This window comes from Aestuariibaculum scopimerae, assembly GCF_059428085.1.
Window position 1 is genome coordinate 203,015 of record NZ_CM182089.1, and the last position, 230,686, is coordinate 433,700.

General features: G+C 36.3%; 215 protein-coding genes, 1 tRNA gene, 1 other RNA gene and 1 riboswitch (2 of these 218 cut by a window edge). Of the genes, 108 read left to right on the top strand and 109 right to left on the bottom strand.

The features are described from left to right. A protein-coding gene (locus AC5SR4_RS00930; protein ID WP_495357669.1) for a DUF6691 family protein crosses the window boundary here: on the top strand, nucleotides 1-232 show its 3' portion. It extends 182 nt beyond the left edge of the window; the window shows 232 of its 414 coding nt (coding positions 183-414); its start codon lies beyond the left edge, outside the window; the stop codon is at nucleotides 230-232. A 10-nt stretch (nucleotides 233-242) separates the two neighbouring features. Here AC5SR4_RS00930 and AC5SR4_RS00935 read toward each other — a convergent pair whose 3' ends face one another. The 7 genes from AC5SR4_RS00935 to AC5SR4_RS00965 all read right to left on the bottom strand — a co-directional run bounded on the left by AC5SR4_RS00935 (nucleotide 243) and on the right by AC5SR4_RS00965 (nucleotide 5,464). Further along, nucleotides 243-518 carry an ATP-dependent Clp protease adaptor ClpS gene (locus AC5SR4_RS00935; RefSeq protein ID WP_495357670.1) on the bottom strand — a complete coding sequence of 92 codons (276 nt, stop codon included), beginning with the start codon at nucleotides 516-518 and terminating at the stop codon, nucleotides 243-245. A 15-nt stretch (nucleotides 519-533) separates the two neighbouring features. Continuing rightward, complete coding sequence (prmA, locus tag AC5SR4_RS00940; protein ID WP_495357671.1) at nucleotides 534-1,370, bottom strand: 50S ribosomal protein L11 methyltransferase; 837 nt, start codon at nucleotides 1,368-1,370, stop codon at nucleotides 534-536. Nucleotides 1,371-1,385: 15 nt separating this feature from the next. Next, the gene (gene tpiA / locus AC5SR4_RS00945) at nucleotides 1,386-2,135 is read right to left on the bottom strand and encodes a triose-phosphate isomerase (RefSeq protein WP_495359133.1); all 750 of its coding nucleotides are present in this window, start codon (nucleotides 2,133-2,135) and stop codon (nucleotides 1,386-1,388) included. A gap of 39 nt (nucleotides 2,136-2,174) precedes the next feature. Beyond that, nucleotides 2,175-2,663 carry a TlpA family protein disulfide reductase gene (locus AC5SR4_RS00950; RefSeq protein WP_495357672.1) on the bottom strand — a complete coding sequence of 163 codons (489 nt, stop codon included), beginning with the start codon at nucleotides 2,661-2,663 and terminating at the stop codon, nucleotides 2,175-2,177. A 65-nt stretch (nucleotides 2,664-2,728) separates the two neighbouring features. Then, nucleotides 2,729-3,805 (bottom strand): ABC transporter permease, encoded by a 1,077-nt coding sequence (locus AC5SR4_RS00955; protein ID WP_495359134.1) that lies wholly within the window; start codon nucleotides 3,803-3,805, stop codon nucleotides 2,729-2,731. A 15-nt stretch (nucleotides 3,806-3,820) separates the two neighbouring features. Further along, nucleotides 3,821-4,918, bottom strand: coding sequence for a BT_3928 family protein (locus tag AC5SR4_RS00960; RefSeq protein WP_495357673.1), 1,098 nt, complete (start codon nucleotides 4,916-4,918; stop codon nucleotides 3,821-3,823). 9 nt (nucleotides 4,919-4,927) lie between these two features. Next, nucleotides 4,928-5,464: a DUF1599 domain-containing protein gene (locus AC5SR4_RS00965; RefSeq protein ID WP_495357674.1), complete on the bottom strand. Its 537-nt coding sequence runs from the start codon at nucleotides 5,462-5,464 to the stop codon at nucleotides 4,928-4,930. A gap of 106 nt (nucleotides 5,465-5,570) precedes the next feature. On the opposite strand from AC5SR4_RS00965, the gene folP reads away from it, so the two are divergent. The 3 genes from folP (at nucleotide 5,571) to cdaA (ending at nucleotide 7,997) form a co-directional block, all read left to right on the top strand. Continuing rightward, on the top strand, nucleotides 5,571-6,419 hold the full coding sequence (folP, locus tag AC5SR4_RS00970) for a dihydropteroate synthase (protein WP_495357675.1): 849 nt from the start codon (nucleotides 5,571-5,573) through the stop codon (nucleotides 6,417-6,419). Nucleotides 6,420-6,486: 67 nt separating this feature from the next. Continuing rightward, nucleotides 6,487-7,176 carry a hypothetical protein gene (locus tag AC5SR4_RS00975; RefSeq protein WP_495357676.1) on the top strand — a complete coding sequence of 230 codons (690 nt, stop codon included), beginning with the start codon at nucleotides 6,487-6,489 and terminating at the stop codon, nucleotides 7,174-7,176. Nucleotides 7,177-7,211: 35 nt separating this feature from the next. Beyond that, entirely contained in the window at nucleotides 7,212-7,997 is a 786-nt protein-coding gene (gene cdaA / locus AC5SR4_RS00980) for a diadenylate cyclase CdaA (protein WP_495357677.1), read from the top strand. On the opposite strand, the gene AC5SR4_RS00985 is transcribed toward cdaA, so the two are convergent. Beyond that, nucleotides 7,994-9,763, bottom strand: coding sequence for an ABC transporter ATP-binding protein (locus tag AC5SR4_RS00985; protein ID WP_495357678.1), 1,770 nt, complete (start codon nucleotides 9,761-9,763; stop codon nucleotides 7,994-7,996). The genes cdaA and AC5SR4_RS00985 overlap by 4 nt on opposite strands. Then, complete coding sequence (gene truA, locus AC5SR4_RS00990; RefSeq protein WP_495357679.1) at nucleotides 9,764-10,507, bottom strand: tRNA pseudouridine(38-40) synthase TruA; 744 nt, start codon at nucleotides 10,505-10,507, stop codon at nucleotides 9,764-9,766. Between the two features lie 102 nt (nucleotides 10,508-10,609). Here truA and AC5SR4_RS00995 point away from each other — a divergent pair, with 102 nt between their 5' ends. After that, nucleotides 10,610-11,104: a metallophosphoesterase family protein gene (locus tag AC5SR4_RS00995; protein WP_495357680.1), complete on the top strand. Its 495-nt coding sequence runs from the start codon at nucleotides 10,610-10,612 to the stop codon at nucleotides 11,102-11,104. Between the two features lie 132 nt (nucleotides 11,105-11,236). On the opposite strand, the gene AC5SR4_RS01000 is transcribed toward AC5SR4_RS00995, so the two are convergent. After that, nucleotides 11,237-11,647 (bottom strand): DUF4293 domain-containing protein, encoded by a 411-nt coding sequence (locus tag AC5SR4_RS01000; RefSeq protein ID WP_495357681.1) that lies wholly within the window; start codon nucleotides 11,645-11,647, stop codon nucleotides 11,237-11,239. Between the two features lie 197 nt (nucleotides 11,648-11,844). On the opposite strand from AC5SR4_RS01000, the gene rho reads away from it, so the two are divergent. Further along, nucleotides 11,845-13,440, top strand: coding sequence for a transcription termination factor Rho (gene rho / locus AC5SR4_RS01005; protein ID WP_495357682.1), 1,596 nt, complete (start codon nucleotides 11,845-11,847; stop codon nucleotides 13,438-13,440). A 156-nt stretch (nucleotides 13,441-13,596) separates the two neighbouring features. Here rho and rpsT read toward each other — a convergent pair whose 3' ends face one another. From rpsT to proS, 3 genes are all read right to left on the bottom strand, one after another. Next, nucleotides 13,597-13,848, bottom strand: a complete 252-nt coding sequence (gene rpsT / locus AC5SR4_RS01010) for a 30S ribosomal protein S20 (protein WP_495357683.1) — start codon at nucleotides 13,846-13,848, stop codon at nucleotides 13,597-13,599. 28 nt (nucleotides 13,849-13,876) lie between these two features. Further along, nucleotides 13,877-13,948 (bottom strand) — tRNA-Glu (locus AC5SR4_RS01015). Between the two features lie 96 nt (nucleotides 13,949-14,044). Continuing rightward, the gene (proS, locus tag AC5SR4_RS01020; protein ID WP_495357684.1) at nucleotides 14,045-15,523 is read right to left on the bottom strand and encodes a proline--tRNA ligase; all 1,479 of its coding nucleotides are present in this window, start codon (nucleotides 15,521-15,523) and stop codon (nucleotides 14,045-14,047) included. A 263-nt stretch (nucleotides 15,524-15,786) separates the two neighbouring features. Between proS and AC5SR4_RS01025 the strand changes: the two genes are divergently transcribed. The 6 genes from AC5SR4_RS01025 (at nucleotide 15,787) to yidD (ending at nucleotide 21,648) form a co-directional block, all read left to right on the top strand. Then, the gene (locus tag AC5SR4_RS01025; protein WP_495357685.1) at nucleotides 15,787-16,911 is read left to right on the top strand and encodes a hypothetical protein; all 1,125 of its coding nucleotides are present in this window, start codon (nucleotides 15,787-15,789) and stop codon (nucleotides 16,909-16,911) included. A gap of 51 nt (nucleotides 16,912-16,962) precedes the next feature. After that, complete coding sequence (locus AC5SR4_RS01030; protein ID WP_495357686.1) at nucleotides 16,963-18,489, top strand: OmpP1/FadL family transporter; 1,527 nt, start codon at nucleotides 16,963-16,965, stop codon at nucleotides 18,487-18,489. Between the two features lie 314 nt (nucleotides 18,490-18,803). Then, nucleotides 18,804-19,481 (top strand): GTP cyclohydrolase I FolE, encoded by a 678-nt coding sequence (folE, locus tag AC5SR4_RS01035; protein ID WP_495357687.1) that lies wholly within the window; start codon nucleotides 18,804-18,806, stop codon nucleotides 19,479-19,481. Nucleotides 19,482-19,537: 56 nt separating this feature from the next. Next, nucleotides 19,538-19,900 carry a four helix bundle protein gene (locus AC5SR4_RS01040; protein ID WP_495357688.1) on the top strand — a complete coding sequence of 121 codons (363 nt, stop codon included), beginning with the start codon at nucleotides 19,538-19,540 and terminating at the stop codon, nucleotides 19,898-19,900. Nucleotides 19,901-19,941: 41 nt separating this feature from the next. Next, nucleotides 19,942-21,423, top strand: coding sequence for a cysteine--tRNA ligase (gene cysS / locus AC5SR4_RS01045; RefSeq protein WP_495357689.1), 1,482 nt, complete (start codon nucleotides 19,942-19,944; stop codon nucleotides 21,421-21,423). Nucleotides 21,424-21,426: 3 nt separating this feature from the next. Continuing rightward, complete coding sequence (gene yidD, locus AC5SR4_RS01050) at nucleotides 21,427-21,648, top strand: membrane protein insertion efficiency factor YidD (protein WP_495357690.1); 222 nt, start codon at nucleotides 21,427-21,429, stop codon at nucleotides 21,646-21,648. A gap of 171 nt (nucleotides 21,649-21,819) precedes the next feature. Here yidD and AC5SR4_RS01055 read toward each other — a convergent pair whose 3' ends face one another. Beyond that, nucleotides 21,820-23,286, bottom strand: a complete 1,467-nt coding sequence (locus AC5SR4_RS01055; protein ID WP_495357691.1) for an aminoacyl-histidine dipeptidase — start codon at nucleotides 23,284-23,286, stop codon at nucleotides 21,820-21,822. 111 nt (nucleotides 23,287-23,397) lie between these two features. On the opposite strand from AC5SR4_RS01055, the gene AC5SR4_RS01060 reads away from it, so the two are divergent. The 4 genes from AC5SR4_RS01060 to AC5SR4_RS01075 all read left to right on the top strand — a co-directional run bounded on the left by AC5SR4_RS01060 (nucleotide 23,398) and on the right by AC5SR4_RS01075 (nucleotide 27,029). Then, complete coding sequence (locus AC5SR4_RS01060) at nucleotides 23,398-24,465, top strand: DUF3810 domain-containing protein (protein WP_495357692.1); 1,068 nt, start codon at nucleotides 23,398-23,400, stop codon at nucleotides 24,463-24,465. A 106-nt stretch (nucleotides 24,466-24,571) separates the two neighbouring features. After that, on the top strand, nucleotides 24,572-25,375 hold the full coding sequence (locus AC5SR4_RS01065) for a TrmH family RNA methyltransferase (RefSeq protein ID WP_495357693.1): 804 nt from the start codon (nucleotides 24,572-24,574) through the stop codon (nucleotides 25,373-25,375). Between the two features lie 23 nt (nucleotides 25,376-25,398). Next, on the top strand, nucleotides 25,399-25,743 hold the full coding sequence (locus AC5SR4_RS01070; protein WP_495357694.1) for a four helix bundle protein: 345 nt from the start codon (nucleotides 25,399-25,401) through the stop codon (nucleotides 25,741-25,743). Between the two features lie 47 nt (nucleotides 25,744-25,790). Continuing rightward, on the top strand, nucleotides 25,791-27,029 hold the full coding sequence (locus AC5SR4_RS01075; RefSeq protein WP_495357695.1) for a M48 family metallopeptidase: 1,239 nt from the start codon (nucleotides 25,791-25,793) through the stop codon (nucleotides 27,027-27,029). Nucleotides 27,030-27,203: 174 nt separating this feature from the next. On the opposite strand, the gene AC5SR4_RS01080 is transcribed toward AC5SR4_RS01075, so the two are convergent. The 5 genes from AC5SR4_RS01080 to AC5SR4_RS01100 form a co-directional block, all read right to left on the bottom strand. Beyond that, a complete protein-coding gene (locus AC5SR4_RS01080) occupies nucleotides 27,204-27,902 on the bottom strand; it encodes a DNA-binding domain-containing protein (protein ID WP_495357696.1) in 699 nt (232 codons plus the stop codon). Nucleotides 27,903-28,253: 351 nt separating this feature from the next. Further along, the gene (locus AC5SR4_RS01085) at nucleotides 28,254-28,514 is read right to left on the bottom strand and encodes a hypothetical protein (protein WP_495357697.1); all 261 of its coding nucleotides are present in this window, start codon (nucleotides 28,512-28,514) and stop codon (nucleotides 28,254-28,256) included. A gap of 158 nt (nucleotides 28,515-28,672) precedes the next feature. Next, on the bottom strand, nucleotides 28,673-29,245 hold the full coding sequence (locus AC5SR4_RS01090) for a hypothetical protein (protein ID WP_495357698.1): 573 nt from the start codon (nucleotides 29,243-29,245) through the stop codon (nucleotides 28,673-28,675). A 333-nt stretch (nucleotides 29,246-29,578) separates the two neighbouring features. Further along, nucleotides 29,579-30,136 carry an RteC domain-containing protein gene (locus AC5SR4_RS01095; protein WP_495357699.1) on the bottom strand — a complete coding sequence of 186 codons (558 nt, stop codon included), beginning with the start codon at nucleotides 30,134-30,136 and terminating at the stop codon, nucleotides 29,579-29,581. 160 nt (nucleotides 30,137-30,296) lie between these two features. After that, nucleotides 30,297-30,515, bottom strand: a complete 219-nt coding sequence (locus tag AC5SR4_RS01100; RefSeq protein WP_495359135.1) for a DUF4143 domain-containing protein — start codon at nucleotides 30,513-30,515, stop codon at nucleotides 30,297-30,299. Nucleotides 30,516-31,080: 565 nt separating this feature from the next. Between AC5SR4_RS01100 and AC5SR4_RS01105 the strand changes: the two genes are divergently transcribed. Beyond that, nucleotides 31,081-32,385, top strand: coding sequence for an ATP-binding protein (locus tag AC5SR4_RS01105; protein WP_495357700.1), 1,305 nt, complete (start codon nucleotides 31,081-31,083; stop codon nucleotides 32,383-32,385). Between the two features lie 72 nt (nucleotides 32,386-32,457). Continuing rightward, nucleotides 32,458-32,679, top strand: a complete 222-nt coding sequence (locus AC5SR4_RS01110; protein WP_495359136.1) for a transposase domain-containing protein — start codon at nucleotides 32,458-32,460, stop codon at nucleotides 32,677-32,679. Between the two features lie 42 nt (nucleotides 32,680-32,721). Here the strand turns inward: AC5SR4_RS01110 and AC5SR4_RS01115 are convergent, their stop codons facing one another. The 9 genes from AC5SR4_RS01115 to hutH form a co-directional block, all read right to left on the bottom strand. Further along, complete coding sequence (locus AC5SR4_RS01115; protein WP_495359137.1) at nucleotides 32,722-32,880, bottom strand: DUF4143 domain-containing protein; 159 nt, start codon at nucleotides 32,878-32,880, stop codon at nucleotides 32,722-32,724. 172 nt (nucleotides 32,881-33,052) lie between these two features. Next, the gene (locus AC5SR4_RS01120) at nucleotides 33,053-34,612 is read right to left on the bottom strand and encodes a TlpA family protein disulfide reductase (protein WP_495357701.1); all 1,560 of its coding nucleotides are present in this window, start codon (nucleotides 34,610-34,612) and stop codon (nucleotides 33,053-33,055) included. 16 nt (nucleotides 34,613-34,628) lie between these two features. Next, a complete protein-coding gene (locus AC5SR4_RS01125) occupies nucleotides 34,629-36,023 on the bottom strand; it encodes a RagB/SusD family nutrient uptake outer membrane protein (protein ID WP_495357702.1) in 1,395 nt (464 codons plus the stop codon). Between the two features lie 18 nt (nucleotides 36,024-36,041). After that, nucleotides 36,042-39,254 carry a SusC/RagA family TonB-linked outer membrane protein gene (locus tag AC5SR4_RS01130; protein WP_495357703.1) on the bottom strand — a complete coding sequence of 1,071 codons (3,213 nt, stop codon included), beginning with the start codon at nucleotides 39,252-39,254 and terminating at the stop codon, nucleotides 36,042-36,044. Nucleotides 39,255-39,785: 531 nt separating this feature from the next. After that, the gene (locus tag AC5SR4_RS01135; RefSeq protein WP_495357704.1) at nucleotides 39,786-41,036 is read right to left on the bottom strand and encodes a FecR family protein; all 1,251 of its coding nucleotides are present in this window, start codon (nucleotides 41,034-41,036) and stop codon (nucleotides 39,786-39,788) included. A 251-nt stretch (nucleotides 41,037-41,287) separates the two neighbouring features. Beyond that, entirely contained in the window at nucleotides 41,288-41,821 is a 534-nt protein-coding gene (locus AC5SR4_RS01140) for a sigma-70 family RNA polymerase sigma factor (RefSeq protein WP_495357705.1), read from the bottom strand. Nucleotides 41,822-42,276: 455 nt separating this feature from the next. After that, the gene (hutI, locus tag AC5SR4_RS01145; protein ID WP_495357706.1) at nucleotides 42,277-43,512 is read right to left on the bottom strand and encodes an imidazolonepropionase; all 1,236 of its coding nucleotides are present in this window, start codon (nucleotides 43,510-43,512) and stop codon (nucleotides 42,277-42,279) included. Further along, nucleotides 43,512-45,509 (bottom strand): urocanate hydratase, encoded by a 1,998-nt coding sequence (gene hutU, locus AC5SR4_RS01150; RefSeq protein WP_495357707.1) that lies wholly within the window; start codon nucleotides 45,507-45,509, stop codon nucleotides 43,512-43,514. The genes hutI and hutU overlap by 1 nt, the downstream gene beginning before the upstream one ends. A 170-nt stretch (nucleotides 45,510-45,679) precedes the next feature. Next, complete coding sequence (hutH, locus tag AC5SR4_RS01155; protein WP_495357708.1) at nucleotides 45,680-47,170, bottom strand: histidine ammonia-lyase; 1,491 nt, start codon at nucleotides 47,168-47,170, stop codon at nucleotides 45,680-45,682. 83 nt (nucleotides 47,171-47,253) lie between these two features. On the opposite strand from hutH, the gene AC5SR4_RS01160 reads away from it, so the two are divergent. The 3 genes from AC5SR4_RS01160 to AC5SR4_RS01170 all read left to right on the top strand — a co-directional run bounded on the left by AC5SR4_RS01160 (nucleotide 47,254) and on the right by AC5SR4_RS01170 (nucleotide 50,964). Further along, a complete protein-coding gene (locus AC5SR4_RS01160) occupies nucleotides 47,254-48,150 on the top strand; it encodes a LysR family transcriptional regulator (RefSeq protein ID WP_495357709.1) in 897 nt (298 codons plus the stop codon). Between the two features lie 157 nt (nucleotides 48,151-48,307). Then, nucleotides 48,308-50,086, top strand: a complete 1,779-nt coding sequence (locus tag AC5SR4_RS01165) for a DEAD/DEAH box helicase (RefSeq protein ID WP_495357710.1) — start codon at nucleotides 48,308-48,310, stop codon at nucleotides 50,084-50,086. A gap of 101 nt (nucleotides 50,087-50,187) precedes the next feature. Continuing rightward, nucleotides 50,188-50,964 (top strand): carboxypeptidase-like regulatory domain-containing protein, encoded by a 777-nt coding sequence (locus tag AC5SR4_RS01170; RefSeq protein ID WP_495357711.1) that lies wholly within the window; start codon nucleotides 50,188-50,190, stop codon nucleotides 50,962-50,964. A 15-nt stretch (nucleotides 50,965-50,979) separates the two neighbouring features. On the opposite strand, the gene AC5SR4_RS01175 is transcribed toward AC5SR4_RS01170, so the two are convergent. Together AC5SR4_RS01175 and AC5SR4_RS01180 are read right to left on the bottom strand one after the other, a co-directional pair. Beyond that, a complete protein-coding gene (locus AC5SR4_RS01175; RefSeq protein ID WP_495357712.1) occupies nucleotides 50,980-51,507 on the bottom strand; it encodes an SRPBCC family protein in 528 nt (175 codons plus the stop codon). Nucleotides 51,508-51,552: 45 nt separating this feature from the next. Beyond that, entirely contained in the window at nucleotides 51,553-52,206 is a 654-nt protein-coding gene (locus AC5SR4_RS01180; RefSeq protein WP_495357713.1) for a TrmH family RNA methyltransferase, read from the bottom strand. Nucleotides 52,207-52,265: 59 nt separating this feature from the next. Here AC5SR4_RS01180 and AC5SR4_RS01185 point away from each other — a divergent pair, with 59 nt between their 5' ends. Together AC5SR4_RS01185 and AC5SR4_RS01190 are read left to right on the top strand one after the other, a co-directional pair. Beyond that, on the top strand, nucleotides 52,266-52,955 hold the full coding sequence (locus AC5SR4_RS01185; RefSeq protein ID WP_495357714.1) for an SIR2 family NAD-dependent protein deacylase: 690 nt from the start codon (nucleotides 52,266-52,268) through the stop codon (nucleotides 52,953-52,955). A gap of 68 nt (nucleotides 52,956-53,023) precedes the next feature. Continuing rightward, on the top strand, nucleotides 53,024-53,578 hold the full coding sequence (locus tag AC5SR4_RS01190; protein WP_495357715.1) for a hypothetical protein: 555 nt from the start codon (nucleotides 53,024-53,026) through the stop codon (nucleotides 53,576-53,578). Between the two features lie 14 nt (nucleotides 53,579-53,592). Here the strand turns inward: AC5SR4_RS01190 and AC5SR4_RS01195 are convergent, their stop codons facing one another. Continuing rightward, nucleotides 53,593-54,837: a glycosyltransferase gene (locus AC5SR4_RS01195; protein ID WP_495357716.1), complete on the bottom strand. Its 1,245-nt coding sequence runs from the start codon at nucleotides 54,835-54,837 to the stop codon at nucleotides 53,593-53,595. A gap of 16 nt (nucleotides 54,838-54,853) precedes the next feature. After that, nucleotides 54,854-55,327, bottom strand: coding sequence for a heme-binding domain-containing protein (locus AC5SR4_RS01200; protein ID WP_495357717.1), 474 nt, complete (start codon nucleotides 55,325-55,327; stop codon nucleotides 54,854-54,856). Between the two features lie 134 nt (nucleotides 55,328-55,461). Here AC5SR4_RS01200 and AC5SR4_RS01205 point away from each other — a divergent pair, with 134 nt between their 5' ends. The 3 genes from AC5SR4_RS01205 to AC5SR4_RS01215 all read left to right on the top strand — a co-directional run bounded on the left by AC5SR4_RS01205 (nucleotide 55,462) and on the right by AC5SR4_RS01215 (nucleotide 57,695). Continuing rightward, nucleotides 55,462-56,040: an adenylosuccinate lyase gene (locus AC5SR4_RS01205; protein WP_495357718.1), complete on the top strand. Its 579-nt coding sequence runs from the start codon at nucleotides 55,462-55,464 to the stop codon at nucleotides 56,038-56,040. Nucleotides 56,041-56,142: 102 nt separating this feature from the next. Continuing rightward, a complete protein-coding gene (gene purB / locus AC5SR4_RS01210; protein ID WP_495357719.1) occupies nucleotides 56,143-57,486 on the top strand; it encodes an adenylosuccinate lyase in 1,344 nt (447 codons plus the stop codon). Between the two features lie 5 nt (nucleotides 57,487-57,491). Further along, nucleotides 57,492-57,695, top strand: a complete 204-nt coding sequence (locus AC5SR4_RS01215) for a hypothetical protein (RefSeq protein WP_495357720.1) — start codon at nucleotides 57,492-57,494, stop codon at nucleotides 57,693-57,695. Between the two features lie 67 nt (nucleotides 57,696-57,762). On the opposite strand, the gene AC5SR4_RS01220 is transcribed toward AC5SR4_RS01215, so the two are convergent. Genes AC5SR4_RS01220 through AC5SR4_RS01235 form a run of 4 tightly spaced genes read right to left on the bottom strand, consistent with a single transcriptional unit; the run spans nucleotide 57,763 to nucleotide 59,897 of the window. After that, nucleotides 57,763-58,305, bottom strand: a complete 543-nt coding sequence (locus tag AC5SR4_RS01220; protein ID WP_495357721.1) for a GFO_1091 family lipoprotein — start codon at nucleotides 58,303-58,305, stop codon at nucleotides 57,763-57,765. Nucleotides 58,306-58,318: 13 nt separating this feature from the next. After that, nucleotides 58,319-58,876, bottom strand: a complete 558-nt coding sequence (locus AC5SR4_RS01225; RefSeq protein WP_495357722.1) for a GFO_1090 family protein — start codon at nucleotides 58,874-58,876, stop codon at nucleotides 58,319-58,321. A gap of 42 nt (nucleotides 58,877-58,918) precedes the next feature. Beyond that, complete coding sequence (locus AC5SR4_RS01230) at nucleotides 58,919-59,401, bottom strand: PG0215 family putative anti-sigma factor (protein WP_495357723.1); 483 nt, start codon at nucleotides 59,399-59,401, stop codon at nucleotides 58,919-58,921. Continuing rightward, complete coding sequence (locus AC5SR4_RS01235) at nucleotides 59,388-59,897, bottom strand: GFO_1088 family ECF-type sigma factor (RefSeq protein ID WP_495357724.1); 510 nt, start codon at nucleotides 59,895-59,897, stop codon at nucleotides 59,388-59,390. The genes AC5SR4_RS01230 and AC5SR4_RS01235 overlap by 14 nt, the downstream gene beginning before the upstream one ends. Before the next feature lie 145 nt (nucleotides 59,898-60,042). Between AC5SR4_RS01235 and AC5SR4_RS01240 the strand changes: the two genes are divergently transcribed. Together AC5SR4_RS01240 and AC5SR4_RS01245 are read left to right on the top strand one after the other, a co-directional pair. Beyond that, nucleotides 60,043-61,533: a GFO_1087 family putative carboxy terminal peptidase gene (locus AC5SR4_RS01240; protein ID WP_495357725.1), complete on the top strand. Its 1,491-nt coding sequence runs from the start codon at nucleotides 60,043-60,045 to the stop codon at nucleotides 61,531-61,533. Then, nucleotides 61,520-62,233: a Dph6-related ATP pyrophosphatase gene (locus AC5SR4_RS01245; protein WP_495357726.1), complete on the top strand. Its 714-nt coding sequence runs from the start codon at nucleotides 61,520-61,522 to the stop codon at nucleotides 62,231-62,233. Before AC5SR4_RS01240 ends, AC5SR4_RS01245 begins: the two co-directional genes overlap by 14 nt. A 433-nt stretch (nucleotides 62,234-62,666) precedes the next feature. Here AC5SR4_RS01245 and AC5SR4_RS01250 read toward each other — a convergent pair whose 3' ends face one another. Continuing rightward, nucleotides 62,667-64,538, bottom strand: a complete 1,872-nt coding sequence (locus AC5SR4_RS01250) for a TonB-dependent receptor plug domain-containing protein (RefSeq protein WP_495357727.1) — start codon at nucleotides 64,536-64,538, stop codon at nucleotides 62,667-62,669. Between the two features lie 67 nt (nucleotides 64,539-64,605). Continuing rightward, nucleotides 64,606-64,803: riboswitch (cobalamin riboswitch) on the bottom strand. 105 nt (nucleotides 64,804-64,908) lie between these two features. Between AC5SR4_RS01250 and AC5SR4_RS01255 the strand changes: the two genes are divergently transcribed. The 5 genes from AC5SR4_RS01255 to AC5SR4_RS01275 all read left to right on the top strand — a co-directional run bounded on the left by AC5SR4_RS01255 (nucleotide 64,909) and on the right by AC5SR4_RS01275 (nucleotide 69,828). Next, nucleotides 64,909-66,015, top strand: coding sequence for an ABC transporter substrate-binding protein (locus AC5SR4_RS01255; RefSeq protein WP_495357728.1), 1,107 nt, complete (start codon nucleotides 64,909-64,911; stop codon nucleotides 66,013-66,015). Then, nucleotides 66,016-67,047 (top strand): FecCD family ABC transporter permease, encoded by a 1,032-nt coding sequence (locus AC5SR4_RS01260; protein ID WP_495357729.1) that lies wholly within the window; start codon nucleotides 66,016-66,018, stop codon nucleotides 67,045-67,047. Nucleotides 67,048-67,074: 27 nt separating this feature from the next. After that, nucleotides 67,075-67,869, top strand: coding sequence for an ABC transporter ATP-binding protein (locus AC5SR4_RS01265; RefSeq protein ID WP_495359138.1), 795 nt, complete (start codon nucleotides 67,075-67,077; stop codon nucleotides 67,867-67,869). 97 nt (nucleotides 67,870-67,966) lie between these two features. Beyond that, nucleotides 67,967-69,280 carry a DNA recombination protein RmuC gene (locus tag AC5SR4_RS01270; protein ID WP_495357730.1) on the top strand — a complete coding sequence of 438 codons (1,314 nt, stop codon included), beginning with the start codon at nucleotides 67,967-67,969 and terminating at the stop codon, nucleotides 69,278-69,280. A gap of 11 nt (nucleotides 69,281-69,291) precedes the next feature. Further along, on the top strand, nucleotides 69,292-69,828 hold the full coding sequence (locus tag AC5SR4_RS01275; protein ID WP_495357731.1) for an acyl-CoA thioesterase: 537 nt from the start codon (nucleotides 69,292-69,294) through the stop codon (nucleotides 69,826-69,828). Here AC5SR4_RS01275 and AC5SR4_RS01280 read toward each other — a convergent pair. Genes AC5SR4_RS01280 through AC5SR4_RS01290 form a run of 3 tightly spaced genes read right to left on the bottom strand, consistent with a single transcriptional unit; the run spans nucleotide 69,825 to nucleotide 73,799 of the window. After that, nucleotides 69,825-72,332: a TonB-dependent receptor gene (locus tag AC5SR4_RS01280; protein ID WP_495357732.1), complete on the bottom strand. Its 2,508-nt coding sequence runs from the start codon at nucleotides 72,330-72,332 to the stop codon at nucleotides 69,825-69,827. The two genes, AC5SR4_RS01275 and AC5SR4_RS01280, sit on opposite strands and share 4 nt — an antisense overlap. Continuing rightward, a complete protein-coding gene (locus tag AC5SR4_RS01285; protein ID WP_495357733.1) occupies nucleotides 72,316-73,224 on the bottom strand; it encodes a FecR family protein in 909 nt (302 codons plus the stop codon). Before AC5SR4_RS01285 ends, AC5SR4_RS01280 begins: the two co-directional genes overlap by 17 nt. A 50-nt stretch (nucleotides 73,225-73,274) precedes the next feature. Then, nucleotides 73,275-73,799 carry an RNA polymerase sigma factor gene (locus AC5SR4_RS01290; RefSeq protein WP_495359139.1) on the bottom strand — a complete coding sequence of 175 codons (525 nt, stop codon included), beginning with the start codon at nucleotides 73,797-73,799 and terminating at the stop codon, nucleotides 73,275-73,277. Nucleotides 73,800-73,906: 107 nt separating this feature from the next. Between AC5SR4_RS01290 and AC5SR4_RS01295 the strand changes: the two genes are divergently transcribed. From AC5SR4_RS01295 to AC5SR4_RS01350, 12 genes are all read left to right on the top strand, one after another. Beyond that, nucleotides 73,907-74,971, top strand: coding sequence for a hypothetical protein (locus AC5SR4_RS01295; protein WP_495357734.1), 1,065 nt, complete (start codon nucleotides 73,907-73,909; stop codon nucleotides 74,969-74,971). A gap of 134 nt (nucleotides 74,972-75,105) precedes the next feature. After that, the gene (locus AC5SR4_RS01300) at nucleotides 75,106-75,486 is read left to right on the top strand and encodes an OB-fold protein (RefSeq protein ID WP_495357735.1); all 381 of its coding nucleotides are present in this window, start codon (nucleotides 75,106-75,108) and stop codon (nucleotides 75,484-75,486) included. Nucleotides 75,487-75,522: 36 nt separating this feature from the next. Continuing rightward, nucleotides 75,523-76,368, top strand: a complete 846-nt coding sequence (locus AC5SR4_RS01305; protein ID WP_495357736.1) for a DUF5777 family beta-barrel protein — start codon at nucleotides 75,523-75,525, stop codon at nucleotides 76,366-76,368. Nucleotides 76,369-76,378: 10 nt separating this feature from the next. Next, entirely contained in the window at nucleotides 76,379-76,741 is a 363-nt protein-coding gene (locus tag AC5SR4_RS01310) for a hypothetical protein (protein ID WP_495357737.1), read from the top strand. Nucleotides 76,742-76,763: 22 nt separating this feature from the next. Continuing rightward, the gene (locus AC5SR4_RS01315) at nucleotides 76,764-77,138 is read left to right on the top strand and encodes a hypothetical protein (RefSeq protein WP_495357738.1); all 375 of its coding nucleotides are present in this window, start codon (nucleotides 76,764-76,766) and stop codon (nucleotides 77,136-77,138) included. Between the two features lie 53 nt (nucleotides 77,139-77,191). Beyond that, complete coding sequence (locus tag AC5SR4_RS01320) at nucleotides 77,192-77,734, top strand: YceI family protein (RefSeq protein WP_495357739.1); 543 nt, start codon at nucleotides 77,192-77,194, stop codon at nucleotides 77,732-77,734. Then, nucleotides 77,731-78,678: a hypothetical protein gene (locus AC5SR4_RS01325; protein WP_495357740.1), complete on the top strand. Its 948-nt coding sequence runs from the start codon at nucleotides 77,731-77,733 to the stop codon at nucleotides 78,676-78,678. The genes AC5SR4_RS01320 and AC5SR4_RS01325 overlap by 4 nt, the downstream gene beginning before the upstream one ends. Next, entirely contained in the window at nucleotides 78,671-80,134 is a 1,464-nt protein-coding gene (locus tag AC5SR4_RS01330; protein ID WP_495357741.1) for a B12-binding domain-containing radical SAM protein, read from the top strand. Before AC5SR4_RS01325 ends, AC5SR4_RS01330 begins: the two co-directional genes overlap by 8 nt. After that, nucleotides 80,127-80,906 (top strand): class I SAM-dependent methyltransferase, encoded by a 780-nt coding sequence (locus AC5SR4_RS01335; RefSeq protein WP_495357742.1) that lies wholly within the window; start codon nucleotides 80,127-80,129, stop codon nucleotides 80,904-80,906. The genes AC5SR4_RS01330 and AC5SR4_RS01335 overlap by 8 nt, the downstream gene beginning before the upstream one ends. Continuing rightward, nucleotides 80,903-82,282 carry a B12-binding domain-containing radical SAM protein gene (locus AC5SR4_RS01340; RefSeq protein WP_495357743.1) on the top strand — a complete coding sequence of 460 codons (1,380 nt, stop codon included), beginning with the start codon at nucleotides 80,903-80,905 and terminating at the stop codon, nucleotides 82,280-82,282. Before AC5SR4_RS01335 ends, AC5SR4_RS01340 begins: the two co-directional genes overlap by 4 nt. A gap of 3 nt (nucleotides 82,283-82,285) precedes the next feature. Next, complete coding sequence (locus tag AC5SR4_RS01345; protein WP_495357744.1) at nucleotides 82,286-83,977, top strand: ATP-binding cassette domain-containing protein; 1,692 nt, start codon at nucleotides 82,286-82,288, stop codon at nucleotides 83,975-83,977. Between the two features lies 1 nt (nucleotide 83,978). After that, entirely contained in the window at nucleotides 83,979-85,034 is a 1,056-nt protein-coding gene (locus tag AC5SR4_RS01350; RefSeq protein WP_495357745.1) for a glycosyltransferase, read from the top strand. Here AC5SR4_RS01350 and AC5SR4_RS01355 read toward each other — a convergent pair. Next, on the bottom strand, nucleotides 85,031-86,068 hold the full coding sequence (locus AC5SR4_RS01355; RefSeq protein ID WP_495357746.1) for a glycosyltransferase family 2 protein: 1,038 nt from the start codon (nucleotides 86,066-86,068) through the stop codon (nucleotides 85,031-85,033). The genes AC5SR4_RS01350 and AC5SR4_RS01355 overlap by 4 nt on opposite strands. Further along, complete coding sequence (locus tag AC5SR4_RS01360; protein ID WP_495357747.1) at nucleotides 86,055-86,807, bottom strand: phosphorylase family protein; 753 nt, start codon at nucleotides 86,805-86,807, stop codon at nucleotides 86,055-86,057. Before AC5SR4_RS01360 ends, AC5SR4_RS01355 begins: the two co-directional genes overlap by 14 nt. Before the next feature lie 56 nt (nucleotides 86,808-86,863). Here AC5SR4_RS01360 and AC5SR4_RS01365 point away from each other — a divergent pair, with 56 nt between their 5' ends. Further along, a complete protein-coding gene (locus AC5SR4_RS01365; RefSeq protein ID WP_495357748.1) occupies nucleotides 86,864-87,517 on the top strand; it encodes a sulfotransferase family protein in 654 nt (217 codons plus the stop codon). 363 nt (nucleotides 87,518-87,880) lie between these two features. Here the strand turns inward: AC5SR4_RS01365 and carB are convergent, their stop codons facing one another. Both carB and rpmH read right to left on the bottom strand, forming a co-directional pair. Further along, entirely contained in the window at nucleotides 87,881-90,733 is a 2,853-nt protein-coding gene (gene carB / locus AC5SR4_RS01370) for a carbamoyl-phosphate synthase large subunit (protein WP_495357749.1), read from the bottom strand. A 112-nt stretch (nucleotides 90,734-90,845) separates the two neighbouring features. Next, nucleotides 90,846-91,007 carry a 50S ribosomal protein L34 gene (gene rpmH / locus AC5SR4_RS01375; protein WP_208152809.1) on the bottom strand — a complete coding sequence of 54 codons (162 nt, stop codon included), beginning with the start codon at nucleotides 91,005-91,007 and terminating at the stop codon, nucleotides 90,846-90,848. A 259-nt stretch (nucleotides 91,008-91,266) separates the two neighbouring features. On the opposite strand from rpmH, the gene AC5SR4_RS01380 reads away from it, so the two are divergent. Continuing rightward, the gene (locus AC5SR4_RS01380; protein WP_495357750.1) at nucleotides 91,267-91,845 is read left to right on the top strand and encodes a tetratricopeptide repeat protein; all 579 of its coding nucleotides are present in this window, start codon (nucleotides 91,267-91,269) and stop codon (nucleotides 91,843-91,845) included. 6 nt (nucleotides 91,846-91,851) lie between these two features. Here AC5SR4_RS01380 and cls read toward each other — a convergent pair whose 3' ends face one another. From cls to AC5SR4_RS01395, 3 genes are read right to left on the bottom strand one after another with little or no spacing between them, the layout of a single operon-like run. After that, entirely contained in the window at nucleotides 91,852-93,306 is a 1,455-nt protein-coding gene (gene cls, locus AC5SR4_RS01385) for a cardiolipin synthase (RefSeq protein WP_495357751.1), read from the bottom strand. Then, entirely contained in the window at nucleotides 93,306-94,235 is a 930-nt protein-coding gene (locus AC5SR4_RS01390) for a lytic transglycosylase domain-containing protein (RefSeq protein ID WP_495357752.1), read from the bottom strand. The genes cls and AC5SR4_RS01390 overlap by 1 nt, the downstream gene beginning before the upstream one ends. A 35-nt stretch (nucleotides 94,236-94,270) precedes the next feature. Then, nucleotides 94,271-94,936 (bottom strand): alpha/beta hydrolase, encoded by a 666-nt coding sequence (locus AC5SR4_RS01395; RefSeq protein WP_495357753.1) that lies wholly within the window; start codon nucleotides 94,934-94,936, stop codon nucleotides 94,271-94,273. A 168-nt stretch (nucleotides 94,937-95,104) separates the two neighbouring features. Between AC5SR4_RS01395 and AC5SR4_RS01400 the strand changes: the two genes are divergently transcribed. After that, nucleotides 95,105-95,401, top strand: a complete 297-nt coding sequence (locus AC5SR4_RS01400; protein ID WP_495357754.1) for an N-acetyltransferase — start codon at nucleotides 95,105-95,107, stop codon at nucleotides 95,399-95,401. Between the two features lie 94 nt (nucleotides 95,402-95,495). Here the strand turns inward: AC5SR4_RS01400 and AC5SR4_RS01405 are convergent, their stop codons facing one another. Both AC5SR4_RS01405 and mtaB read right to left on the bottom strand, forming a co-directional pair. Then, the gene (locus AC5SR4_RS01405) at nucleotides 95,496-95,999 is read right to left on the bottom strand and encodes a hypothetical protein (protein WP_495357755.1); all 504 of its coding nucleotides are present in this window, start codon (nucleotides 95,997-95,999) and stop codon (nucleotides 95,496-95,498) included. A gap of 281 nt (nucleotides 96,000-96,280) precedes the next feature. Beyond that, nucleotides 96,281-97,615, bottom strand: coding sequence for a tRNA (N(6)-L-threonylcarbamoyladenosine(37)-C(2))-methylthiotransferase MtaB (mtaB, locus tag AC5SR4_RS01410; protein WP_495357756.1), 1,335 nt, complete (start codon nucleotides 97,613-97,615; stop codon nucleotides 96,281-96,283). Nucleotides 97,616-97,772: 157 nt separating this feature from the next. Here mtaB and AC5SR4_RS01415 point away from each other — a divergent pair, with 157 nt between their 5' ends. Continuing rightward, nucleotides 97,773-99,335 (top strand): ABC transporter substrate-binding protein, encoded by a 1,563-nt coding sequence (locus AC5SR4_RS01415; protein WP_495357757.1) that lies wholly within the window; start codon nucleotides 97,773-97,775, stop codon nucleotides 99,333-99,335. Here AC5SR4_RS01415 and AC5SR4_RS01420 read toward each other — a convergent pair. From AC5SR4_RS01420 to AC5SR4_RS01430, 3 genes are all read right to left on the bottom strand, one after another. Continuing rightward, nucleotides 99,332-99,547 (bottom strand): hypothetical protein, encoded by a 216-nt coding sequence (locus AC5SR4_RS01420; RefSeq protein ID WP_495357758.1) that lies wholly within the window; start codon nucleotides 99,545-99,547, stop codon nucleotides 99,332-99,334. The two genes, AC5SR4_RS01415 and AC5SR4_RS01420, sit on opposite strands and share 4 nt — an antisense overlap. Nucleotides 99,548-99,681: 134 nt before the next feature. After that, nucleotides 99,682-100,857, bottom strand: a complete 1,176-nt coding sequence (locus tag AC5SR4_RS01425; protein WP_495357759.1) for a GlmU family protein — start codon at nucleotides 100,855-100,857, stop codon at nucleotides 99,682-99,684. Nucleotides 100,858-101,002: 145 nt separating this feature from the next. Beyond that, nucleotides 101,003-101,254, bottom strand: a complete 252-nt coding sequence (locus AC5SR4_RS01430; RefSeq protein WP_495357760.1) for a type B 50S ribosomal protein L31 — start codon at nucleotides 101,252-101,254, stop codon at nucleotides 101,003-101,005. A gap of 157 nt (nucleotides 101,255-101,411) precedes the next feature. Here AC5SR4_RS01430 and AC5SR4_RS01435 point away from each other — a divergent pair, with 157 nt between their 5' ends. The 7 genes from AC5SR4_RS01435 to AC5SR4_RS01465 all read left to right on the top strand — a co-directional run bounded on the left by AC5SR4_RS01435 (nucleotide 101,412) and on the right by AC5SR4_RS01465 (nucleotide 108,560). Next, the gene (locus AC5SR4_RS01435) at nucleotides 101,412-101,927 is read left to right on the top strand and encodes a DUF4199 domain-containing protein (protein WP_495357761.1); all 516 of its coding nucleotides are present in this window, start codon (nucleotides 101,412-101,414) and stop codon (nucleotides 101,925-101,927) included. Nucleotides 101,928-101,969: 42 nt separating this feature from the next. Then, the gene (locus AC5SR4_RS01440; protein ID WP_495357762.1) at nucleotides 101,970-102,920 is read left to right on the top strand and encodes a glycosyltransferase family 2 protein; all 951 of its coding nucleotides are present in this window, start codon (nucleotides 101,970-101,972) and stop codon (nucleotides 102,918-102,920) included. A gap of 89 nt (nucleotides 102,921-103,009) precedes the next feature. Then, nucleotides 103,010-104,740: a phospho-sugar mutase gene (locus AC5SR4_RS01445; protein ID WP_495357763.1), complete on the top strand. Its 1,731-nt coding sequence runs from the start codon at nucleotides 103,010-103,012 to the stop codon at nucleotides 104,738-104,740. Next, nucleotides 104,740-106,569, top strand: a complete 1,830-nt coding sequence (locus tag AC5SR4_RS01450; RefSeq protein WP_495357764.1) for an ABC transporter ATP-binding protein — start codon at nucleotides 104,740-104,742, stop codon at nucleotides 106,567-106,569. The genes AC5SR4_RS01445 and AC5SR4_RS01450 overlap by 1 nt, the downstream gene beginning before the upstream one ends. Nucleotides 106,570-106,864: 295 nt before the next feature. Beyond that, on the top strand, nucleotides 106,865-107,407 hold the full coding sequence (locus tag AC5SR4_RS01455) for an RNA polymerase sigma factor (RefSeq protein WP_495357765.1): 543 nt from the start codon (nucleotides 106,865-106,867) through the stop codon (nucleotides 107,405-107,407). 92 nt (nucleotides 107,408-107,499) lie between these two features. Continuing rightward, a complete protein-coding gene (locus tag AC5SR4_RS01460) occupies nucleotides 107,500-108,003 on the top strand; it encodes a hypothetical protein (protein ID WP_495357766.1) in 504 nt (167 codons plus the stop codon). Between the two features lie 104 nt (nucleotides 108,004-108,107). Continuing rightward, nucleotides 108,108-108,560: a sensor of ECF-type sigma factor gene (locus AC5SR4_RS01465; protein ID WP_495357767.1), complete on the top strand. Its 453-nt coding sequence runs from the start codon at nucleotides 108,108-108,110 to the stop codon at nucleotides 108,558-108,560. Nucleotides 108,561-108,587: 27 nt separating this feature from the next. On the opposite strand, the gene AC5SR4_RS01470 is transcribed toward AC5SR4_RS01465, so the two are convergent. Further along, entirely contained in the window at nucleotides 108,588-109,634 is a 1,047-nt protein-coding gene (locus AC5SR4_RS01470; protein ID WP_495359140.1) for a WD40/YVTN/BNR-like repeat-containing protein, read from the bottom strand. A 108-nt stretch (nucleotides 109,635-109,742) separates the two neighbouring features. Here AC5SR4_RS01470 and AC5SR4_RS01475 point away from each other — a divergent pair, with 108 nt between their 5' ends. The 11 genes from AC5SR4_RS01475 to AC5SR4_RS01525 all read left to right on the top strand — a co-directional run bounded on the left by AC5SR4_RS01475 (nucleotide 109,743) and on the right by AC5SR4_RS01525 (nucleotide 125,421). Next, nucleotides 109,743-110,957: an RsmB/NOP family class I SAM-dependent RNA methyltransferase gene (locus AC5SR4_RS01475; protein WP_495357768.1), complete on the top strand. Its 1,215-nt coding sequence runs from the start codon at nucleotides 109,743-109,745 to the stop codon at nucleotides 110,955-110,957. 20 nt (nucleotides 110,958-110,977) lie between these two features. Next, on the top strand, nucleotides 110,978-111,841 hold the full coding sequence (locus AC5SR4_RS01480) for a fructosamine kinase family protein (protein WP_495357769.1): 864 nt from the start codon (nucleotides 110,978-110,980) through the stop codon (nucleotides 111,839-111,841). A 116-nt stretch (nucleotides 111,842-111,957) separates the two neighbouring features. After that, on the top strand, nucleotides 111,958-115,659 hold the full coding sequence (purL, locus tag AC5SR4_RS01485) for a phosphoribosylformylglycinamidine synthase (RefSeq protein ID WP_495357770.1): 3,702 nt from the start codon (nucleotides 111,958-111,960) through the stop codon (nucleotides 115,657-115,659). A gap of 130 nt (nucleotides 115,660-115,789) precedes the next feature. Further along, the gene (locus AC5SR4_RS01490; protein ID WP_495357771.1) at nucleotides 115,790-115,918 is read left to right on the top strand and encodes a hypothetical protein; all 129 of its coding nucleotides are present in this window, start codon (nucleotides 115,790-115,792) and stop codon (nucleotides 115,916-115,918) included. Nucleotides 115,919-116,023: 105 nt separating this feature from the next. Beyond that, entirely contained in the window at nucleotides 116,024-117,787 is a 1,764-nt protein-coding gene (locus AC5SR4_RS01495) for an AMP-dependent synthetase/ligase (protein WP_495357772.1), read from the top strand. Between the two features lie 583 nt (nucleotides 117,788-118,370). Continuing rightward, entirely contained in the window at nucleotides 118,371-118,766 is a 396-nt protein-coding gene (locus tag AC5SR4_RS01500) for a hypothetical protein (protein WP_495357773.1), read from the top strand. A gap of 223 nt (nucleotides 118,767-118,989) precedes the next feature. Beyond that, a complete protein-coding gene (locus AC5SR4_RS01505; RefSeq protein ID WP_495357774.1) occupies nucleotides 118,990-119,436 on the top strand; it encodes a MarR family winged helix-turn-helix transcriptional regulator in 447 nt (148 codons plus the stop codon). A 6-nt stretch (nucleotides 119,437-119,442) separates the two neighbouring features. Next, nucleotides 119,443-121,836 (top strand): 3-hydroxyacyl-CoA dehydrogenase NAD-binding domain-containing protein, encoded by a 2,394-nt coding sequence (locus tag AC5SR4_RS01510; RefSeq protein WP_495357775.1) that lies wholly within the window; start codon nucleotides 119,443-119,445, stop codon nucleotides 121,834-121,836. Nucleotides 121,837-121,925: 89 nt separating this feature from the next. Continuing rightward, nucleotides 121,926-122,273 carry a four helix bundle protein gene (locus tag AC5SR4_RS01515; RefSeq protein WP_495357776.1) on the top strand — a complete coding sequence of 116 codons (348 nt, stop codon included), beginning with the start codon at nucleotides 121,926-121,928 and terminating at the stop codon, nucleotides 122,271-122,273. A gap of 94 nt (nucleotides 122,274-122,367) precedes the next feature. Next, nucleotides 122,368-123,558, top strand: coding sequence for an acetyl-CoA C-acyltransferase (locus tag AC5SR4_RS01520; protein ID WP_495357777.1), 1,191 nt, complete (start codon nucleotides 122,368-122,370; stop codon nucleotides 123,556-123,558). Between the two features lie 57 nt (nucleotides 123,559-123,615). Continuing rightward, complete coding sequence (locus AC5SR4_RS01525; protein ID WP_495357778.1) at nucleotides 123,616-125,421, top strand: acyl-CoA dehydrogenase FadE; 1,806 nt, start codon at nucleotides 123,616-123,618, stop codon at nucleotides 125,419-125,421. 92 nt (nucleotides 125,422-125,513) lie between these two features. Here the strand turns inward: AC5SR4_RS01525 and AC5SR4_RS01530 are convergent, their stop codons facing one another. Then, the gene (locus tag AC5SR4_RS01530) at nucleotides 125,514-126,491 is read right to left on the bottom strand and encodes a hypothetical protein (protein ID WP_495357779.1); all 978 of its coding nucleotides are present in this window, start codon (nucleotides 126,489-126,491) and stop codon (nucleotides 125,514-125,516) included. Between the two features lie 215 nt (nucleotides 126,492-126,706). Between AC5SR4_RS01530 and AC5SR4_RS01535 the strand changes: the two genes are divergently transcribed. After that, nucleotides 126,707-128,359, top strand: coding sequence for a M1 family metallopeptidase (locus AC5SR4_RS01535; protein ID WP_495359141.1), 1,653 nt, complete (start codon nucleotides 126,707-126,709; stop codon nucleotides 128,357-128,359). An 8-nt stretch (nucleotides 128,360-128,367) separates the two neighbouring features. Continuing rightward, the gene (locus tag AC5SR4_RS01540; RefSeq protein WP_495357780.1) at nucleotides 128,368-128,940 is read left to right on the top strand and encodes a YdeI/OmpD-associated family protein; all 573 of its coding nucleotides are present in this window, start codon (nucleotides 128,368-128,370) and stop codon (nucleotides 128,938-128,940) included. Nucleotides 128,941-128,951: 11 nt separating this feature from the next. Here AC5SR4_RS01540 and AC5SR4_RS01545 read toward each other — a convergent pair whose 3' ends face one another. From AC5SR4_RS01545 to AC5SR4_RS01580, 8 genes are all read right to left on the bottom strand, one after another. After that, the gene (locus AC5SR4_RS01545) at nucleotides 128,952-130,235 is read right to left on the bottom strand and encodes a glycosyltransferase (RefSeq protein WP_495357781.1); all 1,284 of its coding nucleotides are present in this window, start codon (nucleotides 130,233-130,235) and stop codon (nucleotides 128,952-128,954) included. A 22-nt stretch (nucleotides 130,236-130,257) separates the two neighbouring features. Beyond that, entirely contained in the window at nucleotides 130,258-132,336 is a 2,079-nt protein-coding gene (locus AC5SR4_RS01550; protein ID WP_495357782.1) for an HAD-IIB family hydrolase, read from the bottom strand. A 334-nt stretch (nucleotides 132,337-132,670) separates the two neighbouring features. Then, nucleotides 132,671-134,137, bottom strand: a complete 1,467-nt coding sequence (locus AC5SR4_RS01555) for a MoxR family ATPase (RefSeq protein ID WP_495357783.1) — start codon at nucleotides 134,135-134,137, stop codon at nucleotides 132,671-132,673. A 50-nt stretch (nucleotides 134,138-134,187) separates the two neighbouring features. Further along, nucleotides 134,188-135,315, bottom strand: a complete 1,128-nt coding sequence (locus AC5SR4_RS01560) for a vWA domain-containing protein (protein ID WP_495357784.1) — start codon at nucleotides 135,313-135,315, stop codon at nucleotides 134,188-134,190. Nucleotides 135,316-135,404: 89 nt separating this feature from the next. Then, a complete protein-coding gene (locus tag AC5SR4_RS01565; RefSeq protein ID WP_495357785.1) occupies nucleotides 135,405-136,082 on the bottom strand; it encodes a Crp/Fnr family transcriptional regulator in 678 nt (225 codons plus the stop codon). Between the two features lie 45 nt (nucleotides 136,083-136,127). Beyond that, complete coding sequence (locus AC5SR4_RS01570; protein ID WP_495357786.1) at nucleotides 136,128-136,973, bottom strand: universal stress protein; 846 nt, start codon at nucleotides 136,971-136,973, stop codon at nucleotides 136,128-136,130. A 143-nt stretch (nucleotides 136,974-137,116) separates the two neighbouring features. Further along, entirely contained in the window at nucleotides 137,117-138,163 is a 1,047-nt protein-coding gene (locus tag AC5SR4_RS01575; RefSeq protein ID WP_495359142.1) for a response regulator, read from the bottom strand. Continuing rightward, nucleotides 138,135-139,403, bottom strand: a complete 1,269-nt coding sequence (locus tag AC5SR4_RS01580) for a PAS domain-containing sensor histidine kinase (protein ID WP_495357787.1) — start codon at nucleotides 139,401-139,403, stop codon at nucleotides 138,135-138,137. The genes AC5SR4_RS01575 and AC5SR4_RS01580 overlap by 29 nt, the downstream gene beginning before the upstream one ends. A 209-nt stretch (nucleotides 139,404-139,612) precedes the next feature. Here AC5SR4_RS01580 and AC5SR4_RS01585 point away from each other — a divergent pair, with 209 nt between their 5' ends. From AC5SR4_RS01585 to AC5SR4_RS01620, 8 genes are all read left to right on the top strand, one after another. After that, nucleotides 139,613-141,988 carry a heavy metal translocating P-type ATPase gene (locus tag AC5SR4_RS01585; protein ID WP_495357788.1) on the top strand — a complete coding sequence of 792 codons (2,376 nt, stop codon included), beginning with the start codon at nucleotides 139,613-139,615 and terminating at the stop codon, nucleotides 141,986-141,988. 89 nt (nucleotides 141,989-142,077) lie between these two features. Beyond that, complete coding sequence (ccoS, locus tag AC5SR4_RS01590; RefSeq protein WP_495357789.1) at nucleotides 142,078-142,272, top strand: cbb3-type cytochrome oxidase assembly protein CcoS; 195 nt, start codon at nucleotides 142,078-142,080, stop codon at nucleotides 142,270-142,272. A gap of 3 nt (nucleotides 142,273-142,275) precedes the next feature. Next, nucleotides 142,276-144,459: a cytochrome-c oxidase, cbb3-type subunit I gene (gene ccoN, locus AC5SR4_RS01595; protein ID WP_495357790.1), complete on the top strand. Its 2,184-nt coding sequence runs from the start codon at nucleotides 142,276-142,278 to the stop codon at nucleotides 144,457-144,459. Between the two features lie 18 nt (nucleotides 144,460-144,477). Next, entirely contained in the window at nucleotides 144,478-144,663 is a 186-nt protein-coding gene (locus tag AC5SR4_RS01600) for a CcoQ/FixQ family Cbb3-type cytochrome c oxidase assembly chaperone (RefSeq protein ID WP_495357791.1), read from the top strand. After that, the gene (locus AC5SR4_RS01605; protein WP_495357792.1) at nucleotides 144,660-145,583 is read left to right on the top strand and encodes a cbb3-type cytochrome c oxidase N-terminal domain-containing protein; all 924 of its coding nucleotides are present in this window, start codon (nucleotides 144,660-144,662) and stop codon (nucleotides 145,581-145,583) included. Before AC5SR4_RS01600 ends, AC5SR4_RS01605 begins: the two co-directional genes overlap by 4 nt. A gap of 70 nt (nucleotides 145,584-145,653) precedes the next feature. Then, entirely contained in the window at nucleotides 145,654-147,078 is a 1,425-nt protein-coding gene (gene ccoG / locus AC5SR4_RS01610) for a cytochrome c oxidase accessory protein CcoG (protein ID WP_495357793.1), read from the top strand. An 18-nt stretch (nucleotides 147,079-147,096) separates the two neighbouring features. Next, the gene (locus AC5SR4_RS01615; protein ID WP_495357794.1) at nucleotides 147,097-147,543 is read left to right on the top strand and encodes a FixH family protein; all 447 of its coding nucleotides are present in this window, start codon (nucleotides 147,097-147,099) and stop codon (nucleotides 147,541-147,543) included. Between the two features lie 3 nt (nucleotides 147,544-147,546). After that, the gene (locus tag AC5SR4_RS01620; RefSeq protein ID WP_495357795.1) at nucleotides 147,547-148,248 is read left to right on the top strand and encodes a sulfite exporter TauE/SafE family protein; all 702 of its coding nucleotides are present in this window, start codon (nucleotides 147,547-147,549) and stop codon (nucleotides 148,246-148,248) included. Nucleotides 148,249-148,395: 147 nt separating this feature from the next. Here the strand turns inward: AC5SR4_RS01620 and AC5SR4_RS01625 are convergent, their stop codons facing one another. Together AC5SR4_RS01625 and hemN are read right to left on the bottom strand one after the other, a co-directional pair. Continuing rightward, nucleotides 148,396-149,229 carry a universal stress protein gene (locus tag AC5SR4_RS01625; RefSeq protein ID WP_495357796.1) on the bottom strand — a complete coding sequence of 278 codons (834 nt, stop codon included), beginning with the start codon at nucleotides 149,227-149,229 and terminating at the stop codon, nucleotides 148,396-148,398. A 46-nt stretch (nucleotides 149,230-149,275) separates the two neighbouring features. Beyond that, on the bottom strand, nucleotides 149,276-150,640 hold the full coding sequence (gene hemN / locus AC5SR4_RS01630) for an oxygen-independent coproporphyrinogen III oxidase (protein WP_495357797.1): 1,365 nt from the start codon (nucleotides 150,638-150,640) through the stop codon (nucleotides 149,276-149,278). Nucleotides 150,641-150,764: 124 nt separating this feature from the next. Between hemN and AC5SR4_RS01635 the strand changes: the two genes are divergently transcribed. From AC5SR4_RS01635 to AC5SR4_RS01650, 4 genes are all read left to right on the top strand, one after another. Continuing rightward, a complete protein-coding gene (locus tag AC5SR4_RS01635) occupies nucleotides 150,765-151,343 on the top strand; it encodes a superoxide dismutase family protein (protein ID WP_495357798.1) in 579 nt (192 codons plus the stop codon). Nucleotides 151,344-151,443: 100 nt separating this feature from the next. Then, on the top strand, nucleotides 151,444-151,974 hold the full coding sequence (locus AC5SR4_RS01640) for an RNA polymerase sigma factor (RefSeq protein WP_495357799.1): 531 nt from the start codon (nucleotides 151,444-151,446) through the stop codon (nucleotides 151,972-151,974). Nucleotide 151,975: 1 nt separating this feature from the next. Next, nucleotides 151,976-152,782, top strand: a complete 807-nt coding sequence (locus tag AC5SR4_RS01645) for an anti-sigma factor (RefSeq protein ID WP_495357800.1) — start codon at nucleotides 151,976-151,978, stop codon at nucleotides 152,780-152,782. A 27-nt stretch (nucleotides 152,783-152,809) separates the two neighbouring features. Continuing rightward, a complete protein-coding gene (locus AC5SR4_RS01650) occupies nucleotides 152,810-154,909 on the top strand; it encodes a beta-galactosidase (RefSeq protein WP_495357801.1) in 2,100 nt (699 codons plus the stop codon). 117 nt (nucleotides 154,910-155,026) lie between these two features. Here the strand turns inward: AC5SR4_RS01650 and AC5SR4_RS01655 are convergent, their stop codons facing one another. Beyond that, on the bottom strand, nucleotides 155,027-156,262 hold the full coding sequence (locus AC5SR4_RS01655) for an ABC transporter permease (RefSeq protein ID WP_495357802.1): 1,236 nt from the start codon (nucleotides 156,260-156,262) through the stop codon (nucleotides 155,027-155,029). A gap of 8 nt (nucleotides 156,263-156,270) precedes the next feature. Here AC5SR4_RS01655 and AC5SR4_RS01660 point away from each other — a divergent pair, with 8 nt between their 5' ends. Continuing rightward, nucleotides 156,271-157,542: an exo-beta-N-acetylmuramidase NamZ family protein gene (locus AC5SR4_RS01660; protein ID WP_495357803.1), complete on the top strand. Its 1,272-nt coding sequence runs from the start codon at nucleotides 156,271-156,273 to the stop codon at nucleotides 157,540-157,542. Here AC5SR4_RS01660 and AC5SR4_RS01665 read toward each other — a convergent pair. Next, nucleotides 157,539-158,030, bottom strand: a complete 492-nt coding sequence (locus tag AC5SR4_RS01665; RefSeq protein ID WP_495357804.1) for a YkgJ family cysteine cluster protein — start codon at nucleotides 158,028-158,030, stop codon at nucleotides 157,539-157,541. The genes AC5SR4_RS01660 and AC5SR4_RS01665 overlap by 4 nt on opposite strands. A 21-nt stretch (nucleotides 158,031-158,051) precedes the next feature. On the opposite strand from AC5SR4_RS01665, the gene AC5SR4_RS01670 reads away from it, so the two are divergent. After that, nucleotides 158,052-158,747, top strand: a complete 696-nt coding sequence (locus tag AC5SR4_RS01670; protein ID WP_495357805.1) for a class I SAM-dependent methyltransferase — start codon at nucleotides 158,052-158,054, stop codon at nucleotides 158,745-158,747. A 28-nt stretch (nucleotides 158,748-158,775) separates the two neighbouring features. Here the strand turns inward: AC5SR4_RS01670 and AC5SR4_RS01675 are convergent, their stop codons facing one another. Both AC5SR4_RS01675 and AC5SR4_RS01680 read right to left on the bottom strand, forming a co-directional pair. After that, a complete protein-coding gene (locus tag AC5SR4_RS01675; RefSeq protein ID WP_495357806.1) occupies nucleotides 158,776-160,506 on the bottom strand; it encodes a TonB-dependent receptor in 1,731 nt (576 codons plus the stop codon). Nucleotides 160,507-160,543: 37 nt separating this feature from the next. After that, on the bottom strand, nucleotides 160,544-163,567 hold the full coding sequence (locus tag AC5SR4_RS01680; RefSeq protein ID WP_495357807.1) for a tetratricopeptide repeat protein: 3,024 nt from the start codon (nucleotides 163,565-163,567) through the stop codon (nucleotides 160,544-160,546). Between the two features lie 298 nt (nucleotides 163,568-163,865). Here AC5SR4_RS01680 and AC5SR4_RS01685 point away from each other — a divergent pair, with 298 nt between their 5' ends. From AC5SR4_RS01685 to AC5SR4_RS01705, 5 genes are read left to right on the top strand one after another with little or no spacing between them, the layout of a single operon-like run. Then, complete coding sequence (locus AC5SR4_RS01685) at nucleotides 163,866-164,549, top strand: cell division ATP-binding protein FtsE (RefSeq protein WP_495357808.1); 684 nt, start codon at nucleotides 163,866-163,868, stop codon at nucleotides 164,547-164,549. A 6-nt stretch (nucleotides 164,550-164,555) separates the two neighbouring features. After that, nucleotides 164,556-165,293 (top strand): class I SAM-dependent methyltransferase, encoded by a 738-nt coding sequence (locus tag AC5SR4_RS01690; RefSeq protein WP_495357809.1) that lies wholly within the window; start codon nucleotides 164,556-164,558, stop codon nucleotides 165,291-165,293. Beyond that, nucleotides 165,293-166,186 (top strand): glycosyltransferase family 2 protein, encoded by an 894-nt coding sequence (locus AC5SR4_RS01695; RefSeq protein ID WP_495357810.1) that lies wholly within the window; start codon nucleotides 165,293-165,295, stop codon nucleotides 166,184-166,186. Before AC5SR4_RS01690 ends, AC5SR4_RS01695 begins: the two co-directional genes overlap by 1 nt. Continuing rightward, nucleotides 166,183-167,127 (top strand): glycosyltransferase family 2 protein, encoded by a 945-nt coding sequence (locus AC5SR4_RS01700; RefSeq protein ID WP_495357811.1) that lies wholly within the window; start codon nucleotides 166,183-166,185, stop codon nucleotides 167,125-167,127. The genes AC5SR4_RS01695 and AC5SR4_RS01700 overlap by 4 nt, the downstream gene beginning before the upstream one ends. 2 nt (nucleotides 167,128-167,129) lie before the next feature. Then, on the top strand, nucleotides 167,130-168,083 hold the full coding sequence (locus AC5SR4_RS01705) for a glycosyltransferase family 2 protein (RefSeq protein ID WP_495357812.1): 954 nt from the start codon (nucleotides 167,130-167,132) through the stop codon (nucleotides 168,081-168,083). Here AC5SR4_RS01705 and AC5SR4_RS01710 read toward each other — a convergent pair. The 11 genes from AC5SR4_RS01710 to typA all read right to left on the bottom strand — a co-directional run bounded on the left by AC5SR4_RS01710 (nucleotide 168,039) and on the right by typA (nucleotide 178,483). Further along, nucleotides 168,039-168,446 carry a sugar 3,4-ketoisomerase gene (locus AC5SR4_RS01710; protein WP_495359143.1) on the bottom strand — a complete coding sequence of 136 codons (408 nt, stop codon included), beginning with the start codon at nucleotides 168,444-168,446 and terminating at the stop codon, nucleotides 168,039-168,041. The two genes, AC5SR4_RS01705 and AC5SR4_RS01710, sit on opposite strands and share 45 nt — an antisense overlap. Nucleotides 168,447-168,468: 22 nt before the next feature. Further along, nucleotides 168,469-169,749: an O-antigen translocase gene (locus AC5SR4_RS01715; RefSeq protein WP_495357813.1), complete on the bottom strand. Its 1,281-nt coding sequence runs from the start codon at nucleotides 169,747-169,749 to the stop codon at nucleotides 168,469-168,471. Then, the gene (locus AC5SR4_RS01720; protein ID WP_495357814.1) at nucleotides 169,746-170,849 is read right to left on the bottom strand and encodes a DegT/DnrJ/EryC1/StrS family aminotransferase; all 1,104 of its coding nucleotides are present in this window, start codon (nucleotides 170,847-170,849) and stop codon (nucleotides 169,746-169,748) included. The genes AC5SR4_RS01715 and AC5SR4_RS01720 overlap by 4 nt, the downstream gene beginning before the upstream one ends. After that, complete coding sequence (locus tag AC5SR4_RS01725; RefSeq protein ID WP_495357815.1) at nucleotides 170,846-171,826, bottom strand: GNAT family N-acetyltransferase; 981 nt, start codon at nucleotides 171,824-171,826, stop codon at nucleotides 170,846-170,848. Before AC5SR4_RS01725 ends, AC5SR4_RS01720 begins: the two co-directional genes overlap by 4 nt. Beyond that, on the bottom strand, nucleotides 171,823-172,050 hold the full coding sequence (locus AC5SR4_RS01730; RefSeq protein WP_495357816.1) for a hypothetical protein: 228 nt from the start codon (nucleotides 172,048-172,050) through the stop codon (nucleotides 171,823-171,825). Before AC5SR4_RS01730 ends, AC5SR4_RS01725 begins: the two co-directional genes overlap by 4 nt. Continuing rightward, nucleotides 172,038-173,315, bottom strand: coding sequence for a sulfatase-like hydrolase/transferase (locus AC5SR4_RS01735; RefSeq protein ID WP_495357817.1), 1,278 nt, complete (start codon nucleotides 173,313-173,315; stop codon nucleotides 172,038-172,040). The genes AC5SR4_RS01730 and AC5SR4_RS01735 overlap by 13 nt, the downstream gene beginning before the upstream one ends. Then, nucleotides 173,308-174,705, bottom strand: coding sequence for a class I SAM-dependent methyltransferase (locus AC5SR4_RS01740; protein WP_495357818.1), 1,398 nt, complete (start codon nucleotides 174,703-174,705; stop codon nucleotides 173,308-173,310). The genes AC5SR4_RS01735 and AC5SR4_RS01740 overlap by 8 nt, the downstream gene beginning before the upstream one ends. Beyond that, nucleotides 174,683-174,886, bottom strand: coding sequence for a hypothetical protein (locus AC5SR4_RS01745; protein ID WP_495357819.1), 204 nt, complete (start codon nucleotides 174,884-174,886; stop codon nucleotides 174,683-174,685). Before AC5SR4_RS01745 ends, AC5SR4_RS01740 begins: the two co-directional genes overlap by 23 nt. A 92-nt stretch (nucleotides 174,887-174,978) precedes the next feature. Continuing rightward, nucleotides 174,979-176,274, bottom strand: a complete 1,296-nt coding sequence (locus AC5SR4_RS01750; protein WP_495357820.1) for an O-antigen translocase — start codon at nucleotides 176,272-176,274, stop codon at nucleotides 174,979-174,981. Nucleotides 176,275-176,454: 180 nt separating this feature from the next. After that, the gene (locus tag AC5SR4_RS01755; protein ID WP_495357821.1) at nucleotides 176,455-176,682 is read right to left on the bottom strand and encodes a uroporphyrinogen decarboxylase; all 228 of its coding nucleotides are present in this window, start codon (nucleotides 176,680-176,682) and stop codon (nucleotides 176,455-176,457) included. Nucleotide 176,683: 1 nt separating this feature from the next. Continuing rightward, nucleotides 176,684-178,483: a translational GTPase TypA gene (gene typA / locus AC5SR4_RS01760; RefSeq protein WP_495357822.1), complete on the bottom strand. Its 1,800-nt coding sequence runs from the start codon at nucleotides 178,481-178,483 to the stop codon at nucleotides 176,684-176,686. Between the two features lie 197 nt (nucleotides 178,484-178,680). Here typA and AC5SR4_RS01765 point away from each other — a divergent pair, with 197 nt between their 5' ends. Genes AC5SR4_RS01765 through AC5SR4_RS01775 form a run of 3 tightly spaced genes read left to right on the top strand, consistent with a single transcriptional unit; the run spans nucleotide 178,681 to nucleotide 180,774 of the window. After that, nucleotides 178,681-179,040, top strand: a complete 360-nt coding sequence (locus AC5SR4_RS01765; protein ID WP_495357823.1) for a hypothetical protein — start codon at nucleotides 178,681-178,683, stop codon at nucleotides 179,038-179,040. A gap of 43 nt (nucleotides 179,041-179,083) precedes the next feature. Continuing rightward, the gene (kdsA, locus tag AC5SR4_RS01770; protein WP_495359144.1) at nucleotides 179,084-179,902 is read left to right on the top strand and encodes a 3-deoxy-8-phosphooctulonate synthase; all 819 of its coding nucleotides are present in this window, start codon (nucleotides 179,084-179,086) and stop codon (nucleotides 179,900-179,902) included. Between the two features lie 11 nt (nucleotides 179,903-179,913). Continuing rightward, the gene (locus tag AC5SR4_RS01775) at nucleotides 179,914-180,774 is read left to right on the top strand and encodes a hypothetical protein (RefSeq protein ID WP_495357824.1); all 861 of its coding nucleotides are present in this window, start codon (nucleotides 179,914-179,916) and stop codon (nucleotides 180,772-180,774) included. A 5-nt stretch (nucleotides 180,775-180,779) separates the two neighbouring features. Here the strand turns inward: AC5SR4_RS01775 and AC5SR4_RS01780 are convergent, their stop codons facing one another. Further along, entirely contained in the window at nucleotides 180,780-181,766 is a 987-nt protein-coding gene (locus AC5SR4_RS01780; RefSeq protein WP_495357825.1) for a helix-turn-helix domain-containing protein, read from the bottom strand. 78 nt (nucleotides 181,767-181,844) lie between these two features. Between AC5SR4_RS01780 and AC5SR4_RS01785 the strand changes: the two genes are divergently transcribed. The 5 genes from AC5SR4_RS01785 to AC5SR4_RS01805 all read left to right on the top strand — a co-directional run bounded on the left by AC5SR4_RS01785 (nucleotide 181,845) and on the right by AC5SR4_RS01805 (nucleotide 187,297). Then, on the top strand, nucleotides 181,845-184,190 hold the full coding sequence (locus AC5SR4_RS01785) for a TonB-dependent siderophore receptor (protein ID WP_495357826.1): 2,346 nt from the start codon (nucleotides 181,845-181,847) through the stop codon (nucleotides 184,188-184,190). A 109-nt stretch (nucleotides 184,191-184,299) separates the two neighbouring features. Next, nucleotides 184,300-185,016, top strand: a complete 717-nt coding sequence (locus AC5SR4_RS01790) for a DUF4198 domain-containing protein (protein ID WP_495357827.1) — start codon at nucleotides 184,300-184,302, stop codon at nucleotides 185,014-185,016. Nucleotides 185,017-185,036: 20 nt separating this feature from the next. After that, nucleotides 185,037-185,381, top strand: coding sequence for a hypothetical protein (locus tag AC5SR4_RS01795; protein WP_495357828.1), 345 nt, complete (start codon nucleotides 185,037-185,039; stop codon nucleotides 185,379-185,381). A gap of 1 nt (nucleotide 185,382) precedes the next feature. Next, the gene (locus tag AC5SR4_RS01800) at nucleotides 185,383-185,664 is read left to right on the top strand and encodes a hypothetical protein (protein ID WP_495357829.1); all 282 of its coding nucleotides are present in this window, start codon (nucleotides 185,383-185,385) and stop codon (nucleotides 185,662-185,664) included. A 79-nt stretch (nucleotides 185,665-185,743) separates the two neighbouring features. Next, nucleotides 185,744-187,297 (top strand): PepSY-associated TM helix domain-containing protein, encoded by a 1,554-nt coding sequence (locus tag AC5SR4_RS01805; RefSeq protein ID WP_495357830.1) that lies wholly within the window; start codon nucleotides 185,744-185,746, stop codon nucleotides 187,295-187,297. On the opposite strand, the gene AC5SR4_RS01810 is transcribed toward AC5SR4_RS01805, so the two are convergent. The 3 genes from AC5SR4_RS01810 to AC5SR4_RS01820 all read right to left on the bottom strand — a co-directional run bounded on the left by AC5SR4_RS01810 (nucleotide 187,294) and on the right by AC5SR4_RS01820 (nucleotide 189,818). Next, nucleotides 187,294-187,671, bottom strand: coding sequence for a DUF1801 domain-containing protein (locus AC5SR4_RS01810; RefSeq protein ID WP_495357831.1), 378 nt, complete (start codon nucleotides 187,669-187,671; stop codon nucleotides 187,294-187,296). The genes AC5SR4_RS01805 and AC5SR4_RS01810 overlap by 4 nt on opposite strands. Nucleotides 187,672-187,755: 84 nt before the next feature. Next, nucleotides 187,756-188,514, bottom strand: a complete 759-nt coding sequence (locus AC5SR4_RS01815; RefSeq protein ID WP_495357832.1) for a slipin family protein — start codon at nucleotides 188,512-188,514, stop codon at nucleotides 187,756-187,758. A gap of 101 nt (nucleotides 188,515-188,615) precedes the next feature. After that, entirely contained in the window at nucleotides 188,616-189,818 is a 1,203-nt protein-coding gene (locus tag AC5SR4_RS01820) for an NAD(P)-dependent oxidoreductase (RefSeq protein ID WP_495357833.1), read from the bottom strand. Between the two features lie 147 nt (nucleotides 189,819-189,965). Between AC5SR4_RS01820 and AC5SR4_RS01825 the strand changes: the two genes are divergently transcribed. The 3 genes from AC5SR4_RS01825 (at nucleotide 189,966) to ssrA (ending at nucleotide 193,679) form a co-directional block, all read left to right on the top strand. Continuing rightward, nucleotides 189,966-190,460 carry a nuclear transport factor 2 family protein gene (locus AC5SR4_RS01825; protein ID WP_495357834.1) on the top strand — a complete coding sequence of 165 codons (495 nt, stop codon included), beginning with the start codon at nucleotides 189,966-189,968 and terminating at the stop codon, nucleotides 190,458-190,460. A 103-nt stretch (nucleotides 190,461-190,563) separates the two neighbouring features. Next, on the top strand, nucleotides 190,564-193,065 hold the full coding sequence (locus tag AC5SR4_RS01830; protein ID WP_495357835.1) for a glycoside hydrolase family 95 protein: 2,502 nt from the start codon (nucleotides 190,564-190,566) through the stop codon (nucleotides 193,063-193,065). A gap of 220 nt (nucleotides 193,066-193,285) precedes the next feature. Then, nucleotides 193,286-193,679: a transfer-messenger RNA gene (gene ssrA / locus AC5SR4_RS01835) on the top strand. A 112-nt stretch (nucleotides 193,680-193,791) separates the two neighbouring features. On the opposite strand, the gene AC5SR4_RS01840 is transcribed toward ssrA, so the two are convergent. The 12 genes from AC5SR4_RS01840 to AC5SR4_RS01895 are packed head-to-tail and all read right to left on the bottom strand — an operon-like array spanning nucleotide 193,792 to nucleotide 202,531. After that, nucleotides 193,792-194,925: a type II secretion system F family protein gene (locus tag AC5SR4_RS01840; protein WP_495357836.1), complete on the bottom strand. Its 1,134-nt coding sequence runs from the start codon at nucleotides 194,923-194,925 to the stop codon at nucleotides 193,792-193,794. Then, the gene (locus AC5SR4_RS01845; protein ID WP_495357837.1) at nucleotides 194,925-195,389 is read right to left on the bottom strand and encodes a PulJ/GspJ family protein; all 465 of its coding nucleotides are present in this window, start codon (nucleotides 195,387-195,389) and stop codon (nucleotides 194,925-194,927) included. The genes AC5SR4_RS01840 and AC5SR4_RS01845 overlap by 1 nt, the downstream gene beginning before the upstream one ends. Next, the gene (locus tag AC5SR4_RS01850; protein ID WP_495357838.1) at nucleotides 195,379-195,711 is read right to left on the bottom strand and encodes a hypothetical protein; all 333 of its coding nucleotides are present in this window, start codon (nucleotides 195,709-195,711) and stop codon (nucleotides 195,379-195,381) included. The genes AC5SR4_RS01845 and AC5SR4_RS01850 overlap by 11 nt, the downstream gene beginning before the upstream one ends. Continuing rightward, nucleotides 195,699-196,961, bottom strand: coding sequence for a hypothetical protein (locus tag AC5SR4_RS01855; RefSeq protein WP_495357839.1), 1,263 nt, complete (start codon nucleotides 196,959-196,961; stop codon nucleotides 195,699-195,701). The genes AC5SR4_RS01850 and AC5SR4_RS01855 overlap by 13 nt, the downstream gene beginning before the upstream one ends. Next, nucleotides 196,958-197,416, bottom strand: a complete 459-nt coding sequence (locus AC5SR4_RS01860) for a hypothetical protein (protein ID WP_495357840.1) — start codon at nucleotides 197,414-197,416, stop codon at nucleotides 196,958-196,960. Before AC5SR4_RS01860 ends, AC5SR4_RS01855 begins: the two co-directional genes overlap by 4 nt. Then, a complete protein-coding gene (locus AC5SR4_RS01865) occupies nucleotides 197,406-198,269 on the bottom strand; it encodes a hypothetical protein (protein WP_495357841.1) in 864 nt (287 codons plus the stop codon). The genes AC5SR4_RS01860 and AC5SR4_RS01865 overlap by 11 nt, the downstream gene beginning before the upstream one ends. Before the next feature lie 2 nt (nucleotides 198,270-198,271). Then, nucleotides 198,272-198,913, bottom strand: coding sequence for a hypothetical protein (locus AC5SR4_RS01870; RefSeq protein WP_495357842.1), 642 nt, complete (start codon nucleotides 198,911-198,913; stop codon nucleotides 198,272-198,274). Between the two features lie 4 nt (nucleotides 198,914-198,917). Then, nucleotides 198,918-199,847 carry a hypothetical protein gene (locus AC5SR4_RS01875; protein WP_495357843.1) on the bottom strand — a complete coding sequence of 310 codons (930 nt, stop codon included), beginning with the start codon at nucleotides 199,845-199,847 and terminating at the stop codon, nucleotides 198,918-198,920. After that, nucleotides 199,844-200,512 (bottom strand): hypothetical protein, encoded by a 669-nt coding sequence (locus AC5SR4_RS01880; protein ID WP_495357844.1) that lies wholly within the window; start codon nucleotides 200,510-200,512, stop codon nucleotides 199,844-199,846. The genes AC5SR4_RS01875 and AC5SR4_RS01880 overlap by 4 nt, the downstream gene beginning before the upstream one ends. 6 nt (nucleotides 200,513-200,518) lie before the next feature. Next, complete coding sequence (locus AC5SR4_RS01885; RefSeq protein ID WP_495357845.1) at nucleotides 200,519-201,409, bottom strand: hypothetical protein; 891 nt, start codon at nucleotides 201,407-201,409, stop codon at nucleotides 200,519-200,521. Between the two features lie 23 nt (nucleotides 201,410-201,432). Further along, nucleotides 201,433-201,801, bottom strand: coding sequence for a hypothetical protein (locus AC5SR4_RS01890; protein ID WP_495357846.1), 369 nt, complete (start codon nucleotides 201,799-201,801; stop codon nucleotides 201,433-201,435). Between the two features lies 1 nt (nucleotide 201,802). Continuing rightward, on the bottom strand, nucleotides 201,803-202,531 hold the full coding sequence (locus tag AC5SR4_RS01895) for a hypothetical protein (protein WP_495357847.1): 729 nt from the start codon (nucleotides 202,529-202,531) through the stop codon (nucleotides 201,803-201,805). Between the two features lie 364 nt (nucleotides 202,532-202,895). Between AC5SR4_RS01895 and AC5SR4_RS01900 the strand changes: the two genes are divergently transcribed. Next, on the top strand, nucleotides 202,896-203,594 hold the full coding sequence (locus AC5SR4_RS01900; protein WP_495357848.1) for a DNA-binding domain-containing protein: 699 nt from the start codon (nucleotides 202,896-202,898) through the stop codon (nucleotides 203,592-203,594). A 398-nt stretch (nucleotides 203,595-203,992) separates the two neighbouring features. Here AC5SR4_RS01900 and AC5SR4_RS01905 read toward each other — a convergent pair whose 3' ends face one another. The 6 genes from AC5SR4_RS01905 to AC5SR4_RS01930 all read right to left on the bottom strand — a co-directional run bounded on the left by AC5SR4_RS01905 (nucleotide 203,993) and on the right by AC5SR4_RS01930 (nucleotide 209,776). Then, complete coding sequence (locus AC5SR4_RS01905) at nucleotides 203,993-204,415, bottom strand: RDD family protein (RefSeq protein WP_495357849.1); 423 nt, start codon at nucleotides 204,413-204,415, stop codon at nucleotides 203,993-203,995. Between the two features lie 141 nt (nucleotides 204,416-204,556). Further along, nucleotides 204,557-204,943, bottom strand: a complete 387-nt coding sequence (locus tag AC5SR4_RS01910; protein ID WP_495357850.1) for a hypothetical protein — start codon at nucleotides 204,941-204,943, stop codon at nucleotides 204,557-204,559. Between the two features lie 152 nt (nucleotides 204,944-205,095). Further along, nucleotides 205,096-206,229 carry an RHS repeat domain-containing protein gene (locus tag AC5SR4_RS01915; RefSeq protein WP_495357851.1) on the bottom strand — a complete coding sequence of 378 codons (1,134 nt, stop codon included), beginning with the start codon at nucleotides 206,227-206,229 and terminating at the stop codon, nucleotides 205,096-205,098. A gap of 762 nt (nucleotides 206,230-206,991) precedes the next feature. After that, nucleotides 206,992-207,366: a hypothetical protein gene (locus AC5SR4_RS01920; RefSeq protein WP_495357852.1), complete on the bottom strand. Its 375-nt coding sequence runs from the start codon at nucleotides 207,364-207,366 to the stop codon at nucleotides 206,992-206,994. 32 nt (nucleotides 207,367-207,398) lie between these two features. Further along, nucleotides 207,399-208,520, bottom strand: a complete 1,122-nt coding sequence (locus AC5SR4_RS01925; RefSeq protein ID WP_495357853.1) for an RHS repeat domain-containing protein — start codon at nucleotides 208,518-208,520, stop codon at nucleotides 207,399-207,401. A gap of 1,040 nt (nucleotides 208,521-209,560) precedes the next feature. Beyond that, nucleotides 209,561-209,776, bottom strand: coding sequence for a hypothetical protein (locus tag AC5SR4_RS01930; RefSeq protein WP_495357854.1), 216 nt, complete (start codon nucleotides 209,774-209,776; stop codon nucleotides 209,561-209,563). Nucleotides 209,777-209,807: 31 nt separating this feature from the next. Here AC5SR4_RS01930 and AC5SR4_RS01935 point away from each other — a divergent pair, with 31 nt between their 5' ends. Beyond that, on the top strand, nucleotides 209,808-210,119 hold the full coding sequence (locus AC5SR4_RS01935) for a helix-turn-helix domain-containing protein (RefSeq protein WP_495359145.1): 312 nt from the start codon (nucleotides 209,808-209,810) through the stop codon (nucleotides 210,117-210,119). Between the two features lie 83 nt (nucleotides 210,120-210,202). Here the strand turns inward: AC5SR4_RS01935 and AC5SR4_RS01940 are convergent, their stop codons facing one another. The 7 genes from AC5SR4_RS01940 to AC5SR4_RS01970 form a co-directional block, all read right to left on the bottom strand. After that, on the bottom strand, nucleotides 210,203-210,844 hold the full coding sequence (locus AC5SR4_RS01940) for a hypothetical protein (protein ID WP_495357855.1): 642 nt from the start codon (nucleotides 210,842-210,844) through the stop codon (nucleotides 210,203-210,205). Nucleotides 210,845-211,154: 310 nt separating this feature from the next. Continuing rightward, nucleotides 211,155-212,063 carry a hypothetical protein gene (locus AC5SR4_RS01945; RefSeq protein ID WP_495357856.1) on the bottom strand — a complete coding sequence of 303 codons (909 nt, stop codon included), beginning with the start codon at nucleotides 212,061-212,063 and terminating at the stop codon, nucleotides 211,155-211,157. Between the two features lie 19 nt (nucleotides 212,064-212,082). Continuing rightward, entirely contained in the window at nucleotides 212,083-216,447 is a 4,365-nt protein-coding gene (locus tag AC5SR4_RS01950; RefSeq protein ID WP_495357857.1) for a DUF6443 domain-containing protein, read from the bottom strand. A gap of 12 nt (nucleotides 216,448-216,459) precedes the next feature. After that, a complete protein-coding gene (locus AC5SR4_RS01955; RefSeq protein WP_495357858.1) occupies nucleotides 216,460-216,918 on the bottom strand; it encodes a hypothetical protein in 459 nt (152 codons plus the stop codon). A gap of 40 nt (nucleotides 216,919-216,958) precedes the next feature. After that, nucleotides 216,959-220,231, bottom strand: a complete 3,273-nt coding sequence (locus AC5SR4_RS01960) for an RHS repeat domain-containing protein (RefSeq protein WP_495357859.1) — start codon at nucleotides 220,229-220,231, stop codon at nucleotides 216,959-216,961. Between the two features lie 24 nt (nucleotides 220,232-220,255). Then, nucleotides 220,256-221,209, bottom strand: a complete 954-nt coding sequence (locus AC5SR4_RS01965; RefSeq protein ID WP_495357860.1) for a hypothetical protein — start codon at nucleotides 221,207-221,209, stop codon at nucleotides 220,256-220,258. 1 nt (nucleotide 221,210) lies between these two features. Beyond that, the gene (locus tag AC5SR4_RS01970) at nucleotides 221,211-222,260 is read right to left on the bottom strand and encodes an interleukin-like EMT inducer domain-containing protein (RefSeq protein WP_495357861.1); all 1,050 of its coding nucleotides are present in this window, start codon (nucleotides 222,258-222,260) and stop codon (nucleotides 221,211-221,213) included. A 250-nt stretch (nucleotides 222,261-222,510) separates the two neighbouring features. Here AC5SR4_RS01970 and AC5SR4_RS01975 point away from each other — a divergent pair, with 250 nt between their 5' ends. The 7 genes from AC5SR4_RS01975 to AC5SR4_RS02005 all read left to right on the top strand — a co-directional run bounded on the left by AC5SR4_RS01975 (nucleotide 222,511) and on the right by AC5SR4_RS02005 (nucleotide 229,516). Further along, nucleotides 222,511-223,188, top strand: coding sequence for a response regulator transcription factor (locus tag AC5SR4_RS01975; protein ID WP_495357862.1), 678 nt, complete (start codon nucleotides 222,511-222,513; stop codon nucleotides 223,186-223,188). 120 nt (nucleotides 223,189-223,308) lie between these two features. Then, the gene (locus tag AC5SR4_RS01980; protein WP_495357863.1) at nucleotides 223,309-223,725 is read left to right on the top strand and encodes a prepilin-type N-terminal cleavage/methylation domain-containing protein; all 417 of its coding nucleotides are present in this window, start codon (nucleotides 223,309-223,311) and stop codon (nucleotides 223,723-223,725) included. Between the two features lies 1 nt (nucleotide 223,726). Next, nucleotides 223,727-224,209, top strand: a complete 483-nt coding sequence (locus AC5SR4_RS01985; RefSeq protein WP_495357864.1) for a hypothetical protein — start codon at nucleotides 223,727-223,729, stop codon at nucleotides 224,207-224,209. Nucleotides 224,210-224,218: 9 nt separating this feature from the next. Further along, entirely contained in the window at nucleotides 224,219-225,625 is a 1,407-nt protein-coding gene (locus AC5SR4_RS01990; RefSeq protein ID WP_495357865.1) for a GspE/PulE family protein, read from the top strand. A 5-nt stretch (nucleotides 225,626-225,630) separates the two neighbouring features. Further along, nucleotides 225,631-227,817: a type II secretion system protein GspD gene (locus AC5SR4_RS01995; protein ID WP_495357866.1), complete on the top strand. Its 2,187-nt coding sequence runs from the start codon at nucleotides 225,631-225,633 to the stop codon at nucleotides 227,815-227,817. After that, nucleotides 227,817-229,007, top strand: a complete 1,191-nt coding sequence (locus AC5SR4_RS02000; RefSeq protein WP_495357867.1) for a hypothetical protein — start codon at nucleotides 227,817-227,819, stop codon at nucleotides 229,005-229,007. Before AC5SR4_RS01995 ends, AC5SR4_RS02000 begins: the two co-directional genes overlap by 1 nt. Beyond that, nucleotides 229,004-229,516, top strand: coding sequence for a hypothetical protein (locus AC5SR4_RS02005; protein ID WP_495357868.1), 513 nt, complete (start codon nucleotides 229,004-229,006; stop codon nucleotides 229,514-229,516). Before AC5SR4_RS02000 ends, AC5SR4_RS02005 begins: the two co-directional genes overlap by 4 nt. A gap of 260 nt (nucleotides 229,517-229,776) precedes the next feature. Here the strand turns inward: AC5SR4_RS02005 and AC5SR4_RS02010 are convergent, their stop codons facing one another. Continuing rightward, nucleotides 229,777-230,686: the 3' portion of a UDP-glucose--hexose-1-phosphate uridylyltransferase gene (locus AC5SR4_RS02010; RefSeq protein ID WP_495357869.1), read on the bottom strand. The gene runs 110 nt beyond the window's last position; only the last 910 of its 1,020 coding nucleotides appear in the window; the start codon falls outside the window, past its right edge; it ends in the stop codon at nucleotides 229,777-229,779.

The window sequence follows — 230,686 nt, forward strand, 5'->3', positions numbered from 1 at the left end:
TGTTAAAGGCATCAAGGGCGCCGATATATTTGTACCCAAAAAAGAGAAAGGCATGATACGCTATATTATTGGTGGCAGTATTTTTGGGCTTGGCTGGGCACTTATTGGGGCTTGTCCTGGACCTATGTATATATTATTTGGCACAGGAGTATATAGCATGCTTATTGTTATTGCAGCAGCTTTACTTGGTACGTTTATATATGGGGTAATAAAAGATAAGTTACCTCATTAAATACGCCTCCTTAAACAATTTCGGCACTTAAACCGGCTTCTAACAACATAGAGCAACGTGGCTTTAAATCGTCATACAAACCAGTTTTAACCGTACATTTTCCTTTGTAATGTACAATGATGGAACATTGTTCTGCTTGTTCAGCGGTATGGTCGCAAGCATAAATTAGTGTTTCTATAACATGATCAAAGGTATTTACATCATCATTATACAACACAATTTCATTTTGCTTTAGTACATCTTCCTCTAACAAGACTTCTTCTGATGCTTTTTCTCTAGTACTCATAAACAAAAGTTTTGACTAATTTAAAAATTTTAGCGCAACCCACTGATTTCTTTCTAGTTTTTCCTCAAATTTTAACATATGTTTTTCACATGTTTCCTGTATTAACGGGATGTCGTCGTTATAAAACCCACTTAATAACAACATCCCATTCTTATTTAAACAAGATACGTAGGTTGCCATATCATTTAGTAAAATATTACGATTTATGTTGGCAATTATAATATCATATGCTTTGCCTTTTAGCACACTGGCATCGCCTTCTATAACAGTAATGTGGCTACATTGGTTGCGTTCTATATTCTCTAAGCTATTTAAATAGCACCAATTATCATAATCTACCGCATCAATGGGTTTGGCCCCTTTTTTCTCTGCTAGAATAGCCAATACTCCTGTACCACAGCCCATATCTAATACCGATTTATCCTTGAAATCATTTTTTAGGATATACTGAATCATCATATGGGTCGTTTCATGATGTCCGGTACCAAAACTCATCTTGGGCTCTATGATAATATCAAAAGGAGTATTGGGATTTTCATGAAAAGGTGCCCGTACGGTACAGGCACCGTCTACAACTATAGGTTTAAAATTCTTTTCCCATGCTTCGTTCCAGTTGGTCTGCTCTATCTCATTAAAGGTATAGTCTATCTTGAAATCTTCCGATTCCAATATTTGTATATCCTCTAAAATAGTAGCGTTCCAATCTGCTTTTTGTATATATGCGGTAACCCCATGTTCTGTTTCTACAAAACTTTCAAAACCAGCATAACCCAACTCTGCTATTAAGATTTCTACACCTGGTTCTAGGGGGGTTACTGTAAATTCGTAACCTATATAAATATTTTTAGACATGATAATTGTATACTATTAAATAGCATTTACAATTGCAAAAAAATCGTCGGCATTAAGAGATGCGCCACCAATAAGCCCGCCATCTACATCTGGTTTTGAGAATATCTCTTGGGCATTGTTTGGTTTAACACTACCACCATATAAAATGGATATACTGTTTGCTACAGCAGCGCCATATTGGTCGCTTAATGTTTTTCTAATAAATGCATGCATATCCTGAGCCTGTTCTGGACTTGCGGTTTCGCCTGTTCCAATAGCCCAAACGGGTTCGTAAGCCAATACAATATTTTTAAATGCTGAAGCTTCTAAATGAAATAGGGCATTTTTTATTTGACTTTCTACAACTTGTTCTTGGTTACCTGATTTTCTATCTGCCAATTCTTCCCCAAAACAAAAAATAACACGTAACTCGTTAGCTAAAGCGGCATCTACTTTTTTAGCCAAAATAGCATCTGTTTCATTAAAATAGGCTCGACGTTCACTATGTCCTAAAATGACTGTACGCACGCCTATGCTTTTTAACATGCTTGCACTTATCTCGCCTGTATAAGCACCATTTTCGGCAAAATGCATGTTTTGTGCAATGACCTCTATATTGGATTCTCGTAATTGCCGAAATGCCTGAAACAAGTTGGTAAACGTAGGGGCCACCATAACCTCTGCGCTTGATGTTTGTGTTTGTACTTTTAAAGCATCAATTAATGATTCTGTTTGTGGTAAATCATTATTCATTTTCCAATTTCCTGCTACTATGTGTTTTCTCATCTTCATTTGACCCTCTCTTTAAGGGATTTTGTTAGGTATTTATAATATTTCTTTAATTCTATTATCGTCTGCTTCTATGGCCTTAAACAACTTTATACGGCCCTTTTTATCTACAACCATGTATCTTGGTATCCAATCTAGATTGGCAAATGTACCAAAGGGGCCTTTTCTACCCGACTCCATATAATAATGCTCACCAACCACTTGATATTTTTCTATGCCCCGTTTCCAAGCATCTTGGTTACGGTCTAACGACAAAAACAAGTAGACCACATCTTTATGCTGGGCCTGTAATGCTTTTACTTTGGGCATGCCTTCTATACAATCACGACACCATGAGGCCCAAACATCTATAACTACGGTTTTGCCTTTGTATGCTTTTAAAATACTATTAAGAGTTACCTGGTTGCCCTCTAAAGTTATAAATGTGTCATTTAAAGCTGCTTTTGAAAAGGTTGTATGTTTTTCTTGTGCTTTACAGCTTGTAGTACTTATAAAAAATATAAAAATGTATAATAGGTATTTCATGTTATGTTGTTTTTAATGATATGTTTTTAATGCTATTACACTCCACTTTTTGATTTACGAGACTTTTAACGCAACTTTACTTTGGGGTCTAACCAAGCATAAATAACGTCTACAAAAATATTAATAATTATAAAGAGTAGGGCTATAATTAGAACCGATCCCATAATTACTGGTAAATCCAGCGTATTTAAGGCGTTTACAATCTCTTTTCCTAAACCGTTCCACCCAAAAATATACTCTACGAAAACCGCACCTGCCAGCATGGAAGCAAACCAACCTGATATGGCTGTAACTACTGGGTTCAATGCATTTTTTACGGCATGACGCTTTATAATTTGATATTCGCTTAAACCTTTTGCCCGCGCTGTGCGAATAAAATCTTGGTTAAACACTTCTAGCAACGAATTTCGCATTAATTGAATAACAACAGCCAAAGGACGTATACCCAACACTACAGCAGGCAATATTAAATGTTTCCACTTTATATGCATGGCCTCGCCAAAATCGTCTAACTCGTACAGGCTACCCGTCATCTCTAAATGTGTGTATTCATGTAATACGTAACCAAAAAACCAAGCAAATAAAATAGCGCTAAAAAAAGACGGCACACTCATACCCAAAGTACTAAAAACCTGTATGGTTTTATCTAACCATTGGTCTTTATAAAGTGCTGAAACAATTCCTAAAAACAACCCTAAAACAATAGCAATTACTATAGCCGAAATTGCTAATACAAAGGTGTTTGGTAAGGTTTCTGCCAACACTTCACTTACCTTTTTGCCTTGCTTGGTAAACGATTCACGTAAATAGGGAAACTTTAAAACAATGGTTGTATGGCCAATATTAAACAACTTTATAGCACTGTATTTGCCTGCGCTTAAAAAGGTATAGTCTTCTGAATTATTGGAATGAAAAGATATAGGTGACAAATCATTCAAATAATACATATACTGTGTACTTATGGGCTTATCGAAACCGTATTTTTGTTTCACTACCGCCAGTTGGTCGCTATCTTCGTTCTGACCTAACATCATTTGTGCTGGATCTCCTGGAAGCACATTAAATAAAAAGAATATCACAGTAACTACTCCAAATAATGTAAGTAATGCGTAAGTTATTTTATTTAATAGATAGTTTATCAGTTGTTTGTTTTTGGTTTATTGGAGTTTTAAATCTTCAAAATCGTTCCAATGCAATTTTTGTTTTACTGTACCTTTATGTAATTCTATAACTCCAGGATTAGAACGTATCACGGTTTTTAGTGCCTTTTCATCACACAAGTAAAATTCGAAATCCAAATTATAGGTGGCTTGTATTTTTTGCTTGGCCTCGACTCCTGAAGCGGTTAAACCTATCACGGTATAGCCTTTATCCATTGCTTTTTGGGACATAGCCTTAAGTTTAGCAGCGCCATCTTTTTCAATAGTTTCCAAACTATAAGATACCACCACTATAAGCTTTTCTTCCGATAGGAATTGTTGGGTTAAATCTGCATCATCACTTTCTATTGAAAAGTCGTAGATAGGTGGTTGGTAACCTTCTTCTATCACTTTGGTATCTACACCAATAAAATCGCCATCAACAGATGGATAGCTCCCATTGGTGGTAATTACCTGTTCTTCTCCATCAACATTAAATTTCCAAGAATACTCTACAATAGGCTTGGGCGCATCTTCTGGAATGCTCATACCTTCATTAATATTGGCCCCTATTTTATAAGCTCTAAAGTCTATTACAGGTAAATGCATTAACACATGATAAGCTAGCCAAAAACTAAAAATAAAGCTTAGCAATGCCAAAATGGTTGTTGGTAGTTTTGTAAATACTGGTTTTACATAGCGCACCCCAAAAAACAAGATAAGTATTAAAACCAGCAACACGACATCTTTGGTAAAACTCTCCCAAGGGGTTAGCTTTAAAGCATCACCAAAACAGCCGCAATCCTTTACCTTATCAAAATAAGCTGAATAGAATGTTAAAAAGGTAAAGAACACTATCATGCCCAATAAACTCCAAACCGTAAACTTAGGCTTATAGCCTATAATTAAAAAAACGCCCAATACCACTTCAAATACCACAACCAACACCGAAATCATTAGCGCATAGGGCTCAAAAAACGGTAGGTTTAGCACATCTTGGCTAAAGTACTCTTGTAATTTATACGAAAAGCCCAGCGGGTCGTTTAACTTTATTAACCCTGAAATAATAAATAAAACACCTACTAAAATTCTTGAGACTGCTACTAAAATTTTCATAATGGTTGTTTAGTTGTTTAAATGTATTAATGCAAAAACGGCATAATTTATCATATCCTGGTAGTTGGCTTCTATTCCCTCACTTACTAAAGTTTTACCAGCATTGTTTTCTATTTGTTTAACTCGTAATAATTTTTGTAATATCAAGTCCGTTAAGCTACTTACACGCATATCGCGCCAGGCCTCTCCATAATCGTGGTTTTTGTCCTCCATCAGTTTTTTTGTGGCAGCCACTTGTTGTTCGTATAGTTTTGTGGCTTCGTCTGTAGATAAATCGGGTTGCTCTACCACGCCTTTTTCAATTTGTATAAGCGCCATAATGCAATAATTTACAATACCAATAAATTCGCTAGCCTCTCCTTCATCTACTTTTCTTACGGCATTTTGCTGAAGCCCCCTAATACGCTGTGCCTTGATGAAAATTTGATCTGTAAGCGATGGCAGCCTTAATATACGCCATGCACTTCCGTAATCAGACATTTTTTTTATGAATAAACTTTTGCAGGTATCTATTACGGCATCGTATTGTTTTGAAGTATCTTGCATGTACTAAAATGAATTTTGCGTAAATTTCGCCTAAATTTTTTAAAAGTTCAAGGTGAACTGGTTTAAAGTTTTGACATTTTAATAAACAATTAGAAATAAGTTATAAATGACCATAAACTGCAAAGGCTCGCTTATTGATTTATCGACCCCAAAAGTGATGGGAATATTAAATATTACCCCTGATTCATTTTACGATGGCGGCAAATACAATAGCAACAACGCTATTTTAAACCATGTAGAAACCATGCTGAATGAAGGTGCCACCTTTATAGATGTTGGGGCCTATAGCTCCCGCCCCAATGCTGAACATGTAAGTGAAACTGAAGAATTAAAACGCATTATACCTATTGTTGAATTGATTTTAAAGACCTTTCCTGATACTTTAATTTCTATTGATACATTTAGAAGTAAGGTTGCAAAAGTATGTATTGATGCCGGTGCTACTTTAATAAATGATATTTCTGCCGGAAAATTAGATACCAACATGTTGCAAACCATTGCTAAATTACAAGTTCCTTATATTATGATGCATATGAAAGGTACCCCACAAACCATGCAGCAACAAACAGATTATGAAGACCTTATTAAGGACCTCTTGTTTTATTTTTCTGAACGTACGGACACAGCCAAACAATTGGGAATTAAGGATGTTATTGTAGACCCTGGCTTTGGTTTTTCTAAAACCATAGATCAAAATTATGAACTACTAAAACATTTGGACTTGTTTAAAATGATTGAAAAACCCTTACTTGTGGGTATTTCCAGAAAATCCATGATCTATAAAGCCTTGAACACCTCTGCCAAAGAGGCGCTTAATGGTACTACGGCCTTAAATACAGTCGCTCTACAAAAAGGAGCCTCTATATTACGGGTACATGATGTTAAGGAGGCCATGGAATGTATTAAATTAATTGAAAGATTGAATGACTTAAAGATTAAAATGTTGAATGATTAAAGCTTGGTATGATATTTAATTAAAGTAGCTTGGAAACTTTGTAACTTTGAATCTTTACACCAAACCTATGAAAAAAACCATTTTACCATTTATACTCCTTCTTATTGTTTCTTGTGGCAATGAGAAAGTAATACAGCTACCCGAGGTCAATCATTCAGAAATCACGGAAATACAGGATGTGTCTCCGGCCTATATATTCTACAATGAAACATTACCTGGTCATGCTGAATTGAATAGGAAAAACTTAATAAGTACCACAAACTGGTTAATAAATGTAGATAAGCGCCTTAGCTTAAAGGATGCTATACCACACATTACTTTTTTGCAAGACAAAAAGCGCAACGCTAAAATGCACAAAAATGAACAAGCAAAAAACTACTTTACCTGTAACGATACCAGTGTGCAGAATTTAGGCTTTATGGAATTTACCAATATAGTTTACCATCAAGAACCTGCTGGTGCATATTTTACACAACAAGCCAATAACCATACAATGCATCCGTTTAGTATTGTGTTCCATACAAATGATGCTATTGAACTTATGGGCACTAGAGATAGTTTGATAAATATAAAGACCTCTAAAGCTCATTTTATTAAAGCGTTAAAAACCATCCAACAGCAAGGCGATACCATTCAACTTGTTTTAAATTTCGATGAACGTTTAACGTTTCAAGATTATATAACTTTAAAATCGTTGCTATTAAATTCCAATTTTAAAAATATTACCCTAGCCAACGATGAATTCATTTTTAATTAATCATAATTTACTAATTTTACCAAAACCCATTTTCTTTGGAAATTTTTGATGACCTTTTAAAGTTTACAGTTGTTGACGTTATAGATGTTATTCTGGTAGCACTCCTACTCTACTACATTTATAAGTTGGTAAAGGGCACTGTAGCCATTAACATATTTATTGGAATTATCATTATATATTTGGTTTGGAGACTCACTGAGTTTTTAAACATGGAACTGCTTACCAGCATTTTTGGTGGCTTTATGAAAGTGGGCATTATTGCACTTATTGTTGTGTTTCAACCAGAAATTAGGAAGTTCTTGCTCATGGTAGGATCTACAAACTTTAAAACAAGGCGTAAATTTTTAAAGCAATTCAGCTTCTTAAAAACCGAATCTGCTGACGAAACCAATGTTGATGCCATTATTGCTGCGTGTATAAAAATGGCACACTCAAAAACTGGTGCCCTGATAGTGCTTGAGCGTAACAATAATTTGGACTTTTTAGGTGATAGCGGTGATGAAATGAACATTAAGGTTACGCAGCCTATTATAGAAAGTATCTTTTTTAAGAACAGTCCACTGCACGATGGGGCTATTATTGTTAAAAACAATATTGTAAAAGCAACACGGGTTATCCTGCCTTTAAACAACGAAAAAAACATACCAAAACGCTTTGGGCTACGTCATAGAGCTGCTATAGGTGTTACTGAAAGAACAGATGCTTTGGCTATTGTAGTTAGTGAAGAAACCGGCCACATCTCTTATTTTAAAGATGGTGAGTTTATTGTGTTTGACAATGCTAACGATCTCAATTCAATGATTAAAAGCGATTTGTCTTAAACGGCTTCTTCTTTTAAAAACTGTACCTCGTATAAATTTTTATAGTAACCATTATCTTTTTCTAGAAGTGCTTCGTGTGTACCTTGTTCTACTATCTCGCCAGCATCCATAACTATAATTTTACTTGCTTTCTTTATGGTTGCCAAGCGATGCGCAATTACAATAGAGGTTCTGCCCTTGGTAATTTTATCAGTAGCATTTTGAATGAGTTGCTCAGAATAGGAATCTACCGAAGAGGTTGCTTCATCCAGCACCAAAATACTCGGATTGGTAACATAGGCCCTTAAAAAAGAAATTAATTGCCGTTGTCCTGAAGACAGCATGGCGCCCCGTTCTTTTACATTATAACTATACCCCCCTGGCAAACTTAAAATAAAATCATGTACACCTATTTCTTTAGCGGCCGCTTCAACCTGTTCTTGTGTTATATCTGGATTGTTAAGTGTAATGTTATTTAAAACCGTATCGGCAAATAAGAATACATCCTGAAGCACTACGGCAATCTGCGTTCTTAATGATGCCAAGGTAAAGTCCTTAATATTAATATCATCAACCAAAATAGCACCATCTTGTATTTCATAAAAACGGTTTAGCAAATTAATAACGGTTGATTTCCCTGCCCCCGTTGCACCAACTATGGCTACCGTTTCACCTGCTTTTACATTAAAGGATACGCCCTTTAAAACAGTTTCATCTTCCACGTAACTAAAATGAACATTCTTAAATGCGATATTACCTTTTAAGGATTCTGCTATATGGGTACCGGTATCATCAATCTGCGATGTAGTATCCAATACTTTAAAAACCCTATTGGCCGCCACCATACCCATTTGAAGGGTATTGAATTTATCTGCTATTTGACGTAAAGGCGTAAACAACATGGGGATGAACATGATAAAGGCTATCAAATCGCCCAAAGACACTTGGGTACCTTCTAAAACAATATTCAATCCGCCATACCAAGCTACGCCACCAATACAAATGGATGATACCAAATCTGCTATGGGAAAGAATATCGAGTTATACCAAACCGTTTTTAACCACCCTTTTTTATGACGCCCATTAATGGCTTTAAAGTTTTCATACTCCACTTCTTCTCGGGTAAACAATTGCAAAATTTTCATGCCCGTAATACGCTCTTGTACAAAGGAATTTAGGTTAGACACTTCATTACGAACCTCCTCAAAAGCCACTTTCATATACTTTTGAAAGAGTCTTGTAGCGTATAATAGTATAGGCAACATAGCCAATACAATAAGACTTAAGTGCCAATTTATATAAATCATCACACCAAAAACCACTAGCATGGTTAGCATATCCCTAAAAATCATAAACAACCCTTGTCCAAAAATATCGGCAATACGTTCCATGTCGGTAATCGCCCTCGTAATAAGCACCCCAACGGATGAATTATCATAATACTTCATTCTAAAACGAAGCAAGTGGTTGAACAATTTAACACGCACGTCCTTAACCAGGTTTTGCCCCAGCCAAGCTGCATAGTAAATAAAGAAAAGCTGAAATATTGTTTGTAACAATATAACACCAAGCATAGCCATAATGTAATAGAAAAAGGTTTTGGGTAGCTTAGTGGCTATACTATTATCTACTGCATATTTTGTTATATAAGGTGTGGATGCACTAAAAATGGCCAATAAAATAACCAAGATAAGCAGTGCAAAGAAAATGCCCTTATAGGGTTTAATGTATTGAAAAAGTCTTTTAAACAATACAATATCAAATAAATCTTCCTTCTTTTTAGTCATTTAATTCTTTATATCGTTAGGATATGTTACCGCTGTTAAATATAAAGCATGAGCCGGTACCGAAAACCCTGCTTCGCTTCTGTTTTTAGACTTTATAATGGCATGCAACTCTTCTACAGTTATTTTACCAAGCCCTATATTGATCATGGTACCTACTACAGCACGCACCATATTACGTAAAAACCGATCGGCTTTTATTGTAAAATGAAGTTCATCATTTTCTACAACCCATTCAGCCTTCATTATATTACAATAATACGTTTTTACATCTGTATTCGCCTTAGAAAAGCATTGAAAATCTTTATACTGGAATAATACTTTTGCAGCTTCATTCATCTTATCTACATCTAAATCTTGCTTTACATAATATGCTTTATCAAAATGAAACACATTCTTTTTTAATGCAATTCTATATAAATACGTTCTGCTTAATGCATTAAAGCGAGCATGTGCATCGGCCTTAACGCCAAAGATGTCATGTATTGCAATATCTTTTGGTAAAAAAGCGTTGAGTTTGTAAACCAAATCATCTGTATTAAAAACAGCATCAGTATCAAAATGAGCAAACATTTGTAAGGCATGCACACCTGTATCTGTCCTACCCGCCCCCATTATTGAAATGGTCTCTTTTAAAAGCATGGATAGCGCTTTCTCTATAACTTCTTGTACCGAAATTGCTTTTGGCTGATTTTGCCAACCATGATATGCACTACCATTATAAGAAAGTTCTATAAAATACCTCAATCTGTTTTAATACTTTTGCTGTAACAGCAAAGATAGACAGTTTTGTTAATCTTACGAATACGTAAATCTTAATTAAATATTAAAAGATTTTCCATAGCAGCTATGACAAAAATTTTATTACTATCAGACACCCATAGTTATATTGACAATACTATATTAAAGTATGTAAAACAAGCCGATGAAGTTTGGCATGCCGGTGATATAGGTGATTTAAAAGTAACTGATGCCATAAAGTCCTTAAAACCTTTAAGAGCCGTGTATGGTAACATTGATAGTTCTGAGATACGCACGGAATTTCCAGAGAACAACCGCTTTATGTGTGAAGGGGTTGATGTTTGGATAACACATATTGGTGGCTACCCTAAGGCCTACAACATGCGTGTACGGGATGCCATAAGAGCCCATCCTCCAAAATTATTTATCTGTGGACATTCGCACATCCTTAAAGTGATGCCTGATAAAACTTTAAATTTACTGCACATGAACCCGGGCGCCGTTGGCAAGCATGGTTTTCATAAAACGCGTACTATGTTACGTTTTACTATTGATGGAAGCAAGATTGATAATCTGGAAGTGATTGAATTTAATAATCGATGATTTGATTGCTCGATTGCTCGATTGTTGGACGGAAGTTGTCTAATAATCGAGCAATCGAATAGTCTAATAATCTAAAAAACCCAAAGCTTTCACTTTGGGTTTTAACGCACTAATACTACTAAGATGTTAGGTTTATCGTAATCGATCTACAGATTTTACAAGATCTTCATCCTTTTTGATGGCCTTATTGGCTAAAGCCAAGAACACGATAGAAACAATAGGAAGAAACATCCCAATACCTTTCTCAGAAACATTCGTTTCTCCAGATATATTTAGAGATTGATATACAAAAAATCCTAGTAAAATAAAGTTTAATATGATATTAAGGCGCCCCAAAACAAATTGAGACTTCCTGTTTTTGTATCTAAAAATGGTTATAAGCGCTAGTAATGCCGACCCTAAAAATAGGGTTAAATACAACAATTTGTCTTTTGCAAATACTACAATGCCGGCATCGGTAATCCACAAATGGAACACAAAAATCAATCCGGCCGAAACGATGGCCGAGATTAAAAGATATACCGTTTGTATACGCTGTAACATGTTTTTTTTAATTACTAGACGGCAAAAATAACAGTTCTTTTATAAAAATAATGCAAAAAATTAAAATAAAGTTGTATAATTGCAGTATTAATTCTCAACAACTGGAAGAACAGGTTGTTAATTCTTCAGATTAAAAAATCATTTTTTTCAGAATAACCAATTTTTATTCAAAATATATTCAATATTAATAAACATCAATGTTTGAAATTTCACAATTAAACGCAAAAAAACTCTCAGACTTACAGGAGATTGCAAAAAAACTGAATGTACCTAAGTACCGTTCGTTAAAAAAAATGGATTTGGTATACCAAATACTAGACCAACAAGCAGCAGACCCTAAAGCTGTTAAGGCTGTAGTTGCTCCTGAGGCTGCAGAGAAAAAAATTGACCCCGCCAAAAAAGAAACCAAAAAACCTAGACAGCGCGTAGAAAAGCCTGTTAAAAGTGAACAAAAAAAAGAAACCAAGGTGGAATCAACAAAAATCAACAACGACACTAAAGAGAAAACAGAAACTAAAAAGGATGCTTCTTCTAAGCAGCATACCCAAAATGATCGTTCTAACGACAATCAATCTAAACAACATTCCAAAAGAGACAGAAGTCAGCCAAAGCGAAGTTCTAATGTAGAATCGGGCAACAAAGACAGCAGAAACCGTTACAAGGAACCGGATTTTGAATTTGATGCTATTATTGAAAGCGAAGGCGTACTAGATATTATGTCTGACGGCTATGGCTTTTTACGCTCTTCGGATTACAATTACCTATCATCACCTGATGATATTTATGTATCACAATCGCAAATTAGGTTGTTTGGTCTAAAAACGGGAGATACTGTTTTAGGCCATGTAAGACCTCCTAAAGAAGGCGAAAAATACTTCCCTTTAATTAGAGTAAGTAAAATTAATGGACAAAATCCCAATGTGGTAAGAGACCGTGTATCTTTTGAACATTTAACGCCACTATTCCCACAGGAAAAATTTAATCTTGCTGAAAAGCAAAGTACTGTTTCTACACGCGTTATGGATTTGTTCTCTCCTATTGGAAAGGGACAACGTGGTATGATTGTATCACAGCCTAAAACGGGTAAAACCATGTTGCTTAAGGATGTTGCCAATGCTATAGCAGCAAACCATCCGGAAGTTTATCAAATGATTTTGTTAATTGATGAACGCCCAGAAGAGGTAACCGATATGCAACGTAATGTAAGAGGCGAGGTTATTGCGTCTACTTTTGATAAGGAAGCGCACGAACATGTTAAGATTGCCAATATTGTTTTAGAAAAAGCAAAGCGCTTGGTGGAATGTGGACACGATGTTGTGATTCTCTTAGATTCCATTACCCGATTGGCAAGAGCTTACAACACTGTACAACCAGCTTCTGGTAAAATATTAAGTGGTGGTGTAGATGCCAATGCCCTGCATAAACCAAAACGTTTCTTTGGTGCTGCCAGAAATATAGAAAAAGGAGGCTCTTTAACTATTATTGCTACAGCGCTTACTGAGACCGGCTCTAAAATGGATGAGGTTATTTTTGAAGAGTTTAAAGGAACTGGTAATATGGAACTGCAATTGGATAGAAAAATATCGAACCGTCGTATTTTCCCTGCCATCGATTTAACATCTTCAAGTACACGTAGAGATGATTTATTGTTAGATGAAGCTACCGTACAACGTATGTGGGTAATGCGTAAATATCTTGCCGACATGAATCCTGTAGAGGCTATGGAGTTTATTAACGGACGCATTAAACAAACCCGTAATAATGAGGAGTTTTTGATTTCTATGAATGGATAAAATACTCATTTCCAAAAATAAAAAAACCTTGATTGTAAAACATCAAGGTTTTTTTATTCCTTTTTTATACAAATAAAGCCTACAATTGTCGCATAAAAAAACCCTTCATTTCTGAAAGGTTTTATTTTTAAATAACTTTTAAAATTAACTTCTTGCTTATAGTGCAGCAACATGCTTTGCTAAACCAGATTTAAGGTTTGCTGCTTTATTAGCGTGAATGATGTTTTTCTTAGCTAATCTGTCTAACATAGAAACTACAGAAGGAAATAATGCTTCAGCTTCTTTCTTATCAGTTAACTCACGTAATTTTTTAATAGCATTACGAGTTGTTTTGTGCTGGTATCTGTTTACCACACGTCTTGCTTCGTTTCTTCTTATTCTTTTTAATGCTGACTTATGATTTGCCATTTGTTCTTTTTATATTATTAAAATATTGTAGCCCGTAGGGGAATCGAACCCCTCTTACCAGGATGAAAACCTGGCGTCCTAGCCGATAGACGAACGGGCCATTATTTAAAATACAATGTTTCCATTGCGGATGCAAAAATACAACTATTTTTAAATGTTGCAATAGTTAGATAATCTTTTTTTAAAAAAAATCATTTTAGTAGGCTTTTGCAAATAAAACCCTGCCTTTTGAGGGGTTTCCAGAGTATACGCATAGCCCTTCTTCCTCTTTATTTTCTAGAGGAATACAACGAATGGTTGCTTTAGTAAGAGCTTTTATTTTGTCTTCGGTTTCGCTTGTGCCATCCCAATGCGCAGATATAAACCCTGTTTTGGTTTCTAAAACGTTTTTAAAATCTTCAAAAGTATCAACCTCGGTAATGTGGCTGTTCCTAAAATCTAATGCCTTTTTAAATAAGGTGTCTTGAATTTCCTTTAATAAACCAGCTACCGTAGCGGTTATATCCTTTAGATTAACTATAGTTTTTGTTAAAGTATCACGCCTAGCTAATTCAACCGTATTATTCTCTAAATCTTTTGGACCTATAGCTATACGCAAAGGTACGCCCTGTAATTCATGCTGTGCAAATTTAGCACCAGGCCGTTGTGTAGTTCGGTCGTCAAACTTAACGGTAATACCTTGTGCTCTTAAATCACCTAAAATAGTATGGGCCACTTTACTAACGGCTTGTAATTCTTCTTCACTTTTATATATAGGTACAATAACCACTTGGTTTGGTGCCAAACTAGGAGGTAAAACCAACCCATTATCATCACTATGTGTCATGATTAGCGCCCCCATTAACCGTGTAGAAACGCCCCATGAGGTTGCCCAAACATAATCTTGCTTACCGTCTTTATTGGCATACTTAACATCAAAAGCCTTTGCAAAATTTTGCCCTAAGAAATGGGATGTACCTGCCTGCAATGCTTTTCCATCTTGCATTAAAGCTTCTATACAAAAAGTTTCTTCGGCACCTGCAAAGCGTTCACTTTCTGTTTTTACGCCCTGTATCACAGGAATGGCCATAAAATTCTCAACAAATGTTGCATATACATTGTTCATTAATTTGGCTTCTGCCATAGCTTCATCTCTAGTTTCGTGTGCGGTATGTCCTTCTTGCCACAAAAACTCGGCTGTCCTTAAAAACAAACGCGTACGCATTTCCCAACGCACCACATTGGCCCATTGATTGATTAATATTGGCAGGTCCCTATAAGACTGAATCCAATTTCTATAGGTATTCCAAATAATGGCCTCACTGGTAGGGCGCACTATCAACTCTTCTTCAAGCTTTGCTTCTGGATCTACACGTAATTTTCCTGGTTTATCAGGGTCTGTTTGCAATCTGTAATGTGTTACAATGGCACATTCCTTGGCAAATCCTTCGGCATTTTTTTCTTCAGCTTCAAATAAACTTTTAGGCACAAACAGCGGGAAATACGCATTTTGGTGCCCTGTTTCTTTAAACATTTTATCCAATTCGGCTTGCATTTTTTCCCAAATTGCATAACCATAAGGCTTTATTACCATGCAACCTCTAACCGCCGAATTCTCGGCCAGGTCTGCTTTTACAACAAGTTCATTATACCATTTGGAATAATCCTCAGCCCTACTAGTAAGTTTTTTACCCATATAAATGTTTTGGCACAAATATTGTGACTATGTTAAATAAGAAAATAGTTCAGCAAAACTAACTATTTTTGTTATGTTCAACAATGAAGTTCTTTAAACTTTTTCTTTTATCTGCAAATTTAGCATTTTGCATCCTAATTTCGACTTTTTTAAATTCCGTAGTCCAGCTATGCAATATAAAAAAGGCTTCATTACGGCACAAAAGCCTAAATTTTCTCTAACAAACAAAAAGCTTAAATAACTTCAAATAAAAATCTAGAGATATGCTATTTTACAACTACTTAATAGAAAAAATGCCTTATCTAGCCATTATTGGCTTAGTATTTGGCTTATCTTCATGTGGTTCTTATCAATATGTTGGTGTGGACAACGATGGTATTTATGGAACTTCTGGAGCACACACACAATATGAAGAAGCTGTTGTTGAAGTACCTAACAGTACTAATAACACTTATTATAAAAACTATTTTAGAAATAAATCGTTAGAGACTCAATATATGGTATCTAACAGTGAAATCTTTACTGATATTGATGATTACGAAAGTGGCAATTATATTGAAAATGACACTATAGTAGACAATTACCAAGGTTATGCTGGTTGGGGACAGGACAACACAAGTGTAACCATTAACTATATTGATAACGGTTTTAATAATTTTTGGTGGGGCAGACCTTATTGGGGCTGGAACAACTGGAGATATTATGGTGGTTTTTATGATCCCTTTTGGGGAGGTTCTCCCTATTGGGGCTGGAATAACTGGGGTTGGAATAGTTGGAGCTGGAACAACTGGGGTTATGGCCCTTGGGATTATGGCTTCTATGGTGGATTCTATGGTTACCCCTACAGATATTCCGGGTTCTACACAAACGGTTATTACGGTGGTTATTATGGCGGGCGCTATTACAGCCCAAGACATACATCCTACAGCGCTAGCCGCCGAGGCAATTATTATGCTACAAATACCAGAAGTTTAAATGGCAATAGCACTTATACCTCTAGGCGTTCTCGTTCTGCCAATACCAGTACAACATCTAAATACAATACTTCTAGAAGAAGCAGTTCTGCTACGGCTTTAAATAATAATACAAGAACTTACAACTCCAATGGAACACGTGTTTACAGTAATACCCAAAGAAGGTCTACTGCTACCAGAACACCTTCCGCAAATTCTACATCTAGATCGTCTTCTACGGTAAGAAGAAGTTCGAGTAGAAATTATTCATCACCTTCAAACTCCAATAACAGATCTTATTCTGGGTCTTCAAATAGGACTTACAGCCCAAGTAGAAGTAGTAATTCCAGCTCTGGTGTTTCTAGGTCTTCCGGCAGTAGCCGATCCAGCAGTGGTGGTTCATCAAGATCTAGCAGTGGTGGCAGAAGACGTTAATATGGAGATTTAAAGATTGAAGGATTCAAAAAAACATTAAAAAAATTGAAAATGAGAAAGTTAAACCTACTTTTTATAGGCATACTGGGCATATCCACAATGTATGCACAAGACATGACAGACGCCTTAAGATACTCACAAGATGAGATTCAAGGTACAGCACGTTTTAGAGCTTTAAGTGGTGCTTTTGGAGCCTTAGGTGGTGATATGAGTGCCGTTAGCTTAAACCCTGCCAGTTCTGTTATTTTTAGCCAAAGCCATGCTTCATTCAGTTTATCTAATATGGATACCAAAAATGATGCTAGTTATTTTAACGGATTAGTAAGCACAAATGAGTCTAACTTTGACCTCAATCAAGGTGGAGCGTCCTTTGTTTTTGCTGCTAGGAATAATTCGCCCTGGAGAAAATTTTCCATTGGTATTTCATATGAAAGAACAAACAGCCACGACAATAACTGGAGTGCTGTAGGAACCAATAACACCAACGATCCCAATTTTAGTAATTCTATCGCCAGTTATTTTTATGACTATGCCGATGGTAAACGACTGGATGAAATATCAGCCTTTGATGGTGAATCATTATCAGACGCGTACAGTGATATTGGTAACGTTTATGGGTTTGGCCATCAACAAGCCTTTCTTGGTTTTGAATCTTTTATTTTAGAACCCGATGATATAGATAACGATGCCAATACCACCTATTTTTCTAATATAGCACCCGGAAGTTTTACACACGATTACTCTTACTTGTCTACTGGATACAATGGAAAGATTGCTTTTAACCTTGCAGCGCAATATCAAGACAATTTATCCTTAGGCTTGAATTTAAATACACATTTTATAGATTACCAACGTTCAACCTTGCTATTTGAGAGTAATTCAAATGCAGGATCTACTGTTTACGATGTTGAATTTGAAAACACACTATCTACTAGGGGTAATGGCTTTTCATTTCAATTAGGTGGTATCTTAAAATTAAGTCCTGAATTTAGACTTGGTTTAACTTTCGATTCGCCTACTTGGTACACCATAGAAGAAGAAACCACACAATATCTATCGACCAATGGTGATAACGGTGTGGTTGCCATAAATCCTCAAATCGTAAATATTTATCCTCAATACAAACTGCAAACGCCTTCTAAATTTACAGGAAGTTTGGCTTATGTGTTTAGTACAAAAGGCTTAATTAGTTTTGATTATTCAAGAAAAGATTATAGTGCCACTAAATTTAAACCAGAATCAGATTTTGTTAATTTGAACAGTGACATTAGTAATTTGCTTACTGCTGCATCAACTTACAGATTGGGTGGCGAATACAAAATAGATCAATTTAGCCTTAGAGGTGGTTATCGCTTTGAAGAAAGCCCGTATAAAGATGGGGTGACTGTTGGCGACTTAAACGGCTATTCGCTTGGTGTGGGTTATAACTTTGGAAACACACGATTAGATGTGACTTACGACCAATATGAGCGCTCATCACAAAACAACTTATACAACTTGATGTTTGACGCCTCTCCAAGTGCCTCTGTAGATAGAAAAAACTCAAATATCACACTATCACTAAGTTTTAATATTTAAGCACACACTTTATTATAAAATTTCAAAAGCTTGAACTTGAAAATTCAAGCTTTTTCATTTTTAATGTAATTTATTCATATTAATAGAGACAAAACCCATTAAATTGAACTTAACTTGACTTTTTGTTTTAAAGCGAAACGTTTGGCTTTTGTGCTATAATGAAACTATTTTTTTTCAGCATAGCCATAGCTACGGTGACAAAAAATAGTAAAACTAGAGTGCAAAATGTGAACTTTGCAGCTAAAAGAAAAAGTCAAGTTAAGTTCTTAAATCTTTGCTTATCTTTGCAAACTTAAACGTGACTTTTTTAGTTTATGAAAATTGAGAATAACATAGAGGAATTCGAGTCTTTAGGAGACGACCACATTGGAACATCGTCTAACACACCATTGCGTAACGATGCTTTTAAACTTACCAATGAGGAAAAAATAGAAATTATAAAAGATGATGTGCGCCATATTATGGAAACCTTAGGTTTGGATTTAACAGACGACAGTTTAAACGGCACTCCTAATCGCGTGGCCAAAATGTTTGTAAAAGAACTTTTTGGTGGTTTAGATCCTAATAAAAAACCCAGTGCTTCTACTTTTGAAAACAAATACAAATATGGTGAAATGCTCGTTGAAAAAAATATTACGGTATATTCAACTTGCGAACACCACTTGTTGCCCATTGTTGGTAAAGCCCATATTGCTTACATTTCCAGTGGCTCTGTAGTAGGTTTATCTAAGATGAATCGTATTGTCGACTATTTTGCTAAACGTCCACAAGTACAAGAACGCTTAACCATCCAAATTGTTAAAGAACTACAAGAGGTGTTAAAAACACCAGATGTAGCCTGTGTTATTGATGCTAAACATTTATGTGTAAATTCCAGAGGCATAAGAGATGTGGAAAGTAGCACCGTAACATCCGAGTTTGGTGGTAAATTTAAAGAAGAAAAAACACGCCGAGAATTCCTAGATTATATTAAATTGGACACTCAGTTCTAATTGTCTGTAAAGTTGTTTGTCGTAGAGTTGTAGAGTTGTAACCCAAATAATATTAAATGCATTACTATTCATTTGAAAAATTGGACGTTTGGAAAGAATCCATCAAACTTAGTTTATCTACATACAACGACACAAAACTATTTCCAGATGAAGAAAAGTTTGGATTAATTTCACAAATGAGAAGATGTGCCGTTTCAATTTCCTCTAACATCGCAGAAGGCTCCGCTAGAACAACAAAAAAAGACAAAGCTCACTTTATGACAATGGCATACAGTTCTGCTTTAGAATTACTAAATCAACTGATCTTATCAAAGGAATTAAAATTTATCTCTGAAGAAACCTATAAAAATATTAGATTTGAGATTGAATCTGTAACTAACAAAATAAACGCCTTAAGAAATCATTTTCTAAAGACTTAACGACAAACAACTACACAACATACGACTTAACAACAAACAACATGAATTTCTTCGAGCAGCAACCATTAAAAATATACAACTCCCTTACTGGTTCTAAAGAAACATTTAAACCCATAAACGAAGGCTATATTGGCATGTACGTGTGTGGCCCAACAGTTTACAGCAATGTGCATTTAGGTAATGTAAGAACCTTTATGTCTTTTGACGTTATTTTTCGTTACCTAAAACATTTGGGTTATAAAGTACGTTACGTTAGGAATATTACCGATGCTGGTCATTTAGAAAATGATGCCGATGTAGGAGAGGATCGTATTTCTAAAAAAGCACGTTTAGAACAAATTGAACCTATGGAAGTCGTACAACGCTATACGGTAGATTTCCATAATATACTAAATGCCTTTAACTTTTTACCTCCTAGTATTGAGCCAACGGCTACAGGTCACATTATTGAACAAATTGAACTTATAAAGAATATTATTGATAATGGATTTGCTTACGTGATAAATGGATCAGTTTACTTTGATGTTCATAAATTCAATGAAACTAATGAATACGGCAAATTAAGCAAGCGAAAGCTTGAAGACTTAATTCATAATACGCGTGAATTGGACGGACAAAGCGATAAAAAGAACCCACAGGATTTTGCGCTTTGGAAACGTGCCGAACCACAACACATTATGCGCTGGCCATCGCCTTGGAGTGATGGGTTTCCTGGTTGGCATTTGGAATGTACCGCTATGAGCACCAAATACCTTGGTGAAAATTTTGATATTCATGGTGGTGGTATGGATTTAAAATTTCCACACCACGAATGTGAAATTGCTCAAAACGAAGCCGCCAAGGGCCAAACACCTGTGAATTACTGGATGCATGCCAATATGCTGATTATGAACGGTAAAAAAATGGCTAAATCTACTGGTAATTATATTTTACCAGGTGAAATTTTTACAGGCAACAATCCAAACATATCTAAAGCATTTAGTCCAAGCGTGGCACGCTTTTTTATGCTACAAGCTCATTACCGCAGTATCTTAGACTTTACAAATGACGGCCTACTATCTAGCGAAAAAGGGTTTTACAGATTAATGGACGCCATAAGTACTCTGGAAAGCTTAAAAGCTTCCAGCACATCTTCTATAGATATTAATTCATGGAAACAGGCCTGTTATAATGCCATGAATGATGATTTTAATACACCTATTCTAATTGCCAATTTATTTGAGGCTGTTAAGTACATCAATCAAGTTAATGAAGGCACAGCAACACTCAAAGCAGCAGACCTAACTAGCTTGAAGGAAACCATACAAATCTTTGTATTTGATATCTTGGGTCTTGAAAATGTGACTAAAAAAGAGACTGGAACCGACAAATTATCTGGAGCAGTAGATTTGTTGATTAAGCTAAGGCAAGAAGCTAGAGCAAACAAGGATTTTGCCTTGTCAGATAAAATTCGTGATGAACTGGCTGAAGTAGGTATCCAGCTAAAAGATGGCAAGGACGGTACATCGTTCTCTGTGAATTAGCTAATGAAAAGGTTATTAATTGCACCATTTATATTTCTAATAAAAGTATATCAGGTTTTGATATCACCTTTAACACCTGCAACCTGTAGATTTCAACCCACGTGTTCACATTATGCCAAAGAAGCTTTAAAAAAGCATGGATTATTAAAAGGTGGCAAATTAGCCATAAAACGTATTTTTAGATGTCATCCATGGGGAGGCTCTGGCTACGACCCCGTTCCTTAAAAATTGGCAATAAAAAAGCATTCCTTTGAATGTTTCTCTTTAGAGGCAGTTTGGTGCTTACTTTATGTTTCATTCAAAGAAACGCTTGTAAATTAAGTTTGATCAATCAGTCTACCAAAGATACAAAATTATAGATAAAATGCAAATAACTTCGATAAAATGCATTTTAGATTAAGATTCTTGGTCTGGAATATGTTTTAAAATCTCTAATACAAAGTTCCAATATTTTTGAACTGATGAGATTTGAACGCGCTCATCTGGTGAATGTGCACCTTTAATATTGGGTCCAAAACTTACCATATCCATCTCTGGGTAATGTTGTCCTAAAATGCCACATTCCAATCCGGCGTGGCAAGCTGCTACATGAGGCTTTTCACCATTTAAATCTTCATAAAGTCTTGTTATAATCTTTAATATGGGTGAATCCATATTTGGTGTCCACCCAGGGTAATCACCCGAAAATTCTACTTCGCAACCAGTAAGTTCAAATGTAGCACGTAAGGTATTTGCTAAGTCTTCTTTAGAGCTTTCAATAGCCGAACGCGTTAAGCAAGCTATATGAATGTTACCATCTTTAATTAAAACACGTGCTACATTATTGGAAGTTTCAACCAAATCAGGAATGTCAGCACTCATACGGTACACACCGTTTTGTGCTGCATACAAGGCCCTTGTAATACCTTCTTGTACCCCTAAATCCATAATTTTTTCGGGGGTTTCACATTTAGAAACCCGTATTTCTAAATTTGGCTCCATCGTTTTAAACTCCGCTTTAATAGCTGTTGCCAGTGTGGCAGTATCTAACAAAAAAGCATCCTCATGAATGGCATCTATGGCAACAATTGCCTTACTTTCTCTTGGAATGGCATTACGCAGTCCGCCACCATCAATTTCAGAAATTCGCAGACCAAAGTTTTCAAAACCATCAAATAACAAACGATTCATAATCTTATTGGCATTCCCCAAACCTTCATGTATTTGCATACCTGAATGTCCACCTTGCAAGCCTTTTACAAGAACCTTATAGCCTATTTTAAACTCAGGTGTTTCTTCTTCTTTATAAGTTCTGGTAGCCGTTACATCCACTCCACCAGCACACCCAACACCTATTTCATCATCTTCCTCGGTATCTAAATTCAACAAAATGCTTCCAGTAAGCACATTGCCCTTTAAGCCCATAGCACCTGTCATACCCGTTTCTTCATCTATGGTAAACAAGGCTTCTATAGACGGGTGTGGTATGTTGGTACTTTCCAAAATAGCCATAATGGTGGCTACCCCCAATCCGTTATCAGCACCTAATGTGGTACCTTTGGCTTTTACCCAATCGCCTTCTACAAACATGCTTATACCTTGGGTGTCAAAATCAAATACGGTATCGTTATTTTTTTGGTGTACCATATCTAAATGCGACTGCATAACAATGGTCGCTTTATTTTCCATTCCTTTAGTCGCTGGCTTTTTAATAATTACATTACCTACCTCATCCTCAATAGTTTCTAAACCCAATTGTTTACCAAAATCCTTCATAAAGGCAATCACGCGTGCTTCTTTTTTAGAAGCTCTTGGTACGGCGTTTAAGTCTGCGAATTTATTCCAAAGTTGAGTGGGTTCCAGTTGTCTTACTTCTGTATTCATGATGGTCTTTTAAAGTTGAGCAAAGGTAATAAAAATGATAGCCATTCAACAGTCTTTTAGATTCTGCAATCAGGGTTACCAACAGGCACAATTTTTTATTACTTTTGGAGCATGCTGAAAAAGAAAAAAACCCTTATAGCACTGTTCCTCATTCCCCAATACATTTTGGTTAAATCACTGAGAGATTACCCAGAATTTGTGGAACATTATTACAGTGATGGTGTGTATCATTTTATATCCAAACTTTTCAGACACATATTGGGTTGGCTTCCTTTTTCGTTTGGTGATATTATCTATGCTTTAAGCATTATATATGTTATTCGCTGGTTTTATATCAACAGAAAACGGCTGCGAAAAGACACCCTGCAATGGATAATAGACGTAACCGCAGCACTATCCATCATCTATTTTGCGTTTCATGTGCTTTGGGGGTTCAACTATTACCGTATGCCCTTGCACAGTAATTTAAAACTGGAGGACGATTACACCACCGAACAATTGATTTTAGTGGCTGAAAAACTAACCAAAAAATCCAATGCATTGCATTTGGAAATCACACACAACGATACGGTGCGCGTGGACATACCCTATAGCAAAAGCCAAATTTTAAAAATGGCACCAGATGGTTACAATAATTTAAAAACCATTTTTCCACATCTGGAATACCATCCCAAAAGCATTAAAAAGTCCTTGTTTAGTTACCCTTTAACATATATGGGCTTTAGTGGTTATTTTAATCCGCTTACCAACGAGGCCCAAGTAGATGCTATTATTCCTGTTTTTAAGTTCCCAACCACTTCATCACATGAAATTGCACATCAACTGGGCTATGCTGCTGAAAATGAAGCTAATTTTATAGGCTGTTTGGCTGCCATAAACCACGATAACATTTATTTTAAATATGCAGGTTATACATTCGGGTTACGATACTGCCTAAATGAAATTTACTTTCGCGATGAATGCCTCTATGAAGATATGGCAGCCGATGTTAACGAAGGCATCCTAAAAAACTACAAGGAAACTCGAGCGTTTTGGGAAGCGCATCAAAACCCAATGGAACCTTTTTTTAAACTGTTTTACAGTAATTACCTAAAGGCCAATAAACAGGATAAGGGTCTGGAAAGCTATAGCTATGTTGTGGCGTTGTTAACAAATTATTTTGAAGATAAAACATTATGATAGCAAAATGTCATGTTGAGCATTACCGAGTTACAAAATACATTTCCTGATTCCGGCAATGCTCGAACTGACAACTTTACGACTTTACAACTTTGAAACTCAATTCATGAAAGAAATTACCAGCATACAAAACCCCTACATTAAACAATTGGTGCAATTAAAAGATAAATCGCGTGAACGTAAAAAGTCGGGGTTATTCTTAATTGAAGGGATTCGTGAAATAACATTAGCGATTAAAGGAGGTTATAGTATTGATACTATTTTGTTTTATCCTGAACTGTATTCAAAGACCCAACTTCATGACTTAACGATTGTACAACCAAGCACGATCCAGATATCAAAAGAAGTTTACGAAAAACTGGCCTATCGCGATACCACCGAAGGTATTCTAGCTATTGCAAAAAGCAAGCAACATGCCTTAAACAATTTAAATTTTAATAAGGAAAACCCATTGGTATTGGTAGCCGAAGCTCCCGAAAAACCCGGAAACATTGGAGCTATTCTACGAACTGCCGATGCCGCCAATGTAGATGCAGTTATTATTGCCAACCCTAAAACCGACTTATACAACCCCAACATCATTCGTTCTAGTGTAGGTTGTGTCTTTACAACACAGATTGCAACCGGAACCACCAAAGTAATCATCGATTTTTTAAAATCTAAGGGCATAGCCATGTACTGTGCTGCACTACAAGCCTCTGTTAATTACACCTCTCAAGACTATACCAAACCTTCAGCCATCGTTGTGGGAACGGAAGCCACAGGTTTAAGTGACGCCTGGCTAGAACAATCTACTCAGAACATTATCATACCCATGCAGGGAGACATTGATTCTATGAACGTCTCAGTAGCAGCAGGAATCCTTATCTTTGAAGCCATCAGACAAAGATTAATAATTAGTAATGTGTAATTAGTGATTAAAAAAAGACCCAAATGAAAGAAAATTTAATTGCAACTAAAATATATAGTTTTGCCATTGATATAGTTAATTTAAGTAAAAAATTAATTTCTGAAAATGAATACACGCTTTCAAAACAAGTGTTAAGATCAGGAACATCTATTGGAGCCAATGTTGAAGAAGCTATTGGAGGTATTTCCAAAAAAGATTTCCGGGCAAAAATGTCAATTTCTTATAAAGAAGCAAGGGAAACGCATTATTGGTTACGACTTCTAAAAGATACTAAATATATAACCGATGAGGAATTTACTAAAATGGAAAAGGAACTTTACAGCATCCTTAAAATATTATTCAAAATCATACAATCAACTAAAGTATAACCAGGTAATAATTATTAATTACTAATCATTAATTATTAATTAAAAACATGACAGCAACAACTTTATTCTACATCATCATCGCCATTATCATCATCAATTTTGTAGTTGATAAAATTTTAGATGCTCTAAACGCGAAGCATTTTAACGATGCGTTGCCTCAGGAGCTACAAGATGTATACGACACAGAAGAATACAAAAAATCACAAAACTACAAAGCCACTAAATACCGATTTGGTTTGATTACCTCTACCTTTTCTGTGTTATTAACGCTGGGCTTTTTAATTTTTGATGGGTTTGAATTTGTTGATAACATTGCGAGAAGTTATAGTGATAATCCTATTGTGATAGCATTAATTTTCTTTGGCATTATTATGATTGGCAGTGATATTATTACCACACCATTCTCCTATTACAGCACCTTTGTTATAGAAGCACGTTTTGGTTTCAATAAAACCACCCTAAAAACCTTTATTTTGGATAAAATTAAAGGCTGGTTAATGATGTCCATTATTGGCGGTGCTATTCTAGCGCTTATTATATGGTTCTACCAATCTACAGGAGATTACTTTTGGCTTTATGCTTGGGGATTGGTCGCCGTTTTCACGGTATTTATGAACATGTTTTATTCCAGACTCGTTGTTCCGTTATTTAATAAACAAACACCTTTAGAAGATGGAAGTCTACGGGATAAAATATCGGAATATGCTCAAACTGTAGGTTTTAAACTAGACAAAATATTTGTGATAGATGGCTCTAAGCGTAGTACCAAAGCCAATGCCTATTTTTCTGGGTTTGGTAATGAAAAACGTGTAACACTTTATGATACGCTCATTAATGATTTGGATGATGATGAAATTGTGGCTGTATTGGCGCACGAGGTAGGACACTACAAAAAGAAGCACATTATCTTTAACTTAGTAGCTTCTATCGTATTAACAGGAGTCATGTTGTATGTACTGTCTCTTTTTATATCTAACCCCTTACTATCGCATGCATTGGGAGTAGATATTCCTAGTTTTCATATTGGATTGATTGCCTTTGGGTTACTATATGCGCCTATTTCTGAAATTACGGGATTGGTTATGAACCTGTTTTCAAGAAAATTTGAATACCAGGCCGATAACTATGCCAAAACAACCTATAGCGGCGAACCACTCATTACCTCATTAAAAAAACTATCTAAAAACAGTCTGAGTAACCTCACACCGCATCCGGCGTATGTGTTTATGCATTATTCACATCCTACCCTATTGCAGCGTATACAGAATCTTAGACAACACCATTAAACAGCCTGTTTAACAACAATAAACAGCCTGCCCAACGACGTTAAACAGTAGAGACAACGTTGTTGGGCAGGCTTAGAATTTTAATATAGACGTCTGTCAGTTCGAGCGCAGTCGAGAACCCTTTAAATGACGTCTGGTTAAGCGTTTCGACTGCGCTCAACGTGACATTGTTAATTAACTCACCACCAAAACAGGCGTAAACAACCCAACCCGCAAGGTTTTCCCTTTATATACCGTATTACGGATTTCAATACGGTAGTTCCCGGGGATTAGTGCCGGAATACGCAAGGTAAGCGTCTTGGGCTCGTTGGTACGTAACTCGGTTTGGCGCACTTCGGTGCCGTCGCTTTGGTTGATGAAAAACACACCCTCATCGTCGGGAAGGTTGTTGTACAGTTTAAGCTGGTCACCGTAAATTTCCAGAACATCGCCAGCCGTTAACTGTATGTTGGTGGTTTGGGTACCCCAATCGTACACATCTTCTACTATCGGTATCACTTTGTTGGCATCTACCTTTTTAAGGGGCACCTCGGCCAAGGCACCCAACAGTTCACCTCTAAGTTGTGCAGATAGCACCAAGGTATGGCGGTTGGGGTCAAATACATCATCTTCATTAATAAACACGCCCACAATGCTAAACTTAGTACTAAAACTATCATCGCTATAAGCCTCACCGCGTGCCGTCATTTCCCTAATACGGCGCCAGTAGTCGTTTAACACAGCGTTTACTTCCGTTTTCTTTAGTATAGACCCCTCTCCGGTCATCAGGGTTACAATGTCTTTGCGGTAGTTTATTTTAACATTTACCGGATGCCCTGTTTGGTCGTTTGGGTCATCTGTTGTTAGTTTGTTGTCTCTTAATACGTAATCCATAGTTTTCTGTTTTTAAATTATTTATTGTTATGCTATAAGCTGTAAGCTTTAGGCTTTAAGCTTCTTACTCTTGTGTTTTTGGTTTAGAATCTGCCTGTCGGCAGGGTTTAGCGAGATGTCATTCAGAGGGAGGTACGACCGAAGAATCTTTTCTAATAGAATTACTTCATAAATAAAGATTCTTCGCTATGCTACCGATGACGTATTTTGCAACGTGTTCATTTTTAACTGTTTTAAGGTTCTCGACTGCGCTCGAACTGACACTATGATTACAGTTGTTCGTCATCTCATTTTGTCTGTTTGGGTACCAAAAATTTTGTCTCTGAATGACATTCGGCGAATCATTAATCATTAATTAATAATTATTAATCCCCCTATGATTCCCACCACAACACCTCCAACCCCGGCCCCAATAGTACGCCACACATTCCGTTTCCGCTCCACTTCCAACTGCTGTTTTGTGCTAAGCAACTGCAGGCTCGTTTCACTTAGTTTAATATCCGCTAACAGCAATTGCCCCTTCAGGGTTTTGTGCTGTGCTTTTACATAGTCCATGAGGCTCTTAATATTGGTATTCTTTTCAGTTAGCAGGGGTTGGAGTGTGTCCAGCATGCTTAAGTTATAGTCTGTCAGTACCATCAGGGCCTTGAGTGGTTGTTGGACCACCAAGGCACTATCGATGGTAAACCGGCTATCAATCGGTTGTTCCTGCGCCATGGTAGGGTGCATGGATACCGCTAGTACCCATAGCACCGGAGTTATGACAAATTTTACCATGACGTTTGTGTGTGTTGTAAAACAATGTGTTCCAATTGCGGCAAACCTTCCAGTTCTTTCATAAAGGACCATAAACTCCCCGTGGTGGGTAGCTCCAGAACAAGTGCTTCACTGTTTTGGTCTACAATCGTATAGGGAATACTCATATTATGGAGCAGGTTATAGATATAGTCCTGCACCTCGGGAATACGGGCCCCGTACAATGCCAGTTCGTAGTCCTGTAACACATAACTCAAGGTGCGCTTGGTATCCCGAAGGTGATTACGCCAACGATTCATAACCCCTGTTATATGGGTATTAATCTCGGTATCGCGGGTACGGTATACCTGCAATTGTGCGGCCATAGTATCCATTTGCACATGGGCCCTCATGAGGGCTTCCTGACTTTGCGCAATACGCTGCCGGCTACCCTCCAGTTGTTCCTGCGTTTGCAGGCTGTCCTGGTACTGCGCTACGGTAATGATTAGCATAATTAAACTGATAATCCACCCCAGGGCGCGAAACAGGGTTTTACCAAAGGTGTTAATGGTGGTTGGCACAGTGGCCGGTACAAGTGATGTTTTCATTTTTACTTAGATTTAAGGATTAAATTTTTGTTTTTGTTTATTGTTTAGAGGTTTAGCTGATGAAAGTTGCTTCGCCTTGTAAGCCTGGTTATTGCCATTCTCAACTGTATACTGTTACTAAAAACTGTGACTAATTCATTCATATTTGTTCATTATTGTTTAACGACTGCGAATATCTAAGCTTTTACCGAACCCACACCACCCGTTATCCCACACGTATTGGGTATTTTTTCTTACTTATTTTGTTTTCAAAGGGTTATACCATAAAAAAACCCGACATTTAAAATGTCGGGTTATATATTTCCGTGTCGAATGGTATTTTGGGCAGCTCTATCACCGCCTTTTCGAATCCAAAAAATCCAAATGATTCCCCATAGAACTTATCATAAGATCTAAGGTAGGCATGGGGTCGGTAATGCGCCGACGTATTTCTCTAAAGCGGTCCTGAGCATCCGTGGGTTTGGGGGCCGGCTGGTTAAAGAACGTCACCAAATTGTTGTAAATTTTACTGTACGCCACTTGACCATGGTTTATTAATTTGGCCGTTTTAAAAGAATAAGCCACTTCTCCCAGGCCAGACATGGTACCCGTCCACGTTAAATCGTTACCCAACAAAAACCCGGGCGATTGCGCTACCATGGTTGGGTAAGGCCCCGTAAACGGATTATCATACAAGGCTTCCAGAATACGCTTAGATACCATCAGGCTTCCTGTAGAGGTATCCTTGGTAGCAGCCCAGGTGTCTTGTAGCGCTTGCCCATGCAATTTGCCCAAACCGTAATGACATTGGGTGGCACAGATGTCCATAATTTTAAATACATCCGGCAACATGGCCACGATATCATTTGTTTTACTAAATTTTCTTTGTAATTGATTACCAATACTTTTCAAAATATTTAAGAGTTTAATTAATAAAATAAGATATAAAAACACTATAAAATTTTACTTTATAGGTTATATCCACTTACTAATTAAAGGACACTTGTAAGTATAAAAGGTAGTATTGAGATATAAAAAAAACCGACAAATGTAGTATCTATCGGCTTTTGGGTTAGTTAACACCTTTTGTTAACAGCTCCCTAAAATTATCTCTGGTAATTTTTTCAACTTCGGTATCATAAGCATTTAAAAAGCTTTTGGGAATTTTAATTTTGGCTTTGGGATTCCATTTAATTTCAAAGCCTGTAACCTGTCCTGCAGTTTCTTCAATATAATCTATTTCCTGTTGGGTTGTGGTTCTCCTAAAAAAGTGTTTTTTTAGTGAACGTATTCACCAAATATCAAATTTTAAAGGATTGGGATGCTTGTGCGAAGGGCGGTAAGGGTGCTAAAAATTAAAAGCCGATGGACATACGTTATCGGCACTCGCTACCATCATGAAAGTTTTAAAAGCTATTGGAGGCCAAATTCAAGTGAACCCGACAGCCTCGTAACATTTTTGGTATTATTAAAAACTTCTGCCGCACCACCGGGCAAAGGCAAACCCTGACAAGATTACCCAACCCGTGGATACCATTATACGCCTGCCAGTTCGGCAGACAGGCGTACCCGCAAAGCCCAAGAGTAAAATCCTGTCCGCTTAAAATCTTCCTGAAAAATTATTTTTAAAATCCTTCTAAACCAAAAAAGGAAACGCGTCTAGCGTGTAGGTTTACTTTTCTCTGTGTGTCTCCTTTTTGCTCTGTGAAGCTCCGTGTTACAACCATTTTTCCGCTTAAAGCGGAACCATTATTACACAAACTCGAAGGAGATTTTGAAATATTTTACACAAACTCAAAGGAGATTTTGTATTTTTACACACAAATCCTAAGGAGATTTGCAAAAAAAAGACGCTTATGATACGCACCATTTTTGAAGATTTAAAGCAATGGAAAGACAAACCCAACCGAAAACCCCTTATTTTAAGAGGCGCTAGACAGGTTGGTAAAACATGGCTCATGAAAACCTTGGGCGAACAAGCCTACCAAAAAACGGCTTATGTTAATTTTGAGAGTAGTCAACGGCTCAAGCATATTTTTAAAGATGATTTTGACATTCAAAGAATTGTAACCGCCATTCAGATAGAAACGGGTGTTCAAATTGAAGCGGAAACCACCCTCATTATACTGGATGAAATTCAGGAAGCGGAGGGTGCTCTCACTTCTTTAAAGTATTTTTATGAAAATGCACCCGAATATCACGTGATTTCCGGTGGCTCTTTATTAGGATTGGCATTGCATCAACACACGTCCTTTCCGGTTGGAAAAGTAGAATTTTTAGATGTGTATCCGCTAACATTTGTTGAATTTCTTAAAGCTCTGGGAGAAGACCCTTTGTGTGATTTATTGGAACAGCAAGACTGGACGCTGATTCGGGATTTTAAATCAAAATACATCCACTTATTAAAGCAATATTACTTTGTAGGTGGTATGCCCGAAGCTGTTGAATATTTTCGAAATTATACCGATTTTAACGAAGTACGCAACATACAAAAGCGTATTTTAATAGCTTATGAGCAGGACTTTTCCAAGCATGCACCACAGGACATTGTACCACGTATTCGTATGCTATGGCATTCCATACCCTCCCAATTGGCCAAAGAGAATAGAAAATTTATTTACGGCCAGGTTCGCAGTGGTGCCCGCGCTAAGGATTACGAACTGGCCATGACATGGCTTCTGGATTGTGGTTTAATACACAAGGTTCACAGGGTTAATAAGCCCGGCATGCCTTTAAAGGCCTATCAGGATTTAAACAGTTTTAAACTGTTTATACTCGATACCGGGCTTCTAAGTGCCATAGGAGATATGGATGTGAAAATATTATTAGAAAAGAACCAAATATTCGAAGAATTTAAAGGCGCCCTAACGGAACAGTTTGTACTGCAACAACTTATTTCTTTTAGAGATACGGCTATATATTATTGGTCGGCCGCCAATGGCACTTCAGAAATAGATTTTTTACTTCAATATAAACAACACATTCTCCCTCTGGAAGTAAAAGCCGAAGAAAATCTAAATGCCAAGAGTTTAAAAACATTTTATAAAAAGTTTTATCCCGAGGTTTCTATACGCACCTCTATGTCGGATTACAGAGAAGACGATTGGCTTATGAATTTACCGTTATATGCTATTAATGTGTTGCGTATGGTTGTGAGGTGATGCAAACCTCGCAGAATTACAAATTTAAATGAACATGGCAGCCTCATGACCTAATAATTGGCTAATTAACTCATCTCCAAAAAAAGGGAACGCGTCAAGCGTGTAGGTTTACTTTTCTCTGTGTGTCTCCTTTTGCTCTGTGTAGCTCTGTGTTACAACTCCTTTTTAGGCAGCTGCAAGAAAAACGATGTGAATCCTTTTGCCTGGCTGGCCGATGTGCTTGCGCGAATACCCGAATGCAAGGTCAGCCAGCTAGATGAACTTCTTCCCGAAAACTGGAAACCCCGACAATAAAAAAGCTGAGAAAATTTATCTCGGCTTTTGAATTTTATATGCTCAAGCCCGAAGGCTTACAAAGCTTTTGGGTATTTTAAATTTGGCTTTGGGATTCCATTTAATTTCAAAGCCTGTAACCTGTCCTACAGTTTCTTCAATATAATCTATTTCCTGTTGGGTTGTGGTTCTCCTAAAAAAGTGTTTTTTTAGTGAACGTATTCACCAAATATCAAATTTTAAAGGATTGGGATGCTTGTGCGAAGGGCGGTAAGGGGAGAGGGGTAATTTTGAAATGTAGTAACAAAAGCCGATAGACTGGGTGGCTATCGGCTTTTGGTTTTATTGTTCTACACACACGAAAGGATTCGTGCGGGTAGGAGCGGGGAAAAACTTATGATTCTTTTAAGGCTTCGTTAATTAACTTTTTTAACTCTTTCATTGATGTTGAAACTTCAATTTTAGAATATATCTTTCCAGATTTATCAATCAAAAGAATCAAAGGAACTTCTTTAAGTTTAAAATAACTCAGAAAAGGATGATTAGCTCCTAACCCTCCTGTGTAAAGGTTAAAATGATTTTCATTTGTATAATAACCACTCTCTATTCCTTCAATCCAATGCCCTCTTTTTTTATCAATACAAATACTTAAGAGCTGAAACTTGGGATTAGTTCTAAATTCTTCATAAATTTTTTTAAAATTTTTGTAAAAAATTGCACATCCTGTACACCCTACACCCCAAAAATCCATGAGAATTACTTTTCCTCTAAAGCTTTCTATATTTACAGAGTTACCCTCAAGATCAATAAAAGAATCATTAGGAACTTTAGAGCCTTTACTAAACAACAATTTTTCATTTAGTTCACGAAGTACAAACGGATTTTTTGATATTGTTAATGCATCTTTCAAATATTTATCAATTTCTTCTTGAGTATAGGGTATAAAAAGAGATTTAGATATGTTAAGATTGTATGTAGAAAAAAGATAGTATAAAATAGAAGACTTTTCTAAAAATTTGTTTGATACAAATTTATTTTTCACAGTATTATAGTATTCCCCAAATGTAAATTTATTTCCATTGTTTTCTAATAATAGGAGTAACTTAACTTGTCCTAATAAAAAGGTCATATATTCCCATGTGGCAGAAATTATATCAATATTAATATCTTTATAACTTGGGAAATTAAGAGATAAATAAGTGTCTGTTATTTTCTTTTTAATTTTCTCGTCTGTTATTTCAACAAACTCTCCTTCTAATCTATAGTTGAAGTTCGCATAGAAGTAACCAATGTATGAAAATTTCAGGTATTCATACATATTGGAACTAATTTTGCTTTTATTTTCGTCCAACAAAATAATTATTTCTCTCAATTCCTTATAAAAATCTGTGTAATAATTTTTTAAACTTTTCTCAGGAAATATTGAGTCTATTACCAAACCATGACTATTTATAAAATTATCCCTTTTATCATTTAATAGACTTTGAATCTTAATTTTAGTAGAACCTTTTCCCGATAATAATGTTTCAACTTGGCCCTCGCTTTGTCTTAAAACAAGATTCAACCTGTCTCCTGGCTCTAAAAGTCCAGATAATATAACAGATTTGCGACGATATTTTTTTGGTGTTTCAGCATTATTGATCCTAGTAATAGAAGAACCCGAAACATCTTTATTTTGAGGAAGCTTAAGAACAAATCTATACGGGCGATCCATCACAGGTACTGTAAATTTAAATTTACCATTTTCATCAATTTTTATTTCCAACATTTTATCAGATGAAAAAGAAAAATAGTCACTATCAATTAAAACAAATAATTTATCAGGTTGAAAATTATTTGTTTTAATTATTTTACCGGTTATGCAGGCTGAGTCTTTTTCCCATACTTGACAGTGAATGTTATTTATACTTAAGATTATTAAAAAAAGTATATATGGATACAATTTAGTCTTCATTATTTTATATTTTATATCAATAACCATCATTTTGTAACATATTAGGGTTTCTGTTAATTTCTTCTTGTGGTATTGGAAATAAAATATCCGTAGGCTTCCAGTTCACTCCTTTCAAATTACTTAAAACATCATTGGACCTTCCTGTTCTTTTTAGGTCAAACCATCTATGCCCTTTTTCAGTAAACAATTCAAATTTTCTTTCTTGCTCAATTAATAGTAATAATTCGTTTTGTGATATACTTGGATTGGTGTCCTGAATCAACGATAAACCAGATCTTTCTCTTATTTTATCTATATCTAAAATCGCATCGCTTAAATTTCCCAGCTTGGCATTAGACTCTGCTCTAATTAAATATTGCTCTGCTAATCGAAAAACGACTGAGTATTCATCTATAGATTGACTTGATCTTATTTTGTATTTATATGGAAAATAATATCTAATACCGCTATCTATATCATCATAACTTTCAATCCAATTAACTAATCTTTTATCAATAGAATCAAAGGCAATTAGTAAACTTGAACTTAAAGCAGCATAAACAGGCCTTCTATTTAGAATAAATAAATTTCCTTCGTTTGTATTTAAACCATCTCTAACTGGTTTCATTTGCCATATTGTTTCCTGACTGTCTTTCAGAAAAACCTCGCTTATATTTGCTAAGCTATAATCATCTTGATTTTGTATTATTGAAGTAGCATATACAACCGCTAATTCATTTTCTTCAACATACAAGTAAACTCTTGATAATAATGCTTTAGCAACCATTTTATTTGGTCGGGCTCTATAATCAGAAATATAGTTATCTGGCAACAAATCTTGAGCATCATTTAAATCAGAAATGATTTGATTATACACCTCACTTGTTGAAGTACGAGGTAATAAGGAATTTGATGAGTAATCTGTATTTAAATATAATGGTATTTCACCATACATATTAACTAAATAAAAATAACAAAATGCCCTTATAAACTTAGCTTCGCCGATTAATTGTTCTTTTATTTCTTCATTGAAATCAGAAGATTTGCTAAGTCCTTCTAATATTGAATTTGCTGTATAAATAAATTCATATGGTTGTGTCCACAAATAAGTTTTTAAAGTAGAATTTACAGGTGTAATATTATTATTTGCAAATTCATTATTACTAGATCTATAATTAGTTAATTCATCAGACATTATTCCTGTTAAGTAACTTAAACCTCTTTGACTTCCACTAATAAATCCATCATATATCATTCTACTATAAACACCTGTTATAGCACTTATTACAGTACTTTCATCTTTAAACACAACTTCATTAATAATTTGATCTTTAGGAGGGTCTATATCTATAAACTCTTCACAACTTGAAAAGCAAAGTGTAACAGATAAAACTATTAATGTAAATCTGTTTTTATATTTTTTTAATTTCATAATTTTCTTTTTTTAAAATTAAAATGAAAAGTTAATCCCAGTAGCAATTGTACTTAAAGGGGGTAATCTTAACCAATTTTGATTTTCAGGATCTAATCCTTTAAAATTTGATATTGTCAATAAATTTTGACCTCTAACAAAAATTTTTGTGTTTGCTAACCCAAACTTTTTAATAATATTTATTGGTAATTGATATGATAATTCAATGTTTTTAAGACGTATGAATGAAGCATCTGAGATAGCAAAATCACCAAATATTCTTCCATATAAAAAAGGTAAAGCGTCAACACCTGTTGTAAACTTCTGAATATTTGTTTGGTCCCCTTCCGTTTTCCATCTAGATAAAACCTCAACAGGATAATTACTCATGTAGCCAGGAGCATTTGAATTATTTACATAGTTAATTCCAGATTGTTTTACAAATTGAAATAAAAAACTCAATTCAAAATCTTTGTAACTAATTCTACTTCCCAAACCCCCATAATATTCTTGTCCTATCTCTCTAGCCAAATACCTGTCTTCTTCTGTAAGATTACCATCATTGTTATAATCTTCAAATTCGTAAAGACCAGTAGTTGGATTTACTCCAGTAAAATTCAGTGATTTGTAGATATTTAAAGGATAACCAACTAAATAATCATTAGAATAAGTTGAATTTTCAATATTGGGGAAAGAAATCAATTTATTTTTGGGAATAGTTAAATTGGCAAACATGTTCCACGTAATATTGTTGTTATTATATAAACTTGTTGATAGTTCAAATTCAATTCCTGTATTTTCAACTACCGCTGGTAAATTATCTTGAACAGATTGAAAACCGACACTAGGGGGTAGAGGATATCTAACTAATTGATTTGAAGATCGATTTAGATAATAGCTGACTAAGAAGTCTAATTTATCTCTAAAAAACTTTGTTTCTAGACCAACCTCAAATTTTTTATTTTCTTCCCACTCAAAGTTTGGATTAGAAATTCTATCCGGTTGCAGTCCTGGAATTTCTTGATATGGATAATTTGTTGACTCCCATAATTCCAAGTATTCATAATCACCTATTTGATCATTTCCTGTTATTCCATAACTTGCTCTAAGTTTCCCAAAAGAAATAATATTGTTATTTTGAAGGAATTTCTCATTCGAAAATATCCATGCAATTCCAACAGCTCCAAAATTAGCAAAACGGTTATTTTCACCAAAACGACTAGATCCATCCCTTCTTCCCGTTAAATTTATTATGTACCTACTATTATAATTGTAATTTAACCTTCCAAAAAATGCCACATATCTATATTTAGAATTAATAGCATTTTCTGGTCTAATTGTTGTTGCTGATTCAATACTTTCCATTAAATAATCAGAAGAAAATCCGCTTGCTTGAATAGCCTTACCGATTCTTTTGGTTTCCTGAAAAGAACTTCCTATTAGCATACTTAATTTACTTTTAGAAATTACCTTACTCCATTCTATCTGTGGTTCAACTATCCATGATTCTACTGAACTATTTCCAAAGTATGTAACTCTATTTCCTGTAGATGACGAAAAAGGACTTCTAGCACTTAATGGAAATTTTTGAATTTCAACTTTTGATGTTTTATTATAACCAAAGGAGGATTTTAACTTTAATTCCGAAGAAATTTCGTATGAAAATAATAAATTATTTATCAAATTTTCATCTCTTCCGTCGTACGGTCTCTTAATATTAGAAAGAGGATTTTGCCAAGTGCCATTTTCCCAATTCAACTGATTTTCTTCATTAAACAGTTCTGGAGCATTTGGAGGCAGAGTTATATAGGAAGTAAGGTCTCCATAAAATAAATTGCTTTTAGATTTACTGAAATTAAATGTATACGAAACACTAATCTTTCTATTTTTAGATTCATGATTTAAATTAGAAAAAATTGAGTTTTTAGTGAACTCTAAATCTCCTGGAAAAACAGTTGTTTCATTATATTGAGTAGCACTTAATAGAAATTTTGTACTTATGTTTCCTCCAGAGACTGAAATATTGGTGTTTCTTGTATTAGATGTACCTCCTATTAGTACATCTTGCCAGTCGGTATATCTATTTTGATCCCAAGTGCCATTAACATCATAGTCACTATTGCGGGGTGTTAATCCGTCATTAGAAAATGCTTCATTACGCATCTCTAGATATTGTTCAGTATTTAACAAATCTATTTTACGAGTAACTTTACCCGTTCCATAATAATGATCAAATGTAACCTTAAAATCGTCCAGTTTTCCTATTTTAGTTTTTATTAAAACTACTCCATTAGCACCTCTAGACCCAAAAATAGCAGTTGCATCAGCATCTTTCAAAACTTCTATGCTTTCAATATCAGAGGGATTTAAGTTATATAGTGGACTAGTACTTTCGAATGTTTCTCCGCTAACTGAATTGAAAGAAAGTGATTGTGATTCAAAAGGTACTCCGTTGACAACATAAAGTGGTCTATTTCCATTTTCTATACTATTGATACCCCTTATTTGAACCTCTATATTTGAACCTGGAACACCAGAGGTTTGACTAATATAAACTCCTGACATTCTTCCATATAATGACTGCAAAGGATTATTTACTATTTGTTTCTCAATATCAACTGATTTAATTTGAGAAATACTTCCAGTAGCCTCTCTTTTCTTTACATTATAATACCCTGCATTTAACACCACCTCATCCAACTCGCTTACACTTTCTGTAAGTGTTACATTAATAGTACTTTGGTTGCTCACGGTAATTTCTTGAGTTGCAAAACCCAGTGCGGAGAACACCAAGACGTTTTCTGGGTTCGGCACCGTAATACTATAATTACCATCCAAATCGGTAGCCGTACCTTTAGTAGTCCCTTTAATAAGCACCGTAGCGCCGGGGATGGGCATGCCTGCTTCATCGGTTACCTTACCCGAGACCTGTATTTGCTGTTGGGTGTTTTTGGCTTTGATGAGGATGGTATTGTTGGCGGTAAGTACCACATTAAAACTTTTGTTGCCCATACTTAGCTGTAACAGCCTACCCACGCTTATGCTGCCTTTTTTAAGTTGTACAGCGGGGAGGTTTTTAAAGATGTCTTTTTGGTATATAAACTTATAGTCGGTTTGCGCTTTTATCATTTTAAAAACAGCATCAATAGATACAGTCTCATCAGAGGGGATTACCACTTTATCTTGAGACAGGGTATGTATAGGTGCCAAGCTAAATACCGTAGTGCATAATAAAAAGATAAGCGTTCTCATAAGTATCTTTAAGAGTCTTTTTCGTAGTTGTTCTTTTATCAACGGGAAAAAGACGTTAGTTAGTTTTAATTCCATAAATTTGTTTATTATTAGTTTGTAATGAATTAATAATTCCTAGGGGATAACGACATTTTCGACGATGGGCGTTGTTCCCTTTTTCATTCCCGCGGAGGCGGGAATCTCTAGTTTCAGGTTTGCTTACTGTTGCTTTGACACACCCCTGCCTACCGGCAGGCAGGCCCAACCCCTCTCTAGAGGGGAGTTGTTCTGGCTCGCTATTTTAATTTTGTCGGAATAAGCAAAACTCTAAACTTGTGCTACGTTGGATGTCTTTGCATTTGTTTGTGGTTTAGTTGTTAATTTTTAGATTACTCGATTATTAGATTTTTAGATGTCTTGGTTTATTGACTGTGAATTAGTAGCCTTTCCAACACTGCAACTGCGACCGTGACCGCGACTGCGACTGCTAACCGCTCATATCTCTCTATTCTATTTTTGTTAATTTTTCACTTTTAGTTTTTAGTTTTTCACTTATTTAAGAATAATTGTTTTTCCATGTATTTCGTAATTATTGATTACACTGGCGCTTTTTGTGGCTTCCAGTATTTCTTCAATGGTTTGCTTTTTGCCCAATATGCCTACAAAGGCAATATCTTTAAGGGCTTGGTTTTTAAATACGACGTCCATATCATACCAACGGGACAATACTTTCATGATTTCGCTTAGGGTCATATCTTCAAAAGTAAAAATACCATCGCGCCATGAGGTGTAGTTATACACGTCTACATTTTGGGTTAGGGTGATGTGGCCGGTTTGTAGGTTTAGGGTGGATTGGGTGTTGGGTTTTAGGTGTTGGGTGTTGGGTGTTGGGTGTTGAGACTTCTCGACTGCGCTCGAAGTGACAGAGACGGAGCCTTCTATCAGGGTGGTGTATATGTGGGGTTCGTCTTTGTAGGCTTTGATGTTGAATTCTGTTCCTAGAACTTCTACTTTCTGGGCGCTATGATGCACTATAAAAGGACTTTTGTCGGGCTGCGACCTTGAAAACTTCGCAGAGCTCGTAACATCAAAATAAACCTCCCCATAAACTAATTCTACTTCACGACTGCGTCCTTCTACAAAGCTTACCGGATATTTTAATTGGGTGTCAGAATTAAGCCAGACTTTGGTGCCATCGGCTAAAGTTAATTGGTATTGGCCGCCTCTGGGGACAGTCAAGGTGTTGACTGCCTGCTCTACGCTATAGGCTTTAGGCGGTACGCTATCTTTTGCCGGGTTGTAAACTAGTTGCTCACCATTGCTACTGGCATGGGCTGTCTGGTATGAGGTACCTTTTTCCAAAGGTACTATGGTGCCATCCTCTAGGGTTAGAGTGGCTTTATTAGTGCCCGGGGTTATTTGGTTGTTGACTATTACTGGTTGGGGTGTCTCGACTGCGCTCGACATGACATTCGTCTTTATTAAAATGGTTAAAGCTGTTAATAATAAAACGGCTGCGGCTGCGGTGTACTTAAACCATGGTTTTTTGTAAAGGGGTTTTACAGCGGTTTGCCTGCCTGCCGGCAAGGCAGGTTGTTTTTGTTTTGCCAGTACTTCTTTCCATTCTTTTTCTATGTTGATTTGGCCGTATTGGGTGATTTGGTCTATAAGCTTGGGTATGGTAACGTCTTTAATAAAGGGATATGTTTTTTTATAGGCCACTAAGGCATCTTTTTCGGAAGGGGTTAATACCTTGAGTGCCTTTTTTATGATGAGAGTTGATATGTAGAATATATCATTCATTTTATCCGCTGTTTATTATTAGGACACTTAATTTTTGAAGCGGTACTACTGTAAAGTTAATTTTTTTTTAGAAAGTTTATCCCCTACGGGGAATAAGAGGTTCCGTTTTATTGATGTAGCTACAATACTTGAACCACTACGTGGTAATAAAATGGCGTGGAAAAAATATCGCGTAGCGCCTGCCTATCGGCAGACAGGGTTGAAGTATTATAGAAAATATGTTGGTAAACGAGCTCATTCCCCGTAGGGGATTAACCAAATATCAACATATAAATAATGGAATCCATATCCTTAAATTGTTCACGGAGGTGTTTGTAGGCTTGTGATTTTAAGGTTTTAACGGTTTGCAGTTGAATGCCAAGCGTTTCGGCAATGTCTTTGTTATTAAGCCCTTTAAGGCTGAGCTGTATAATTTCTTTTTTACGGTCGTGCAGGTTTTCTATGGCCTGGTAGAGTTGCCTAACGGTTTCTTCTTCTAAAACCTGTTTGAGGAACAGGTTATCGTCTTCCAGAGTCTGTAATGCATTGGCAGCGTATTTATCTTTGATTTTGTCGTGCCTTATTGTATTAAGACATTTGTTGCGGGTGGCTTTGTACAGATAGGCTTTTAGGGTTAATTTATCTTTTAATACCATATCTTTTTCCAATAGCACCACAAAAATATCCTGCACGAGGTCTTTGCAGGCTTCCCGTGAGGGTATAAACTTAAGCGCATATAATACAAGAGACTCGTAATAAGTTTCAAAAACTTGCTTTATTTCGCTATCTGTTAGTGTTTTAGACACTTCTCTTAAGGGTTATTGAAGTTTTTTCGGGGTGTAAATTAAATAAAAATATGTGATTTAAGGGTTGAATATAAGACTATTTTATTACCTCTTTCCTCTATCCTACAATTGATATGTTTTGCTAATGATATAAAATAGTGATGGTTAAGTTTCTCGACTGCGCTCGAAATGACATTTGGATTGCAAGTTAAACTTGTCATTTTCATACACTAGTTAAATTCATTTAACAAAACGCTCAACATGAACATTTGGAGTCTCAGTTCGAGCATTGCCTGAAACAGGAAATACATTTCCTGATGGAGGTAACGAGCGAAGCTCAACGAGAATCTTAAAATGACTGTATGAAAAGGGCTTCGTTAAGCTACGCTTGCTACCTTCGTTACAAAAATGTATTTTGCAACTCGGCAATGCTCAGCCTGACATTTGGAATATCAATTTAGAGCATATATTTTAAACTAAACCTTTACCCCATCAATAAACACCGTCTCAATTTGTGAGCTTCCAAAGGCATAGGGTATTACACTATAAGAATTGATAGGTTTGGTGAGTATTAAATTGGCACTTTTGCCTTTAGTAATACTACCTACTTGATTGCTTAACCCCATAGCATAAGCACCATTTATGGTAGCAGCATTAATAGCTTCTTCGGGGGTAAGTTTCATTTTAATACAGGCCGTTGCCACTACAAAGTTCATATTACCTGATGGCGCAGACCCTGGGTTGTAATCGGTAGCCAAAGCCAAAGGCAAACCAGCATCAATCATAGTTCTTCCAGGAGTATAGGGAATGCCCAAAAAATAAGAGCAGCCCGGTAATGCTACGGGCATTGTCTTGGTTTGCTTTAGGACTTCTATATCTGCGTTGTTCATAACCTCTAAATGGTCTACAGACAGGGCATTGTATGCAACACCTACCTGTACACCCCCTATGGATGTAAATTGATTGACGTGTATTTTTGGGGTGAGTCCATACTGTTTTGCAGCTTCTAATAGTAGTTCGGTATCTTCTTTTGAAAAATAGCCCGTTTCGCAAAACACATCCATATATTCTGCAAGTGCTTCCTCAGCCACTTTAGGGAGCATGACATCTACCAATAGTTTTATATAGCCTGCCTTGTTGTCTTTATAATTTGATGGCACGGCATGTGCTCCTAAAAAAGTAGCTTTTATTGGAATATTGTAATGGCCCTTTAAGCGTTTAATAACGTTGAGCATTTTTATCTCAGAGTCTAACGTCAGCCCATAACCCGATTTAATCTCAATGGCTCCTGTACCCATACGAACAACTTCCTCTAAACGTATTTTGCTTTGCTGGTATAGGTCATCTTCAGAAGTTTCTTGAAGTGTTTTGGCAGAGTTTAATATGCCACCCCCTTTATTGGCTATATCCTGATAAGAGAGCCCTTTTATTTTATCTACAAACTCCCCTTCCCGATTGCCTGCATATACCAAATGGGTATGGGAATCGCACCAAGTAGGCATTACAATTTTACCTGAGGCATCTATAACCTTATCGATAGCCCCAGTAGGACAATCTGCCATAGCTCCAAAATCACTAATAATACCATCTTCAACCAAAAGAAAGGCATTTTTTATAGTGGGCAGCTCGCTCATGGCTGCTCCTGAAACAAATAATATACCTTGACCTCTAACTTGAAGCAGTTCTTTTATATTCTTAAATAAAGTACGCATTAAAATAAAGTTTCTATTAATTGATCTTCTACTAGATTAGGAATGGTTACCTGTAAATTTGGTGTGCGTGCCATTTCCCGTTTTATAGCGTAAAGGGCTTCGCTATTTCGTGCCCAGCTTCGTCTGGCAATACCGTTGTTCACGTCAAAAAAGAGCATATTTTTCAAGCGTGCTTCGGCAGCTTTACTACCATCCAACAGCATGCCAAAACCACCATTAATGACTTCGCCCCAACCTACGCCACCACCATTATGGATGGATACCCAAGTAGCGCCTCTAAAGCTATCACCAATAACATTATGAATGGCCATATCGGCCGTAAATTTACTTCCGTCATAGATATTGGAGGTTTCTCGGTATGGGGAATCGGTGCCGCTGACATCATGGTGATCCCTACCCAAAACTACGGGACCAATATCCCCTTTAGCCACAGCCTCATTAAAAGCTTCGGCTATCTTAGCACGCCCCTCGGCATCGGCATATAAAATGCGGGCTTGCGATCCAACTACCATCTTGTTTTTTTTAGCATCTTTAATCCATGTAATGTTATCTTGCATTTGTAATTGGATTTCTTCAGGAGCTTCTTGCATGATGGCTTGCATGACTTCCATAGCCATCGTATCTGTTTTATCTAAATCTTCCGCCTTACCGGAGGTACACACCCAACGAAAGGGTCCGAACCCATAGTCGAAACACATAGGTCCTAAAATATCCTGCACATAGGATGGGTATTTAAAATCGATATTATTTGGTGCCATAACATCTGCTCCTGCACGGGAGGCTTCCAAAAGAAACGCATTCCCATAATCGAAAAAATAAGTGCCTTTAACAGCATGCCTGTTGATCGCTGAGGCATGACGACGTAACGAAGCTTGTACTGCTTCTTTAAATCTTTCAGGATTGTTCCGTATCATACGGTTGGATTCCTCATAAGATAATCCTACCGGATAATACCCACCTGTCCAAGGAATGTGTAAGGAGGTTTGATCGGATCCTACATGAATAAATATATTGTCTTCATCAAAACGTTCCCAAACATCTACAATGTTGCCCATGTATGCTATAGAAACCACTTCCTTGCTTTTTTGGGCTTGCTTAACTCTGGTTACCAGGGCATCCATATTCTCAACTAATACATCTACCCAACCTTGTTCATGTCGCTTTTTGGCTGCTTTTTCATTGACTTCGGCACAAACAGTAATACAGCCAGCTATGTTTCCTGCTTTAGGTTGTGCACCACTCATACCGCCAAGTCCGGCGGTAAGGAATATTTTTCCAGCCGGGGTATCACCTTTTGGCAATACTTTTCTAAAGGCATTCATCACCGTAATGGTGGTTCCGTGTACAATACCTTGCGGACCTATATACATAAACGAACCGGCCGTCATTTGTCCATATTGTGTAACGCCTAAGGCATTGAATTTTTCCCAGTCATCGGGTTTGGAGTAATTGGGAATCATCATACCATTAGTTACCACAACTCTAGGCGCATCCTTAGAAGAAGGAAATAAGCCCATAGGATGTCCTGAATACATATGCAAGGTTTGTTCATCCGTCATGGTAGCTAAGTACTGCATGGTTAGCAGGTATTGTGCCCAATTTTGAAATACAGCGCCATTACCTCCATAGGTTATTAATTCTTCTGGGTGTTGTGCCACTGCCGGGTTCAAGTTATTTTGAATCATGAGCATGATGGCCGCTGCCTGTGAGCATTTAGCAGGATATTCTAAAATAGGTCGCGCATACATGTCATAGGCCGGTTTAAAGCGGTACATATAAATACGTCCGTAATCCCGCAGCTCTTGAGCAAACTCCACGGCCAAGGCTTCATGCCATGCCTTTGGAAAATATCGGAGTGCATTTCTTATGGCAAGCTGTTTTTCTTCTTTGGTTAAAATGTCTTTGCGCTTGGGGGCACGGTTGGCGTCTTTGGGGTAATTGTATTTTTGAGGTAATTGGTTTGGAATGCCTTGTAATATGTGTTCTTTAAATGTCATAGTTTAAGTTTTTTTCTCGTAAAGGCGCAAAGCTGTCTCTGTTAATTGTGGTTTGTCATTTCGAGTGTTAGCGAGAAATCTCACCGGGATGGGTCTCGTTGAGCTTCGCTCGTTACCTCCATCAGAAAATGTATTTTCCGATTCCGGCAATGCTCGACCTGACAATCGTCTTATTTAACAATAAAAACGCGGTTTTGCACCATTTTGATTAACTGATTGATATCATCCTTCAAAATCCGATCTTCTTCCAATTTAGCAACTTTATCCCTAATAAGCTTAAAGTTTTGTTCTATAATTTTAGAAAACGTATTGGGTCTTCTAAACTCCATGGCCTGTGCTGCATACATAAGTTCTATGGCCAATATTTTTTCTATGTTTCCTAATATCTGGTTAAATTGACGCCCCGAAATACTACCCATAGACACATGGTCTTCCTGCCCTAAGGAGGTTGGGATACTGTCTGCCGAAGGTGGAAAACACAGGGATTTATTTTCGGTAACCAATGCTGCTGTGGTGTATTGTGGTATCATAAATCCGGAATTGAGTCCGCCACTAGCGGTTAACAAACGTGGCAAACCAAATTTACCTTCAATAAGTAAATAACTGCGCCTATCGGAAATATTCCCCAATTCAGATGCCGCTATTGAAGCATAGTCTAAAGCCATTGCCAATGGCTGTCCGTGAAAATTCCCTCCTGAAATGGCTTCTGTTTCACTTAGCACAATAGGATTATCGGTTACAGAGTTCATCTCTATTTCGGTCAGTTCATTTAAATGGTAGTAGGCATTTCTTGAGGCACCATGCACTTGCGGAATGCACCGCATGGAGTAAGGGTCTTGCACACGTTCGCAGTTTTCATGCGACTTGATGTTCTTGGAATTTTTGAACAACATACGCATACGCTTGGCCACTTCCATATTGCCCTTAAAAGGGCGAATGCTATGCAGCAATTCTTTAAATGGCGATGCACTACCTTGGTAGCCTTCCAAACTCATAGCACCTGCTAAATCGGCTAAATCCAACAAATAAGCCATTTTATTGAGCCCTACAATCGCATGAGCCAATATAAACTGGGTTCCATTAATGAGTGCCAGACCTTCTTTAGCCTGTAATTGTATGGGCTTTAGTTTATGGGCCTTTAAAACCTCTTTTGCTGGAACGATAGTATTGTCTACCCAAAATTCACCTTCACCAAATAAAGGCAAAAAAAGGTGCGATAAAGGAGCCAAATCCCCTGAAGCGCCTACAGAACCTTGCTCAGGCACTACTGGCAACAAATCGTGCTCAATAAAATAGATAATACGCTCTACAACTTCCAAACGTATTCCAGAAAACCCTCTACTTAGAGCATGAATTTTACAAATCATCATGATTTTAGACAGTTCCTTATCAATAGGATTACCAACACCTACGGCATGGGTAATGAGCAAGTTTTTCTGTAAAATACTGGTTTCTTCAGGAGATATCTTAACATCACATAAAGGTCCGAACCCTGTATTGATACCATAAATGGCCTTTTTGGAATTTGCCATGTGTTCTACTTTCTTCCTGCAGTCATTTATTTTTGTCTTGGCATAGTCTGACAAACTTGCCTTTAAGTTGCCTTTGGCAACCGCAATCACCTTGTCTACTGTTAATCTATCTATTCCGTATACAAACATCTCTTTAGTTTATAATGCTTTAATGCAAAAATATTGATAAATTTGATGCTCAACAATACTATTAATTTAAACTATTAATAACCATGAGTTATCAAATAGAGTTAAGACACATAAAATATTTTTTGGCTGTTGCAGAGACCTTGCACTTTAGAAAAGCTGCCGAAAATCTATTTATTTCGCAGCCTGGGTTGAGCAGACAAATAAAAGAAATGGAAGATAATTTGGGGGTTAAACTGTTTGAAAGACATAACCGTGATGTTAATTTAACCCATGTAGGGATGTACTTAAAAGAAGAGCTTTCTAAAAACTTAAAAAGTCTGGATGCTATTTTAAATCATGCCAAACTTATTGAGACGGGTAAGGATGGCCAACTAAATTTTGGTTATGTGGGTTCTGCCATGCAAAAGATTATACCCGAATTGTTACTAAAGTTTACCAAAGACCACCCCCATGTTCTGTTTAGTTTAAAGGAAATGGACAACCAAAAACAAATAGAAGGTTTATTGAACCATAACATTGATATTGGGTTTGTAAGATTAGAACGCATTCCAAGGGGATTGAATATCCACCCCATTTTAAAGGAACCCTTTTGTTTGGTACTTCCAGTAAACCATGCGATTGATGCCTCAAGTTTTAAAAGTCTTTCACAACTTAAGGATGAACATTTTATTTTATTCGATCCTGAATACAGTGCTTCCTATTATGAAAAGGTCATGGCTATTTTTGATGATAGTGGCTTTAGCCCATTGGTATCACACAATACCATTCATGCGGGATCTATTTACAAGCTAGTTGAAAACAATTTTGGGGTTTCCATTGTTCCAAAATCCCTCCAAACAGAGAACAACCCCAAAATAAAGTTCATTGAACTTAACAACATCTCTCAAAACACTATCCTCTCGGCCATTTGGAACAAAGACAACAGAAACCCTATTTTAAGTAAGGTTTTGAATCTTATTCATAACAATATCATAAAATAGTTGTAATGAAAAATAAAAGACTATCTTTGCCGCTTCAAATCCAATAATGGATTAAATTCCTCAGAGTGAGGATGTGTTGCAAGAAGTTTAGGTTTAAGTATGTCGATTCGCTTCTTATGCAACACTGCATAACACAATCGAATACTTATATAAAAGAATGAACACATTCCAAGATTTAGGTCTTAATGACGATCTATTAAAAGCCATAACAGATTTAGGCTTTAAAACCCCAAGTGAAGTACAGGAAAAAGCCATTCCAATTCTATTAGAATCGGAAAGCGATTTAGTGGCATTGGCACAAACTGGAACTGGTAAAACTGCTGCGTTTGGTTTTCCAATGCTTCAAAAGATTGATGTAGATAGCCGTACCACACAAGGTTTGATCCTTTCGCCTACACGAGAACTTTGCTTACAGATTACCAACGAAATGAAGCTATATGGTAAATACTGTAACGGACTTAACGTGGTAGCAGTTTATGGTGGTGCCAGCATAACGGATCAAGCCCGTGAGATTAAAAGAGGGGCACAAATTATTGTGGCAACCCCAGGACGCATGAAAGACATGATTAGCAGACGCTTGGTTGATATAACTAAAATAGAATATGCTGTTCTAGACGAAGCCGATGAAATGCTAAATATGGGCTTTAAGGAAGATATTACAGATATATTATCACACTCACCTGCCGAGAAAAGCACTTGGCTGTTTTCTGCTACCATGCCAAAAGAAGTTGCGGCTATTGCCAAAAACTTTATGAACAGCCCAAAAGAAATAACGGTTGGAAACAAAAACGAAAGCACCAATCAAGTATCTCACGAATACTATTTGGTAAACTCCAGAGATCGTTACCAAGCCCTTAAACGTTTGGCCGACGCCAATCCTGATATATTTTCAGTTGTATTTTGCCGTACCAAACGAGATACCCAAAAAGTAGCAGAACAGCTTATTGAAGATGGTTATAATGCTGGGGCACTTCATGGTGATTTAAGTCAGAACCAACGTGATTTAGTAATGAATGCCTTTCGCAAAAACCAAATTCAAATGCTAGTTGCAACCGATGTGGCTGCCCGTGGTATTGATGTAGATGATATTACACACGTAATAAACTACCAATTACCTGATGAAATTGAAACCTACACCCACCGTTCTGGACGTACAGGACGTGCTGGAAAAACAGGGGTTTCTATGGTGATTGTTTCTAAAAGTGAAGTTAGAAAAATAAAAAGCATAGAGCGTATCATTAAAAAGGAATTTATAAAGAAAGATATTCCCGATGGTATGGAAATTTGTGAAGTGCAACTTATGTCGCTTGCCAATAAAGTACATAACACCGAGATTAACCATGAGATTGACAAATACCTTTCCAATATAAACGAACTGTTCGAAGATGCTACCAAAGATGAACTTATTAAAAAGTTCTTTTCGGTAGAATTCACGCGCTTTTATAATTATTACAACAAATCTAAAGATCTAAACGTTTCTGAAAACAGAAATGATAGCCGCGATAGAGAACGTGGCTTTAGTGACAAATCAAATTCCACGCGCTATTTCATTAACGTTGGCAAGAAAGATGGCTTTGATTGGATGCAGTTAAAGGACTTCTTAAAAGAAGTTTTAGATCTTGGCAGAGACGACATATTTAAAGTAGAAGTAAAAGACAGTTTTTCATTTTTCAATACTGAAAAAGAACAACAGGAAAAAGTATTGGCTTTCTTTACCGACTTTAAACACAATGGTCGTTTTGTAAATGTTGAAATATCTGAAAATCGTGGAGGCGAGCGACGCAGTGACCGTGGTCGTGGTGGTAAACGCTCTGGCTTTAATGGTGGTGATAGACGTGGTAAAAAAGGAAGTCCTAATAGAGCTTCGAGACGTTCTGGAGCCAATTCACAATCCAATAATGTTGGTGCTTCAAGACCTAGACGCTCTAGAAGATAGTTTAATATTTTTTTGTTAATTTTAAGTCAAATTGGAATAAAGAAACTATTATTATTAATAGTTTAGTACTTTTATTACCCAACAAGCGTTAATTAGTTTACATGAAAAAGCACCTACTTCTTTTCTTATTTATAGTTACTTCTGCTATTAGTATGGCACAAGAAGTAGACATGGTTTTAGGCTATGTAGTAAATTCAGCTAATGGGGAAACCCTTGAAAATGTAAATATTGTTAATCTTAACCAAGTTATTGGTACCGCTACCAATAGCAATGGCGAGTTTAAAATTTCGGCCAAAGTAAACGACACCCTTCATTTTTCATATCTTGGATTTAAGTCCATAAAAGTTAGAGTGACCAATGATTGGCTTAAATTTGGATCGGCAAAGATTGAACTTACAGAATTAGCTTTAGCACTAGAAGAAGTCGTTTTAAACGAACTAAAACTTACTGGTTACTTAGAGGTAGATATTAAACAAGTTCCTATTATTAACGATAACTATAGATACAGCATTTCTGGATTGCCGAGTACAGGCTATGAAGCAGATTCTCCAGGTGCCATAACAAAAATTATAGGTTCTATTTTTAATCCTGCCGATTTCTTACACCGTATGTTTGGCAGAAAACCAAATGAAATGCGCAAACTTAAAAAGATGAAGGAGGATGATGAGATTAGAAACATCCTAGCCTCTCGCTTTGATCGTGAAATGCTCATGGCTTTACTGCAAGTAGACCGCGTTGATCTGGATGAGATTGTTAATAGATGCAATTACTCTAAAAGCTTTATACAAACGGCCAATGATTTACAAATATTGGATGCCATTAGTGAATGTTATGAAGAATATAAGGTACTAAACCGTAATCGAAATAATAAAATCTAGCTCTCCTTAGGTCACCTATCTTTCTAAAAGCTTTTTTAAACAGGATAAGCCTTGCTCAAAGTCTTTTCCCACCATTTTGTCCATGCTAAAAAACAAGGAAAACACATTTGCAGGTGGTCGATTTGTACCCAAAAGCCCCCATGTTACGATAGTTTTCACATTTGCTATAGCTTCAGTTTTTATATAAGCATCGGATGTTGATTTCCATGGTCTAAAAAAGCGTAGTTCAGATTCTATGATTTTATTTTCGACAATCCTAGTAATTTCCTGTTCCCCAGAACCTACATCTTTATTCCCTTCCCATTTTACAATAAAACCTACTTTGCCATCGGTACCTTTATAAGTCTGCCGCATCTCTGGATCCTTCTTTTTCCAAGGCGACCAATCATTCTGGTTCTTCAAATGCTTTAAATACCCAAAAACCTCATCGACTGGCTTATTAACAACAATACTTCTTTTTACCTCATATTGTTTAGGCGCTATTGCAACTAACAATAAAATTAAACATAGCACTGCTATGAATATATAAAACAGAAGCATCATAATTACGTGATGTGTTAGGTTGGTTGCTTAAAATTACAAAAAATATTATTGCTGGTAATACCGCTTTACAATATCATCATAACTTTTTATGGTTTTCTTAATCCAATCTAAACGTTTGTCTAGAATTTCTGCTTCCGTTAATTGCCAAGCTATATCACTTTTCCTAAGCTTATTAGTTACATATTGCAAAATAATAGCAGCACTTACCGATATATTTAAACTTTCGGTAAAACCAACCATAGGTATTTTTAAATAGCAATCGGCCTCGGCCAAAACGGTATCTGATAGCCCTTCGGTTTCCCTACCAAAGAAAAAACAGGATTTCTTTGTTATATCAAATTTAGACAACTCACAATCATTGGCATGGGGTGTTGTAGCTACTATTTGATAGTCTTTATGCTTTAAATAACCTATGCAGTCCTTTACAGTGTGAAACCTGTTGATATCAACCCATTTTTGAGCACCCATAGCTATCTCCCTGTCTATACGCTTTGTATTGTGCTCTTCTACAATATTAATTTCTTGCAAACCAAATACATCACAACTGCGTATTACGGCACTCGTATTGTGTAGTTGGCATACATCCTCTGTAGCTACCGTAAAATGCTTTGTACGTTGTGCCAATACCTTATGGGACTTCTTTTTTCGGGCTGGTGTTAGATAGGTTTCTAAATGTTCCAATAGTTTTAAATCTACCATAAATCAAAATTAGTAAATTTGCTGGTAAGTGAAACGAGAATAGAGCAACAAGAGCAGAGATGAAAAAACATATTGTCGTACTTACAGGTGCAGGCATGAGTGCCGAGAGTGGTATAAAGACCTTTAGGGATGCCGATGGCTTATGGGAAGGACACGATGTTATGGAAGTGGCTACTCCACAAGGTTTTGAAGCAAATCCTGAATTGGTGTTAAATTTTTATAACCAACGAAGAAAACAGTTGTTTGAAGTAGTCCCTAACCAAGCCCATTTAGATTTGGCTGCTTTAGAGAAGAACCATAACGTAACTATTATTACCCAAAATGTAGATGACTTACATGAACGTGCCGGCAGTACCAATGTAGTGCATTTACATGGGGAATTACTAAAAGTAAGAAGTACTATAAATGCAAGTGATATCATAGAATGGAAAACCGATTTACATTTGGGCGATACTTGTAAAAATGGTCATCAACTACGCCCACATATTGTGTGGTTTGGTGAGGAAGTGCCTATGATTGAACATGCAGCAAACGTCTGTGCTACCGCCGATGTTTTAATGATTATTGGAACATCCATGCAGGTATATCCCGCCGCAGGTCTTATACATTACATTCCACCACAAACCCATACGTATTTTATTGATCCTAAACCCTCCTTTGTCAATAAACCGCATGTTACCGTGATTTCAGAAAGTGCAACCACCGGGGTTAAGCGAGCTATAGATTTACTAAAAACCTCGGACAAATAAATCCATCTATAAAACGCAACCTTTACAAATTTTCACATCTATTAGGTAAATAACTAACAACCCACACTATGAAAAAAAGCCTAATACACAGTATCCTTATAATTGCTTTGGCTATACTCAATGCCGCATGCGAGGGAGATTCCTCTAATTTTAAAAACTTAAAAGACTATCGTACGAGCTTAGAAACCTGGAACGATTTGAAGGATGCCCACGGTGCTTCATACACTTACCAAATAAAAACGGATTCTGGTTTTGGTTTTGGCTCAACAACACAAATTACCATAATAGATAATGAGGTGGTATCTAGAACCTATGAATCTTATACTGTCTATGATGGTGACACTTACGTAGGGTATGATAACCGGGTAATAACCGGATCGTACGCGGAAACCTCTGAAAATTTAGACACTCATATTGAGGGTGCATCGCCACTAACTATAGACGCTTTGTATGACACCTGTTTTAATGAGTACCTCTCGGTAGATACCAATTCCAACAGCATAACCTTTGAGGTAGATGATGCCAATATCATTAAAAATTGCTACTACGTTCCCGATGGCTGTCAAGACGATTGTACCTTTGGCATCACCATAGGTAGCTTTGAATGGATTGTGACTGAATGAAAAAACTCCCCGGTTTAAGTCTGGTGTTTATTTTTTTCAGCAATCCACTTGCTCATAAATCTAGTACTCTGTAAAGTATGATACTGTAGCATTTGCCCTATAAAATTATGGGATCGATTGGCTTCTAAATTTTGGATGGATTGGGACAATCTATCAAATAAATATGCTTCATGAGTTGTCTTATCAAAACGTTTGTTAATAATTTCAAATCCGCGCGTCTGTTTCACTTGCCACAAGGCTTGATCTTTATAAAGCTGAACTGCTTTTTCAGCAAATGCTTCGGGGGCATCTTCTATAAATCCATTAGGCTCTAAAGCCCCGTACATTCCTTCGGCTCCAACAGTTGTTGTTACGCAAGGTGTTCCATTTTGCATGGCATCTACCAACTTACCTTTTAAACCAGCTCCAAATTGTATGGGTGCCAAACAAACCCTAGCTTGTTGCATCACTTGGTTAGCATCTTCTGCAAAACCTTTTACCAAAAACCCTTCTTCTTTATTATGGAGTTGTGTTACTTTTTGTGAAGCATAAGCTCCATAAATATGTAATTCGGCATCTTGCAATTGTTTTCTAATTAAAGGCCAAATAGTTTGTTTTAAATATAAAATGGCATTGTAGTTGGGCGCATGCAAAAAGTTACCAATGCTTATAAAATGTGTTCGTGCTTTAAATACAGGTAACTGTTGTTTTGTTTCTTCAGAAATAACTTCCTGCATAAAAGGTAAATAAAAGAGCAACGAAGCATCTACCTTAAATTGGTTCTTTAAGATACCCATTTCAGCCTCAGAAATAATTAGGCTTATATCACTTCTATAAATACTGGCTATTTCGCGCTTTGCTGTATCATTGAAAAGGTATTCCTCCCCAAACATTTTACCCTCCTTGAAAGCTTGGTGCCTACCCCTTCTTAAACCATGCAAATCTTCGGTATCTAAAATACGAATGGCTTGTGGACATTGCTCGGTTACCCGCCAACCAAATTGTTCTTCAATCATAAATCTATCAAACAGTACAATATCTGGCTGCAGTGCTTTAACAAAAGCATCAAAACTGGAGTTGTTCAGTTCAATTGGTACTTGTTCAACACCTATAGTGTCTAAATTGAAAGCATGCTCATGTTTAGCACATGAACTTGCAAAGGTTATTTGGTAGTTTCGTGATTTAAAGATTGCTATTAATTGCATCATTCTGCTGCCTGCAGCAGAACTCTTTGGTTCTGGCCATACAAAACCAATGATTAATAGTTTCTTTTTAGTCACAGATGCATCAATAATTTTATTCAGGGTCTGGTATTAAGCTGTATATCAAACGTACTTTATTTGCCCAATCGACTACCGATTTTATTTGTGCATCAGTTAATTTGGCATCAGTATGGGTAATGGTATAAGATTTTAAGGGCATCTCCTTATCTTCTACCATTTCTATTAATTCCTCAAATTTATGGTCTTTTCTTTTTATGGAATTATCGACCCAATTGGATACATTAAAGTGCTTTTTACCATCTTTAACATGTCCTGCCAACCAATAGTTTACAGGTGTAATACTATTGTACCAAGGATACCGTGTTACATCACTGTGGCAATCATAACAGCTTTCTTCTAAAATGGCTTTAACATCATTAGGCGGATTTGTCTCTGCCAAAAAAGGATCAATAGAAGCTAAATCTCCTTGATTTTTTTCAGGTCTAAAAAATTGTGCAACCAATAATGCAAGCAATAAACCCAGTACTATTTTTTTTACTAAACTCATCTGTTTATATTTATTGTTTTAATTAAAGCACCTATGCAACACCCAAATTATAGTCATTCATTAATCCAGATTAGTTTTTGTGGGTGTTTTATCAAATAAAAATTTTGAAATCTAAAATAGTAAATAAATGTGATATGACTTTAGATGAATTTTATAAAGAATTAACATATGTTGATGCTTCGCGCGAAAACCGTTTAAAATATGCCAACATGGTTTTAAAAGACATGACTTTGTTTCCCTATCTTTTAACTATTTTATTTAAGGTAAACGACAAAGTATCTAGTCGTGCCGCTTGGGTTTTAGAGTATGTTTGTAATTCATATATTTATGCTATTGTACCACATTTAGACATGTTTACTAATAGTATAAAAACTGTGCATTTAGAGTCTTCTATAAGGCCTGTATCAAAAGTATGTGAATTAATTGCCGAGACCTACTATTCCAAATCCCCCAATACCATAAAAAACAAGCTAAGCCCCATGCATAAGGAACAAATCATTGCATGTTGTTTCGATTGGATGATTACAAACACTAAAGTTGCTACTAAAGTGCATGCCATGGAAACCTTATTTTTATTTGGTAAGGACCAAAAATGGGTACACCCCCAGCTCATGCAAATTTTAGAGCAAGATTTTAACAGCCAAAGCGCTGGATATCAGTCACGTGCCAAACGCACTTTACACAAAATCAAGAAACTTAATAATACAGCTTAAATAAACTTTAGTACAGCCTTTTTAGTTAAAAACTTATAGGTGAAGACTTCTTCTTACGTTTAAAAAAACTATCTTTGCAACTTCTTAAATATCAAATAACGCATGTCATTAACATCCCTTAACGCCATCTCTCCGATTGATGGAAGATATAGAAGCAAAGTCAACGAATTAAGTGCCTATTTTTCTGAAGAAGCCCTCATAAAATATCGTGTTCTGGTTGAAATAGAATACTTTATAACACTTTGTGAAATTCCATTACCGCAACTCAAGAATGTTGACCCCAAAAGTTTTGAGTCGTTAAGAGCTATTTACAAAGCATTTTCTACAGAGGATGCCTTGGCCATAAAAAAGATTGAAAGCGTTACCAACCACGACGTAAAAGCAGTAGAATACTTTATAAAAGAACAATTTGATGCCTTAGGGTTATCGGAATTTAAGGAGTTTATCCACTTTGGTCTTACGTCTCAAGACATTAATAACACTGCTATTCCTTTAAGCATTAAAGAGGCCATCCAGGATGTATACCTGCCAGAGTACACACTACTTTTAAATAAACTGAAAACTTTGGTAACAGAATGGGGTGCTATTTCCATGTTGGCCAGAACGCATGGGCAACCTGCATCGCCTACACGTTTAGGTAAAGAAATTGAGGTGTTTGTTGTTAGACTGGAAGCGCAATTAAATTTATTGAATGCCATCCCAAATGCTGCAAAATTTGGTGGAGCCACTGGTAACTTTAATGCCCACCATGTAGCATACCCAAATATTGATTGGAAAGTATTTGGAAAGACCTTTGTACAGGGCAAGTTAGGGCTACACCACTCCTTCCCAACTACTCAAATTGAACATTACGACCACATGGCCGCTTTATTTGATGCCTTAAAACGCATCAATACCATCATCATTGATTTGGATAGGGATGTATGGACCTATGTATCGATGGACTATTTTAAACAAAAAATTAAAGCTGGTGAAGTGGGCAGTTCGGCCATGCCGCATAAAGTAAACCCTATAGATTTTGAAAACAGCGAAGGAAATTTAGGCATTGCCAATGCTATTTTTGAGCATTTGGCCGCCAAACTTCCAGTTTCTAGGTTACAACGTGATTTAACCGATAGTACGGTTTTAAGAAATGTGGGGGTGCCTATAGGGCATACCATTATTGGATTTAAATCTACACTTAAGGGCTTGGATAAATTATTACTTAATGAAAGTAAGTTTGAAGAAGATCTGGAAAACAATTGGGCCGTGGTTGCTGAAGCTATACAAACCATTTTACGAAGAGAAGGTTACCCAAACCCTTACGAGGCCTTAAAAGGGTTGACCAGAACCAATACCAAAATAGACAAAACGGCTATTTCAAATTTTATTGATACTTTAGAGGTGTCCCATACAATAAAAGAAGAATTAAAACGTATAACACCTAGTAACTATACAGGTATTTAACATCTATGTTAACCGATAAGCAATCCTTACTTCTTTGTGGCACCATGGTTGGGGGTATTTTTACATTTGGTGTTCTGGGTATTCTAGATAATTTTATTACTAAAACCATTCTTGCCATTAACTTTTTAGCCATTGTTAGCAATCTTTTTTATGTACATTCCAAAACAAAAAAAGAACAAGAGCAAGAAAACGATATGAATTTAGAATAAAAAACCCACTACAAGCCTTTTAAAGTTGGCCCAAGTGGGTATTTCTATATTATAAACTGTATTGCTTTTATTTAAAAAAGCCCATAACTTCATCTAATTGTACTTTATCAATATCAGCTCCTTGCAGTAAACCTGCCAGGGTTACCATTTTTTCAGGATTCATGTCATTGCCCAGAATACGTACAATCCCAAAACCTGTATTACTGGCACTTCCAAAAACTACAACTTCATCTGCTTCATCATCTGTGCCAATGTACTTCACTATAATCTTGTTTCCTTTATCATTAAACTCCATTAAGTCGCTATACTTGCTGTCATTTAAAATGGCCTTCACTATTGCCAACTCTGTATTGTAATCCTTGGAATTGATTTCATTAGCTTTATAACCTAGAAAGTTTAATCGACTCACCGATTCGTAAGCTTCTTTTTGTGCTTCGGTAAAGTTGGACGTATCTAACTTCAACATAGATACTGGCAAATCTTGCGATATAAAACTATCCGATTCTTGATTGTCTACAAAGTAACGCTGTAAGGTGGGGCCATTATTGCACCCCACCATTAACAATGTTACCAACAAAAGACTTGCTATGCAATTCACTGTTCGTTTCATGGACTGATGATTATTATTTCTTTTTCTCTAGATGTTGGCCACCTGGAATGTTCATCTTATTGGTAAGCTTAGAGATTTCGTTTAAATCGATATCTCCTGTAAGCGACACTACCACTGTTTCAATACGGCGTTGTTCGCCATTAACATCTACGTTTTCTTTAATGATTTTATCAATTCCGCTTACAAAAATCAAGAGCTCCTTTACATGGTCAGCATCTTTGCCTTCTTTTATGTAAAACTTCACTTCTGAACCGTCATCTTTAACCTCCATAAGTTCTTCCAAGCCCACAGAACGCGACTTTACCCATTTGGAAATATCGGCTGAAATGGCTTTGTTGTCCGTTACAATGGTCTTAAAACTGGTAATGCTTTTTACCATATCCATATAGGCTTTGGCTTCGGGCTCATCTACATTAATACCCATTTTGGCAATCATTTGGAACATTTTTGGTTTAATGGATACATACGTAACATCGGAGTTATCGTTGTACTTTTCAAAAATATCCTGGGCCATCCCTGCTATTGGCAATAGCATAACAGCCATTACTAATATTAAAAATTTATTTTTCATTGACTTTTGTTTAAAATTTATTGTTTTCATCTTGTTCGTTTTTTATTGATTGGTTTTAAAAATAATACTTGTTGAGTTTTTTAATTCGTTGAGATATTGAAGTGTTTCGGCACCTTTATCGTATTCATTTAAATAACCAACGGTTGAAACACCCTTGTTAAAATGATTGGATATCATGGCCAACGACTTTGTTACCTCATTATAAGCAACCTCGGGGTCGTTTATGGTTCCTAGATCATTTTCATTACTGAAAGATGATTTTAAATAGAACCCAATCATAAGAACAGCTACGGCAGCGACAGAAATCCATTTGTAATTATATGTTTTCTTAGGTTTTAATGGAACGTCTTTAGTAAATTGTTCTTCCTGGCTTACCAAAAAATAGTCGAACATGGCTTTGTACATCTCCAGATGTGGCGGTACAGTTTCTTGAGAAAAATAGTGTTTTAACTGTTGCTCTTCCTGTAATGTTGTTTCACCATTCTCGTACTTTTCTAGTAATTTTTCTATATTATTTAATACCATAATTATGTGTATTAGTTAATTTTTCCCTTATTGTTTTTCTAGCTCTAGACAAGTTTACACGCACAGCTGTATTGTTCATTTCCAACATTTCGGCAATCTCATCGTAATCATATGCTTCTATATCCCTTAATTGAACAATCATACGTTGCTGTTCTGGCAACTCTTGAATGATTCTCGACACCCAGTTTATACTATCATTCAGCTCAACCTGCTTTTGTAAAGAGGTACTACCGTCTTCATAATTGCTATGCACAATTTTTAAATTCTGTGCTTGTTTTGATTTTAACTTATCATAACAAAAGTTTTTTGTCATGGTCATGGAAAAAGCTTCTACATTCTTATACTCTTGCATCTTCTCTTTATTATTCCATAACTTCAACAACACCTCTTGGGTAGCATCTTCTGCCTCTTCTGTAGATATCAGCAATCGCTTAGCTAAACGAAACACTTTATCTTTAAAAGGCATTACAATATTTAAAAACTCTCCTTGAGTCATTTTTGGTTTGGTTTGTTATAAATAGTGTTATCGGTTATTTGTCATTACGACGAATCAGTTTTTATTTTGTTACAAAATATTTTTTATTTGCATAATAATGTAAGTAATTTTGGAGTTTTATAGACTTAAATATTAAAAATTAGTTATGCGATTTACCAAAGCCCTAATTCTTCTTCTGGTTGTTTCCTTTATATCTACGAGTTGTTTTGAGGATAATGATGACAACCAAATCTCTGCAAGCGAAATAAACGATTTTGTTTGGAAAGGCATGAACCTTTTCTATTTATATAAAGACAATGTACCCGATCTTGCCAACAATCGTTTTACTACTGATACTGAATATGCTGAATATTTAAACAGTTTTTCAAGGCCTGAGGATTTATTTGAAAGCCTTATCTACCAAAGAGAAACTGTGGATAAGTACAGTTGGATTGTAGACGATTATATTCAATTGGAGCGTTTTTTTGAGGGGTTTAGAGTTAGTAATGGTATGGAATATGTGCTGTTTTCGCAACCTAACAGTTCTACCGATTTAATTGGAATTGTACGTTTGGTTTTAAATGGCAGTGATGCCGAAGCTAAGGGTGTACAACGTGGTGATATTTTTAATGCCATTAATGGTACTACTTTAACCGTTAATAATTACAGCGGTTTACTGGCACAAAATGCTTATACCATTAATCTGGCAAATTATAATGATAACGGTACGCCGGAAACTACAGATGATACCATTGTGCCCCTTGATGAATCCATAAGCCTTACCAAGCAGGAATATGAAGAAAATCCTATATATGATACCGAAACATTTAATGTGAACGGACAAAATGTAGGCTACTTGATGTACAATGGTTTTACAGCAAATTATGATAACCAATTAAATGCTGTCTTTGCCGAATTTAAGGCCAATAATGTGCAACATTTAGTTTTAGATGTTAGATATAATCCCGGAGGCTCGGTAAACTCTGCCATCTTATTGGCTAGTATGATAACTGGCCAGTTTAACGGGGAAGTCTTTAGTACCGAACAATGGAATAGTGAATTTCAAGCAGCTATTGAAGCAGAGAATGCCGAGTTATTGATTAACAGATTTACCAATAACGATGAAGGGGCAGCTCTTAACAGTCTAAACCTTCAAAAGGTATATATAATTGCTTTAGAATCATCGGCTTCGGCCAGCGAGTTGATTATTAATAGTTTAGACCCTTATATAGATGTGATACATATTGGCGAAAATACCGAAGGAAAATACCAAGCCTCTACAACACTTTACGATTCCCCAGATTATACCCGCGATGGTGTAAACCCCAGCCACAGTTACGCCATGCAGCCACTTATATTTAAATCTGTCAATAAAGTTGGGTACACCGATTATTTTGATGGCCTAACACCCGATATTTTACTATCTGAAAGTTATTTAAATTTAGGTTTAATAGGCAACCCCGATGAAAAACTGCTCGCTGCAGCCCTTGCAGATATTGAAGGAGCCACCACCAAATTAAACAACCTTAAAAAAGAAGCCAAATTTCCTTTGGCTACATTTAAGGACAGTAATAGTTTTGAGCCCTATAATGGTATGTATGTTGATAAAAATATACCGACCGCCCTTATAAATAAATTTTTAGTTGGCAACCAATAAAACGTATTTTAACTGGAGCTCTGGCAAAGACTCGGCACTAGCACTCTATTATTTGTTACAGGACAAACACCATACTGTTGGTGAATTGGTAACAACAGTAAACAGGCATTATAACCGGGTATCCATGCATGGCTTACGAAATGAATTGTTGCAGGCACAAACCCAAGCCATCAATATCCCTTCTAGTATTATTGAGCTTCCCGAAATGCCCAGCATGCAACAGTACGAACAAACCATGTTAGAGACGGTATCGCGATTAAAAAATAAAGGTTTTACACATAGTGCCTTTGGCGATATTTTTCTTGAGGACTTAAAAGCTTACCGTGAAGCCCAATTGGCAAAACAGAATATAAAAACGGTATTTCCCATTTGGAAACGCAATACCAAAACACTATTAACTGAATTTATTGATCTTGGTTTTAAAGCCATAGTAGTATGTGCCCAATCTAAATACTTTAACAAAGATTTTGTTGGTACTATAATAGACAAACACTTTATAGAAAAACTACCCGAAGGGGTAGACCCCTGTGGTGAAAATGGTGAGTTTCACACCTTTTGCTTTGATGGTCCCATTTTTAAAAATCCCATTTCTTTTACCATTGGCGAAAAAGTATATCGTGAATATGATGCACCAAAGAGTGATGACACAGTTTGCAAAAATGATAATTATGGGATTTGGTATTGCGATTTAACACCTTAAATAAGCCTTCAAATCTTTCAACCTAAATTATATTTTAAAATCTTAACTTAAGATTTTTAAAAATTATAAGTTAACCTGTTAGACTAACCAAGTTATCCTGTTGGACTAACCAAGTTATCCTGTTGGACTAACCAAGTTATCCTGTTGGACTAACTAAGTTATCCTGTTGGACTAACTAAGTTATCCTGTTGGACTAACTAAGTTATCCTGTTGGACTAACTAAGTTAATCTGTTGGACTAACTAAGTTAATCTGCCCAACAGATTAAGTTAATGTTTTGGACTGATTAAGTTAATAACTTTGAAATATTAAGTTGACCCACAAGTACGTTTAGTGTAACAAGACGAATGGACAGATTACTAACCTTTTTTTAGTGACCTTCCATTCATCTTATCATGCTGAATTTATTCAGCATCTTTGCAATACTAATTAACCTACAAACTCAAATTAAACCCTAAATTTACATTCCTGCCTTTTGTAGTGTAGCCTATAATTTCGGTATAATCTTCGTTTAGGATATTGGTAACCCCCACAAAAAGTTTCAACTTGTTTTTTAGTAATTTCTGGCTAAAATAAAAATCTATTAAAGAAAAGGAATCCAATTCTACATTTTGAAAAGTAGAAAAATCGGTATCTGTTCTGCTGGCAACAAATTGGTAATTTATAGAGGCAAATGTGTTTTTAGAAAAATCATAGCCAAAACTGGTATTGGCCTTATGTTTTGGCAAGCGTAAACGCACTCCATCTTTTAATTCGGTAAAAGTGTAATTTGCAGTTATAGAAAGACTTTTAACAACTTTCATTTCTGCTTCTACCTCAACACCATGAACGGTAGCATTGGTAGTCGCATTCTCATAACCTGTAGTATAAACAATGGTGTTATCTTCTTCTCTATTAAAATAAATTGCATTAGCACGAAAACCACTGTTGGTATTGAATTCCAAACCACCCTCTACCGTTATATTCTCTTCGGGCTCTAAATCTGGATTGGCGCCAAAATACCCAAACAGTTGCGATAAATTAGGTGCTATAAACGAGGTGGCATACGAGCCTAAAAACTTAACATACCCAGATTTAAAAGGTATGCTATATGAGGGATTTAAACTATATACCAAATGCGATCCATATTCGCTATGGTTATTTAAACGTCCACCCGCATTAATATTCAAACCAAAACTTGATACATATACCACATTCAAATAGGGGTCGGTGTTGGTATAGCTTTCCTCACTGGCAAACAAACTTTTGTAATGGGCATGGTTTACACCCAAAACCGTATAAAAGGTTTCATTAAAAACATACTTATTAAAGGCATCTACCACAAAACTTTCAGCTTCATTGGTGGTAGCAAAATCCGAAACCGTTTCTCTATCAATCTTAGAGTATGCTGCGTTAACTTGCAAGCTTCCCTGTGCATATGTAAATTTGGGTGCCACACCTACACGAGTCTGCTTACTAATATATTCATCATTAGTATCAGCAATGGTATAGGTTGGAGGTGGAAATCCATCAATATCGGTCTTCAGCTTATCATAACTTGCAAAGGCAGAAAGCTGCAACGCATCACTAAATTCATAACCTAATTTTAAATTGGTATTAAATCTAGAGAAGGCGTCCTTTTCTGGATTTTCAGATTTGGCAGCCGAGAGTCCATCAACATAACGATTTCCAAAACTGGCCAAATAACGAAACTTGTTAAGACTACCATTTACAGCTGCACTATTTGTAAAACTCGATCCGTTATAATTTTGATCATCTTGCGATTGGTTGGTTCCAACAACAGATAAAAAGGTTCCCGATATGGTATCATCAGAAGCTTTTTTAGTCGTAATATTTATAACTGCTGTGGCTGCAGCATTGCCATACAAAGTACTTGCTGCACCTTTAATAATTTCAATAGATTCAATGGTATTTAAATCCAATAAACGCAAATCAAATTCATTTGACACTAATGATGGGTCATTTACCTGAATACCATCAATTAGCACTAATACTTGACGGTTATTACCTCCTCTTACATAATAGCCTAAGTTTTGCCCCTCGGCACTTCTACTTCCATTAATTTCAATACCGCTCTTGGCGTTTATCAATTCTGAAATCGTTTTACCTTGATTCTTTTCAATCTCTTGCTTTGAGATTTTAATAACTGTTTTACCAGAATGTTCGCGCTTTAAATTAAAACGCGAATCGGAAACCACAACCTCATCAAGCTGTTGTACATTTTTTAAATTACTTTGCTGTTGCGCAAAGCCACATAATGATATACCAAAACACAGTATACCAAAAGCTTTTGTTTTTTTGTTCATTTTAATGAATAATTACTCGAGAATCGCATGGACTATCATACGCAAACTTTTATCCCGAAAGTTTAACTTATTTGTTTTGAAAATGGCAGGTCTCCTGACTTGCGTCTTCATGCTGGCCTTCCCATCACGCCTTAGCGTAACAGTGACATTGAAGTATAGCATGAAGCTTAATAGCTTACAGTTGCGGGAACAGTTCCGGAATTGCACCGGATTCCCTTTTAATCCGTTCATTTGTATGAACAGAACCAAATTTCGCTGCAAAAATAAACAATTTGTTTAATGATTCATTCAAAAGATTAAATAATCTTACTTTTGAAAAAACAAAAAAAAAGCACCCTTGAAAAACGTTTGTATAATAATAGTCTTTTTAATGTTTGTATCATGTAAAAATGAGCAAGCAAAACAACCGTTAACAAAAACCGAAAGCCAATTCCTTGAAATTAAGTACGCCAAAGGTTTTACGGTTGAAGATTTTGGCACCTATAAGGTCATGGAAATTAAGAGCCCATGGCCAGAGGCTGGAAAGGATTATAAATATGTTTTAATTAGCAAAGAACAATTAGCCAAAACCAGTTTTTTAAAAAATGCCTACGATGGGATTATTGTCAATCCCATTCAAAAAATTGTGGTTACCTCAACAACACACCTCCCCGCTTTGGAACTTTTGGGCGTGGAAAAAACATTGGTGGGCTTTCCTGGCACAGATTATATTTCTTCAGAAAGCATTAAAAGTAGGGTAGCAAATGGTTCCATTAGAGAGCTTGGTAAAAATGAAGGGATTAACACCGAAGTCCTTTTGGCCCTGAACCCCGATGTGGTGGTAGGCTTTGCTGTTGATGGCAAAAACCGAACTTTTGAAACTATAAAAAAATCTGGCATTCCTGTTATTTTTAATGGTGACTGGGTAGAACATTCGCCCTTGGCAAAAGCTGAATGGATAAAGTTTTTTGGGACTTTATTTAATAAAGAAAAAGAAGCCAATGCCATTTTCAACACCATTGAAAAAGATTATCTAGAGGCCAAAACCCTGGCCAAGCATACTCAAAACAAACCTACGGTATTAAGTGGAGCTATGCACAATGACATTTGGCACCTACCTGCTGGAAACAGTACAGAAGCCCAGCTTTTAAAAGATGCCCACACGCATTATTTATGGCAGGACTCTCATGGTGCTGGGAGTTTACACCTTAATTTTGAAACGGTATTTACCAAGGCCAAGAATGCAGACATATGGGTAAGTCCGTCAAACTATTACAGTCTTGAAGCACTTAAAAATGGCAACACACACCACAGCATGTTTGATGCTTTTAAAAATAAAACCGTTTATGCCTTTAAAAACAACGACCACTCTGCAGGAATCCTGTATTATGAGTTGGGCATGTCAAGACCCGATTTGGTTTTAAAAGATTTGATAAAGATTTGCCACCCAGAACTACTGAAAAATTATGATCTTTACTTTTTTAAACGTTTAGAATAAGTGCCAAATACTAATACATATAAACTGCCTTTTTTAGTGCTAGCAATAACCTTGTTGGTTTGCTTTTTTGCCAATCTAAGTTTAGGCTCGGTTTATATTCCTTTAAAAGATGTTTTTAATAGCCTTTTAGGAGGCATTCCCCAGCAAGAAACATGGCAGCACATTATTCAAAACTATCGATTGCCAAAGGCTATAACAGCTATTTTAGTTGGATCGGGTTTGGGGGTTTCTGGTTTGTTGATGCAAACCCTATTTAGAAACCCATTGGCTGGTCCTTTTGTTCTAGGTATTAGTTCTGGTGCCAGTCTGGGAGTCGCTTTGGCCATCTTAGGGTCTGGGCTATTTGGTGGGGTACTAACTGCTTTGCTAATATCTAAATGGAGCATTGTAATTGCTGCTAGTTTGGGTAGCTTTTTAGTATTATTAACAGTGTTGGTTGTATCTACCAAAGTACGGGATACCATGGCCATACTTATCATAGGATTAATGTTTGCAAGCATTACAGCTGCTATTGTAAGTGTACTTTCCTATTTTGGCTCGGCGCAACAATTACAGCAATACATTTTTTGGGGTTTTGGTAGCCTTGGTAATCTGTCATGGGATGAATTGTTCATATTCTCAATCATTTATGGCTTAGGTATTTTATGCAGTATCATTTCCATAAAATCCCTTAATACATTGCTATTGGGTGAAAACTATGCCAAAAGTTTGGGGTTACACATTAAAAAAAGTCGCTTAGCCATCATTATAGCTACAAGTTTATTGGCAGGTACCATTACTGCTTTTGCAGGCCCCATTGCTTTTATTGGATTGGCCATTCCGCATTTAACACGTCAAATATTCATAACTTCCAACCATAAAATATTGCTACCAGCAGTTTTTTTATTGGGTGCCATTATTATGTTAATTTGCGATAGTATTTCACAAGTCCCCAATAGCGATTACACACTACCTATTAATGCCATTACTTCATTAATTGGAGCACCTGTAGTGATTTGGCTTTTGGTACGGAAGCGAAAAATGATGTTTTGAGATTAGATTAAAATAGAGGTATTGGAAATAGAAAATTTACATAGAGATATTATTTTAAAGACTGAAGATCTGGTTATTGGCTATACTTCCAAAAAACAACGTACCATAGTAGCTAAAGCCATCAATATTGAGTTACACCGTGGGGAACTAATTGGCTTGATTGGGGCAAATGGCATTGGAAAATCCACATTGCTAAGAACTTTAACACAAGTACAAAATACCCTTAGTGGCAACATCTTTATCAATAATAAATCTATAACAACCTATCAGGCACTTGACTTAGCAAAGGTGATGAGTTTGGTTTTAACCGAACCCATAGTGTCTAAAAACCTTTCGGTTTTTGAGTTGGTAGCCTTGGGCAGACAGCCTTACACCAATTGGGTGGGCACCTTAACAAACACCGATACTGCTGTAATAAACAAGGCTCTAGAACAAACCCATATAGCCGATTTAAAATATAAAAAGTGTTTTGAACTAAGTGACGGACAACTACAAAAAGTAATGATAGCCCGTGCCCTAGCACAAGATACCGATATTATTATTCTAGATGAGCCTACCACACATCTAGACATGTACCACAAAGCCTATATTTTAAAACTGTTGCAAAAACTGGCTAAAGAAACGGGTAAAACCATTCTCTTTTCATCACACGAAATAGACTTGGCCATACAATTGTGCGATACATTAATTGTGATGACTAAAGATACCGTAGATGTAGACACCCCCTGCAACCTTATAGCACGTGGCACCTTTAAAAACCTCTTTCCTAAAGATTTAATTACTTTTGATGAAAAAACAGGAAGTTTTAGGGTGAATAAATAAAGAGTCTACAATTACAACTGCTTAGGTTAAATTCTTCGCTTTTCAATATAAGTTCTTCCATCTAAAAAAATTATCTTTGGTTAAATTTCTTATTTTAATGGACAATCTCATTCTTATTCTTGTCATTTTAATCGCCGCAGGCATTGGCGCCTACTTAGGCATACTTTTTACCAAACTAAAGAGCAAAAGTGAGCAAAGCGCTTTAGAAGCACGCCAAAACCTTATGCAAACTACCATTGATGAATTAAAACAGTCCTTAAACAAAATGGAAATGGAAAAGGAAGAGGTGCGCCGCGAAAAAGAGTTGCTTAACTCTGAATTGACCAGAAAAAATGCCGACTTTGATAACCTTAAACAAAAAAACGAAGAGCAAAAGGCAGAGGTAGAAAAGCTTCAAGAAAAATTTACTAAGGAGTTTGAAAATCTTGCCAATAAAATTTTAGATGAAAAATCCAATAAGTTCACTATCCAAAATAAAGAGAATTTAGATGCCATCTTAAAACCACTTCAAGATAAAATTCAACATTTTGAAAAGCGTGTTGAAGAGACCAATAAAGAAGATATTACCAGAAGTGCCGACTTACGCAGACAAATTATTGGCCTTAAAGAACTTAACGAACAGATGAGCAAAGAAACCCTTAATTTAACTAAGGCTCTTAAAGGCGACACAAAAATGCAAGGTAATTGGGGCGAGCTGGTTTTAGAGCGTGTGCTAGAGCGTAGTGGTTTGCAAAAAGACAGCGAATATTTTGTCCAACAAAGTTTTACTACCGAAGAAGGCAGACGTGTTATGCCTGACATTATTATTCATCTTCCGGGTGATAAAAAACTAATTGTAGACTCTAAAGTATCGCTTGTGTCTTATGAACGCTACATCAATGAAATTGACGATAGCGAAAAAACAGGGCATCTTAAAAGCCATGTAATGTCTGTTAAAAAACGAGTAAGCGAATTGGGTGATAAGAATTATCATCAGCTCTATGAAATGGAAAGTCCAGATTTTGTGTTGCTGTTTATCCCTATCGAATCAGCCTTTGCCATAGCTTCTATGGAATATCCTAATTTGTATTCTGAGGCTTTTGAGAAAAATATCATCATTGTAACACCTACTACACTACTAGCCGTATTGAAAACCATTGATAGTATGTGGCAAAATGAAAAACAAAAACAGAATGCTATTGAAATTGCTACACAAGCTGGGCGTCTATACGATTCTTTTGTAAACCTTACAGAGGAATTGATAAAAGTAGGCAACCAAATTGGTACTGTGCAAAAATCATACGAAAGCGCCATGGTGAAACTAACAGGAAAAGGAAACTTGATTAAACGTGTTGAAAATTTAAAGACTTTGGGAGCGAAAGCCACCAAACAACAAAACGAGAAGCTTTTAAAGCGTGCTGAAGAAAACTAAAAACTACGACCATGTTTAAAACTATTGAAGAATCGCAAGTCACCATTACCCAGCTCATGCTGCCTTCCCACTCTAATTTTAGCGGTAAAATTCACGGGGGTTATATATTAAGTCTTATGGATCAAATTGCATTTGCATGTGCCTCTAGGCATTCCAGAAACTATTGTGTTACCGCATCGGTAAATAAAGTGGATTTTTTAAATCCTATTGAAGTGGGTGAACTTGTTACCTTGAAGGCTTCTGTAAATTTTACAGGAAGAACCTCTATGGTTATTGGGGTTCGGGTAGAATCTGAAAATATTCAAACGGGAGAAAAAAAGCATTGTAACTCCTCTTACTTTACTATGGTAGCAAAAGATGAAGATGGTAAAAATGTTCCTGTACCGGGCATTATTTTAAAAACACGCGACAGTGTTCGTCGATTTGCCAGAAGTATTGAGCGCCAACAACAGTCTAAAAACAGATCGACAAAATATAAATCTTCAGAGTTTAAAATAGAAGAATATCTAGAAACCGTTAAGCAGCATAATACTAAAGTAGAACTTTAAAACGCCAATCTAAATACAGCGTTTGGAGTAATTCCCAGAGAGTTTTGAACGGTTCTGTGAATGGTATTATCATTAAGGCGGTAAAAATGGCTCAGTTCATTTTCTTTATCCAATACATTCCAAACCGATACTCCAAGACTTGCGTTGGTTTTAGTTCCCAATCTAAAATCGTAAATAACAGAAACATCCAATCGCATATAATCTTTTAAGTGGTTTGAATTGGGTGCTTCGTAATTTATAGCACCATCAACAATCTCATTCCCTGCTACTGGCTTTGTGGTAGGTTTGCCACTATGCCAATTTAATCCTGCTGAAACTTTTAGGTTGTTAAATTTATAGGCCGATGCAAAAGTTACAATATGGGCAATATTAAAATTGCTGGGAAAGGATTGGTTGGCTAATGCGTTAAATGTATATTGGTTATCCATAAAAGAATAACTTAACCAAGCGTTTATCTTGTCAATGCGCTTTCTTAACAAAACATCAAATCCTTTAACATCATAACTCCCAACCGATTTTATAAACTCAAACTGATTTTGGAATCCCTGGCTTTGTGCTGTAATGCCCTTTACCTTTTTATAATAGGCATCTACATCCAACAGCCAGCCTTTTTTACTGTAACTAATACCTGATGATATTTGCCTGCTCTGTATAACTGGAATATCTCTATTGTTAGACAATTGCCACCTGCGTTTTTCAATACCTAAAAAATCATTCTGAAAATTAATAACCTGGCTGGTGTTTTGGTGTTTTAGCTCTCCCAAAACTTCCCATGTAAAATCATTAAAGAACTTTTGGCTAAAACTTAAACGTGGTTCCCATAGCTGCTTATTAAACTTTTCAAGGTAGTTATACCTAACACCTAAATTTAAATTGGTACGTCCACTTAAAGATCTATATCCTATCTCTGAAAAGACACCATGCGTTCGCAACACTTCAGACACCAACGATCGTAACAATGGGTTATCTACATCATCTAAATTAGTAACCCCTGTTTCTACAAAATGGTACCCCCCTAACAATTGGAATTTATCATTAATAAGGTAGAGCGCTTTAAGCTTGGTACTCGTTTCAGAAACACTATTTTCCTGAAGGAACCGTTGCGAGTCTATAATATTGGCATTTATGGATTTTAATTTATAATCGGTTTCATAAATCTCAATGGCCGTTTGCAATTTTCTGTTCCATTGGCGCTCGTAATTAACAGCCCCGGCTATACTTAGTTGGGACAGGCTACTTTTTCGTGATTCTTCCTGATCATTGATGTTGGCATTTTCATTAAAAACCAATTGATTATATACATTTATAAAATTAACCCGTAGTTGATCTTTATCACTTATCTTATAAATCCACCGCAAGGACGTATCATAAAAATCAAAAGATTTGTTGGAATTGGTAATGTTCATTTGGTTATCCGCTACTTCAGTATTTTGCGAAATCCTTTCAAAAAAGGCTTTGTAGGTTGGGGTTTCAACAAAATCGCTAATGGATTTTCTTGCTGCAATTTGAATAGAAGATGCTTCTCCAATAGGAACATCCACAAAACCATTCACATTGGTTAAATTGGTCCCTACAGTTCCTTTAAATACCGAGTTAACTTGCTTACTGGTTTGCATATCTATTGTTCCAGAAACACCATCAGAGAATGCTGCACTGCTGCCATTTTTTCTTAAAGAAACATGTTGGGTAATTTGTGGATTGTACATGGATATCAACCCAAAAAAGTGACCTGATTGGTACATCTTGATGTCATCCCAAAGTATCAGGTTTTGATCATGGGTACCACCACGTATATTAATATTGGAAACTGTTTCATTAATACTTTGAATACCCGGAAAACTTTGCACCGATTGCAACACATCTGTTTCAATTAAGCCTGGTAAAATATCGAACTCTGAAAAGTTAATTTCAAAAGAACCATTGTTTATTTTATTGATACCATTTACAATAAAATTTGAAATTAAAACCTCTGCTAATTTTTGAAAACCTTGCTTAAGCAAGACATCACTACAGGCATCATTTATTAGTAGATAAGTTGGCTTGGTAAAAGTATTATAGCCCAAATGCCTTATAATGACCACCTCTGATGTTTTATCTATCTCTATTTTAAAAAAGCCATGCTCATCACTGGTTGTAGCATGATTTCCTATTTGTATGGTAGCTGATGCTATGGGCAACTGTGTGGCTGCATCTTTAATATAACCGCAAAGCGTCTTAGCTTCTTTTGGTTTTATTAAAATAATACCAGAGCCTATTATACTAAAATCCAGCCCTGTTGATTGTTGTAAATATGAAATGGACGCTTCAAGCGGCAGGTTTGCTTTTGGAGCAACAATAAAAATATCCTGCACAATATCTTCGGCATAATTAAATTGTACTTGGTAGGTAGTCTCTAAAACAGAAATAATTTCAGTTAATGCCTTTGTGTTTTCTTCTTGAGAATACAATGCACTAACCGAAACCAGAAATAGTATAAATATAAATTTCCTAATTCTTTTTTTCATGAACCACTATGAGGTTTGAAGCATTTATTTCATAGGTTAAATTCATGGGTTGTGTAATGCTCTTTAAGGCATTTTCTAAATCATCATGAACAAACCCACCAGTAAATAAGCGATTAGAATCTAGGTTATAATGTACCTGTACATCATATTGCCTTTCTAATTCAGCTAAAACTTCTTTTACTGGTATTGCTTCAAAAATACTCATATTTTCTGTCCATCTAGGAATTTTCATAGTAGTTTTTCCATCTATGTATTTCCCTTCTAAAACAAGATAGGTGTCGCCAGCTTTCAAGAATTTTGTTATGGTATCTAAAATGACCTTAACACGACCTTCAAAACATTTCACTTCAAAATAGTGTTGCCGCTCTTTTACATTAAATTGTGTACCAACAACTGTTATAATACCGTGTTGGGTAACAACATCAAACGTTTTTCCTTTTTCTACCTTAAAAAAAGCTTCACCAGCAAGCCTTACCTGCCGGTTATCTTTCCATTTTTTTTCATCATAGATAATTTCAGATAATGCATTAAGTGTTACCGAAGAATGGTCGGGCAATACTACTGTATGCTTCTCACCAGCCAAAGTGGTTACATGGGTTAAGTGATTAAAAAAGAAAAGGAAATAGATGCCCAATCCCACAATTAAAACACTGGCTATTTTAATAAACGGATTTAACCTGCTTAACGTTTTAACGGGTACTTGTTTTGTATTATATTGGGCTTTAAAAGTTTCAAAAGAGGGTGTTTGTAAAAAGTGAGATGCCTTAAAATGATGTGCACTTTCTATGATTTGCTTATTTAACAAAGCATCATCCAATTGATTGAACTGCTCCTTTTCTTCTTCAGAAAGTGTGCCGTTTAACCATTTTTTTACTAATTCCTCTGAATTCATAATCTCACTTGTTCTTTTATCTATAACAACTTAAACCTTAAAACTCCTGATTATTTTATTTTAAATCCTTCTAGTGCGTTCTTTAAAATATTAAAAGCACTATAAATCCTATACTCAACAACCTTTTGGGTTACTCCCAATAACGCTGCTATTTCACTGTGTTTTTTACCCTCAACCTTGTTAAGCAAAAAAGCTACCCGTTGTTCTTCACTCAATGATGCCAATACCTTTTGGTAGCGTTCCAAAAACTGTTCTTGCTCTAAAATAAATTCAGGTGATTCGTTGGTATATTGGTTGGGCTCCTGTTTTCTGTACTTAAGTACTACCTTTTGGTGCTTTATGTCGTTTAACATCATATTGTTGGCCACAGTAAGCAAAAACGATTTAGCTTTACTGGGCGGTACCTTCTTGCAATTATTCCACAACTTAATAAAAGCTTCCTGGACTTTATCTTTAGGGCCTAGTTCCTCACCATATTTATAGTACAGGTAGTCCCCCAAATCCTTGGCGTATGTATTGTAAATACGTTCAAAAACGGATGCCTCGCAAACATGTTCCTCTAAGTCTCTTTTCAAATTATCCAAAGTAATTCTAAAATTTATAAGAAAATTTCAGGAGATTTTAATCTTAAGTTGTTATTACTATACAATGAAGTTATAAACCACTTCTAATTTGTTTAAGGATGAAAATTAAAATAATTTCTTTTATCTGCCTAATAGTTTTAGTACTGTCTTCTTGCAGGAAGGAAGAAATGGAATTTATCCAAGCCCCAACAGATGAAACCTTAACAGCCAATTCTACCATAGCCAGTTTAATGCAAAACACCTCTAGCAATGATGGCTCTAATGATAATATTATAGATAAATCCAACTGCTTTAACATTAAACTTCCATTGGATGTTAATGTGAATAACAATGACTTGACCATAAAATCGGAGGCAGACTATAAAATAATTGAATATATTTTTGACGATTCTGATGATGACACCGATGTTATTGACATTACTTACCCCATTACCATCACACTAGAAGATTATACCGAAATAACCATTAATAACCTATCTGAACTTACTAACTATGCCAGTACGTGCAAAGGCGAAAATGAAACGGACGATGATATTGAGTGTATTGATTTTCAATACCCCATAACAGCTTCTGTATTTAATAAAGACCAAGAAGTAATTGATACGGTTACATTTTATGCCGATAGCGACTTAAATAACTTTATCAAGAACTTGAATACGAGTTATCTGGTAACCATTAATTTCCCTATAAATGTGGTACTTTTTAATGAGGATATATTAAGTATTAACAACTTAAAAGAACTCGAAACAACCATTAATACCCATAAATATGATTGTGATGAAGATGACGATTTTGATTACAACGATGATGATTGCGATGATTGCAACATAGAACAACTGGTTCAAATTTTAACCAATTGTACTGGTTGGACGGTAGATAAATTGAAACGATATAATTATGATTATGATGAAGCTTATAATAATTACACGTTCAATTTCTATAACGACGGCACCGTGGTATCACATCATTACAACAACACATCTTCTGGTACATGGACCGCAAGTGGTACCGGAAACAGCTTAAAGGTAGTTATTGATATTCCTGATTTGCCTTACTGTAACAACGATTGGATTTTACATGAAATATCGGAATACACAGAAACAAAAATTGATTTTAGAGTAGCAGATAAAGACAGAATGCGATACGTAAATGATTGTAAATAATATTTAATAAACATTAAATGAAAAAGAAAAATTGCATACATCAATATTATTGATGCCTTGTTAAAACCTATTTAATGTTTAACAATACTGCTCCAAAAATTTTGGAGCAGTATTAAAATTTTAAAAACCAAGTTATGCGAAAATGGATTTTATTTTTATTATTGGTCTTAGTTATAACCATAATAGGCTATAATTACATATACCAAGACCACCGAAACATTGCTACAGAAGCATCTTCCTTTACCTTAGCCGCCTCTGAAATTAGTGATGCTTTTTCTACCAATTTTGAACAAGCCCAAGAAAAATATTTAAACAAAACCATAGAGGTTAGTGGTGCCATTACTGAAATAGAGACCAATAGTATTACTATAGACGATCAAGTGTGGTGTCTTTTTACAAACAAGGTAAGTGATGGATTAAAAACAGATACATCCATTACTATTAAAGGACGCGTGATTGGCTATGATGATCTATTAGAACAGATAAAAATGGACCAATGCAGTATTATTAATTAAAAAAACAATAAACATTAAAAACCAAAACCAATTTTTATGAAACATGTACTTCTCTTTATGCTTTGCATTCCAATCTTAGCCTTTTCACAAGATGACCTGTTGGATGAAATTGACACCGACCCTGTAAACCAATATGCCATAGCCGCCTTTAAGGGACTAAAAATTGTCAATTTTGAATCTACCAAATTAGTTGCAAAAAACGACTTTACATTTATTGTTGCTCACCGCTTTGGAAGTCTTGAGAATGGCTTTGACAGCTTTTTTGGTCTAGATGATGCTGTAACCCGTTTAAACTTTGTATTTGGTATCTCCGATGGTTTTAATGTGGGTTTCTCTAGAAGCTCCTTTCAAAAAATATATGAAGTATCGGCAAAGTACCGTTTGGTACAACAACAAGAAAACGGTTTCCCTTTTACTATTGTAGGCTTTAACGCTATTCTTGTTAACACCGGACTGGAAAAAGCCAATCTGCCCCTTTTGGAATTTAAACATCGATTGGGTTATACCGCCCAAGTATTAATTTCTAGAAAAGTAAACACCAACTTATCCTTAGAACTGGCTCCCACATTCTTCCATGATAATTATGTAGCTATAGATGAACAGGACAATTCACAATATGCCCTAGGGTTAGGAGGCCGTTATAAACTAGGCAAACGCTGGTCTATAAACCTCGACTATGGCTGGCATCTTAACCGAGCAGACAATTCACCATTTAAAAACCCACTATCTATTGGTGTAGATATTGAAACAGGTGGCCATGTATTCCAAATGCACTTTACCAATGCCCAAGGCATGAACACCAATAGCTTTTTGGGTCAAAGTACAGGCGATTGGGCCGACGGTGATATTTATTTCGGATTTAACCTAAGTAGAACTTTTTAAACTATAACCTATGAAAAATATACTATCAATTTCCATCATATTATCAATAACATTACTCGCTTGTACCAATGCCAGTGAAGATGACCTAATAAATGCAACCCCTACGCCTACTGTAGTTACCTATACTGCCAATGTAAAAAGCATTATAGACAATAATTGCATTAATTGTCACAGTAACCCTGCAGTAAATGGCGCCAGTATACCTTTAGTAACTTATGCCAATGTGAAATCAGCTGTTCAAAACAACAACCTAATTAGCAAAATTAATGGCAATGGCCCTGGTAGTTTAATGCCATTTGGTGGCCCTAAATTACCACAAAGCCTTATCGATCTTATTGAGAAATGGGAAACCGATGGGCTATTAGAAAATTAATAAACTTTAAATTTTACATGCTATGAATTTTAAGAATTTTATTTACTGTTTTGCAATAATTGCACTTTTGTTCAATTGTTCCAGTGGTGGTGACGATGATGGCGACATGACACCACAACCAGACCCTGATCCAGATCCCACAGAGAAAGTCACATATACTGCCGATATTAAAAGCATTATAGACAATAACTGTATATCGTGCCATGGAAGCACCCCATCTAATGGCGCCCCTATGTCCTTAACAACCTATACACAGGTTAAAAACAATGTAAATAGCATCATAAGTCGTATAAGCAGCTCCACAAACCCTATGCCCCCTTCACCTAATAGTCCGTTGTCAGCAAATGAAAAAAGCTTGATTCAACAATGGAAAGATGACGGGTTATTGGAAAATTGATTATCTTAATACGAACTTATTGATTTATTAAAATCAAAAAAAAACACAATAATATGAAGTATCTAGTTTACGGCATTCTTTTTTTAAGTTTAAACCTTTTTTCGCAAACCAAGTATTTAACCAAAACGGGAACGGTAGGCTTTGAAGCCTCTGTACCTTCTTTTGAAGAAGTTAAGGCTACAAATAACTCAGTAACCGCAATTATAAATACCGATAACGGGGAGTTTGCTGCTTTGGTTTTGGTAAAAGGATTCCGGTTTAAAAATGCTCTAATGGAAGAACATTTTAATGAGAATTATGCAGAATCCCACAAATACCCAAAAGCCACCTTTAAAGGCACTGTAACAAATTTTGATTTAAATAACTTAAGTACAAATAGCTCCTTTAAAATTAATGGGGAATTAACATTTCACGGCACAACAAAGGCTCTCAATGATATTATTATTAACATATCCAAAAAGGAAGACGCAATTAATATGTCTGGTGAATTTAACACTAAAGCCTCCCACTTTAATATAGAAATCCCCAAAATAGTAAGTAATAAAATTGCTGAGGATATTGTTGTTTCTTTTGAGTTTAATCTAAAAAAGCGATGACACAAACGCACGCCACTACATTGTTTACGCTACAAGAGAAAAGTGAAATGTTGCTTAAAACGTTTCTATATTTTGCTGTTTTCAAGTTTCCGTTAACAAGAAAAGAGGCGCTAGCATTTTGCCAGTTTAAAACACAGGATATTGATGAAGAGTTAAATTATTTAACTGAAAATAAATTATTATATAAAATTAAAAACTTCTACCTGCCAAAAAATGAAATAGAATGGGTTAAAAGGCGCATTAAAGGACATCGAGAAGCCAAAAAGATTATGCCCAAAGCAAAGAAAATGGCTAATATTTTAAAGTACTTCCCATTTGTTAGGTGTATTATGGTATCTGGAACTTTAGCCAAAGGGTATATGGACAAAAATTGTGATATTGATTTTTTTGTTATCACTAAACCCGGAAACATTACTATCTCTAAGTTTTTAATTGGTACTTGCCGTAGATTATTTTTTCCCAAAGGTTTATGTGTAAATTACATAATAGATACAAACAATTTATTAATTGAAAAACAGAATATATACTCCGCTACAGAATTTGCTACGTTAATTCCCATCATGGATTCCAACATTTTCCATCTTCTTATTGCTAAAAACAAAGACTGGGTTTTAGCCAACCTACCTAACTATAAAATTCAAGATAACACATCAAAGCCCATAAAGAAAATAGTATTTAAACATCTTACTGAGCAACTGTTCTCTACCAAAATAGGCAACCTTATAGAATCTAGGTTACAGACGTTTTATTTGCATAAATTAGGTAAAGGAAAAAAGGCATATGTAGACTCTTTAAAATCTGGTGAGCTAAAAATAAAAAAAGGGGTTATCAAGGGACATAATTTGGCTTACGAAAAAACTATACTGGACATTTATAACCATAACCAACGTACCATGGCTAAAGGCAACCGAGCACTAAACCTAGATTTGTATTTTTATGACTGATATTGTTTTATCGCATTCCTACTTTTACAAACTAGACCCCAAACAATGGAAAAACAAAACACCCTACCCACCATTGGGCACTCTTTATGCTGCCTCCTATTTACGCAAACACAATTATGCCATAAGCCTATTTGACACAAACCTTATCGATACCCCCCAAAACATATACCCCGTCCTAAAAAAGCATAAGCCTAAACTATTTGTAATCTATGATGATTGCTTTAATTACCTAACCAAAATGTGCCTTACCAAAATGCGGGAAGCTGCTTTTGAGATGATACAGATAGCTAAAGCCTGTGGTAGTAAGGTAGTCGTTTCCAGTTCAGATGCTACAGACCATTATAAGGATTATTTAGATGTAGGAGCTGATTTTATTATTCAAGGTGAGGGTGAAATAACCTTAAAAGCATTAGCCGATTGTATTATAAATAACAAACCCTATAATGATGTTTTGGGTATCGTTTACAAAAAAGAGGGCCATGTTGTTGTAAACCCTAAACGGCCCGTATTAAAAGACCTAGACACCTTACCGCTTCCTGCTTGGGATTTAATCGATATCGATTCCTATAAAACCATTTGGAATCTTGGTAACAATACATTTACCCTAAATATTGTTACTACCAGAGGCTGCCCGTTTAAATGCAATTGGTGTGCTAAACCCATTTATGGGAACCGATACAATTCGCACTCTCCAGAATATATTGCCAACCATATCAAATACCTAAAAGAAACCTTTGGCGTTACTAGATTTTGGATGTGTGATGATATTTTTGGCCTTAAGCCCCATTGGGTACAGTCTTTTAACCAAGAATTAAAAAAGAGGGCTTTAAATATTACATACTATATACAAAGCCGAGTAGACCTTCTCCTAAAAGAAGACACCATCGATGCCCTTTCAGAGAGTGGTTTAGAAGAAGTTTGGGTAGGTGCCGAAAGTGGTTCCCAAGCTATTTTGGATGCCATGGACAAAGGTACTACCGTTAATCAAATCTATGAAGCCACTAGAATACTTAAGAGAAAAAACATTAAAGTGGCCTTCTTTATTCAATTTGGTTATTTAGGGGAAACCAAAACAGATATCGATAAAACCATAAATATGATAAAAGACTTAAACCCTGATAATCTAGGTATTTCGGTATCCTACCCCTTACCAGGTACAAAATTTTATGAAAAAGTAAAAGACGATTTAAAGTTAAAGGCCAACTGGACCGATTCTGACGATTTGGCCATGATGTTTAAAGGTACCTACCATACCAATTATTATAAGAAACTACATAGGTATGTACACAAAGTATATAAAAAGAACCAAGCCATTACATATTTAAAAAATGCTATAAAAAATCCATACAAGCCAACAAAATCCGAATTTAAGTCCGTAGTATTCTTTTTATACTATGTGCTTTTTGCATTTATAAACAAAGTACAGCTTAAAAAATTCCAGAATTCCCATGTCTAAAGGTTTTGATAATGCTTCGAAGGATTATGATAGGGCATTTACCTGTTCTAAAATAGGTAAAGCACAACGCAACAGCGTATATTCACATATGCATCCAATAGTATCAAAACAAAAACTGTCCATACTAGAAGTCAATTGCGGTACAGGTGTCGATGCCATAAAGTTTGCCAAATGGGGGCACGAGGTCTTAGCAACCGATGTATCGCCCAAAATGATACAAGTAGCCAATGCCAAAACCCAATTAAGCAATCTTAAATTTAAGGTATTGGATATAAATGCTATACACCCCAATATGCTAGATGCCCAAGTTGATTTGGTATTCTCAAATTTTGGTGGCCTTAACTGTCTTTCTAAAGAACAGTTAACTGCTTTCTTCAACAAAAGCACCTCATTACTAAAACCTAACGGACATCTCATCATGGTAATTATGCCCAAATTATGCCTATGGGAACGACTCTATTTTTATTTTAAAGGACAATTTAAGGAAGCTAAACGCAGAAATACAAATATGCCACTTATTGTAAATGTACACGATGTCCCTATTAAAACGTGGTATTACAATCCCAAAGATATCATCACCTTAACAGAAAAATGGTTTACCGTTAAAAGCATAAAACCTATAGGTATATGTATACCACCATCTTATTTAGAAAATTCATTTCTAACAAAAGATTTTATATTTAAGGGATTAGTATGGCTTGATACCGTTCTAAGCCTACCAGTATTTGCAAAATATGCCGATCATTTCATTATAGCATTAAAAAAAAGATGAGTATTGTTCTAACACATGCCTATTATTTGTTTGAGGATGCCAGAGAGCAGACCATTATGAAACCCTATCCGCCATTGGGGTTGCTTTATATCTCATCTTACCTTAACAAACACCAGATACCGCATAGTGTTTTTGATAGCACATTTTACTCTTTTGAAGCACAATTAGAGTTCTTTTTAGAAAAACAACCTAAAATGATTGCCATTTACACCAATTTAATGACCAAAATAAATGTAGTTAAGTTGGTTAAACTGCTAAAAAAAGAAACTAAATATGGTTTACCCAAAATTATTTTAGGAGGCCCCGATATTACTTATAATTGTGAAAACTACTTAAAAGCCGGTGCAGACTTCCTGGTAATTGGCGAAGGAGAGCAAACCACCTTAGAATTGTGTAAAGCCATTGAAAATAACCAAGGGTATGATACAATTTCAGGAATTGCTTATTTAAGAAACGGACAAGTCATTAAAACAGCTCCCAGAGAAAAAATAAAAGATTTAGCCGAACTCCCACTTCCCAATAGAGCAGTTATTCCCATCCGCAAATACTTAGAAACCTGGAAAATGCACCATGGCAAAAGCTCTATGACCGTAAGCACCCAAAGAGGTTGCCCATATACCTGCAAATGGTGCAGCACAGCCGTTTACGGGTTAAGTTATAGAAGACGCCCCGCCAAATTGGTAGTTGAAGAAATACAAATGTTAAAAGACACGTATAGCCCAGATGCTATTTGGTTTGTAGATGATGTCTTTACTGTAAGTCATAAATGGATTGGAGAATTCCATAAGGAAATGACCAAAGCCAAACTTAACATCCCATTTGAAATTATTACACGTGCCGAACGCCTCAATGATACCGTTTTAAAACAACTTAAAGAAATAGGCTGTTTTAGAATTTGGATAGGGGCCGAAAGCGGCTCTCAACAAGTTATTGATGCCATGGACAGACGTGTTGATGTAGAAACGGTTAAAGGTATGATTCAAAAAACCAATGCTATGGGTATAGAATCGGGTACATTTATTATGATTGGATATCCGGGAGAAACCGAAACCGATATTAAAAAAACCATTACGTATTTAAAAGAGGCCAATCCTACACATTACACAATTACCGTTGCCTACCCAATAAAAGGCACTAGCTTATATAACGAAATTGAAGATAAAATTACCCTTAAGCTTAATTGGGAAACTTCTACTGATAGGGATATTGATTTTAAACGGACTTACCATCGAAAATACTATCGGTACGCTGTATCTAAAGTTGTGAGTGAAATAGAATTGCACAAAACCCATTCCATACTGAAAGGCTTAAAGCATAGAATAAAATCAGCCCTATCCGGTATAAAAATGAAACAGTATAAATCCTTTTCCAATTAAGACTTGAACATAAAAGCGACATATCATAAAATCCTTAGAATCATTCCACCTTCTGGAAAGAAAGCCATTCCAAAACTCCTGCTTAAAAATGTCTGTTTCGGGTTAATGGATTTAATTTCTATATCCATGTTAATCCCGGTCGTGGCCATGCTTCTTATCCCTGAGCAGCTTCATGATTTATTGCTTAAATATCACATTACCGGCTTAAATTTTTCTACGATAAATATCCAGTTATTCCTTGGTGTGTTGATTATAGGCTATGTCGTGAAAATTATGTTTCAAATGAAATTCAATAAGGTATTATACGGCTTTTTCTATCAACTGGCGTCTAAAATAGCGGTTAACAATACCCATGCTTTTATAAGGAAGCGATACATTAATCATCAAAATTCAAATAATGGTAACATCCTCCAGCAAATAAGCACAGTTCCTGAAGACTTTAGTTGCAGAGTCCTTTTACCGGTTGTAAACCTTATTACCGAAATGATCGTTCTAACGATGATACTCGGCGGTCTTTTAGTTATTTATTTTAAAACAACGTTGATTGCTATTTTGCTTCTAGCATTAGTAGCCATGGTACTGTATGTCAATAAAAAAAATCAGTTACAACTGGCAAACGCTACCCTAAAGGATTCCCAAATAAAATCAAACTCAGAGCTCTTGAATATCATTAGTGGTTATCTGGAAATAAAAAACTCGGGAAACTATAGAACCTTTTTGAAGCGTTTTGAAAACCAAAAGAACATCCTGAATACCACAAAAGCCAGCATTATTTCGCTTAATGTTAACCATTTGAGAATTCTTGAACTGGCACTTATTATAGGACTCATTATATTTACAGCAACCACCTATGGGCATGACAACATTTTGTTGCAATTAACTATTTTCGGGACCTCCAGCCTTCGGCTCATCCCATCATTGAGCAAAATATTAACTTCGGTCACATTAATTAAAAGCCATTGGTATGCCATAGATGCTTTATATGACATAACGGTTCCCAATACCCCTGAAACCCAAACTGCTATAACCGATTTTGAGAAAGATATAACCTTAGAGCGGATTTGTTTTGGCTATAACGGCGCATTACTTTTTAACCAGCTAAGCTTATCTATAAAAAAAGGGGATTTTATAGGCATTAAAGGGCCTTCCGGCATTGGAAAAACAACACTTCTATATATCATTTTGGGTATTATTCAAGCTAAAGAAGGGGGCTATTACATAGACTCTAAAGCCTTAAAAAATATAGATTTTTTGCCTTTTGCCAATTACGTCCCGCAACAGCCTTTCCTGTTTAATGGCTCCGTTATAAATAACATTGTTATGGGACAAAAAAAGGAAGCCATTGACCATGAATTCATCTATTATTTATGCCAACAATTACAATTGGATACTGTTATTAAATCCATGCCACAGGGCTATGACACCGCATTGACGCAAAATAGCAACCGTCTTTCTGGCGGACAAAAACAGCGTTTGGCTTTGGTAAGGGCACTATACACCAAGCCTTCTTTATTAATTTTAGATGAAGCCACCAACCAACTGGATAAGGATTTGGAACAACATGTCTTTAATGTTTTAAAAGCCCTAAATAAAGAACACCAAATGACCATCGTATCGGTTTACCACAATACGGATTGTGAACGCTATATGAATCGTATTTACAAAGTGGACCACCTATCTGTTGTTGATGCTTAAGATGGCAAAAACCTTACTATTCATATCGCCCTTATTCCCTGAAAATGAAACGGAAAATCATATAGTCCCTTTCATCAATCAGTTCGCCACAGCTTTTACAGAGCAAACAGATGTTAAGATTCATGTGATCAGTTTGATGTTCCCAAAGTGCAAACCGTATCACTACAAGAATAACATTACCGTCTATCCCATTGGTAGTGGTTTTAAACGCTATTACCTGCTCATCCCCTATTTTATAAAGGGTCTGGTATTGGGCATCAAACTCTGTAGAAAACATAATTATGATGGTATTTTATGCTTTTGGTATCGGGAAGCGAGTCTGCTTGGCACCCTATTATCCCGGCTGTTCCATATTAAATTAAGGGTTTGGCTATTGGGGCAAGATGCGAAACCCAGGAACAAGTACATAACCTACAATAGGTTACCTAAAGACTCATTAATCATGCTCTCTGAACACCAAAAAGACTATTTTAATGCCCATTATGCTTTTGGGGTCGAGAAAGTGGCAAATCTGGCCGTAAGCCCTTCTCAGTTTCCCAAACTCAATACGGATAAACGCTCTATAAGCATTCTGGGGGTAGGCAATTTAAGCACCCTTAAAAACTATGAACTGTTTTTAAATATAGTGCATGATGTTAAAAAGGAATTCAGCAACCTGAATGTGATGATTTGTGGAGCTGACAGAGGGGAAAAGGTACATTTAGAAAAGCAGATAGAAGCCCTGAATTTAACAAGTCATGTTGTATTTACAGGCAATATTTCCCATAAAAACGTTTTAGATTATATGAACAATGCTACTGTACTTTTACATACTTCAAAATATGAAGGCGGTGGTTTTGTACTACACGAAGCCCTTTATTCTGGGTGCTATGTAATTAGTACCATTCCCATTGAAGACTCTAAAACACTGGAAAATTTTTACTATTCCAACAACCCAGATCATTTAAAAGAAAAACTATTGGCCGTATTGACTAAAAGCAATCATCCTGTAAAGCGAATTGAAAAATTTAAAATGGCAGATACCATTCAACAAATTTTTAACGAATTCTATTCTTAACGCAGTTGTTCAATTTTATGTATGCGCTTCTTTTTAACAACGGTGAATACCCAATTGGAAAAGCTCCATCCTAAAAAACGCTGGTAATGCAATAACAACAGGTTAAGTTTATCTTTCATCTTTAACTGTATGCGTTCATGTTTCAATCGTTTTTTAAAATTTCGCAAAACAAAATTAAAGGTTGTTCTAACCGCCTTTAAATCTGTAATCTCATCTTTATCCATAATTTGAAAAATATAGTTGTTCATTAAAACCCCTAAATAATGCTTTGCCGCTAAATAGTTTACATCTTTTCCTTTGGAATACTTCTCAATATTAACAAGCGTTAGCTCAAAAACGGTTTCACAATCTAACAATCGCTTCTTCTCGATAACCCGCCTTGTTATAGAGGTGTCCCGCTTATGTATATTCAATAAACTTTTATCTACAAAACAAACACTATTTGCCAATAACAAGTACTCAAATACATAAGGTCTATCATCAAACCAAAGCCCTTTATAAAAATCTATTTTTTTGGCTATGTCGCTTCTAAATAATTTTCCCCAAACGGTTTCTGAAATTCCTCCAAAAAAGAATGGATGTATTAAATGCTCAGTCATAGTAATATGGTCCACTTCAGGTTTCCAACCAGAGGTTAATTCCCATGCCCCTGAAGCATTAAATATCGAGAATTTACAAATCACCAAATCCGATCTGGTATCTATTAATTTATTTAAACAAGTTTCAATCATATTAGGTTGAAACTCATCATCGGCATCCAAAAACGTTACATAATTGCCTGTAATGGAAACCAATCCAACATTTCTGGCTTCACTGTGCCCTGAATTTTTAATACTAATAAGTTTAAATTGATCAAAACTTGATTTATAAGATTGGGCGATTTTTAATGAAGCATCTGTAGAACCATCATTTACCAACACCAACTCTAAATCCTTATAGGTTTGATTTTTAACAGAATCCAAACACCTAGACAAAAGCCGTTCTTCATTATAAAAAGTGATAATAATAGATACTAAAGGTTTATTTTGGTTCATAAGTAAGAATCTTATTAACGAGGTGCTTCATCGTTTGATGTATCCTTTCTTTTGGTGTAGGTGGTTGCCACATAGTATCTACAATGGCATCTCCCGACACAACGATTGATAATGCGTTTGTATTGTAAAAGTCTGAAAACGCATATACAGCTGCCGTTTCCATATCTATATGCATAACTTGCTTGTCTTTAAAGTGGGCAACCAAAGAGGCTGTTTCCCGATACGGTGCATCGGTAGTCCAACAAATACTTTCCTTAAGATTCAATGCTGCTTTTAATGTGGCTACCCATTGTGAATTATTGGGCTTAAAACAATCCTTATTAGAGTATAAATAAGTGCATCCTGCAGTAGAGTAAGCTTCTTTTACAATATAGGCATTGGTATTTTGGTCTTTAAACAAACAGCCTGCAACGCCTAAAAAGACAAAATTTTTAACGCCAAATACTTTTAATTCTTCCATTAAGCCAACAATGGCTGGGGCACCATTCCCAAAATTAGAACAGTAAACATACTCACTGCTTAAAATGTATGCCTTACCTGGCAAGCCCTTTAGCTTTTTACCAAAAAGGCGGGTAGGCTTAGATATTAAATTATTATTTAAAGATAAGATGGCAGTTTCTGGCAACTCTTTAAAGTTATAACTATTATGGGCCTGCTTCCACTGTACAATTTTAGATGCCTCGAGCAGAGAGGTTTCCTTATAGAATTGGTTACTGTTCTTTAATTCTGAAAAATCCATCTTTAAGTTACCATTTTACCTTTGTATATTGCAATGTAATATTATTTCATGTTTAAATGAAAGTTTTTGGCATCGGTCTCAATAAAACAGGAACTAAATCGCTTGCAAAAGCCTTATATATTTTAGGATTTCAGGATACTCTGGATATTTATTGGGCCACTAATGGCAACAAAGCTGAGAACCGGTGGGAACTGACTCAGGCATGGGCCAACCATGATTTAGACCCCATCATTGCATTGGCCAAAACCAAAAACAATTTTGAAGACTGGCCCTGGCCTTTGGTTTACCAAGAAATGTATCATGAATTTAAGGATGCTAAATTTGTCCTTACCGTAAGGAAATCTTCTGAAGCCTGGTACCATAGTTTGTGTAAACATGCCAAAACAGTATCGGATAATAAATTTGAGAAATTGGTGTACGGATATTACATGCCCCATGATTTTAAAAAAGAGCATATCGACTTTTACGAAAACCACAATCAGGCGGTTATTGATTTCTTTAATACCCATGCTCCAGAGAAATTGTTAGTCGTGTGTTTTGAAAGCGGCGATGGTTGGGAAAAATTATGTGCGTTTTTAAATAAAGTCGTTCCCGATAGGCCTTTTCCACATGTTAACAGTTCCCGGGAACAGGAACGCATTTACAATAGGTTTTTAATAAAGTTAGTTAGATTTTACCGCCAGATTTTAAGACACACCATCAAAAAATAAGATTTCACCTAAAATAAATGGCAAAGTCATGGTGCTTTGTGATTTTTTTCCGGGAGGAACGATTCATTTCATGGGAGGAATGATTTTTTCGTGGTTCTGGGTCATTATTTTTAGGGAGGAATGATTTTTTTCCGGGAGGTGTCATTTTTATGTGGTTCCCTGCCATTTTTTACTGGTTACCTATGATTTTTTTATGGGATGTGCCATTTTTTTGCGGGAGGAATCATTTTTTTGTGGTAACGAATGATTTTTTTTATGGGAGGAACGATTTTTTTATCGTAGGACGTTACACACGAATGCCATCAATGTGTTTTACCCGTAGCGCCTGCCTGTCTGCCGACAGGCAGGCGCTACGCGGTACAATTATTTACTCAAATACATTTTACGTCTGGCATACAAATCGTAAAAGGCATCGTCTTTTAAGCTTTCTATAAACAAAATGCTTTCTCCTGTACTCTTCATTTCGGGTCCTAACTTTTTATTTACATTCGGGAACTTATTGAATGAGAATACGGGTTGCTTAATGGCATAGCCCTCTAATTTTGGATTAAAGTTAAAGTCTTTAATCTTTTTATCACGCAACATAACCTTGGTTGCATAATTTACGTAAGGTTCTCCATAGGCCTTTGCAATAAACGGTACTGTTCTAGATGCTCTTGGGTTGGCCTCGATAATATAAACGGTATCGTCTTTAATAGCAAACTGAATATTAATCAGTCCCACCGTATTCAATGCCAAGGCTATCTTTTTAGTATGATCCTTAATCTGTTGCATCACCAAATCACCTAAGTTAAATGGTGGTAAGGTAGAGTTACTATCTCCAGAATGGATACCACAAGGCTCTATATGTTCCATAATACCTATAATATACACCTCATCGCCATCGCAAATTGCATCTGCCTCTGCTTCAATAGCGCCATCTAAATAATGGTCTAACAAGAGTTTGTTATTGGGTATGCTTTGTAACAGACTTACCACATGTTCTTCCAGTTCTTTTTTGTTGATTACAATCTTCATGCCTTGACCTCCCAATACATAAGATGGCCTTACTAAAATAGGGAAGTTTAGCTTATCTGCTACCGCCAAAGCCTGGTCGGCAGTTTCAGCCGTATCAAACTCTGGGTAAGGAATGTTATTCTCTTTTAATAGTGTGGAAAAGCTCCCACGGTCTTCCGCCAAATCCAACGATTCAAAGCTGGTTCCTAATATCTTGATACCATATCTTGATAGTTTTTCAGCAAGCTTTAAAGCTGTTTGTCCGCCCAACTGTACAATAACGCCCTCTGGTTTTTCGTGCTTAATAATATCGTAAATATGCTCCCAAAATACGGGTTCGAAATAGAGCTTATGGGCCGTATCAAAATCGGTTGAAACCGTTTCAGGGTTACAGTTAATCATAATGGTTTCATAGCCACATTCCGCCGCCGCCAATACGCCGTGTACACAACAGTAATCGAACTCAATACCTTGTCCAATTCTATTAGGGCCCGATCCCAGTACGATGACTTTCTTCTTATCGGACACCACACTTTCATTATGTGCATAACGGTTACCGTCTGCCGTTTCCATATCACTTTCAAAGGTTGAATAGTAATAAGGTGTTTGCGCTTTAAACTCGGCAGCACAGGTATCAACCAGCTTGTATACACGGTTAATGCCCATGGCTTCACGCTTATTGTATACCTCACTTTCTAAACAGCCTAGCATGTGCGCTATTTGTCGGTCGCCATACCCCTTCTGCTTTGCTTCCAACAATAAATCCTTTTCTATGGTATCTATGGTATACGTTGATATTTCCTTTTGAAGCAGATACAATTCTTCATATTGCTTTAAGAACCACATATCAATCTTAGTGATTTCGTGGATACGACTTAACGGAATGCCCATAGCAATGGCATCATAAATTATAAACACACGGTCCCAAGACGCATAGGTTAGTTTCTCTATAATTTGATCGTAATTCTTGTTTTCTTTACCATCGGCTCCCAATCCGTTACGCTTAATTTCCAAAGACTGTGTAGCTTTATGAAGTGCTTCTTGGAAGGAACGCCCAATACCCATTACTTCTCCAACCGATTTCATTTGAAGTCCCAATGTTCTATCAGACCCTTCAAACTTATCAAAATTCCATCGTGGTATTTTTACAATCACATAATCCAGGGTCGGTTCAAACAAGGCCGAAGTAGATTTTGTAATTTGGTTTTGCAATTCATCTAAATGATATCCAATTGCAAGCTTGGCTGCTATTTTTGCAATGGGGTACCCCGTAGCTTTACTTGCCAGTGCCGAAGAACGTGATACACGTGGATTGATTTCAATGGCTATAATATCTTCCTGATCATCGGGCGATACCGCAAACTGTACGTTACATCCCCCTGCAAAATCGCCAATACTGCGCATCATATGGATGGCCATATCACGCATTTTCTGGAAGGTTTTATCGCTCAAGGTCATAGCCGGTGCCACGGTTATGGAGTCTCCTGTATGAATTCCCATTGGGTCCATGTTCTCAATAGAACAGATAATCACCACATTGTCGTTGGCATCCCTTAGCAACTCTAACTCATACTCTTTCCAGCCAATTAGGGCCTTATCAATCATCACCTCATGGATGGGCGATACCTCTAAACCTCGGGTTAACAACTCATCAAAATCTTCTTCTCTATATACAAAGGAAGCGCCGGCACCCCCTAAGGTAAACGATGCACGTATTACCAATGGAAACCCAAATTCTTGGGCAATTTCCTTACCTTTTAAATACGAGGTGGCTGTTGCCTGTGGTGCCATGGGAATACCTATTTTAAGCATTAATTCCCTAAACTTTTCCCTATCTTCGGTAATGTTTATGGCATCTATATCTACACCTATAATTTCTACATTAAAATCCTCCCAAATGCCTTTTTCATCTGCTTCTATACACAAGTTTAAAGCGGTTTGCCCACCCATGGTTGGCAAAACGGCATCAATTTGTGGATGTTCTTTCAATATTTTAATAATGGACTTGGTGGTTAATGGTAACAGGTACACATGATCGGCCATGGAAGGGTCTGTCATGATGGTTGCTGGGTTGGAATTAATTAAAACCGTTTCAATCCCATCTTCTCTAAGCGATCTTAAAGCCTGGGTTCCAGAGTAATCAAATTCACATGCTTGCCCTATAACAATAGGACCCGATCCAATTATTAATATAGATTTAAGTTTTGAATTTTTCGGCATTTTTAATGTTTATATGTTGTATTATAATAGGTTACAAAAATAGTAATCAAATGATATAAAAAAAGGCGTTACACCTAAGTAACACCTTTAAAATATTAACAATTGTTAATCATTATTTCTTATGTCTTGCTTCAGATGATACAGACAATTTCTTTCTACCTTTAGCCCTTCTTCGAGCAAGTACTTTTCTTCCATTAACAGAAGCCATTCTTTCTCTAAAGCCATGTTTATTTCTTCTCTTTCTCTTAGATGGCTGAAATGTTCTTTTACTCATTATCTTATATCTTTAAAATCTGAATTGTACTTTAATCTTGATTTATTTGGGTTTCTCCAAAACTGAGCGCAAATATACAAAGAGTTTTTACTTTGGCAAATGTTATTTTAAAATATTTTATATTAGATGTTAGACCGCTTTGTTGTTAGATTTTAGACCACTTAGCTACTAGAATTTTGATAAAAATTTAGTTTCTTTGCATTGAAATTCAAATACAGAGGTAAAAAGACGTCTGTAAGCACACATTAAACTAAATAAAATGTACAATAAAATTATAAAACTTATCATTGCTCTGGGGATTTTTGCATATGCTATCTATCAATTTACCGAGGGGAACATTGGCAATGGTATTATGTATGTGTTACTATCTTTAATTTTTGTGTTTCTATACTTTAAAAATGAATTCATTTTATTGGCATTCCTTAGGTTACGTAAACAAGACTTTGAAGGCGCCAAGAAATGGTTAGATAAGATTAAGAATCCTGAAACTGCTTTGGTAAGAAAACAACAAGGTTACTACAACTACTTGCACGGCCTGATGGTTTCGCAAACCAACATGAATGAAGCCGAGAAATATTTTAAAAAGGCTATTTCTTTGGGATTATCTATGAGTCATGATTTGGCTATGGCTAAATTAAACCTTTCTGGCATTGCATTTTCTAAACGTAGAAAACAGGAAGCACAAAAACTTTTATCGGAAGCACAGAAACTAGATAAACAAGGGGTACTTACCGATCAAATAAAGATGATGAAGGAAAACATGAAGCGTTCGCAAATACCCAACCAACATTTTGGTACAGGCGGTTCTATAAGACAACAAAAAAGAAGAAGCCGTTAATATATTTTAAAGCAAAGGCGCCCACAAACGACAATAAGATTCTTTTAATTTTTTAATTTTTGGACGCTGCTCCCATTGCTTTAATGTTATTTCCTGACTGTCTTTAATATCTGCTAAGAACTGTTTTTTTAATGCCTTAGATACTGCTACATCATAGATTAGCGCATTGATTTCAAAATTGATATTAAAACTTCTGTAATCTAAATTGGCCGTGCCTACCGAGGCAATCATATCATCTATAACTTGTGTTTTGGCATGTACAAAACCTTTAGTGTACCTATATATTTTTACATTGGCTTCTAACAATGCCTGCAAATAAGAATTTGTTGCATGATTGGCTATCCAAGAATCGGAATTTTTAGGAATTAATATACGTACATCTACACCACTTTTTGATGCTATTTGCAATGCTGTAAGCACTTGCTCGTTAGGTATAAAATATGGCGTGGAGATGTACACATAATCATCGGCTGTATTGATTGAGGTCAATATGGCCTCCATTATATTGGCACGATTGGTATCGGGCCCGCTGGCTGCTATTTGTACTTTTGTTTCATTATTTAAATTAATTTCCGGAAATAAGTTTTCGGTGATTTTAATACGGCTATTGGACACAAAATCCCAAGTGGTTAAAAAGTGTATTTGAAGCAGCTTAACAGCTTCACCAACAATCCTTAAATGGGTGTCACGCCAAAACAGTTTGTCATTTTCATAATTCACATAATTATCTGAAATATTGATACCGCCCACATAGCCTATTGTACCATCTATAATAACTATTTTTCGGTGGTTCCTATAGTTCATCTTGCTGGTAAACTTAGGGAAGAACACAGGCATAAAAGGATAAAATATCACGCCACTGGCTTTTAATTTTCTCTCTGCCTTTGTAGAGAGATCGCTTCCTACATAATCAAAACTTAAACGCACGTTTAAGCCTTCTTCTGCTTTTTTACAAAGGGCGTCTATAATTTTGTTGCCAATAGTGTCATCCTTAATAATATAATACTCAAGGTGTATATGGTCTTTAGCAGCTTCTATATCTTTTAATAAATATTCGAACTTCTCATTACCATTTACAAGTATGGTAATATTGTTATGTAATGTTAAAGGGGCGTTTTCTGTACTGTGAAGTAATTTTACTAGCTTGATTTTATCGTGTAAATCGGCATCTATTTCCTTTCGTTCGCTCTTTTTAAGCTCAAATGCTTTGTTTATTTTTTTTACCAGGTCCCGATTTAAAATATGCTTTCTGTTAAATATTTTGTTCTTTCTATATTCCTGGCCAAATAAATAGTAAACAATGATACCCAAAAACGGAAAAAAGACCAAAACAATGATGTACGTCAGTGTTTTGGCCGGGTTTATGTTTTTTAACAGGATGGTTAATGCTGCCAAGATGCCAACTGCATAGTTTAAAACTATGATTAGGGTCCAAATGTTTTCTTTAACAAATTCTAGCATTAAGGCTGCACAGTATAATAACCTTCTTTTGGAATATCAATTTCGTATAGCTTTCTAGACTTATTGTTAAGCTTTGGCTCTCTTAACCACGGGTTATGGATTTTTAATATTTTATAATTAATACCAAAATTCTCAGCAAATTTAGTAAAATCGGTTACAGCCGTATCTACCTCTACTTTAAAGGTTGGAATGTTATTGTACAAATCCTTTTCCCGGAAATTAAAACCATATTTTGCTGGATGCGATAGAATTTCTTTAAGAGCAACAATCCTAAAAATATAGCGTCCTGTTTCTTCTCCCAATAGCAAATCGTAATAATCTGTTACATTTTGCTCTTCCAAACGTCTTGAAATACCTGCATTGCCTGCATTATAGGCTGCTGCTGCCAAGGTCCATGACCCTAAATCCTCTTTAGACTTCAATAAGTACTCACAGGCCACTTGGGTAGATTTTTCTAAATGGTACCTTTCATCTACATTATCATTAACCTCCAATCCGTTTTCCTTTGCTGTAGAAGGCATAATTTGCCAAACGCCCCTGGCACCTGCTGGTGAAACGGCATTTGTTAAACCACTTTCTATCACGGCTAGATATTTAAAATCATCTGGAACACCATTGGCTTCTAAAATGGGCTCAATGATTGGAAAATACTTTTTGGCGCGTTTAAACATGAGCAAGCCATTGGATTGCCAATACGTGTTCACTAGCAGTTCTCTATCCATACGTTCTAAAATATCCGGATTTTGAAGCGGCATGGGTTCTCCTGCAAACTCCAGGTTGTTGGGAACTTGCAGTGCATAAACATTGTAATCGTTTATTAATTTTTTCTCAAAATTTTCATCGGTTGGCGCATCTTGGAGGGCATAAATAAATAACGCGCATAAACTTAATAATCCCACAAACGCCAGAGCTTTTTCTATAATCTTCATTTTTAAAAAGTTTTAATTAAAGGTAAAAATTTTGTTCAGTTCTTTAAAATAATACGTGGTAAATTTTCATTGAACCATTTATATTTATTCAGAATCATAATATGCGTACCACCTTTTATAGTAATACAATTGGTAATCTTCTTTATTGGGAATACCAGGTCGTTAGCCCCATGGATATGTACCATGTTTTCTGGAGGCAATTCCTGCTCCCAACAAACCATTTGCTCTATGGCCCAACTTAAGTATTCACTGTTGTTTACAGACAGGTACTTCTTGTACAGTTCTAACCGTCTACTAACATTGTTACCGAACACATACTTTGCTATAACGTCTATTTTACTTGCCAATTGTGTGGGCATTAATTTATAGGCTTTGGTGGCTTTTGCTATTAACATATGGTTGGGCAATTCCTTTTTACTTTTAACGCTTGAAACTATAATAAGCTTTCTTACGGACACATATTTTCGCATTTCCTGAACCAAAACACCCCCAAAGGACACCCCCAACAAAACCACAGCATCATGCTTGATGTTTTTGGACATTCGAAACGCATAATCGCTAAGCGACTCGTTACCTACTGGCACTAACCATTCCAGATAGTGCAATTGAAATTGGTCTTCGGGCAATTTTATGTATTCGAAGATTTTTGGGCTGGCTGCCATTCCTGGCATTAAATACACGTGTATAATATCTTTATTCATTAATTGGACTTTGCACAAATTAAAAAAATAGCTATAATACTTTATCTTATAAGGGATTAACTATCAATTTACTTTATATTAACGATTATTTTTTATAACTTTGCAAAACAAATTTATATAAATAGTATTCACTATTTTGAAGTTTCCTAAGAAATTAAAAAAAATATCATGATTGATGCTGCAGAATTAATTGACAATGATTTTTTACGTCAATTTGAATTAAAAGTCAACGACCACCTAGCTAAAATTGAATACTCTTTACAAGAAAGAAAGATTTTTTTAACAAAGCTAGTTATTCCTGAAGAAATTTATGATGAAACCTTTAGCAAAGAATTTTTAGCTGCTGTGTTTGAACAAATTGAAGAGCGCAATCTAAGCGTAGTACCCACAAGTCCTGATATTGCTAAGTTTGTACGAAGCAATAGAAAATATAAGCGCATGCTACCCGTAGGCGTTAGAATATAATTTACGGATTAAAACAACTAACAAAAGGCCCAGAACTTTAAGTTCTGGGCCTTTTGTTTTAACCGCACGGCAATATATTATGGTAATATAAAAATTAAAGTTTCGTGTAAACCAATATTAAATCTTTGGTAGCCACAACCTCGGTATGGGCCTCGTTGTATATGGCTACGGCATTTTTAAACACCCTAGTTAACTGATTGCCTTCCACTGTTGCCACAGTATCATTAATAATAACGGCATTGTTACTTTTAGTAAAAGATGTGGCGTAACCAATCACGCCTTCTGTATCACACACAACATCAAAAGCATATTGATCTGTGCTATTATCTACTAAGGTGATACCAATATTATGATTAAAAGTAGCGTTTGATGCAACTACATTACCTTCAAAAACCAATGTTTCATTGTTCTCACAATCAATTTCATCTAAAAGATTGGTGCTGGTAATGGTGTCGTTATTCAAATCGGCGGGTAAGTTAACCGTCCAAGTGGTTAATTTCCATGTACCTTCTATTGAGGGTTCAACAGATTCTGTGGTACAGCTTGTTAGCACATTAAGTGCGAATACAATACATAAGGTTAAAATGGTAGGTTTCATACAATTTGGGATTATATGGGATAAATGTATTGCTGCCATCCCAATTTGAAGAATAAAAACGCTTAAATGCCTTATATTTCGGATAAAGTCATTAACACCCCTTAAAAAAGCTCATAAATAAATTTAACACAATGTATCTACTACACGAGCGAGTACTAGTCTACTACACGGGGGAGTACCAGTCTACTACACGAGCGAGTACCAGTCTACTACACGGGGGAGTACCAGTCTACTACACGAGCGAGTACCAGTCTACTACACGGGGGAGTACTAATCTACTATTAAAGAATATGTTGGTCTAGCACTTGAATGAAGTCAAACCGAACCAAACCATCATCATCTATTTTGGTAAGCGTAACATCGTGCAGCGTATTTACCAATTCAGGATTCCAAGGGGCTTTTACTTTTACATAGTTTTCGGTAAAGCCATAAATGTAGCCATCTTTATTTTCACCTTCAAACAATACAGTGCGCGCACTGCCTATTTGGCTTTCGTAAAACGCACGACGCTTTTTAACAGATAACCCTCTAAGCATTTTACTGCGTTTGCTCCTTACATTAGCAGGTACTACCCCATCCATTTTAGCAGCTTCGGTATTGTCTCTTTCTGAATAGGTAAAGACATGCAAATATGAAATATCCAATTCGTTAAGAAAATTATAGGTTTCAAGAAAGTGTTCGTCCGTTTCCCCAGGAAAGCCCACTATAACATCTACGCCAATACAGGCATGTGGCATAACATCACGTATCTTAGCAACCCTATTTACATAAAGTTCCCGTAAATAACGGCGCTTCATTTTTTTTAAAATCTCGTTGCTGCCACTTTGTAAAGGGATATGAAAGTGTGGCACAAAAGCTCTGGACTTAGAAACTAAATCTATCGTTTCATCTTTTAAAAGATTGGGTTCTATAGAAGAAATCCGTAAACGCTCTATGCCTTCCACTTTATCTAATTCGGTAACCAAATCCAAAAACGTATGTTCGTGCTTTTTATTACCAAACTCACCTTTACCATAATCGCCAATATTAACACCGGTTAGAACAATTTCCTTGATGTTTTGGTCCGAAATTTCTTGGGCATTTTTAAGTACGTTTTTCATAGTATCGCTTCGCGAAATACCACGTGCCAAAGGAATGGTGCAATAGGTGCATTTGTAATCGCAACCATCCTGTACCTTTAAAAAGGCACGGGTTCTATCTCCAATGGAATAAGAACCAACATAAAAATCGGCCTCTTCAATCTCACACGAATGCACTTCACCAAAATCATTTTTGGAAAGATCGTTCAGATAATCTGTTATCTTGAACTTTTCTGTGGCGCCAAGTACCAGATCTACACCATCAACAGCTGCCAATTCTTGTGGTTTTAATTGGGCATAGCACCCAACAGCCGCCACAAAAGCATCTGGATTAACCCGCTGTGCTTGCCTAACTATACTTTTAAAGCGTTTGTCTGCATTTTCGGTTACCGAACAGGTATTAATTACATAAATATCTGCCATTTCTGAAAAATCAACACGATCGAAACCTTCACTCGTAAAGCTTCGTGCTATGGTAGATGTTTCTGAAAAATTAAGCTTACAGCCTAAGGTATAAAATGCAACTTTTTTTCTCATTTGTTCTTTAGTCGTTTCCTCTTGGGTGGAAAACTCATTATCTTTACCTTCGTCCTTTAAAAGGACCGCAAATTTACAACTTATTAATGATATGATAAAACCAATTACATCACTTAATAGATTACTATACTTCTATTTACCAATAAGTTGCATAATAATGGTTTTTATATCTTGTGAAAAGAGATCCAAAAACCAAAACGACACCCTTGTTTTTAGATATAATGAACACAAAAATATCGGATCGTTAGACCCTGCTTTTTCTAAGGACATTGCAGATATTTGGGCCACCAACCAATTGTTTAACGGTTTGGTTCAAATGGACGACCAACTAAACGTTAAGCCTTGTATTTCAAAGCAATGGACCATATCTGATGATGCTCGTACTTATGATTTTACATTGCGCGACGATGTCTATTTTCATAAGCACATCTTGTTTGGAAAAGATTCCACTAGAGTTGTTAATGCCAGCGACTTTGAGTATAGTTTTAACAGGCTATTGGACAAGTCGATTGCCTCACCTGGCAGTTGGGTTTTAAATAAGGTTGAAAGCTTTCGTGCGGTTAACGATACCTTATTTCAAATACAACTAAAACAACCATTCCCCGCATTTTTAGGGTTATTGACCATGAAGTACTGCTCGGTAGTTCCTAAAGAAATTGTAGACCACTATGGCAGCGATTTCAGGGCCCACCCCATAGGCACAGGGCCCTTTAAATTTAAACGTTGGGTAGAGAACATTAAGCTAGTATTTAGGAAAAATACCAACTATTTTGAAAGCGATGCGAAAGGCCAGCCGCTCCCCTATCTTGAAGCAGTTGCCATTACCTTTTTGCCTGATAAGCAAAGTGAATTTTTACAGTTTGCACAAGGTAACATTGATTTTGTTACAGGATTAGATGCCTCTTATAAAGACGATATCTTAACAGCTAGCGGTCAACTTCGCGATGTGTATACTAATACTGTAAATATGATTCGCGGTCCGTATTTAAATACTGAGTATTTAGCCTTTTTTTTAGATTCCGATATTCCAGAAATACAGTCTGACCTCATTAGAAAAGCCGTAAACTATGGCTTTGATAAAAATAAAATGATGATCTATCTACGAAACGGTGTTGGTATTCCTGCCAATGGTGGTTTTATCCCTAAGGGGCTTCCGGGTTATAGTGCCTCTATAGGCTTTACATACCAACCCGAAAAGGCTAAACAATTGGTAGCACAGTTTAAAAAAGAAACGGGTATTCAAAACCCTGAAATCGCTATCACCACTACTAGCAATTACCTGAGTTTTTGCGAATACATACAACGAGAACTCCAAAAAACAGGATTGCTTGTTAACGTAGACGTTATTCCACCAGCCACCTTAAAAGACGCCAAAGCAAATGGCAAGCTCAGCTTGTTCCGCGCCAGTTGGGTAGCCGATTATCCTGATGCGGAAAACTACTTGTCTCTATATTATAGCAAGAACTTTGCTCCCAATGGTCCCAATTACACCCATTTTAAGAATGCACTGTTCGACACATGGTATGAGCAAGCATTTACAGAAACCAATACTAAAAACCGTGAAGCACTTTATACTAAGATGGATTCTCTAATAATGCAAAAAACACCTGTAGTACCTTTGTTTTATGATGAAGTAGTACGTTTTACAAGGAAAAATGTAAAGGGATTGGGCATTAACCCCATTAATTTATTGGATTTAAAACGGGTTAAAAAGGACTAACCTTTATTTTCAAGATGATTTCCTATATCGTCTATCTCATCTTTTACCAAAACCACTTGTTTCTTCCATCTGTTCTCTAAAAAATGATAAAACCCCCAAACTGCAAGCAACCCAATGGGTATGCTCAATAAATTAATTCCATAATTATTGTCCCAATCCAGCCCCCAATAAAACACATAAATATCCAATAAGAGCAAGACAACCCCAAACACAAAACCAGCAGCATAATAAACAACAACACTAATTATAGCATACAGTCATTTGCTTTGTTTAAATTCTTCAGCTAGGTCATAAAACCGTTTACCAATAAAATAAATCAATAAAACTCCTAACATATAATATTTTTTTAGTTGCGTCGGTATTTTTTGGTTTCCTCAAAAACATGCTCCAAAATAGCCTTGTCCTGTTCAGTTAAGGCTATACCACGCCTGGACATGACAACCTCGGCAACCTCAAACGATTTTTTAGTTAGGTAGGTGGTAAAACCACTGCTACCACCCCATGAAAAGCTTGGTACAAAATTCCTGGGGAAACCACTACCAAAAATATTGGCACTTACCCCTATTACTGTACCCGTATTAAACATGGTATTGATACCGCATTTACTATGGTCGCCCATCATAAGGCCACAAAACTGTAAGCCCGTTTTAGCAAAGTTCTCTGTTTGATAATTCCACAAACGCACCTCTGCATAATTATTCTTCAAGTTAGAATTATTTGTATCGGCCCCTAAATTACACCATTCGCCCAAAACAGAATTCCCTAAATAGCCATCGTGTCCTTTATTAGAACAACCAAACAGCACCGAATTATTGATTTCGCCACCAACCTTACAGTAAGGCCCCACCGTTGTGGGTCCGTAAATTTTAGCGCCCATTTTTACGATAGCCCCTTCACATAAAGCCAAAGGTCCACGTATGGTGGTACCTTCCATAATTTCAGCATTTTTTCCAATGTAAATAGGCCCCTTAGATGCATTAAGGGTTATAAATTCTAAACTAGCACCCGCTTCTATGAAAATATTTTCGGGTGATATAACATGATTACTGGCCGGAATTGCTTTTGAAGTCCTGCCTTTGGTCAATAACCCAAAATCTTCCTGTATAGCCTCTCCGTTTTTAGAAAAAATATCCCAAGTATATTCTATTTTTATAATATCATCATTAAACTCCAAAGCTTCATAAGTATCAAAATCTATGGCTTCTTGGGTGTCCTTTGTATAAAAAGCAATAACATCCTCATCTTTAAAAATAGCTTGGTTTTCCTGTAAGCCTTTTATCATTTCCACCAGCTCAAAGTTTGGCAAATAGGAAGCATGTATCATGATATTCTCATCCATTTCCACCATGGGATATTTTTCAGAAAGGTAATCTTCCGTTACTGTTGTAGTTGTAGTATCTAAAAAAGTTTCCCATTTTTCACGTATGGTTAAAATTCCAACACGTATATCGGCCACTGGGCGAGTAAATGTAAACGGCAATAAATTGTTGCGGAAAGGACCATCAAAAAGGATGTAGTTCATCTGGAAGTTAAAAGTTAAAAGTTAAAAGTTAAAAGTTGCTATCACTTCTACCTAAAACTTATGGTTTAAACAAAAATAGCTGAATTAGATATAATAAAAAAGCCTTTCAGTTACGAAAGGCTTTAAAATATATTTAAATTTAAGCTTATTTATTAAACTTAGCGTATTTGTTTTTAAACTTATCAATACGACCAGCAGTATCTACCAATTTAGATTTACCAGTATAGTAAGGGTGCGATGTTCTAGAAATCTCCATTTTAACTAGTGGATACTCAACACCATCAACCTCAATAGTTTCGTTAGTATTCGCTGTAGATTTTGTTAAGAACACGTCATCGTTAGACATATCTTTAAATGCTACAATTCTATAATTTTCTGGATGTATACCTTTTTTCATCGCGTAAAGCTTTATATTCTTTTCAATTTTGGAAGTGCAAAAATAAGTAATTTTTATAAATTCACAATACTTTTTTATATTTTTTATTGTCTGTTTAAATGTAACGAATTACTATCTTTGATTACTAACTGTTCAACTAACAAATAAACACATTTAAATGGAAAAATCTTTAAAATCGGTAGCCACCAACTATGGGTTATACTTAGGCATACTATCAATCTCAATTATAATAATAATGTATGCCTTTGATTTAGAAAAAAACTGGATAATTAGCTCAGTAAGCTTTATTGGAACTATTTTAATTTTTGTCTATGGAATAATAACATATAAGAAAACTAATGATGGTTTTTTAAAATTTGGAGAAGCAATTAAATTAGGCCTTGCAATTGCTGCAGTTGGAGCTGTTGTTACTGCAATTTATACTTACTTTCATTATTCTTATATCCAGCCTGAATTTATAGATAACATAAGAGAACAATCATTAGAAAAAATGATGCAACAATCTCCCAATTTAAAAGGAAAAGAAATTGAAAAAGCAATAGAAATGACCAATATGTTTACTTCTCCTTTTGCTATGAGCACTTTTACTTTAATTGGAACATTAGTACTAGGCATAATTATATCACTCATTACTGGACTAATTTTAAAAAAGGAAGATCAAATGCTTAAATAAATTCAGTATTTTTGAAGCATGAACTTATTGAAAGCGTTTTAAATGAATATATCAGTAGTCATACCACTACTTAACGAACAAGACTCTTTAATAGAATTACATGATTGGATTGCAAATGTTATGCAGTCCAATCATTTTTCATATGAAATTATTTTTATTGATGATGGTAGTACTGATAATTCTTGGCAAATAATCACTCAACTATCGGCAAAAAACAATTGTGTTAAAGGGATTCGTTTCTTAAAGAATTTTGGAAAATCCCAAGCCCTACATGCTGGTTTCGACAAGGCCAAAGGTAACGTGGTGATAACCATGGATGCCGACTTACAGGATAATCCGGACGAAATTCCAGAACTTTATAACAGCATTATTAAAGATGGCTTCGATTTAGTGTCTGGTTGGAAAAAAATACGCTACGATTCTGTTATTGCAAAAAACCTACCCTCAAAGTTATTTAATTGGGCCGCAAGAAAAACATCGGGTGTAAAACTGCACGATTTTAACTGCGGTTTAAAAGCCTATAATAGCAATGTTGTTAAAAACATTGATGTTAATGGCGAAATGCACCGCTACATTCCCGTCCTGGCCAAAAATGCTGGGTTTACCAAAATAACCGAGAAAGTTGTAAAGCACCAAGCCAGGAAATATGGCGAAACCAAATTTGGCATGAACCGCTTTGTTCATGGTTTCTTAGATTTAATTACTATTTGGTTTTTATCCCGCTTTGGCAAACGTCCCATGCATTTATTTGGAGCCCTAGGGGTCATTATGTTTGCCATAGGCTTAGGTTTTGCTGTTTATCTTGGCATTGACAAATTGTTTTTAAACCCTTATGGCCGACTTATTACGCAACGACCACAATTCTATATTGCCTTATCTACTATGGTCATAGGCACCCAGTTTTTTGTTGCTGGCTTTCTAGGAGAAATCATATTGCGAACAAAACAGGACAAAAAACGCTATTTAATCAAAGATGAATTAAATTTAAATTAATAACTTTAAAACAGTTTCGTTTTCTACCTAATGCCTACTTTTATTATATTGCAATTGCTTACTTTTGAAACATATTTTTTTAAGACATCATGATACATATTGAACCCAAAATTTTAGATAGAATCAATACTTGGCTAACCCCAACGTTTGATGAAAACACTCAAACTTTCATAAAAGACAGTATTGCAAACAACCCGAAAGAGATTCAAGAAAGTTTTTATAAAGATCTAGAGTTTGGTACTGGCGGTATGCGTGGCATTATGGGTGTAGGCACTAACCGCATTAACAAATATACACTTGGAAAAAGCACACAGGGTTTAAGCGACTACCTTCATAAATTATACCCCAACGAAACTCCAAAAGCCGTTATTGCATACGATTGTAGGCACAACAGTAAAACCTTGGCAAAGGTAGTGGCCGATGTTTTTTCCGCAAATGGTATTGAAGTTTATTTGTTTGAAGATTTACGTCCTACACCCGAACTATCTTTTGCAGTAAAGCACCTAAACTGCCACTGTGGCATTGTACTAACAGCTTCACACAATCCACCAGAATACAATGGCTATAAAGTCTACTGGCAAGATGGTGGCCAATTAGTGCCCCCACATGACGATGCTGTTATTAAAGTTATTAATAGCTTACAGTATAGCGATATTAAATTTGAAGCCAACAATAGCCTAATACATTACATTGGAAAAGATATTGACGATATTTTTATCAACGAATCCGTTAAAAATGGTAGCATAGCTGCTTCAAAAGCAGCCAAAGACCAATTAAATATTGTATTTACATCGCTTCACGGCACCTCCATAACGGCCGTACCCGAAACCTTAAAACGTGCTGGCTTTAAAAATGTACACATTGTTAAAGAGCAAGAAGTTCCTGATGGGGATTTTCCAACAGTAGCCTCTCCAAACCCAGAGGAACCTGCTGCCTTAAAAATGGCCCTGGAACTGGCAGAAAAGGTCAATGCCGATATTGTTATTGGCACCGACCCAGATTGTGACCGCTTGGGTGTTGCTGTTCGTAATTCTGAAAACAAATTACAATTGCTTAACGGAAACCAAACCATGGTGATGATGACCGATTTTTTATTAAAACAATGGCAATCGGAAGGCAAAATTCAGGGCAAGGAATTTATAGCCTCAACCATCGTGTCTACTCCCATGCTAAATAAATTAGCCAACGCTTATAAAGTAGATAGCAAAATTGTACTAACAGGGTTTAAATGGATTGCCAAGCTTATTAAAGACTTTCCTGAGCTTAATTTTATTGGTGGTGGCGAAGAAAGTTTTGGATATATGGTTGGTGATTTTGTTCGTGATAAGGATGCCGTAACCTCAACACTGCTTGCTTGCGATATTGCCGCTTATGCTAAAGCCAATGGTAGCTCCTTTTACGAAAAACTAATTAAGCTTTACGTAACATATGGCTGTTACAAAGAAAAATTGGTGTCGCTCACTAAAAAAGGTATTGAAGGTGCCCAAGAAATTACACAAATGATGATTGATGCCCGCGAAAATCCTGTTACAAGTATTAATGGTTCTAAGGTTGTTAAGATTGAAGACTATCAATCATCTACCGTTAAGCATTTATTAACAGGAACGGAGCATCCTATCGACATTCCTAAATCCAATGTATTGATCTATTACACCGAAGACGGTAGCCAAATAGCCTTAAGACCAAGTGGTACAGAGCCAAAAATAAAGTTCTATGTTAGTGTGAACACACCAATGAAATCGGTAGCCGACTTTAAAGCAACCGAAGCACTATTGGATGCCAAGGCCGAAGCTATTTTAAAAGACATGAACCTTATTTAATGAATCAATTTATAAATATCCTCAAGTATGCCAAGCCCTATAAACGGTATGCATTAGGACATATTGTGTCCAATATACTATATGCACTGTTTGGTGCTTTATCATTTATTGCCTTAATACCTATGCTTGACATACTATTTGAGCAAAAAACCAATAAAACGGTATTAGTAAAGCCCATTTACACGGGCATTTCCGATTTAAAGGATTTCTATAAAGACTACTTGGCTTACCAAGTGAACCTGTATGCAGAAAACGATCCACAAAAGGCCTTACTCTTGGTGGTAGGCCTTATTATTGTTTTGTTTCTTCTAAAGAACATCTTTGGGTATTTAGCAAACTATTTTATGGTATTCTTAAGGAATGGCGTGGTACGCGATTTAAGAAACCGGGTTTACAAAAAAACAGTAGAGCTGCCACTTTCCTATTTTTCTGAGCAAAAAAAAGGCGATATCATGGCGCGTGTTACCAACGATGTGTCCACCTTACAATATTCTATGCTACCCGTGTTAGAGCTAATAGCAAGAGAACCGTTAATGATTATTTTTACCATCATTATGATGCTTATCATTAGTGCCAAGCTCACCCTTTTTGTGTTTATTTTCATTCCATTGTCGGGAGTAGTAATTTCCAGAGTGGGCAAGAGCCTTAAAAGAAAATCAGATCGTGTTCAAAACGAGCAGGGTAACATCTTATCCATCTTAGAAGAAACACTAACTGGCTTACGCATCATTAAAGGTTTTAATGCTGAAGGTAAATTCGATGCTAAATTCAAAGCATCGTCGGCACGTGCTTACCACTTTTCAAATAAATTGTTAAACCGGCAAAACTTGGCCTCACCTACCAGTGAATTTTTGGGCATTTTAGTCATTTCCATCCTATTGTGGTATGGAGGACAATTGGTACTTGTAGACGATTCGCTTGATGGCAGTTCCTTTATCGCTTATATGGGGCTTGCATATAATATCATGGTACCCGCCAAGGCCATTTCCCGAGGGCTTTATAATATTAAGCAAGGTAATGCAGCAGCCGAACGTATCCAGGAAATCATCGAATCTCCTAACCCTTTAAAAGACAAGAAAAATGCTTTAGATAAAGAGGGCTTTCATTCTGAAATCGTATTTGAAAACGTATCATTTAAATATGAAAACGATTATGTTTTAAAGAATTTCTCATTAACCATTCCCAAAGGTAAAACTGTGGCTTTGGTAGGACAATCCGGTAGTGGAAAATCTACCATTGCCAACCTCATCACCCGGTTTTATGATGTTAATGAGGGGCGTATTTTAATAGACGGTCAAGATATTCGCGATCTTACCACTCGGTCTTTAAGACAACAACTAGGTATCGTTACCCAAGACGCCATCCTGTTTAACGATAGTATTAAAAACAACCTAAAACTAGGAAACGATAACGCCACTGATGAAGCCGTTATTGAAGCGCTAAAAATTGCCAACGCCTGGGAATTTGTAAAAGACCTTCCCAATGGTATAGATACCAACATAGGCGATTCTGGTAACAAGTTGTCTGGTGGTCAAAAACAACGCTTAAGCATTGCCCGTGCCGTGCTTAAAAGCCCCCCCATTATGGTATTGGATGAAGCCACTTCGGCCCTAGATACCGAAAGCGAACGCTTAGTACAAATAGCCTTAGAGAACATGATGAAAAACAGAACCTCTATCGTTATTGCGCACCGCCTGTCTACCATACAAAATGCTGATGATATTGTGGTTCTAAACAAAGGGGAAATTGTAGAAAAAGGCAAGCATAATGAATTAATCGCTAAAAAAGGCGTTTACCAAAAACTCGTGGAAATGCAAAGTTTCGAGTAAATAACACATACCATTATAAAAACAAAAAAGGATAACGATTTGGGCTGTTATCCTTTTTTTTTGTTCTGTTAGACTTGGGGACGACTAACTTCATAAGTAGGTTTCTTGAAGCAAACTTAAAACAAAAAAACATATTGTACAAGAAAAAACGCATTTTATCGATATTAATTTACACTTAATCGATGTTTTTATTTATAACATTCTGTTTATCAATATTTTAAAAATTAATAAAATTTTAGCCTTATGCACCTTAAACTTTTAGTACATTTATTGGTCTAATTTGTAAAGTATTTTTGTGGTTGACGAAGTACAATTGTTAGAAAACCTGAAATCTGACAAACATAAAGAGCAAGCTTTTAGAGAATTAATGACGCTTTATAAAGAGCGGTTGTATTGGCATATTAGAAATATAGTAAAATCACATGACGATACTGATGATGTCCTGCAAAACACATTCATAAAGGTTTACAAAAATATTAATAACTTTAAGGGCGACAGTAAATTGTTCTCGTGGATGTACCGCATTGCAACCAACGAATCTATTACATTTATAAATAAAAATGCCAAACGGCTACAAACAACCAATGAAGCTGTGCAATTATTGGCCATCAATAATTTAGAGGCCGATGTGTATTTTGAAGGCGATGCCATACAGTTAAAATTACAAAAAGCCATTGCTACATTGCCACAAAAACAACAAATTGTTTTTAATATGAAGTATTTTGAAGGCATAAAGTTTAAGGATATGTCTGATATTTTAGAAACCAGTGAGGGGGCTCTAAAAGCATCCTATCATATAGCCACTAAAAAAATTGAAGCTTATTTAACTAAAAATTAAACCTTTAGCCTAAAATAAAGTCTCATTAATATATAAAACATCCGTAATGAAGATTATTACGAATATATAAGAAGAGCAAAGAGCGTAGAGAAATGAAAAAAGGAACATTACATACTATCAAAAAATCAGGATTTAAAGCTCCAGATAATTACTTTGATACTTTAGAGGATAAGCTTATAACCGAAATAAAGTTAAAAGAAGCAGCCCATACTAGTGGCTTTACTTTACCCAATTCATATTTCAATACCTTAGAAGATACCATTTCCAACAGGATTGAAGCTGAAAAATCAGTTAAAGTCATTTCCATCTTACGCAGCAAACGTTTTATATATATATCAAGCGTTGCCGCCACAGTATTACTGCTAATTACCCTAGCCATTAATAAATTTAAAGCAACCCCCTGGAGCAACTTAGATTCCGAAACGGTTGAAAATTATATCATTAATGAAAATGTTGTAGACTCTTATGAAATTGCAGCATTAATAGAAGAAGAAGACCTTGTTGAAACCGAGTTTGTGCAGTATAATTTGGACGAAGAAGCGGTAGAAACATATTTAATAAATAATTTAGATATTGAAGACTTAATTGTTGAATAGTGAGCAGACCTGCCTGCCGGCAAGGCAGGGAACAGAGAGAAGAGAACAGAGAGAAGAGATTAGCAGCAAAGGGTCTAATATCTAGTATCTAAAAACACATACAAATGAAAAAGATAATTACATTATTAGTATTTTTTATCGCCTTTAACAGTTTCTCCCAAACAGGAGATAGTAAAAGGGACAGAATACAGTCACTTAAAGTATCTGTATTGTCTAAATGGCTGCAACTAACAGAAAGTGAAGCCCAACAATTTTGGCCCATTTACAATGCCTACGACAAAGTAACTTTAAAAATAAAACTTGACGAAATTCATAAAATACGTCGTGAGGTTAAAGACCATGCCAATACCATGTCTGATAAACGAGCCAGTGAGCTTTTAGTACAACTTAAAAGTGCAGAATCCAGATTATGTGAAGAAAAAAATAAGCTAAACAATAAATTACAGAACGTGCTATCTCCCAAAAAAATCATTCTGCTCAAGATTGCAGAAGATGACTTTAAAAAGAAACTCATGCATCTGTTCAAGAAAATGAAACAGGAAGATCATAAAAAATAAATTACAGGGGGCATATTGCTCCCTTTTTTATTCTTTAAAAGTAAGTTTTGATATGCGTTTAGCTCCCGCAGCATAAGCCACACTATCATTTAAAAACCTAATCGTATAAAAACTTTCATCACTTAAATGCTTCCATGTATTACCAGCATCATGGCTGTAATCCACACCCTTAAAACCAACAACCACCAATTCCTTGCCTGCTCTACCTGGCATATATTGCACACAACTTCGGTAACCCGGAGGTTGATTATCGGCAACTACCTGCCAGGTTTTGCCGCCATCACTAGTTCTTATTTTATTAGCGCTATTGGTATCAGGGTTTGTATAATCACCCCCAATAGCAAATCCATTTAAAGCATCATAAAAATCTATCGAATAAATACCTTCAGTATCACCCGCTTGCACCATAGGTGTTTTAATCATACTCCAAGTGACACCCCTATCCTCAGAATAATAAATATTACCACCAGTAGTAGCCACCCAAGCCTTATTACCTAGCAGTTTTATATTAGTGTTACTGGCCGCAAAAGCGCCTTCATGGGGTTCGGCTTTTGGCAAAACTTTACAAGGCAATTTATGCCATGTTTGTCCGCCATCTCTGGTTATGATAATCGACAAGCATCCATTCATACTGTCACCAACAGCCATACCCTCCATATCATTCCAAAACGCCATAGCATCATAAAAAACACCCGCTCCTGTTTCTTTGTAAACCAGTTCCATACTACCTGTATCACCTGTTTTGTACAACAGTGCCGGGTTGGCTATACTCAACATAAAAAAATCATTACTAGTATGTGCCACAGCCCGAAAGTGCAAATTCAAGGAGTCGTAAGTGACCACCGATGTTTGCCACAAATCCTTTTTAGGATTGTACAAACCAAAAGTTCCATTGTTAGCCGCAAAGGACAAACTCCCATCGTTCAATATGTCTATGGCCCTTACACTTAAAAGGGAATCCTCTAAAATGGTTTCAACTTTTATTTGATTAAAATCCCTTGGAATAATCGATTCCTTATTTCCACAGGAACTTAAAACAACAACAAACAGACTTATAAGAGCAAAGCGTTTCATCACTACCTAACTATTAATTTTCAGGAAAGATAAGTCTATTCATTCTAATAATAAAACATTCGCGTATTCGTAGCAATTAACGTAACTTTGCATCCTTAATAAAACATCATGCGGTTACATAGAAACTTATGCTTCTCGGTTATAGACGGTTTAACTTTAATTTTTAACGAAGGCCTGTATGCCGACAAAGTGATACAACAGCTCCTAAAGCGTGATAAGCGTTGGGGAAGTCGCGATCGAGCGTTTGTTGCCGAAACCACTTATGACATTGTACGCTGGAAACGCCTGTACGCCGAAATTGCAGAAGTTAAAGAACCTTTTGATCGTGACAACCTTTGGCGCATATTTGCCGTTTGGGCCACCCTTAAAGGTATTAAGTTACCCGATTGGAAATATTTTGAAAATACACCTACACGTAAAATAAAAGGGCGCTTTGATGAACTTTCCAAGATTAGAAAGTTTAAAGAAGCCATCCCCGATTGGATGGACGCTATGGGCGAGAAAGAGTTAGGCAATACCGTTTGGACCAAAGAAATAGCGGCATTAAATGAGCAAGCCGACGTTATTTTAAGGGTTAATATCCTTAAAACAAGTAAAGAAAAATTACAGGCCGAGTTATTCGACTTGGATATAGAAACCGAATTTATAAAAGGCTACCCCCAGGCCCTAAAACTTAAAGAACGCACCAATGTATTTCAAACCGAAGCTTTTAAGAACGGGCATTTTGAAGTACAAGATGCATCCTCACAGTTGGTTGCCGATTTTTTAGAGGTACAACCTGGTATGCGGGTGGTAGATGCCTGTGCGGGTGCGGGTGGTAAAGCCTTGCACATTGCTTCGCTTATGGAAAACAAAGGGCAAGTGATAGCCTTGGATATTTATGCAAACAAACTGCATGAATTAAAGCGCCGTGCCAAACGCAATGGCGTTCACAACATAGAAACCCGAGCCATCGAATCTACTAAAGTTATTAAAAAACTTTATGAAAAAGCAGATCGCGTTCTAATCGATGCACCTTGCTCCGGATTAGGCGTTTTACGCAGAAATCCAGATGCTAAATGGAAATTACAACCCGACTTTATTGAAACTATTAAAACCACCCAGCAGGAAATTTTACAGCAATATTCCAGAATGGTAAAACCTGCAGGCAAACTGGTGTATGCCACATGTTCCATATTACCTTCAGAAAATCAGGAACAAGTTGACTCCTTCTTAAATTCAGAAGATGGTAAAGGTTTTAAACTGGTAAAAGACCATAAAGTGCTGGCACATCAATCCGGGTACGATGGGTTTTATATGGCCTTGTTGGCTAAGGGTGACTAAGTTGAATTACTTATTTTTATATGCTGATTCCAGAATTCAAAAACTACATCGCTAAACTGTTACAAAGCCCAATCACAAGTTGGCAAAGCCTGTCCGGTGGCGATATTTCCCAAGCCTATAAAATAACCACCCCAAAGTATGCCTATTTTCTTAAAGCACATCAAGGGACCAATGCCCTTAACATGTTTAAAGCCGAAGCTTATGCCTTAGAGCACATTCGTAACACAAACACCATTAAAACACCACAAGTTATAGCGTGTAACCACTTTCAAGGCACATCATTCTTAATTATGGAATATGTAGAAAGCAAATTGCCCACATCACAGGATTTTGAAACCTTGGGAATGCAACTGGCTGCCCTACATCATGTTACTACAAACACATTTGGGCTGGAACAAAACAACTTTATCGGGAGTTTACCCCAAAGCAACATGTCTCATAATAATTGGACCGACTTTTATATAGAGGAACGCCTACTGCCACAACTTCAATTGGCAAGAGAAAAACAATTACTATCCCATAGTGATTGTCCGTCACGCACGCGCATGCAAGATGCCTTAAAGCTTCTATGCAAGGATATCGTACCAGCCTTATTACATGGCGACCTATGGAGTGGCAACTATATAATTGCCACCAATGGCACCCCTTACCTTATAGACCCTGCTATGTATTACGGGCACCACGAAGTAGATATAGCCATGACCAAGTTATTTGGTGGCTTTGGTAATGCCTTCTATGTAGCCTATCACAATATCCATCCTCAAGATGCCTATACAGCAGCACGCATAGATATGTATCAGCTCTACTATCTATTGGTCCACTTAAATTTGTTTGGTAGCTCTTACTATCAATCTGTTACTAGCATCCTAAAAAAACACTTTTAAATACTATTGTTGAAAATACTGTTAATAATCAACAATGCTTTCGCAAAAAAAGCCAAATTAAATGCGTAAAAAAGTGTATTTTTGCATTTTCAAAATACAAACATAATACATCTACAATGATTCATTTCTTTGGAAACGTAACCAGCAAAATATTTGCTGTTCAGGCAACAAAAGAATTATCAACCGAAACTATCTCAAAATTAAACTGGCTTTTTGGCAACCAGCCCAAAATAGAACAAGCATCATTAGATGCTTTTTTTGTTGGTCCGCGTGCAGCCATGATAACCCCTTGGAGTACCAATGCCGTAGAGATTACCCAAAACATGGGCATAGCCGGGATATTAAGAATTGAAGCATTTCAAGCTGTAGATGAAGATTTTAAAGATTTCGATCCCATGATTTCCGAGAAGTTTAATGGGCTCAATCAAAATACCTTTACCATCCATATTAAACCAGACCCCATTCTTAATATAGATGATATTGCGGCATATAACCAAAAGGAAGGCTTGTCGTTAAGTGATGAAGAAGTAACCTATTTAGAGGCGGTTTCCAAAAAAATAGGGCGTCCGTTAACCGACTCAGAGGTCTTTGGCTTTTCACAAGTCAATAGCGAGCACTGTCGCCATAAAATATTCAATGGCACTTTTATTATTGATGGTCTGGAAAAACCGACCTCACTGTTCAAGTTAATTCGTAAAACATCTGAAACAAACCCCAACAGTATTGTTTCAGCCTATAAAGATAATGTAGCCTTTATAGAAGGGCCCAGAGTAGAACAATTTGCACCAACACGTGCCGATATACCCGATTACTATACCACTAAAGATTTTGATGCCGTTATTTCCCTAAAAGCCGAAACCCACAACTTCCCAACAACCGTAGAGCCTTTTAATGGCGCTGCTACCGGCTCTGGGGGAGAGATTCGCGATAGGCTGGCTGGCGGTAAAGGCTCTATTCCTTTAGCAGGAACGGCCGTTTACATGACTTCCTATTCCCGATTGGAAGCCGATCGCCCTTGGGAACAAGCCATGATAGAGCGTCCGTGGCTTTACCAAACCCCTATGGATATTTTAATAAAAGCCAGTAATGGGGCGTCAGACTTTGGTAATAAGTTTGGGCAACCGTTAATTTGTGGTTCCGTACTAACCTTTGAGCACGATGAAAGTGCCGATGCCGACCAAAATAGTGCTAAAGGCCGTAAACTTGGTTTCGATAAAGTCATTATGCAAGCAGGCGGTATTGGCTATGGCAGAAAAGATCAGGCTTTAAAAGACATTCCTAAATCGGGGGACAAAATTGTTATCCTGGGTGGCGAAAACTACCGTATTGGCATGGGCGGTGCCGCCGTATCTAGTGCCGATACCGGAGAATTTGCATCGGGTATTGAATTGAATGCCGTACAGCGTTCCAATCCTGAAATGCAAAAACGCGCTGCCAATACCGTACGTGGTATGGTGGAAAGTGATGAAAACTTTATTGTTTCCATTCACGACCACGGTGCTGGTGGCCACTTAAACTGTTTATCGGAGCTGGTGGAAGCTACTGGTGGTAAGATTGATTTAGATGCCTTACCCGTAGGCGATCCTACGCTATCAGACAAAGAAATTATTGGAAACGAATCCCAGGAACGTATGGGCTTGGTAATTGCCGAAAACCATATAGATACCCTACAACGTATTGCAGAACGCGAACGCTCGCCCATGTACACCGTTGGTGATGTTACGGGAGACAACCGCTTTACCTTCCAATCTAAAACCAAAGGTAATAAACCTATGGATTTGGCCATGGCAGATATGTTTGGAAGCTCGCCAAAAACCATTATGACCGACCATACGGTACAAAGGCACTATAAAGACGTTCGTTATAACCCAGACCAGTTTCAAACCTACCTGGAGCAAGTCTTGCAACTGGAAGCAGTGGCCTGTAAGGATTGGTTAACAAATAAAGTAGACCGCTGCGTAGGTGGTAAAGTAGCCAAGCAACAATGTGCTGGCCCCCTACAACTGCCCTTAAACAATGTGGGGGTGATGGCCTTGGACTATAAAAGTAAAGAGGGCATTGCCACTTCTATTGGGCACTCCCCCATTTCTGGGCTCATCGATCCTGTTGCAGGAAGCCGAAACAGTATTACCGAAGCACTTACCAACATGGTTTGGGCCCCTTTAAAAGATGGCCTTAAGTCTGTATCACTGTCCGCCAACTGGATGTGGCCCTGTAAAAACGAAGGTGAAGATGCACGCCTGTACAAGGCTGTGGAAGCGGTTTCGGAATTTGCCATTGCTCTGGGCATCAATGTTCCAACAGGTAAGGACTCCCTATCCATGAAACAAAAATATCCAAATGAGGATGTTATAGCGCCAGGTACCGTTATCATCTCTGCGGCAGGCAACTGTAACGATATTACTAAGGTGGTAGAGCCTGTATTCCAAAAAGGTGCAGGTGCCATTTATTACATTAACCTATCGCAAGACGCGTTTAAACTAGGGGGCAGTTCGTTTGCACAAATTGTAAACAAAATAGGAAATGATGCACCCAATGTTCAAGATGCCGCCTATGTAAAGACCGTATTCAACACGCTACAGGAATTGATAAAAGCTGATAAAATCGTTGCTGGGCACGATGTCGCTTCGGGCGGACTCATCACTACTCTATTAGAACTGTGTTTTGCAGATACTCATTTAGGTGCCACCATAGACCTATCTGCACTTTCAGAGAAAGACACTTTAAAGTTGTTGTTTGCTGAAAATGCAGGTCTTGTTATTCAGGCAAAAGATGCGACTATTGAGCGTGTTTTAAAAACGGCCAATATAACATATTTCAATATTGGAACTGTCACTCATGAAGATACACTTAGCATTACCAACCAAGCTGAAGCTTATACACTATCCGTATCTAAATTACGGGATGTTTGGTACAAAACTTCGTTCTTACTAGACAAAAAACAAACAGCTAATGGCTTGGCTGAAGTCCGCTATAACCAATATAAAAACCAACCCCTACATTATACGTTCCCAAAACACTTTACAGGAAAATTACCTAATGATATCATAAGCGGTATTACTGGCAAGCCCAAAGCGGCCATACTGCGTGAAAAAGGGAGCAACAGCGAACGCGAAATGGCCAACGCTATGTATTTGGCGGGCTTTGATGTAAAAGATGTGCACATGACCGATTTAATTTCGGGACGAGAAACTTTAGAAGACATACAATTTTTAGGCGCTGTAGGTGGCTTTAGTAATTCCGATGTGTTAGGCTCTGCCAAAGGGTGGGCCGGTGCCATCAAGTACAATGAAAAAGCGAATAAAGCCATTCAGGATTTCTTTAAACGTGAAGATACACTCTCTGTAGGTATTTGCAATGGTTGCCAGTTATTTATGGAGTTGGGAGAGATTAACCCAGATCATGACATTCATGGCAAATTAACCTATAACGATTCCCACAAATACGAAAGTGCGTTTACTTCGGTTACCGTTCAGGAAAACCATTCCGTTATGCTTGGCTCACTAGCTGGTAGCACCCTGGGGGTTTGGATTTCTCATGGTGAAGGCAAGTTTAGTTTACCATATACCGAAGACCAATACCATATTGTAGCAAAATATGCTTATGAAAGCTACCCACATAACCCCAATGGATCTGATTTTAATACGGCCATGCTATGTGATAAAACAGGTCGCCACTTGGTTACTATGCCGCATATTGAACGTTCCACATTTCAATGGAACTGGGCCCATTACCCACAAGGCAGAACAGATGAGGTATCGCCTTGGTTAGAAGCCTTTGTAAATGCCCGGGAGTGGATTTTAAAGCGAAGTGTTTAGAGGGTTATGATATCAATCCCTCTGGGTTTTCAGATGTAATTATTGGTGAAGCGTTTTAGGTTGTTATTTAGACCTTAAGCTACATAGCAATTACTTTCAACTTAAAATCTCATGCTACTCTTAAAAAACCATGGTACTTTCCATTAAATTGGTAGAGGTCCATATTACCAAGGTGTTTAACATCCTTAAAAACAACCTGGGCAACAAAATGCACAAAATGTTGTTCTTGCTACTATTTGGAGAACCTGAACTTAAGTAATTTAAACAAACCACTATTTTAATTAAATTGTTAATTGATAATGCGAATACCGACTAATTAGGTATAATTTACTATTTTGCGTTATTACAAATTCCCGATAAACTAATGACTGAGATAACTAGGCTTTTTGATTTTCCATATTACCAACAGCAAAAGACACCTTTAGAAGACGCCTTGGTAACTAAATATAATGGCACTTGGGTAAAGACCTCCATACATGAGTACCTTGATAAAGCCAATGCTATAAGTAGGGCCCTCCTAAAATTGGGTATTAAAAAAGATGACAAGATTGCCGTTATTTCTACTACCAACAGAACAGAATGGAATATTACGGATATAGGCGTACTACAAACAGGTGCACAAAACATTCCCATATACCCCACTATTAGTGCAGAAGATTACGAATATATTTTAAACCATAGCGAATCTATTTACTGCTTTGTTTCAGACGTAGAGGTCCTGGAAAAAATTAATAGCATTAAAGCCAATACAAAATTAAAAGCCGTGTATTCCTTTGATTTTATTGAAGGCTGCAAACACTATACAGAATTATTGGAGCTTGGTAAAGATACAAGTAACCAAGAAGCCGTTGAGGCCAGAAAGGCTGAAGTAAAAGCATCTGATTTAGCAACTATTATATATACCTCGGGAACCACGGGCATTCCCAAAGGAGTTATGCTATCGCACTGGAATATTGTTTCTAATGTACTTGGTGCCAAAAAACGGTTTCCTCTAGGAAGTCACGAACGTGCCCTAAGCTTTCTACCTATATGCCATATTTTTGAACGGGTGTTCTCTTATTTATACCAATATACCGGTACATCTATCTATTATGCCGAATCCATAGAAAAAATTGGCGATAACATTAAGGAAGTAAAACCCAGTACTATGACGGTAGTACCAAGACTGGTAGAAAAAGTATATGAAAAAATTATAGCTAAAGGAGCAGAACTTAAAGGTTTAAAAAAGAAATTGTTTTTTTGGGCCGTAGAATTAGGTGCTAAATATGAGCCGTACAGACAAAATGGTTGGTGCTATGCCCTTAAATTATTTATAGCCCGTAAGCTTGTTTTTAAAAAATGGCAAGAAGCTTTAGGAGGCAATCTGGTATTTATGGCATCGGGCAGTGCCGCCCTACAACCCCGTTTGGGGCATATTTTTGGGGCTGCTAATATGCGTATTATGGAATGCTATGGCCTTACAGAAACGTCTCCTGGCATTTCTGCTAGTGACAAACGAAATCGGGGATGGAAAATTGGCTATGTTGGAAAATTGATTGATGGTGTAGAAGTTAAAATTGCCGAGGATGGTGAAATACTTTGTAAAGGCCCCAATGTAATGATGGGCTATTATAAAGATCCTGAAAGAACTGCCGAGGTGATGACCGGCGATTATTTTCATACGGGAGACATTGGTGAAATTGATGCCGATGGCTTTTTAAAAATAACCGACCGAAAAAAAGAAATGTTTAAAACTTCGGGCGGTAAATATGTGGCACCTGCCTTACTTGAAAACAAATTTAAGCAGTCGCGCTTTATAGAACAGATTATGGTAATTGGTGAAGGCGAAAAAATGCCTGCGGCACTCATCCAAATTAATTATGAGTTTGTAAAAGAATGGGCCAGACGCCATAACATTACTTATACTTCGGATGCCGACATCATTACCAATCCAAAACTGTTAGAGCGCATTCAGAAAGAAATTGATGCCGCCAATGCCGACTTTGGAAAATGGGAGCAAATTAAAAAATTTGAAATTACCCCCGATGTTTGGTCTATTGAAGCCGGACACCTCACTCCCACCATGAAAATGCGACGAAAAGTTATCAAGGAGATGTATCAAGACCTTTGTGATAAGATTTATAAGTAAGGATTTAGAATTCAGGATTATGGATTGCTCACGGTTGTAGAGGAGGTATTTAAAACAAGATGTAGAACACCACAACTTGAATAGATGAACATCTCCAACTTGCACAGACCATCTATGCAAGTTTACCAGGCCAACAACTCAACCGTATCTACCCAGTACATCAACCTTATCTGTTCAGTACATTGGGTTGACCTGTCCAGTAGGTAAGGTTGACTTGTTCGTTTCTGCAAGTTGCAAAAACCGTCTGGGCAAGTTGCAACTCTTTTTTGCTTAAATTTTAGGCTTTTTTTAAGACATTGTATTTGTAAAACGACAAACCCCATATGTAGACACTATGAGGTTTGTTGCATAAATTTTAACAATATATTTTTGGTTTAATAGTAGAATACAGGGGATAGTGGGTAGCGTTTTAAGTCTAAAAACCCCAATATACAGCATATAATACAACACAATTACCAATTTAAAAGTGTTCATTAATTCATGCCAATTATTGTTAAGTATGTAATTTTTAGCGCTTTAAATTATACATATATCATTTTTTTTAATACTTTTATTAAACTAACTAATTATAAAACATTAAAAAATGAAAACAAAAAACTTTTTAGTTTCGGGTATCGTAGGTGGTATCGTATCATTCCTTTTAGGATGGTTACTGTATGGTGTTATTTTTAAAGATTTCTTTCCAAGTTCAGATGAATCTCCAGAAAACTTAGGTTTAATCTTTTTAGGCTGTTTAACTTTTGGGCTTTTTATAAGTTACATTTATAACAAATGGGCACAAATCTCTACAATATCTGCTGGACTAAAAGCGGGTGCTGTTATAGGCTTATTCCTGGGGCTGTACTTTGACTTTTTTATGATGGCTTCGCCATCTATGGAAGTAACCGTTCAAATGGCTGCTCTAGATACAGGTTTAACCATAGTTATGGGTGCTGTTGTAGGTGCCGCTGTTGGCATGGTTAACGGCAAAATGGGCTAACCACCTTTTTAAAATATTCATTATTATTAACCACCTATTTAGGTGGTTTTTTTATTTAGTAGTACGGGACATCATTTTCTCTTAAATATTATGCGTGCATAATATATTTTTGTATATTTGGTCTTGCTGACAAAAACATGTAAATGAACAAAACAACAAGACTCTCGCCAACCAAACCTATCTTTAAGACATTACATCTGAACTTAAAAAAACAATAACACAGATGAAAGATAGGACGATAGATTATATACTAAGAACAACTTGGTTAACTGTTCAAAAAATGTATAACGAAGAAGCTGCAAAATTTGGAACCACTATGGCTACAGGATTTACACTTTTAAGTATAGACCCCGAAAAAGGCACGCCGTCTACAGCCCTAGGTCCCAAAATGGGCATGGAAGCTACCAGTTTATCTAGAATATTAAAAACCATGGAAAAAAATGGATTGATAGAAAGGCACCCAAACCCAGAAGATGGTAGGGGGGTTATTATACAATTAACCGATTTTGGCCGTGAAAAAAGAGCCTATTCCAAAGACAAAGTACTAACATTCAATGACGCCATAAGGAGCAACATATCTGAAGAGAAATTAAATCACTTTTATGAAGTGTCCGATCTAATCAACGATATGATTTCAAATAAAAAAATATACAACCAAAACGATTTGTAAGATACTATGAGTAAACGAATCATAAAAAAAATAGCCATTATTGGCTCTGGTATTATGGGAAGTGGCATTGCCTGCCATTTTGCTAATATTGGTGTAGAAGTATTGTTATTGGACATTGTTCCAAAAACATTAAATGACCGTGAAAAAGCTAAGGGCTTGAGCCTTCAAGATACCGCTGTACGTAACCGTATAGTTAACGAGTCGCTTGCCAAGGCCATTAAATCGAAACCCGCACCCTTATACCACGATACCTTTTCAAATAGAATAACCACAGGAAACCTTGAAGACGATATTGCCAAAGTAGCAAACGTTGATTGGATTATGGAAGTGGTTGTAGAACGTTTGGATATTAAAAAAAGCGTATTTGAAACCTTAGAAAAGCATAGAACACCCGGCACCCTAATCACATCCAACACATCGGGAATTCCCATTCACTTTATGAGCGAAGGCCGAAGCGATGACTTTCAAAAACATTTCTGTGGCACCCACTTCTTTAATCCCGCACGTTACCTTAGGTTATTTGAAATTATTCCCGGCCAAAAAACCTCCCAGGACGTCTTGGATTTCCTAAATGGGTATGGCGAACAGTTCTTAGGAAAAACCTCGGTTATAGCAAAAGATACCCCAGCCTTTATAGGCAATCGCATTGGTATATTTAGTATCATGAGTTTGTTTTATGCCGTAAAGGATATGAACATGACCATTGAAGAAATAGACAAGTTAACAGGTCCTGTTATAGGAAGGCCAAAATCGGCTACCTTTCGTACCGTAGATGTTGTTGGTTTAGACACCTTAGTACATGTAGCCAATGGTATTAAAGAAAACTGCCCCAACGATGAACGTTTAGAACTGTTTACCCTCCCCGACTACATAAATACTATGGTAGAAAACAATTGGTTGGGTAGTAAAACAGGCCAGGGATTCTACAAAAAAGAAGGCAAAGATATTAAAAGCCTCGATTTAAACACCTTAGAATATCGCGACAAGAAATCGGCTAAATTTGCCACTCTAGAACTCACAAAGTCTATCGATAAGGTGGTAGACCGATTTGAGGTATTAATTAACGGAAAAGACAAAGCAGGCGATTTTTACAGAAAAAGCTTCTCAGCATTATTTGCCTACGTATCACACAGAATACCTGAAATAACCGATGCCCTTTACAAAATAGATGATGCCATGAAAGCGGGATTTGGCTGGGAACACGGTCCGTTTCAAATATGGGATGCCATTGGAGTAGCCAAGGGCTTAGAAATTATGAAAGCGGAAGGTGCAGAGCCAGCAGCTTGGATAACCGATATGCTAAACTCTGGAAACACGACATTCTATACGGTAAAAGATGGTGCTACCTATGCCTATAATATAAATACAAAAACACAAGAAAAAATACCAGGCCAAGATGCCTTTATCATCTTAGACAACATTAGGCAATCTAAGCAAGTCTTTAAAAATACGGGGGTAGTGGTTGAAGATTTAGGTGACGGCATTCTAAACTGTGAATTCCAATCTAAAATGAACACCATTGGAGGTGATGTGCTCGCCGGATTGAACAAAGCCATCGATTTGGCCGAAAAAGATTTCGCAGGCCTAGTCGTTGGTAATCAAGGTGCCAATTTCTCAGTCGGTGCCAATATAGGCATGATTTTCATGATGGCCGTAGAACAGGAGTACGACGAGTTGAATGCTGCCATCAAGTATTTTCAAGATACCATGATGCGAATGCGTTATTCTTCCATACCAACCATTTCTGCTCCCCACGGCATGACCTTAGGTGGTGGTTGTGAGCTCTCCATGCACGCCGATAAAGTGGTTGCCGCTGCAGAAACCTATATTGGATTAGTAGAATTTGGTGTGGGTGTTATTCCAGGTGGTGGCGGTTCTAAAGAAATGGCCTTAAGGGCATCCGATTCCTTTAGAAAAGGTGATGTAGAGCTCAATATCCTTCAAGAATATTTCCTCACCATAGGCATGGCCAAAGTAGCAACCTCAGCTTATGAAGGGTTTGATTTAGGCTTGTTACAAAAAGGAAAAGATGTAGTAGTAGTTAATAAACACCGCCAAATAGCAACCGCAAAAGCCTATGCTAAAATCATGGCCGAAACAGGTTATACACAGCCCATAAAACGAAAAGACATAAAAGTATTAGGGAAACAAGCGTTGGGTATGTTCTTAGTAGGCACCGATGCTATGGAAGCTTCAAACTATATTAGCGAACATGACCATAAAATAGCCAATAAACTGGCTTATGTGATGGCTGGTGGTGACTTATCAGAACCTACTCTGGTCACTGAGCAATATCTATTAGATTTAGAAAGAGAAGCTTTCCTAAGCCTATGTACCGAACGTAAAACCTTAGAACGCATTCAGCATATGCTAAAAACAGGCAAACCCCTTAGAAATTAGTAATGAGTATGGAGTACTGAGTAGTGAACGTTTAGTAATTAGTATTGGGATAAACACGTTATGAATTTATACTAAAGGAATTAAATAATATGCATAAAGTAGAAGATTTAAAATTATGGAAAAAGTCAATAGAATTAACAAAATCAGTATATGTGCTTATTACAGAATTACCATCTGATGAAAAATATGGTCTAAACTCACAAATAAAAAGAAGTGCAGTTTCCATTCCTTCTAATGTAGCAGAGGGAGCAGGTAGAAACTCGGCCAAGGAGTTTAAACATTTTTTAAGTATTGCAAATGGTTCATGTTATGAACTTCAAACGCAACTTATATTATTAACTGAATTAAATTTAATTTCAAAAGAAAAAGTACAACCAGTAATTGAGTATTGTATTCAAATCCAAAAAATGAATTATGGATTACAGCAAAAACTATAATAATAATTCAACTAAGTATGTGGTATTGTGTTTCTCACTACTCCATACTCAATACTAACTACTCAGTACTCCATACTCAATACCCATTTAAATAATGAAAAACGCATACATAGTAAAAGCATACCGAACCGCCGTTGGAAAAGCCCCCAAAGGCGCTTTTAGGTTTAAGCGAGCTGATGAATTGGGCGCTGAAGTCATTCAACACATGATGAAAGAACTACCCGATTTGGACGTAAAGCGTATTGACGATGTTATCGTTGGTAACGCCATGCCCGAAGGCTCACAGGGTCTCAACATGGCGCGGTTTATTTCCTTAATTGGTTTAAACAGTGTCGACGTCCCTGGAGTGACCGTTAACCGATTTTGTTCCTCGGGTATAGAAACCATTGGTATTGCCACAGCTAAAATTCAAACTGGCATGGCCGATTGTATCATAGCAGGGGGTGTAGAAAGCATGAGCTCGGTACCCATGACAGGCTTTAAACCCGAATTAAATTACAATACCGTAAAGGCAGGGCATGAAGACTATTACTGGGGCATGGGAAATACCGCCGAAGCCGTGGCCAAACAATTTAATGTCTCTAGAGAAGACCAAGATTCATTTGCTTATAATTCCCACCAAAAGGCCCTAAAAGCACAGGCCGAAGACCGTTTTAAAGCGCAAATTGTCCCCATAGAAGTAGAACAAGTTTATGTAGATGAGAATGGCAAAAAAAACACCAAAACATATACCGTAACGAAAGATGAAGGTCCACGAGCCGACACCAGTCTGGAAGCCCTCGCAAAATTAAAACCCGTATTTGCAGCAAACGGCACCGTAACGGCCGGGAACTCATCACAAACCAGTGATGGTGCTGCTTTTGTAATGGTAATGAGTGAAGCTATGGTAAAAGAATTGAATTTAGAACCTATTGCACGCCTGGTAAGCTATGCCGCCGTAGGTGTAGAACCACGTATTATGGGTATAGGTCCCGTAAAAGCCATACCCAAAGCATTAAGTTTAGTAAACTTAAAGCAGAAAGACTTAGAACTGATAGAATTGAATGAAGCCTTCGCTTCGCAATCCGTAGCCGTTATTAGGGAATTGGATCTAAACCAAGATATTGTTAATGTGAATGGTGGTGCCATTGCCCTGGGGCACCCATTAGGCTGTACAGGTGCTAAGCTATCTGTGCAACTATTTGACGAAATGCGCAAACGTAACATGACTGGTAAATACGGCGCTGTAACCATGTGCGTAGGTACTGGGCAAGGCGCTTGTGGCATTTTTGAATTTTTGAAATAGATTATTTGAGAAAAGAGAGAAGAGAAAAGAGAGAAGAGAAACAAAAAAAATTAAACAATGGAAAATAAAGATATATTAAGAGGTGGTCAATTCCTAGTAAAAGAAACCCCGTGTGAAGACATCTTCACTCCCGAAGATTTCTCCGAAGAACAGCTCATGATGAAAGAAGCTGTAACCGAATTTGTTGATCGTGAAATCTGGCCCAAAAAAGCCCAGTTTGAGGCCAAGGATTATGCCCTAACAGAATCCTGTATGAAAAAAGCAGCCGAAATGGGATTCTTGGGCGTATCAGTTCCAGAAACCTATGGCGGTTTGGGTATGGGCTTTGTAGACACCATGCTGGTATGCGATTACATATCTGGTGCCACAGGGTCCTTTAGCACAGCCTTTGGTGCCCATACGGGTATCGGCACGCTCCCCATCCTACTCTATGGCAACGAAGCACAAAAACAAAAGTATGTGCCCAAATTGGCTTCAGGAGAATGGTTTGGTTCCTATTGTTTAACCGAGCCCGGAGCTGGTAGCGATGCCAACTCTGGAAAAACCAACGCCGTATTATCTGAAGATGGTAAAACATACAAAATCAACGGCCAAAAAATGTGGATATCCAATGCAGGCTTTTGTAGTCTCATGATTGTTTTTGCCCGTATTGAAGACGACAAATACATTACAGGATTTATTGTAGAATACGATCCTAAAAACCCCAATGGTATTACCATGGGCGAAGAAGAACACAAATTAGGCATTAGGGCCTCCTCTACCCGTCAAGTATTTTTTAACGACACCGTCGTGCCTGTAGAAAACATGCTATCCACAAGGGGCAATGGCTTTAAAATAGCCATGAATGCCCTAAACGTTGGCCGCATTAAATTGGCTGCAGCTTGTTTAGACGCCCAACGTCGAACTATTACAGAATCGGTTAAATATGCCAACGAGCGTATTCAGTTTAAAACGCCCATTTCCAGTTTTGGTGCTATACGCCAAAAAATAGCCGAAATGGCCACCAACTGTTGGGTCGGTGAAACTGCTAGTTATAGAGCTGCCAAAAATATTGAGGACCGTATTGAAATGCGCAAAAATAACGGCAAAGACACCCACCAAGAAGCAGAGCTTAAAGGGGTAGAAGAATATGCCATAGAATGTTCCATATTAAAAGTAGCCGTATCAGAGTACACACAACACTGTACCGATGAAGGTATACAAATATTTGGAGGCATGGGCTTTTCAGAAGACACCCCTATAGAGTCTGCCTGGCGCGATGCCCGTATTGCCAGAATTTACGAAGGCACTAACGAAATCAACCGTATGTTAAGCATAGCCATGCTTATAAAAAAAGCCATGAAAGGCCACGTAGATTTGTTAACGCCAGCCACCGCCGTAGCCAATGAGCTAACCAGTATACCATCCTTTGAAACACCAGACTTCTCACAGCTGTTTTCAGAAGAAAAAAGTATCATCGTTAACCTTAAAAAGTTGTTCCTTATGGTATCAGGCGCTGCCCTTCAAAAATATGGTGAAGAAATTGAAAAGCACCAACAACTTATGCTAGCAGCATCCGATATCCTAATACAAATATACCTAGCAGAGTCTGCCATCTTAAGAGCCGAAAAAATAGCCAAAAAAGAGGGTGAGGATAAAGCCAAAGAACAAATAGCCATGGCCAAACTAAACCTGTTTCATGCCATAGACGTTATAGAAACTGCAGGAAAACATTCCATAATATCCTTCTCCTCCGGCGACGAACAACGTATGATGCTTATGGGGCTAAGGCGTTACCTAAAATACGTAAACATGCCCAACATAATAGAATTAAGAAACATAATAGCAAATAAAGTAATAGAAGAAAATAAATATTGTTTTTAAAATACAATATATTTTGAAGTGACTAATTCTAAAAAAGAAAGCCATTTTCAGTTTATTGAAAATGGCTTTTTTATTTAATTTATATTGTACATTTAGTTATAAGGCCAAGCCGACCAATTACTACAATGCCCACCATTATCCGTTTCCGTAATGTTGGTCTGTACCCCAGAATAAGCCGCATTCATAACAGCCCTAGGAGAAAAATGAAGTTTAACATTGCCTTGCCCCGAAACACCCGAAACAAAAGCCTGTCCAAAATGTCCTTGACTTAAGCCATGACCACTCTCATGCAGTGCAATCGTTTCCACATCATAAGTACTACCATCATTCCATGTATACGCATCATTGTAATAAACCTCACGCCAGGCCACATCATACTTGCCATTATTATCCGTATCAACCAAATTACCATCATCATCTGTAAAAACAATAGTAAACGTTGCAGCCAGCACACTACTATTAGGACCATAAATTGCTTCAAACAAAGCCACATCCCAACCACAGTGAATCACATCCGCCACATAATCCATACTACCTCCCAAACCAAAAATGTCAGCGATAAATCCAGTAGGTCTGCCGTCATAAGGTACCTCGTACATACCCAATTCCGAACACGTTACACCATCCCAAGTAGCCATAGCACGATCAATCGCACTATGCGTTATAGCAGCATCCAAATCTGCCGAAGGCCTATTTTCGTCTACATAATACGAAATATCCGTAGTACCATCCAAAGACAAAGCAGGCACAAAATCGCCGGCAAGATTCTTATTGCCAACATCTTTAAAATACACAATGTTACCCATCTCCTTACTATCACCAGCCGTAATATATTCAGCCATAAGCAGTGCCACATTATAGTGCTTTGCTGCATTGGAGGCTTTTCCTCCCCTATTAAAGTTATTTTTAACAGTAATTTTTCGGGTCGTATTACCAATATCAATAAAAGTAGGTTCACTTACCTTTAGGGCTTCCAAAGATCCATCGTCTAAATGATCCTTATCATCACAATTAAAAAGTAAGATTAAAGACAAGAAGAGGGCTAACAAAATGGGTTGAGATTGTTTCATTTTAAATTTTTTAATAAGTTAAACATTAAGAATTAATCAATTAAAACTAAGGAGATTCTGACTCTTAATATATACATTTAATCAGTTTCCCACAACCTTTTCCCGTTTAAGTAATAAAAACATTCGTTAAAAGTAACACCATGTATCTATAGAAAATAAATTAACATATGTTAAGAACCTTTTTTATTAATTTTGGACAAAACAAAAAAACAACTATGCAAAACCGTTTACTATATCTGGCACTCCTAACCCTTACAACACTAAACATACAAGCCCAAGGTATCCTATCTGAAAAAACAGAATTTACCAGACAAGACACCCTAAGGGGCAGTATAACCCCAGAACGTGCTTGGTGGGATTTAACCTATTACCACTTAGAAGTAAAAGTAAACCCAGAAGAAAAATCCATTACAGGAAAAAACACCATACAATATAAAGTATTACAGGACCAATCTGTAATGCAGGTAGATTTACAAACCCCTTTAAAAATAACCAAAGCACTGCAAGACGGTAAACCGTTGCAAGTTATAGATGAAGGCAACGCCCATTTTATTACACTCAACAAAGAGCAAACCGTTGGAAGCGTGCAAAGCATAGAAGTGTTTTATGAAGGCATTCCCAGAGAAGCCGTAAACCCGCCATGGGATGGTGGTGTTACTTGGAACAAAGACAACAATGGTAACGATTTTATAGCAACAGCTTGCCAAGGCCTGGGAGCCAGTGTTTGGTGGCCCTGCAAAGACCATATGTATGACGAAGTAGATAGCATGCTTATTAGCATTAACACCCCAAAAGACCTTATGGATGTATCCAATGGCAGATTGAGAAGCATAGAGCAATTTGGCGATACCAAGACCTATAGTTGGTTTGTTAACAATCCCATAAACAACTATGGCGTAAACATGAACATAGGAGATTATGTGCATTTTTCTGAAGTTTACGATGGCGAAAAAGGACATTTAGACATGAATTACTATGTATTAAAAGACAACCTAGAAAAAGCAGAGACCTATTTTAAAGAAGAAGCTCCCAAAACCATAGAAGCCCTAGAACATTGGTTTGGTCCCTACCCTTTTTATGAAGACGGCTATAAACTGGTAGAAGTGCCCTATTTGGGTATGGAACACCAAAGCAGCGTTACCTATGGCAATTACTTTACAAAGGGCTATATGGGTAATGATTGGTCTGGTACTGGTTGGGGACTAAAGTTTGATTACATCATTGTACATGAATCTGGACACGAATGGTTTGCCAACAACATTACCGCAAAAGACATTGCAGACTTGTGGATACAAGAAAGTTTTACAACCTATTCTGAAAGCTTGTATTTAGACTACTTTTATGGTAAGCAAGCCGCCTCAGAATATATAATAGGCACCCGTAGAGCCATTGAGAACAATCACCCCATAGTAGGAACCCATTACGGTGTAAACCGAGAAAGTCCAAGTGTAGATATGTATTTTAAAGGCGCCAACATACTGCACACACTACGACAACTGATAGAAGACGATGAAAAATGGCGCCAGATTTTACGCGGACTCAACAAGACTTTTTACCATCAAACAGTAACCACCAAACAGATTGAAGATTATATAAGCCAAAAAACAGGATACGACCTAACAGAGTTCTTTAATCAATACCTGCGTACAACCATGATACCCACATTAGAATATACCATTACAGATAATGAACTTAAGTACCGGTGGACCAACATTATTGATAAATTTGATATGCCAGTACAAGTTACCATAGATGGTAAAGAACAATGGTTATTCCCAAAAGCTGAATGGAAAACAATGCCCGTAGAGTCCAACACCTCAACACCAGAGGTCGATAAGGATTTTTATGTAGAACATAAAAAAGTTTAGTATACGTTGTGAAAATTGCCGAGCTGTACTTTAAAACCGATACCGAATGGCGTGCTTGGTTGCATGACAACCACAGTGCCTGTACAGGAGTCTATTTAATTTTCTATAAAGTTGACCATGAAAAAGAAAGCATGCGCTGGGAAGAAGCCGTTAAAGTGGCCCTGTGCTATGGTTGGATAGATTCTACCGTAAAAAGCCTTGGAAATGGAAAACGCCGCCAATACTTTACACCCAGAAACGACAAAAGTGTATGGAGTGCTTTAAACAAAGCTTACATAAAAGAGTTGTTGGACAAAGACCTAATGCACCAAAGTGGCCTTGATAAAATTGAAATTGCCAAGAAAAATGGCAGCTGGACGGCCTTAGATGCTGTGGAAAATGGTATTATTCCAGAAGATTTGCAAAAGGCTTTTAACAAAAACCCCAAAGCATATACCAATTACCAAAATTTTGCACCCTCATACAGAAAAAGTTATTTGTATTGGCTAAACCAGGCCAAACGGGAAACCACTAGACAAAAGCGTATTACCGAGATCATTAAATTTTGTGCCAATAACATAAAATCTAGGGACAACTGGTAAAAAAACATTTATTAACTAGTATAAATGTTTGATTCCATTGTACGTTGGTTAATGGAATTACGGAATATATCCAGTATCCTTTTAGCAATACCTGTCCATCCAAAATTACGACGTGCAAAACGAGCACCTTCAACAGATAATTCATTGCGTAATTTAGGGTATAACAATGGCATGGACATCATGGCACCAAACTCTAATGGGCGGTGCGGATCGGCAAACAAAGCCTGATTACCAAAGTTAATTAAATCATATAACCCGCCATGAACAGTAACAACACTAGGGGTTCCACAAGCCATGGCCTCTATGGCTACCATGCCAAACGGCTCATACCTAGATGGCATTGCAAAAATATTGGCAGAGCGGTATACATTAGCCAAATCTTCATCGGCAATGTAATTTTTCCATTTTATTTTATCACTCACCCCTAAATCGCTGGCTAACTTTTTAAGCTTGGCAATACCCTGGTTATCTTGATCCGATTGATCACCACCAATGGCTGCTACCAAACGCGCCTCTGGACAAAGCTCAAATACCGTTGGCAAAGCTTGTATTAAAAGGTCATACCCCTTATTGTGTGCCATACGTCCCAGTGCTAAAATATCAGTAGGGTGAATGTCATACTTGGCCCTAATTTTATCATTCTCCTTAGAAGGTACTGGATAAAAACGGTTTTCATCAATACCTGGTGGAATCATGCCACAATTACGGGGCAGTACATCGTACTGTTGGGTAAGCAAATCTACTTGTGGTAGCGTAGTAGCTATAACATAATTACACATCTGGTACACAAAATACTCTTTTCTAATACGCTCTTTAAAACGGTAGGTTTTCTCCATTTTCTTCTCGTCCATATCACTACCCATAGTATGCTGTTTCCACCAGCCTAAAGAATGAGGTGTATGCACATGGGAAATGCCTAATTCTTCCGCTATCTTTTGTCCGGCCCATCCCGCATCCCAATAGTGCGTATAAACAATATCGTACTTTTTACGTTCCTTTTTTATGGCAGCCAAACAATTAGTCACAAACTTTTTTAAGTGGTCATGCATGTCTTCTTTCCTAATGAACTTTTTACCTCCAAAAGGGATACGCCATACACTGTAATTTTCACTTACATGATCATACTCGGGCTGGTCTTCAAATTGACGGGTAACTAAGTCTACACTTTTACCAAGTCTACTAAAACGTTCGGCAAGCTCTAAAACGTAGACAACTTGCCCACCTGTGTCTGGTTTTCCTAATTCTGCATTAGCTCCTACATAACCATGTAGCGAGATCATTAATATTGATTTCATTGTTTTTAGTTTTAAAGTATTATTAAATTATTTTCAAATCATGGCAAGCAGAAATATACTGTGCTGCCGACCAAGCTTGATAGGCTTTCCCCATAGGTTTCCCGGTGGTACCGTGTGCCCATTCTGTAAATTCCCACTCTTCACTAATACCTTCCTTATTAATCAAAGCCAACTTATGCAATTCAGAAAGCGCCATTTCCTTAAGTCCCAACTTGTTGATGAACTTAACCCAAAACCCGCCTACAAAGGGCCAAATACCACCATTATGATAATGGTTGGGTAAGTTTAAAAGGTTTACCGTATAGTATGGACGCCAATCGGGATCGCCAGGCGTTACTACCGGATATACATTGGCAACAGGAAAAGGTTCGTTTATACCGGCCCCCAACATAAATCGTAAGGTTTGGTGTGCTTTATCGGCATCGACCGTACCGTGTAAAAAGGCCAAGATGTTCCCGAACGTATCACAACGCCAACTAAAATCGAATGGTGTGACCTGAGCTATTAAATACGCGGTATCGCCTAAGGTAAATTGTCTTTCTGCAAAAGACACCGACTGAAATAATTTTTGCTGTGTAGACGGCCAAAAGTTTTGAAGGATTTCTTTCTTAATAACTTGCGACCAACGGATATATTCTCCCGCCTGTTCATAATCCCCCAACATCTCTAACATACGACCAAAACAGACATTGGCACGGTACCAAAGGATTTCATCGTACAGAATGTTATAGCTTCTACCAAATAAATCTGTCCAATCACCTGCCTCCGGTATTTCCAGTAAGGCATCGTTATTACCATCGTGAGCTCCTAACCAACGCATGGTTTCTTTAATATTATCAATATGATCTCTAAGAAAATCCATATTCTTAGTAACATTCACATACTCATAAAACGCAATAACCACCCACAAACCGCTATCAATAGAACAGATACCTCCTACCCCTGAATAATCGGGGATATTATCTTTTATACGTACATTAGAGGGGATTTGTCCATTACGTGAAATATGTTCTAAAAGGGTTAATAATGTTTGGCGCTGGCATTTATGAATTTCTTTGTCGTGAACTAGCGGCAGGGAACCAATTACTGTAATGGCACCATCTCTAGCCCATACACTATGGTAATTTTCATCAGTACCATTAGGTACATTATCTTCAATAGAACATGCTGAAAAACCTAAAGGGGTGATATTCTTTTTTAAAGCCTCAACGGCCTTTTTATAACCTTCTCGAATTAATGCTTTTTTGCCTCCTTCGTCTTTTGTGGCTTCATTTTTTAGTTCTTGTTTGATAAAAAAATCATCATTACGATTTTCCTCATCAATCCCAGCAGCTTCCTCTGGTAAAACACCATAATAAATGAGTCCTTCAATAACCCCAAAACTATGGATGCCTTCTGCATGATAAATTTGTCGGTATTTGGTAAACCTATAAAGTTCCTCATGGGCATTGGCTACTACAATCCCTTTGATGTCCTCCATGTTGAACATCGCAGAATCGTTCCCACTATCGCCTGCAACCAACACATCACTAGGCCTGATACCCAACTTCTTTAGCAACCACTGCAATGCATTGCCCTTGTTGGCCCATTTAGGAAGAATATCCAAAAACTTTTCCCCAGAATATACCACATTAATATGCATATTGGCATCGGCAAAATCTTTTTCAATACTTTCTATGAGTTCTGGACTGGCATCGTGAAAATAATAGCTTCGTTTATAAGCGTGTTGAAACTTGGTAGGTTGTTCGCTTATGGGATGGTTTATATTCTGAATCAATTCTTCTACAGCATCCAAATCCCAGCCATCATCTAAAACGTCATTAAACTCTTTGACGACACACTGCTCCTTAAAATCATAAATTAATGTACCCACTCCCGCAATAATATAATCGGGTTTTGGTAAAACACCTTTATCAATTAAGTTAAGGACATCGTCAATTAATCGGCCTGTATTATAGGTAAGAAGAACATCGGAATCAGGACTGTATTTGGTCCAAGTTTCAGCGAAATTGCTTTTTAGGGTATGAAAATCAATTAGGGTGTTATCAATATCAAAAGATAAGAGTTTTATATCATGCTCTTTCTCAATACTTTTACTCATAATTATAGAAAAATTCTAATGTGTTTACTTGAAGTCTGCCTATTAAGCATCATCAAAAAAAAACTGTTTGTTCGATTAAGATACTGAAAAAAATCAAACTATCCCACGTGATTTAGTACTTAAAAAGGGATTTTACTATAATGAAAAAATCTAGTAGGGAATAATATGTATTTCGGAATTATGTTAAGTTTTATTGGAGAATTGGTTTTGTGCCGTATAGAACATAACAGGGTTTTAGTATCGGTAATATATACGTCATGGTATCGCCCATATATATGGGCGAGTGTTTCCCATATATATGGGCGGGTATTGGTAGCGATAGGGTATTATAATTCTAAATACCTCCTATAAAACTACCGTAAGGGTCTTTAAATTGCATGCCTTCATCAACACGTTGTTTACTAAGCAGTTTATATTCGGTTAAGGCCCATAGAATAAATTCGTAAGCAAAGCTACGGTCTTGTTTTGGCAATAACGGCAGGTAGGCAGCCACCAAATCATCTAAAGGGGTAACGGCCTTCAAAAGGTCATGATAGGCTTTATCACTCAAGCTATCCAACAATTCGAAGTCCTTTTTTTGATTAAAAAACCATGATACAACATCATCATACGGTCCCTCTTCCCCTTGCTTTTGTAATTTTTCTATTTTTGGAAAGTAATTTACAAACAGGCTTTTTATGGCTTCTCCTATTAAATTGTAGGCTACTGCTGCTGCACCTTCTTGTTCACCCTCGTATACCAATTCTATCTTTCCTGTAATGGCAGGTATAATCCCTATAAAATCAGACAGTCGTACCGTAGTTGTCTTTTCACCAGCCACAAGAGCACGACGTTCGGCTGTGCTTAATAAGTTTTCTAATGCGGTAATACTTAAACGGGCACTTACTCCACTTTTGGCATCAATAAAATCGCTTTTTCTAGCCTCAAAAACTATTTGCTCCAATAAATCTCTGGCCAAATCTGGTATTTTAACAGTGTCCTTTTGGCTAGCCACTACTTTGGCCTCTTGCTCAGTAATGCGTTTGGCCGTTTCTAAATCTGTTGGGTAATGGGTTAGTATTTGCGAACCTATACGATCTTTTAATGGGGTTACAATACTACCACGGTTGGTATAATCTTCGGGGTTAGCTGTAAACAGAAATTGAATATCTAAGGGTAATCGCAGTTTAAACCCTCTTATTTGTATATCGCCTTCTTGTAATATATTAAAAAGGGCTACCTGTATTCTTGCCTGTAAATCTGGTAACTCGTTAATGACAAATATAGAACGATTAGCTCGTGGAATCATTCCGTAATGTATCACACGATCGTCGGCATAACTCAATTTTAAATTAGCCGCCTTTATGGGATCTACATCACCTATTATATCGGCTACAGTAACATCAGGCGTTGCTAATTTTTCGGCAAAACGCTCACTTCTATGTAACCAAGTTATTGGGGTTTTATCCCCTTTGTCGGCTATTAATTCGCTAGCATACCTAGAGATTGGATTAAAAGGGTCGTCGTTAATTTCAGAACCTTCCACATAAGGAATGTATTCATCCAATAAATTAAGCATTAAACGAGCAAGGCGCGTTTTTGCTTGTCCGCGTAACCCTAAAAGGTTAATATTATGGCGCGATAAAATAGCACGTTCCAATTCTGGGATTACGGTGTTTTCATAACCATGTACCCCTTTAAAGGTTGTTTCTTTATTTTTTATTTTGGCTATTAAGTTGTCTCGTAATTCATCTTTTATGGATTTACTTTTGTAACCTGCTTTTTTTAATTCACCTAGCGTTTTAATTTTTTCTACGTTCATATAAACTGTTGATTTTATTTTTTAGCTGTAAGTTAATAACCGTTAACTTATCAACCTCTAATGCGTTTTTTCCTATTGGTTTCATAATCTTCAAAAATCATTTCGCCCAGTCCCTTTATACCGGTGTAAAAGGCCTTACCTTGATTGGCATATGTAAACTCTCTAACAAATTTCATTAAATAGTTATCGCGTGCTATCATAAAGGTGGTAATGGGAATATGCAAACGACGTGCTTGCTGCGCCATCATATAACATTTATTGGTTATGGTAGGATTTAACCCCACGCTATCTTTAAAATACTCTCCATTGGGCAAGCGCAAACAACTTGGTTTCCCATCGGTTATCATAAAGATTTGCTTATTGGTATTTCGCTTTCTGCGAAGTATGTCCATAGCCAATTGCAAACCTGCAACTGTATTCGTATGGTAGGGGCCTACTTTTAAATAGGGTAAATCCTTGATTTCTATTTGCCAAGCATCATTGCCAAACACCAAAATATCTAAAGTATCTTTTGGATAGCGTGTGGTTATGAGTTCTGCCAAAGCCATGGCCACCTTTTTGGCAGGTGTAATTCTATCTTCGCCATACAAGATCATACTATGGCTAATATCAATCATCAACACCGTACTCATTTGTGATTTGTGTAGTGTTTCTTCTACCACCAAATCATCTTCAGATAAGGTAAAATCTCCAATACCATGGTTTATTTGTGCATTCTTTAAGCTCTCGGTCATAGATACTTTATCTAAGGCATCACCAAATTGGTAGCTCCTAAAATCGCCTGTATGCTCATCGCCAATACCCAGACTTTTACTTTTATGGTTGCCTTGACCACTACGCTTTATTTTTCCAAAAATTTGATCTAAAGCCTGTTGCCGTATGGCGCGCTCGGTTTTGGCTGTAATGGCCATACCGCCATTACCATCTGGGTCTATTTCTTCTTTTATATAACCTTTTTTCTTAAGGTCTTCTATAAAATCGTCGATGGTATATTCTGAAGTCGTTAGGCTGTATTCTTTATCCAACTCGCGCAGCCAATCAATTGCTTCATCTAAATCGCCTGAGGTGTGGGTAATTAATTCCTTGAAAATTTCGAAAAGCTTATCAAAGGGAGATTGATAGGGTGCTTCGTATGTTTTAAAAACAAAACCTTTTTTGGGCGTATCATTGTTTGTCATAGCCGTATAAAAATAATATATTTTTATACAACATGTTTAAAATCGTCATTAGAATTATTTATAATGCTACAAACAAAATAAATAAAAGACTATTCTACCCGCTTAAGGGCTTCGAGGTTTTCTATCCTAATTTGTTTACCTATAACACTAATTAGACCTTCTTTTTTTAATTGGGACAATACACGAATGGCAGACTCTGTGGCCGTACCAACAATATTTGCTAAATCTTCACGAGATAACAAAACACTTAAGGTATTATCTGGGTTTACTCCAAAACTGTTGTGTATATACACCAATGTTTCGGCCAAACGCTGGCGCACCGATTTTTGTGCCATGTTTACAATAATGTTATCGGCTTCTCTTAAATCATGAGCCATTTCTTTTAAAACATCAAATGAAAACTTGGGATTATTTTGAAGGTGGACAATAATTTCATTTTTGGGAATAAAACATACCTCCATATCATTTAGTGCCACGGCTTGTAAATTGGATGTCTCATCAGATACCAAGGAGCGTTGTCCCAATAGGTCGCCTTTAACAACCATTTTTACAATTTGGTCTTTACCGTTTTCACTTAATTTAGAGAGCTTACAAATACCATCTTTAACACAATACACACCGTTTATGGTTTCGCCTTCATCAAAAATAACCTCCCCCTTCTTAATTGTTTTGGATGTTTTACAATTAGAAATTCCAATAAGCTCCTCCTTACTTAACGATTTTAGTGCGTTAAATTGTTTTATAATGCAATGTTCACACTTTCCCATACTAATTCATTAAAGTGTTATTTAACTTTTACGCTACCATCTTATTTAGTGCAGTACTAAAAAGGGAACGTTCTTGTAATAATTGATTTCTTTCACCTTTGGATGAAACAAAATCTTCTGGAAGTAATTTAAATTTTTTGCTAACATAGCTATCAAATTAACATCCCTACTATCTACAAATTTCTGCAATGCGTCTTCTATATGCTTGTTGGTTAAAAAATGAAAATTATGGTTGTAACTACTTAAATAGTCCTCCAAATATTCTTTGTTTTTTTGTTGATCGTCATTTAGCTTATTACCTTGACTGTCCACATATAATATATCAATTGCAGCTTGGTTGGCTTCTACAATATCTGCAATTGGCTGTAACGTTTCTAAGGGGTAAACAATTGAAAAGTCGGTTGGAAAAACAATCGCTTTAGTTTTTACATACTTGGCGTTTTCGGGTATTACCATGGTTGTGCACTTAACCTTGGTAATTACATTTCCTGTATTACTGCCAATGGGAAGTTTTTTTACTCCAGAAGCGCCCTTGGTACCCATTACTATAAGGTCTATTCTTTTTTCTACAACTTGTTTTCTTATAGCACTTATAATATAATTTGTATCGGTAATTGTAAAAAACCTATGATGGGTGTTTGATGGGTAACTTTTGTTAATACGCTTTACCAGGTCTTGCAATTGTTTTTTTGCGGGTTTTGAGGCTACTTCCAAAGAAGTAGGTACTGTACCATTAGATACATGCGATGAGGATGTCGTAGTTAATGGTCCTGCAACATTAACGTGCAACAAATAAAAATTACATAACGATTTACTAAAAAAATGGAGCGCATACTCGATTGCGTTCCATGAATTTTCAGAAAAATCGGTGGGTATCAAAATATTCTTCATGCCTTGTCTACTTCTAAAGAACAAAAATAGATACATGAAACTAAGTGAAATATGACCAAAATCATAAATGAAAAAAAAACAAGGACAAAACTTCTTGTATTAACCCTTTAAAGACGTTTTGGTAAGGAAACTATTTTAACAAATTAGTTGATTTGTTTTAGTTTATTGATATCTAATATCCTGATATTTCTGCCTTCAATTTCAATAAGTCCCATATCTTTAAAACTGGACAGGGTTCTTATTAAACTTTCCAAGGCTATTCCTGCAACGCTGGCTAAATCGTTTCTGGATATTCTAATAGGGTCTTCGGGCTTTCTATTAAGCTTTTCAGCAAATTTTAATATAGTAGTAGCTGTTCGTCTCTTTACCGAACTATAAGCCATTTCTAACAATTGATCTTTTACCAACGAAAGATCGTCCGTCAATAATTGAATAAGTTCCAAAGTTACTTTATGATTACTATTGAGCACACTTTCAAGTTCGTTTTTTGAAAGTCCTACCAATTCACAATCCTTTATGGCTGTGGCAGACTCTTGGTATGGAATGTTTTGGGTAAATGAGGTATACCCAAATAAATCATCTTCCTTATACAAAGCGGTTGTAAGGGCTTTTCCTTGTTCATCAAATTTATGGCACTTTACCAAACCCTTTGCTATTAGAAATATGTTATTGGAGTGTTGCCCTTCTTCATAAATGGTATCTCCCTGTTTAAAGTTTATAGTTTCACCATTGTCATCAAAAAAGTTTTTAAGGTCATTTAGGGTTCTTATTTCATCTTCATTAGAAACAGGTGCTTCAACCGCTTCCCTTTCTTTTAATATAGCGGCTTTGGCTAAGCGGCTTTCTATAGCACTGGTAAGTTCTTCTTCTTCAAATGGTTTGGTAATATAATCATCTGCCCCCAAATCCATGCCTTTCCTTACATCCTTACGCTCGGTTTTAGCCGATAGGAATATAAATGGAATATGCTTGGTTTTTTCAAGGCCCGACAGCCCTTGTAAAACACCATAGCCATCCAGTTCTGGCATCATAATATCACAAACAATAATATCCGGCAAACTATTTTTAGCTATTTCAAGTCCAGCATTTCCATTGGGAGCTGTTATAACATCGTAACCTGATAGCTCCAATAATTCTGCTGTATTTTCTCTTAAAATAATGTCATCCTCTATCAATAATACTTTTTTCATCATTCCCTTTGTTTGGTAATACAAATGTAAATATACTGCCTTTACTTTCTTCACTCATAAAACTTATGGATCCGCCTAAGTTCTCTAAATGACTTTTTACAATATTGAGCCCTATACCGGTACCTTGCGTAAGTAATGCATTTTCGGCCCTAAAATACCTGTTAAATATACTTTTTTGGTCCTTTACGGGTATCCCTATCCCATTATCCTTAATTTGAAACGTTGTGTATGTAGCATCTTGTTTTATTTGTATGTCTACAATCGTATTTTCAGAAGAGTATTTTATGGCATTATGCACCAAATTAGACAATGCCAACTCTACAATTTTCTCGTCTTGGTACATGGAATAATCATCAATATTCTCAGGATAGTTAATTTTTTGCCCTTCTTTTAAAAGCATATTAGCATTGTAAACAACCTCGTTTACAACTTTGCTAACTTTAAAGGCACTAAAATTATATTTAATTTTTCCGGTCTCTAGTTTCTCAATAGATAAAAAATCATTCAATATATTATTAAGGTAATGCACCTTATCTGAAATGGTTTTTATATGCTTATCCCGTCTTTCTTGCTGCTCGGTCAACTTATACTTACCCAATAACATAGCCGACGTTAAAATACCGCTCAATGGTGTTTTAAATTCATGAGATACCAGTGACAAAAACTTTGTTTTTAATTCATTAAGTTCTTTTTCTTTCTTAAGGGCTTGCTTGGTCTTGTTCTGGGCTTCTTTACGCTTTTTTATTTCAATATCACGCTGTAAATTCACCTCTTTTAACGCATCAACAATATTGCTTAATTCTTTGGTGCGCTCATTTACTTTTTCCTCTAATTGGGTATTGAGTTCTTTAAGTTCAAGCTCCTGCTGCTTTCTAATAGAGATGTCTATAACCAATGCCATAATAAAAGACTTCCCATTAATTTCCATAGGGTTTAAACCTGCCTCTACGGGAAAAACACGGCCATCTTTATGGGCTCCATATAAATCACGCCCCCTACCCATTTGCCTGCTTTCCTTTTCTTTTACAAAGCCCTCAAAATGGGCGCCATGTTGGGCATGGTACTTCTGAGGTATAAGAGTGTTTAAGTGACGGTCTACAAGTTCGTCTTTTGCATACCCAAACATCTTTTCTGCAGACCTGTTTGTCAACACAATTTTTTGGTGGTTATTTACCACGATTACACCTTCGGAAACCGCTTCAAAAAGCACATTAAAAACGTCTTTGTCGTTTTGCAACATTACACCATTAGGGTTTTTAGCTCGCTAAAGCTTACCATTAAACCACTATATAAAAGGTTAATGACAAATTGTTTAGAACAAAATTGTTCACTGCTATCCATAGTTCAAATTATTAAAACCCCGTAAAAATAAGCAAAACATGACAATTATCATATTTATAAAGAACCTCTTTTGTCAATTTTGCACTAGGTATAAATGAGCAAATAATAATGCGTACAAACACATGCTATCATTGTGGGTTAGATGCAAGTTCGTCTGAAATTTTATTTGATGACAAACTATTTTGTTGTAATGGATGCAAAACAGTTTACGAAATTTTTTCTGAAAACAATTTAACCTGCTATTACGATTTGCAAGAGGCTCCAGGTGCAACTCCCAAGGATATTGAAGGGAAATACAACTTTTTGGAAAATCCTAAAATTATAGAGCAGCTACTGGAATTCCATAGCGACCAAGTTCAAATTGTAACACTATATATTCCACATATTCATTGTAGCTCCTGTATTTGGGTTCTGGAAAATTTAAACAAACTACATCCGGGTGTTAGTACATCCATCGTCAACTTTGGGAAGAAAACCGTGCGGGTTACTTATCATTCTGAAACACTTTCCCTAAAAGATTTGGTTATCCTACTAAGCAGTATTGGCTACGAGCCCTTTATTAGCTTGGAGGATTACAGTGTTGGCAAAAAGCATGTAAATAGATCTTTGATTTACAAACTGGGAATCGCCGGGTTTGCCTTTGGTAATGTTATGTTTCTGTCCTTTCCTGAGTATTTTCAAGTAGGTGAATTTTGGCTGGAACAGTTTAAGCCGCTTTTTAGGTGGCTTATGTTTACCTTTTCATTACCAGTCGTGTTTTATTCGGCACAGGACTATTTCATATCTGCTTATAAAGGACTAAAATCCAAACTTCTCAATATTGATGTACCTATTGCATTGGGCGTGGCGGTGCTGTTTATTCGAAGTACTGTTGAAATTATTTTTAATATTGGTTCTGGCTTTTTTGATAGTTTAACCGGCTTGGTTTTCTTTTTGTTGCTCGGTAAGTTCTTTCAGCAAAAAACCTATTCCTTTTTATCTTTTGAACGCGATTATAAATCGTATTTCCCCATAGGCATTACCAAAATAAACACCGATGGCACCGAAACAGCCATTCAAGTATATGATATTGAAAAAGGCGACCGGCTTTTAATTAGAAATGAAGAGCTTATTCCTGTTGATTGTGTTCTTATTAAAGGACAAGCACGTATTGATTACAGCTTTGTAACTGGCGAATCCAAAACCGTTTCTAAACAGTCTGGTGATAAATTATTTGCAGGAGGCAAACAACTATATGGCAGTATTGAAGTAGATGTTTTAAAATCGGTTGAACAGAGTTACTTAACACAACTTTGGAGTAACGATGTTTTTAAGAAGGATAAGGAGTTGTCTTTTACCAACATTACCAACCGCATTAGCAAACATTTTACCGTAGCGGTACTATCTATTGCTTTAATAGCGACTGCTTATTGGCTAGTTGTAGATGCCAGTAAAGCACTAAATGTATTTACTGCCGTACTCATTATTGCATGTCCTTGTGCCATCGCCCTAGCAGCACCCTTTACTTTTGGAAACATTTTACGCATTTTGGGCAAGAAAAAATGCTATTTAAAGAATGCTAGCGTTATTGAGCAACTGTCTAAGATAAACACTATTATTTTTGATAAAACTGGCACCATTACAGCTAATAAAGAAACAGCCATTGCATACGAGGGTGTTAAACTATCTGAAGCAGAAGAGGACCTATTAAAGAGCACGCTTAGAGGGTCCAACCATCCACTAAGTAGATCGCTGTACCAGCTTTTAAAGGAACACAACATCTTAACCCTGGACTCCTACCAAGAACATTTAGGCAAAGGTATTGAATCTACCAGCAAGAATAACAATATTAAAGTGGGGTCTGCATCCTTTGTTGGTTGCGCTAACGATACAGCTACGTTAAACACCACTGTACATGTAAGTACCAATAACCAATACAAGGGCAAGTTTACCTTTTATAATGCCTACAGAAAGGGGCTATCACAACTATTCAACACCCTTAAAAAAGATTATGACCTGGTGATTCTATCGGGAGATAATGATGGCGAAAAAGAAAACTTAACCAAGCTCCTCCCTACCAAAACTAAAATGCTTTTTAACCAAAAACCAGAAGATAAATTAGAATACATTAAACACCACCAAAATGAAGGGGCTCATGTACTTATGGTTGGTGACGGACTAAATGATGCCGGTGCTCTTGCACAAAGCAATGTTGGCATTGCCATTTCAGAAAATGTCAATGTGTTTTCGCCAGCTTGCGATGCCATTTTAGATGCCTCAAAATTCAATCAATTATACAACTATATAAAGCTATCAAAATCTGCCATAAAAATTATTCGATGGAGTTTTTTACTCTCCTTCATATACAACAGTATCGGACTCTACTTTGCCGTAACGGGGCAACTGGCGCCCGTAGTAGCAGCTATACTAATGCCATTGAGCTCCATTAGCATTGTAGTATTTACAACAATTATGACAAATTTAAAAGGACGAAAGGTTATTTGATATTGCTCTAAATTTTAACCCAAACATGACAAATATCATATTTTAGAAAATAAGATGAAACTACTTTTGAACCGTAACTTCAATTAGGTATGAGTGTTATATATATTTTACTAACTATAAGCATTATTGTAGCCGTTGTATTTTTTGTAGCCTTTATTATGGCTGTAAAAAATGGACAATATGATGATAGCTATACCCCATCGGTACGCATGCTTTTTGAAGACGAACTTGTTAAAGACACATCCAATAAATCAGTACTAACCAAAAAAGATCAACAATTATAGATTATGGACAAGCAACAGTTTCATTACGATAATAAAATCGTTAAGAATTTCTTATTCGCTACAATGCTTTGGGGTGTTGTGGGCATGCTAGTAGGCTTACTATTAGCTTTTATGTTTTTATTTCCAAATTTAACCGATGGCATTTCTTGGCTAAGCTTTGGTAGAATAAGGCCCTTACATACCAATGCCGTTATTTTTGCGTTTGTTGGAAACGCCATTTTTGCCGGTGTTTACTACTCTACACAACGGTTGCTCAAAGCAAGAATGTTTAGTGACATACTCAGCAAAATAAACTTTTGGGGGTGGCAACTCATTATCGTATCCGCTGCCATAACCTTACCTTTGGGTATTACAACTTCCAAAGAATATGCAGAGCTAGAATGGCCCATAGATATTGCTATTGCTCTCGTTTGGGTAGTATTTGGATGGAACCTTATAGGCACCATTTTAAAACGCCGTCAACGCCACTTATATGTTGCCATTTGGTTTTATATAGCCACCTTTGTTACTGTTGCCGTACTTCATATATTTAATAGTTTAGAGCTTCCTGTAAGTGCCTTAAAAAGCTACTCGGTTTACGCTGGTGTACAGGATGCCTTGGTACAATGGTGGTACGGTCACAATGCAGTGGCCTTCTTTTTAACCACCCCGTTTTTGGGTTTAATGTACTATTTTGTACCCAAAGCAGCAGACCGTCCAATTTACTCATATCGCTTATCAATTGTACACTTTTGGTCTTTGATCTTCATATACATTTGGGCAGGTCCGCACCACTTATTATATACGGCATTACCCGAATGGGCACAAAATCTGGGAGTGGCTTTTTCAGTCATGCTCCTAATGCCTTCATGGGGTGGTATGATCAACGGGCTATTAACCTTACGTGGTGCTTGGGATAAAGTACGTACCGACCCCGTTTTAAAATTTATGGTAGTAGCCATTACAGGCTATGGTATGGCAACTTTTGAGGGGCCTACCCTATCACTTAAAAACGTTAATGCCATTGCTCATTTTACAGATTGGATTATTGCTCATGTGCACGTAGGTGCTTTAGCATGGAACGGCTTTTTAACCTTTGGTATGGTATACTGGTTAATACCCCGATTGTTTAAAACCAAATTGTTTTCTGTTGGTTTGGCCAACCTACATTTCTGGATTGGCACTCTAGGTATTATTTTATATGCCTTACCTATGTATGTTGCAGGGTTTACACAAGCCAGTATGTGGAAACAATTTAATCCAGATGGCACTTTAACCTACGGCAACTTTTTAGAAACCGTAACCGAGATCATTCCTATGTACTGGATGCGTGCCATAGGTGGCTCCTTATTTGTAATTGGAATGCTCATTATGATTTACAATGTTATTTCAACCATAAAACAAGGCAGTAAAGTAGAAGATGAGTTGGCGGAGGCTCCTGCTCTAGAGCGTGTTACCAAAAGACGCACCACAGGGGAAGGCTTCCATACTTGGTTGGAGCGCAGACCTGTGCAATTAACCATCTTAGCAACTATTGCCATCTTAATTGGTGGTATCATTCAAATAGTGCCTACCATTATGGTAAAATCCAATATCCCAACCATCTCTAGCGTAAAACCCTATACTCCTTTAGAATTAGAAGGCCGTGACATTTACATCCGAGAAGGTTGTGTGAGTTGCCATTCACAAATGATTCGTCCGTTTAGAAGTGAAGTAGAACGTTACGGCGAATATTCGAAAGCGGGAGAATATGTATACGATCATCCATTCCTATGGGGCAGTAAACGTACAGGTCCAGACCTGCACCGTATAGGTAAGAAATATTCTGATAATTGGCACTTTAACCATATGTACGATCCGCAAAGCACCTCATCGGGCTCTATTATGCCGCGATATCCATGGCTTATTAAGCACGAATTGGATAAAACACAAACCGAAGCCAAAATGCGTACCATGGTATCATTGGGTGTACCATATACTGAAGCCGACATTGCTAATGCGCAAACCAGTATGTTAGAACAAGGTAAACAAATAGAGGAAAACCTATATGACGATCCGGATTTTGCGAGAAACTATGAAGCCAATAAAACATACGCTATTGAAAACGAGGTAGCTTTTGTAGAAATGAAAAACCGAGAAATAGTAGCTCTTATAGCTTATTTACAACGCTTAGGAACCGATATTCAAGTAGAAACAGCACAGAATTAACCATCAAAAAATATAACCATGTTAAAATTTGCAAAAAACTATATGGAAAGTATTTCGGGAGTTGAGATATACCCCATCATTTCCCTGCTTATCTTTTTTACATTTTTCGTCATTCTTTTTTGGTGGGTTTTTACCGCTAAAAAAGACTATATAAAACAAGTAAGCAATATTCCATTAGACAACCAAAACGACGATATATTATGAAAAATTTAGTTCCATCCTGGATTCGTGTTCCTGTAGCATTTTTTATCATCTTCGGAGCTGTTGAATTCTTTATCGATTCTGGGGAAAAACCAGCATTTATAGAATACCCCGTAGTACTTCTGTTCTTATTTTTAGTACTACTCATATTAATAGCCATCGAAGCCATTGTTGGGTCAATGGAAAACATCATGCTCCACAAGTTAGATGAAGAAGCTAAAGCACGTTTTTTGGCCGAAAAGAACAAAGTATATCAATTTAATTGGTTCAAAAAGGTTTACAAAAAGCTTTTAGGTTCCAAACCTATTGAAGAAGAGCACGAAATTATCTTAGACCATGACTATGATGGTATTAAAGAATTAGATAACAACCTACCCCCTTGGTGGCTCTATGGGTTTTACATCACTATTGTATTTGCAGCAATTTACCTGTTAAGGTTTCATGTATTTGATGGGCAAAACCAATTTGATGAATTGGAAACCGAATTAGCAGAAGCCAAAATTGCCATAGAGGAATACAAAAAAACAGCTAAGGATTTGGTTGACATCAATACGGTAACACTATTAACAGACCCATCCGATTTAAGCGCTGGTAAAGCTATTTTTGAAACCACCTGTGTGGCTTGTCATATGGCAGATGGCGGCGGTGGTATAGGCCCCAATTTAACCGACCAATATTGGATTTTGGGAGGCGACATAAAACATGTGTTTAAAACCGTTAGTGAAGGCGGGCGCTCTGGTAAAGGTATGGTAGCGTGGAAACAACAGTTAAAACCATCACAAATAGCACAAGTAGCAAGCTATGTATTAAGCTTGCAAGGCACCACACCTGCCAATCCAAAAGATCCTGAAGGTGATCTTTGGGTTGTTGAAAATGCAGAAACAACAACAATACAGACAGATTCATTAACAACATCAAACTAGTTAATAGCAGCAAGAACCAAGAATTAAGCTTGTAAAGCAAACTATTCTTGGTTCTTTAAAAAAACTTGCAATGGAAACCCCAGAAAACGAAATATTTAGAGATTCCATCAGTACAATTACAGAAGAGGGAAAACGGGCCTGGGTGTTTCCCAAAAAACCAAGTGGGCGGTATTATAAATATCGAAAACTGGTAAGCTATTTTCTCTTGGCCTTTCTATTCTTGTCGCCCTTTATTAAAATAAGAGGTAACCAATTTTTAATGTTCAATATTCTAGAACGTCGTTTTAATATTTTTGGGTTTCCTTTTTGGCCACAAGATTTCCATTTGTTTGTTATTTCCATGATTATAGGCGTTGTTTTCATTACGTTATTTACCGTTGCCTTCGGACGTATATTCTGTGGATGGATTTGTCCACAAACCATTTTTATGGAAATGGTTTTTAGACGTATTGAATATTGGATTGAAGGCGACCGAGGCAAACAAATACGTTTAAGAAAACAACCTTGGAATGCCGAAAAAATTAGAAAGAAAGGTTTAAAACTTCTTGTCTTTTTATTCATTTCTTTTCTTATTGCCAATGTATTTTTGGCCTATCTAATTGGCAGTGACAAACTGGTCCAATACATCACCGATGGTCCTTTAAGCCATGTAAGCACCCTCATTTCCCTACTCATCTTTACAGCAGTCTTTTATTTTGTATTTGCATGGTTTAGAGAACAAGTTTGTGTAATTGCTTGTCCGTATGGTAGACTGCAAGGTGTATTATTGGATAATAAATCTATAGTTGTGGCTTATGACCATAAGCGTGGTGAAGGAGATAAAGGTCGAAAAAAATTCAGAAAAAATGAAGACCGAGAGGCATTGGGTTATGGAGATTGTATTGATTGTTTTCAATGTGTAAATGTATGCCCTACTGGTATTGATATTAGAAATGGCACACAATTGGAATGTGTAAACTGTACGGCCTGTATAGATGAATGCGACCATATCATGGAAAGCATCAACCTCCCCAAAGGCCTTATTAGATATGCCAGCGAAGACAACATTGAAAAGAAAGCTCCCTTTAAACTAACAGCCAGAATGAAAGGATACATAGCCGTGCTTTCCATTTTGATTGGCCTATTAACAGGCATGCTGTTTTTAAGAAACGACGTAGAGGCAACTGTTTTAAGATTACCAGGACAATTGTATGAGCATAAGGAAAACAACATCATTAGCAATGTGTTTACCTATAAATTGGTTAACAAAACCGTACACGATATAGAGCATGTAAACTTTAAACTATTGTCGCACAAAGCTACTTTAAAGGTGGTAGGAGTAAATGATCATTTTACAGTCCCAAAACAAGGCATTGCCGAAGGGACGCTCTTTATTGAAATAAATAATGCCGCTTTAACTGGAGACAGAAATAAAATTAAGATTGGCGTTTATGAAAATGATAAACTTATTGAAACAACAACGGCAAACTTTTTAGGACCGAGGAGTTTCAACTAATAACTAATAACTAAAGTTATGAAGATAAATTGGGGCACAGGCATTGTTATAGCATTTATAGGCTTTATAAGCTTTATTATGTATTTTATCATTACCATGAATGTGGATGATAAATACGACCACGATTTGGTTACGGAGGATTACTATGCTGAAGAGCTAGATTACCAAAACGATATAAATAAGCTTAATAACGCCAATGGTTTAAGCGAAAACATTACCTATAAAATAACCAAAGATGGGCTAATGATAACATTCCCTAAAAATTTGGATGCTGAAAAGATAACCGGACATGTGTTCCTATATAGACCATCTAACAAACAATTGGATTTTGATACTACTATATCATTATCTGATCATTATTTGCTCATACCTGACAAACGTTTGGTAGATGGTCGTTGGAACATAAAAATAGATTGGCAATATAGTAATCAATCTTATTTATACAAAGAAACCATCAACTATTGATATATGCTTATTTCTGCTTTTGTTTTAGGTTTATTGGGTAGTTTTCACTGTGTGGGCATGTGTGGCCCCATAGCGTTTATGCTTCCTGTTGACAGAACAAATGCCTACAAGAAATTATCACAAATTACGGTTTACCATTTTGGTAGATTACTGGCTTATGGTATTATTGGGTTATTTTTTGGCATTGTTGGAAAAAGCTTTTCTCTTTTTGGGTTCCAACAGCAGTTATCTATAATTATTGGTATACTAATGATTACCCTGGCTTTAATTCCACAGCATACTTTTAATAAATATAACATTTCTAAACCCATTTATAGATTGATCTCTAAAGTAAAATCTGCTTTGGGAAATGCCCTGAAAAGAAAAACACCAGATACTTTTTTAACCATTGGCTTTCTTAATGGCTTTTTACCCTGCGGACTGGTTTATATGGCTGTTTTTGCTGCCATTGCTGGTGGTAATATTGTGGGTGGTCTTTTAAGTATGGTGGCTTTTGGATTGGGCACCATACCTTTAATGACAACGGCCATCTATTTTAGTCAGTTTTTAAAAGGTAGCATACGGCAAAAAATACAAAAGGCCATTCCCCTGTTTGTTGTACTTATTGGGGCCTTATTTATCCTTAGGGGATTAGGTTTAGGCATTCCATATATCTCGCCAGCACCTATGATAGATACCGTTTCCAACACCATGAACTGCCATTAAATTAAAACGGACCTCTTTCTACTCTATGCAGTCCTCTTTTTAATCTGTACAGAAAAAGTATTAAATACAGAAATAAAAAAAGCACTTCAGTATATATACCAAAGTGCTTCCCACCAGTAAACAGGAAAAATTAAACTAAAAATCCTGCTATATTTTAAACGTTACTACCGGTATGGTGGCATGGTTGGCAACATCTTCGCCTATACTACCTTCAAAAAAGTGTGCCAGGCCTTTTTTGCCATGTGTAGGCATGGCAATAATATCGGCTCCAACCTTTAAGGCACAATTTAAAATACCATCCTCAACGGTATAATCGTTTACATAACACACATCCTCCATACGGTTTAAATTACCGTCGGCTTTAGTAAAAAAGTTTACCACACGCTTTTCTATCTCCACACTGTTTCTAAATCTTTCGTTGGGCAAGTTAACATGCACCAAATAGATTTTTGATGCTATGTCACCAAACATCTTAATGGCATTTATATAAGACTTAATGGTATCTTCTTCAAAATCGCAAGCAAATACTACGGTATCAAAATTAACGTCGTGGAGTTCATTTTTAACAACCAACACGGGAATGTTAGAGTTCCTTACAACACGCTCGGTATTAGATCCTATAAAAAATTCCTTAACACCACTGGCACCATGAGAGCCCATTACAATTAAATCGGCATCATGTTTTTCGGCCACATCATTCACTTCACTAAACACTTTAAAGTGTTTAATAATAGGAGTTACTTTAATACCTTTTAAATAGGGTTTATTTAAAAACGCTTCAAACTTTTGTTCAGACAGTTGCACAAAGAAACTCGCTTTTTCATATTGCAGGCCTTCTGATGCTGTTAATATTAAATCGGACATTTCCAGCATGTGCAGTGCCAAAACCTCTGCCTTAAATTTTTTGGCTAGCTTAGCTGCCGTTTTTAAGGCATATTCTGAATGTTCAGAAAAATCTATGGGTACAATTATTTTTTTCATAACTAATTAGTCTTTAGTTTTCACTGTTAGTTTTAGTTGTTAACTATTACACTGTCATAGAGAACAGTTTTGTATCGGGTTGTTTTCGTTGCAATAACACATCAAAAGCCATGCATATATTCCTAACATAGGGTTTCCCCTTTTCGGTAATTTCTATAGCATTTGAATGTATTGTAAGCAATTCGTCTTTTTCCATTTCCTTTAATTTAATAAGGGTTTCTGGTAGTTCATCAAAATATAATGATTGGCGGGACCAAGTTGTTTTAAACTGGCACATTAAGTTAAGAATGTGCTTTCTAATAATTAAATCTTCACTATTTAATATATGGCCCCTAAATACGGGTAAAATATTTTCTTTTAATAAACGATAATAGGCTTCAATGCTCTTTTCGTTTTGGGCGAAACCATACCAACTGTCACTAATGGCCGACACGCCTAAACCAATCATGGCTTGAGTTTTGGATGCCGTATAGCCCATAAAATTCCTGTGAAGTTTACCGTTTTGCATAGATTGGTACAAGGTATCGGTTGGCAATGCAAAATGATCCATGCCAATTTCGGCATAACCCACTTCTGCCAACAAGCTTTTACCTAGTTCATATTGTTTTCGTTTTAGTTCTGGGGTTGGTAAATCGGTATCATTAAACCCTCTTTGTCCATTGCCCTTTATCCATGGTACATGGGCATAACTGTAAAAAGCCAAACGGTCTGGAAGCAAGGCTTTGGTTTTTAAAATAGTTTCTTTTATATGTTCTAATGTTTGAAATGGGAGTCCAAAAATAATATCATGCCCTACCGACGTATAACCTATGTTACGCGCCATCTCGGTAGCTCGCTTAACATGTTCAAAAGGCTGTACCCGATGTATGGCCTTTTGTACAGTAATATTATAATCTTGCACGCCGTAGCTTACGCGCCTAAACCCCACATTATATAAGGCTTGTAAATGCGCTCTAGTGGTATTGTTTGGGTGCCCCTCAAAACTAAATTCGTAATCTTTGGCAAGCACAGCTTTACTTATAATGCCATGTATTAAACGTGTTAGGTTACCTGGACTAAAAAATGTGGGGGTACCGCCCCCCAAATGCAACTCCTTGATTACAGGTTTTTCATCAAACAACTGCAAGTAAAGGTTCCATTCTTTTAAAACGGCATTTATATAAGGGGTTTCTACCGTATGCTGTTTAGTAATACGCTTATTGCAACCACAAAAAGTGCACAAGCTTTCACAATATGGCAAATGAATATACAAGCTCAATCCTTCTTTAGCATTACTTTCCTTAAACGATTTGGCTATAGATGCTTTCCAGTTTTTAAGCGAAAAAGTGTCTTGATTCCAATATGGAACTGTTGGATAACTTGTATAGCGAGGTCCCGCTATATTGTATTTATTTACTAACGTTTGTATCATACCTAACATTTATAATTCAAAAATATATGAATGCACCATCTTAAAATATGATATCTGTCATGTATAATATTTGCAATTGGTATAATATTCCTTTAACTTTCACGTAAATAAAAAACGTAATAAAATGAAACAAATAAGTTTATTGATATTAGCTCTAGCGCTAAGTATAAGTTCTTGTAAACAAACAAAAAAAGAGAATGCCACAGTTGAAGACGCTATGACTGAAACAGATGCCATGGCTACCATGCCTGCAAAAAAAGTTACCATTACTTTGGTCTCTAAAAGCGATAGCAATGTAAGTGGTAATGTTACTTTTACTGAAGAAAATGGTACTGTCAATATGGAGGCAACCGTAAGTGGTTTAGAACCAGGTATACATGCCATACATATTCATGCATCGTCAGACTGTTCGGCTCCAGACGGAACATCGGCTGGAGGGCACTGGAACCCAACCAGTCAACCTCATGGAAAATGGGGGGCCGAAACGGGTTACCATAAAGGTGATATTGGTAATTTCACCGCTGATGAAAATGGAAATGCCACCGTTACATTTTCTACAGACGAATGGTGCATTGGCTGTGAAGACGATACTAAAAACATTTTAGGCAAAGGCGTTATTATACATGCAGGAGAAGACGATCTTACCTCGCAACCATCTGGTGCAGCTGGTGCCAGAGTAAGTTGTGCAGGCATTATTGAATAGTATTGAATTGCAAAAACTTCAATTATACAAAAGCTACTTTAAAAATAAAGTAGCTTTTGTATTTATATTTTACTATTTTCGGAAAACCTAAAACCCTTTCATGCAGTTAGAAATTCTAATAGAAAAGTTTAAACAGAAAGACGAAAAAGCTTTTGAATCGTTATATAGTATGTATAGTGATAGTATGCAAGGTGTTATTTACAATATTGTTAGAGATACCGATATAGCTGAAGAAGTCATGCAGGATGTTTTTATTAAAGCATGGCACAATGCCAGTAGCTATTCAGCAGAGAAAGGCCGTTTTTTTACATGGATTTTGAATATTGCTAGAAACGCTGCTATAGATAAAACGCGGTCTAAAGCATTTAAAAATTCAAAACGAAACCTTGATTCTGATTTTTTCGTAGATATTCTTGAGACCAGTGAAAATTTAGACAATACAACCGATGCAATTGGTATCAAAAAGTTTGTTAGCAAGCTTGCCAAAAAATGCAAAGCCGTTATAGAACTATTATACTTTAAAGGTTATACACAAGCGGAAGCTTCTGAAAAGTTAGATATGCCCATAGGGACTATAAAAACAAGAAACAGAAACTGCATTAAAGAATTAAGAAATATGGTGTTGAATTAAAATGGATATAGAAGCTTACATAGAATCTGGAATTTTAGAGCTATACGTAGCGGGAGCACTTTCTGAAAAAGAAAATAAGGAAGTGTATGCTATGATGCTACAACATCCTGAAATATTACAAGAAGTTTTAGATATTGAAGCTGCTGTTATAAAATTAACAGCATCGGTTTCGCATAAAATGAGTAAGGAACAAATTTTCCAAGCCATAAAAGAACATTTAAGCTTAGATAATAACACCAAGGTTATTTCTATTACCAAACCCAGATACAATTGGGTTACTTATACAGGGTGGGCTGCTTCTATTGTATTAGCAGCAGGGTTACTTTGGACCGTTAACCAAAACGATCAATTAAAAACCGATATTCAAGTTGTAGAAACACAGCAATCGCTATTAGAAACACAAATAGCCAATTCTAAAAACAGTTTAGAAGAGGCCAATACATTAATAAATGTTTTACGCGATGACAACATTACCAAGGTACCGCTAGCTGGGCAAGGTAATTTTGCCAATACGTACGCCAAAGTATATTGGGATAGAAACACCCAACGCATCTTTCTAGACGCACAAGGGTTACCAGAACCACCCGAAGGCAAAGTTTACCAAGTTTGGTCGTTAACACTAAGTCCGCTTACCCCTACTAGTTTAGGTACCATTGATGATTTTACTACCGATGAAAACAAGATTTTCGAGATTGAAAATGCTAACGAAAGTGAGGCCTTTGGTATTACTTTAGAACCAGCAGGTGGTAGTGATACCCCAACCATGGAACAACTTTATACCTTAGGTTTGGTAACAACAACATCCTAAACCGTATTTAAAACTAACTAAACAACCATGATGCTTAGTAACATAACTTTGCTTAAAAAATTTTCCATTGTTTGTTTTGGAATCCTTTTAAGCACACAAGTCTTTTCTCAAAACTTTGATCATTTTTTTCCAGCTAAAGAGCTTACTACTGTTGGAGTATATTATTATCCAGAACATTGGGATCCCAAACAGTGGGACCGTGATTTAAAGAACATATCAGATATGGGGTTTGAATTCACCCATTTTGGTGAATTTGCATGGGCACAATTAGAACCAGAAGAAGGCGTTTACAATTTTAAATGGTTGGATAAAGCATTAGAGATAGCAGACAAACACCATTTAAAAGTTATAATGTGCACCTCTACTGCAACGCCTCCTGTGTGGTTAGTTCGCAAATATCCCGATGTGCTTATTACCAGTGAAGATGGCACTAAAATGGACCATGGCTCAAGACAACATGCTACATTTTCCAGTAATTACTACCGTAGCTATTCAATTAAAATGATTGAACAATTGGCAAAAAAATATGGTAAGGACAAACGCATTATTGGTTGGCAACTCGACAACGAACCCCGTCGTGCTTTAGATTACGGAGCCGATGCCCTACAACGCTATCGAGAATGGTTAAAAGAAAAATATAAAACCATCGAGGCCCTAAACGAAGCTTGGGGCAATAATTTTTGGAGTGGTACATACAGCAATTTTAATGAAATTAACCTGCCTTTGCATAAACAGTGGGGCATGAACTTACATGCGCGGTTAGACCATTATAGATTTGGCGACCATGAAACAGCAACATTTCTAGACGCACAAGCCAGTAAAATACGTGAATACGCTACTAAAAACCAATGGATTACCAGCAACTATATTCCCATGTACGATGTTGGTTATATTGGGATGAGTAAAGAGTTGGATTTTGATTCCTATACACGTTATATGGTATATGGCAACGATTTAGGAATTGGCACACATGGCTATCGCGTTGGCGAATATGCCCGTATAGCTATGGCTAATGATTTTTTTCGCCCCCTTAAAGGCATATACGGGGTTATGGAATTACAACCAGGGCAAGTAAACTGGGGAGAAATTAATCCGCAGCCCTTACCTGGTGCCATGCGTATGTGGTTATGGCATGTATTTGCCGGTGGCAGTAAATTTACTTGTACCTATCGTTACCGAGCGCCTTTATATGGCTACGAGCAATACCATTATGGTATTGTAGGTCCCGATGGTGTTACACCTACCTTGGGAGGTTTAGAGTTCAGTCAGTTTATAAATGAAATTCGTTTACTGCGCCAAGCATACCGCCCAAAAGCACCATTGCCAAAACCTTATTTAGAACGCAAAACAGGAATTTTATTTAACCCCGACAATGTTGTGGGCATTAACTTAAACAAACAAACCAAAGAATGGCACACCGAAGCTCACTTTTTAAAATATTATAAAGCCCTTAAATCGTTTGGAGCTCCTGTAGATTTTGTTCGCGACTCAACCAACTTTTCAAAATACCCGGTTTTAATTGCCCCGGCCTATCAAATGATTGATGAACAAATGATTAACAAACTAACCAATTATGCCGAAAAAGGAGGTCATTTGGTATTAAGTTGTCGCTCGGGTATTCAAAACCGTAAAGGCCATCTATGGGAAGCCAAATTTTACGAACCCATGTGGAAACTTATTGGCTCTGAAATTGAATCGTATGATTTGTTAATGCCTCATGCACCAGGTAAAATTAATTTTAATCAAAAAGATTATACTTGGGTAAGTTGGGGCGATTTATTAAAGCCTAATAAGGAAACCGAGATATGGGCCACATACCAAGACGATTTCTATGCAGGAACCCCTGCAGTTATTTCTCGTAAATTAGGTAAAGGTACGGTAACTTATATTGGAGTGGACTCTAAAAATGGAGATCTTGAGAAAGCGGTTTTAACCCAATTATATAACCAACAGCATATTGCCATTGAAAATTACCCAAAAGGAGTTATGGTAGATTACCGGGATGGTTTTGGCATTGCTGTAAATTATTCTGATACTGTTTATGAAATGAATTTACCTGCCAATTCTGAAATATTAATAGGAAATAAATCTATTGAAACTGCCGGAGTATTGGTTTGGAAATATTAAAGTATCAATACTTTTTGGAGCCAAATATAACTTTAAGTTGAGTTATTCCTCTTGGCAAGTTGCAAAAACCATCCGATGAACTTAAGGTTCTATTTTTCGTAACAAAGTGTTAAAAAATCATTCGAATCGAATTGCCTTAACAGGTGATATTCTAGTAATAATATACGATGGCACCAAAAGCATTAACACACACAATACTAAAGTGCCAATATTCAAAGCTACAATATAGGTAACACTAATGTAAACTGGAGCTTCGGTAACATAATACACACTAGGATCCAATGGAAATAATTTAAAGTACTTTTGCGCCAAGAGCAGGCCTAGACCTATGATATTGCCCCAAAGTAACCCCAACAATATCAAGTAACTAGCATTGTATAAAAATAATTTACGAATGCTCCAATTGGTACTGCCTAATGCTTTTAAAATTCCAATCATTTGTGTACGCTCTAATATTAAAACCAATAAGGCTGTTATCATGTTTATTCCAGCAACCAGTATCATAATGCCAATAATACCATATATATTCTTATCAAAAATACTAATCCATTCAAAGATAGAAGCATATTTTTCAGTAATGGTTTGGGTGTTTAATTTAGAAGGTGTGTTTTGGTAGATTTCTATACCCTTTTGGGCCAACGCATCGTAATCATCAATAAAAACTTCAAAGTTCCCTATTTGGTCATCTTCCCAACGGTTTATACGCTGAATATGGCGAATATCTCCAATAACATATTGGGCATCCAAATCTTGAAATCCTGAATTGTAGATTCCCACAATGTTATATTTTATAATATTGGGCAGTTTTTCGGCATCATCTTTAGGAAACACCATTTGAAATGAATCTCCAACATTAAATTTTAACCTATTGGCAAGATACTGTGATATTAAGACATCTTCATTTCGCTTTTGGGTATAATCCGGCAATTTACCAGCTACCAAAAAATCCTTAAAATAGCTCCAATCATAATCCCCACCCACACCTTTTAGGTAAGCACCTTCAAAATCGGTTTCAGTACGTATAACACCAAATCTTGTAGCAACTGCTTGAATATGCTTTACGCCATTAACAGTTTTAAATTTGGGATAAAAATCTTGCTTTTTGGAAATGGGAAACAGACTTTCCTGTGAATTGTTACTATCGTAATTAGTAATTGTAACATGACCATTAAAAGCCACCACCTTATCGCGTATTTTTTGCTGCAAACCAATGCCCGTTGCAATGGCAATCATCATCACCACAATTCCTATTGCAATAGCCGCAATGCCAATTTTTATTATTGGTGCCGATATACTACTTTTATACGCTTTACTACCAATAATGCGTTTAGCTATAAAATACTCGTAATTCAAAATACACTATGCGGTTTAATGTTTTCAAAAATACAGTTTTATTATTTGTTTTGGTAATGATTTCTTGTGGAAACGTTTTTAAATCAAAAGACGAAAAAAGCCAACCCACTACAAATGTCACCCCGAGCCTTTCGTCTCCGCTCAAGGCAGGCTCCGTTGAGGGGTCTCAACCAAAAATCATCGTTGGTGCCAACCAAACAAAACGTTATTTACCACTTTTAAAGGGAAAAAGAGTAGGTATTGTGGCTAACCAAACAAGTGTTATTTTTAAGGGTGACACAACTTATGTACACCTTGTAGATTCCTTATTTGCTTTAAGAGTTAACATTAAATCCGTTTTTGCTCCCGAGCACGGTTTTAGGGGGCATGCAGATGCCGGTGAGCATGTTAAAGATGGCCATGATGCTAAAACGGGACTTCCCATTATTTCCCTTTATGGAAACAATAAAAAGCCTAAACCAGAACAGCTAACAGGAATTGATGTGATGGTTTTTGATATTCAGGATGTTGGTGTTCGGTTTTACACATACATTTCTACACTACACTATATTATGGAAGCTTGTGCCGAACAAAACATTCCCGTAATTGTATTGGACAGGCCCAATCCCAACGGTTGTTATGTAGATGGTCCTACTTTAGAACCCCAAAATAAAAGCTTTTTGGGGATGCACCCCATTCCCTTGGTACATGGCATGTCCGTTGGTGAATATGCCCAAATGATCAATGGCGAAAAATGGTTAGAAAACAAATTGCAATGTAATATTACAATTATTACTATGGAGCATTATAACCACGATAGGTTTTACAGCTTACCTATTAGGCCTTCGCCTAACCTTCCAAACGACCAGTCCATTGCCCTATACCCAAGCTTAGGACTGTTTGAAGGCACTAACATTAATGCAGGCAGAGGTACTGAGTTTCAATTTCAACGCTATGGTGCTCCTTTTTTAAACAAACAGGTTTTTGCTTTTAACTATACACCCGTTGCAAATTTTGGTGCCAAGTACCCAAAACATCAGGATAAACTTTGCTATGGTGAGGATTTAAAAGATGCAAAGGTTAATTGTGAAATGACTTTAAAGTGGGTGATTAAAGCTTACCAAAACTGTACAAACAAATCGTTGTTTTTTAATACTGAGAATTTTACCAAACATGCGGGCACTGATAAATTACAAAAGCAGATTGAGGCGGGCTTGAGTGAAAAAGAAATAAAAGCCACCTGGCAGGAAGATTTAGAGGCTTTCAGAAAGATGCGCGCGAAGTATTTGATTTATGATTAACGGATTCGCTTTTTCATCTTCTCTACGATGTTAAATGCCGCAGGGCATATTGCTACGTTTTTAAGAGTTAGATTAGAGATTTGCTGAAACTTTTTTCTATCGGTATGAGGAAACTCTCTACATGCCTTAGGTCTTACATCGTAAATAGAACAGTAATTATCGGCACCCAAAAAGGTACAGGGAACACTTTGCAGCACATAATCATTATCTTCATCTATATGCAAATATTGCTCAATAAATTGCTTTGGCTTCAATTTAAAAAACTTTGCAATGCGTTCAATATCCTTATCGGTAAACAACGGTCCCGTTGTTTTGCAGCAATTGGCACATTGTAAACAATCTGTTTGCCTAAACTCATCTTCGTGCAGTTCCTGCATGATATAATCCAAATCCTTAGGCGGCTTGCTTTTTAGTTTACTAAAGAACTTTTTGTTCTCTTTATGCTTATCTTTGGCAAGCTTTGGAAGATTTTTTATAATGTCTTGCATGGTGCAAAAATACTGTTTTTTATGAAAGATCTATTTGGAAAAGCTTTATTGGATTTTCATAGTGGCCATTATACAGAGGACATCATTACTGCAACCAGTATTTCTGATGAGGATGTGTTGCCCCTGCCCTATTTGTTCCGTGACTTTAAGGATATGCCTAAACTGGAACAACAGGCATTGAAACTGGCAAAAGGCAAGGTATTGGATGTGGGTTGTGGGGCCGGAAGCCATAGTCTGTATTTACAAAAGCAAGGACTTAATATTAAGGCTATTGATATTTCTAAAGGAGCTATTGATGTTGCTAAACAACGTGGTGTAGAGCATGCAGAAGTTAAAAACCTTTTGGAAGAAACGGAAACATTCGATACGATTTTGTTATTGATGAATGGTACGGGGATTTTTCAGGAGGTGACACAGGTTTCTAAATACCTTAGCCATTTGAAAGGGCTGTTGAATCCCAACGGACAAATCTTAATTGATTCTTCGGATATTAAATATATGTATGAGGATGAGGATGGTGGCTTTTGGATGAATGCGCATGCAGGTTATTATGGTGAATTGGATTATTTTATAAGTTATAAAGGAAACGATGAAGTCCCCTTGAAATGGTTGTATTTGGATTTTGACACTTTACAACTGGCCTGTGATACGGTTGGGCTTGGTTGTGAGCTTGTTGTTGAAGGAGAGCATTTTGATTATTTGGCACGACTACAATAAAAAAGATTCCCGCTTTCGCGGGAATGTATTAAAAATCGAACTTGTATGTTGCTCCCGCTAAAAGCTGTAAACTCTGTACCGGGAAATTCTGCCAACGTTGGTATCCTTTGTTCGTTATATTATTTGCCTTTGCAAATACAGAAAATTGATCGTTAATATGATATCCAAGGTGTGCATTGGCATCAAAATAACTATCTAATATTACGGTGAATGGTGTAGATGCAATATTAGGATCGTTCAAGAAAAATTGGTCTTTACGCTCACCAACATAAAAGAGGTTAGCTCCTGTAAACCAATGTTCGTTAATTTGATAATCTAAAAAGAAAGACCCTTTAAAATCTGGTAAATTCCACGCTTCGGCTTCATCATCAGTAGAATAACTAAAATATTCTGCTTTTATACCAAGCTTAAAATTTCTGTTAACGTCTACATTTATTTCTCCTGCCACACTATAGGTATCAACATCATCATATACAATACCAAAGGAATTTCCATAAGAATAGGTTTGTGTGGTCTTGGTAATATCATTGTTTCTAAATAATGCTTTATTTCTATCAGCGAAATAATGACCACTTATGTCGTAGCTCATGTTGCTTGATATTTTTCCTTTTAATCCTACATAAGCATTGTACAATTGGTCTGTTGGTTCTACCATTAAGGTTGGAGACACAAATGGATTTTCGTTGGCAAAATCATAATATGAGTTTTGAATAAGGTTTCCTTCTATGCCTCCATAGGTAATTAACACATCGCTAACCAAGCGGTAAGATGCAGTGATATTTGGATATACATAAAGGTTGTTGTCTCCTGTTATTCTCTCATTTAAATAGTATATTGACACTCCTAAGTTAAGGGTTAAATCGTCTTGCTTTAATTGATAGGTTGGTGATAAGCCTACCTGTAAATTGCCATATTTAAGCTCATCTTCAGTATCATAATTTCTATCGAAACTGCCTCCTAAATAATCTACAACCAGTTTTGTAGATATTTCTTCGTCATTAATAGGGATATCTACTTTTGATTTTACTACAAAACGATTTTCTCCAGACCCTTGGTTGTCGCCAAAGCGTCTAAAAAAGAAACTTCCGGAATTAATGTAAGTATCCTGAAACGTGATATCGCCACCAAAATGTGCATCATAAAAAGCGTGACTTACACCATCTACATTATCTTCAGCATCTTGGAGTTGCGATTCTGGCACACCATACCAATTATAAACCTGTTGCTGAAAACCGGCTTCAACATTCCAAGCCAAATCCCTTAATCGGGTAGAATAGTTAAGATTTATTTTGGAATTGGAGAAATTATCATCAAACACCAAATCTTCGATACCACCTTGTGAGGAATGGTGGCTTATATGCCCTCCAAAGCTTTCATTTCTACTAATAGCATGATTTAAATACACTTCACCAAGAATAGTTGTATAAGTACCTACCCCTAAAGTAGCATAGTTATCGTATAATTTAATAGGTTTGGCTTTTTCTACCACGGCTGCTTTTCCTTTTGCAGGTGTAAATGTAGATGCTACGGGAAACGAAAAAATATTGTACTTAATTTCTTTTTTGGTTTCTGTGGTTTCATCATCTATGGTTGGCGTTTCTTTTACCTTAAAAGCATCTGATATGGTTGGGGTATATGGTTTAACAACATCTATAACCCCAGTATTTAAGGTATCTTTAGGGTTTGTTTGAGCAAAAACAACGGTGGTTAGGGTTAATAAAAACAGGTTTGCTACTATATGTTTTATGTGCTTACGCATAGGTTTTTTGATTTACGATTTACGATTGACGATTTGTTTAGTTTCCTTCTGTTTGAATGGATGCATTTGTCTTGGCTTCTTCAGATTTTATAATGCTTAATTGTGCCTTAGCTTCTGTTACAACATCATTAAACTCTTTAAAGTTTTGGGTTACGCTTTCTAAAATATACGTTGCTTGAAATGCATCATCCAATGCATAAAAATTCTTGGCCATAAGTACTAAGCCTTTAGCACTGTAATATTTATATCCTGAAAAATCTTTAGCCAATTTTTGCACTGATTGGTTTGATGCTTCATAGTTACCTGCTTTGTTTTTAAAATAGGCATTATAATATAAGGCTTCGGCTGCTGTTTCACCAGTTGCAACACCCTCTACTTTAGCATAGGCCTCTTTTGCTTTAGCCTCATCACCTGTTTTTATAGCAGATCGTGCTATAATAATATGGGCATCGCTCTTTATCTTATTATCTATTTTAGAACTTGAAAGTACTTTTTCGGCATAGGCTACTGCCTCATTATAATGTTCTAATTGATAATGGGATTTCATTAAATTGGATTGTGCAAACACCACATTTTGGGGAAAGTTCGCCTCTGCTTCCAAACGTTTTAACAAAGGTATGGCTTGATTCCAATCTTTATTTTCTAAATAATGCTGTGATAAACGTGAAAGGGCTTCTTCGGTATATTCGTTTTGTGATGTTTCGATTACATACTTATAATGTGGTGCAGCATTGGCCAACAAATCTTTTTTATAGTAAAGTTGTGCTATATAAAAATGGGCTTGTAATGCATGGAGTCCGTTAGGAAATTCATTTAAATACCCATTAAATTGCGATATGGCTTTATCGGTATTATTATCTAAATACTGCTTTTCGGCTGCTTCGTAAGTAGCATTATCTAAGTCCGCATCAGTAACCTCTACATAGTTTAAGGTTTTTACCCAACTAGCATATTCGTTAACACGCCCCAGATCAATATAAATCAATCGGGCCGTAGATACTGACTGAACTGCTTCTGGAGTTCCTGCATAATCACTGGCTACCTGCTTAAATTTAACCAACGCTCTTTCATTTTCACTGGCATTGTAATACACCAAACCTTGACGCAGTAATGCCTTAGGCACAAATGAACTCATTCGGTATTCTGAGTTCAAACGGTCGTACATTTGCATGGCCTTTTGAGTTTCATTGGCTTTTACATAGGTATTACCCAACTCATACATTGCATCATCACGAAGCTTCGATTTTGGATACTCTGCAATAAACTGCTCCAATTCTTTAATCTTTCTGGAACCTTGTCCCACATAACCTGCACTAATGGCTTTTTGGAAAAAGGCATAATCGGAATCGATGGCACTTAACTTTATGGCATTTTCATAAGCCTTAATTGCATTACTGTATTCACTGGAAACAAAATAGGCGTCCCCTAAACGCAGGTATGCATCATTCAATCTAACTTTGTCGTCCTTTCCATTAGAAACAAATTGATTGAAATACTGGGTTGCCTGCTCATAGCTTTTCAACTTGAAATAAGTATAGGCTAAGTTATAATCTATATTTTTAAATTCTGGTGTTGAAGCAGCCGATGGCAATTGTTTAAATTGTTTAAATCCAATTAAAGCGTCTTCAAAATTGCTCAGGTTATAATCAGATTCCGCTTTCCAAAATGTGGCTCTTGCGGTATAAGTAACATCTCTGGGTTCTTTTAAGGATTTGTTAAAAAACGATTTGGCTTCTAAATAGTTACTGTCGTTATACAACTCCAATCCTCTATAAAAGGCCACTTTTTGATAAGCAACTTTATTTTCGAAACTGTTTTTACCTTCCAATAGCTTAAGTGCTTCTTGATAATTTTTTGAAGTAATATAAGAGTCTATCAAAAGCGTTTCTATTTCTTCTTTGTAGCTCGTCTTAGGGTATTTGTCTAGATAAGCTGCCAATACTTGTGGAGCCGATTGGTATGGGTTTCCTATTTCGTAACTTATTTTAGCATAGTTTAACCAGGCATCTTCCTGGATTTTTAAATCGAAATCCATTTGCGATGCATATCGAAAGGCATTGAGAGCTTCTTGCTTTTTATCAACATGTATATAACTTTCTCCTAAATGGTAATACGCATTTTGGGCAATGCCATTGTTTCCTCCTATAATTTTATTGAACTCTGAAATGGCTTTTTCATAATCACCTTGCTTGTAGTGGGCATACCCTAATTGATAAAAATCGGTATTGTTCCATTTACCTCTTTTACCTTTATAAGCCTCTAAGTAAGGAATGGCTTCAGCGTATTGTTCTAGATTGAAATAGCTTTCACCAATGATTTTTGAAAGTTCGGATACTTCGGCGGCATCGCTATCATCTAAACGGGCTTTTGCCAACGCTATGGCTTTCTCAAAATTACCTAACTTAAAGTTTAAATCGGCTTGGTAATAGGACAGTTTTTCTTTATAGCGTTCTTGGTCACTCACTTGATCGAAGTACTGATTGGCTTGATCATAATCATCCCCTTCATAAGCCATATAACCAATGTAGTACTTAGCTTGAGAGCCATATTCCTTAGAGTTTTCTACACGCGACAAATATTTTTTGGCATCCTGATATTGCTTTACAGAAAAGGCTGAATAGCCATTGTTGAAGTTAAACTTTTCTTTTTCATTTCTGCTTAATGCATTTTCATCTACTTTATCATACCATTTTCTGGCGTAGGCATATTTTCCGTTTACAAAGTAATAATCGGCCACATCTACATACGCTGTGTTGCGCTTGGTACTTGTTGGATAATCTTTTACAAAATCCTCTACCAATCTATCGGCGTTTTGTTGGTTTAACCGCACGGCACAATTGGCAATATAATAGGCGCATTCTGACTGTAGGATATCTTCATCTGTTGTTTTCTGCACGCTTCCAAACAATGATTGGGCCGCTAGATATTGCTGATTGTTATATAGTGAAATGGCTTTTTGGTAATCTACTAAATTGCTGGTATAGGTGGCAGACTGTTGGGCTATTATTTGAAAGCTAAAACTTATGGCCACCAAGAGGGAAACACTGTTTTTTATAGTCATTAACGCTTTTTTTTAATTTAAAAATCAAAGATAATTTAATATAAACCTTATAACGCAACAATCGTGCTATAATTATAAACCGAGTTATTAAAATTGAATTATCACCCTTATAAATATTAAAAAAAGAAACTTCTTTTAAGCTTTCAGAAAACGGAAAAATGGTTTTGGCAACTTCCTTTAGAGTAAAAGAGGTTTCCTTTCAGATATAAAAATCATAAACTAAAACTTTTTAAACTAATTTTTCAGGTTTTAAGTTATATATAATACATTTACAAACACTAAAAAATATATTTCTTTTATGTCCAATCCTATTTTACAATTAAAAGATGCTTCTATTTACCAGGGCGATAGTTTAGTGCTGTCTAACATTAACGTTGAAGTTTACAAAGGTGATTTTGTGTATTTAATTGGAAAAACGGGTACGGGTAAAAGTAGTTTTATGAAAACGCTTTACGGGGATTTACCTTTAACTGAAGGTGAAGGTCATATTGTGGATTACGATTTAAAACACCTGAAGGAAAAAGAGATTCCCTTTTTAAGACGTAAGTTAGGGGTGGTTTTTCAAGACTTTAAACTCCTCACCGACCGAACAGTTAACGAGAATTTACTGTTCGTTTTAAAAGCTACGGGCTGGAAAGATAAAACAGAGATGAATACCCGTGTGGAAGAAGTTTTAGCCAAAGTGGGCATGAAAACCAAAGGCTTTAAATTTCCCCACGAGCTTTCTGGTGGCGAGCAGCAACGTGTTGCCATTGCCCGGGCGTTGCTTAACAATCCTGAATTAATTCTTGCCGATGAGCCTACAGGTAACCTAGACCCCCAAACCAGTATTGAGGTTATGGAGGTATTACAAGACATCAATAAAAATGGCAATACGATTTTGATGGCTACACATGATTATGCGTTGCTTTTAAAATACCCAAGCAAAACATTGAAATGTGACGAGAATCAGGTTTATGAGGTCGTGCAACGGAAGGGGTGATTTTTTATGTATTATTTCCTTAAAAAAATTATTCGTTCTGTAATTCCAAAAAAATTCCTTTTTGAAAATGAATTGTTTTTTAGAAAGTGCTATGGACTGTTTTATTCTGGAAATAAGTACCAATGCAATATTTGTAATAAAAAATTAAGGCGTTTTGTTAATTTAAAAGATGGCGATTTACTTTGCCCCTACTGTGGTAGTCTATCCCGCAATAGAGCACTTTGGAGTTTACTTAAAGAAAACAACGCTTTAAATGGTAATATACTTCATTTCTCACCTTCGAGAAGTCTGTATCGAAAACTTATACGCATTCCAAACATCCATTATATAAGCTCTGATTTTAATAACGAGTTTCTGGCAGATCATGCCTTTGACATCACTTCTATAAATCAAGATAACGACACCTTTGATAGCATCATATGTTATCATGTTTTAGAGCATGTTTTGGATGATAAAAAAGCTATTTCTGAGCTTCATAGGGTTTTAAAACCTAAAGGAACAGTATATTTGCAAACCCCTTTTAAGGAAGGTGCCATTTATGAAGATGAAACTATTGTCTTGCCTAAAGACCGATTAAAACATTTTGGCCAAGAAGACCACGTGCGGGTTTATTCGGTTGATGGGTTGAAAAAAAGGCTTGAAAATGATGGATTTAGAGTTACAAAAAGAAGTTTTAATACTATTGAAAATCATGCCTATTTTGGCTATAATCCGAATGAAATGGTCTTAATTGGCATTAAATAATGTTATCTATTCTAATTCCAACATATAATCATTACACAACTCATCTAGTAAAAAATTTGCACGCCCAATGTATAAGTTGCAACATTGTTTTCGAAATATTGGTATATGATGATGGCTCTAATTCTGACTTAAACAAAAAAAACAACGCCATTAATACCTTTGAATATTGTTTATTTAAAGAATTAACAAATAATTTAGGCCGTAGCTCTATTAGAAATTTATTGGCTAGGAATGCGAAGTTTGATTGGCTATTATTTCTGGATGCAGATACCATGCCGATAAAAGATAATTTTATTGAAAATTATCTGAATAATATTTCCCATGATACAGAAGTGATCTATGGAGGCATAAAATACGAATTTAATAGACCCAAAAAAGTATATACGCTACGTTGGGTTTATGGAAATAAAAGAGAAGCACTGAATGTTACGCAAAGAAATAAAAAGCCTTATTTAAGATTTTTAACTCTCAATTTCCTAATTAAAAAAGATGTTTTTAATAATACAAAATTCAATGAGAGCATTCCCAATTTAAGGCATGAGGATACTTTGTTCTCTTATAGTCTCAAAACGAATAAAATAAGTATTAAGCACTTGGAAAACCCCGTTTACCATCTGGGTATTGAAAAAAATCAAACATTTCTAAATAAATCTTTAGATTCTGTTCAAGCATTAGCGTATCTGGCTGATAACAACCTCATACCAAAAAATTATACAACGCTAAACAAAGCTTACATTTTGAGCAAAAAGTTTTATTTAAATTATTTTTTTGCTCATTTATACAAAAAACATCATGTTTTTTTTAGAAGAAAATTAAATTCATCCCAACCAAGTTTATTTATTTTTGACTTCTACAGGTTATTTTACCTTTGTTATATATCTTTAAAAAAATGAGACCTTTTTTTTCTGTAATCATTCCGTTATACAACAAAGAAGACTACATTGAGCACACTTTAAAAAGTGTTACAAATCAAACATTTACCAATTTTGAGGTTATCTTGATAAATGACAATAGTACTGATAATGGCTTAAACAGGGCAAAAAGCATAGATGATAGGAGAATTAAAATAATTGAAAACGATAAGCAATTAGGACTCTCTGAAACCAGAAACAAAGGCATTAGTCTTGCAAAAGGAAAAATAATAGCACTACTTGATGCTGATGATATTTGGTTTCCAAATTACCTTGAAAACATAAAAGTCTTATGCGACAAGTTTCCGGAAGCAAGCATTTATGGTACAGATTATTTAGAAAAACATAGCAATCACTTTTTTTTAGAGCCTAAAAAAAATATTCCCAAAAGGTTAAAGGACAAATATTTTAAAATTGATGATTTTTTCAAAGCAAACGTATATCAATCTATATTTTGTCCAAGTTCTTTAGCTTTTAAAAAAAGCATCACTGGTCAATATGATGTTTTCGACCCTAAAATCAACTACGCTGAGGATATTGATTTTTACTTAAAATATTGCTGTAAGTTTGAAATAGCCTATTACTACATAGCAGGGATTGAAAAAAATTTTAATGTTCCCAACCAAATTACTCGAAATGGAATTCATGGAAAAACAATTCCCGATTTGGATTATTATGAAAAACAAATTAAGGACATTCCATCTATAAAAAAGTTTATAGATGTTTATAGGTATGTTTTCGCATATCAATATAAATTAGAAAAAAACCAAGAAAAGATGAACGCTTTATTTAAAAGCATCGATTTTAAAAACCTTTCTATCAAACAACGCGTTTTAATTAAAAGTCCTTTTCTTTTTGTTATTTTACTTCATAAGTTTAAATGTTTTCTTTTGAGAAAAAACATTAGAATTTCTTCTTTTTAAATATGAATTCAAAACCATTACTTTCCGTACACCTTTTAACCTATAATTGCGAAAGTTATATTGAAGAAACCCTCATATCTATACTAAACCAAAAAACTTCTTTTATTTTTGAGATTGTAATAGGTGATGACAGCTCGACTGATAATACTCCTAACATACTCAATTTATATGCTGAAAAGCACCTCAATCTTATAAATTACAAGCAAAACAAAACACGATTAGGAATATTAAAAAACTTTAAAGACACACTAGATCGTTGTAGAGGTGATTATGTTTTTGATATTGCCGGGGACGACTATTTAAAGGAAAACTATGCTCTACAAAAAATGGTTGAAGTCTTTCAAAAAAACCCCGAACTCGGTTTTGTTGATAGTGGCTTTGACAAGGTATTTACAAAAACCAATACTATTAAAAAATTTGAGAACAAATCTAAAATAAGCTGCCCTGAAAAACATTATAAACACCTGGTACTAACCGGTCAAATATATCCAGTGGGGATTTGTTACAGTAAAACATACTTATTAAAATATGTAGATTTTGAAAAATATATAAAAATGGAAATTACTATTGAGGATTACCCAATATTAGTTGACTTAATAATGCACACGCCTTTTGATAGAATTAATGACTCTTTAAGTGTATATAGAGTCCATGCTGATTCATACAGTCATAAAAAAGACTTTAAATTACAATTGACACTGAACAGACAAATGCTGCATTTGGTAACATTTTTTTCAAAAAAATACAACCTGCCCCCAGAAGTATTATCAGATCACCTAAAAATATCGAATAAAAGTTGTCTTTATTTAGCCGGCTATTTTGGTGATAAATTGCTTGGTAAAACTATGTATGCTAATCTTAAAGGTCATAGAAGCAGCATTGATTTTTTTAATTATTTATCAAGTCAATTTTCATTTTTCAGAGGACTTCAATCCATGTTTAGAAAAATAAAGTAGGTATTCATCAAAATCATATATATAATCTTCTTCCTTATACACATCTGATGCTACTACCAAACAAACAGCACCTGAAGAAAAATTATCCAATTCCCGCCAAATACATGAACTAATTAACACCCCCTTTGCAGGATTATTAAGTGTAATCTTATTTACTTCAGTCCCTATTTTTATTGTTACATCAAAACTACCACTTAAGGCAACTATAAACTGATTTAATTCTTTATGAGCATGCCCTCCACGATTTGAACCACTGGGTACGTCAAACAAATAATACAGACGTTTTATTTTAAAAGGTACTACATCCTTTTCAATTATTCCTAGATTACCTCTAATATCCTTGATTATTGGTATATCCAACATTTTTACCTTACTTGTTTCCAAATTACATGATATTTTTTTTGAACGTGTATTTAACCGACCACGCAATAATTAACAAATATAACATGTAACGCATAAAGTGAGCAAATACTATACCTTCAACTCCAAATCTTTCCATGTAATAAATCCCAAAAAAATACAACAAACCATAGGATACAACTTCTGTTAATATAAATAACTTCCACTTATTTTTAGCTACTAATTGATATGCCATGATAACCGCAATAACTTTCACTAAATCACCAGCCAACTGCCACTTTAAAAGTTCTTTCATAGGTAAAAATGCCTTTGAATACAGCATACTAATTATAATATCCTTGCATATATAAATTCCAATAAATAAGCATACAATCACTGGTATGATGATTTTATAAATACGTATCAATTCTAATTTATACGCTTTAAAATTTTCAATTTGGGCATATTTTGGTAATAAATAAAGCATGTAAAAACCTGGCATGAAGGATAAATAATAATTTGACAAACTAGAAATAGCTGTCCAGTATCCAGCTTCTTCTTTTGAAAGTTTATCTATTAGATAGTTTCTCAATTCAATATCAACAACATTACTTAAAAGTACTGCTGCAAGAGACATTATAACAAAACCCATTAATTTTGATCTGAATACTTTATTAAGTCGTACTCTACTTTTAAAAAGCAACAATATTTCTTTTTTAGCAAAAACAGACAAGGTCAATAATTGTAGAACAGGTGTTAGTGTAACTGCTAATAATACACCTGATAATTTATAATAAGTAACCAACGATAGCACCAACAAGATTGAAAAAGCATGAGAAATGAATGAAATTATGGTGGCTTTCTTATAATTGGATTGCCCATTGATGATACTGAAACATAAGTTATAAATTGCAGCAAAAGGAGTCAGGAAAGATAAAATGATGAATAAATAATTGTAGTCTGGTGTATTAAATAAATAATTACTCCAAAATTTGGCCCAAAAAAACAAGACACAAAACATACTTATGCTACCTATTAAACTAAAAGCCAAAGAGGTTCCGTACAGCTTTTGCAATAAGTGCTTTCTATTTTCGTATTTCGATTGATAATTTAAAACTCCCTGGTCCACACCAGTGGTAGACCCCAAGCCTAGTAAAGCAATGGCATTCTTCATATTACCAACCAATGCCATACCTTCCGGACCTAAAAATACAGCGACTATTTTTTGTGAAATAATCACTAGTAGTGATTTACTAAAAACTCCCAGAAAATTAACCGAAAATAATTTTATTAAAAATAAATCCTTATGTTTATTAAACAGATTCAATGAAACTTATTTATTACTGAAGTTACTTTACTAATTTCCGTTTGGGTCAACGTTACATTTAACGGTAAACTTATAATCTCTTTATGGATTATGTCTGTGACAGGCAATGTTAAATGACTCCATTCTTTGTATGCTTTTTGTTTGTGTATGGGTATCGGGTAATGGATGAGTGTTTCGATACCATTCTTCAATAAAAACCTCCTTAGTCTGTCCCGTTCCGGGTGTCTTATAACAAACTGGTAAAAAACATGAGATGTCAAATCGCCATATTCGGGAAGCACTATATCGTTTAATTTAATATTATCTGAATAAAATTTGGCCATTTTTTGCCGATCCGTATTATCGCTGTCAATATACTTTAGTTTTATTCTTAAAAAAGAGGCTTGAAGTTCATCCAGTCTGCAATTATTTCCCTTAATCTCGTATTCATAAGTTGAAGACCTTCCATAATTTCTCAATTTTCTTATTGCTTGTTCCAATTCACTATTATTGGTTGTAACAGCACCACCATCGCCTAAAGCTCCCAAATTTTTTGTGGGATAAAAACTAAACGCAGCAGCATGGGATAGATTACCGGCTTTTCGGTCATCTACATGCGTTGCGCCATGTGCTTGGGCAGCATCTTCAATGAGTAACAAGTTGTGTTTATTGCAAATAGCTTCCAGTTGATTTACATCGTATAATTTTCCATACAAATGCACTCCTAAAACAGCTTTTGTTTTAGAAGATATAACCTTTTCCAACCCCAGAGGGTCTATATTAAAACTACTCAAGTCCGGTTCTACCAATATTGGCTTTAGTCCACAATTGCTTATTGCCAACACGGATGCTATGTAGGTATTGGACGGGACTAACACTTCGTCGCCTTTTTTAAGTATTCCCAGTACCTTATATGCTTCAAAAATTAATTTAAGAGCATCGAGTCCATTACTAACCCCTACACAATACTGAACACCACAATAACCCGCAAACTCTGTCTCGAATTTCGAAACTTGCTCACCTAAAATATAATTCCCTGAATCCAAAAATATTTGAAACTCATTTTTAAACTCTTCTTGAAAACGTTTATTTACTTTATAAAGATCCAGGAACTTAATCATATAAAGACATTTTTTAAAAGTTTGTAGTTAGCTACCTCTATCGCATAAAAATCACTTGAAATAGAGCTCCCTCCAAAACTTTCCTTCCACCTTTGCAACCCTTCATTGATAAAACGACCTTCTTCTTCATTAGATATTCCAAAATCAAAGTACCTCTTTGTTTTGTAAACATTATTGATAATATAATCCAATATAAGATCGAGCGCTCCTATGGAACGCTCTTCATTAAGTCTGGAAATATATTGTAAATGTGCAACATGTTTTGTTTCAAAAACTGTAACTCCAGCAACAACACCCTCATCAGAGTAAGCATTGAACTGCCTTATATTCTGTGGAAATTTGTGTTTTAGCGACACTATTTCCTGTAAAGAGTGTACTGGCAAAATATTAAATTTCATTTTTAAATTAGGGGTCAAAACTCGTAACCAAAAGACCTCTAAATTTTGTGTTTCCCCAACGGTTAAATTGGATTGTTTGGCTTTTTTTAAATTTCTTTTTCTATTTAATGAATTTAAATTAAAATGATTTAATTGGTCTATTGAAGTTGTAATATCCCTTCTATAAAGTTTCGCTTCGAGTTTAAACAAAATATAATCTATTTCATCACTGGGTAATGAGTGATATATTTTTGGAAGCAACTTTAATTTCATTGTTTTTATACCCTGATGTTTTAAATATTTTAAAACAGACTCGAAGATACCCAAAGCATCTGCAAAGGTACTCTTATAGCCTAAAACTAATCCGCCATAAGACAAACCCTGATGAGAAAAAATTGTATTCCCAACCCTATTTGCAGGCAATATTGAAACCAGTTTATCTTTTTTAAAAATGAGTAATGAAAAGTCTTCAAATCTATCGGCATGGTATCCCATAAAATCTCTGTGAAACAAAAACGTGGCATTCTTAGCTTCATCAACAAAGAGATTCCATTGACTGTAAAAACCTGGAGTATACTGAAAGACCTTAAACCCACTCATAGATTGTGCTCTTCTATATTTTCATTAATTATATTTCCGTTTTGGTCAATTAACCTATACACGCCCAACATAAATAAATTCTCTCTACGCAACTGGTAACTACTATCTTCTTCCAAATAATTTAAAAAGGAAGGTGTTTCGCTTAAAGCAGAAAATAAGACTCTGAATATGTTCACATTAGTTTTTAATGCTTTATCATATTCCGGACTGTCTATGTTTCCCATTTAATAGCACACAAAGTACTGAATATAGAATTAACACAAAATTTATCTGTAGTTAAATGAAAATCTTTATAGTTTTCAATGCCAACCCATCCACCATGGTCTGCAACAATAACGATTATTCCTGTCGGGTCTTTTTCATTTATAAGATTTACCATTTTTTTTATCCAAACATTGGCTTCTCTTATTTTTTTTGAATACGCTTTCCGCTCAACATTAATAGACGCTTTAAAATGTACATGATGAGGAATGAGTTTTTCAATAAAGAAGAACTTGGGATTTGCAGCATTCATATGACTATTGAGTACATTTTCAAAATCATTATAAACGCTTCTTTTTATGTTCTGGCCATTGCTAAAAAAAGAAATTTCTTTTAATGAAATATTATGATAATCGTACTTATTGTCTACTAAATTTTGTTGAAAGTATTCATCTTCAACTATAAAATGATTTGTATAACCATTATTTCTGAGGATTTCTATTACGGCATTATTCCCATTTATTATTGACCTGGCATTTGGCATCTCTAATGAAGGAAACAAAGTCTCACCAAAATAATGATGTTTCATTGTAAACATAGAGGCATTAGAGACTAAAGTAGAAGGATAATTACTCCTAAAGTCACTGTAAACCTTAAAGTTTTTTTGCCCAAGCCAGTCATACAAATCACTGTCCAATTTATACAATTCATTTTCTAAAGTCTTTTTATTTACATAGCCGTCTGGTTGAATAAAATAAATATTTGGTTTCTCTTTAAATTTGACATTTTTAATGTCATCCATTAAATGGCTCCAATCATTTTTTATAAAACATTGACTGTATAGGTCCGGAACTAATTTTGGCACAATTAATACCGCCATTAATAACTGAAAAACAACTACCTTCTTAAGATAATTTTTTAATAAAAAGCTACTCAATGTAGCAATGAGTATACCTAAAATCAAGTTTTCCTTTTTGATTCCCCAGGTACTTATAATTACAAGTGATATAAAAAAATTAAAGTTAACAAGTGACAGTAAGAGTTTCTTATACTTTTTAATAAGATGTATCTTAATAGCTGTTTTTTTAGCTAAATACGATAGAAATACAGGAGTTAATAAAAACAATGAAACAAATACGATTAAATGTTCTAATGAATTGACTAAGGTAAAATTAGAATCATAGTATTTTAAAAATGGATAAAGCCCAGCTGATAAGCCTATAAGTAATGGAGGATTATTCGAACTCTTTATAAAATTTAAAATATGTGTCCTTAGCTTCCTAATCATTTTTCCTCTTAAACAAGTATATTATGCGCTCGGAATCCTTAATCTCTTGTTTTTCAATTAAATTAAAAAAGGTGCTATAAGCCTGCTCAAAAGACTGGACATTATAAAAATTAAAATGCGTTTTAAACTCTCTTTTAGCATTTAATAATCTTATTACCCAAGAATCTTCCCGTTTTGGAAACTCAATAATTAAATATTTAGAAAATGATGCAAAAAACTCAGCAGACATGGCAAATGGAATGTTACCGGACAATGATATGTGGTGAATAATAGCCAGAGCCATTGTTAATTCCGGTCCAAAAACTTTTATTCTATCCAAAAAAGACTGGCGTTCTTTACTATTAAATCCTAAAGATGGGGAGGGATTTAGCACATCTAAAATAAAAGGCGTAATATAATTTTCTTTATTACTTTTTAAGGCTTTGTAATTTAAATCTACCGCATTATTATCTATATCGCACACTAAAGCCTGTGCTATGGGCTTGTTAATTTCCCTAACAAAAGTGCCATCATTTCCCCCAATATCAATTAAGGTTTTTGTATTTAGCCGATTTACCCACAGATTTATAATATTTGATTTTTGAATAAATGCCGATTCCGAATAATTAATTTTATTATAATAATCTCCCCATTCAGAGCGTCCTTTACAATCCAACCGTTGTATATAATCATACAGGCTTTTAATAATAGCTAATTGTCCTTTCTTTCCTAATGATGCTTTTTTTATGTTTTTTTGATCGCCCTTTTGATAGCTGTCCTCATACTTTGCTAATAAATGTATATTTGAATAAATTAAAGGACTAAATTTTGTTTTGTAAGGCAACATGGAAGACAATACTTTAACAGGTACACCATCAATATAGTTTTTCATTAATTTTAAGACATCTGCCCCATGGTAATAAGCTAAAAGAAGTGGGCCAAAAAAATGTGTTATAAATTGTTTATATGCTCTCCAAGGCTCATTCTCTTTGTAAAAATCGAAGGACAATGTATCTATAAAAATTGCTTTTCCTTTATGAAATGTCACATTAAAGGCAGAAGCATCTTTAAGAGACATATCATTATCCAAACAGAACTTTTGAATTTTAAGTGTTATTAAAGCAGCTTCTTTATATTGGTTAAAACTCCACTCATAAGGGTATGTTATGAAAGAAACTTGTTCTGGCTGTATAATTATTTGTTTATCATTGGCAGCTAGCTCTTCATGCTTTATGAGTAATCTTGACGCAAATAATTTATCAAATAAACCTTTTTCAATTAAAGTTCTGTATTGTTTAAAGTAGATTGGGTTGATACTACGTTTAATAATCCCATCTTCAATAAAAATGGAACCGGAGGGATCCCTAAAAGAAGCTGAGTGATTTAGTTTATTTATCGCTTTTGGATTCATTTTTAAAATCAGAATCATGCATATCTATATCTTCATAGAAATCGTCTTTCTTAATTATACCTAAAAACGTTTTAAGTTTGTAAACCAGATTTTTTGAAAACATTAAAACACCCGCTACAGCCGCTACAATCGCCTGAACTATCATGGCTCCTAAACCTGGATCGAAATATAAAAATTGCATAATATATATTTACATTCAAAATTAAAAAATAAAACCATCAAACGCTATAAAAGTTCACGGTGCAAACTTTTAAAATGATTCATTAAGACTTCTTATTCCCTTGGCACCCCAAAAAGCGAACTCCCAAATATGAATAAAATGATGCTATAATACATAATATAACTCACAAAATGTGCCACAACCGCACCTGTTACACTATCAAAAAGATCGATGAAATAGATGCTTGTTGTATATAAAATTATAATTAAAAACGCTTCTGTTAAAATATAATGCCAAAACATTTTTTTGGCTAAAAATTGGTAGGCAATCACGGTTGATAATACCTTTAAAAAATCTCCCAACAATTGCCATAAGAACAAATTTTCAACGGGCTTAAATTCATTTGTGAAAATAAAACTTACAATAAAAGATCTTAATAGATATATTAGTATTAGCCCAATAAGTAATATAGGAATTATTGTTTTGTAAAAACTAAAAACCTCTTTCCTAAACTCCTTAACATCTTCGATTTCAGAAAATCTTGGCAAGATGTACAGCGCCATCAATGAGCTAACTAACATTAAATAATACTTAGATATTCTTGTCATGGCCTCCCAAAAACCTGCATCTTTATAACCTACATTCTCAATAATGTACATACGGATAGCTATGGTTATAAATGGCAACAAAACAGCTGTAAAAAGTGTCATGAGCGAGTATGTGCTCATCTTTTTTAAAAAATCAAAACTTACACTGTTCACTTTTATTAACGGCACTAAACTACGCCTATTTGTTATACCTACCAAGGTGATTAAAAAGATTAACGACTCTGCAATAACAACCGATATTAAAGCACCTTCCATCCTATTTTGATAAATTAAAAGTAAGGCAACGGATACACTTAATATCTGACCTATTATATTAATTATGATAAGAATTTTGTATTTGGAAAAGCCATTCATTATTGAAAATGAAAACATGTTCAAGGCATAAAATGGCAATACAATAGCAAAAATTCTTATAACGTAGGCGTAATTGTTATAAGAAGGGAAAATTAAGTCATTAATAAATTCTGCGTTAAAGTAGCAGAAAAATGACACCAGAATTGTTGATATAAACCCTAAATAGAATACTGTAGATATGGTCTTGCTGAGTTCTTCAACATCGTCTTTAAACTCTGAGATATACTTTACCAAACCATTATAAGTGCCTAAAATTGACATGGTTTGAAAAGCACTTACAAAATTTCTCAAATTACCAATCAAAGCCAAACCAGTTGGTCCTATAAATACGGCTATGGCCTTTGATGTTAATAACCCAGCAATCAATCTGGTTAGCACAGAAGCCATTTGCAACGAAGTAACTTTAATTAAAACGTTAGTTTTTATATAATCTATTAATTTTTTCAATTAATATAAAGTTTACCTGTTTCAGTAATTTAGATGGTTTAATCTCAAGAGTATGCAATTTACAAATAACGAGATGTTCAACTCGTTACCCTTTTCAAGGAATCAAATATACAAAATCATTTCGTGTAACAACACAAATACAATCTTAATTCGTAAGAAATTTTACACCATATAAATCTGTTATTTTTTTAATAAATAATACAGATTAATGCAAAGAATGGCAGTATTGGTAATTATAATAGGCTTAGAGTATGGTTCTAGCAAAAAACCATAAAGCACAAATAGTAAACACCCTAAGGCATTTACTATTCGTAGCTTAACAACCGATTTCATTAAGAATGAGATTAAGACTGTGGCCATGGCTGCATATCCAACCCATTCAACAAACGAAATTCCTAAGAATTCCATATTATATAGTTTTGTTTCGTTTTCGCTCTACCTCGGTTAAGTAAATTTTACGTAATCGTAAGTGATTAGGGGTCACCTCAACATATTCATCTTTTTGTATATATTCTAAAGCTTCTTCTAAAGAAAACTTGATAGCTGGTACAATCTTAGCCTTGTCATCGGCTCCTGAAGAACGTACGTTGCTTAACTTCTTGGTCTTGGTAACATTTACAGTCATATCATCACCACGGGAATTCTCACCAATCACCTGGCCTTCATAAATATCCTCTCCGGGATCTACAAAAAACTTACCTCTTTCTTGTAACTTGTCTATAGAATAAGGTATGGCCTGTCCTTTTTCCATAGATACTAAACTTCCATTTTGTCTTTCAGGAATACCGCCTTTTAATGGCTGATACTCTTTAAAGCGATGTGCCATAATAGCCTCTCCGGCAGTTGCAGTTAACAATTGATTTCTTAAACCAATAATACCCCTGGATGGGATTATAAACTGACAAACCATACGCTCCCCCTTGGCTTCCATACTTAACATTTCACCTTTACGCAGTGTCACCATTTCAATGGCCTTACCAGAAACCTCCTCTGGTAAATCAATGGTCATTTCTTCAACAGGCTCACATTTTACACCATCAATTTCTTTAATGATTACTTGTGGCTGGCCTATTTGAAGTTCATAACCTTCCCTACGCATAGTTTCAATTAAAACAGATAAATGTAAAACGCCGCGTCCAAAAACCATAAATTTATCAGCACTATCCGTTTCTTCCACACGAAGTGCCAGGTTTTTTTCCAGTTCTTTTGTTAATCGGTCTTTTATATGTCTAGATGTTACATACTTACCGTCTTTTCCAAAAAATGGCGAATCATTAATGGTAAAAAGCATACTCATGGTTGGTTCATCAATAGCTATGGTTTTTAACCCTTGGGGGGTTTCAAAATCAGCTACTGTATCACCAATCTCAAAACCTTCAAGTCCTACAATGGCACAGATATCTCCAGTTTGTACTTCCTCAACTTTTTTACGCCCTAGACCCTCAAAAATATGTAGCTCTTTTATTTTAGACTTAACAATGCTTCCATTTCTTTTTACTAAAGAAATATTTTGTCCCGCCTTTAATTCACCTCTTGTTAATCGTCCTATAGCTATTCTTCCCGTAAAAGATGAATAATCCAACGATGTAATTAACATTTGTGTAGTACCCGACTCAATCTTAGGGGCAGGAATATGTTCAATAACCATATCCAATAAAGGTTCTATATTTTCTGTTTGATTATTCCAATCTTCACTCATCCAATTGTTTTTAGCTGATCCATAAACCGTTGGAAAATCCAATTGCCATTCTTCAGCTCCTAATTCAAACATAAGGTCAAACACCTTTTCGTGCACTTCATCAGGGGTACAGTTTTCTTTATCAACCTTGTTAATAACCACACAAGGCTTTAAACCTAAGTCGATAGCCTTTTGTAACACAAAGCGTGTTTGCGGCATAGGGCCTTCAAAGGCATCAACTAATAATAACACACCATCAGCCATATTAAGGACACGCTCTACTTCACCACCAAAATCGGCGTGACCTGGAGTATCAATAATATTAATTTTTGTGTCTTTATATATTACTGAAACGTTTTTAGATGTAATGGTAATACCTCTTTCGCGCTCTAGATCATTATTATCAAGTATAAGATCACCCGTATTTTCATTTTCTCTGAATAATTGACAGTGATACATAATTTTATCAACCAAAGTGGTCTTACCGTGGTCTACGTGAGCAATGATTGCTATGTTTTTAATGTTAGCCATAATAGTGCCTTATTTTAAGCGTGCAAAGGTACACCATATTTTGTTATTTGGTTAAATAAATGCTATTATTTAATCTTAATATAATTTGTTTTTTTAATTTTCGTTAATATACTGAATATAAGCAACTAAGTATATTTTAATTATTTAATATCTTAGCAAAAGTAAATTGCACATTTAAACCTCTCAATCTCTCAAAAATGAAATATTTTAATAAGTATTCAAAGTTTATCCCCTATCTCTATTTTATAGTAGTAACTATCTATTGGTTTACTAACGTTAATAAAACAGTAGGCATTTCAGCCTATCCTATTTTATTGTTTGCCACTCCCTTTTTATGGCAAATTATAAAACCCAATAAAAACCTAAACTTTACACTGGGTATCACCTTTGTTTGTCTGTCATCATATCTGGTGGTAGCATACCTTTTGGATCTATATCGGGGAGTCGGCCTTATTTCCAGTCCAGAAGACATTGCCTTCTACGGTGGCTTGTTTGTTTTTAGCAATCTATTAATGGCTTTATGGATTATTAGGAATAGTTTAAAAAGCGCATTTTAAAAATGCCTATATTTGTCGCTTAAAATATTTCACCTTTAAGTTGATGATTCTTCAAGACATTCCAAACATAAAGCATAGCCTTTCAAACAATTTTTTCCTTTTATGTGGCCCTTGTGCTATTGAGGGCGAGGATATGGCTTTGCGAATTGCAGAAAAAGTAGTTGGCATTACAGAAAAACTAGAAATACCTTATATATTTAAAGGTAGTTTTAAAAAAGCCAATCGCAGTAGGGTGGACAGCTTTACTGGTATTGGAAATGAAAAGGCTCTAAATATCCTAAAAAAAGTATCTAACACCTTTAACATACCTACCATAACAGATATACATGAAATATCTGATGCGGCATTGGCTGCACAATATGTAGATGTACTACAAATTCCTGCTTTTTTGGTTCGACAAACCGACTTGGTTGTTGCTGCAGCTAAAACAGGTAAGGTTATAAATCTTAAAAAAGGCCAGTTTATGAGTCCCGAAGCCATGAAACATGCAGTACAAAAAGTTAAGGACTCTGGCAACAACAATGCCTGGATTACAGACAGGGGCACTATGTTCGGCTATCAAGACATGATTGTAGATTTTAGGGGCATTCCTACCATGCGCCAATACGCACCAACTGTTCTAGATGTTACACATTCCTTACAACAACCTAATCAAAGTACAGGTGTTACTGGTGGTAGACCTGAGATGATTGAAACTATTGCCAGGGCTGGCGTGGTTAACCATGTAGATGGATTGTTTATTGAAACACATTTTGACCCAGCAAATGCAAAAAGTGATGGCGCTAATATGCTACATCTAGATAATTTAGAAAAACTGCTTACAAATTTAGTAGCTATTAGAAAAACCATTAACGCCCTGTAAACATATTTTACATGATAAAAAACCATCTAAAGCCTTTTATAGGTTTAGCCATTCTATTAATTTTCATTCAAACTTCGGCACAAGAAACTCAACCTATAAAATATATGGCAAACCAAAAGGGCAAATTCTTTATTAGCTGGGGTGGTAATCGAGAATCCTATACAAAATCAGATATTCGGTTTAAAGGTGAAAACTACGACTTTACTATTAAAGAAGCTACAGCAAAAGATAAACCCAAAGGCTGGCATGTTGACTATATTAATCCAACACGTATTACTATACCTCAAACCAATATTAAAATAGGATACTTTATATCTAATAAATATGTTATCTCATTAGGAGTCGATCATATGAAATATGTCATGCAACGTAATGAAAACAGAAAGCTAGATGGTTCCATAAACCTTCCTAGCAATGAAGACGGGGCTATATATAATGGTGACTATAATAATGAATCGTTTTTAGTTTCGGAAGACTTTTTAAAATTTGAACATACCAATGGTTTAAACTATGTGTATATAGAGATTGCTCGTATGGATGATATTTCTTCAATCTTTAATATCAGGAATATTGATAAATTTCAAATAAATATTACAGAAGGTATTGGAGGGGGTGTTCTTTACCCTAAAACAAATACTACTTTACTTGAAAAAGATCGGTATGATGAATTCCATCTTGCAGGATATGGCTTTTCTCTTAATGCCGGTTTTATCTTTACATTTTTTAAACATTTTTTCATTGAAACCGATTTAAAGGGAGGCTATATTGATATGCCCGATATTAGAACCACTAGCAATATACTTGAAAGTGCTTCACAGCATTTCTTTTATTTACAACGTATTATAGCTATTGGTGGAATCTTTAGAATCTAACAGCTTTATATTTTAGATCTACATACTCTAGGGGTTTCGTTAAAAAAGCGTTTAAACGCAGCACTAAAGTGGGTCGCATTTTTATATCCAACTTCTTCAGCTATCTGGTAGATAGGGAGTTCAGTATTTTGCAATAAATATTTGGCCCTTCGCATTTTTTCTAACATGTGATATTGATTTATAGTACATTCAAAAACCCGCTTAAATTCATATTTTAATTCTGTTTCATTTAATCCAAACTCCCTAGATAATTGATTAATTGAGTAGTTTATATGCAAATGATCCTTTAAATGCTGTTTTAATTGATAGAGTCTTTTTATTTTCTTTTGGTTTAGGTCTTTAAGGTTTTTGGAATGAGATTGTTTATAATTTTCTATCTGTAGTGCCACAATTTCCAATACTTTCGATTCCAATAGTAGTTTTTTAGTAACACCTATGTGCTTAGTATCAAAAGCCGATAGTACCGTAAATAAATCATTGGTAATAGGAATGATTAAGTTTTTATCGGTAACTTCTTTAAAATCAACACCTTGTTTTAAACCATAGTTCTCTAAAAAACAATCTGGCAAGGTTATCTTAATCTCTTTAAATGGCTTGTCCCCAAAAATTTTATTATACCCATGATATGTTTTAATAAACGCCATATAAGATTCATGACTTCCATAAGGAAACTCTTCTTTTTGATTATCAATACATATTATTTTTTCACCTTCCAATAAAAAAGACAATTGAAGCTTGTTTTTCTCACTCTTATTATAAATAATAAAATCATTATTCAGTATAAATTTACTAATAGATAGGGTAATGCCACTAAAGCAAAACTCTACAATACTACCCTTTCCAAATTTTGATAATACTTTGTATGTTACCCGCAACAAGCCTTCTTCCTCGGTTCTATCTATTTCTTTAGAAATATATGCTTTTAAATTAAGCTCCAAATCCACCAAATCTATCTGATTAAACTTTTTGCCTTTGCGTCTTTTTTTTTCCAAATCGCGTCATTTATTAATTAAAAAACCATTCTATTTTTGCACTAAACTTATTTAGACTAAATATAAATAACAAAAGTAATGATAAATAAATTAATACTCTTAACAACAATTATTTTTTCTGCATCTATGTATGCACAAAAAGGAAACATTAAAGGAAAAGTCATTTCCAGTCAAGAAAAACCCCTATCCAATGTTAATATCTCAATAAATAATTTGGGGGTTGGTACTGTTACAAACAATACTGGCAGCTATAGTATAAATGGTATTGATGCTGGCACATATACCTTAAGCATATCGTACATTGGCTATAAAAGTCAAAATATTACTATTACTGTAGTTAGCGAGCAAACTACTACAATACCCACCATTGTTCTAAATGATAGCGAAGAAGAACTAAGCGAAGTTGTTGTTAACGGACATAAAAAGAACAACAAATATGTACAAAGGGAAACATCTTCTTCCTTACGTTTAAAAGGTGAATTGATTAAGCTTCCTCAAAACATCCAGGTAATTAGTAGCGAATTGTTACAAGACCAACAAGCAACAAGTATTATGGATGGTGTTATAAGAAATGTTAGTGGTGTAACCATGATAGAACATTGGGGACACTTTGCCAGAATAAACATGAGAGGGTTTAGAATACCCGCTTTTAGAAATGGTTTTAACTTTCTGGATACTTGGGGGCCTTTAGCTGAAGATATGAGTCTTGTAGACCGAGTAGAATTTGTTAAAGGACCTTCAGGCTTTATGATGTCGGCAGGAGAACCTGGCGGATTTTATAACATAGTCACTAAAAAACCAACGGCAAACAGCGTTGCCAACATCTCACTTTCTGGTGGTAGTTTTGATTTTTTTAGAGGCGCTGTAGATTTTGGGGGCAAATTAACCAAAAGTGGTAACATCTTGTATCGCTTCAATGGCATGTATCAAACTACAGATTCACATAGAGGCGATGAAAATGTAGATCGCTTTGCCATAGCACCTGCTTTAACTTTTAATCTTTCAGATAAAACATCATTAACGACAGAATTGAATTTTGAAAAAGCAGAAAGCTTAATTGGCGCCGCCTATATATTTGCACCTACTGAAGATGGCTATGGAAGCTTGGATAGGGACTTTAAGTTTGTAGACACCAATTATCCGGCGACAGATATTGAACAAGTTGTATTCTTTACAAGTTTTAAACATGCCTTTTCCAAGAATTGGGATGTAGAAGCAAAGTTTAACTATTTAAGATATGACCAAGATGGTTATTCAGCCTGGGCCAGTATTACCCCTGGAGGTGATGCCACAAGATTTATTTACGATTGGGATGCCCTGTCTTTGGGAAAATACTTCCAAGCCTTCTTAAACGGTACATTTAAAACGGGTTCCTTAACACATAAAATTTTAACTGGTTTTGATTTTACAGACAAAGCGTATTGGGCAGACTTTACACAAGCTGCCTACGTTGTAGATCAAACTGCTCCTTTTAACATTTACAATCCTACCTATGGTACTTCAGGCACACCAAGTTTTTTAACTTCAAACATTAGACACAGAAATGGTGGTACACCATATAATGGTTTTATAGTAAGATCGGTATATCTACAAGATGAGATTGGATTTTTAGAAGATAAAATACGATTAACACTAGCCGGTAGATACACCAACTTAACAACTTTAGGAAAACCTGATAACGATACAGAGTTTACACCTAGAGTTGGTTTAAGTATAAACATTCTTCCTACACTTACAGCTTATGCATTATACGATCAGTCATTTTTACCACAAGCTGGTAGAACTATTGAGGGCAATCTTGTAAACCCTGTTGATGCTATAGATATCGAGGGTGGTTTCAAGAAGCGCTTTTTTGATGGTCGTCTTAGAGCTTCTTTGGGGGCTTATCAAATAACAAAACAAAATATTGCGTTTTCTGATCCCGCAGACCCTTCTGGAAATTCTGTTATTGAATTAGGAGAAGTACAATCCAAAGGTATTGAATTTGATATACAAGGAGAGGTTACACCAGAATTAAACATCGTATTAAACTATGCAAATACCAATGTAGAAATTACCAAAGACCAAAACCCAGATGTTGTTGGCAATAGAATAGCGGGCCATGCCAAGCATATAACAAATGGGTGGTTAAATTATAACTTTGCCCAAACCTCAACCCTTAATGGCTTTGGTGCCTCATTAGGCTATCAATACCAAATAGATCGTTCTTCATGGGCTTGGGGCGCAGATAACCAAACCGATTTACCAGACTACTTTAGATTGGATGGCGCACTTTCCTGGAAAAATAAGAATGTGCGTGTACAACTAAATGTAAACAACATACTAGACGAATACTTATACTCGGGTTCTAATTACGGTAGCTATTTATACTGGCAGTCTGAACCTGGTATTAACGGACGCTTAACCATTACTTATAGCTTTTAAATTATTTTATTAATCATGTCTGCTATTAAAGCATCATAAGTTATGGCTTTTATGCAGTCCTCTTTTAAAAAAAAAGAGGACTGCTTTTTACACTTAAAAACAACAACAAATGAAAAAAATAATTTTAACAATCAGTTTAGTACTAATTGCAACAATGCCATCCTTTGCACATTATCTTTGGATTGAGACCAATCCTTCAGGATCTATTGGCTTAGAACACCGTATAAAAGTTTTTTATGGAGAATACACTTACGGAGTTATAGAACAAGTAAAAGGAGAAGCATTCCCTAAAGTAAAAGATTTCACCCTTTGGGTTATTGATGCTGAGGGCAACAAAACCCTGTTAGAGGTATCACCCCAAGAAGATTTTTATTCAGCCTCATTCACACCCATGTCCAACGGTACCTATTCAGTAATCTTAAATAACGATGCCATTGATGTAATTGATTATACACAATATAATTTTGGCATCTTTAAAACCCATTACCACTCGGTAGCTAAAGTTCAAATAGGCGAAACTACAAACCACACCGCCGCTATAAACCAAACGGGTATTACGGTAAAAGATGTTTCAACCACCAATGCCGAAACCAAACTTCAAGTACTCTACAAAAACAAACCGCTTGCCAACAACGAGCTAACAATTTATGTGGCAGATTTATGGAGCAAAACCCTGGAAACAGACACTAATGGCATGGTACAATTTAAACGCCCTTGGAATACAAAATACATTATAGAAACTACTATAAAGGAAGAAGTACCAGGCATATATAAAAACGAGCCTTACGAATTTGTTTGGCACTGTGTTACTTACACCATTCTGTAACACCCTTTAATATTATTAACATGATTTCAGCAGCACTCCTCATTCTTTTTTTAGCCTTTTATATGTTCTATTATACATCTAAAAGAATCACTAAAACACGAAAAACCATGGTTAAAAACTGGGCAGCTTATAACAGTTCTACCGCTAAAGCCATTGGTTTGGTGTTACTTATGGCCTCTAGTGTTTTATTTTGCTATTGTCTGGGGTTTGGTGCTGGTCTTTTTATGTTCTTTATTGGTTTAATGACTTTGGGTAGTTTAATTGTTATATTAAACCCTATCCATTTTTTTAAACCCAAGCTTGTAATAGCATGTTTTGCTTTATCACTTTTTGTTGAAGTTTTATATACGAATAACATCTTATAACATGCCCGCTAACCCAAAATACTTATCATCAAACTGGCAACGCTTTGCTAAGATAACAGCTGGCTTTTTAGGAGGGTATTTAGTAACCACTACCAGCCATTTAGCTTTGTCGTTTTGGGTAGATCATGTAACCATTATCATCACATCAACCTACACCAGTTTTATACTATGGGTAGCATTGATGGTGGTAGCTTTTTTGGCAAAAAATGGTTGGAGGGTATGGGGTATTTATCTGGCTGTTAGTTTGGTGTTTTCTATTATAATTTACTTTAGTAATATTTAATCATGAGATTCCTCGTCGCTCGTCCTTCCTCACTCAGTCAGAATGACAATCAGCAACTATCCACTAACAACTATTAACTATGAAACAAAGAACCTATAACATCTTATTCCATACCCATACCGTAAGCGGTATTGTTATCAGCGTTGTGCTTTACGTTATCTTTTTTACTGGTTCTTTTTCATTTTTTAGAGATGAGATTGTCAATTGGGAACGCAATGAATCTGTAGAACCTACCGAGGCCATTCAATTGGATGTTGATGCCGCTTTAGATTCACTTAGCCAACAACATGCTCTATATGGCAGGGATATTGAATTTAGAAAATACCATGTAGAACAGCGGGTTAGCGTATCTATAGGGGCTTCTAAAGATAGCTTGGCTCCTGCAACTGCTAAAACCCCACTGTTTTTCTATTTAAACACCCAACAGTTTACCAAACATCAATATAAAGATTCCTATACCCTTGGCGAGTTTCTATATAGGCTTCATTTCTTGGCACAAATCCCCTACCCCGTAGGGTATTATTTGTCAGGGTTTATAGCCTTATTTTTTCTATTCGCCATTGTAACAGGTGTGTTAGTACATTGGAAAAAAATTATTTCCAACTTTTATGTCTTCCGCCCCTTTGAAAAAATAAAAACCTTGTGGACAGACGCCCATACAGCATTGGGTATGTTGGGCCTTCCTTTTCAATTTGTCTATGCTGTAACTGGTGCCTTTTTTATGATTAAACTGCTTATTGTAGCCCCCAATGTTATGGTATTGTACGAGGGGGATCAAGCTAAGTTTTATGAGGACTTAGGTTACAGCCACCCACAATACCATTTAAAAACCAAGGTATTGAACACCACCTTTAATGTTAATGATTATGTAAAAAGAACCCAGGCCATGTGGGATGATTTCAATATTACCGAAATACATATTTTCAATTATGGGAATGCTAATATGCATGTTTTGGTAAATGGTCATTTAAATTACAAAGATCAGTTTAATGGTATTGGGGAAGCCATTTACAAAGTCAATTCTAATACTTTGGTTTCCAAAAAAGACCCCATAGCACAAACCTCCTATCTAGATGGTGTAAAAAACACGCTTTACAGATTACATTTTGCCGATTATGGAGGCTATGCCTTAAAAATCATCAGCTTTATTTTAGGGTTAATTTCTTGTTTTGTAATTATTTCGGGGGTTATGATTTGGTTGGTAGCACGCAATAAAAAGCATATTCCCGAAAAACAACGGCGTTTTAACTTGCATGTCGTAAACATTTATTTGGCCATTTGTCTAAGCATGTATCCCACAACGGCCTTATCGTTTATAGCTGTTAAACTGTTCCATCCAGCAGGACAGCATGTTATTTACAGCTTTTATTTTATTGGTTGGCTTTTGCTCTCTGTGTATTTTATAATAAAGAAGAACCTAGATTATACTAACCAAAGCAGCTTGCTATGGGGCAGCATTTTAGGTTTATCAATTCCAATAATAAATGGTATTACCACTGGTAATTGGATTTGGAATGCCATACGGGATCATCAATTCCAAGTGTTTTTTATAGATAGTTTTTGGATAGTTCTATCCTTAATAACACTATATGTCTTCTTTAAATTAAAGAAAAAGACCAAGGGACATACTTAAATAAACCAAGCCTTTTTGCTAGTGGCCAATAATTTAGAAGCTGCGTGTAATAGGGCCACAAAATTATCATGGTCTAAATCCTCAAGACTTTTAAGTTGTATAGAACGCACTTGCTTGCGGTTATTATTATTCTTTAAAACAGGAAACTGTTTTTCCAGAAGCACCCCCTGAACAAAGGCTACATCTACATACTGGGTACCCTTTAAAATATTCAAGTATAACATGGGTTTTTTGTGGCAGTTATAAAACGGAATCTTATAACTGTAACGCTCCTCTACTTCAGGTAATGTATTTAATATCACGCTCCTTACATATAACATGATGGATTGGTAAGGTTCCTTTTGGTTTAAGAAATAAGTATCTATGGGTTTCATAGGGGTATCATTAATAATATATCCTTAAAACCACGAAAATTACTAAAATTCCCCCATTACATTCCAATATTATACTATAATTAATTAGGAATGCTCAGCTTTAGCAGCCGCTTTGTTACTTCTATGCAATACTTCTTCAGGAAACGGGAACAGTATCGTAGAATTCTTTTCAGAGGCTATATTCGATAAGGTTTGATAGAGTCGTAATTTAATAGCGGAGGGCGACTGGTCTATAAGCTTACCTGCTTCTAATAGTTTTCCGGCTGCCTGTTCTTCAGCTAGTGCTAAAATAATACGCGCTCTTCTAGAGCGTTCTGCTTCGGCTTGATTGGCCATCATACGTCGCATATTCTCTGGTAATTGTATATCCTTAATCTTTACATCAATAATTTCAATGCCCCATTCCTTGGTTTCTACCTCCACTATATTTTTAATATTCTTACCCATTTCCTCACGTTTAGACAAAATAGTATCCAATTCTACCTTACCGCACACATCCCGCAATGCTGCTTGAGATAATTGTGTAATTGCAAAATTATATTCCTCTACTTCCAATACGGCCATTTCAGGGTTAACCACTTTAAAAAATACAACACCATCAATACTGCAAGGTACATTATCTTCTGTCATAACTTCTTGGGAAACCACATTAATGGTAATCACCCTAATATCTACTATTTGTATGGTTTCTACCAGTGGAATAACCCATCTAAACCCAGGTTTTAAGGTACTAATATGCTTACCAAATCTGAATTTTAAAGCGCGTTTGTATTCAAAAATAATGCGTATCCCAGATAATAGGAATACCACAATAAAAATCGCAAAAATTGATACTGGATTCATGATACAGTTCTTTTAAGTTAATAATCAGTTATTTAACTTATAAGATAATCAATTTTCAGTAACTTTAAAAGCAATGTTAAATAAAAAACTTGGTAAGATGTTTACTTCCCGTCCACATAATCCTGTAAATACGCAAACCGCTCCGTTAATTTGCCATGCGCGGTTATTTTGGCACGTGCCAGCACCCCATTGGCATCCTGGTTAAAAAAAGCGGGGAGCACATGTTCTAAAAACATCTCTCCAAAGCCTTCGCTGGCATCTTTTGGCAGCTCACAGGGCAAGTTATCAACTGCCATTACTACAATGGCCTTAGGGTCTTTATAGTATATTTCGGTTTCCGTTTGTGGGTCGTAACCATAAATTGGGTCGGCTATAGTAGAAGCTCTCAATGTGGTCGCTACTGGGCCATCTACATCACAACTTATATCGGCCACCACTTTCAAATTAAAATCGGGAGACCTCACATCCTCGCGCGTATACAAATATGGGGCACCATCACCATAAAAGTGACCCGCTATATAAAAATCGGATACCTTCGCAAAACGCATGAAGTCTGATTGGTAAGCCTCGGGGTGATTAAAAAAATCAAAATTATCCAAAACCTTACCGTCCTTACGTTTATTATAGTCCAACACATCAATATTGCAATACACAGGTTCATTAAAATGGTTGTTCAAATAATCGTCAACAGAAACCGATGCAATCCCCATCGCATCCAACATTTCCCGGGCACCATGGGATACTTTTCCACTACCAGTAAGCACTATTTTTATGTTTGGCAAACTTATAGAACGTAAAACCTTAATCAAGGCCTGTTGGTCCTCCAAAGTTTCTGCCTTGGGCAGCTGCCAACTGTTATATTTTAAGCCCCAGGCCCTAAAGCCATTATAGGTGCCAACAATACCAGCATAGCGCCCAAAACCAATCAAACGAAATCCTTTGTCGTTCACAATCGTTTCATGGTCGTACAGCATAATGTTCTTGTTTAAAATAGCCTGCAGTAATTTTCTATTATAGGGTTGCTTTTTAATGGTATGCGAAAAGAAAAAGTAAACTTTATTAGGTATCAAATTATCAATCGGCACCTCTTTAACCCCAATCATCACATCGGCATCGCTAATAGCGTTGGTCACTTTAAAGCCTGCATCTGTATAACTGGCATCAGGAAACACCCTAATATTTGAAGTCTCAACCACAAATTCAGCCGCTTCAAACTGCTGCTTGGCCTTTAACAAGGCACTGGGTGAAAATACAACCCGCCTGTCTGGCGGGTTTTTACGTTCTTTTATAATGGCAAACTTCATAATGTTCTAAAATTTAATAACCCATCTTTTTCGGTGTTGGCACGAAAATAAGTGGATTTATAGGCTTATACAAACTTTTAACAAGTTCACTTAAATTTATTAAATTAGACGGTAAATCATCTAAGCTAAAAACTTGAATCAAAAAAAATGAACGTAACCCGCCACCCTATATGGTGCCTAGCATCCATCCTAGTAATATTTTTATCCTGCAACTCCGTTAAAAAAAATGCTATAGAAAAGGATACCAAAAAAATATTGGCGCTTCACCATGCGCAACGCACCTATCATTTTGAAAAAGATTCCATCAACTTTGCCAACCAACTTTCAGATAATTTTATATCGGTAAATAAAGGGGTAATTAGTAAACCCCAAAAGGCAAAAAACATTTCTAGATACCATAATTACTTTTCTTCGGTTGAATTCAGCAAGTGGGATGATGTTTCCGAGCCCATCATTAAATTTTCAGATGATGGCAGTATGGCCTATACCATTGTCGATAAAATTGTAGTGCTTACCTATAAGGATGAAAACGATAACCCTGTAGAGGATACCACCCATTTTGCATGGACTACCATTTACAAGAAATATGGCGATACTTGGAAAATAGACTGTGTAACCTCAACCAATAAGCCCATTCAATAATATATCCATAAAATAACCTGAACAGGACATTCTAATTATTATTTACAGCCGCAACTATGTATATTTTAAAAAACAAGACTATTTTTTCTCAACTTAACTAACAATGACCACAAGACTTTTTCTAATCTTACTAATTTCGGGTACCCTATTAAACTGCAAGTCCAACCCTAAAACCGATACGCCACCCAATAACAACCCCATGAGCTTATGGTATACCCATCCGGCAAGCCTTTGGGAAGAGGCCCTGCCCATTGGTAATGGTCGCTTGGGTGCCATGGTATATGGTGGTACAGATACTGAAACCATCCAACTCAATGAAGAAACCGTTTGGGCGGGCGAACCAGGTAACAATATCTTACCTGCTATAAAAGACAAGCTACCAGAAATTAGAAAACTTATCTTTGAAGGCAAACACCAAGAAGCCCAGGTGTTGGCCAATACTTGCCTGCCACGTCACGCCGAGGCTGGAAATAATTACGGGATGTGCTACCAGCCTGTTGGCAATTTAAAAATACACTTCCCCAAAGACCAAGAGGTTACAGATTACCACAGAAGCCTAAATATTGGTAATGCCACGGCCCGGGTAACCTATAAGATTGGAAACGTCACCTATACCCGCAAGCTATTGGCATCGTTAACTGACGATGTTATTGCCATTGAAATCTCGGCCAATACCCCTGCCTCGGTTAACTTTACCTTGGCAATGGAGAGTTCGCATACCCAAAAAACGGTTTCTGTAACGCACCAAACCTTAAAACTTGAAGGACTTACCAGCACCATCGAAAATAAAACGGGGCGAGTGGCCTTTACCAGTTTGGTTAAGCCCAAGCTTACAGGTGGCTCCCTAAGCAGTACCGATAGTACATTGGTAGTAAGCCAAGCAGATAAAGCGGTTATCTACATCTCTATGGGTACCAATTTTAAAAGCTATAGAGATATTTCCGGTAATGCACATTTAAAATCGCAAACTTTATTGGATGCAGCCTACCCCAAGACATATTCTGAATTAGAAGCAGCCCATACCAAACAATATAAAAAGTATTTTGATCGTGTGGCTATTAACTTAGGTTATACCGATTCTATACACAACCCAACCAATGTACGCTTGGCGCAATTCAACAAAGGGAACGACCCCCAATTGGTAGCACTATATTACCAATTTGGCCGTTATCTACTTATTTCCAGTTCGCAACCCGGTACCCAAGCTGCCAATCTTCAGGGGATATGGAACCATAGAATTAACCCGCCATGGGACAGCAAATACACCGTGAATATCAATACCGAAATGAACTACTGGCCAGCAGAATCTACCAACCTATCAGAAATGCACGAACCCTTGTTCGATCTTATTAAGGATATCTCCAAAACCGGGCAAGCGGCCGCTTCCAAAATGTACGGTGCCAGTGGTTGGAACATCCACCATAACACCGATATTTGGCGTATTGCCGGTGTGGTTGATGGTGGCTTTTATGGCCTTTGGCCCATGGGTGGCGCTTGGCTGAGTCAGCATTTATGGTACCACTATGTTTATACGGGCGATGACGCTTTTTTAAAGCAACAGTATCCCATTTTAAAAGGCGTTTCCTTGTTTTACAAGGACATCTTGCAAACCGAGCCCGAGCATAACTGGCTGGTAGTTTGCCCGTCCATGTCGCCCGAAAATGCCCACCACTCTAAAACCAGTATTGCGGGGGGCACCACCATGGACAACCAATTGGTGTTTGATGTATTTAGCAATGTTATTAAAGCCTCTGAAATTTTGGGAATCGACACGGCCTATGCCGATAGCTTAAAAACCCTAAGGGCCCAACTGCCCCCCATGCAGGTGGGGCAATGGGGACAATTACAGGAATGGATGCACGATTGGGACCGGCAAGATGACAAGCACCGCCATGTATCGCACCTCTATGGGTTTTTCCCATCCAACCAAATATCGCCTTACCGTTCGCCCGAATTATTTTCGGCAGCTAAAACGTCCTTATTAGCACGTGGCGATGCATCTACAGGTTGGTCTATGGGCTGGAAAGTCAACCTCTGGGCACGCTTCCAAGATGGCAACCATGCCTTAAAATTAATTTCTGACCAGTTAACGCCCGCCCTACAGGAAACTGGCGAACAAGGCGGTACTTACCCCAACCTGTTCGATGCCCATCCCCCATTTCAAATTGATGGTAACTTTGGCTGTACCTCGGGCATTACCGAAATGCTCATGCAAAGTCACGACGGTGCCATTCATTTACTACCCGCCCTACCAGACACTTGGCAAGAAGGCGCCATTAAAGGCCTAAAGGCCCGTGGTGGTTTTAAAGTGGACCTACGTTGGGAAGGTGGTAGCATAGCACTGGCCACCATACAATCTAATTTAGAAGGTAATTGCCGCATTCGATCGTACGTCCCTTTAAAAGCTGAGGGACTTGTAGAAGCTTCTGGCAATAACCCCAATCCTTTTTTCTTTACAGATACCATAAAAACACCACTAATACACGCTGGTGAAGCCTTACTCAATACTTCCGTAAAAGCCGTGTATGAGTACGACATTGCCACCAAAGCAGGAGATGTTATTGTATTGAGCAGGGCAGACGCTATAACATCACGCAATGAATAACAAAACGTGAACAAGAATACATAATGAAAAAGACTTGGATATTAAGCTAGGGTAAGTACTTTGGTCTCATAGTTTCCAGTTCTCGGTGGTAGTTTTTAGTAAGTACTGGCGACCGAGACCGAGACTGAGACTGCGACTGAGACTGCGACTGAGACTGTAAACTACGATCACTACTGAAAATCTCATATCTTTTTTATACCTTTGCAATCCTTACCAAATTGGGGTCGACTGGTTTTGACAGCGAGATTAATTAAACGGTAAGCACGTCGTGTAATGACTTTGAAACACGTAAAAGGCTAGGTCAAACTTTAAACGGCGAGAATAACTACGCTTTAGCTGCTTAATCTGAATTATAGTAAGATTGCCTAGTCACGCAAGGCGTGAAAGCTAAATGTCTCTTGAAAGCCTTGGTTAACGGCGTTCTTTTATGAGGCATCGTAAAAGTTAACATAGATTGGGTAGCGCTTTGATGCCCAGTTGAAACTTAAGAAGCTAAGTTGCAAGTAGGTGGTCTTTAACCAGCTTGCAATCGAAAACCCAAGAAAAGAATAAACGTGTAGAAAGCCCTTTGGTTACTTGTTTGGACGAGAGTTCGATTCTCTCCGACTCCACTAAAGAGGACAATTTCAAATTTTCTGATAATTGTCCTCTTTTTTTATTCTTTAAACCTTCTTAATTATTAAGTGATTGTTTGTATTCATTTATTAAAGGTTTAAATGTATTACACTACCCCATCACACTACTCAATTTAAACATAGGCAAATACATCGCTACCAAAATAACGCCCACTAAAATGCCCACAATCAAAATAATAAAGGGTTCCATAAGTGTGGAAAGGGTTTTAGATTGCTGCTGCACCTGTGTATGGTATTGCATATGGAGTCTTTTAAACACAAATTCCGTTTGGTTAGTCTCTTCGGCCACTTTAACCAAGGCTATCATTTTTTGGTCAAATAACTTGTGCTTGCTTAAACTGGCGCTTAAGGAAGCCCCTTTTATAATATGCTGCTCCACAGTTTCCAGGGCAGCTTGCAGGGGATAAAACTGAATCATTTGTTTTACCAATTGTATGCTATTTACAACCGGTACTTTAGAAGCTGTGAGCAAAGATATTGCCTGCGTAAATTGTAACAAATAAATGGTCTTTACAAAATGGCCCACAAAGGGAAGTTTTAAAATCAAGGTGTCCTTGAGTTGTTTATAGCGTTTTCTTTTGTTTAAAATGGATTGCGATGCTATGGCAACCAGCAACATCAAGAGCAGTAGCCAACCATAGCTTTTTACAAACCCCGATATGGCTATAATACCTTTTGTAATGGCTGGTAACTCTACACCTTGCTGCTTAAAAATGTCCTGAAACATGGGCACCACATACTGCAGCATAAATACCACCACCAAAACAGCGGTACTAAGGATAATGATGGGGTAAGTTAAAGCACTTATTAAGTTGCGGCGCTGTTCGTTCTTACTGGCAAAAAAGCTGCCCAATTGTTCTGTTACCTGGGCCAGGGTACCGGTTTCTTCTCCTATTTTTATGGAGTAGAATTCATAACTGGTAAAGGGCTTTTGGCCCCTTAATGCTTCTGATAGGGTTTGGCCCGAAACTATGGCCTGGGCTATATCCTTAATAATGGCTTTACTGGCGTTTTTCTTTTGGGAATTTTCAATAAGGTCTAAGCCATCCTTTAATGCCACACCTGCCTTGAGCAAAACACTAAGCTCGGTATAGAAGTCTTCTTTGGTCTTGTTGGAAAAGGGTTTGTTAAAGAGGGTGATTTCTTTTTTTAGAAATGAAACGGACTCGGTTGTTTCTTTTTTTACCGATGCGGACCTGGATATGTTGTCTAACTGAAATGCCATTAGTTTATAAATAATGATGCGTCATTTTGTTTCCATACAAAAAGTGGCTGGCTTTGGTATGCGGTGGTGGTTTCTATTTTAATGGCGTCTAGCATGCCACTGGGCACTGCCTTGCCTTCAAAAAAGAAGCTTTTTTGTTGTATTGGTATATTAAAGGTATCCTGGGCCCTAATAATGGCTTTGGCATTAAAGGTATAGGTAACCGAATCTATGGCCGTTGTTAAAACCACAGTGCTTTTATGCGGGTGGTATTTAATTTTTGAATAGCGGTTAAAATCCAGCCACAGCAATTGTTCCAGTTTATTCAATTCGGTGTTCCGCTCTAAGTTATCTTGAATGCTGCTTAGGTGCCTTTGTACAAGGTTCAATACCGAAAAGGCCATGCCCATCACCATACTGGTTATAATGATTACCACAATCATTTCACTTAATGTAAAGGCCGGTATGTTGTGCTTAGTTTTCAAAGGTCGCTCTGCTTAGGGTTTGTTGGGTCTGTGTGTTGACAGCTTCAAATAGTATGGTGCTTTTATGTTGTGTCGTTTGCTTGTTCACGGTGATGTTCCAAGATTGATACTCCGTATCATAAGGCAACAAAAGCTTTTCATTGCTGTATAGATACTGCAATTCATTTAATTGGGCTTCAATACCCTTGGTATTACCTTTGGCAGTACTGGAAAACAAATTGTTCAGGATCAGGCTGGCTATCATAAAGATAACGACAATGAGCACGGTTGCCACCAATGTTTCCATCAAGGTAGATGCCTTTATTTTTTTTAGTACAACCATTTGGCTATTGCTTTTTTGGTGTTTTCCAATAACAAACCGGCATATTCCTGTGGCAACGTATCCACCTGTATGCTTCCATTATAGATATGGTTTTGGTACACGGACCCTGACTGGCTGGCTACAAAACCCGATGTAAAAACACTGCCCTGCACACTTCCCAAAAGTTCCAGGTTCTTATTGCAATACACTTCTCCGGTAACCGTGGCAGCTTCATCAATAAAAATTTGTGGTTGGTAATTCTTAGTAGTGCCCAAATAAGCTACAATACCCTTAACCACTGCGCCCTTGTTTATTTTAATCAATGGGGTGTCTTGTTGTTGGTTAGTACTCGCCAAGGTTTTTGGCTGCTCCCTTAAAACCAAAGCCGATGGGTAATACAACTTGCTATGGCTGCCAACTGTAATGTTTTTTGTTGCAAAGGCCTGAAATACCCCCGCTACATAATCTTTCACTTCTATAATAGGGGCCTGCAAAACAACATCCTTCAGGATAGCAGAGGCATCTATGGTAATACGGGTTTTAGATTGTACTAAAATATGTCCGGTTAGCGATACTCCAGACAGATGAATATCCGCCGTGCTGTAAACCACCTTTAAGGGCTTGTAAAAGGATTGTTGGTAAACGCGCTTGTGGTTTAAGTCTATAAACTGATCTGGATTAATATGGTGGGTATACGCTGGTAGGTCTTTTACCGCATCCCATAACTTGGGGTTTATGGTTGGCAAAACAGTACTGGTTTTGGTGGTGCCATAAATAAGTTGATTGCCATAATAGGAATGACCCGCAACATGCCCCGTGCGCACGCCCTGTTCGGGCAGGTAGGCCACTCCTTGTATTTTTGTGTGCCCTACCAATACCAAAGGCCTGTTATTATCTTCTAAGTACAGCCCCACGCGGTCCAATGGGGGCTGCTGGGCTCCTACCAGGGCCAGTTTTTTAAAGGTTTTGTTTTTTGTAGTGGCTATGGCCGTAATTTTTTCAAATAGGCCCCAATAATTGCGGTGTACTTTTAGGGTCTTAAAATTATCTTCTGTTACCAAAAGCGTATCGTGGTCTGCAAGGGTATTTTGCAAAGCATACTGCATGGCTTTATTAGTATTTTTAACGGTCTGTATAACGTTATGGGTATTGGTTTTAAAGCTTTTATAGGTATGTATAAAGATGATAAACCCACCCAACAACAGGGCCACGACCACGGTTACAAACATGGCAAATTGCAAGGCTCCTGCTTTTAGCTTTAAGGGCTTCATGATTTTAAAATGGTTTTCCGGGCACCTTTAAAAGTGACCTCAATGCGGGTAGCCGTACCCTTAACCAAAGTTACCCCTGCAACTGTTTGTCCCACTTTTAAGATATGCTGACTCCCTTGTATTGATACTATAAACAGTTGTACCTTATCCCCTGCCTTAACAATGTTTCCATGATATACAATCGGCACCCAATCTACAGGTGCTTTTTTTGGAGGTTTAGGTGTTTTAACCACGGCTTTTTTAGCAAACAACGTCCCTAGAAAGGGATCCCTTTCCGCAGGTTGTATAGAAAAAGTATCTGTTGTTATAGCCGTTGGAGCAAACGCAACCCGAAAGTCTGACGCTGGACTAACAGGGGCATCGGGGTTTACAGTTGCTACTATTTTATACCCTATTATGCCCCATATAACCAGTACAAAAGCTAAAAGTATATATGTTTTGGTTTTATTTGTCACCTTGGGCTGTCAATAAACGTTCTACCAATTCAATCAGTTTTTGGTTTTTGGCTTCTAAAGATTTTATACGCTTTTCCTGGTTTATGGTGTAAAGCGTTAGTTCCTCAATTTTCTGCAATAGTTTGGAGTCCATTTCTCCCAACAGAATGCCATGCTCTGCTACCTCAGTTGCCGAGGGGATATCTTTTAAGTGTCCCTGTTCCTTAATATGTTGTTCTACTTCTTGGAGTGTGGGCAGGTTATAATCTTTGTGGAACACGAAGTCGCTCCAGCCTGTTAAATCGACACGGACTTCCTTGGTGTGGATGTTTCCGTTTACGGCCAGTCTTTCGTCGGGAGTGGTGGTGCCGATGCCGACATTGCCTGAATAAGTAGATTGATAGATAGGTTCAGAAAGAAGTAATTCTCCAGAGTTATCAATAACCGTTGGGCTACCCATAGTAGCAGTAACACCATTTGCCTCTACAATCCTAAAAATAACTAAAGCCGACTTATGGGCAAAAGGCATATTAGCTATTAAATGAACTTTTGAATTTGATATTTTACGTATGCCTAATACAATGTTGTTAGTCACTCTATCTTGTAAAACCTCATAACCTATACCATTTGAAAATTTTATATGACAAGTAAAATTTGCTTTGGTTGGAGTAGAATATCCCCAATTGCCATTGTTATCGATTATTTCTCCAGCAATAGCCACTCCATCATAAGCACCTATAGTTTCAGCATCAATAACGGCTACAATTCTTTCGCCAATATTAGTTGAATTGTTATCCATATTCCAGACTAGCTCTTGTGACAACATAACTGATTGACAAATCAACATTAATATAAAAATCAGCTTTCCCTTCATATCTATAGTTTTTTAGTTTTTTCTTGTAATTCTTCAATTGCTTTTGATTGGGATTCTATAAGCTTTTGCTGCTCAATCGTATAAAGCGTCAATTCCTCAATCTTCTGCAACAGTTTAGCATTCATTTCCCCCAACAAAATACCATGCTCTTCCACCTCGGCTGCAGAAGGAATATCTTTTAAGTGTCCATAATCTTTAATATGCTGTTCAACTTCTTGAAGTGTGGGGAGTTTATAATTACTGTGGAATACAAAGTCACTCCAGCCTGTTAAATCGACACGGACTTCCTTGGTGTGGATGTTGCCGTTTACGGCCAGTTTTTCGTCGGGGGTGGTGGTGCCTACACCTACATTTCCTGCATCTTTGTTCAAAATTATATTATTTCCTAATTCATTAATGTATAAAGGTCTACTTCCGTGTGATTGAACCCAAGAGTAATCATTCAGTGTTCCAATCCGCAAATTTGCAGGTCCAGAACCTAAAATTCTTAAAGAACCGGCATTAGCTGCACCTTGAGATGTTCCTTGTATATCTAATTTTGCTTGAGGAGATGTTATTCCAATTCCAACATTACTTCCAGTATCAGTAATTTGCGCTAACACAAGATTACATATAAGAAAAATCAAAAAGCAAAGTCTTTTCATAGATTTAATTATTTTTAGTTTCTAGTAATTTTTCAAGATTGTTTAATCTTTCAGAAAGTATTTTTAGTTCTGTATTTTCTTTTTCTAGAATTTTTATTGTAACCTTTAAGGTTTCAATTTCCTTTTGCTGCTCAATGGTATAAAGCGTCAATTCCTCAATTTTCTGCAACAGTTTAGAGTCCATTTCTCCCAAAAGAATACCATGCTCTGCTACCTCTGTAGCCGAGGGGATATCTTTTAAGTGTCCCTGTTCCTTAATATGTTGTTCTACTTCTTGGAGTGTGGGCAGGTTATAATCTTTGTGGAACACGAAGTCACTCCAGCCTGTTAAATCGACACGGACTTCCTTGGTGTGGATGTTGCCGTTAACGGCCAGTTTTTCGTCGGGGGTTGTGGTGCCGATGCCTACATTGCCATTTGATGTAATACGCATCCTCTCGTTACTATTTAAATTTGAAAAGTTTCCACCGTCAGATTGGGTATGAAAAGAAAGAAATACTGAGGATATAGAGTTATCGTGTGAGGCCTTCACGTGCGCTAAATGGTCTCCATTCCTCTCGAAAGATAAGATTCCAATATCTGATGTTATTCCTCCATCCGTATGGTCTAACACAATTTCTGAATTGCCAACTGATTTAAGATTAATCAACGATTCTGCATTAAAATTTGAGGATGGGCTAGTCCCAATTCCCAAATTCTTATATAATCTCAAATCTCCTGATGGATAAACATTAAAGTAAACAACACCATCATGAAAAAACCGAAGGTTTCCTTGATAATTATCTATATGCCATTTATTATAATTAGAATTACTATTCATTAGTTGAAGTTCCCCGCCTTCAGAATTTGTATCTTGAGGGTTGGCTATAATAGTTTGAGAAATGCTCATTAATGAGGAGATAGTAAATCCTAAAAAAAGTATGATTCTTTTCATAATTGTATCATTTTTAATTTTTCTTGCAATTCTTCAATTGCTTTTGATTGGGATTCTATAAGCTTTTGCTGCTCAATCGTATAAAGCGTTAGTTCCTCAATTTTCTGCAATAGTTTGGAGTTCATTTCTCCCAATAATATCCCATGCTCTGCTACCTCAGTAGCCGAGGGGATATCTTTTAAGTGTCCCTGTTCCTTAATATGTTGTTCTACTTCTTGGAGTGTGGGCAGGTTATAATCTTTGTGGAACACAAAGTCGCTCCAGCCTGTTAAATCGACACGGACTTCCTTGGTGTGGATGTTGCCGTTAACGGCTAGTTTTTCGTCGGGGTTGGTGGTGCCGATGCCGACGTTGCCAGAACCCAACAAAGTCATAACTTCCTTATCTTCAGAGGTCCCATTCCAATAATTAAAAAAAAATCTAAACCTATCAGTCATATCATCACCCCAAAAAATCTCAGAGTATGAATTTGTATTTGATGTTCTAAACTTAGCTTCATCGGATCCATCTAGTATCCTTATAGCTCCAATAACATCTAATTTTTCAATAGGACTAGTTGTACCAATCCCCACATTCCCAGAAGACGGAAACGTATTGCTTTGTGCTTGTGTACATAATGATAAGAATGCACTACATAGCATTATATAAATTTGTTGCTTTTTCATTATTGATTAGTTTTTGTTGTTTAGTAACTTTTCTATTTCAGACAATCTTTTTGATAAAGCTGTTAATTCTTTATTTTCTTTTTTAAGATTTTCTATTTCCTTTTGCTGCTCAATCGTATAAAGCGTTAGCTCCTCAATTTTCTGCAATAATTTGGAGTCCATTTCTCCCAACAGAATGCCATGCTCTGCTACCTCAGTAGCCGAGGGGATATCTTTTAAGTGTCCCTGTTCCTTAATATGTTGTTCTACTTCTTGGAGTGTGGGGAGTTTATAATTACTATGGAACACGAAGTCGCTCCAGCCCGTTAAATCGACACGGACTTCCTTGGTGTGGATGTTGCCGTTAACGGCTAGTTTTTCGTCGGGGTTGGTGGTGCCGATGCCGACGTTGCCATTAGCATCATCAATAATTAATCGATTTATCCCTTTAGTTTGAAGTATTAAATCATTATCATATGAGCTAAATGTATTTACGGTTGAGTATACTGGTTTGTTAAATATAATCTTTGGTCTATCCGTATATATGTGAGCCCAACCTGCATTTTGCGCACCAACATCAATGTAACCATTGTATGAATTTATTCTAAGGGCCCCACCTGCTGCATTACCCCTAATACTTCCATTAATATGTAATTTTTCCAGAGGGTTTGTTGTTCCGATTCCTAAATTTCCATCCACAGTCAATTCACTCCCATACACTCTTGTACCGCCAGTAAAATCGCCTCCATAGTTAAATGATAAAACATTTCCTGAATCATGAACCAAAGCTCGACCACCTGACCCCCTTGGCTCATATCTAAATAATACATCTGCGTTTCCATTAAAAGAGAAATAGTTCTGCGAATGAGACTTACCCCAAAAGAAAGTAATAAAGGCTAATACATATATTTTTTTCATATGATATGGTTTTAAAGATTATTCTATTCTACTATAAATTTCTGTATAACATAGTCCGTTTTATACCCCGAGTTCTCCGCATTAATGCGCCATTCGTAATTTCCTGCATTTAGATTTAGGGTGTAACTCGTTTTTTCAACCAAGGTATCGGCCTTGATTTCCTGAGCGTTTTCAAAAGATGGGGTCGCAATCTGCAAATGGTAGCTATCGGCATCTTCAAGAGCTTCCCAAGTAAATGTGGCCATGCTGTCTATAACGGTTTCATGCTTTGGTGCCAGCACTACAACCGTTTTTGCCGAAATGTCTGGCACCTCGGTAATGTGCTCGCAGGCGCTTAGGCCCAATATTAGGAATCCTAAAGCCGCTATGTTATGTCCTATTTTTTTAATCATTTTAAAAAGGTTTAAGATCTTTCTTAGCATGGGCTGCATTTAAATACGTTTTACCGGGGCAGTTATTAAAGGCGCTTACAAGGTCTACAATATCTAAGCTATGTCGGCTATTTTCCTGCCAGCAGCAGTGGGCGGTTTTGTACGCAAACACCACCCCTTGGTTAAACCATATAACCGCTGTTTTCTTATTTTCTTTATAGAGCTGTAGGGCATAGCTTTTTAGTCCTTTTTCTACTAAAAAAACGGCATCGGCCTGTTGTATCAGGTCTTGTTGGGGGGCATTAAAGGCCATGGATATGCTGGCAACAATATTGGCCGATTTATCATGACTTAAATAAGCTTTTACGCCTTGGTTGGTAGGGCTGTTAAGGGCCTTTAAAAGGGCTACCTTATCGGCTATCTTAAGCTGTAGGTAGCTTGGTTTTACCGCTAAAGAGTCAATAAAATTCACTGCAACGTTAGCAGGCTGCAAGGCCTGGGCCTTTAAAAAGGCTTTATGGGTTTGTTTAGTAAAGGGCGTTACCAATACGGTAAGTTTTATGGGGTCTTTATAACTGGGTATGGCAGCACTGTTAAAACTGCTCTGCAAAATAAAATCCTTGTCCAGCCCCACACTGCCCAAAGGTATTTGCTGTTGGGTTGGGGTTTGGCTTACCTGGTGCAATGCGCCCATTTTACACCCAACAGTTATAAAGCTTATCCCTATTATAAGCACATAATATCTAATCATGGTATCCTAATAAAATTACAGTTACTAAACTATATTTTATTTGGGACATGGCAGTAAGGTTTAACCGCATAAAAAGTAAGGGTTTTGGCTTTTTTTTATAACTAGCATTTTAGTTTACCGCAAGCATGACATATTTTAATTCTGACACATATTTACAAACAGCATTTATTGTATTTAAATGCGTATTACTTAAAAAAATAGCTTTTTTAGATACTGAAAATGAATTATTTATAAAATACATGTAAAATAATTGATAATTTTGTGTTTTTTTGTATTAATATGTCAATATTTATTTTTAAGTTTGAACTACATTAAACCATGAAAATTATTACACATTAATAATAATTTTAAAATTTATAAAGAAATGATTAAGTATTATTTACAGCCCAATGCTGTAACCCCAGATCCTAATGATCATTCGGCTCGTGTACAAATAAACACGACTTTAGAACAGGCCGATATTGTAAAACGTGCGCTAAAGCGTGGTAGTAGTCTAACTGAAACAGACCTAAATGGAGCAGCAACCTTGCTCTTTGACGTGATTAGTGACGAAGTCGCTAACGGTAATGCCGTTAATTTGCCATTGTTTACCATGCGTGCAGGCATTAAGGGCGTATTTACCAATGCTGCTGATGGTTTTGATCCTAATAGGCATGTAAAAAAAGCCATTGTAGCTGGCGGTACTTTAATAGCTTCAAAGTTAAAGGTGGCTAAGGTAGAGAAAATTTTAAGCGAAGCCCCAACGCCTACACTAATTCAATATACTGATATTAATTCCAGTACTACAGATAGCCTGGTAACCCCAGGCGGTATTGGTAAAATTTTAGGTGAGGAACTTAAATTTAATTCTGAAAATGTTAACGAAGGTATATTTTTTGTTCCCACAGCAGGTGGTAGTGCCATTCCCGTTAGCATTCTTGCTACCAGAACAGAAGGCACCCTTATGTTTAACATCCCTACCGAGTTGGTATCGGGCACCTATACATTAGAGGTCCGGAAGGCCTATGGCATTAATGCCAACCTACGTATTGGAACCTTAAACGACACCTTAGAGGTTGTTTAACCCTATATAACTAAGTAAATACAATTTTTATGGTTTTAGCGGTTTGGGTTGTTGCCCAGACCGTTTTTTTATAAAAATACCCGATAAACGGTATTTAAAACAAGATGTAGAACACCTCAACTTGCCCAGACCATTTATGCAAGTTTACCGGGCCACCAACTCAACCTTACCTATTCAGTACTAAGGGTTGACCTACCCAGTAGGTAAGGTTGAGTTGTCCGGTAGGTAAGGTTGAGTTGTTCGTTTCTGCAAGTTGCAAAAACCGTCTGGGCAAGTTGATGTTGCTTTAAAGCAAAAAAAACCACAACTTTTACATTGTGGCTTCTTGTTATTATTGCTTTCCTTTATTATGATGCAAAGTTGCAAACTTCTAAGAGCTGACATCTTTTACACTAGTTTTAATCCTTTCTTATTATCACCTTCGTATTAGAAAATTTATCATGCCACATCAAATTTCTTTCATTAAGGAAAATTGAAATAGGTTCAAAAGGAATCAGCGTTAGTAAAGTTCTCAAAAGAATATTTTTAAATAACGAGCTGTCTTTTGAAACTTGAATCACTTCCAACTTAAGTATTTTTTTTCCTAACGTTTTCATGAAAAAATACTCCATTAAAAAAAAGTAAGTAGAATAAAATAATATTTGAAAAGCAATAACTCTTTTTGTATTCCAACAAAAAAAGTTATCACACTCAACAGAAGGTCCTTTTGAATCAATAGTAAATAAGTATAACATAACTATAAAAGTTATAATTAAACTGTCTATGCAAAATGCCAAACCTCTTCTAAAATAATAGCTTTTTAAAATTTCTAAATTAATCATTACTATTCGATTTTGAGAAATAGAAACCTGCTTTTAAATTTACTTCTGCTCCTGCGAAAAATGCAAAATCAGCACCAATATTGAATCCCATTTTAGTTCTTGAAACTTCCCCCGATTTCTATGATAAATATATGGCACCCACTATTTTGAATCATGCCCCCTTTCCCTGTAATTTTCAGGAATACTATTTCTATAATAACTACCTCCTTTTTTTAAAATAAATTTTCTTTCCCAAAAAGGCTTATTTATGTCTTCATCTAAAAATAAAAGTGTCTTTACAAAAGAATTATCTAATTCATAAACCTTTGATGAAAAGCTCCTAGCTATATCTAGCCTTTTAAAATCATTGTCTTCCAATAACTTCTGAATCTCACCTCTTACAATTAAATCATAATCTAACTCATGAATACTTTGATTGTACTCATCATTACATTCATCGACAACATCCTTCCATGAATCTAATAAATCTTTACAAGATTTAAATGAACTTCTAATGTTAAGGTTTTTCATTATCTTTTCCGTACTCATAAATTAATATTTTTGGACTTGATTAATAAAGTATTTTAATGCTTTTTGTCCCTGTGTCTCAACTTTATAAAAAGTTTGTATTATCCCACTACTGTTTGCAACACCAAAATGTCCAGTCTCTAAATTCAATTTAAATATTGTACCTTGTTTATTTATATAGGTAAGAAAACTAGAACTGGATTACTACTAAAAAAATTTTGAGCTCCTTTCAAATATGCAGAGTAACTTGCAAATTCTCCCGATAAACTTCCCCCATTTGTGATTACTTTCCAAGATTTACTTTTCCATATATACTTTAAGTTCTTCACATGTTTTGCATAATGCACGAAACCTCTTGCTTCAGAAGCAAACCTAAAGCCTCCTGCTCCAGGAGTTATTAGGGTAAATATAAAAGGAATTTCAGTTTTAGCAAGAAAATTATCATGTGTAAGGTAGCCATCATTATCTACATATAAATTACGCCCTCCAATATTTATAGTTCTACTGGTAGTACCATCTAAAAAAGTAAAGAACCAATCCCAAAAATCTCCATCTATCGCTGGTAATACTTGAATAAGATTTTTATGAAGACTATATGGATCTATACAATCATCACAGCTATCTTGCAAAGGTCCTACTTCAACACTTACATTTCTTCTCTGCTCATTCAAATAAGCTGTATTAGCATTTCTTTGTTCCCTCATAGCATCAAAACCACCTCCTCCAGGTCTAGATAGCTCCATCCATTGAGAATTAGTTAATCCATCAGCACCAACTTGCTCTCCATTAATAGCATCTGCTCCACTGGGGTCTGCCCAATAAACAGGATTACCATCAAAAGCTAAATAAGGGGACATACTATGGTGCGTAACAGGATCTATAGCAGTAAACCTAGCAATAGCAGGATCATAACTACGTACATCCATTTCATAAAGATTGAGTCCTAAAGCCTTTTCAAACTCCACATCATTATATTTCCATTTAAGTGCAATGTTAGAAGATATTGGTGCATCATTATATCCACTATGTTTTAACCCAAAAGGATAATAATTATTCTCCTCCTGTATCTGCAAACTGGGAGACCCACTCGTACCAACATTCTTGTAAGATAAGCGTATGTTCCCCAAATGGTCCTTAAATTGGTACACATACTTATAACCGCTTTCGGTATCTACATAGCCCTCAGGATGGGAATACCATTTGTACCTTAAAACTACTCTATTAAAACGTTTCTTTTTGCACCATACTTCAAAATAAAATCTCAACGTAGCTATGGCTATGTTTCTATTTTCTTTTTCGTCTGGCACAAAAATTATCCGTTTTCCTTACGAGTACTTTTAAGGCACAATTGGTATATAGAATTTCAAAGAACCGCCCACGTACACATAATTGCCCGCGTACTCCGTTGTGCTGCCACTGCTTACTATTTTCTTAAGCTTAGTGCCAACGGCATCGTAAATATAGGAAATTTGTTATTAGGTAATGTCGCAGATTTTTTAAGCTCCAATTTAGGACATTAAGCTTTAACAACCCCAGGTTTTAAAACCTCTAACAAGTTTTTAATATTTTAATGAACAAAAATAAGCCTCTAAAAAGAGGCTTATCGTTTTATAATTTACTGATTATGAGAGTTCAGTTTGAACCATTTTTTAAAAGCGCCAGTTTGGGACATTACCCTGCGGAACCAATTAGAATTAAAACAACATAAAAACTTATGTGATAGTTGTTATTCTAAGCACAAAAAGAAGATTGATGATGAAACTATTAAAGAGTTGAGATTAAACGATAAGACCTTTCAAAAAATGCTTCAAGGACCTCAAAGGCTAGATGATAGTGTTATAAAATTTTTAGTATGGGGTAGCATTATTATAATTATGATAATATTATCACAAATTTCTTAATTGCACAATTGGTATCTATAGAATTCAATATGCCTTTCTAATTTATAGCTCTTAAAAAAACAATAAGCCCCAATTAAGAGGCTTATCATTTTTTAATTTACTGATTACGAGAGTTTAGTTTGAAACTTTTTTTAAAAGCTCCAATTTAGGACATCACCGACATTACCGTCAAAAGTGAATATAAAAAGAATCTGTTTCCTCATCATTATCTATCATTTTGATTTCTAATGACATTAATGCATCAATACTGGCATATGCTTCTTCTTTACTCCAATTTGAAGCTAATAACATTTCAATTAAATCATTTTCAGAGACAATAATATTATCACCATGAGTTATATTGTTTTGTAATAAAAAAATACATAAGTTTTTTGTAATTAAAAGCTTTTCTTTGTCAAATTCATTAACCCATTTAAACTTTTGTTGTTCATCTTCATCTTCCCATCTCAAATTACCCTCCACTAAATTTTTTTCATGTTTAACAATATCAACTTTAGCTTCAAACAAATCAAAAAATGATTCCAAAAACTTATATTCTAACATAATAACATTTATTACCAATTCTATTTAATATCCTATTTTAGCCATATATGTCGACTTTCAATACTTTTACCTAAACCTTCCACTTGAACATGTGGTTTTTTGATTTTTCCTTTGACAGGATTCAAGTCTTTTCTAATTTTTCCTCCATACTGATTAACTAGTTTTTCTAGTTTTTTTAACTCTTTAGCAGTTAATTCTGATCCTGGTTTTGATAACTGTTTAATTAAAGATTTTAACTCCTTGAGATTACTAGCTTTAATTCTAGAACCCCAACGAAAAATATTAATTCCTTTCATCCAACCGCCGCCTTCCATAAGCTCTGCAGGCCAAAAAACTAGTTGTGTAGGTTCCACAAGTTCATCAGGTCCGAATAATACTAAATTATTAACTGATTCGGTTTTTTCTCTTTCTTCAGCTCTTCCTTGTGATGTTTTTCCAGTGTCAAGTGTTGCTAATGCATTTAGTATTTCTGCTGATTTATTAATTTCAGCCCAGTATGCTTCATTAGCTTTTTTATCTGCTATATCACTTAAATCAGCTGTTACAGTTACTTCATCCGCTATTGAAATATCATTATCATCCCCTCTATAGTCATCATAAATGTCATCGTCTGGACAGGCAATTTCATTACCATTTGAATCATAACATTTACCCCCATCTGGGTCAAACGAAACTATAGGATTATTACCCATAGCTACATAAGGGGACATAAATTGCTCATAAGGGTCAGCAGTAACAAATCTTCCAATTGCAGCATCATAATGTCTCAACTCAAACTCGTACATATCATAACCTAAACTTTCATTAAGCTCTTGTCCTTGGTATTTATAATTAAGAGCTATGCCTGAAGTACCACTAGAGTTATACCCTCTATGTTTAAGACCAAAGGGATAGTAATTATTCTCCTCCTGTATCTGCAAACTGGGAGAGCTACTTGTACCAACGTTCTTGTAGGATACACGTATGTTCCCTAAATGGTCCTTAAATTGGTAGACATACTTATAACCGCTTTCGGTATCTACATAGCCCTCGGGATGGGAATACCATTTGTACCTTAAAACTACTCTATTAAAACGTTTCTTTTTGCACCATACTTCAAAATAAAATCTCAACGTAGCTATGGCTATGTTTCTATTTTCTTTTTCGTCTGGCACAAAAATTATCCGTTTTCCTTACGAGTACTTTTAAGGCACAATTGGTATATAGAATTTCAAAGAACCGCCCACGTACACATAATTGCCCGCGTACTCCGTTGTGCTGCCACTGCTTACTATTTTCTTAAGCTTAGTGCCAACGGCATCGTAAATATAGGAAATTTGTTATTAGGTAATGTCGCAGATTTTTTAAGCTCCAATTTAGGACATAAAGCTTTAACAACCCCGAGTTTTAAAACCTCTAACAAGTTTTTAATATTTTAATAAACAAGAATAAGCCTCTAAAAAGAGGCTTATCGTTTTATAATTTACTGATTATGAGAGTTCAGTTTGAACCATTTTTTAAAAGCGCCAGTTTGGGACATTACCCAAATGAGGCTGTCTGAAAAGTCAAGACAGCCTCTTTTTTATTTGGGTAGGTGTCGGAGAAATTTTTCAAATACGCGATTCTCAGGGACTTGAAAAAACTTTTTAGACACCCTCATTTTCTTTGCAATATATTAAAATCTTAATACAACTACCATCTAGGTCTTCTGTAAAACCGTACTATTTATTCAGTGAATTACATACTTTGTTTCTCATATCAAAAAACCTTTCCATATTCATTAAAAAAATAAATTAATAATAAGGGAAATACTAAAGAAGCTATAATATAAAAGTAAGATAAAACCTTAAACCACATAGATAATTGCATCCTCTTATCTAATATAAATTCTTTTCTGTCTTTAATCTGATATACATAAAAATTATATATCAAAACTAATATATCAGCAATGAGAAAAGTTTTGGGTATACTTGAAAAATCAATTTTCAACAAATAATACAGAACAACTACTAAAATCATCAAGTTTGCAGTCTGCCCGATAGAGATAATTATAATTGGAAAATATTGAGGCGTGTCGTCACTATTTTTTTTAAGATTATAATAATGAAGAAATAGCCTATCATAAAAATTAGTAAGTATATTCATATTTAAAGTTTAACTCTCTTAATAACCTAAAATTTTACTTCCAATGTAACCATATTTTAATCCTCTTTCTCTATAAACCTTTGAGTGAACCCCAAAAAACAGCTCTATTATACCATTCTTGTTTTATTAAGTAATTATCTCCAAAAGACCAAGTTGCTTCATAAACCAAAGGCCCCAATATAGGAACATAATTAGAAACTGTTGAGCCCATAGCCTTAATACCATCTCCCGCTGCCTCATTATAATTACCTTTAACTGTATTTTCTACAGCACCATAATAGTCCAATGCTCCAAAAATTTCTCACCCCCGTATTAAGATTAGCAGGCAAAAGAAAAAGATGTCCCAACAGGATTTGGGCAATAGTGCCGAGACGCACCAAAAAAATATATCGAAGTACGAGCAGAACATGGTAGTGCCTTCTGCCATTACCTTGAAGAAGATTGCGGATGCCCTAGAGGTTACTACCGATTATTTGTTGGGCGGGGATAATGATAACGTGATTAAGGACACCCAGTTACTGGCTTATTTTAAGGCCATAGATACCATGCCCGATGATATCAAGGATTCGCTATTAAAGGTGATTGATGCGTATATCAGGGACTATAAAACGCAATTGGCGTATAAATAAAAAACAGCAATCTTAACCGATTGCTGTTTCTCAACAGTTCTAAGTTGTAAATTCAGATAGTAGGTTTTCTATCCTAAATGAATTTAAAAGTCTGTCATTTTATCAATTACACTTTCGTAATCAATTTTATCAATGTACTTACCTACTTTGATGTAATCTATCTTATCACCATCTAGCCTAAAAAAACCAAAAAGGTTTTTACCTTTAAATATAATTATATTACCTACAACCTCATAATCATTTCCCAGATGAGATAGCAAACTGCTTTTACTAATTCCAACTTCGATTTTATCATCAAATATGGATATTCCTTTTTTCCATAAGTTTATTTCTAAAAATTTGTCTGTTGTATTTTCAAAAACCCATGGTTTTTCAGAATTGAAAACTATCATTTTACCAATAATAACATCTGCAATATTTTGTTCGCTATTAATAATCAAATAGTATAACCCAACAAAATCATTTTTCTCAATCTCACTTTCATCATAATAATTTCCTCCTTTAGAAGAGTAACTTGATGTAAAACTATTCATTTGTTTTTTTATAGAGTTTACATCTATATCTTTATCTAATAAACTAGAAGTTTGTGAAGTTGTATCAATTACATTCTTATTTTCTTCATGACTATTTAACTTTTTAACATCTCCACTCTTTTCATTTTTATTGATACATGATGATAACAATACAATCAGTGAAACATTGAATATTATAAAACTCTTTTTCATTTTAAAACTAATTTTGTGGAGCAAAATAAGGAACATATTTACCAAACTCATTCCAATGATATCCCAGAGGTCTTGCCCCGCGCTAGCGCTCGTTTGCAACGAGTGCTTCTCTAAAACACCCTTAAAAGTCATTGCTTTCTATTTTCTTTTAAGGTACTATAGGCTGTACACGTTATAAATTTATACTTTTTACGCCTGCCTAAAGTACAAAAAGCCACCCTAATGGCTTAGGATAGCTTTGTTGTTTATAATTTCTTGTCTTACTCGGTACGGCACTCGTTGCAAACGAGCGCTGGCGGGTGTTATTCAATTATTTCTTTTTAAATATATTCATAACTACATCAGGAACCTTACGTCCTAATTCTTCAGAGTTATGAGAATAATGCCTTCTTTTTTTGAAAATTACATTCTTAAGATTTCTCTTTTGATTTAAAAACTTTAAAACATTTAAATTTCCATCTAATATATTAGTACTATCTGTGAAAAATAATTCCTCCAAACTTGACAATTCATAAAAAAACTCAATGGTAGGGACTTCTCCAATACTATTAAAAGAAAGAGTTTTAAGTTTTGTCAAAACTTTCACGGGTTCTAAGCCATATATTTTCTTGCAAAAATCCAATCTTAAATACTCTAAACTTTCAAGAAAGCTAATACTATCTATATCTTGTAGGTTAGAACAACCCGTTAAATCTAATTTTATTAATCTAAATAAGTTTTGAATACCTTCAGTACTTTTAATTTTACCATTGCATAGAGAAAAATCAACCAGTTTATTGAGTTTATTGAAATCAATTAAATTAGGCTTATTATAATTGTCAACCCTCAAAATTTTCAAAGAAGAAGAACTAAAAATAGTTTCGCTTCCATCAATACCCCAAACAAAATAACACTTTTCTAATTTAGAAAATTTCTCAAAATTTAGAATACCTTTAACCTTATGCTCTATATAAATACCTTTTAAATTAACCAAATCTTGAATTGGAGAAATACTTTTTATAGATTTGTTTAATACTGTTAACTCTTCTAAAAAAGCAAAATCTTGAAGAAAATTTAAGTCATCATATTTATAATAGTTAGGATTAATCTCTAAATGCTTGAAATTATGACGATTCATGAATTTAATCGCATCCTTATAACTATCCCCTTCAATTATTAAAGCTTTAGAATCTTCTCTTATTAAAAAACCTTTATATCTCTTTGGCAATGATATTGTCATATGGTAATAATTTTCGAAGCTATTTAGGGATGTAATTAGAAATTCCCAAACCAAGCTTACTATTTCTATAGAGGCTAACTGGTAGGCGCAAGTTAGCAGTTCCTCTTAAACCTCCCAAATTATTTATCATAATAGTTTCTGATGCTTCAAGAAAAGTTCTTGAACCAGTTAAGGGTTTATAATAAATCTGTCCTCCAATCCTACCAGCCTTATAATGTGTTGTAAGTCTTGTTGACAGGCTTTCAGAAATGCCCACATATGGATTTAACCCTCGAGTTGCGTCATCAAAAATGTATAAACCACTTAACCCCTTAACATCTTCAATATTATCTAAAGCTTTAAAACCATATTTAGCATATTTATTTATATTTCTTATGGTGCTTAGTCCTACTCCCCATTCAGACAAAATACCTAAAGTTCCAAAATGCAAGACAATACCAAGACCATCGGTAGGTGCAACCCATTCTTTGACATTATGTTCAGAGAGCATTGTCTTTCTGTGTTGTACAATACTAGACAATCTTCTTATTTCATCGTTACTGGCGCCTTGCCTGATAGCTATATCTCTCTTTATCTCAGCTAGTGCCAACTGGAACTTCATGTCACATTCATCACATGGTCCATCACTCACAGCTTCTCCTTGCTCTAACTCTCCTGTAGTTACAGAAGCATTTTTCCTATTCTCAACACTCTCCCAAAAATTAGCTTGTCTTTGGTCTTGCATGGCATCAACACCGCCACCACCTGGTCTAGAAAGTTCAATCCATTGCTCATCGGTAAGTCCGTCAGCACCAAATGAATCTGCTCCACTAGGATCAGCCCAAAATATAGGATTTCCATCAAAAGCTAAATAAGGGGACATACTATAGTGCGTAACAGGATCTATACCAGTAAACCTAGCAATGGCAGGATCATAACTACGTACATCCATTTCATAAAGATTGAGTCCTAAAGCCTTTTCAAACTCCACATCATTATATTTCCATTTAAGTGCAATGTTAGAAGATATTGGTGCATCATTATATCCACTATGTTTTAACCCAAAGGGATAATAATTATTCTCCTCCTGTATCTGCAAACTGGGAGACCCACTTGTACCAACGTTCTTGTAAGATAAGCGTATGTTCCCCAAATGGTCCTTAAATTGGTACACATACTTATAACCGCTTTCGGTATCTACATAGCCCTCGGGGTGGTTAAAGAATTTCAAAGAACCGTTTTCGTACACATAGTTGCCTGCGTACTCCGTTGTACTGCCACTGCTTACTATTTTCTTAAGCTTAGTGCCAACGGCATCGTAAATATAGGAAATATTTCCACCGGACAAGGGCACATAGGTGGGTAAATTTAAGTGGTTATAGGTAATATTCGACGAAATACCCTTGTTCAAATCCTTGGTCATATTGCCATTGGCATCATAGTAGTACTCTTGTGAAGCAGTACTACCATCTATAAAGCCGTAGCCCGTAGCGCCTCCAGATCCCTCATTTACCGATTGGATTTGGTTGGTATTGGGGAAGTAGCTGTAAACCAGTTTGTCCATATCACCGATACTGCTGGAACCGTTAACACCCCGTCTGTTAAGGCGGTCTATGTTCCCGTTCTTGTCGTAAACAATGCCTGTAACATTATAGTCGTCGGTCTGCTCGCTAAAACTGCTCCCGGCACTATTGGCCCGCCTAAACTGCCCGTCCGTTATGCGGTTAAGCGCATCGTATTGGTAGGCGTAGCCCCGTAAACGCGTGCCATAGGTATCGGTATTGGCCGTACGCCAGATGGTCTCGCTAATATTACCGTTGTATAATGGGTTGGCCGAGGCTCCCATTTCAGTGGTGTTGTAGTTGATCTTAAAGGCAAAAAGATCGGTGCCCAAACTGGCGGGGGTGTTAATCTGTTTGAGCCAGCCTCTAATATTATAGGTGTAATTCACAGTTTGCAACCTGCTGTTGCCATTGGTATTCCCAACCCCCTTATTAATTAACTGCCCAAGATCATTATAGGTGCTCTCTACAATCACCTCGGTATTGCTCCCCAGGGTCTGGGTCTGCTTGGTGAGCCTACCTATATGGTCGTAGTAAAAATTGTCTGTGGTGTTCACAGATACCGATGCACTGCTCCTGTTATGGGTGGTGGTGGACTCTATTACCTTGCCCGTAAAGTCCAACTCACTCTTTACTTTATCGATCGTGCCTAAATAGTCATTAAAACTGTATACATAGATAGGTCTTGACTTGCTATCGTAATAGTTTACGGTGGTAATCCATTTTACCGGACTGGAATTTAAAACCCGTACTTTACTGCAAGTGCCTAATCCCTTGGCATTGGTAATGGGTGTTACAGTATATGACGATTCCGAAACACCTGCACCCACAAAATTAGTATGGTACGTGTCGTAATAGTTAATGGTGTGTATTTCTGTGATACCCGAGGTAGGATATACGGTGTTATCGCCACTGTAATAGACATTGGTGCCCCCAAGGCTTACATAGGATGTGTTATTCTGTGTTACATATTGGGCACTGGTACTATTGGCATCATCCTGCAGGGCCGTTCTGGAACTGCTACTGCTTATAAGGCCCGTATAGGCCACCCTGCCAAAGGCATCGTACTTGGTAAAGAGCCATTTGTTTTGGGCCTTTAAGTTGGGGTCGCGGGTTAGTATGGGCTGGTCCAGCTTGTTGTACACGATTTCCTCCCAACTGGATGCTGTGCCCTTGCCCGGTATTTTCTTTGCCACTAAACGCCCTTGGGTATCGTACTGGTATTGGTAGCACAGGTTTTCCAGAACGGAAGCCTGGTTGTTAGTGGCTATGCCTGCTGTAAAGGTACTGCCCGATTGGGCGTGGAAGCCCTCGGTAAGGGTTATGGAACTGGTTGCTGTAAATGCCAGGCTATTACCCGAGGCCGTAACATCGGACGATGTGATGGTGGCTGGATAAATGTCATCGGCACCTTTTGGTGGCAATACATAAGTGAGATTTCCATAGTCGTCATAAATATAATAGGTATCGTGTGGTGTAGCGGTTTCTCCGGCATCGTTGGTATCGCCGTCCATATTAATATCGCTATCGCCATAGGTGCGCTTTAGTACCACCCGCCCCTGTTGGTCCTTAAATTCTTCGGTGGTGTGGTTGTTGCCACTGGTCCAGTTCTCGTCCTTGGTAACGGTCTTGTACAGCGTATTAGGGCCATAGAAACCCACTTGCTCTAATGATGGGGTTAGCACGGTTATACCGTCTGGGGCCGATGTGGTGATGGTCACCTCATATTTATTGACCTCGTTACTGGTATTGGTTTTATAACTGAATGCTATCTCGTGCCCTTCGCCCAATTTCCAATCTTTACCCGGGGCACCTTGCTCAAATACCCTACCCAGCGGTGAATCTTCCAGTTCCTTTTCAGAATATGGGTTAATGTTCGCCGTGGTCATGCCTGGGAAATCGGCATTATATGTTGAGGCATCATAAAAACTAAGGGTAGCGGCTTCGGCACCTGTGCGGTACAGGCCATTGTTGGTGGCTGCCGTATAGGGCAGATACTCCTTGGTCTGTCTGCCATAGGCATCGTAACCAATATGGGTCACCACATCCTCGCTATTGCCACCTGCCCGTATGCCCACGCTTTGCATGGGCCTGCCCAGACCATCAAAATAGGTCACGGCCTCTATTTTATCGTCATCTTGGGTAAGCTGCGACATACTGGTAGCTGCTTCCTGTGGAGTAATGGTATAGATGTAGTTTTGGTCGCTAAGGTTAAACACGGGGGGAACTTTAAAAGTAACACTACCCACTCCGGAACTCCAAAGACCACTTGTGTTTTTTGCTCTAATATAATATATGCTATATCCCTCTGATATATTTATAGTAGCACTACTGTTGGATTCACTGGTACCTGTTGGACTCGACTGCCAATACCAGGTTACACCACTGGGAGGTGTTCCAGTTCTCTGCAACGTAATACTCCCCGGCGAGATACTTTGAACGGTTGGATCAGCAGGGGTGTCTGGAGGCACAGCTGCTACATTAACGAGCAAACTACCATAATACCAATCGTCTATCGTTTCAACATCATAGTCTACATATGTATTCCCTACAACAGTAGTCCAATGTATATGAATTGAGGTTTCATTCTGATATGTATTGGGAGCACTTGCATTCCATTCATAAGAAACAAAATCCTCAGGGTCATTTAGACCTAAATTGTATAGGTCCATCGTATTTAAATTATATATTTCTAAATCTCCATACGTTACACTTGTATCGCCAGTAATTTCTATATCCTGCGCCTGCATTTGGGCAATGCCCAATACTAAAGCAAAAAATACCATAGCCAGCTTTAACTTGCTTGTTTTGGTAACATTATATTTTGGTTGTACCTGTATCATGATCATTTGCTTTTAGTTGTTAGACTTTTTTAAATACCATTTGCCAAAGAGCCTTTTTGCCGATTGGTTGCCCCCCAGGTTAAGGCACAGTGCCGTGGTATTGATACTCTCAATACGCTGGGACAATTCCCTACCATTGTCTAAGGTTATATTAAGACTGGTTTGGTCGCTTAAAAGCTGCCAGGTACCGTGTACACTTTTTTCCTGGTTGATTTCAAGAATATAGGTGCCGTTGGCCATGAACGTAATCTTGCGCTTGCTGAAGGAGTTCTTTATACGGCTTTTCTTAGCACTGTCCAGGCTGTTGTAATAGGCCATGGATTGGGACTGGATGTTGTCTATGCTCTTGTTGAAATCCAACGCCCAAGTGCCCAAGAGCATTTCGGCATTGCTAGTACCTTGCTGTGCCCCTGCTAAATGGACTGTGGCCAACATGAATATTATGACTGTACTGTTTAATAGATGTCTCATTTGGTATATATTATTATATTGACTTAATGGTTTTTGTGGACTATTGTTTATAATGGTATTCGTTCCTGCTCAGAATTTTTCCCTGGGCATCCTTTATGTACTCCAAGCGGTTGTAAACATCGTACTCGTAGTACATGGTATACCCCTTGGGATCGGTCATGCTGGTCATGCCTATGAGTGGATTGTAGGTATAGGTAGTTACCATGGCATTGGGCAATGCCGTCCTTATTTCATTTAGTTTAGTAATCATAGTGGCTTGGCTGTATGAACCGCTCTTAATATTGGATAGTTCGGCACTGGTCAATGTTGCTAAAACAGAAGTCTCTGTTGCATTTTCCACTTTTGCCACGGGATAGGCATCGTTATAGCCCCACAAATACACTACGCTGGTGCCATCTGCTTGCTTATATTGGGTAAGGTTACCATACCCATCGTCATCGTATTTTTCAAACTCCAATTTTGTTTTATAGCTCGTTGTACCACGGTTTAGGCTCTTGACGTTAGATGGCAAATAGGTGCCTGCTGCTGCCTTATAATTGGTTATACTACCCTGTACCAAATTACCGCCCAGGGTGGTTTCGGTTTTTAATACGGGGCTAATAATATAGTCTGTTACCATTCCTGAAACGATTGTGGAATTTGTCTCATCATTAGAGGTTACATCCTGTGGGTACGTGTTTGTGGTAATCATGGTTTCACCCTTGCTGTTAGTGGTGGTTATTTTGGTTACGTTTTTATGGGCTGTATTCTCGTAATCGTAATAGGTAGTAGTGATAATGGGGTTGTTGCCATCTTCATCATAGGTTGTTTCGATTGTTGAAGAGGTAACCCACCATTCTGAAAAATTGTCATAATAGCGTACATTATCTATTGTGCTAAAAGAATCATATACATTAAATGGTGGGTTATAAAATTTAACCCCCTTTACTGTTGATTGCGCATTTAGCTCATAGGCATTAACGGTTTTTTTAATGACATCGCCCTGTGAATTTTTTTGGGTAACAGACAGCAGTTGTCCATTTCTGGTATCAAAAATCCTTGGCATCTCCGGAAAATCATCGTCATAACCATAATGGTCGTAATGGTCATAATCTTCATTGTAATATTCATAGGTAGTACTACCAATATCGCCATTTAAGCCTTCCTGAACTGTAACTTTTGAGTATCCTGCTACATTGGGTGGCGAATGGAATCCAGACGGTATTAATGAATTGGAACTTTTTATATCATAATCGGCAGACGAACCTGAATTTGGACCATCTGACACTGATATGTGTCTGGTATACTCAAATTCTGGCCTAGCCAAAAGCAACCCAGATGAAAATCCAGTTTCGGTACCATCTACAGTATATATAAAATGCTTTAATCCTACCACAGTGCCACTGGCATCTTTGCTGGTTATATTTTTTATTCTAATGCCATTACCCTTACCGCCCGCACTATAATTGGGTATATAATCTGTATATGAAGCTTGGAGTGTTCCATAATATCCCGTAGGTATGTTTCTAACTTCTAGAGTATAGGTGCCATCTGTTAGTAAAACATTTTCGGTATCGCCTGGAGATAATATTTTTATAGCCAACCCATTACTGTTCCTTAAAAACGCTTTATTATTGGGGTCGTTTAAATCTGATTGGTAGCTTAATGCTACTGTTTTTCCTGGTGGAGCCGTATCAATGATAAAGGTCTTTGTAGGTTCTTCAATATAATCATCAGGTGGGTTACCCAAATCTAAATATTGTAGTGTTGCTGTATTTGTTATATTTTGGGTAGTGTAATTTAAAACGCCATTTAAGTCATGAGGTTCATATTCAAACTCTGTTTTACCTTTGGTAGGGTAAGTGATTGACTTTAAAACACCTGTGGTTATATCATCTCCAATATAATCACTCCGTTCATCAGGGAAATCAAGTACGTTCCCTGTGGCGGTGAATAATGTAGAGTAATAGCCCCATTCGTCGTATTGCTTAGAATATTTATCTGGTAGTGCATTAGGACTTTCGTAGTCAAAAGTATATTTGTTATCTGGGTTATCTAACTGTATGGCATCCAATTTTAAACGTTTGCCATGATAAGTGGTTGCAGAGCTATTAAAATAACTGTGGGACAGGTTAATGTCCTTTATAGCATTTCCTAATATATCCTTTATTTTTATCGCGGATAGTTTTTGTGGCATTGGGGCTCCTGTACTGGTTGACTGTTCTATATCATATCTATCACCAGTTTCAAAATCGATATAACCATTCTTGAATTTTATTTGTTGTAAAATAACATCATATATAAGACGCCTATTAAAACTATCATAATAGTGAGATGTTATGGTAGGCCCACCGCCAGAGCCCGTAGCAAAAGTTCCTGAAACAGGCTTGTACCTTTTATGGCTTTCTGTTATTAAACTAAGGCTCTGCCCTGTAGTATAAGTGAATTCAATCTTATCGCCCGTTGGGGAAGTTATGCTATTTAAGTACCATGAAGTAATGGGTTCTGATGAACCACTAGAAAAACCAGACAGACCTACTACTGTTGATGGATTTATATTATTGTTATTATATCTATTATGTATTTCTTCTTTTGACTGTGAAGTAGAACCGAATACGTAGACGTTTCCATCTGGAGTGGTTATTGTGAAACTGTTTGTTACGGGATAATAATTGCCCTCAATTTTTAAATTGTTACTAGTTGAACAAAATACTCCTGAACCATTTACTTGTTTATCAATTACAAAAGTCCCTGAATACCCTCCAAAATTATAGGAGAAAATATCTGGTTCTCCATCTCTATATCCATATCTCAAGCCTTGAAAAAAATCAAGGTTTGCTAGTGCTAATGAGTCTGTAGTAGATTCAGGAATAATGAAATCTATCTCAAAAAAAGCCTCACCATTTGAGGTATAAATGTATTGATTTTCATCATCCCAAGCTGGTAAAACTGGGTCATGATGATAGCCTGAATGACCTGCGGTATTAAAATCATCATTCCCTCTAACCACACGCGAAATGACTCCCCCTGCTGATAAGGACCATCCCAGACCAACCCAACTGGCATCTTGTGCTACCCGTAATCCTGTGGATTGATAGGACATGGTTATAGGCAAGGTTAGACTGCCCGATTTAACCTCGTACAGGGGTATGGAAATGTTGGGTGTACCTGTATAATATCCAACGGGAATATCTCCAAATTGCCCTAAGGAAGCTGCTGTTGGTGATGGTGGAATGACTTCTGTATTGTCCAACTGACCAAACATGGTCATGGATAACAGCATAAAAACAAGCAAACTTGCTTTTTTAAATAATGACTTTTTTAATAATTTCATGACTTTAGTGAGTATTTGTAATTCTTAGTTTTTTAGATTTAGTAGTAATGTCTCAACTTCTTTAAGACGTGCACTCAATGCTTTATTTATTAAGGTCTGTTCTTTTAGTTGTTTATCTTGTTGAATGGTATATAGTGTGAGCTCTTCTATTTTCTGCAGCAGTTTAGAGTCCATCTCTCCCAATAAAATACCATGCGCCGCTACCTCAGCAGCCGAAGGAATATCCTTTAAATGTCCTTGCCCTTTAATGTGTTGCTCTACTTCCTGTAATGTGGGCAGGTTATAATCTTTGTGGAACACGAAGTCGCTCCAACCTGTGAGATCTACCCGAACTTCTTTGGTGTGGATGTTACCGTTTACGGCCAGTTTTTCGTCGGGGGTGGTGGTGCCGATGCCTATTCTACCTGAATTATCAATTCTAATTATTTGTCCAATATCAGTTTTTAAAGTAAATAAAGATGCCCCGTAAGAACCTGATGGATCTACTTCGGTATAAGTATTGTCATAGGTTATTACACTGCCTGATGAAGTTTCTAATTGTAAATTAGTTAATGCATAATCATCCATTTTTAGATATACAATGTATTTATTGTTAGAAGCATCATCATAAACAACAATATCAGCAGCACTTCCCACTTCTCCATATACACTTCCTAATACTTTAAACCCATCCCTTATTGAAAATTTTAAATCTATGGTTGCTTTTCCTTGTCCGTTTGTATGTCCGCCAAGAATACCACTTACTCTAAAATCACCATTGTTATCAGCTATAGTACCAAGTTTATAATATCTTGGTGCAATACCGTAACCTAATGCATAAAAAACCCTATATGCATTAGTAGTGCTTAATTGAAGATATGTTTTTGGGTTAGTGGTCCCAATACCTACATTCCCAGAAGATGGAAAGGTATTGGTTTGTGCATGCATACTTAATGATAAAAATGCACAACATAACATTATGTAAATCTGTCTTTTCATTTTAATTGGTTAATTTGTTTAGTAACTTTTCCATTTCTGATACTCTACTAGATAGTTTCTTCAACGTTTTGTTTTCTTTCTCTAGTTGCTCTATTTTATTGTTTTGACTTTCTAGTTCTTTTTGCTGTTCAATAGCATAAAGTGTCAGTTCCTCAATCTTCTGCAACAATTTTGAGTCCATCTCTCCCAATAAAATACCATGCGCCGCTACCTCTGCAGCCGAAGGAATATCCTTTAAATGCCCTTTGTTTTGAATATGTTGCTCTACTTCCTGTAATGTGGGCAGGTTATAATCTTTGTGGAACACGAAGTCGCTCCAACCTGTTAAATCCACGCGGACTTCCTTGGTGTGGATGTTGCCGTTAACGGCCAGTTTTTCGTCGGGGGTGGTGGTGCCGATGCCTACATTTTCTAGGTCATCTACCAATAATGTAGCTCCAGAATATGCACCATCTGCTGAAACTAAAGCATTCGTTAAATTATTTCCTATAAATGCATCTTCAATTAGCCAAGTAGCTATAATGGCTTTTTCTGCTCCTGCACTATTTGATTGCATGACTTCGTAAGCTATATGATTGGGCTGTTGATTATTTGTTGAATTTCCCGATCCTCTAAATATTGCTGCATAAGCCCTTCTAGAACTATAATCAAGTCCGCCACCTAATTTAAATAGCCCTAATCTCATACAGGCATTTTTTAAATTTGTAGTAACACCACTTTCCCATGCATCATAAGATGTTAAGATACCTATTTGCCCACTTTGTAAATTATTCAGGGCAATGGCTAAATTATCTGAAGCCGTGGCACTTCCATAGGTATCATAGGTTGTAGAAGATATATGTTGGTGTGTACTGGCATTTATGATAGTTAAGCATAACCCCCTACCTGAAACATTAACTATGTATTGACTATCTAATTTAACAACCCTATTAGCACTGGAATTTAATCCAGTACCTCTAATGTAAACACTGGTTTGGGCATTTATAAATTGTACTATGCATAAAGCAAATAATAGCAAAAAAGGACCTGTCTTTATTTTATTGAACATCATGTATGATTTAATTAATGTTCAATTTTAGCACTTTTTTTTTAACTATTGGTAAGGGTTATCCGCAAAAAAAGTAAGGGTTGGCATTTTTATTTGGTAAGCTTATAGTTTCATTAATTTACATACCTAATTCTTTTATCTCAAAAAAAAGTGAAACCCTTACCAAAAGGAAGTGAAAACCTTACTTTTTGTAAGGTATTTTTTTTTAAATTGTGACCCTAATTAAATTTTTAACTAATTATTAAAATCAATCATGAATCAAAAATTAAATGTTCTCATCGTAGAGGACCATCCAATCGTAGCAGACAACTACACAAGAGCTCTTGAAACTATTTCCAACCTTAATCCAACATTAAGCTTTAATATCCATAAAGCTTATGATTGTGATTCGGCTGATCTAAAAATTGAAATGGCAAAAAAGAATTTTCCCTTAGATTTGGTATTGCTGGACATTAGCTTACCTCCATCTAGAAACCGTAAATTGTTATCGGGGGAAGACTTAGGACTAAAAATTAAGAAAACCTTTTACAATGCCAAACTTATTGTTTTAACCTCGCACAACAACAACCACAAACTGTGCAATATTTTTAAAACCTTAAATCCGGATGGGTTTTTAATAAAATCGGACTTTTCATATAAAACTTTGATTACCGCTATTATGGATGTTATTAAGGAACCCCCTTATTATAGTAAGTCTATTGCCAAACTAATACGTAAACATGTATCTAACGATATTTTTATAGATTCTATTGATACAGAAATACTGCATTACCTATCCTCAGGGGTAAAAATGAAGGATATTCCAAAATTGGTTAATCTATCACTTTCTGGTGTAGAGAAACGCAAAAGAGGGCTGAAAGATATCTTTAACGTTAGCACTAAAGACGACATGACTTTAATTGATATTGCCAAAAAAAGAGGGTTTATATAAAAAAGTAAGGTTTAACCTTACTTTTTACGCGTTAAAACCTTACTGCTATGATATATCGGCTTTGTATATTTAATGCCGACAAATCATGTTGTATAAACGCTAAGTACATTATCTAAAAATATGAGACATAAAAATCCTTTTGTTTATAAGCTTTCTGCCTACAATTTACAGGAAGTCCTTATTGTTCTGGTCATTATTGGTATTCTATTGCTATTGGCACTCCCCAATTTAATGCCCTTAATTGCCAAGACCAAAAGCGTGGAGGCACAGACCCAGCTCAAGTTTATTTACAATTCGCAAACAACATACCGGTATATGTACTCTAAATATGCCCATGATTTAAGTGAAATTGATTTTGAAGCCCCTAAAACAGTTAAAGACAATGGTACCAGCAATTACAGTTATGAGCTAATAGTGGCCGATAACAATAGCTTTAAAGCCCGGGCAACGGCCGTAACCGATTTTGATGGTGATGGAGTGTTTAATGTTTGGGAAATTGATGAAACCGGAACGCCAAAACAAATTGTAAAAGATTAAGATGATACTTGTAAAAATACTATTGCTCGCAACATTGTTCCTTGTTTTTTTACAGGACTATAAATGCCGTAAAGTCTATTGGTTTTTATTTCCTGTGCTTGGGTTTTTATGTGGCTGGCTATTTTACAATAATACCCCTAATGAGGTATTCTTTGTATCTATTAAACTAAACATGGGGTTTATACTCTTACTTAGTACCGCCATTGTACTATATGCTACTTTAAAACTTAAAACACCTGTATTTAACACTATTGGACTAGGTGATTTGTTGATGTTCTTGGCATTGGCGGTCTCTTTTCCAACCATTAGCTTTGTTATTATTTTTGTTGGCGGGCTTATCTTTTCTTTGGCCCTGCACCTGTACAGCAACCTAAATGCCAACAAGCAAACCACGGTGCCCTTAGCGGGCTATATGGGCCTTTTCTTTTTAATGAGCTATATAGGCCATTGGTCTGGGCTTATTCCTATTGTATATAACTTATAAGGTTTTGCTATGAACAGTCCATTTACCCTCCCAACATCGTTAACGCAACTCATTAGTAGTGAGCAGGCCTATCATTATAAAATCATTCCTATGGAAGCCCACAATGGGACGCTTGTTTTTAAATCGCATACTCCTACCGATTCTCTTAAAAGGGAACTACAGGTGGTGTTTGGAAAACAGGTTGAACTCCTTCCTGAAACGCCAGAGAATATAAACCTGTACCTTTCCAATAATTTTAGGAAGCGTGACAATAACAAAACTACAGATTTACATTATAGCAATGATTTTTTGGAAACGCTTTTGCTCTCGGCCAAAGATATTGGCAGCAGCGATATACATTTTGAGCCATACGAGCACAAATGCAGAGTTCGGTTTCGATTGGATGGAAAGTTAAAGGAGCATTTTGTTATTGCCCTATCGGAATACCCCATTATTGTTAATAAACTTAAAATTAAAGCGGGTTTGGATATCTCTGAAAAACGCTTACCGCAAGACGGCCGCATTACCATTAAAACCCGCCAGGATGAATTTGATATTCGAGTGTCTAGCCTACCAACCTTACACGGCGAGAAAATAGTGCTTCGTATTTTAAGTAAAGATGCCAACCATATTGATGTTAACGACTTGGGCTTTACGGCTCAAGAGCTTAAAACTTATAAGGAAGCCATTAAAAACCCCAATGGCATTGTGCTTATTTCGGGACCAACTGGTTCTGGTAAAACAACAACCTTGTATGCTACTTTAAAACTATTAAATGATGACAAAACCAATATACTAACTATTGAAGACCCTATTGAATACACCTTGGAAGGCATTAACCAAGTACAACTAAAAGAGAATATAGGTTTAGATTTTGCCAGTGCCCTGCGTACTTTTTTACGCCAAGACCCCGACATTATTATGGTGGGTGAAATACGCGATGTTAAAACCGCCAACATGGCCATTCGTGCTGCTTTAACAGGGCATTTGGTACTGTCTACCATACACACCAATTCGGCCTGGGCTACCATTTCTAGATTGATAGATATGGGGATTCCCGCTTTTTTAATTGCCAGTACCCTTAATGTGAGTATTGCACAGCGATTGGTTAGAAAATTATGCAATGCTTGCAAGCAAGAAGCTCTTGTAACCAAAGCTATTTTTCCAGAAAACTTTAGCATGCCAAAAGACCTTACCAAACATTATACGGCAATGGGATGCCCTAAGTGTTACCATACAGGCTATGTTGGCCGAAAAGCCATTTATGAGATCATTCCCATTACCAAAGCCTTGGTACCCCATATAAAAAATAATGATTTGGAAATTGATGCTTATTTACAAGAACACCACATAGCCACCTTAAAACAAAACGCCATTGGTTTGGTAAAACAGGGCATCACCTCGGTTGAGGAAGTGTATGCTTTATTAATTGATTGATATTTATGAATAAACTTTTATATATTTTTTTATTTGTTTTCTGTTTGGGGCATGCTCAAAATAGTGATAAGCGTTTGGCTACCATTAAAAATAACCTAGAGGCACTATCTAATGAAGTGGGTGGATTAACAGAACAGGCCAAAACAGATATTAACGTTAGCAATGTATCGCTGGCCAATTTTATACTGGCTATTTCTAATGCGCACAGTATTAATATTAACATAGACCCTGAACTGAACCAAATAACCCTAGCCAACAATAACTTTTCGGATGTTACGGTAGCCGACCTATTGGTGTTTTTGTGCAAGGCATACAGCCTGACCATTGATTTTACTGGTAGCATTCTTTCTATAAAAAAATATACGGCACCCATAGAAGCACCTGAGCCTCGTGTTATACCTGTAACGTATAATCCCGAAACCAATACCATTTCCATTGATGCCAAAAAAGACAAACTGTATGACGTTTTTAAACGTATTATGGATGAAAGTGCTAAAAATTTGGTGTTTGCACCTGGTTTGGAAAACACCCTACTTACCTCCTATATTAAGGATATGCCGTTTAATGCGGCCATGGACAAACTGGCTTTGGCCAATAACCTATCCTTAGAGATAACCAAAGACCACTTTTATTTATTTGAAGGACTTGATAGTGCTGGTGCTGCAGACGGCAACCAGACAAACACTAGATTTGAAAATAGACCACACACCAACTTTGATATTATAGACCCAGAACAGCACCTATTGGAAGTAGACTTTAATAATACTCCTATAGCAACTATTATCAATGATATTGGTAACGCCTTAAACCTTAATATTTTTACGGCTACTCCACTGGATAATGCTGGGTCAATTACTTTTAAGGCCAAGTCCATTCTATTTGATGATTTGTTGGTTAAAATGTTTGAGTCTCAAAGTTCTTCAGCACATACCAATAATATAGATCCCAATGTGGCAAACCGCAATACACCAAATACCGGGAATACGCTTTCGCAAAACCTGGGCACTCAATTTACTTTTAAAAAGGAAGGTAATATTTATTACTTTGGAACTGCAAACCAGCTAAGCGTTCGTAAGATGGAAGTGATCCATTTAATGCACCGCTCTGTGGAACTGCTTACAGACCCTACTGGTGGAAGCACTAGAAGTAGAACCGTTGGGAGGAGTTATTATGGTAACAATAGCTATAACAGTGGGTATGGTATAGACCAAAACTACAATGGAACATCAAATAACAATTCTAGACTGAACAGAAACCGAAATACAACAAACACCTCTAGTTATGGCAGTGAAAATACTGGTAGTTCTGAAACTATTGAAACCATTATTCCTGCGGAAATTGCTGAATCTTTGGATATTAAAGTGGACCAGGAACTCAATAGTCTATATGTAACAGGTTCTAGCACTAAAATTGAACGGCTTAAAGCCTTTATACAATACATTGATAAAACAGTACCAGTCGTTTTAATTGAGGTCATGTTTGTAGAAGTTAACAAAAACAATACTATTGAAACGGGCGTTAGCTGGGGCATTGGCGATGAACCAAAGGAAACCAAAGGCGCCCTTTTTCCGGTAACCGATTTTACCTTGGGCGCCAAAACCATTAATAAGGTCATTAATGGGTTTGATGGGTTTGACCGCTTGAACTTGGGGAAGGTCGTTCCTAATTTCTTTGCAACGGTAAAAGCTATGGAAACTAATGGAAATCTTAAAATTAGATCTACCCCAAAACTTTCTACCCTTAACGGGCATCGTGCCACATTTTCTAATGGCGAAACATCTTATTATACGGTAACACAACGAAATATTTATGGCACAGACAACCCACAAACTTCTGAAATTACCAATTACGAACCTATTGATGCAGAGCTTGGTTTAACCATAAAACCATTGGTATCTGGCGACGGACAAGTTACCTTAGACATTTTTGTAATACAATCCAGTTTTGGTAGCCGTATAGATGAAAATGCGCCACCCGATATTAGTTCTCGTGAATTTAGTTCCATCATTCGGGTGCAGGACCAAGATATTGTTGTGCTTGGCGGCCTAGAGGAACAGGTAAAAAACGATTCGGGAACCGGGGTGCCTTTTTTAGCTAGGGTTCCTGTTCTAAAATGGTTGTTCAGTTCTAGAAGACGTGAAGCGTCTAAAGCTAAGCTAACGGTATTTATTAAACCTACCATTATTTATTGATGTTTGACCATTTAGTATCATATCTACAATTTGGAAAGCGGTTCTGTGCTGTGGAGCACACTTCTGATAAGCTGTACGTGACCTGTTTGAAAAAGGGCAAAAAAGAAGTCCTTTTAGAGGATACACACACCTTTAGTTCTGTAAATGACATTTCTAATAAACTTCCCAAGAAACAGCACTTTCACTTGGTTGTCAATAACGATCAGGTGCTTACCAAAACTATTGAGAGCAACGAACCTGATGCCATAAAACTGATTGGCAAGGCCTTTCCCAATATCGATATGTCTGAGTTCTATTTTGAAATTGTGCGTCAAAAAACTTTGGGTTTTGTATCGATTTGCAGAAAGTCCTATTTGGATGGTTTGATTGCGGATTATAACAAATCAAACTTAAACATTATAGGCTTTTCATTGGGAAATTCGATTTTACATGCTGTAGTTCCGTTTTTGGATGAAAAGGTTGTGCAGACTTCCAATGCCAAGATATTGGTTTCTGATGGTTCGATTCAATCTATGGAATTTAAAGCCTCTGGGGAAACTATTTTTTATGACATTAATGGACTTTTGGTGCCTGGCATATATGTGTTGTCCCTGTCTGGTGCCCTTTCCACAATCTTGAACAATAGTATATCGACAACAAACTTTAAATCTGTAAGCGCACATTTACTGAGAAGTTTTAAACAGCATCAGTTTTTCAGGCAGTCTTTAAAATTTGGTCTTGTTTTTATCCTCAGCCTGTTATTGGGCAATTTCCTATGCTTTAACTTTTATTTTGGTCGGGTTGAAGCCTTAAATCAGTCTTCCCAATTGAACCGTACCACTAAGGATAGAATCTTGGAACTTACCGAGTCCGTGGGCCGGTCGCAAAAATTGATGGATGATCTATTGAAAAGTAACGCGTCCAAAAGTTCTTTTTATGTGAATGGGATTGTATCGAGCCTACCAGAGTCCATATTGCTAACAGAAATCAACTACCAGCCCCTAGAAAAGGCGGTCAAGGCAGATAAGGCCATTACGGTAATGGAACATACTATGACAGTTGGCGGTACATCAAACAATAGCACGTCTTACTCCAAATGGATCGGTGATCTGGAACATTTGGAGTGGGTGAAAAACGTGGAGGTTCTATCCTATGGTGATGCCAAGGATGACACATCTGTTTTTAAAATAAAAATCCTTTTGTTGCCATGACCAATAAAACTAAAAATATCTTGTTGATTGTTGGTTTTTTGGTAACCCTTGTTGTTTGCTACAATTTGGCTATCTCAAAAACCTTGTCTCTTAAAAAGGAATACACCACCTTGGAAAAAGAAGCGCTATTGTTTGGGAACACCCCTAAACAACTCTCTGTTTTAAGGCAAAAGCAAACCTATTATGACTCGCTTTTGAACATCTATCAGGTAAAGGGAAGCTCCATCCAGAACACCCTGTTGCAGACCATCAACACCCTAGCCGATACTAGCAAGATACAGGTGGTGGCCTTTTTGGAACCGCATACGTTTAAGAATGGAGAACTGACCATCAAGACGTATCAATTTACCTTACAGGGAAATTATAACGCCCTACTGGAACTTGTTTACCATTTGGAACAGCGTACTAAATTTGGGGAGATTGTCAACCTGCACTTTGAGCGGAAAATGAATTTTAGAAGCGGCAAAGTTTATTTACAGGTTGGGGTGTTTTTGCGTAGTTTTGGGTGATTGTTTCTGTGTAAATTTCAAAATGTATTTGCAAAAGCTTTTTAATAAGCCGAAGACTTCATTTAACTTTATATAATAATTTTAATGTTTCATTAAGTAATACAGATTAGAGGCTTGCATACAATACATTTACAACATAATAACAAATATGGAATATGCTATATGTATAAAAAAATAACAGGTATGTTTTCTATTTACTGTATTTGTTTCTGTAAGCTATTGGAGTTAACCCCGTTATTTTATTAAGTTTGAAGCGTTTACTACAAAAGCTCTTTTAACCTCTGGGTGGCTATTTCTGCAGTAATATCACGCTGTGGTGAACCAAACATTTCATATCCAACCATAAATTTCTTAACCGTAGCACTTCTTAACAAGGGCGGATAAAAGCTCATGTGCCAATGCCAATGTTGATTGTTTTCACCATTTGTTGGTGCTTGGTGTATGCCACTCGAATATGGAAAAGATGTGTTAAACAACCTATCATAGGCCTTTGTTAAAACAGAAATAGCTTCAGCAAAAAGGTAAGGTTCCTCTGCTTGCATATCAAGAATACTTTTTTGATGTGCTTTGGGAACAATCATGGTTTCAAAAGGCCAAATAGCCCAAAATGGTACCAAAACTACAAAACTATCATTTTCAAAAACGATGCGTTCTTGGGCTTCAAGCTCTTGTTTGAGATAACTACCCAACAAACTAGACTGGTTATCATTGAAATAGGTGCGCTGTTGCGTATCTTTTTTATAAACCTCGTTGGGCAGTGTGGACTGGCTCCATATTTGCCCATGAGGATGTGGATTGCTACACCCCATAACAGCGCCTTTGTTTTCAAATATTTGAACGTAATTAATAGTATTGTTGGCACCCAGTGCTTTGTATTCCTCCTGCCAAGTCTCTACTACTTTTTGAATGGCCTTAGTATCCATATCTGCCAAACTTTTTGAGTGGTCTGGACTAAAGCAAATAACCTTACATATACCCGTTTCGCTTTGGGCTTGCAGCAAACCATCGTTTATTTTAAAGGCTTTTGAATTGTTTTGTAAAGCAGCAAAATCGTTGGTGAACACAAAGGTTTCTTTGTAATCTGGGTTTACTTCACCATTTATTCTAGTGTTACCGGCACATAAATAACAACTCGCATCATAAGATGGCCGTTTGGTATTAGATACCGAT

Bases quoted from the DNA above. Each gene is read 5' to 3' on its own strand.
- AC5SR4_RS00935 (WP_495357670.1), bottom strand. From the start codon at position 518: ATGAGTACTAGAGAAAAAGCATCAGAAGAAGTCTTGTTAGAGGAAGAT.
- prmA (WP_495357671.1), bottom strand. From the start codon at position 1,370: ATGTCTAAAAATATTTATATAGGTTACGAATTTACAGTAACCCCCCTA.
- tpiA (WP_495359133.1), bottom strand. From the start codon at position 2,135: ATGAGAAAACACATAGTAGCAGGAAATTGGAAAATGAATAATGATTTA.
- AC5SR4_RS00950 (WP_495357672.1), bottom strand. From the start codon at position 2,663: ATGAAATACCTATTATACATTTTTATATTTTTTATAAGTACTACAAGC.
- AC5SR4_RS00960 (WP_495357673.1), bottom strand. From the start codon at position 4,918: ATGAAAATTTTAGTAGCAGTCTCAAGAATTTTAGTAGGTGTTTTATTT.
- AC5SR4_RS00965 (WP_495357674.1), bottom strand. From the start codon at position 5,464: ATGCAAGATACTTCAAAACAATACGATGCCGTAATAGATACCTGCAAA.
- folP (WP_495357675.1), top strand. From the start codon at position 5,571: ATGACCATAAACTGCAAAGGCTCGCTTATTGATTTATCGACCCCAAAA.
- AC5SR4_RS00975 (WP_495357676.1), top strand. From the start codon at position 6,487: ATGAAAAAAACCATTTTACCATTTATACTCCTTCTTATTGTTTCTTGT.
- AC5SR4_RS00985 (WP_495357678.1), bottom strand. From the start codon at position 9,763: ATGACTAAAAAGAAGGAAGATTTATTTGATATTGTATTGTTTAAAAGA.
- AC5SR4_RS00995 (WP_495357680.1), top strand. From the start codon at position 10,610: ATGACAAAAATTTTATTACTATCAGACACCCATAGTTATATTGACAAT.
- AC5SR4_RS01000 (WP_495357681.1), bottom strand. From the start codon at position 11,647: ATGTTACAGCGTATACAAACGGTATATCTTTTAATCTCGGCCATCGTT.
- rho (WP_495357682.1), top strand. From the start codon at position 11,845: ATGTTTGAAATTTCACAATTAAACGCAAAAAAACTCTCAGACTTACAG.
- rpsT (WP_495357683.1), bottom strand. From the start codon at position 13,848: ATGGCAAATCATAAGTCAGCATTAAAAAGAATAAGAAGAAACGAAGCA.
- proS (WP_495357684.1), bottom strand. From the start codon at position 15,523: ATGGGTAAAAAACTTACTAGTAGGGCTGAGGATTATTCCAAATGGTAT.
- AC5SR4_RS01025 (WP_495357685.1), top strand. From the start codon at position 15,787: ATGCTATTTTACAACTACTTAATAGAAAAAATGCCTTATCTAGCCATT.
- AC5SR4_RS01030 (WP_495357686.1), top strand. From the start codon at position 16,963: ATGAGAAAGTTAAACCTACTTTTTATAGGCATACTGGGCATATCCACA.
- folE (WP_495357687.1), top strand. From the start codon at position 18,804: ATGAAAATTGAGAATAACATAGAGGAATTCGAGTCTTTAGGAGACGAC.
- AC5SR4_RS01040 (WP_495357688.1), top strand. From the start codon at position 19,538: ATGCATTACTATTCATTTGAAAAATTGGACGTTTGGAAAGAATCCATC.
- cysS (WP_495357689.1), top strand. From the start codon at position 19,942: ATGAATTTCTTCGAGCAGCAACCATTAAAAATATACAACTCCCTTACT.
- yidD (WP_495357690.1), top strand. From the start codon at position 21,427: ATGAAAAGGTTATTAATTGCACCATTTATATTTCTAATAAAAGTATAT.
- AC5SR4_RS01055 (WP_495357691.1), bottom strand. From the start codon at position 23,286: ATGAATACAGAAGTAAGACAACTGGAACCCACTCAACTTTGGAATAAA.
- AC5SR4_RS01060 (WP_495357692.1), top strand. From the start codon at position 23,398: ATGCTGAAAAAGAAAAAAACCCTTATAGCACTGTTCCTCATTCCCCAA.
- AC5SR4_RS01065 (WP_495357693.1), top strand. From the start codon at position 24,572: ATGAAAGAAATTACCAGCATACAAAACCCCTACATTAAACAATTGGTG.
- AC5SR4_RS01070 (WP_495357694.1), top strand. From the start codon at position 25,399: ATGAAAGAAAATTTAATTGCAACTAAAATATATAGTTTTGCCATTGAT.
- AC5SR4_RS01075 (WP_495357695.1), top strand. From the start codon at position 25,791: ATGACAGCAACAACTTTATTCTACATCATCATCGCCATTATCATCATC.
- AC5SR4_RS01080 (WP_495357696.1), bottom strand. From the start codon at position 27,902: ATGGATTACGTATTAAGAGACAACAAACTAACAACAGATGACCCAAAC.
- AC5SR4_RS01085 (WP_495357697.1), bottom strand. From the start codon at position 28,514: ATGCTGGACACACTCCAACCCCTGCTAACTGAAAAGAATACCAATATT.
- AC5SR4_RS01090 (WP_495357698.1), bottom strand. From the start codon at position 29,245: ATGAAAACATCACTTGTACCGGCCACTGTGCCAACCACCATTAACACC.
- AC5SR4_RS01105 (WP_495357700.1), top strand. From the start codon at position 31,081: ATGATACGCACCATTTTTGAAGATTTAAAGCAATGGAAAGACAAACCC.
- AC5SR4_RS01120 (WP_495357701.1), bottom strand. From the start codon at position 34,612: ATGAAGACTAAATTGTATCCATATATACTTTTTTTAATAATCTTAAGT.
- AC5SR4_RS01125 (WP_495357702.1), bottom strand. From the start codon at position 36,023: ATGAAATTAAAAAAATATAAAAACAGATTTACATTAATAGTTTTATCT.
- AC5SR4_RS01130 (WP_495357703.1), bottom strand. From the start codon at position 39,254: ATGAGAACGCTTATCTTTTTATTATGCACTACGGTATTTAGCTTGGCA.
- AC5SR4_RS01135 (WP_495357704.1), bottom strand. From the start codon at position 41,036: ATGAATGATATATTCTACATATCAACTCTCATCATAAAAAAGGCACTC.
- hutI (WP_495357706.1), bottom strand. From the start codon at position 43,512: ATGCGTACTTTATTTAAGAATATAAAAGAACTGCTTCAAGTTAGAGGT.
- hutU (WP_495357707.1), bottom strand. From the start codon at position 45,509: ATGACATTTAAAGAACACATATTACAAGGCATTCCAAACCAATTACCT.
- hutH (WP_495357708.1), bottom strand. From the start codon at position 47,170: ATGTTTGTATACGGAATAGATAGATTAACAGTAGACAAGGTGATTGCG.
- AC5SR4_RS01160 (WP_495357709.1), top strand. From the start codon at position 47,254: ATGAGTTATCAAATAGAGTTAAGACACATAAAATATTTTTTGGCTGTT.
- AC5SR4_RS01165 (WP_495357710.1), top strand. From the start codon at position 48,308: ATGAACACATTCCAAGATTTAGGTCTTAATGACGATCTATTAAAAGCC.
- AC5SR4_RS01170 (WP_495357711.1), top strand. From the start codon at position 50,188: ATGAAAAAGCACCTACTTCTTTTCTTATTTATAGTTACTTCTGCTATT.
- AC5SR4_RS01175 (WP_495357712.1), bottom strand. From the start codon at position 51,507: ATGATGCTTCTGTTTTATATATTCATAGCAGTGCTATGTTTAATTTTA.
- AC5SR4_RS01180 (WP_495357713.1), bottom strand. From the start codon at position 52,206: ATGGTAGATTTAAAACTATTGGAACATTTAGAAACCTATCTAACACCA.
- AC5SR4_RS01185 (WP_495357714.1), top strand. From the start codon at position 52,266: ATGAAAAAACATATTGTCGTACTTACAGGTGCAGGCATGAGTGCCGAG.
- AC5SR4_RS01190 (WP_495357715.1), top strand. From the start codon at position 53,024: ATGAAAAAAAGCCTAATACACAGTATCCTTATAATTGCTTTGGCTATA.
- AC5SR4_RS01200 (WP_495357717.1), bottom strand. From the start codon at position 55,327: ATGAGTTTAGTAAAAAAAATAGTACTGGGTTTATTGCTTGCATTATTG.
- AC5SR4_RS01205 (WP_495357718.1), top strand. From the start codon at position 55,462: ATGACTTTAGATGAATTTTATAAAGAATTAACATATGTTGATGCTTCG.
- purB (WP_495357719.1), top strand. From the start codon at position 56,143: ATGTCATTAACATCCCTTAACGCCATCTCTCCGATTGATGGAAGATAT.
- AC5SR4_RS01215 (WP_495357720.1), top strand. From the start codon at position 57,492: ATGTTAACCGATAAGCAATCCTTACTTCTTTGTGGCACCATGGTTGGG.
- AC5SR4_RS01220 (WP_495357721.1), bottom strand. From the start codon at position 58,305: ATGAAACGAACAGTGAATTGCATAGCAAGTCTTTTGTTGGTAACATTG.
- AC5SR4_RS01225 (WP_495357722.1), bottom strand. From the start codon at position 58,876: ATGAAAAATAAATTTTTAATATTAGTAATGGCTGTTATGCTATTGCCA.
- AC5SR4_RS01230 (WP_495357723.1), bottom strand. From the start codon at position 59,401: ATGGTATTAAATAATATAGAAAAATTACTAGAAAAGTACGAGAATGGT.
- AC5SR4_RS01235 (WP_495357724.1), bottom strand. From the start codon at position 59,897: ATGACTCAAGGAGAGTTTTTAAATATTGTAATGCCTTTTAAAGATAAA.
- AC5SR4_RS01240 (WP_495357725.1), top strand. From the start codon at position 60,043: ATGCGATTTACCAAAGCCCTAATTCTTCTTCTGGTTGTTTCCTTTATA.
- AC5SR4_RS01250 (WP_495357727.1), bottom strand. From the start codon at position 64,538: ATGAACAAAAAAACAAAAGCTTTTGGTATACTGTGTTTTGGTATATCA.
- AC5SR4_RS01255 (WP_495357728.1), top strand. From the start codon at position 64,909: ATGTTTGTATCATGTAAAAATGAGCAAGCAAAACAACCGTTAACAAAA.
- AC5SR4_RS01270 (WP_495357730.1), top strand. From the start codon at position 67,967: ATGGACAATCTCATTCTTATTCTTGTCATTTTAATCGCCGCAGGCATT.
- AC5SR4_RS01275 (WP_495357731.1), top strand. From the start codon at position 69,292: ATGTTTAAAACTATTGAAGAATCGCAAGTCACCATTACCCAGCTCATG.
- AC5SR4_RS01280 (WP_495357732.1), bottom strand. From the start codon at position 72,332: ATGAAAAAAAGAATTAGGAAATTTATATTTATACTATTTCTGGTTTCG.
- AC5SR4_RS01285 (WP_495357733.1), bottom strand. From the start codon at position 73,224: ATGAATTCAGAGGAATTAGTAAAAAAATGGTTAAACGGCACACTTTCT.
- AC5SR4_RS01295 (WP_495357734.1), top strand. From the start codon at position 73,907: ATGAAAATTAAAATAATTTCTTTTATCTGCCTAATAGTTTTAGTACTG.
- AC5SR4_RS01300 (WP_495357735.1), top strand. From the start codon at position 75,106: ATGCGAAAATGGATTTTATTTTTATTATTGGTCTTAGTTATAACCATA.
- AC5SR4_RS01305 (WP_495357736.1), top strand. From the start codon at position 75,523: ATGAAACATGTACTTCTCTTTATGCTTTGCATTCCAATCTTAGCCTTT.
- AC5SR4_RS01310 (WP_495357737.1), top strand. From the start codon at position 76,379: ATGAAAAATATACTATCAATTTCCATCATATTATCAATAACATTACTC.
- AC5SR4_RS01315 (WP_495357738.1), top strand. From the start codon at position 76,764: ATGAATTTTAAGAATTTTATTTACTGTTTTGCAATAATTGCACTTTTG.
- AC5SR4_RS01320 (WP_495357739.1), top strand. From the start codon at position 77,192: ATGAAGTATCTAGTTTACGGCATTCTTTTTTTAAGTTTAAACCTTTTT.
- AC5SR4_RS01325 (WP_495357740.1), top strand. From the start codon at position 77,731: ATGACACAAACGCACGCCACTACATTGTTTACGCTACAAGAGAAAAGT.
- AC5SR4_RS01330 (WP_495357741.1), top strand. From the start codon at position 78,671: ATGACTGATATTGTTTTATCGCATTCCTACTTTTACAAACTAGACCCC.
- AC5SR4_RS01335 (WP_495357742.1), top strand. From the start codon at position 80,127: ATGTCTAAAGGTTTTGATAATGCTTCGAAGGATTATGATAGGGCATTT.
- AC5SR4_RS01340 (WP_495357743.1), top strand. From the start codon at position 80,903: ATGAGTATTGTTCTAACACATGCCTATTATTTGTTTGAGGATGCCAGA.
- AC5SR4_RS01350 (WP_495357745.1), top strand. From the start codon at position 83,979: ATGGCAAAAACCTTACTATTCATATCGCCCTTATTCCCTGAAAATGAA.
- AC5SR4_RS01355 (WP_495357746.1), bottom strand. From the start codon at position 86,068: ATGAACCAAAATAAACCTTTAGTATCTATTATTATCACTTTTTATAAT.
- AC5SR4_RS01360 (WP_495357747.1), bottom strand. From the start codon at position 86,807: ATGGATTTTTCAGAATTAAAGAACAGTAACCAATTCTATAAGGAAACC.
- AC5SR4_RS01365 (WP_495357748.1), top strand. From the start codon at position 86,864: ATGAAAGTTTTTGGCATCGGTCTCAATAAAACAGGAACTAAATCGCTT.
- carB (WP_495357749.1), bottom strand. From the start codon at position 90,733: ATGCCGAAAAATTCAAAACTTAAATCTATATTAATAATTGGATCGGGT.
- rpmH (WP_208152809.1), bottom strand. From the start codon at position 91,007: ATGAGTAAAAGAACATTTCAGCCATCTAAGAGAAAGAGAAGAAATAAA.
- AC5SR4_RS01380 (WP_495357750.1), top strand. From the start codon at position 91,267: ATGTACAATAAAATTATAAAACTTATCATTGCTCTGGGGATTTTTGCA.
- cls (WP_495357751.1), bottom strand. From the start codon at position 93,306: ATGCTAGAATTTGTTAAAGAAAACATTTGGACCCTAATCATAGTTTTA.
- AC5SR4_RS01390 (WP_495357752.1), bottom strand. From the start codon at position 94,235: ATGAAGATTATAGAAAAAGCTCTGGCGTTTGTGGGATTATTAAGTTTA.
- AC5SR4_RS01395 (WP_495357753.1), bottom strand. From the start codon at position 94,936: ATGAATAAAGATATTATACACGTGTATTTAATGCCAGGAATGGCAGCC.
- AC5SR4_RS01400 (WP_495357754.1), top strand. From the start codon at position 95,105: ATGATTGATGCTGCAGAATTAATTGACAATGATTTTTTACGTCAATTT.
- AC5SR4_RS01405 (WP_495357755.1), bottom strand. From the start codon at position 95,999: ATGAAACCTACCATTTTAACCTTATGTATTGTATTCGCACTTAATGTG.
- mtaB (WP_495357756.1), bottom strand. From the start codon at position 97,615: ATGAGAAAAAAAGTTGCATTTTATACCTTAGGCTGTAAGCTTAATTTT.
- AC5SR4_RS01415 (WP_495357757.1), top strand. From the start codon at position 97,773: ATGGTTTTTATATCTTGTGAAAAGAGATCCAAAAACCAAAACGACACC.
- AC5SR4_RS01425 (WP_495357759.1), bottom strand. From the start codon at position 100,857: ATGAACTACATCCTTTTTGATGGTCCTTTCCGCAACAATTTATTGCCG.
- AC5SR4_RS01430 (WP_495357760.1), bottom strand. From the start codon at position 101,254: ATGAAAAAAGGTATACATCCAGAAAATTATAGAATTGTAGCATTTAAA.
- AC5SR4_RS01435 (WP_495357761.1), top strand. From the start codon at position 101,412: ATGGAAAAATCTTTAAAATCGGTAGCCACCAACTATGGGTTATACTTA.
- AC5SR4_RS01440 (WP_495357762.1), top strand. From the start codon at position 101,970: ATGAATATATCAGTAGTCATACCACTACTTAACGAACAAGACTCTTTA.
- AC5SR4_RS01445 (WP_495357763.1), top strand. From the start codon at position 103,010: ATGATACATATTGAACCCAAAATTTTAGATAGAATCAATACTTGGCTA.
- AC5SR4_RS01450 (WP_495357764.1), top strand. From the start codon at position 104,740: ATGAATCAATTTATAAATATCCTCAAGTATGCCAAGCCCTATAAACGG.
- AC5SR4_RS01460 (WP_495357766.1), top strand. From the start codon at position 107,500: ATGAAAAAAGGAACATTACATACTATCAAAAAATCAGGATTTAAAGCT.
- AC5SR4_RS01465 (WP_495357767.1), top strand. From the start codon at position 108,108: ATGAAAAAGATAATTACATTATTAGTATTTTTTATCGCCTTTAACAGT.
- AC5SR4_RS01470 (WP_495359140.1), bottom strand. From the start codon at position 109,634: ATGAAACGCTTTGCTCTTATAAGTCTGTTTGTTGTTGTTTTAAGTTCC.
- AC5SR4_RS01475 (WP_495357768.1), top strand. From the start codon at position 109,743: ATGCGGTTACATAGAAACTTATGCTTCTCGGTTATAGACGGTTTAACT.
- AC5SR4_RS01480 (WP_495357769.1), top strand. From the start codon at position 110,978: ATGCTGATTCCAGAATTCAAAAACTACATCGCTAAACTGTTACAAAGC.
- purL (WP_495357770.1), top strand. From the start codon at position 111,958: ATGATTCATTTCTTTGGAAACGTAACCAGCAAAATATTTGCTGTTCAG.
- AC5SR4_RS01490 (WP_495357771.1), top strand. From the start codon at position 115,790: ATGGTACTTTCCATTAAATTGGTAGAGGTCCATATTACCAAGGTGTTT.
- AC5SR4_RS01495 (WP_495357772.1), top strand. From the start codon at position 116,024: ATGACTGAGATAACTAGGCTTTTTGATTTTCCATATTACCAACAGCAA.
- AC5SR4_RS01500 (WP_495357773.1), top strand. From the start codon at position 118,371: ATGAAAACAAAAAACTTTTTAGTTTCGGGTATCGTAGGTGGTATCGTA.
- AC5SR4_RS01505 (WP_495357774.1), top strand. From the start codon at position 118,990: ATGAAAGATAGGACGATAGATTATATACTAAGAACAACTTGGTTAACT.
- AC5SR4_RS01510 (WP_495357775.1), top strand. From the start codon at position 119,443: ATGAGTAAACGAATCATAAAAAAAATAGCCATTATTGGCTCTGGTATT.
- AC5SR4_RS01515 (WP_495357776.1), top strand. From the start codon at position 121,926: ATGCATAAAGTAGAAGATTTAAAATTATGGAAAAAGTCAATAGAATTA.
- AC5SR4_RS01520 (WP_495357777.1), top strand. From the start codon at position 122,368: ATGAAAAACGCATACATAGTAAAAGCATACCGAACCGCCGTTGGAAAA.
- AC5SR4_RS01525 (WP_495357778.1), top strand. From the start codon at position 123,616: ATGGAAAATAAAGATATATTAAGAGGTGGTCAATTCCTAGTAAAAGAA.
- AC5SR4_RS01530 (WP_495357779.1), bottom strand. From the start codon at position 126,491: ATGAAACAATCTCAACCCATTTTGTTAGCCCTCTTCTTGTCTTTAATC.
- AC5SR4_RS01535 (WP_495359141.1), top strand. From the start codon at position 126,707: ATGCAAAACCGTTTACTATATCTGGCACTCCTAACCCTTACAACACTA.
- AC5SR4_RS01545 (WP_495357781.1), bottom strand. From the start codon at position 130,235: ATGAAATCAATATTAATGATCTCGCTACATGGTTATGTAGGAGCTAAT.
- AC5SR4_RS01550 (WP_495357782.1), bottom strand. From the start codon at position 132,336: ATGAGTAAAAGTATTGAGAAAGAGCATGATATAAAACTCTTATCTTTT.
- AC5SR4_RS01555 (WP_495357783.1), bottom strand. From the start codon at position 134,137: ATGAACGTAGAAAAAATTAAAACGCTAGGTGAATTAAAAAAAGCAGGT.
- AC5SR4_RS01560 (WP_495357784.1), bottom strand. From the start codon at position 135,315: ATGACAAACAATGATACGCCCAAAAAAGGTTTTGTTTTTAAAACATAC.
- AC5SR4_RS01565 (WP_495357785.1), bottom strand. From the start codon at position 136,082: ATGGGAAAGTGTGAACATTGCATTATAAAACAATTTAACGCACTAAAA.
- AC5SR4_RS01570 (WP_495357786.1), bottom strand. From the start codon at position 136,973: ATGAAGAATATTTTGATACCCACCGATTTTTCTGAAAATTCATGGAAC.
- AC5SR4_RS01575 (WP_495359142.1), bottom strand. From the start codon at position 138,163: ATGAAAAAAGTATTATTGATAGAGGATGACATTATTTTAAGAGAAAAT.
- AC5SR4_RS01580 (WP_495357787.1), bottom strand. From the start codon at position 139,403: ATGTTGCAAAACGACAAAGACGTTTTTAATGTGCTTTTTGAAGCGGTT.
- AC5SR4_RS01585 (WP_495357788.1), top strand. From the start codon at position 139,613: ATGCGTACAAACACATGCTATCATTGTGGGTTAGATGCAAGTTCGTCT.
- ccoS (WP_495357789.1), top strand. From the start codon at position 142,078: ATGAGTGTTATATATATTTTACTAACTATAAGCATTATTGTAGCCGTT.
- ccoN (WP_495357790.1), top strand. From the start codon at position 142,276: ATGGACAAGCAACAGTTTCATTACGATAATAAAATCGTTAAGAATTTC.
- AC5SR4_RS01600 (WP_495357791.1), top strand. From the start codon at position 144,478: ATGTTAAAATTTGCAAAAAACTATATGGAAAGTATTTCGGGAGTTGAG.
- AC5SR4_RS01605 (WP_495357792.1), top strand. From the start codon at position 144,660: ATGAAAAATTTAGTTCCATCCTGGATTCGTGTTCCTGTAGCATTTTTT.
- ccoG (WP_495357793.1), top strand. From the start codon at position 145,654: ATGGAAACCCCAGAAAACGAAATATTTAGAGATTCCATCAGTACAATT.
- AC5SR4_RS01615 (WP_495357794.1), top strand. From the start codon at position 147,097: ATGAAGATAAATTGGGGCACAGGCATTGTTATAGCATTTATAGGCTTT.
- AC5SR4_RS01620 (WP_495357795.1), top strand. From the start codon at position 147,547: ATGCTTATTTCTGCTTTTGTTTTAGGTTTATTGGGTAGTTTTCACTGT.
- AC5SR4_RS01625 (WP_495357796.1), bottom strand. From the start codon at position 149,229: ATGAAAAAAATAATTGTACCCATAGATTTTTCTGAACATTCAGAATAT.
- hemN (WP_495357797.1), bottom strand. From the start codon at position 150,640: ATGATACAAACGTTAGTAAATAAATACAATATAGCGGGACCTCGCTAT.
- AC5SR4_RS01635 (WP_495357798.1), top strand. From the start codon at position 150,765: ATGAAACAAATAAGTTTATTGATATTAGCTCTAGCGCTAAGTATAAGT.
- AC5SR4_RS01640 (WP_495357799.1), top strand. From the start codon at position 151,444: ATGCAGTTAGAAATTCTAATAGAAAAGTTTAAACAGAAAGACGAAAAA.
- AC5SR4_RS01645 (WP_495357800.1), top strand. From the start codon at position 151,976: ATGGATATAGAAGCTTACATAGAATCTGGAATTTTAGAGCTATACGTA.
- AC5SR4_RS01650 (WP_495357801.1), top strand. From the start codon at position 152,810: ATGATGCTTAGTAACATAACTTTGCTTAAAAAATTTTCCATTGTTTGT.
- AC5SR4_RS01660 (WP_495357803.1), top strand. From the start codon at position 156,271: ATGCGGTTTAATGTTTTCAAAAATACAGTTTTATTATTTGTTTTGGTA.
- AC5SR4_RS01665 (WP_495357804.1), bottom strand. From the start codon at position 158,030: ATGCAAGACATTATAAAAAATCTTCCAAAGCTTGCCAAAGATAAGCAT.
- AC5SR4_RS01670 (WP_495357805.1), top strand. From the start codon at position 158,052: ATGAAAGATCTATTTGGAAAAGCTTTATTGGATTTTCATAGTGGCCAT.
- AC5SR4_RS01675 (WP_495357806.1), bottom strand. From the start codon at position 160,506: ATGCGTAAGCACATAAAACATATAGTAGCAAACCTGTTTTTATTAACC.
- AC5SR4_RS01680 (WP_495357807.1), bottom strand. From the start codon at position 163,567: ATGACTATAAAAAACAGTGTTTCCCTCTTGGTGGCCATAAGTTTTAGC.
- AC5SR4_RS01685 (WP_495357808.1), top strand. From the start codon at position 163,866: ATGTCCAATCCTATTTTACAATTAAAAGATGCTTCTATTTACCAGGGC.
- AC5SR4_RS01690 (WP_495357809.1), top strand. From the start codon at position 164,556: ATGTATTATTTCCTTAAAAAAATTATTCGTTCTGTAATTCCAAAAAAA.
- AC5SR4_RS01695 (WP_495357810.1), top strand. From the start codon at position 165,293: ATGTTATCTATTCTAATTCCAACATATAATCATTACACAACTCATCTA.
- AC5SR4_RS01700 (WP_495357811.1), top strand. From the start codon at position 166,183: ATGAGACCTTTTTTTTCTGTAATCATTCCGTTATACAACAAAGAAGAC.
- AC5SR4_RS01705 (WP_495357812.1), top strand. From the start codon at position 167,130: ATGAATTCAAAACCATTACTTTCCGTACACCTTTTAACCTATAATTGC.
- AC5SR4_RS01710 (WP_495359143.1), bottom strand. From the start codon at position 168,446: ATGTTGGATATACCAATAATCAAGGATATTAGAGGTAATCTAGGAATA.
- AC5SR4_RS01720 (WP_495357814.1), bottom strand. From the start codon at position 170,849: ATGATTAAGTTCCTGGATCTTTATAAAGTAAATAAACGTTTTCAAGAA.
- AC5SR4_RS01725 (WP_495357815.1), bottom strand. From the start codon at position 171,826: ATGAGTGGGTTTAAGGTCTTTCAGTATACTCCAGGTTTTTACAGTCAA.
- AC5SR4_RS01730 (WP_495357816.1), bottom strand. From the start codon at position 172,050: ATGGGAAACATAGACAGTCCGGAATATGATAAAGCATTAAAAACTAAT.
- AC5SR4_RS01735 (WP_495357817.1), bottom strand. From the start codon at position 173,315: ATGATTAGGAAGCTAAGGACACATATTTTAAATTTTATAAAGAGTTCG.
- AC5SR4_RS01740 (WP_495357818.1), bottom strand. From the start codon at position 174,705: ATGAATCCAAAAGCGATAAATAAACTAAATCACTCAGCTTCTTTTAGG.
- AC5SR4_RS01745 (WP_495357819.1), bottom strand. From the start codon at position 174,886: ATGCAATTTTTATATTTCGATCCAGGTTTAGGAGCCATGATAGTTCAG.
- AC5SR4_RS01755 (WP_495357821.1), bottom strand. From the start codon at position 176,682: ATGGAATTCTTAGGAATTTCGTTTGTTGAATGGGTTGGATATGCAGCC.
- typA (WP_495357822.1), bottom strand. From the start codon at position 178,483: ATGGCTAACATTAAAAACATAGCAATCATTGCTCACGTAGACCACGGT.
- AC5SR4_RS01765 (WP_495357823.1), top strand. From the start codon at position 178,681: ATGAAATATTTTAATAAGTATTCAAAGTTTATCCCCTATCTCTATTTT.
- kdsA (WP_495359144.1), top strand. From the start codon at position 179,084: ATGATTCTTCAAGACATTCCAAACATAAAGCATAGCCTTTCAAACAAT.
- AC5SR4_RS01775 (WP_495357824.1), top strand. From the start codon at position 179,914: ATGATAAAAAACCATCTAAAGCCTTTTATAGGTTTAGCCATTCTATTA.
- AC5SR4_RS01785 (WP_495357826.1), top strand. From the start codon at position 181,845: ATGATAAATAAATTAATACTCTTAACAACAATTATTTTTTCTGCATCT.
- AC5SR4_RS01790 (WP_495357827.1), top strand. From the start codon at position 184,300: ATGAAAAAAATAATTTTAACAATCAGTTTAGTACTAATTGCAACAATG.
- AC5SR4_RS01795 (WP_495357828.1), top strand. From the start codon at position 185,037: ATGATTTCAGCAGCACTCCTCATTCTTTTTTTAGCCTTTTATATGTTC.
- AC5SR4_RS01800 (WP_495357829.1), top strand. From the start codon at position 185,383: ATGCCCGCTAACCCAAAATACTTATCATCAAACTGGCAACGCTTTGCT.
- AC5SR4_RS01805 (WP_495357830.1), top strand. From the start codon at position 185,744: ATGAAACAAAGAACCTATAACATCTTATTCCATACCCATACCGTAAGC.
- AC5SR4_RS01810 (WP_495357831.1), bottom strand. From the start codon at position 187,671: ATGAAACCCATAGATACTTATTTCTTAAACCAAAAGGAACCTTACCAA.
- AC5SR4_RS01815 (WP_495357832.1), bottom strand. From the start codon at position 188,514: ATGAATCCAGTATCAATTTTTGCGATTTTTATTGTGGTATTCCTATTA.
- AC5SR4_RS01820 (WP_495357833.1), bottom strand. From the start codon at position 189,818: ATGAAGTTTGCCATTATAAAAGAACGTAAAAACCCGCCAGACAGGCGG.
- AC5SR4_RS01825 (WP_495357834.1), top strand. From the start codon at position 189,966: ATGAACGTAACCCGCCACCCTATATGGTGCCTAGCATCCATCCTAGTA.
- AC5SR4_RS01830 (WP_495357835.1), top strand. From the start codon at position 190,564: ATGACCACAAGACTTTTTCTAATCTTACTAATTTCGGGTACCCTATTA.
- AC5SR4_RS01840 (WP_495357836.1), bottom strand. From the start codon at position 194,925: ATGGCATTTCAGTTAGACAACATATCCAGGTCCGCATCGGTAAAAAAA.
- AC5SR4_RS01850 (WP_495357838.1), bottom strand. From the start codon at position 195,711: ATGGTTGTACTAAAAAAAATAAAGGCATCTACCTTGATGGAAACATTG.
- AC5SR4_RS01855 (WP_495357839.1), bottom strand. From the start codon at position 196,961: ATGAAGCCCTTAAAGCTAAAAGCAGGAGCCTTGCAATTTGCCATGTTT.
- AC5SR4_RS01865 (WP_495357841.1), bottom strand. From the start codon at position 198,269: ATGAAGGGAAAGCTGATTTTTATATTAATGTTGATTTGTCAATCAGTT.
- AC5SR4_RS01870 (WP_495357842.1), bottom strand. From the start codon at position 198,913: ATGAAAAGACTTTGCTTTTTGATTTTTCTTATATGTAATCTTGTGTTA.
- AC5SR4_RS01875 (WP_495357843.1), bottom strand. From the start codon at position 199,847: ATGAAAAGAATCATACTTTTTTTAGGATTTACTATCTCCTCATTAATG.
- AC5SR4_RS01880 (WP_495357844.1), bottom strand. From the start codon at position 200,512: ATGAAAAAGCAACAAATTTATATAATGCTATGTAGTGCATTCTTATCA.
- AC5SR4_RS01885 (WP_495357845.1), bottom strand. From the start codon at position 201,409: ATGAAAAAAATATATGTATTAGCCTTTATTACTTTCTTTTGGGGTAAG.
- AC5SR4_RS01890 (WP_495357846.1), bottom strand. From the start codon at position 201,801: ATGATTAAAAAAATAGGACATAACATAGCGGCTTTAGGATTCCTAATA.
- AC5SR4_RS01895 (WP_495357847.1), bottom strand. From the start codon at position 202,531: ATGATTAGATATTATGTGCTTATAATAGGGATAAGCTTTATAACTGTT.
- AC5SR4_RS01900 (WP_495357848.1), top strand. From the start codon at position 202,896: ATGATTAAGTATTATTTACAGCCCAATGCTGTAACCCCAGATCCTAAT.
- AC5SR4_RS01905 (WP_495357849.1), bottom strand. From the start codon at position 204,415: ATGATTAATTTAGAAATTTTAAAAAGCTATTATTTTAGAAGAGGTTTG.
- AC5SR4_RS01910 (WP_495357850.1), bottom strand. From the start codon at position 204,943: ATGAGTACGGAAAAGATAATGAAAAACCTTAACATTAGAAGTTCATTT.
- AC5SR4_RS01920 (WP_495357852.1), bottom strand. From the start codon at position 207,366: ATGTTAGAATATAAGTTTTTGGAATCATTTTTTGATTTGTTTGAAGCT.
- AC5SR4_RS01940 (WP_495357855.1), bottom strand. From the start codon at position 210,844: ATGAAAAAGAGTTTTATAATATTCAATGTTTCACTGATTGTATTGTTA.
- AC5SR4_RS01945 (WP_495357856.1), bottom strand. From the start codon at position 212,063: ATGACAATATCATTGCCAAAGAGATATAAAGGTTTTTTAATAAGAGAA.
- AC5SR4_RS01950 (WP_495357857.1), bottom strand. From the start codon at position 216,447: ATGATACAGGTACAACCAAAATATAATGTTACCAAAACAAGCAAGTTA.
- AC5SR4_RS01955 (WP_495357858.1), bottom strand. From the start codon at position 216,918: ATGAGACATCTATTAAACAGTACAGTCATAATATTCATGTTGGCCACA.
- AC5SR4_RS01960 (WP_495357859.1), bottom strand. From the start codon at position 220,231: ATGAAATTATTAAAAAAGTCATTATTTAAAAAAGCAAGTTTGCTTGTT.
- AC5SR4_RS01965 (WP_495357860.1), bottom strand. From the start codon at position 221,209: ATGAAAAGACAGATTTACATAATGTTATGTTGTGCATTTTTATCATTA.
- AC5SR4_RS01970 (WP_495357861.1), bottom strand. From the start codon at position 222,260: ATGATGTTCAATAAAATAAAGACAGGTCCTTTTTTGCTATTATTTGCT.
- AC5SR4_RS01975 (WP_495357862.1), top strand. From the start codon at position 222,511: ATGAATCAAAAATTAAATGTTCTCATCGTAGAGGACCATCCAATCGTA.
- AC5SR4_RS01980 (WP_495357863.1), top strand. From the start codon at position 223,309: ATGAGACATAAAAATCCTTTTGTTTATAAGCTTTCTGCCTACAATTTA.
- AC5SR4_RS01985 (WP_495357864.1), top strand. From the start codon at position 223,727: ATGATACTTGTAAAAATACTATTGCTCGCAACATTGTTCCTTGTTTTT.
- AC5SR4_RS01990 (WP_495357865.1), top strand. From the start codon at position 224,219: ATGAACAGTCCATTTACCCTCCCAACATCGTTAACGCAACTCATTAGT.
- AC5SR4_RS01995 (WP_495357866.1), top strand. From the start codon at position 225,631: ATGAATAAACTTTTATATATTTTTTTATTTGTTTTCTGTTTGGGGCAT.
- AC5SR4_RS02000 (WP_495357867.1), top strand. From the start codon at position 227,817: ATGTTTGACCATTTAGTATCATATCTACAATTTGGAAAGCGGTTCTGT.
- AC5SR4_RS02005 (WP_495357868.1), top strand. From the start codon at position 229,004: ATGACCAATAAAACTAAAAATATCTTGTTGATTGTTGGTTTTTTGGTA.